Below are 225,921 nucleotides of genomic sequence, written 5' to 3'. Positions count from 1 at the left end.
CGTCATCTCCGGCGACCTGGTGGGCTCCGTGCGGGCCGGGCCGGGTCCGGTGGCCGCGGCCTTCGCGCTGCTTGGCGAAAGCTTCGGCGAGGTCGCCCGCTGGGGCGCCGCGCCGCCGCGCCTGACCCGGTTCCGCGGCGACGGCTGGCAGGCGCTGATCCGTCCCGCCCCCCTGGCGCTGCGCGCCGGGCTCTACCTGCGGGCGCGGTTCCGCATGGCCGAGGACCTTCCCTCCACCCGCATCGCGCTCGGCTTCGGCGGCATCGACAGCCCCGGCAGCCGCGACCTCTCCGATGCCGACGGCCCGGCCTTCCGCCATGCCGGGCACTGCCTCGACACGCTGCTGCGCCGCCGCCGCCTGGCCGCCGCCGCCGGGGACGCCCCCGATGGGCTGGCCGAGGCGGTCGCGCTCTGCGACGCGCTGGCCGCCCGCTGGAGCGCCGCCCAGGCCGAGGCCGTGGCGCTTGCCCTGCCGCCCGATGCGCCCAGCCAGGCGGAGATCGGCGCGGGGCTGGGGCTGAGCCAGCAGGCCGTCCAGGACCGGCTGGACCTGGCGGGCTTCTGGGCGCTAGAACAGGTCATGGCCTGGGCCGAACCCCGCCTGGGCTAGAATCCGCCCTGTTCTCCGCATTACAAGTCACAGGGCTTGTTTTTTAAATTACAAGTTATATGTCTTGTTTATTCGGATAGCAGGCTTCCCATGCTCGAAACCTCCGCGGCGCTGCTTCTGGCCCATGTCCTGGCCGACTACGCCTTCCAGACCGACTGGATCGTCGAGAACAAGCACCGGTTCCGCGTGCTGGCGCTGCACGGCGCCATCGTCTTCGCGGCAAGCTGGCTGGCGCTGGGATTCGCCGGGCTGCCGCTGGTCGCCGCCGTGACCGCGCTGCACATGGCCACGGACGCGGCCAAGACGCGCTTCGTGCCCGCCCGGCTCTGGGGCTATCTCGCCGACCAGGCCATCCATATCTCCGCCGTCTTCGCCCTGCCCGCATTCTTCGCCTCCGGCTGGGCCCAGGGGCTCTGGGCGGCGCATCTGCCCGCCGCGGCGCCCGCGGCGATGGCGCTGGCCGCCGGGGCGCTCTTTGCCACGCGGGCCGGCGGGATCGCGGTGCAGATGCTGATCGCCCCGCTGATGGAGCGCGACTGGAGCCTGCGCGCCCAGGTCAATGGCGGCGGGCTGAAGGGCGCGGGCGCGCTGATCGGCCATCTGGAGCGCGGCCTGGCCTTCATCTCGGTGCTGACCGGCAATGTCGCCGGGATCGCGGTGCTGGTCGCCGCCAAGTCGGCGCTGCGCTTCTCGGACGCGCAGAAAAGCCGCAAGGTCGCCGAATACGTCATCATCGGCACCATGGCCTCGGTCGGCTGGGCGGTGCTGACCGGGCTCGGCGTGCGGCTCATGGTGCTCGGACTGGCGCCGGGGGGCATTCCCGGGCTGCTCCTCCCTTGAGTTGGCGGCCGCAATCCCCTATCTTCCTTGCGTTAGTCAGGAGCGCAACATGTTCGGAATCCCCGGCAAGCAGGCCGTGACCCTTACCCAGTCGGCCGCAAAGCAGATCAACAGCCTGATGGCGAAGGACGATCGCCAGGGGCTGCGCATCGGCGTCAAGAAGGGCGGCTGCGCGGGCATGGAATACACCATGGAGTACGTCTCCGAGGTCGACCCGATGGACGAGGTCGTGGAACAGGACGGCGCGCGGGTGATGATCGCCCCGATGGCGCAGATGTTCCTGTTCGGCACCGAGATCGACTACGAGGTCTCGCTGCTCGAGGCGGGCTTCAAGTTCCGCAACCCCAATGTCGTCGACGCCTGCGGCTGCGGCGAGTCGATCAAGTTCGCCGACCCCCAGCAGAGCTGATCCGGGTGCCGCCCGCCGCGGCGGCATGTTACCCCGGTTGCCCCGCCTCCGACTTGTGCTAAGCCTCCGGGACGGACCGTCCCGGTCCGGCAGACACACGAGAAGGGAGAGTGGCGATGGCACGCAAGCTCGCGGCAGGAAACTGGAAAATGAACGGGCTGACTGCCGATCTGGCGGAGGTGAAGGCGCTGCTGGCGTCTGATGCGCCCGGCTGCGGCGTGCTCCTCTGCCCGGCGGCGACGCTGGTCGCGGCGATGGCCGAGACCTGCAAGGGCAGCTTCATCGCCGTCGGCGGCCAGGACTGCCATGCCGCGGCCAGCGGCGCCCATACCGGCGATATCAGCGCGGCGATGATCGCCGATGCCGGCGGCAGCCACGTGATCCTGGGCCATTCCGAGCGCCGCGCCGACCATGGCGAGACCGACGCGCTGGTCAGGGCCAAGGCCGAGGCCGCGCTCGGCGCCGGGCTGCTGCCGGTGATCTGCGTCGGCGAGACCGAGGCCGAGCGCGACGCGGGCGACACGCTGGCCGTCGTGACCTCGCAGCTGGCGGGCTCGCTGCCCGACACGGTCGGGGTCGTCGTCGCCTACGAACCCGTCTGGGCGATCGGCACCGGCCGCACCCCGACGCTGGAGCAGATCGCCGAGGTCCATGACGCGATGCGCGCCGCCCTGGCCGAACGTTTCGGCGCCCCGGCGGACGACATCCCGCTGCTCTATGGCGGCTCGGTGAAGCCCGGCAATGCCGCCGAGATCTTCGCAGTCTCCAATGTCGACGGCGCGCTGGTCGGCGGCGCCTCGCTGAAGGCCGCGGATTTCGGCGCCATCATCGCCGCGCTCGACGCCGCCTGAGGCGCCCCCCTGGCGCAATGCCCTGCCCCGGTCGCCGGGGCCGGGCTCAGACGCGGTCCGACCAGAGCCGCACCAGATCGTATTGCAGCGCCCGCGAGGCACCCGTCCAGCCATGCGACCCGGCCGGGCTCTCCTCGTCGCCGGGGGCGATCTTCGCGCGGCGCTCGGGCTCGGCGGTCAGGATGGCGAAGATCAGCGGCGACTTGCCCGGACGCCGCACATAGCCGGTCAGGCAGCTCACGAAATTCAGCGTCCCGGTCTTGGCGCGCAGCTCGAACGGCTCCGCCTTGCCCTGCTTGGTATAGAGCGCGACATGCTTCATCAGCGAGCGCAGCTCGCCATCCATGCCGGCATGGACCAGCAGCCGGGTCATGTCGCGGGCGGTGACGCGCGATGCCGGGCCCAGCCCGGAATGGTCTACCAGATTGCATTCGGTCATGCCGATGCCATGCGCCCAGCGGGTCATCTCGGCCGCCGAGGAGGCCAGGTCGGCCGGGCGCTTGCCGGTCCGCGCCGTGGTCGCGGTCAGCCCCAGCACCTCGGCCGTGAGATTGGTCGAGTATTTCAGCATGTCGCGCGCGACCTCGGCCAGCGGCGCGCTCTGGTGCAGCGCGACCGGCACGGCTTCGGGCAGCGTGTCGATGTATTCGGGTTCGGGCAGCACCAGCGCGGGCTTGCGCATCGCCGCCAGCGTGCGCATCACCTCGGCGGTGTAGCGGGCGGTGTTGCGCACCGGCAGCCAGCGCGCGCCGCTGCCGCCGAGCGCCGGGCGCGCCACGGTCCAGGCCTCGCGCCCTGCATCGTCGGTCTCCACCGTGAAGATCGGCCCGCTGCGGTTCGAGGTGCTCATCGTCACCATGCGCACCGGCGGCACCACGTGCCCGGTCCGCGCGTCCATCTCCAGCGCGTAGTCCCCGCCCTGCTGCTTCCAGCCGAAATGCACGCGGTTGAAATTCAGGTTCAGCCCCGAGACCGAGGGGTTGTAGGCCAGATGGTCGGGCTGGCCTGGATCGATCTCCTCGACATAGGGCAGCGCGCCGTCCCAGACCTTGAAGCTGCCGGCGATCTCGCGCAGGCCGAGCCCGGCGAGCTGGTCGAGCAGCGCGTCGATATCGTCCGAGCTCAGCGTCGGATCGCCGCCGCCCGCCAGGATCAGGTCGCCCTCGAGCCGTCCGTCGCGCAGGGGCCCCGTCGCCAGCAGCCGCGTGCGGAAGCGGTAGGCCGCGCCGAGATGCGCCAGCGCATAGGCGGTGGTGATCGACTTGCAGGTGCTGGCCGGGGCCATCGGCTCCTCGGCATTGTAGCCCGCCAGGAAGTCGCCCGTGACGGCATCGACCAGCTGGTAGCTGAACTCGCCGCTCAGCCGGAAGTTCTTCACCAGCGCCTCGGATTCCGGGCCGACATCGTATCTGGACGGGGGCGGCGTCTTGCGCGTGCCGGGAACACCCAGATGCTCGGGGCGCCGGACAGGGACCGGCGAGCCGAGCGCCGGGAGCGGCACAGCAGCAAGTGCGCCGAGACCGGCCAGGACGCCGCGACGTGTGAGCCTCTGCATGGACGTCTCCTGTTCGAGAGGGGCTGCAGGCCGCAGCCTCGCCTTAAAAAGTTGAGAATTCAAGAGCCGCGGCCCGTCTCAGCGCACCCAGAGCCCGCTGGCGCGCAGCTGGGTCGAGGAGATGCCGCAGAGCGGGATCGGCAGATGGCACCAGGCGGGGGGCGGCTTGCGCCCCAGGAGCTGCGCCGCGCCCGGCGGGACCCGCGCCCCGCGATAGAGCCGCGAGGCCCGCGCGGTGCGCGCCGAGATCGACTGCCCCGGCCGCGCCAGCACGCCGATCGGCACCGCCTCGAAGATCGAGCGCCAGCGGTCCCAGCGGTGGAAGCCCGCCAGGTTGTCCTCGCCCATCAGCCAGACGAAGCGCGTGCCGGGATAGGCGCCGAGGATGCCCTCGAGCGTCGCGGCGGTGTAGCGCGTGCCCAGCCGCATCTCGATATCGGTGACGGTGATGCGGGGATGGCCGCCGACCAGCCGTTCCGCCGCCTCCATGCGGCGCGGCATCGAGGCCGGGCCTTCGGATTTCAGCGGGTTGCCGGGAGAGACCAGCCACCAGATCCGGTCCAGCCGGAAGCGGCGCAGCGCCTCGAGCGAGATATGCACATGACCTTCATGCGGCGGATCGAACGATCCGCCGAGCAGTCCGATCACCTGTCCCGGCCTCGCTTGGGGCCGGCCTGGTCCGATCACATGGCGCATCGCTCATCTCCCGAAAGCTCTCCTTTCCGGTAACCGCGGCGGATGTCAACGACCTGGCATGCATCTTGCGCCGTGTGCAGGCGCGGCGAAAAGGCCGGAGCCCCGTAATTCTCCGTTGCGTTCCCCCCGGATGTAGTGTGTTGTTACCATGGAGGTACAAGATGGCAGGATTCACGATTACGGTGGCCCAGCAGAAGGGCGGCTCCGGCAAGACCACGCTGGCCGTCAACCTGGCCGTCGAATTCTGGAAGCGCGGGCACAGCGTCGCGGTTCTGGATACCGATCCGCAGGGGTCGCTCGGCCGCTGGTACATGGCGCGGCGCGAGATCATGGACGGCTCGGCCGGGCTGGAATTCGCCACGGCCAGCGCCTGGGGCGTCTCCTACGAGCTGGAGAAGCTGCTCAAGCACAACGAGATCGTCGTCGTCGACACGCCGCCCAAGGTCGATAGCGACCTGCGCCCGGCGATGCGCGCCTCCGATCTGGTCGTGGTCCCGGTCGCGGTCAGCCAGGTCGATGTCTGGGCGACCGAAAGCGTGCTGGAGATGGCGCAGCGCGAGCGCAAGAAGACGCTTCTGGTGCTCAACCGCGCCGCGCCGCGCGCCAAGCTGACCGCCGATATCACCGCGAAGATCCAGGAGCTCGACAGCCCCGCCGCCGAGACCAAGCTCAACAACCGGGTGATCTATGCCGAGGTGATGGGCGAGGGCCAGGGCGTGGTGGAGAAATCCGTGAAGGGCCCCGCCGCGGTCGAGATCCGCTCGCTCTGCAACGAGATCGCCGACGTCCTGAACAGCTGAGCGGCCCTCCGCCTGCCCCGCCGCCTGCCGGGAACGCAGGCGGCCTCCCGTGCATTATCCCCGTGAATGACGCAACGGAGGATATGAAGATGTCGCTGAAATCGCTTCTGAAGACGGCCGCCAAATCCTATGCGAAGGAAAAGGCGCATGGCCATGGCCACCGGTCCCGTCCGGGCGGCTACCGCCCCGGCGCCCGCCGCCAGAGCCCGAAGGCCGCCGCGGCCAGCCAGGCGGTGCGGGAGGTCGGAAAGCTCCTGCGGACGTCGCGCTGATCCCGCCGCAATCCCTGAAAAAGGGAAACGCCGCGCAGGCCCTCGGCTGCGCGGCGTTCCAATATCTGCCCGGAGGCGATGAGCTGTGGCTCAGAGAACCGAAAGGTCGGTTGCGCTCTCGCGGCCGTCGCGGCCGGTGCGCAGTTCGTACTCGACTTTCTGGTTGTCGTTGAGCCCGGTCAGGCCGGAACGCTCGACGGCGCTGATATGGACGAAAACGTCCTTGCCGCCTTCTTCAGGTGCGATGAAGCCGTAGCCTTTGGTGGTGTTGAACCATTTCACGGTGCCCTTCGGCATGATTCCCGTGTCTCCTGTCGTGGTTGCTGCCCGCGGTATTGCGACAGCCCGGCCGTGGTCAGTGCGGATCGATGACTGACAGCCAGAAGGAAGGCAGCGGGTCGAGTGCAAAAGACGTATGCACCCCTTAAAATGACGGTTTTGGCGAGTCGGTGCAAGAGTCTCATAGCGCCGGAAACGGCACCTGCGGCTCCGCTGGCGGGAAAATAGGCCCAAACAGAAACGGAGCGCCTCTCGGCGCTCCGTTTTCTATCAGATCATGGCCCAGTCGCTGAACTGGACGGGTTTCGGACGGCTGTCCGGCTTGGGCTTGGCCCCTTTGGGATTGGTCTGCGGCATCTCTCTGCTCTCCTCCGCACCGGTGCGGATCGGGGATGCCCTCTGCACCGGTTTCCTTGGTGCTGCAAGGGCGGATCCGTCTTGGACCCGGTGCTATCGGCGAGTCTGCGCCCATTTTCGCTAACAGGCGATTTAGCATCGAATAGTTTGATTAAAGTTTTCGAAAGCGAAACATGGCGTGACGGCGTCCGGGCCGCAAAAGGACAGATTCGGCGGGAACAGGCCGGATCCCGGCGCGGCAAACGGGCAGATCTGCAACGCCGCGCAGCAGAAAGCCGACTCAGATCTCTTCGGTCAGGTGGTCGAAATACTCTTCGACCTGGTCGATCGACAGATGACTCGCCGCCCAGTTATAGGCGTCGCCTTCGGAAAGTTCGGAAATCCGTCCCTTTTCGCCCGGCGCCGGGGCGAACTCGCTTTCCGGTCCGCCGGTGCCGGCCAGCAGATAGCCGCTCGCGGTGCGGTAGAGCCCCGCCGCCCACCAGCCCGGATCGCCCTGGGGGAGGTCGGAGCGGGCCTTGCCGATCAGCTGCGGCGCAGAGGCGGTGTCGTCGGTCATGGCCTGGCTCCTCGGGCTGGGAAGGCCTCCAGACTGGCACGGCGGCCTCGCCCGGCATAGCCCCCCGCCCCGGCTGGCACGCCGCGTGCGCAGGCTCAGGCGTCGCCCGGTGCCTCGGCAGGCGCCTCCCGCGCCTCGGCGGTCTCTCCGGCCGCGACCCAGGCGGTCACCAGCTCGTAGAACACGGCAAGGATCACCGGGCCGATGAACAGCCCGACCAGCCCGTAGGCCAGCATGCCGCCCAGCACGCCGACCAGGATCACCAGCATCGGCGTCTTCAGCCCCCGCGCCATCAGGAGCGGGCGCAGCACGTTGTCGACCACCATCACCGGCAGCATCACCACGGTGAAGAGGATCGCCAGAACGGTGCCCATCTGCAGCCAGGCCCAGATGATGACCGGGATCAGCACCGGGCCCGGGCCGATCTGGATGATGCCGAGAAACAGCGCCGCCAGGGTCAGCGGCCCCGCCAGCGGCACGCCGAAGACCACCATGATGATCCCCGCCGCCAGCGCCTGGATCGCCGCCACGCCGATCACCCCGCGCGAGACATTGCGCACCGTCGCCCCGGCGAGATCGACGAAGCCCGCGCCATGCGGGGCGAAGATGCGGTTGGCAAAGCGCCGCGCCTGCGCCACCAGCGCGGGCCCCGGGCGGAAGAGCAGCCCCATGATGACGACCGAGACCGACAGCATCGCCAGCGCGATCCCCACCCCGGCCGCCTTCGCCAGCACCAGCCGCCCGGTGGCCAGCAGCACCGGCCCCATCTGCGCCACCAGCGCCTGCAGGGTGCCGCCGATCGTCCGCCAGGCCTCGGCCAGGCGCATGCCGACCAGCGGAATGCGCTCGATCATCGCCGGATCGGGCAGCCGCAGATGCCCCTCCTGCAGCGCCGTCATGGCGCGGGTCCCCGCCTCGATCACCTGCGCGGCCATCACCGCCACCGGCCCCAGAGTGATCGCCAGCCCGGCGAGCGTCAGCAGCACCGCCGACAGCGTCTCGCGCCCGCCCAGCCGCTTCGCCAGCCAGGCATGGACCGGGTAGACCGCCACGGCCAGGATCACCGCCCAGAGCATCAGCCCGAAGAGCGGCGCCATGAGGTGCAGCGCGATCAGGCCGAAGCCGCCGAGGACGAGCAGGCGGATGGCGGTGTCGATCACCTGCGCGTCGCGGGTCGGGGATGGCATGGCAGCCTCCTTCTTCCGGAGCCCGCCGGTCCCCGCCCCCGGGTCCGGATTCGCTCCTTGCATGAGGGGATTTGAATGGAATTTTCGCCATCTGGCAACGCCTTGACGGGGATCCGTTAACCGGATCTGGGCGGCACGCATGTTTATTCGGCACAGGTCCGAGTGGTGCGAGTGCGGGTATGCTGACAGGCCAGGAGAACGCTGAGACGCCCCGCAGCAGCGGCGTGCAGGACATCATCGTGCGGCTGGCGGAGGATGCCGATGCCGCCCGGGTGGCGGCGCTGCGCGAGACGCTCGGGGCCGAGCTGGCCGAGACGACGCTTGCCTGGGGGTTCGAGCTCTGGCGCTGCGAGGGCGGGATCGACGCCGAGGCGCTGGCCGCCGCCGGGACCGGAACGGCCGCCGCCGCCGGGATCGCCTATCTGCAGGAGAACCTGGCGCTTGACGCGCTGGACTTCACCGCCGATCCGCGCGCGGGCGAGCTCTGGGCGCTCGACAATGCCGCCGATACCGATATCGACCTGCCAGACGCCTGGGAATCGAGCCGCGGCGCCGGGGTGCTGGTGGCGGTGATCGATACCGGGGTCGACTACGCCCATCCCGATCTTGCCGCGAATATCTGGGTCAATCCGGGCGAGATCCCGGGGAACGGGCTCGACGATGACGGCAACGGGCTGGTCGACGACATCCACGGCTACGATTTCGTCGAGACCGACGCCCGCCCCACCGACGGCCATTCCCACGGCACCCATGTCGCGGGCACCATCGCGGCGGTGGCCGGGAACGGCATCGGCATCGCCGGGGTCGCCCCCGAGGCCGAGATCATGGCGGTCAAGATCATGTCGGATGACGGTACCGGCAGCCTCTTCGACGCGATCCAGGGGATCGAATACGCCGCGCTGATGGGGGCGCAGATCGCCAATTGCAGCTGGGGCGGCGCCTCCTATCCGACCGCGCTGGCCGATGCCATCGCCCTTGCCGGGCAGGCCGGAATGACGATCGTCGCCGCCGCCGGGAACGATGCCAAGGACACCGACCTCTCGGCGCATTACCCCGCCGCCATCGCGGCGCCGAACATCATCTCGGTCGCGGCCACCGACCGCGACGGCGGGCTGGCCAGCTATTCCAACTACGGCATCGTCTCGGTCGATGTCGCCGCGCCGGGGACCGGCATCCTCTCCACCCTGCCCGGCGCCGGCTACGGCACGAAAAGCGGCACCTCGATGGCCACGCCGCATGTCAGCGGCATCGCCGCGCTGATCCTGGCGAGCGAGCCCTGGCTGACCCCTGCCGAGCTGCGCCAGCGGCTGATCGACAGCTCGGACCCGGTGGCCGAACTGGCGGCGCGCACGGTCAGCGGCGGGCGGGTGAATGCCGCCGCCGCGGTCGAGGGCCCGGCGCTCGCCGCGATCTCGGGCCGCGTGGCGGAGGCCGGCGGCGCGGGCGTCGCGGGCTGGACGGTCTTTCTCGACACAGATGGCGACGGGCAGCGCGATGCAGGCGAAGCCGCCACGCTGACCGCGGCCGACGGGCGCTACAGCTTCGCCGGGCTCGCGCCGGGGCGCTACGACATCGCCGTCGCCCTGCCCGACGGCTGGAAGGAGGCCGGCGCCCGCCCGGAATGGCGCGCGGAGGACACGCCCGTCGCCTGGCAGGAACTCAGCGGCCGCGGCGAGAGGCTGGAGCTCGGCGACGAGGGGCTTCTCGGCTTCGACCTGCCCTTCGACGCGGTCTTCTACGGCCGCAGCTTCGACCGGCTGACAGTCAGCGCCAATGGCATCGTCAGTTTCGGCTCGCCGGAGCCGACCTACCGTGTCGGCGCCATGGAGCGGGCGCCGGACTGGTCGATCGCGCCCTTCTGGGCCGACCTGACCTCCGGCTATGGCGGCCAGGTGCTGTGGCTGACCGAACCGGACCGGATCACGCTGCAATATTCCGGGGTGCGCAGCTTCTCGGGCGAGGCGCTCCTGAATTTCGAGGTGATGCTCGCGCGCGACGGCAGCATCTCCTTCGCCTATGGCGACATGTCCGGCCTGCCCGATCGCTTTGCCATCGGCCTGCGCGGCGGCAGCGAGTCCGAGAGCCTGTCGATCGGCGCCCTGCCCGAAACCGGCGGGCTGACGCTGTCCTATGACACGCCCGACACCGCGCGGGTCTCGGTCGAGGCGACGAGCGGCGCCGCCACCGCGCCGCAGGTCACGGTCACGGCGACCTCCGCAGCCGCCACGACCGCCAGCGGGGCGGGAACAGACGCGACGCTGGCCGCCGCGGCCGCGACCGGCACGATCACCGGCACGCTCTGGCAGGACGGCGATGGCGACGGGCGGCGCGACCCCGGCGAGGCGGTTCTGGCCGGGCACCGCGTCTGGATCGATCTCGACGGCGACGGCACGCGCCAGGCCGCAGAACCGCAAACCGGCACCGATGGCAGCTACCGCTTCTCCGGGCTCGCCGAGGGCGCCTACAGCCTCCGCCAGGAGCTGCAAGCGGGCTGGGTCGCCAGCGCCGCGACCGATTACATGCTCGCCAGCGCCGAGACCGGCTGGCGCCGCCCGCCGCCGCGGGCCGTCGACATCGACGGGATCGGCGATGACGGCAGCGCGGTGATCGACCTGCCCTTCCTTTTCCCCTTCTTCGGCGCGGCGCACGCGCAGATGACGGTCAGCGCCGACGGCTATCTGTCCTTCGGCTCCGCCGGGGATGGCGGCCTCGTCTCTGCGCTGCAGGGCGATCTCGATGCCGGGCCCGGCCGGATCCGCGCCTGGAGCGACAGCGGCGGCACGCGGATGCTGATCGACTTCCGCCATCTCGCGGCGGCAGACGGGACCGGCAATCTGGGCTTCCAGATCCAGCTCTACGCAGACGGGCGCATCCAGATCGCCTATCGCAGCCTCGAGGGCGCGCCGGACGGGGCCGTCACCGGGATTTCCGGCGCCTCGGGACAGGAGCTCCGCGCCGCTCCGGCCGCAGGCGACACGCTGGCCTTCCTGCCGGTCGCCACAGACGGCATCGAGCGCCCCGTCCTCCTCGGCCCTGGCGCGCCCGTCGCGGAGGCCGATTTCGGCTCCCTCCCCGGGGCGGACAGTGCCGGAGGCAGCAGCCATTTCGACATGCTCCTGCGCGCCGCACTGCAAATCGACCCCGATCTCTGGCTCTAGACGCTGGCAGGGGGCGGCGGCCCACCTCCGGTTCCCTTGGGGTTCGAACGCTCATCCGGGGTCGCCGCATCTGAGCGCGGACCTCGGCTGCGGCGTCTTTCAATGCGACACCGCCCGCCAGGACCGGGACCCAGCCAGTCCCGGGAACTTGCCAGAGCCGCCGCCCCAATCCGGGCAGGCTACAGATTGGCAATCTGCCGAAGAAGAATTGCAGTGTGACGTCAGTGACGAAGACATTCCGGATCTAGTCTGGGCCGCGCCCGGAGTTGAGAGGTCGTAGCCGCCGCCAGGGACATTTTCGCCGGTTGGTCCCCGATGCTCCGTGACTGAACAGACCGCTCCGGCACCCTGTCGGGTCTCAGTGAAAGAAGATGCCGGGGCGCGGCAGGACCTCCGTCCCTGCCCGGCCCTTACCCTCTCGATCTCGGGGCGATTGCAGCAGAAGGCGGACGGCTTTCCCTCACAGCAGCCATCCCCGGAGCCGGGGACGGCGATCAGCGGGCCGGGCCTCGCTCAGTGGCCGAGCGGGCCGGTGCGGTAGAAGCCGACCTTCAGACCGCCCAGCGACAGCGGCGGATCGCCCGGCAGGAAGTCGAGGCCGGTCGCCTTGGCCAGCCCCGGATCGCTGGTGACCATGCCCAGCCGCCAGCCCTGGAACCGCTCGGACAGCACCCGGCCGAGCGTGCCGTAGAGCGCGAAGAGCAGCTTGCGGTCGCCGATCCGCGCGCCATAGGGCGGGTTCACCATGACGAGCCCCGGCGGGCCCTCGGGCCGCTGCAGGTCGCTGATCGCCTGGCGGGTGAAGCTGGTCCAGTCCTCGAGCCCGGCGCGGGCCGCATTCGCCTGCGCCATCCGGATCGCTCCGTCGTCGCGGTCCTGCCCGAAAAACCGCTGCTGCGGCGCCCGCGCGGGCCGCGCGGCCTTCATTTTCTGCCAGGCGGCGGCATCGAAGCTGCCCAGATCCTCGAAGGCGAAGCGGCGCGAGCGGCCGGGGGCGAGCCCGGCGGCGATCTCGGCCGCCTCGATCGGGAAGGTGCCCGAGCCGCACATCGGATCGACCACCGCCTGGCTGCCGTCGAAGCCCATCCGCGCCAGGAAGGCCGCGGCGAAGGTCTCGCGCAGCGGCGCCTTGCCGACCGCCTCCTTGTGGCCGCGCCGGTGCAGCGGCTCGCCGGTCGTGTCGAGGCTGATGGTGCACAGATCGTCCTCGATCCGCGCCTTGACCGTGATCGCCGCCTCGGGCGCAAGCGCCGCGCCGGAGGTCTCGGAAATGGCGCGGCCGATCCGCTCGGCGGCGGCGCCCTGGTGGTAGATGCGCGAGCGCTTGCAGGCGACCTCGACCCGGACCGGCAGATCGGCGCGCAGGATGCTGCGCCAGTCGATCTTGCGGGCGCGCTTGTCGAGCTGCGCCAGATGCGGCGCGCGGAAGGAGGCGATGCGGATCAGCACCCGCGAGGCGCAGCGCAGCTCCAGATTGGCGCGCCAGGCCTCGGCCCAGCCGCCCTCGGCGCGCACGCCGCCTGCCACCGCTTCGGCGCCTGCAAGGCCCAGGGCCTGCGCCTCGCGCAGGACGTCCTGCTCCAGCCCCGGCGCGGCCACCAGGAACAGCTCGTATCTTTCGGTCATGCTCATCTTTCCGCCGATACCCCGAAACCGGGCGGCTTTCGAGAGGAAGATTCTTCCCTGCGCCCCTTGCCTCTGCTCCGGCGACGGGCGAAGAGGACTCATGGTAGTCAGACACCCTAACCGCCCCGCATCCTTCCGGAAACGCCCGCAATGCGCGTCCTGATCCAGCGTGTTGCCGAGGCCCGCGTCGAGATCGCGGGGGCGCTGCGCGGCCGGACCGGGCCGGGCCTGCTGATCCTGGTCTGCGCGATGGAGGGCGACACGCCCGAGCTGGTCGCGCCGCTCGCGGGCAAGGTGGCGAAGCTGCGGATCTTCGCGGACGAGGCGGGCAAGATGAACCGCTCGCTGCTCGACAGCGGGGGCGGCGCGCTGGTGGTCAGCCAGTTCACCCTGGCCGCCGATACCCGCCGCGGCAACCGCCCCGGCTTTTCGCGCGCGGCGGCGCCCGAAACCGGTCGCGCGCTCTACGAGCTTTTCGCCCGGGCGCTTGCGGATCTGGGCATTGCGGTGGAGACTGGCGAATTCGGCGCCGACATGCAGGTCCATCTGGTCAATGACGGGCCGGTGACGATCTGGATGGATACCGACGACCGCGGCTAGCACCGCAAGAGGACGGCCGGGCCCAACCGCGCCGCAGAAGAGATGGGGACGGAACGCTCATGGATCTGAATGCCCTCAAGGAATTCAGCGCGGTGATCGAGCAGGGCTCGTTCGCGGCCGCCGCGCGCAAGCTGAACACGCCGAAATCCACCGTCTCGAAGCGGATCCAGGATCTGGAGCGCGATCTGGGGGTGAAGCTGATCGAGCGGACGACGCGGCGGCTGCGGCTGACCGCGGAAGGCGCGCTGGTGCTGGCGCGGGCCGAGCGGATCCTGGCGGATGCCGAGGATATCGCCCGCTCGCTCGGCGACAGCGACGGGCGGGTGCGCGGCCATCTGCGCATCGCCGCGCCGCTGCTCTTCGGCCAGACCTATCTGGGTCCGCTGGCCGCCGAATGCCGCCGCCGCCATCCCGAGATGACGCTGGAGCTGGTGCTGACCGACGGCCAGCCGGATCTGGACGAGGAAGGCTTCGACGCCGCGATCCGCCTTGGCAGCGGCACCGGCGCGCAGGTGACGCGGCCGCTCTTCCAGAGCACCCGCATCCTGGTCAGCGCGCCCGGCATCCTCGGCACGCCCCCGGTCTCTCCGCGGCAGCTGGCCGACTATCCGGTGGCGCTCTACGGCATCGGCCTGATCCAGAGCTGGCACCTGACCGACGGTCGCGAGGACATGATCGTGCGCGTGGCAGGGGGGATGAGCTTCTCGTCCTACCCCTGCCTCTACAGCGCGGTGATGTCAGGCGCGGGACTGGCGCTTCTGCCGGAATATCTCGTGGCCGACGACATTGCCACCGGACGGCTCGTCCGCCATCTCCCGCAATGGAGCAGCCTGCCGGTCGAGCTGAGCCTCGTCTATCCGGGGGCGCGGTCGCTGACCCACCGGCTGCGGGCGTTCATCGACCTGCTGCAGGAGCTTTTCCCGGCGCCGATGGGCGCCTGAGCCGGGCGCCATCGCGGTTTCCAGCCAGAAGGGCAGCTCGCGGCAGGCCAGTGCCACCGTCGCCAGCCCGGCGCCGGTATAGGCGACCATCGCCTCGCGCGCCTCGTTGCGGTCGAGCCCGGCATCAAGCAGCAGCGGCAGCCCTTCGCTGCCCTGCGGGATGTCCCCGGGCGCGATGCCGGACAGCGCGGAAAGCGCGGCGCGGCCATGGCGGTGCCCCGGCAGCCGGGTCAGCAGCACGCAATGCGGCAGGAAGGCCCGGTCGGTCGCGGCAAGCCCGTGGCGTTCGAACCGCTCCAGCAGGTGATCGGCCACGGCCGGACTGACCGGCGCGCGCAGATGCGGGCAGAGGCCGAGCCGCGCGCAGTAGCGCGCCAGCAGCGGCAGCGCCCGGCGGTCCATCCGCGTGATGTCGAGAAGATAGGCCGACGTGGCCGGATCGGAGATGCGCACGGCGACATCGGTTCCGGAGAATTGCCGCTGCAGCTGGCGCAGCGAGGCCGGGTCGACATGGCGCATGACCCAGCCCGGCTGATGCGCGAGCCCGGCGCGGATCTCGGCCTCGTCGAGCCCGAAGCATTCCGCCAGCAGCGGCACAAGCCGCTCGCGCGCGGCCGCGCCCAGCGGGCAGAGCGCCACGTCGAGGCTCCGGGCCGCCGCCCGCGCCTCCTCGGCCGCGGCACGGCCGCTTTCCAGCCCCTTGCGCAGCCGTTCGGCGATCCGCTCGGGACGCGCAAGCGCGTCCGCGCCGCTGCGCGCCCGGTCCGGCGCCCAGGCATGCTGGACCCCGCCCCCTGCGCGGAGGGGACTGTTCCAGGTCCCGGCCATCGTGCCGAAAACTGCGCTCCGGCCGGGGCCGTGCCAAAAATCTTGAGCCATGTGCATCCCGCGGGTGCTGGTCCCGCGCCCTCCCTTAGCTCCGGTGCCGCTGGGCCGTCGCCGCCTGGTCTGCCGCCTGGCTGGCTCCGGCCCGTCCGGAATGTGGTCCTCAGATACTGCATGTAATCAGCACTCAGGCAAATCAATTCCCGCTAAAAATAGCGACTTTCGTCGCTGCGGCCGCAAAACACCGGCGCTGCGCCGCAGCCCGGCCGCGAATTGATTAGGATCAAAGTCAGCAAATCGCGGACGGTGCAGAGTGTCCCGGTACCATAAAGCCATTCCCGGGGAGCAAGGCAGACATGAGACTGACGCTACGCACAAATCTGGCCATGCGGACACTGATGTTCTGCGCCGTGAACAATGACCGGACCGTGAGGAAGGCCGAAGTGGCCAAGGCCTGCAACGCCTCCGAGAACCATCTGGCCCATGTCATTGTCATCCTGTCGCAGCTCGGGGTGATCCAGACCACGCGCGGCCGCAACGGAGGGCTGCGCCTGGCGCGCCCGGCGGAGGAGATCGATATCGGCGAGGTGATTCGGGCCCTTGAGGGCACCGTGCCCTTCGCCGAATGCTTCGAAGGCGCCGAGAACCACTGCCCGATCGTCGACCATTGCCGCCTGCGCGGCGTTCTGGCCAATGCGGTGGAGGCCTTCTACAAGGCGCTCGACGGCATCGCCCTGTCGGAGCTGACCCAGTCCAATCCCGGGCTGATCGCCGTGCTCGGCATGAACAGCGTCGAGCAGGCCTTCCCGCGGATCTGCTGAGCCAGGGGCCCTGCACCGCGCCGACAAGGCGCGAACGACCCGCGCCGCAAGGCGCGGCTCAGCCCGTGGCGGGCCCGGCGGGCAGCTCGACCACGTCGACGCTGTGCCCGGTGCCGCCGATGCCCGACATCCGCGTCACGCCGCGCACCGGCGAGACATCGGAATAGTCGCGGCCATAGGCGACGACGATATGGTCCTCGCTGGCGGTCATCGCATTGGTCGGGTCGTATTCGATCCAGCCGATCTCGCGGCCGCACCACGCCCGCACCCAGGCATGCATCGCATCCGCGCCCTCCAGCCGGGGCTGGCCCTCGGGCGGCAGGGTGCGCAGGAAGCCCGAGACATAGCCCGCCGGGATCCCGACCGAGCGCAGCCCCGAGATCATGATATGGGCATAGTCCTGGCAGACGCCCTTGCGCTGGCGGAAGGCCTCGGCCGGGGGCGTGTCGGCATCGGTGGCGCCGGGCAGGAAGCCCATCTCCTCGTGCAGCGCCAGCCCGACCCGCGTCACCGCCTCCATCACCGTCATGTCCGGGGTGACGATGTCGCGCACGAAGGCGCCGATCTCGGGCACCGAGCCCACCCGCGGCGAGGGCGGGACGAAATGGTGCGGCGAGCTGCCGTCGAGATCGCGGATCGAGGCCAGTTCCACCGGCAGCCGCGCCAGGGCCGGGCTGATGTCGAGCCCCGCGCGCTGGCTGCGCCGTTCCACCCAGGCCTTCAGCTGGAACTCGATGCCGGTGGCCGTGCGCCCGCCGAAGCCGATCGAGACCACGCGGTTGCCGAAGAAATCCGTGCCCTCGCTGCGCTCGCTGGGGCGGGGCGAGATCTCCAGATGGCGGATCGAGACGCGCTGGCGCCGCGGCAGCTCCAGCGGCTGCATGCGGATGACGTGATGGCCCAAGCTGGTCGACTGTCCGTAGGTGTAGAAGATCTTCAGCCGGATGTCGTAGCGCGTGGTCATCAAGACGCCTCTCCCCTCACCTGAAGTAATGCAAGGTCAGGAGGTTCGACACCTCCGCCAGGTCGCCGCGGGTCTTCCACAGCGCCTTCGTGTCCAGCGTGTGCGGCCGCTGCAGCTCGATATCGGTCTGCACCCGGATCACCGCGCGGTAGAAATCCGCCAGCCGTCCGTGGACATCGGCCCCGGGCAGCCTTTCGCACAGCGTGCGCATGCGGATCAGCTGGTAGAGCAGCCCGCGCGGATTGCGCCCGTCAAGCGCCAGGAGGTCGATCACCGTCTGCCGGTTGGTCGCGATCGTGTAGCGCCGCCGATGGGTGATGCCGCTGTCGCCAAGCTCAACCGCCAGGTCGAGCCCGCCCTCGGGTGCCGCCGGATCGGCGAAGCGCGCCAGCATGGAGCAGGTGTCCATCGCGCGTTCCAGCGCGCGGCCGACCGACAGGAAGCGCCAGCCGGTGAAGCGGTACATGTTGTCCTGCACCAGCCCGGAAAAACCGGTGATCTGGCGCAGCAGCCCCGAGATCTCGCGGGCGATGTCGTCCCCGGCGCGGGGCTCCTCGTCGCCGCGGTGGTTCTCGGCCAGCAGCATCGCGGCCCCCTGCAGCTCCTTCAGCGCCAGCCAGCCATCGACCGAGAAGCGGTCGCGCACCTGCGCCGCGCTCTGCACGGCGGCGTCGATCATGTCGGTCAGCGCCAGCGGCACCGGCTCGGCGACATTGACGCCCGCCACGGTCAGCGCCTCGCCGATCTCGTGCTGCAGCGGCATGTCGACGGCGGCATTCTCGGCCAGCCGGACATGGTAGGCGCGCAGCATCCGCATCGTGCCCTCGGCGCGCTCGACATAGCGGCCGAGCCAGTAGAGGTTGTCGGCCGCGCGGCTGGGCAGCAGGTTCAGATCCGGCCGGGTGCCCAGCGAGGTCCGCGCCTCGGCGATCGCGGTCTGCGATCCCGGCGGCTCCGCCATCAGCCAGACATCGGCGACCGAGCCGCCCTTCTGCAGCGAGATGGCGGTCGAATCCTGGTGCCGCCCGATCCGCGCATAGCCGCCCGGCATCAGCGTCCAGCCCTTGCGGGTGCGCGCCGCGAAGACCCGCAGGCTCATCGGCCGCGGCACCAGCTGGGCGCCGTCCCAGGCAGGCGTGGTGGAGAGCCGCACGACCTCCTGCCCGACGAGGTTGCCGCCCTCGCTCTCGATCCAGTCGGAGATCGAGGCCGAGGCGGTGCCGCGGAACTTGCCGCCGAGCACGGTCTTGCCATCGCTGTCGAAGGGCAGCCGCGTCGCCAGCGCGGGCGCGATCATCATCCGTTCGGTATTGGCCTGGACATGGCTGCGCTCGGCCCCCTGGCCGCACCACCAGGTGGCGATGTTCGGCATCTTCAGCGGCTCGCCGGTCAGCGCCTGGCAGATCCGCGGGATGAAGGCCAGCATGGCGCGGGTCTCGAGCACGCCCGAGCCGAGCGCGTTGACCATGGTCATCGAGCCCTGGCGCAGCGCCCCGACAAGGCCCGGCGTGCCCAGCCGCGAGGCCTCGTTCAGCTCCAGCGGGTCGGCCCAGGCGCTGTCGACGCGGCGCCAGATCACGCTGATCGGCTGCAGCCCGTTGACCGTGCGCACCATGACCTTGCCGTCGCGCACGACCAGATCCTCGCCCTCGAGCAGCATGAAGCCCAGGTAGCGGGCGATATAGGCATGCTCGAAATAGCCCTGGTTCAGCATGCCCGGCGTCAGCACGCCCACCCCGCCCTCGGTCTCGTCCGAGAGATGCTCCAGCGCGGCGCGGAAATCGGCGAAGAAGCCGCCGATCTTGGCGACGCTGCGATCGGCGAAGTATTCCGGGAACATCCGGCTCATCGCGACGCGGTTCTCGACCGAGAAGCCCGCCCCGGTCGGCGCCTGGGTACGGTCGCCCAGCACCCACCAGCGCCCGTCCGGGCCGCGGCCGATCTCGAAAGCGATGAAATGCAGGAAATGGCCCGAGCGCGGCGCGATCCCGACCATCGGGCGCAGCCATTCGGGCATCGAGGCCACCAGCGAGGCCGGCAGGTGCCCGTCCGCCACGAGGTGGTTCGAGCCGTAGAGATCGGCGAGGATCGCCTCCAGCAGGTCGGCGCGCTGGACCAGCGCCCCGGAGATCGCGGTCCAGTCCTCGTCCGAGAGAAGCACGGGGATGTGGCTCAGCGGCCAGGCGCGCTCGCGCGAGAAACCGTGGTCGTATTCGCGGTAGTAGACGCCGGCATCGTGCAGGTACTGCTCTGCCCGGTGGAAGCGCCGTTCGATATCGATGCCCGAGAGGCGGCCGAACTGTCCGAGGAAGTCCTTCCAGACCGGCCGCATCTCCCCTGTCGGATCGAGAAGCTCGTCCGCGGTGTTCTCGGTCGGCTTGTAGTCGCGAATGAACGCCGCGAGCTTGCCGCGACGCTCAATCCTCTCATTCGTGCTCAAATATCACATCCCGGCAAGGCGCCGCAGATCGAGCGTCATCGGGAATTCCGGATGCGGTGTCTCGATCGGCGGCACGTAGAGTCCCGGTGTATGCCCGTGCGGTTCGAATCGCGCAAGCCGCCTTGCCTCCGCCTCGTTGGAATTGACCGGGAAGGTATCGTAGTTCCGGCCGCCCGGATGCGCCACGTGATAGACGCAGCCCGCGATGGCACGGTTCGACCAGGTGTCGAAGATGTCGATCGTCAGGGGCACGTGCAGCGGCACGACCGGGTGCATCGCCAGGGGCGCCTGCCAGGCCTTGTAGCGGATGCCGCCCACCGAGACGCCGTTTTCCGCGGTCTTCTGCATCGGCACGATGCGGCCGTTGCAGGCGACGGTGTAGCGCGACGGATCCGAGGTGGTCAGCTTGACCTGCGCCCGTTCGGTCGAGCTGTCGGTATAGCGCACCGTGCCGCCGATCGCCCCGGTCTCGCCCATGACGTGCCAGGGCTCCAGCGCCTGGCGCAGCTCCAGATGGACGCCCGGCCCCTCGACCTCCCCGCAGAAGGGGAAGCGGAACTCGGCCTGGGCCTTGTACCAGTCGGGCTGCATCGGATAGCCATGCTCGTTCAGGTCGGCGAGGACCTCGTTGAAATCCTCCCAGAGGTAGTGCGGAAGCATGAACCGGTCGTGAAGCGTCGTGCCCCAGCGCGTCAGCTTGCCCGATAGCGGGTTCTCCCAGAACCGCGCGATCAGCGCCCGGATCAAGAGCTGCTGGGCCAGCGACATCCGCGCATTCGGCGGCATCTCGAAGCCGCGGAACTCCACCAGGCCGAGCCGGCCGGTGGGGCCGTCGGGGCTGTAGAGCTTGTCGATGCAGATCTCGGCGCGGTGGGTGTTGCCGGTCACGTCGACCAGAAGGTTGCGCAGGAGCCGGTCGGTCAGCCACGGCAGGGGCGGCATGCCCTCCCAGGGGGCCGGGATCTGCTGCAGCGCGATTTCCAGCTCGTAGAGATGGTCCGCCCTGCCCTCGTCGACGCGCGGCGCCTGGGAGGTCGGGCCGATGAAGAGGCCGGAGAAGAGGTAGCTCAGCGACGGGTGCCGCTGCCAGTGCAGGATCAGCGAGCGCAGCAGGTCCGGACGGCGCAGGAAGGGGCTGTCCATGATGGTCGCCCCGCCGATCACCACGTGGTTGCCCCCGCCGGTGCCGGTATGCTTGCCGTCGATCATGAACTTGTCGGCGCCCAGGCGGCTCTGGCGGGCCTCCTCGTAGATCGTCTCGGTGATCTCGACGGCCTCGTCCCAGTTGGAGGCGGGCTGGATGTTGACCTCCAGCACGCCGGGATCGGGCGTGACCTTGATGACGTTCAGGCGCGGGTCCGAGGGGGGCGGATAGCCCTCGATATGGACCGGAAGGCCCAGCCGCTTGGCCGCGGCCTCGGAGGCGGCGACAAGCTCCAGGTAGTCCTCCAGCCAGACGACCGGGGGCAGGAAGACCGTCAGCCGGCCGTCGCGCGGCTCCACCGAGATGGCGGTGCGGACATGGCCGTCGATCTCGTAGAGGCTCTGCGGAACCGGGCCGTCCTTCTCGGCGGTCTCGTAGGTGACGGTGGCGACCTTCTGGTCGAGCCATTCCCGGCCCAGCCGCTCGGCCATCTCCTTGGAGATATCGGGCAGCGGCGGCCGTTCCAGCGTGGTGTCGGCCTCGTTGATATAGGGATACTCGGCCGAGGACAGGTAGGGCAGCGCGCCCAGCGGCAGGCGGTAGCCGACGGGGCTGTCGCCCGGCACCAGGAAGATCTTGCCGCGGCGGGTCTTCCACTTCTCCGACATCCACTTGCGCGTGGTCGTGTGCTTCACCTGCCAGGGCTGGACCGGCAGGACATAGCCCACGGGCTTGGTCAGCCCGCGCTCGAAGACCTTCAGCATCCGCTGGCGTTCCTCGGCATCCTCGAGCTTCGAGTTCTCCGGATCGACATTGTTCGGCAGCCCGCCCTCGCGCAGCAGCCATTCGGCCGGGTCCTCGTAGGCGGGCATGATGTTGCCGGTCTCCACCGACAGCGCTTCGGCGATCGCGGTGGTCAGCTGCGCGGCGTCCTCGTAGGTCGGCGCGTCCGTCTTCTCGATCGCCTCCTCCGGCAGCTCGCGGGCGATCAGGTCGGGATCGTTCCAGATCGGCTTGCCGTCGCGGCGCCAGTAGCAGGAGAAGGTCCAGCGCGGCAGGGTCTCGCCCGGATACCACTTGCCCTGGCCGTAATGCAGGAAGCCGCCCGGGGCGAATTTCTCGCGCAGCCGCCGGATCAGCACATCCGCCAGCGCCCGCTTCTGCGGGCCGACCGCGGCGGAGTTCCATTCGTCGGACTCGAAATCGTCGATCGACACGAAGGTCGGCTCGCCGCCCATGGTCAGGCGGACGTCGTTCTCGGCGAGCTTGCGGTCGACATGGGCGCCGAGCGCGTTCAGCGCGTCCCAGCTGTCATCCGAGAAGGGCTTGGTGATCCGCGGATGCTCGGCGACCCGGGTCACCTGCATGTCGAAATCGAATTCGGTCTTCAGGTCGTCCGGGCCCGAGAACCCGCCCGAGATCGGCGCGGCGTTCTTGTAATGCGGGGTGGCGGCCAGCGGGATGTGGCTTTCGCCGGTCAGAAGGCCCGAGGTCGGATCGAAGCCGATCCAGCCCGCGCCCGGCAGGAAGACCTCGCACCAGGCATGCAGGTCGGTGAAGTCGACCTCGGTGCCCGACGGGCCGTCGAGCGCCTTCAGGTCGGGCTTCAGCTGGATCAGGTAGCCCGAGACGAAGCGCGCGGCGAGGCCGAGATTGCGCAGGGCCTGCACCATCAGCCAGGAGCTGTCGCGGCACGAGCCCTTGCCGTTCTCGAAGGTCTCCTCGGGGGTGTAGACGCCCGGCTCCAGCCGGACGACGTATTCCACGGCCTCGTTGATGCGGCGGTTCAGGTCGACGACGAAATCGACCGAGCGCATCTTCTCCGTCGGCACGCCCTTGAGGAACTTCTTCAGATGCGGGCCCGCGGGCTCGGGCTTCATGTAGATCGACAGGTCGTCGAGCAGCTCTTCGGGATACTCGAACGGGTAGAATTCGGCGCGTTCCTCGACGAAGAAATCGAAGGGGTTGTAGACCGACATGTCGGCGACGAGGTCGACCTCGATCTTGAATTCCTTCACCGGCTCGGGGAAGACGAACCGCGCCAGCCAGTTGCCGTAGGGGTCCTGCTGGTGGTTCACGAAATGCGTGGACGGGCTGACCTTCAGCGAATGCGTCAGCACGCGGGTCCGCGAATGCGGTGCTGGCCTCAGCCGTATCACCTGCGGCCCCAGTAGCACTGGCTGGTCGTATTTGTAATGCGTCAGGTGATAGATGCTGGCCTTGATCGACATGAAACTGCGCCCCTCGTACCCTTCTTTGAGGGCACGCTTTCACAGAATGTAAGATGACGCCAGTGTCGCCGCCGCCGCGCCCGGGGGCCGCCGGAGGGGGTGCCTAAATTTTAGACTGGTTTACCTGGGGAGACCGCCGCTTCTTTCGGCGTGCCCGCCCGGGCCCTGCCCGCGGCGTGGCGGGGCGGCAACAGGCGGTAGGAAACCACCTGCTGCCCGCCGTTTCCGCGCTCAGAGCGCGGCAGCCGCCGCCGCGCGGATCGCCGCGATATTGGCGCCGTAGGGGGCCGGATCGGCGACCGAGCCGCCCTTGAAGACGGCCGAGCCCGCGACCAGCACATCGGCTCCGGCCGCGGCGACCAGGGGCGCGGTCTCGGGCGTCACGCCGCCGTCGATCTCGATATGCACGGGGCGGTCGCCGATCATCGCGCGCAGCGCGCGGATCTTGGCGGTCATGTCGATGAACTTCTGCCCGCCGAAGCCCGGGTTCACCGTCATCACGCAGACCAGGTCGCAGAGATCGAGCAGATGCTCCACCGCTGCGGCCGGGGTGCCCGGGTTCAGCGCGACGCCCGCCTTCATCCCCGCGCCGCGGATCGCCTGCAGCGTGCGGTGGATATGTGCGCCCGCCTCGACATGGGCGGTCAGGATGTCGGCGCCCGCCTCGGCGAAGGCGTCGATATAGGGATCGACCGGCGCGATCATCAGATGCACGTCCATCACCGTGCCGACATGCGGGCGGAACGCCTTGACCGCGGGCGGGCCGAAGGTGAGGTTCGGCACGAAATGCCCGTCCATCACGTCGACATGGACCCAGTCGGCGCCCTGGGACTCGATGGCGCGGATCTCCGCACCGAAATTGGCGAAATCCGCCGAGAGGATCGACGGCGCGATCTTGATGCTGCGCGAGAAGTCCGAATAGGCCATGGGCTCCCTCCGTTGAAAGGCGCCCTCCGTTAGCCGAGTTGCCCGCACAACGCCACTGCAAAAACGCACATTCACTTCGCGTTGACATTTCCGAGAGTTTTGGTCGTCTTTAGCCACCAACCAAGGCGCCGGACGCGGCAGGCCCAGGCAGTTCCCCTCCCCCCAAGCTCCCATGGAGACCCTGGACATGACCCCGATCCGCCCCGCCGCGGCCGGCCGAACGCCGGCCCGGCCGATTGCCCTTTCCACCACCGCCCTCGGCCTGATCTTCGCCGCCCTTCCGGCCCTGGCGCAGGAGACGGACGGGGAGAGCGTGCTGGTGCTCGACACCATCACCGTCACCGCCGGCGGGTTCGAGCAGAGCGTGGAGAACGCCCCGGCCTCGGTGACGGTGATCCCGGGCGAGGAGCTGCAGCGCCAGAACGTCACCGACCTGACCGACATCCTCACCGGCGTGCAGGGCGTCGCGACGACCGGCACGGCGGACGAGTCCGACATCTTCATCCGCGGCCTGCCGGGCGACTACACGCTGATCCTGGTCGACGGCCGCCGCCAGGGCACGCGCGAGAGCCGTCCCAACGGCTCCTCGGGCTTCGAGCAGAGCTGGATCCCGCCGGTCGCGGCGATCGAGCGGGTCGAGGTCGTGCGCGGCCCGATGTCCTCGCTCTACGGCTCGGACGCGATGGGCGGCGTGATCAACATCATCACCAAGAAGATCAGCCCGGTCTGGACCGGCTCGCTGACGCTCGAGGGCACCCTGCCCGAGCACAGCCGCGACGGCGTCTCGGCGCAGCAGTCCTTCTATCTCGCCGGACCGGTGATCGACGACAAGCTGGGCGTCCAGCTCTGGGGCCGCCGCTACTGGCAGGACGAGAGCGGGGTCGTCGACGGCGCGGCCGGCTCGGATGACGAGGACCTGACCGCGCGGCTGGTCTTCGCCCCCGTCGACGGCCACGAATTCCAGGCCGAGGTCGGGCGCACCCGGGTGCAGAACACCACCTCCGACGGCGAGTCCGTCGAGGAGGGCGACGGCGACGCCAAGAACCGCCACACGCGCGAGCACTGGATGGTCGGCTACCGCGGCGAATGGGGCGCGGTCGATGCCGACCTGTCCTTCCAGCAGGAGACCGGCAAGCGCACTACCTGGTCGGGCGACGCGGACGAGAGCCTGGAGAAATCCGACCGCGAGCCGGAGATCAAGAACTCGGTCCTCGACGCCAAGTTCACCGCCCCCTTCAGCGGCGCGGGCGAGCATACGCTGGTCTTCGGCGGGCAGTATTTCGACGCCGAGCTGACCGACCAGAATTCCGGCACCCAGGACAGCTCGCACCAGACCTTCTCGGCCTATCAATGGGCGCTCTTCGCCGAGGATGAATGGCGGCTCCTGCCCGATTTCGCGCTGACCCTCGGCGCGCGCTATACCGAGCACGAGAATTTCGGCGGCTACTGGACCCCGCGGCTCTACGGCGTCTGGAACGCCACCGGCAAGCTGACGGTCAAGGGCGGCGTCTCCACCGGCTACAAGGCGCCCGGCATCCGCCAGACCACCGAGGGCTACTACTACGCCACGCAGCGCGGCCAGGGCGTGATCGTCGGCGATCCCGATCTGGAACCGGAGACCTCCACCAGCTACGAGCTGGGCGCGATCTGGACCGAGCAGGCCTGGCAGCTCAGCGCCACCGCCTACCACACCGACTTCACCGACAAGATCGAGAGCTACAATACCGGCGAGACGATCGAGGTGGACGGCGTGACCCGCAACCGCTGGGAATACGTCAACGTCCAGGACGCCACCGTGCAGGGGGTCGAGCTGGCCGCCACCTGGGAAACCAACCCCTATCTCTCCTGGCGCGCGACCTACACCTACACCGATAGCGAGCAGGAAAGCGGCGACTACAAGGGCCTGCCGCTGGCGCGCACGCCCGAGCACCAGGCCTCGCTGCGCGGCGACTGGAAGACCCCGGTCAGCGGGCTGGATGCCTGGGGCCGCGTCACCTATCACGGCGAGGAGATCAATGCCGGGGCGCGGATCGGCAGCAACGGCACGCCCTACAAGCGCAATGCCGACGGCGACGTGATCGCCTACAAGTACGACGCCTATACCACAGTGGATATCGGCGCCTCCTACGCGGTGAACGAGACGCTCACGCTGAATGCGGCGATCTACAACCTCACCGACAAGGAGATCGCCTCGGCCGACAACAACACCGTCGCCGAGGGCCGCAGCCTCTGGCTGGGGCTGACCGCCACGTTCTGACCCCGGACGGGGCCGCGCACCGCGCGGCCCCTGCCGCCGCTAGAGGCCCAGCAGCCCGCGGGCCATGGCCAGGACCAGCGCCTGCTCGCGGGTCGCCGCCCCCATCTTCTCGCGCGCCTTCGCCAGATGCATCCGCACCGTGACCTCGGCGAGGCCCAGCTTCTCGGCGATCCGGCGGTTGTCGAGCCCCGCGGCCAGCAGGCAGAGCACGTCGCGCTCGCGCCCGCTCAGCGGCCGGTAAGCCACCCCCTGGAACCCCTGCCCGCTCTCCGGCGCGCTGAGCTGCGCCGCCATCATCGCCGAGACCGCCGGCAGGATCGCCAGCGTCTCGGGCGGCAGCACCTCCTGCGCACGCGCGCGGGTGCACAGCAGCACGGATTTCGTCACCGACCCGTCCGACCATTTATGGGCGACCAGGTGGCCGTAGCCGTGCTCCCGCAGCAGTGCCGCCATGTCGCGGGCCCGCGGATTTTCCGACAGGGCCAGCTCGGCACCCGAGAACTCGGCCGACTGGCTGCGCGTGCCGAGCCAGGAGATCACCGGATCGACCTCGAACATGCGCTGGCGGAGATAGGCGTCGACCCAGACCGGCTTCATGCCGTAGCGAAGCCAGATCGGCGCGCCCGATGCCGTGAAGCTGCCGACGGCATTGAGGGCATCGATCCCCAGACGCTGCGCCATGCGCTGCGCGAGCTCCCAGCCCGCCTCGCCTGCGCGGGGTCCGGTTTCGGTTCCGGCGCCGATCATGTCGGCAATATCTATAAACATATTCGCGTTTGACAAAGTTGTCGTGCTTGGCAAAATAAAATCCAGTACCTATCGCTAACGATAGCTTATCAGCGTCCCACCCTAGGGTTAAGATTGAATCATTGACGGCAAGAGCTGCCACGCTGAGTTGCAGCAGATTGAAATAATTACATTTATTTTACAAATCCCGGTGCATTGCGCCGGTCCCCGGAGAACCGCTCCGGGACGGATCGAAATTGCACGGCGCCTGGCGTCGCGCTCCACGAGCAGCCCTTCCCAAAAGCTGCATAAAAGGCAGGCCGGGCATCACTGCCCGGTCTGCTGAAGCCTCTCCCGCTCGATCTCGCGCCACTTGCGGACATTGGCGTTATGCTCTTCCAGCGTATGCGAGAAGACATGCCCGCCCGTGCCGTCGGCGACGAAATAGAGATAGTCGGTCTCTGCCGGGTGCAGCGCCGCCTCGATGGCCAGGCGGCCCGGATTGGCGATCGGCCCCGGCGGCAGCCCGTCGATGGCATAGGTGTTGTAGGGGGTGTAGCGGCGCAGCTCGCTGGCGCGCAGCCCGCGGCCCAGCACGCCCTTGCCCTCGGTGATGCCGTAGATCACCGTCGGGTCGGTCTGCAGCCGCATCCCCTGCTCCAGCCGGTTGACGAAGACCGAGGCGACGGTCGGACGCTCGCCGTCGACGCCGGTCTCCTTCTCGACGATGGAGGCCATGGTCAGCGCCTCTTCCACCGAGGCGTAGGGCAGGCCCTCGGCCCGGCTCTCCCAGGCGGCGGAGAGGAATTCCGACTGGCGGGATTCCATCTCGGTCAGGATGTCGCCGCGCAGATCGCCCGGCGCGATGTCGTAGCTGCCCGGGGACAGCGTGCCCTCGGCGGGAACCTGGTCGACGGTGCCCTCGAGAATGTCGAGCTTGTCGAGCGCGTTCCAGACCTGCCAGGAGGTCACCCCCTCGGCCACGGTCACCCGGTAGGCGCCGAAGCCCTGGTCGAGGAAGCGCTGGTAGGCCTCGGGACGCTGGGCGTCGGGCTGGAATTCGGCCACGACCTCGTAGCGGCCGGTTTCCGGCGCGATCTCGCGCAGCTGCAGTTCGGTCAGCGTGACGCCGATGCGGTAGTTCACCTCGGCGCCGCAGGTGCTCTGCCCGGTGGCGGTCAGCAGGTCGGAGATCTGCTCCATCGAGGCATTGGCCGGGATCAGGAAGTTCCCCGCCTTCAGCTTGGCGCTGCGCTCGGTATAGTCAGAGCCCAGCCGGAAGATGCGGGCATTGCCGACCGCGCCCATATCGGCGAGCTGCTGCGAAACGCCGGTCATCGTGCCGCCGCGCGGAACGCTGACGCAGACGGCCTCGGCCAGGGGACCCGGCGTGACCCAGCTGCGCTGCGCCCAGTAGATGGCGCCCGAAAGCGCCATCAGGGCGATGATGAGCAGCGTCAGGAAATTCGACGCGACGGATTTCCACATCAGGCGGCAACCTGGCCGATGACGAGGGACGCGTTGGTGCCGCCGAAGCCGAAGCTGTTCGACAGCGCGATCCGGATCTCGCGCTCTTCCTTGGCATTGGCGGCCAGGCTGAGCTTCGGCGTCACCGCCGGATTGTCGAGATTGATCGTCGGCGGCGCCACCTGGTCGCGGATCGCCAGGATCGAGAAGATCGCCTCTACCGCGCCCGCGGCCCCCAGCAGGTGGCCGATCGAGGACTTGGTCGAGGACATGGTCGCCTTCGAGGCCGCATCGCCCAGGATCGCCTCCACCGCGCCCAGCTCGATCGTGTCGGCCATGGTCGAGGTGCCATGCGCGTTGATGTAGTCGATCTGCGCCGGCAGGATGCCCGCGCGCTTGATCGCCGCGCTCATCGCGCGCTTGGCGCCGTCGCCGTCCTCGGAGGGGGCGGTGATGTGGTAGGCATCGCCCGACAGGCCGTAGCCCAGCACCTCGGCATAGATCTTGGCGCCGCGCGCGACCGCGTGCTCGTATTCCTCGAGCACGACGACGCCCGCGCCCTCGCCCATCACGAAGCCGTCGCGGTCGTTGTCATAGGGGCGCGAGGCGCGCTCCGGCTCGTTGCCGCGCTTGGTGGAAAGCGCCTTGCAGGCGTTGAAGCCCGCGATGCCCAGCTCGCAGATCGCCGCTTCGGCGCCGCCGGCGATCATCACGTCGGCATCGCCGAGCTGGATCAGCCGCGAGGCGTCGCCGATCGCATGCGCGCCGGTCGAGCAGGCGGTCACCACGGCGTGGTTCGGCCCGCGGAAGCCGTAGCGGATCGAGACCTGGCCCGAGATCAGGTTGATCAGCGAGCCCGGAATGAAGAAGGGCGACACCCGCCGCGGCCCGCGCTCCTTCAGCAGGATCGCGGTATCGGCAATGGTCGACAGCCCGCCGATGCCGGAGCCGATCATGACGCCGGTGCGCTCCTTGCCCTCGTCATCCTCGGGCATCCAGCCGGAGTCCCGCACGGCCTGCTCGGCCGCGGCCACGCCGAAGAGGATGAACTCGTCGACCTTGCGGGCCTCTTTCTTCTCCATCCAGTCATCCGGATTGAAGCTGGCATCCGTGCCGTCCCCATAGGGCACTTCGCAGGCATAGGTCGTCGCCAGATGGCCTGCATCAAACTTGCTGATCGTGCCCGCTCCGGACTTTCCTGCCAGCAGGCGGGACCAGGTTTCCTCCACGCCGCAGGCCAGCGGAGACACCATTCCCAACCCTGTCACGACTACCCGACGCATGGTCTGCTCCCGTTATATCGTTATCGCTCCGGCGCCTGATACCCTGTGCCGCGCCGTGCGGCAAGCGCAAGACCCCCGGCAATGGCGGCGATCGCGCCTTCCCGCCTGCCCGCCCGGCGGGAAACCGCGGCGCCCGGGGATCAGTGCGCGGCCGCGCGCGCCGCCAAGAGCCCGTCGAGCTCGGCGAGGAAGCCGCCGCCCGCGCGCGACACATCGGCCAGGATCGCCTGGACGTAGTCGGCCGGCAGCTCGTGCTCCTCGGGGAAGTTCCTCAGCGCGCAGGAGCTGCGGTTGAAGGCGAGGATGCCGCCCATGTGGCGCGACAGGAAGCTCTTGGCCATGCCGCCCGCGCGGCGGACAGTCTCGGCGCGGCCGCCATCAGCGCCGAGCTCGCCCGGGGCGAAGCGGAGCGCGGCGAAGACCGAGAGCGCCTCGCCCAGCACCTCCTCGACGCTGTCGAGCGCGGCATAGCGGGTGGCCATGGCCGGCTGCTGGCGGGCGAGGCGCTGGTTCAGGTGGTGGCGGTAGCTGCCGAAGGCGCCCTCCTCGCGCGCCTCGAGCCAGCCGGCGAAGCCCGCCAGCCCCGGCTCTGCCCCCAGGCTCAGCGCGCCGGGCGGACGGCCGAGCTGGCGCAGCACCCGCTCGGCGGATTCGAGCGCGCCCTCCATATGGCCCGGATCGCGCTGCGCGGTCTCGCTGCCGGCGAAATAGAGCCGCCCCTGCCACAGCGCCCGGCGCAGCGCCGCGGGCGGCGCGCTGCGCCGCAGCGCCGGGTCGGACAGATCGGCGGCCGCGCAGGTGAAGGGCTCCGCCGCCCAGTCGGCGATCAGCGGCTCCGCCGCGGCCAGCTCGGCGCCGAAGAGCTGCGCCATCTGGCTGGCGACCAGCATCGGCAGCCCGGCGGAGAAGGCGGCCCGCGTCCCGGCATCAAGCGCGAAGAAGCCGCCGATCGCGCCCGGCGCGGTGCCGCCGGGCAGGCCCAGGTCGAAGGTCTCGCCCAGCACGGCGCGCTCGTGCCCGGCCTGGGAATTGCCCGAGAGGCCCGCCTCGCGCCAGGGCGCCCGCGGCACCGCCATCGCCGTCTTGGCAGTCGAGGCCATCCAGGTCTGCATCGCCGCGAAGGGCGCCAGGTCGATCTGCGGCGCGAAGGCCACCGTCTGGGCCGCCAGCCGCGGCGGCAGGGCCAGCACGGCCCGGCGCGCCTGCGCCTCGGTCCCGTCGGCGAAATGCAGGCGCACATGATCGCCCGTGTCGGAGACCGAGACCAGCACATGGCCCAGGCGCAGCCGCTCCGCCCCGAGCCTGCCTGCCAGCGCGGCGATCATCGCCCCCATCCCGTCGCGCAGCCGCAGCGCGCCGCCATGGACCGGCGCCGTTCCGGCCGGCTCCGGCCCCGCCTCCGCATCATTGAGCAGGAGCGCCCCGCCCTCGTCATGCTGCGCCACCGTCTCGAGCCCCAGCCGCGCCGCCAGCGCCCGCAGGAGCGGCTGGTCCGGCCAGTGCCAGGCCGCGCCGAGATCGAGCGCCAGCCCGGTCTGCGCATCCGTCTCCGTCCGGATCCGCCCGCCGAGCCGCTCCCGCGCCTCGAAGAGGACCACGTCCTGTCCCTCGCCCGCCAGTTCCGCCGCCAGGGCGAGCCCGGCCAGCCCGCCGCCCACGATTGCCGTTCCGATCATGCCGCATCTCCTGTCCGCTGTTCAGACTGGCCAAGCAGGCAGCGTGCCGGTCGCTCCGCCGCCGCGGCCGCCCCTGCGGATTTCCCGCGCCGGACGCGCCGTTCGGGAGTATACCTGAACGTGCATTTGAGACCCTGATTCACGCATTGGAGGATCACGATGACCCCAATTCTGCTTGCCGCCTTCTGCCTGGCCCTGGCCGGGCCCGCCATGGCCGGTCCCCCGGCCGATCTGCTGGCCCGCGGCGAGTATTTGGTCCGCGGCCCGATGGGCTGCGGCAACTGCCATACCCCGCTCGGCCCAGAGGGACCGGTGGCGGGGATGGAGCTGGCCGGACGGCTGGTCGAGGACAATCCCGGCTTCACCGCCTACGCGCCGAACATCACCCCGGCCGGTGCCATTGCCGACTGGAGCGATGAAGAGCTGTCCCGCGCGATCCGCGAGGGGCTGCGCCCCGATGGCAGCCTGATCGGCCCGCCGATGCCCTTCGCGGCCTATCGCGGCATTTCCGACAGCGACCTCGCGGCGATCGTCGCCTTCCTGCGCAGCGTCGCGCCGGCAGAGCAGGCCGTGCCCGCCTCGAGCTACCGCATCCCGCTGCCCCCGGCCTACGGCCCGCCGGTCGGCCATGTCGACGCGCCGCCGCCGGGCGTGACCGTCGCGCAGGGCGAGTACATCGCGCTGCATCTGGCGCATTGCATGGAGTGCCACTCGCCGATGACGCCGCAGGGACCGGACTATGCCACCGGGCTGGGCCAGGGCGGCTTCGTCTTCCGCGGCCCCTGGGGCGAGACGGTCGCGCCGAACATCACCAGCGGACCGGACGGAATCGCCGGGCTCGACGATGCCGCGCTGAAGGCGATGATCACCGAAGGGCGGCGCCCGGACGGGTCGCAGATGACCCCGCCGATGCCCTATGGCTATCTCGCGCAGATGCAGCCCGCCGATCTGGAGGCGGTCATCCTCTATCTGCGCAGCCTGCCGCCGCTGCCGGGGAACTGACCCCCTGAAACGCAAAATGGCACCCCGTGGGTGCCATTCGCGACGTCGATGACGGCGTCAGATCGCCTGGATCAGGCCTGTGCCTTCTGGATGAAGGACACGGCGTCGCCGAAGGTCTGGATCTTCTCTGCGGCATCGTCCGGAATCTCGATCCCGAACTCTTCTTCGAACCGCATCACCAGTTCCACCGTGTCAAGCGAGTCGGCGCCGAGATCGTCGATGAACGACGCTTGCTCGTTGACCTTCTCTTCCTCAACACCCAGCTGCTCTACGACGATCGCTTTGACGCGCTCGATGATGTCGCTCATCTTCGGTTCCTCATTTTTCTCTCAGGGCGGGTGCCCGAATACCGTCTTCTGCGGGCCCTCTGACCCTTTTGCCGAACAGGGCGCCAGAGAAGCGCCTCTGTCCAGGATTCCCGGGCGCACACCTGAAAAGGCCTGCCCCCCAAAATCTTGCGCGCCTATAGCACAGGTGCAGGGCAAGGCAAACGCTTTCGCCCCTGCCCCTGCGTCCCGTGCCCGGCGGCGTCAGAGCATCGCCATGCCGCCATTCACGTGCAGCGTCGCGCCGGTGACATAGCCCGCCTCGGGGCTGGCCAGGTAGAGCACGGCCGCGGCGATTTCCTCGGGGCTGCCCATGCGGCCCGCGGGGATCTGGCCCATGATGGCCTCTTTCTGCTGGTCGTTCAGCTTGTCGGTCATCGCGGTCTGGATGAAGCCCGGCGCCACCGCGTTGACGGTGATCCCGCGGCTGGCGACCTCGTAGGCCAGCGACTTGCCCATGCCGATCACGCCGGCCTTGGCCGCGGCATAGTTGCCCTGGCCCGGATTGCCGGTCGCGCCGACGATCGAGGAGATGTTGATGATCCGGCCCCAGCGCGCCTTCATCATGCCGCGCAGCACGCCCTTGCAGAGCCGCATGGTGGAGGTGAGGTTCACCTCGATCACGCTGGCCCATTCGTCCTCGGACATCCGCATGAAGAGGTTGTCGCGGGTGATGCCGGCATTGTTGACCAGGATGTCGACCGCGCCCATCGCCTCGGCCGCCTGCTTGGGCAGGGCGTTGACCGCCTCCGGATCGGAGAGGTTGCAGGGCAGCACATGCGCCCGCTCGCCGAGCTCGGCCGCCAGCGCCTCAAGCGGCTCGACCCGCGTGCCCGAAAGCCCCACCGTCGCCCCCGCGCCATGCAGCGCGCGCGCGATCTCGGCGCCGATTCCCCCCGAAGCGCCGGTAACCAGCGCCGCCTTGCCATTCAGTTCGAACATGTCGGTGTCTCTTTCTGCCCCTGTGTCCGGTCGGGACCTGCCCTAACCCGGACGGCGAAGCCTGTGCAATCCCCGTGCCTGACGCAGCGCCGCCCCCGTTGGCGGGGCCCGGCCCCTTCGGCACGTCATGACGGCCATGCAATAGGCGCAATGCGGACGGAAGGGAACCGCAAAGCCCCGGGGGCGCCGCGTGCCGGATCGGGCATCACGAGAGCGGGCATCAAGCATCCGGAAACCATTATCTGGAAAAAACCGGGACCATGTCCAAAGGGAGGGAATCGATGGGCCAGCATCCAGCGCCTTTCCGGCAGGGCCGCCCCTGCGGGAGCTTCGCCGCAGGCGGGCCCGCCACCCGACCTCTTTCATCATGACGGATGACCAGCCTTGATCACCCCCGAGACCCCGCAGGCCGCATCGCGTCCCCGGCCCGCCCTCTGTTCCGGCCCGGGAGGCTGCCGATGAGCGCCGCCGCCCGCATCGCCTGCGCCGCGCTCCTTGCCGTAGCGCTGTTCCCGGCGCTTGCGCGCGCCGCCGTCGTGGCGGGCTCGGGCTTCGGCGGCAGCGTCCTGCTCGACGGCGTCGGCACGGACATCGCCGCGGGGCTGCCGGGGCGGTTCCAGGCCAGCTTCGCGCCGGGTCCGGCGGGCGGCTCCGGCGCGGGCCTGGCCGATTTCGGCAGCGGTCCCGATCTGGCCGTCGGCCTGTCGCTGGGCATGCGGCTTTCCAATCCGGGCCAGTCCTGGGGACCGGCGGATATCGGCGTCGGCACGATCGGCTTCGACTGGCTCGACGGCCACCATGTCGCGCTGGTCTTCGATCTCGACGCGCCCGCGGAGTTCGAGCTGTCCCGCAGCTTCCCCCATCTCGGCCGCTCTGTCCGCATCGACCTCTCCGACGGGATGATCGACGGCGCGGCCGTCTTCTCGCTGTCTGATATCGTCCTGGGCAAGACGGGCGAGGTCATCACCGGCGTGGTGCAGCTGGGCGCGGATCTGGAGGGCAGCGCGATCTCCTTCGCCGATGACGCCGTGACGATCCGCTATTCCTCCCGGACCCTGTCGGAGCTCGACCTGACCGGCACCCGCGTCATCTACCGGCTCTCCACCAGCTATTCGGCCGTGCCGCTGCCGGGCAGCGCCTGGATGCTGCTGGCCGGGACCGGGCTGATCGGCGCCGCGGGGCTGCGCCGCCGCCCCGACCAAGCACGCGACCTGAAACGGAAAAGGGCCCCGCCGGGGCCCTTTCGCAGCATCGGAGCGGGCTGGCTCAGGCCAGGGTCAGCACCGACTTGACATCCTCGGGCGTGCCGACGGCCTTGCAGGCGATCGAGCGATCGATGCGGCGGACCATGCCCGACAGCGCCTTGCCCGCGCCGATCTCCCAGATCTCGTCCACGCCTTCGCCCGCCATCCAGGCAACGCTCTCGCGCCAGCGCACCGAGCCGGTGACCTGCTTGACCAGCTCCGCCCGGATCGTCTCGGGGTCGGTAACGGCCGAGGCCAGGGTGTTCTGCACCACCGGCACCGCGGGCGCCTGGATCGCGACCGCGGCCAGCTTCTCGGCCATGACATCCGCGGCGGGCTGCATCAGCGCGCAGTGGAAGGGGGCGGAGACCGGCAGCATCACGGCGCGCTTGGCGCCCTTGCCCTTGGCGATCTCGACCGCGCGCTCGACCGCGCCCTTGTGCCCCGAGACCACGACCTGGCCCGGATCGTTGTCATTCGCCGCCTGGCAGACCTCGTCCCCGGCCGCCTCCGCGGCGACCTCCTGCACGGCCGCGAAATCGAGCCCGAGCAGCGCGGCCATTGCGCCGACGCCCACCGGAACCGCCGCCTGCATCGCCGCGCCGCGGGCCCGCAGGAGCCGCGCCGTGTCGGCGATGCTCAGCGATCCGGCCGCGGCCAGCGCGGAATATTCGCCCAGGCTGTGCCCGGCGACGAAGGCGCCCGAGCCGATCTGCCAGCCCTCCGCCTCGAGCGCGCGCACCGCGGCCAGCGAGCAGGCCATCAGCGCGGGCTGGGCGTTCTGCGTCAGTGTCAGCTCGGCAATGTCGCCATCCCAGACCAGCGCCGAGAGCTTTTCGCCAAGCGCCTCGTCGACCTCGTCGAACACGGCTTTCGCGCCGGGATAGGCCTCGGCGAGCGCCTTGCCCATGCCGATGGTCTGGGCGCCCTGCCCGGGAAAAACATATGCGCGCGTCATCGCGGGCTCCTCCAGCTGTTCAGGTCGTAGCTTCGTCAGTCTGCAGAGCGGATTAGCCAATGCTGCCGGGGGTTGCAATCGCGCCGCGGCGCTTTGCGCGGTTGAAATTGCGGGCAGCCGCCAAGGGCGCGCCTGCGACGCGGCGCCTCAATCCGCCGTCCCGTGCCGTCCGGGCCATCGACGCCCGCCCCGCGGGGATGCTACCGCTGCCGCAACCGACGGGGCCGCCGCCCCGCCCTTCCTTGCGAGATCCGATGACCGCGCTCCCCTGCCCGGCCCGTGCTTCCCAGCCGGGGGCCAAGACCTGAATGCTGGACGTCTTCCTTCTGGCCGTGCCGCTCTACCTGCTGATCGCCGCGGGCTATGCGGTGGTGCGCTCCGGATACCTGCCGCCCGAGAATCTGGGCGGCGTCGGGCAGTTCGCCCTCAAGGTCTGCCTGCCGGTGCTGATCTTCGCCGCCGTGTCGAAACCGGGCGAGCTGCTGGTGCTGAACTGGATGTTCGTGCTGGGCTATTCCGCCGGCTCCTTCCTGGTGATCGGGATCATGACCCTGGCCATGCGCCGCCTCCTCGGCCAGCCGCCGGCCCGCGCCATCGTGCTGGGCCTGGGCTGCGGCAGCTCGAACAGCGCCTTCTTCGGCCTGCCCGTCGCCTCGATCGCGCTCGGCCCCGAGCAGGCGGCGACGATCTTCGCCTGGATCCTGCTGGCCGAGAACATGGTGGTGATCCCGCTGTGCATTTCGCTGGCCGAAAGCGCCGAGACCCGCGCGGGCAGCTTCCTGACCTCGCTGCGGGGCGTGCTGGCCGGGATGCTGCGCTCGCCCTTGATGATCGGGCTGGCGGCGGGGCTCGCGGTCTCGGTCACCGGGCTGGTGCCGCCGCCGCCGGTGGCGCGGGCGATGAACATGATCGTCTCGGCCGCGCCGGTGATGTCGCTGATGCTGGTCGGCGGCTTCATCGCCCATCAGGACATCCGCGGCGCCGGGCTGCCCACGGCGGCGATCACCTTCGCCAAGCTGGTGCTGCATCCGCTGGCGGTCTACCTGGTGCTCTCGGCCCTGCCGGGGATGAGCCACGAGATGGCGATCGGCGGGCTGCTCTTCGCCGCGGTGCCGATGTTCACCATCTTCACCCTCTTCGCCGCGCGCCATGGCGGCGAGACCCTGGCCTCGGCGGCGCAGGTGCTGGCCACGGTCGCCTCGCTCGCGACGATCAACGTCATGCTCTACCTGGCGATTTCCTGGCTCTGACCACTCGCGCAGGGGACCTGTGCGCATTGCGCGGATTGGGGCGGCCCGGCTTCTGCGGTACCTCTGCGTCAACGCAGAAGAACCGGAGCCTCCCATGTCCGCGCCCACGTACCGCAATACCCGCGAAAGCTACGGAAGCGTCACCAAGACCTTCCACTGGCTGACCGCCCTCCTGATCCTGTCGCTCTGGCCGCTGGGGCTGATCGCCCATGAATGGCCCTATGGCACCGCCGAGGCGCTAGCCACCAAGGCGACGCTGTTCTCGATCCACAAGACGCTGGGCGTGACCGTGTTCTTCGTCGCCCTCGCCCGCATTCTCTGGGCGCTGGCCCAGCCGAAGCCGGGGCTGCTGCATCCCGACCGCAAGCTGGAGAGCTTCGCCGCCGAGACCGTGCACTGGGCGCTCTATGTCGCGCTGGTGGCGGTGCCGCTCTCGGGCTGGGTCGATCATGCCGCCACCGAGGGATTCGCGCCGATCTGGTGGCCCTTCGGCCAGTCGCTGCCCTTCGTGCCGAAAAGCCCGGAAGTCTCGGCCGTCGCGGGCCAGCTCCACGGCGTCTTCGCCTGGGTCCTCGCCGGGGCGGTCGTGCTGCATGTCGCGGGCGCGGCCAAGCATCATGTGATCGACCGCGACGGCACGCTGCGCCGGATGCTGCCGGGCGGCAGCAATGACCGGGTTCCGCCGCAGGGCCATTCCCGCGCGCCCGCCGTCGCCGCGCTGGCCGTCTGGGCCGTGGCGGTCGCCGTCGGCGCCGTGCTCGCGGCCAGAGGGCCAGAGGGCGGGGACGCGCCGCAGGTCGCGCTCGAAGCCCAGGCCAGCGAATGGACCGTCGAGGAAGGCACGCTTTCCATCACCGTGCGCCAGTTCGGCTCGGACGTGACCGGCAGCTTCGCCGACTGGACCGCCGCGATCAGCTTCGACCCCGAGGCCCCGGCCGGCCCGGCGGGCACCGCCGCGATCCAGATCGCGATTCCCAGCCTGACGCTGGGCACCGTCACCGACCAGGCAAAAGGTCCGGAATTCTTCGACGCCGCCACCTTCCCGACCGCGGCCTTCACCGCCGATCTGCTCCGCCAGGAGGACGGCAGCTATCTCGCCGAGGGCACGCTCGAGCTGAAGGGCCACCAGGTGCCGGTCAGCCTGCCCTTCACGCTGGAGCTGGCCGACGGCACGGCGCATGCGACCGGCGAGACGGCCATCGACCGGCGCGATTTCGAGATCGGCACGGCCAGCTACAATGACGAAGGGTCGCTCGGATTCTCCGTCCGCGTCTCGGTCGACCTGACCGCGTCGCGGAACTGACATCCCGGGAATGTCCCGTCCGCGGCGCAGGCGGCGGACGGGACGAAGATTTAGTGGAAGATTAAAACGTTGCGGATTCGCCGGTTTCGGCGGGTCCGGGACCGGAAAAACCGGCTCAGATGCGCTCGAGCTCTTCGAGCAGCTCCATCAGGGTGGCCAGGCGCTTGCGTCCCAGACGCGCCTCGATCCGCGCAGAGAGCTTCTCCAGCTCCCCGGCATGCGAGACGACGATGCCGTGTCCGGCCTCTGTAATGGCCAGAGTCTGCCGCCGCCGGTCGTTCTGATCGCGGCTGCGGGTCACAAGACCTTTTTCCATAAGTGTTTGAATAATACGAGTTTGACTCGGCAGAAGCAGCCCGCACTGTTCCGAAAGCCGCGTCGCATCCATCGGTCCTTGCTCATCGAGCACGGCGAGAATGCGCCACTGCTGTTCGGTAAGCTGGGATCGGGCGGCAACGGCGCGGATCGGGGCGACGACGCGCTCCCTTGCGCGATGAATTCGCATCGGCAGGGAGCCGGATGTTCCTCCGAATAGCGGCGTTATCACATTCATCCTCTGCTTTTTCCCCTCAGGAACTAATAATATAATTAACATCCGAATAGCATATTAACGCGACACAGCGTTATTGTCTACGCATTAGAAACAACAAGCGGAAATTTCAATTTAATTCTGGCGATTACTTTCCAGCTGAACGTTTTTCCCGCTAAGCGAAGATAGGATTCGAGCAAAAGTAATGCAAGATGCGTGATTGCCAAAAGCTTGAAGTCCATAGCGGAAAATGCCGGAATTCCGGAGTTCGATCATTCTCTACGCATATGATGGGGGATTTGGCGGGACGGGGCCCCTGGCCCTCGTTCCCTGCCCTGCCAGGTCTGGTGCGGTCGAGAAGACTCGAACTTCCACGGGAGTTACCCCACAGCGACCTCAACGCTGCGCGTCTACCAATTCCGCCACGACCGCACTGTCCTGACCGGCAGTGGCGGGTATCTACCCAAGGCTCCGGGGGGCCGCAAGAGGGGAAATGCAACTTTTCCGACAAAAGTGGACAGCCCTCCCCGCAAGGGGTAATCCGCCCTTGAAATACAGGAGTCCGCCCGATGTCCCTTGACTGGAAAACCTCTGAATCCCTCGTCCCTTACCCGGCAGCACTGGCCGAGATGGAGCGGCTTGCGGACGGAATCGCGGGCGGCGAAGCGCCGGAGACGATCTGGCTTCTCGAGCACCCGCCGCTCTACACCGCCGGCAGCAGCGCCAATGTCCGCGACCTCGTCGATCCGGACCGCTTCCCGGTCTACGAGACGCGCCGCGGCGGGCAGTACACCTATCACGGGCCGGGCCAGCGCGTGGCCTATGTGATGCTCGACCTGTCGAAGCGCGGCCGCGACGTGCGGAAATTCGTGCACCAGGTCGAGGAATGGGTGATCGCCACGCTGGCGGAGTTCAACGTCAAGGGCGAGCGCCGCGAGGGCCGGGTCGGCGTCTGGGTCGTGCGCCATGACAAGCCCGCCGGGCCGGACGGCCAGCCGCGCGAGGACAAGATCGCCGCGATCGGGCTGCGCGTGCGCAAATGGGTCAGCTTCCACGGGCTGTCGATCAATGTCGAACCCGACCTGTCGCATTTCTCGGGGATCGTGCCCTGCGGCATCTCCGAGCATGGCGTGACCTCGCTGGTCGATCTCGGCCTGCCGGTGACGATGGAAGATGTCGACGTCGCGCTGCAGAAGACCTTCGCCGGGATCTTCGGCGAGGTTCCGGCCTGAGCAGGGCTCAGCGCGGGGCCAGCCACAGCTCCATCCGTCCGCGCGGCAGGTTGCGGTAGGAATTGCCCAGGTCGATCAGCGCCAGCGGCGACGTGGCGCCGAGCGCCTCCTGCACATCGGCCGCCAGCCGCTCGGCGCAGTCCTTCTGCTCGGCATGGAAATAGCGCACGTCGCCGTATTTCGAAGCACCCGGGGCGGGCTCTGCCTCGGCTAGGCTCCAGCCCTTCGCCTGCAGCGCGGTCGCCAGCTGCGCCGCCGCGCCCAGGTCGCCCTCGCTCGCCGCATGCGGATAGACCATGGGCCGCGCCTCGCCCGGCGGGCAGGCCTGCCGGTCGGGCGCCTGGGCGGGCTGGGCCTCGGCCACCTGCAGCGCCGTCGATTCGCGCTGGCGCTCGCGCAGCCGGGAATTGCAGGTCGTCTTGCGGTAGAGCCCCAGAGTGTCGAGGCATTCGGCCTCGGCCGAGACCCTGCTGAACCGCCCCGACAGCGACGTGTCGGCCTGCAGCCCCTCCAGGCTGGCATTGCAGATCGCCGCCCGCCCTTCCGCCGCGCGCGTCTGGGCGGTCAGCGGCACCGCGTCGCCATCGGCCGTGCCCGCCATGCGCAGCGCCGCCTCGCTCAGCCCGGCCTCGCGGGCGATGCGGTCGATCTCCTGCGCCAGCGCGTCCCCGGCCCGGGCGGGCACGGTGACACCCTCCCCGTCCCCGGCGGCGGCCGCGCCGGCGATGCAGCTCGGCCCGCTGCCCGGCCGCCCGTCCTGCGCCATCACGCAGGCCTGGATCGCCGAGAGCGCCGCGCAATAGGCGTATTCGGGATAGGCGTTCTCCAGATAGGCCAGCACGTAGTCGGGCTGGGACAGGAAAAGCTCCATCTGCCCCTCGGCCGTGGCGATCGCGGTGGCGTTGACGTCGAAGCGGCTGCGGGTCTCGGCCTTCTGGCTGATCCACATGCCCGCGATCCCGGCCACAGCCAGGACGAAGAGCTGCCAGCTCTTGACGATTTCGCTGATCTGCACGGCATCCCCTCCCGTTCGGAGAGGAGCCTAGCGCCGGCCTTACGTTGCGTCGAGCCGGGTTTTCCGGCCCCGGGCGCTGCCCATCCAGAGCGACAGCACGATCAGCGCCGCCCCCGCCGCCTGCCCGGCGGTCAGCGCCTCGCCCAGAAGCAGCCAGGCCAGCGCGGCCGAGAAGACCGGGATCAGGTTGATATAGAGCCCCGCCGCGTCCGGCCCCTTCAGCCGCACGCCATAGCCCCAGAGGATGAAGGCCAGGAGCGCCGCGAAGAGCCCGACATAGGCCACCGCCGCCCAGGCCTCGGGCGGCAGCGCGGCGATCTGCGAGCGGCCGCGCCAGAGCGCCAGCGCCGCGAGCACCGGCAGCGCGATCAGGATCGTCGCCATCAGCGACACCGCCGGCGGCACGGTCTTCGGCGCGCCGCGCAGGAGCTGGGTATAGGCGGTCCAGCTCGCCACCGCGGCCAGCAGCCACAGGTCCCCCGCCCCCAGATGCAGCCGCAGCACCGCCACCGGATCGCCCTCGCCCAGGATCACCGCCACGCCAAGGAAGGAGACCGCCACCGCCGCCCCCTGCCGGAGCGTCAGCCGCGCCTTGCCCATCACCGCCGAGCTCAGCAGGATCAGCATCGGCATCACCGCGAGAAGCAGCGCGGCATTGGCCACCGGCGACAGGGTCAGCGCCATGTAGGTCGCCTCCTGGAAGCCCACCACCCCGGTCAGCGCCAGCGCCGCCAGCCAGGGCGCCTGGGCCGCGATCGCGCGGCGGTGCTGCCAGAGTCCGCGCGCCGTGAAGGGCAGGAAGGCCGCCGCCGCCACCAGCCAGCGCAGAAAATTCAGCGTCTCGGGATCGAGCAGCCCGCGAATCGCGCGGCCGGTGACGAAATTGCCCGCCCACATCAGGCAGGCCCCCACCAGGGCCGCTGCCGCCCATCTGCCGTGCCCCTGTCCGCGCGCCGCCTGTTCCGCTGCCATTGTCCCGTCTCCTTCTCGGCGCCTCGTTCGCACAATTCCTGCCGGCCTGCCAGATGCTTGCCCCCGCCTTTCGGAGCGCTTGACCCCCTTCGCTGATCCATGTCAAATCCGTGTGCGACAAAAATGCCCGTCTCCGGCACCATCTGCACAGAAGCGAATATTTGCCGGATTGCCGAAGGGGCCGTAGAACGGACGCTAAGGAAAACGGGCCGCGGCCGAACCGGGGCCTTCTGTCTTGATTGTTAGGGAGGCACGCATGGCAGACGCCGCCAGCGCATCGCACGAGCATGACCGGAAAGGGTGGTTCACCCGCTGGTTCATGTCGACCAACCACAAGGACATCGGGATCCTGTATCTCTTCACCGCAGGCGTGGTGGGGCTGATATCGGTCATCCTGACCGTCTACATGCGGCTGGAGCTGATGAGCCCCGGCGTGCAGTACATGTGCATGGAGGGCTTCATGGCCGATCCCTGCACCCCGGACGGCCATATCTGGAACGTCATGATCACCTATCACGGCGTCCTGATGATGTTCTTCGTGGTGATCCCGGCGCTCTTCGGCGGCTTCGGCAACTACTTCATGCCGCTCATGATCGGCGCGCCCGACATGGCCTTCCCGCGGCTGAACAATCTCAGCTTCTGGTTCTATGTCGCGGGCACCTGCCTCGGCATCGCCTCGATGTTCGCCCCCGACGGGCTCGAGGGCACGGGCTCGGGCGTGGGCTGGGTGCTCTACCCGCCGCTCTCGACCTCCTATCCGGGGATGTCGATGGATCTGGCGATCTTCGCGGTCCACGTCTCCGGCGCCTCCTCGATCCTCGGCGCGATCAACATGATCACGACCTTCCTCAACATGCGCACGCCGGGCATGACGCTGCACAAGGTGCCGCTCTTCGCCTGGTCGATCTTCGTCACCGCCTGGCTGATCCTGCTGTCCCTGCCGGTGCTGGCGGGCGCGATCACCATGCTGCTGACCGACCGCAATTTCGGCACGACCTTCTTCCAGCCCGCGGGCGGCGGCGATCCGATCCTCTACCAGCACATCCTGTGGTTCTTCGGCCATCCGGAAGTCTACATCATCATCCTGCCGGGCTTCGGCCTGATCTCGCACGTGATCGCGACCTTCTCGAAGAAGCCGATCTTCGGCTACCTGCCGATGGTCTACGCGCTGGTGGCGATCGGCGTGCTGGGCTTCGTGGTCTGGGCGCACCACATGTACACCGTCGGGCTCAGCCTCAGCCAGCAGAGCTACTTCATGATGGCGACGATGGTGATCGCCGTGCCCACCGGGGTGAAGGTCTTCAGCTGGCTGGCGACCATGTGGGGCGGATCGGTCGAGTTCAAGACGCCGATGCTCTGGGCGATGGGCTTCCTCTTCCTCTTCACCGTCGGCGGCGTCACCGGCGTGGTGCTCAGCCAGGCGGGGATCGACCGGGCCTATCACGACACCTACTATGTCGTGGCGCATTTCCACTACGTGATGAGCCTCGGCGCGGTCTTCTGCATCTTCGCGGGCATCTACTACTGGATCGGCAAGATGTCGGGGCGGCAGTATCCCGAGCGGCTGGGCAAGATCCATTTCTGGATGATGTTCATCGGCGCCAACCTGACCTTCTTCCCGCAGCACTTCCTCGGGCGGCAGGGCATGCCGCGGCGCTATATCGACTATCCGGAGGCCTTCGCCACCTGGAACATGGTCTCCTCGATCGGCGCCTTCATCAGCTTCGCCTCCTTCATCCTGTTCCTCTACATCATCTACGTGACCCTGACGAAGGGCGAGCGGGTGACGGCGAAGAACTACTGGAACGAATACGCCGACACGCTGGAATGGACCCTGCCCTCGCCGCCGCCGGAGCATACCTTCGAGACACTGCCGAAGCAGAGCGAATGGGACAAGGGCCACGCCCACTGAATGCCCTGGCACTGGGACACCGGAACGCAGGACGCCCCCGTCATCACGGGGGCGTCCTATTTTTCGCAGGGCGATCCGCCGCTGGCGCGGCTCTCGCTCTCGGCGCATAGCTCGCTGACGCGCAAGGGGTTCGCCGTCACCATCGCCGCCGCCTCCGCCATGGTGCTGGTGCCGCTGCTGACGGTGCTCGGATCTTCCGTCTTCTGGGTGCTTCTGCTCTTCATCGCCGCCGCGATCGGCGGGCTCTGGCGGGCGCTGACCTGGTCCTGGGCCGACCGCGCCGTCACCGAGGAACTCGCCGTCTGGACCGACAGCACCTGCCTCAGCCACCGCCCCGGCCGCGGCACGGGAAAATCCTGGCAGGCCAATACCTACTGGCTGGCGGCGCATCTGCATCCGCGCCGCGGCGGGCACCGCAACTACATCACCCTCACCGGCAGCGCCGACGGACGCGAGGTGGAGCTCGGCAGCTTCCTCACCGAGACCGAGCGCGCCGCGCTCTATCCGGTGCTGCGCCGCCTCCTCGACACTGCCGCCGCCTCGGCCATGCCGCCCTGAGGACAATCCATTCCGGCGACGGGCGCGCTCCGCTGCCAGGGGCGGCGGGGCCCCGCGGGCCTGCGCAGCAGGATCGCGGGGACGGCAAGCGGAAACGCCCGCGGCTCTGCCGCGGGCGTCCTCTGGATCACGTTTTCCGGCCCCTTGCGGAGCGTCGGGATCAGCCGAGCTTGGCACGCACCAGCGGGCCGACCTCGCCGAAATCCATCTGTCCGGTATACTTCGCCTTCAGCGACGCCATCACCTTGCCCATGTCGCGCAGGGAATCGGCCCCGGTCTCGGCAATCGCCTTCTCCACCGCGGCCGCCTGCGCCTCGGCGCTCAGCCGCGCGGGCAGGAATTCCTCGATGATGCCGATCTCGCCGCGCTCCTGCTCGGCCAGTTCCAGCCGCCCGCCCTCTTCGTAGACGCGCGCGCTCTCCTGGCGCTGCTTCACCATTTTCCCGAGGATTGCCAGCACCTTGTCATCCGACAGCGGCTGCGGCTCGGCATCGGCCGGCGTGGCGGAGCGCACGGCGATTTCAGTGTCCTTGATCGCGGCATTGATCAGCCGCAGGGTCGAGAGCCGTACGGCGTCCTTGTCCTTCATCGCCTGCTTGAGGCTTTCGCCTACCCGGGCCTTGAGGTCCTTGCCCATCGTCATCCCCTGATGTCTGCGGTCCGCGGGCCTATACTGCATTGCGGCTTTGGCACGCAACCCTGCTTGCAGAGCCTTGCCGTTAGGCTTATCTGACCGAGGATTTGCCGATAGGAGTCGCCCATGCCCACGCCCACAGCCTGTCTCGCCCTCGCCGATGGTACCCTGTTCTACGGACAAGGGATCGGCGCGACCGGAACCTGCGTGGCGGAGCTGTGCTTCAACACGGCGATGACCGGCTACCAGGAGATCATGACCGATCCCTCCTATGCCGGCCAGGTGGTCACCTTCACCTTCCCCCATATCGGCAATGTCGGCACCACCGACGAGGATGACGAATCCGCCGATCCGGTCGCGGCAGGCCTGGTGGTGAAATGGGATCCGACCCTGCCCTCGAACTGGCGCTCGGCGCGGACCCTGTCGGACTGGCTCGCCGCCAAGGGCCGGATCGGCATCGCCGGCGTCGACACCCGCCGCCTGACCCGCGCGATCCGCGCCCAGGGCGCGCCGCATGTCGCGCTGGCGCATGATCCCGAGGGCAAGTTCGACATCGAGGGCCTGGTCCGCAAGGCGCGCGAGTTCGAGGGTCTGGTCGGGCTCGACCTGGCCAAGGACGTCACCTGCGCGCAGTCCTACCGCTGGGACGGCACCCGCTGGGCCTGGCCCGAGGGCTACGGCACCCGCACCGGCGACGCGCCCAAGGTCGTGGCGATCGACTACGGCGCCAAGCGCAACATCCTGCGCTGCCTCGCCGATGCCGGCTGCGACGTCACCGTGATGCCCGCCTCCGCCACGGCCGAGGACGTGCTGGCGCAGAACCCCGACGGCGTCTTCCTGTCGAACGGCCCCGGCGACCCCGCGGCCACCGGCAAATACGCCGTGCCGATGATCCGCGGCGTGCTCGATCGCACCCAGCTGCCGATTTTCGGCATCTGCCTCGGCCACCAGATGCTGGCCCTGGCCCTCGGCGCCAAGACCGTGAAGATGAACCACGGCCATCACGGCGCCAACCATCCGGTCAAGGACCTGGAAACCGGCAAGGTCGAGATCACCTCGATGAACCACGGCTTCACCGTCGACAGCCAGTCGCTGCCCGCGGGCGTGCTGGAGACCCATGTCTCGCTCTTCGACGGCTCCAACTGCGGCATCCGCATGGCCGACCGGCCGGTCTTCTCGGTGCAGTACCACCCCGAGGCCTCGCCGGGCCCGCAGGACAGCTTCTACCTGTTCGAGCGCTTCCGCGCCGCCATGGCCCCGGCCGCCTGATCCCGCCCGCGCCTGCCGCTGTCGCGGCGGGCGCCCCTGCAGGGCAAGGTTTTCCCGCATTTACGGCCGCTTGCGGGACATTCCCGGGTCTGCCTTAAAGGTGATTTAACCAATTTAATGAAATTCTCGGACATTCCTTGCGAATGGACGGGAACTCATGGAGCCGGTGCCGCTCAGACCCGCCGGAGCCACCGGCAGCGTCCCGCCCGCGGCAGAGGCCGCCGCGGCGCGCCCCCGCATCGGCGACTTGCTGCGCCGCCAGGGCCTGGCCGACCCCGCTCTCATCGACGAAGCGCTGGACCTCCACCGCGCCGCGGATCTGCGGCTCGGCGAGGCGCTCATGGCCACCGGCGCGATCGGCCGCGGCGATGTCCTGCGGCTGCTCGAGGCGCAATGGGGCGCCCGCCATGTCGATCTGGAGGCCGCCCCGGCCGATCCGCGGCTGGTCGCCCGGCTGGGCCCCGCCGACTGCCTGCGCCTCTCCGCCCTGCCCTGGCGCCGCATCGGCAGCGCCACCGTGATCGCCACCGAGGACCCGGCGGGCTTCCCCGAGCTGCGCGAGCGGCTGGAGGCGCTCTACGGCCCGGTGATGATGGCGCTGGCCGCGCCGGGCGCCGTCGGCGCCGCCATTGCCGCCGCCCATGCCCCCGAGCTGGCGCTGCGCGCCGAGACGCGGGTGCCGCGCAGCCTCTCCTGCCGTGCCTGGCGCGCCGGTCCCTTCCGTACCGCCGCCGCGATGGCCGCCTTCCTCTTCCTCTGCGCCCCGCTCCTGTCGCTGGCCTGGACCTGCACCGCGCTGCTGGCTGTGGCGAGCGTCAGCCTGCTGGCGCTCTGCGTGCTGAAATGCGCCACGCTCTTCGCCCGTCCCGGCCCTGCGGGCGGCGCCGAGATCCACGAGCTGCATGGCGGCATCCGCCCCGGCCGGCTGCCGGTGATCTCGCTCCTCGTGCCGCTCTACAAGGAAGAGCGCATCGCGCTGCAGCTCGTGCGGCGGCTGTCCAAGCTCGACTACCCCTCGGCGCTTCTCGATGTCTGCCTGGTGGTGGAGGCCGATGACACGGTCACCCATGCCACGCTGGCCACGGCCGAGCTGCCCCGCTGGATGCGCGTCGTCGTCGTGCCCGAGGGGCAGATCAAGACCAAGCCGCGGGCGATGAACTACGCGCTCGATTTCTGCCGCGGCAGCGTGATCGGCATCTACGACGCCGAGGACGCGCCCGAGCCCGGCCAGCTGCGCCAGGTGGCGGAGCGCTTCGCCCGCGCCGGGCCGCGCGTCGCCTGCCTGCAGGGCTGCCTCGACTACTACAATACCGGACTGAACTGGATGTCGCGCTGCTTCACCATCGAATATGCCAGCTGGTTCCGGGTGATGCTGCCCGGCGTCGCGCATCTGGGCCTGGCGGTGCCGCTGGGCGGCACCACGGTGTTCTTCCGCCGCGGCGTGCTGGAGGCGCTCGGCGGCTGGGATTCGCACAATGTCACCGAGGATGCCGATCTGGGCATCCGCCTGGCACGCGCGGGCTACGAGACCGAGATCCTCGACATGACCACCTGGGAAGAGGCCAATTGCATCGCCTGGCCCTGGGTGAAGCAGCGCTCGCGCTGGCTGAAGGGCTATGCGATGACCTATGCGGTGCATATGCGCCAGCCGCTGCGGCTGTGGCGCGACCTCGGCAATCGCCGCTTCTGGGGCTTCCAGGCGATGTTCCTCGGCACGCTGCTGCAATTCGCGCTGGCGCCGCTGCTTTGGTCGCTCTGGGTGATTCCCTTCGGCCTCTGGCATCCGGTGCGCGAGGTCATCCCGGATGCGGCCATGGCAGGGCTGGCGCTGTTCTTCGGGCTCAGCGAGATCGTGATGGTCGTGATGGCGGCACTGGCGCTGCGCCGGACCGGGCGGCTGCGGCTGCTGCCCTGGGCCTTCACCCTGCCGGTCTATTTCCTGCTGGCCAGCATGGCGATGTACAAGGCCCTGGCCGAGATGGTGCAGAAGCCCTTCTACTGGGACAAGACCCAGCACGGGAAGTTCGGCGGCGCCATCCAGGGCGGCGCCGCGCTCAAGGTGATCCGCGGCGGATCGAAGAAGGCGGCGGCCTGAGCCGCCGCCCCCGGAGCCTCAGCGGGCTTCAGGCCAGCGCCTGCAGCGAGGCCGGGTCGAAGCCGCCGATCTGGTCCGCGGCGCCGCGGCGGACCTTCCCGGCCCAGCCCGCATCGCTTAGCAGCACCCGGCCGACCGCGATCAGGTCGAACTCGTCGCGCTCCATCCGCTGGGTCAGCTTCTGCAGCGGCGTCGCCGCCGCGCCCTGGCCCGAGAAGGCGCCGAAGAAATCGCCGTCGAGCCCGACCGAGCCGACGCTGATCGTCGGCTTGCCCAGCAGCTTCTTGGTCCAGCCGGCGAAATTCAGCCCCTCCTCGCCGTCGATCGCGGGGAATTCCGGCTCCCAGAAGCGGCGCTGCGAGCAGTGGAAGACATCCACCCCGGCATCGGAGAGCGGGCCCAGCCAGGCCTCCAGCGCCTTCGGGTCGGCGGCCAGCTTGACGGAATAGTCCTGCTGCTTCCACTGGCTGACGCGCAGGATCACCGGGAAGTCCGGGCCGACCGCGGCGCGCACCGCCTTGACGATCTCCAGCGCGAAGCGCGACCGCTCGGGCAGGGTCTCGCCGCCCCAGGCGTCGTCGCGCAGGTTGGTGCCCTTCCAGAAGAACTGGTCGATCAGGTAGCCATGCGCGCCATGGAGCTCGGCCACGTCGAAGCCTAGCCGCTTGGCATCCGCGGCGGCCGAGGCGAAGGCCGCGATCGTGTCGGCGATATCCTCCTCGGTCATCGCCTTGCCGCGGGGCTCGTCCGGCCCGATCAGGCCCGAGGGGCTTTCGACCGGCGCCTCGGGCTCCCAGTCGCCGCCGCGGGTGGAGCCGGTATGCCAGATCTGCGGGCCCATCTTGCCGCCTGCGGCATGGACCGCGTCGATCACGCCCTTCCAGCCGTCAAGCGCGGGCCCGTGAAAGAACGGGATGCCCGGCAGGTTGCGCGAGGCCGGGCGGTCGACCACGGTGCCCTCGGACAGGATCAGGCCGACCTCGCCCTCGGCGCGCCGCGCGTAATAGGCGGCATTCGCGTCGCCGGGGATGCCCTCGGGAGCCATGCCGCGTGTCATCGGCGCCATCACGATGCGGTTCTTCAGCTCCAGCCCGTTCACGGAGAAGGGACGGAAAAGCACCTCGGTGCCGGCGGTCACGTCGTCAAGGGACATTGAGGTCTCCATCAGGATTGCTGCGTTGCGGCTAAGGTAACTTTCGGATACCTGGGTTCAAGAGGGCACTTTCCCTGCCCCAGGTCACCCGGAGGTAACTGCCATGGACGGCACCTGCCAGATCAAGTTCTCGGCCACCTGCGGCTGCCGCGTGCTCTTCGACGAGATCGCCGACAAGTGGTCGATGATGATCCTCACCGTGCTCGAGGGGACGCCGCACCGGTTCAACGAGCTGAAGCGCTGCCTCGAGGGCGTGTCGCAGAAATCGCTGACCCAGAGCCTGCGCAAGCTGGAGCGCAACGGCCTGGTCTCGCGCGAGGTGCTCGACACCTCGCCGGTCTCGGTGCGCTACGACCTGACGGATCTCGGCCGCTCTCTGCTGCCGCCCTTCAAGGCGCTCTACCGCTGGACCTGGGACAGCCTGCCCCGGGTCGAGGCCGCCCGCGCCGCCTATGACGCGCGCGCCCTGCAGCCGGGCTGAGGCGGCTCAGCGGGCGGGCAGCGCCTCGAGGAACTCCGCGATCTCGCCGCCCGCGCGGTCGCGCAGCGCCTCGTCGAAGACCAGCGAGGAGAGGAAGGACTTCTCGCGCTGGTCGAAGCCGTGATCGGCGCCCTCGAATTCGCTGACCGCGATCCGCGCGCCGCGGCCCTCCAGAGCTCCGGCCAGCTTGCGGCAGGCGGGGGTGGAGATGATGCTGTCGGCGGTGCCGAGGATCATCAGCATCGGCGGCGCCCCCGTCCAGTCGCCGCGGGCCGCGCCGTTGAGCGCGCCGCAATAGGGATAGAGCAGCACCGCGCCGCGGATCCCCGCCAGAAGCTCTGCGGGCGGAGTCTGCCAGGCCTTGATCCCCGCGGGCAGCGTGCCGGTCAGCAGATCGGCCAGCGCCTCCGTCACCGTCCAGCCGCCATGCGAGGCGCCGAGCAGCACGACATTGCCGGCATCGAGCTCGGGATCGGCCGCCACCGCCTCCAGCGCCGCCACCAGATCGCCCGCCCGCTCTGCCCCCGGCAGCACCTGCCCGGCGCAGACCAGCCGCCAGCTTTCCAGCTTGTCGAGCCCGCGCGGGCCGTGGCTGTCGACGATCACCGCGGCATAGCCCGCGTGGCTCAGCGCCTCGGCCCAGTGGTACATGTTGTCATGCACCCCGTCGCAGCCCGAGAAGAGCAGCGCCACCGGATAGGGCGCCTGCCGCCCCGGCGGCATCATCCGCGCCGCGGGGGCCAGCTCGGCGATGCGCGCCTCGAGCGTGTCCGAGGTGAAGGCCAGCCCCGCGCGGTTGCGCAGCGTGTTCGCCCCCGCCAGCGCCACGGCCAGCAGCACCAGCGCCGCGATCCAGATCAGCGCGCGGCGCACCCTTCCTGGACCTCCGCGTCGCAGAAGGCGACCAGCCGGGCGCTCTCCGCCTCGCTCCAGTTCGGCGGCTGGGTGATCTCGGCCCAGGGACGGACATAGTCGGCCAGGTAGTAGGCATGGCCGTGCCCGCCCGGCACCGACATGGCGATGGCCATGTCCATCGCCATCTGGAACTGGGTGACGACCGGGATGAAGCGGAAATCCGGCGAGATGTCGGGCGCGCGCTCCTCGCGCATCCAGTCCGACGGCCGCCAGGTCGAGGCCGGGTCGTAGAACACGATCGCGTCGGTGGAATACTGCAGGAAGATCACCCGCATCCGCCGCCAGGGGGAATAGTCGCGGTCGAGGCTGGTGAAATGCGACACGAAGCGCACGGTCTCGCCATTGTCGAGCACCGGCAGGATCTCGGGGCTGCCCTCGTCGCGGTTCTGCGTCGCGCGGTTCCACATGTCCGACGGGAAGGGCGGCCCGGCCCAGAAGGCGCCGTCGATCGGGTCATTGACCATGCGGAAGGCGTCCACCCCGTACATCGAGGACCAGGCGCCCAGGCTCAGCCCGTGGATGTAGAATTTCGGCCGGGTCGCCTCGGGCAGGTCGCGCCAGTAGTCGTGCATCACCCGGATCAGCGCGCTGGCCTGGTCGAGCCCCGAGCGGGTCTCGAAGATCAGCGCCAGCGGCGACTGCATGAAGGAGTACTGCACGGCCACGGTGGCGGTGTCGCCGTCATTCATCATCTCCACCGCGTCGAAGGAGCCGGGATCGAGCCAGCCGGTGCCGGTCGGGCTGGCGACGATCAGGATGCGGCGGTCGAAGGCGCCCTGGCGGATCAGCTCGGCCAGCGCGATGCGGGCGCGCACCTCGGGGTCGTCATCCTGGGCGCGGCCGACATAGACGCGGATCGGCTCCTTGGCGGGACGGCCGGTGAATGCGCTGATCCGCGCGGCATCGACGCCCTGGGCGATGAAGTTGCGCCCCGGCCGCCCGGTCGCGCCCCAGGAGACCAGCGAGGCGTCGCTGCCGGTCTTCATCGGGTCCGCGGGCGCGGGCTGCTCGGGATCGAAGAGCTGCTGGGCGGCCTCGTAGCTTTCGTCCATGGCGGTGACGAAATGGTCGATCAGCCCGTCGCGGGTGACGAAGAACATACCGAGCACGACGAGGATGAAGCCCAGCACGTTGGCGGCGCCGCGCGGCATCACCCGGTCGAGCCGGAACCGCGCCAGGTCGAAGAGCTTCTGGACGCCCAGCCCGAAGAGCATCAGCACCAGGAAGACCGCCAGGGCGAGGCCCAGGATGCGCAGCGTGCGCGCCTCCTCGGCGGGGGGCATGTCCATGCGGATGCGCACGTCGTCCTGCCAGACGCCCTGCTGCCACAGCGCCAGCGCCACCACCGCCAGCGCGCCCAGCAGCGCCGCGTCGAGGATCAGCCAGGCCAGCCGGCCCGGCAGCTTGGTCAGGCCGAGGCTGCGCCAGACCAGCAGCAGGAGCCGCCCGATCATGTAGCCCAGCCCCGCCAGCATCCCCGACAGCGCCCCCTGGACCAGCCAGCCCCGGGGGATCATCGAGGGCGTCAGCGAGGCCGCCAGGAACAGCAGCGCCGTCACCAGCGGCCAGGCCGGGAATCCGGCAATGCTCAATTCGTCGCGCTTGCGGTCATCGGCCATCTTCGGTCTCCTGCCTGCCCTGCCCCGTCAGTCCGGTCTAGGCCGGCTGCGGCGGTTTTCCTACCTCACTAGGTGCCGCAGCCCGGCTGCGTCCGGCGGGGCCCGGCGGGGCTCAGTCGCCGCGGATCGTGCGGTAGAGGCCCGGATGATAGCGCAGCCCCTCGACCGGCGGGAAGATGCCCGCCGCCTGCATCGCGCCGGTGGCGGCGCGGAAGGCCTCGGGGCTCTCCCAGGTGGCGATGTTGACCAGCTGGAACGCGGCGGTCTCGTCAAGCGCCCCCTGCAGCGCGGTGGAGATGTAGCCGGGCTGCTCCCTGAGGAAGTCGCGCGCCGCCTCCCAGGCCTCGATCGCCGCCTCGCGCTGGCCCGGCGGGACCTCGAAGACATTGATCAGCGTGACCTCGGCGCGGCTAGCGGCCGGCATCAGCGACAGGGCGATGGCGCCCAGGGCAAGTCGTGCAGTCATCGGGATATTCCTCAGCTTGCTATGTTTCAACATGCGCCCGCCGGGCCGGCTCCGGCGAGTCGCGGATATTGAATAGCATGCTATGGGTCTATTGCATAGCCTGCTATGCAATGCGACAACCGGGCATGAGCTTCGACCGCAAGACCTCGGCCGGCTACCTGGCCAACCACCTCGCCCGGCTCTTCGCCCGGGCGATCCACGCAAGGATCAGGCCGCTGGGGCTGAGCCCGGGCACCTTCCCGGCGATGCTGGAGCTCTGGGCCGAGGACGGGCTGAGCCAGCGCGAGCTGGTCGCGCGGCTCGACATCGAGCAGGCGACCATGGCCAACACCCTGGCCCGGATGGAGCGCGACGGGCTGGTGAAGCGCGTCCGCGACGCCCATGACGGACGGCTGCAGCGGGTCTGGCTGACCGAAAAGGGCCGCGCGCTCGAAGCCCCCGCCGTGGCCGCGGCGGAGGCGGTCAACGCCCAGGCCCTCTCTGCCCTGCCCCCCGAGGAACGCGTGCGGTTCCGCGACGCGATGGCCAAGGTGATCGCCGGGCTGCAGGGCTAGCACCGCGCCCCGGACCCGCGGACGGCCGTCCGGTCCTACGGTCGCTCGCGGGGCTGCACGTTCTCCTCGCCGCCCGCGGCCCCGCGGCGGTCCAGCCCGGTGGCGCGGAACGCTATCCGGTCAGAGCCTCCCACAGACGTCCCGGTCGGGCGGATAGGTCCGAGCCCGGCCGGCATCCCCAGGTCGGCGCACGAGAATGACCCGGCGATCCCGCCCGTCTTGCCCGGCGCCTTCTCCTGCTCGGGGAATGCTGGCGCGATCGGTTTTCGCGAAGAACCGGACCCGCTTGCGGAGATGCGCCGCCGCCTGGAGCCTCCAGCTGATGCACGCCCTGATGCACGCCCTGTTTCGCCACCAGCTTGGCGAGCCTCGCATCGCCTCTGCGCGCCGCCAGCGTCCCTCTGGCCTTTCGCCCGGCGCAGTCGTTCCTGCGCTTGCCAGCCAAGCTGCCAGCCCCTTCACTCGTTGGCGGCAAGCCCAGCCGCGTGACCTCGGATGAGGCAGGCGGCACGCCCGGCAGCAGCGCAGCTCACGGGGGACCGCCGAATGGATCGCGCGCGGCTCTCGAAGAGCGCAGCTTTCCGAGTCCTGCGGCACACGGCCCGAGAGGGGGGCGAGAATGCTGCCGGCGGGTGGCCATCAGCACGCCCCGGCGGGGACGTCCCCTCCGCAGCCGGGCGCAGCGATTCCAGACGGGCTCTCCGGCAACGGGGGCACGAGTGACGGGCATCGGCGCTTCGCTCGGCGGCGGGACGGGGCAGCGCGAGGCGGAAACCTGCCCAGGCGGCGCAGGATGGGCGGACTGCCGCCGGGCGCAGGCGCCTGCCGCGCGGCAGGTCCGGCGGTCGGCTAGAGTTCGCGCACCATCCGGACGGCCGGGAAGTCGATGCCCGGCGCCAGAGGGATCACGACCTCGCCGAGCGCGCGGAAGCCCATCGCCCGGTAGAAGGGAACGGCGGTGCGGGTGGCCTCGCAGTTCAGCCGCTCGATCCCCGCCTCGGCCGCACGGACGAAGCTGTGCTGCAGCAGGCTGCGCGCCACGCCCTGGCGCAGGCAGTCCGGATCGCAGACCAGATGGCGGATGTCGCCGCGGCCGGGCTCGCGCCGCCGCGGCGTCCAGCCCCCCGCCCCGATCAGCGCGCCGCCGCGCTCCACCACGTAGTAGCTGCCCGAGGCCAGCAGCTTCGGCTGCGCCCGCGCGATCAGCGGCAGCGCCAGCACCATCACCGAGGGCGGATAGTCCCCCCGCAGGAGCCGCGGATAGCTGCGCGCCAGAAGCGCGTCGAGCGCTGCGAGATCGCCCGGCCCGGCCAGGCGCAGGCTGCTGGTGACGGTCATGGCCTCCTCCGAAACGACAAGAGCCGCACCCTAGGGTACGGCTCTGTCGTCCTGGAGGAAAGGCGATCTTACTTGATCTTGCCTTCCTTGTACTCCACGTGCTTGCGCGCGACGGGGTCGTATTTCTTGATCACCATTTTCTCGGTCATGGTGCGGGCATTCTTCTTGGTCACGTAGAAATGCCCGGTCCCCGCGCTGGAGTTCAGGCGGATCTTGATGGTGGTCGGCTTCGCCATGTCGTATCTCCTTCGGGGGTGCGGGCACGGAGCCTGCACCTTGAAAAGCTGAGGCCCGCATGTGGACCAGAGGCCGCCCGGTGTCAAGGAGGGAAATTCCAAAATCCCGTGTCTTGCGGTCGCCGCCGCAAAATGCTGCCTTCGATCAGCAGGAACAGGGAGATCCAGGACTCATGACGCTCAGGGCCTTCGGCGCCACCGCCATGCTCATTCTCGCCGCCCATGGCGCCTTCGCGCAGCAGGCTGCCGATGCGGTCGCGCCCGAAGCGGCCATGCCCGCCGCCGCGCTGGTCGGGCTGACCCCCGAGGCGAAGGCCTCCCTCGCCGCCAAGGCCGAGGGCCGCCCCGTCGCCGCCGCCTCCTGGATGGTCTCGGCCGCGAACCCGCTGGCGGTGCAGGCCGGGGCGAAGCTGCTGGCCTCGGGCGGCACGGCGGCGGATGCGATGGTGGCGGTGCAGACCGTCCTCGGCCTCGTCGAGCCGCAGAGCTCGGGGCTGGGCGGCGGCGCCTTCCTGGTCTGGTACGATGCCGCCACGGGCGCGGTGACGACGCTCGACGGGCGCGAGACCGCGCCGATGAAGGCGACGCCGACGCTCTTCCAGGACGATGCGGGCGAGCCGCTCTCCTTCTACGACGCCGTGGTCGGCGGCCGCTCGGTCGGCACCCCGGGCACCCCGGCGCTGATGCGGGCCGCGCATGAGCGCTGGGGCAAGAAGGAATGGCCCGGGCTCTTCCTCGACGCGATCAACCTCGCCGACCAGGGCTTCACTGTCTCGCCGCGGCTCGCGGGGCTCGTCGCCGACGACCAGGAGCGGCTGTCGCGCTACCCGGCGACCGCGGCCTATTTCCTGCCCAAGGGCCAGCCGCTGAAGGCCGGGGACAAGCTGGCCAACCCGGCCTATGCCCGCACCCTGCGCGGCATGGCGGCCGGCGGGGCCGAGGCCTTCTACAAGGGCCCGGTCGCCCAGGGCATCGTCGACGCAGTCGCGGGCGCCGAGGACAATCCCGGGCTGCTGTCCCTCGACGATCTCGCGGTCTACAAGGTGCGCGAGCGCCCGGCGGTCTGCGTCCCCTACCGCGCGGCCGAGGTCTGCGGCATGGGCCCGCCCAGCTCCGGCGCGCTGACCGTCGGCCAGATCCTCGGCATGCTCGACAATTTCGACCTCGCCACGATGGGCCCGTCGAACCCGCGCGCCTGGCGGCTGATCGGCGATGCCTCGCGGCTGGCCTTCGCCGATCGCGGGCTCTACATGGCCGACAGCGATTTCGTGCCGATGCCGACCGCCGGGCTGACCGATCCGGAATACCTGCGCGGCCGCGCCGACCTGCTGGCCGGCACCGAGACGGCGCTGGAGACGGCCGAGCCCGGCCGCCCCGCCTTCGACCACGCGATGCTCTGGGCGCCGGACGAAAGCATCGAGCTGCCCTCGACCTCGCATATCTCGATCGTCGACCAGTACGGCAACGCGCTCAGCATGACGACGACGATCGAGAACGGCTTCGGCTCGCGGGTGATGGCGCCGGGCGGGTTCCTCCTGAACAACGAGATGACCGATTTCTCCTTCCGCAGCCATGACGACGGGCGGCCGATCGCCAACCGGGTGGAGCCGGGCAAGCGGCCGCGCAGCTCGATGGCGCCGACCATCGTGATGAAGGACGGGGCGCCGGTCTATGTCACCGGCTCGCCGGGGGGCAGCCGGATCATCGGCTACGTGGCGCAGAACGTGATCGACGTGCTCGACTGGGGGATGGACCCGCAGGCCGCCGCCGCCGCGCCGCATCTGGTCAACCGCTTCGGCACCTTCGATGTCGAGGCCGGAACGCCTGCGGAGCCGATGGCCGAGGCGCTGGCCGGGCTCGGCTTCGAGACCGAGACGCGCGAGCTGAATTCCGGCATCCACGCCATCGCCATCACCCCCGAGGGCCTGCTCGGCGGCGCCGATCCGCGCCGCGAGGGCATCGCCCTGGGCAAGTGACCCGTGGCCGCCATCTCCCCGCCGCGGGGGATGGCGGCAGGCTACGGGCGCAACCGCTGCGGCCATGGCACGCCAGCCGGAGCTCCAGCGCCTCCGGCCCCGGCGATCGCGCCGCACCGGCAGACCTATGCGGCCCCGCCCCCGCAGGCGGCGTCCCGCGGCGGGCGCAAGCCCGGCGCGGGGGCAAGGGGAATGACGCCCCGCAGGGGCGTCTCCGCTGGATCGCGTCTCTTCGGAAATTTGCGCGGATGGCCTGTAAGCCGGATTCTGTCCGGGGGTTGCCCCCCTGGATGACCATTCCTCTAGGCCTGCCGTTACCGACAGGCTCAAGCTGCCAACCCGGGATCTCGAGGCCGAAGCAGCCCATGCGGATCCCCTATTAGGCATTGCTCCCGGTGGGGCTTGCCGTGCCGGTCCTGTTGCCAGTCCCGCGGTGGGCTCTTGCCCCACCGTTTCACCCTTGCCGCGGCGGACCGCGGCGGTCTGTTTTCTGTGGCGCTTTCCCTAGGGTTACCCCCGCCGGGCGTTACCCGGCACCGTTGCTTCGTGGAGTCCGGACTTTCCTCGCGCCCCTTGCGGAGCCCGCGGTCATCCAGCCATCCGCGCGCGCCCCGGCTAGCCCCTCCCGGCGCCGCCGTCAACGGGGAAGCGTGCCGCCAGCTCGGCCATGACCCGCCGGTCCTCCTCGCAGAGCCGCCCCGCCGCGACCGGACGGAACCGCGCGCGGAAGGCCGCCAGCAGCGAGCCCGCATCCGCCTCCGGATAGCCGAAGATCCGCGCGCAATCCAGGAACCGGCCCTTCGCCGCGCGCCCCTCGGGCCAGACCGCCAGCCCCTTCGCCGCCAGCCGCGGCCAGGGGAAGTAGCGCCCGGGATCCTGCTTGCGCTCCGGCGCCATGTCCTGATGGCCGATCACCCGCTCGGGCGGGATCGACCAGCGCTCCAGAAGCTCGGCCAGCAGCCGCTCCAGCGTCACCAGCTGCGCCGCCGCGAAGCTTCCCTTGCCGCGGTTGTCGAGCTCGATGCCGATTGAGCGGGAATTGACGTCGCTCACCCCGCCCCAGCTGCCCTGCCCGGCATGCCAGGCCCGCTCCGCCTCGCGCACCAGCTGCCACAGCGTGCCGTCGGCGCCGATCAGGTAATGGCACGAGACGTCATGCTCGGCAGAGCAGAGCCGCTCCAGTGCCTCCGCCGCGCTCTGCATCGCGGTGTAGTGCAGCACGACCATGTCGGGCACCGCGCCATTGCGGCGCGGCCCGAAATTCGCCGACGGGTGCCACAGCGCGCCCGCCGCTTCGGGAAGATCAGCTTCGGGCGGCACGGCGATAGGGCTCCGGATCGAAGCTGCAGGCATAGCCGTCGCCATCGGGGTCGAGCCCCAGGCGGTCGGATTGCGGCCCGCCTGCCTCCAGGAAGGCCTGCTGGGCGGCCACGCCCGAGACGTAGCGGCCGCAGCCCGCGGCGGCGGCGCCCGCGCTGCGCGGATAGACCGGCTGGCCGACGGGATGCGAGGTCGAAAGCGCGAAATTCACCGGATTGGCCGCGGCGGAGACGCTGGCGGCACGCGGCGCGGCTGGCGCGGCGGAGGGCCGGATCCCGGCCCGCTGCAGCGACACGCTGCCCGTGGCGGCGACCGGGGCCACGGTGCTGGTTCCGGTCGGCGCGGAGGGCTGGAGCCGGGCCTCGGCCACGGCGGAGGGCTGGACGGCGAACTGGCCCGCCTCGGCGCGCGCCAGGGGGACCACGCCGTTTTCGCCGCGGCTGCCGGTCCGGCCCGCATCGGGCGCGGGCGCGACCGGCGCCGTGCCGGTGGGCGCCGAGGGCGCCAGCTGCAGCCCGGCCGTGGCGACCGGTGCGACAGCGGTCGAGCCGCCCTGCCATGCAGAGCATCCCGCGAGGCCCGCCCCCGCCAAGAGAAGAGCCGCGCGAAATCTCATGCTACCACCATTTTTCCGGCTTGGCCGCGAAGCCCGCGGCGGTTTCGAGGACCTGCGCCTGGTTCAAGAGCGCGCCCTCCTCCCAGGGCTTGCCGATCAGCTGCAGCCCCATCGGCAGGCCGGAGGCGTCGAGCCCGGTCGGCACCGCGATCCCCGGCAGCCCGGCCAGGTTGACGGTGACGGTGAAGACGTCGTTGAGGTACATCTGCACCGGATCGGCCTCGGCCATCTCGCCCAGCCCGAAGGCCGAGGTCGGCGTCGCCGGGGTCAGGATCGCGTCGATGCCCGCGGCGAAGGCCTGCTCGAAGTCGCGCTTGATCAGCGTCCGGACCTTGCGCGCCTTGTTGTAGTAGGCATCGTAGAAGCCGGCCGACAGCACGTAGGTGCCGATCATGATGCGGCGCTGCACCTCGGGGCCGAAGCCCTCGGCGCGGGTCTTCTCGTACATCTCGGTGATGCCGTCGCCCTGGCCCAGCTTGGCGCGGTGGCCATAGCGCACCCCGTCATAGCGGGCGAGGTTCGAGGACGCCTCGGCGGGCGCGATCACGTAGTAGGTCGGCAGCGCGTATTTCGTGTGCGGCAGCGAGATGTCGACGATCTCGGCGCCTGCATCCTTCAGCATCGCCACGCCGTCATCCCAGAGCCTGGCGACCTCGTCGCGCATGCCGTCGACGCGGTATTCGCGCGGGATGCCGATCTTCTGGCCGCGGATGTCGCCGGTGATGGCCGCCTCGAAATCCGGCACGGCCAGATCGGCCGAGGTCGAATCCTTGGGATCGTGCCCGGCCATGGCGCCCAGCATGATCGCCGCGTCGCGCACCGTCTTGGTCATCGGCCCCGCCTGGTCCAGCGAGGAGGCGAAGGCGACGATGCCCCAGCGCGAGCAGCGCCCGTAGGTCGGCTTCAGCCCGGTCGTGCCGGTGAAGGCGGCCGGCTGGCGGATCGAGCCGCCAGTGTCTGTGCCGGTCGCGGCGAGGCACAGATCGGCCGCCACGGCCGCGGCCGAGCCGCCCGAGGAGCCACCCGGGGTCAGGGACTTGCCGTCCGCGCCCTTCCAGGGGTTCACCGCATTGCCGTAGACCGAGGTCTCGTTCGAGGACCCCATGGCGAATTCGTCCATGTTGAGCTTGCCCAGCATGACCGAGCCCGCTTCGAACAGCTTCGAGGTCACGGTGGATTCGTATTCCGGCGTGAAGCCCTCGAGGATGCGGCTGGCCGCCTGCGAGGGCACGCCGCGGGTGCAGAACAGATCCTTGATGCCCAGCGGAATGCCGCACATGGCCGGCGCGTCCCCGGCCTTGATCCTGGCATCGGCCTTCTCGGCCTGGGCGCGGGCGATCTCGGGCGTGTGGTGCACGAAGGCGTTCAGCGCCCCCGCCTCGCCGATCGCCGAGAGGCAGGCCTCGGTCAGCTCGGCCGAGCTCGTCTCGCCCTTGCGCAGCGCGTCGCGCGCGCCGGCAATCGTCAGTTTCGTCAGCTCGCCCATCACTCGACCACCTTCGGCACTGCAAAGAACCCTTCGCGGGCATCCGGCGCATTCGCCAGGATCCGCTCCTGCATATTGCCGTCCGTCACGCCGTCCTGGCGGCGCTTCAGCCGCATCGGCGTTACAGAGACCATAGGCTCCACACCGGTCACGTCCACCTCGCCAAGCTGCTCGATGAAGCCGAGAATGTTGTTGAACTCGGCGGCAAGGGCGGGCAGCTCATCGGGTTCCACCTTGATCCGGGCGAGCTTGGCCACCTTGGCCGCGGTGCCTTCGTCGATCGACATGCGTACTCCATCTGGCTGGTCGGAACCGGCTTTAGCCTTCCCGTCCCTCTACCGCAAGGGCGCGGCGGGCCGCGCCGCCCGGGATCCCGGCGCTTCCTGCCCCCGCCGACGGCATGGCGGGGGAGGACCCGGCGGCGGAAATCCTCCCTCTGCGATCCTGGCGACGCCCCCGCGGCCCCGGCCGACTGCCTCCAGAAGACCCGACTGCCGCCATCTTGGCCACAGATATCTTCGCGACGCCCCTTCTCCCCTGCATTTCGCCCGGCCGGCCGCCCAGATGCTGCGCAGCCGCCCGTCCGCAGGGCATGAGCCCGCCCTCCGGACCATTCACCTCCACGCCCGTCCCGTGTCACCCGCGCCGCAGCACCTGCCGCGGGGCGGGCGGGACGCCCCGGCAGTGGCGGCGGCAGACCTCGATCATCCAGCCGAGCATCGCCGCGTTCAGCAGGTGCCACAGGAAATGCGTGCCGAGCGGCCAGACCGGGCAGAGCGCCGCGTCGAGGCTGCGGAAGGCCAGCGAGACCGCGAGCAGCCCCGCCCCGGCCCCGAGCCCCCGCGCCGTGGCGGGCGCCCGCCGCGCCAGCGCCAGCGCATAGCCCGCGATCAGGACCGGCACCGGCCAGTACGCGGCCGAGATGCGGAAGAAGGGCAGCGCCTCGAAGACCGGCACTGTCAGCATCGCGTAAGGAATGAACAGCGCCGTCCCCGCCGCCGCGGCCCGCACCGGCAGGCGCCAGAAATTGCGGTTGGCCGAGTAGATATAGGCCAGGATGAAGCAGCCGATCGGGATCACGTCGGCCTGCATCGCCCAGACCGTCGCGAAGGTGTGGAAGAGCCCCGAGCCGATGCCGATCGCCGCCAGGAGCGCGATCAGCAGGGGCGCCTCTGCCGGGCCCCCTCCGCGGCAGCGCCGCCACATGATCCAGGCCGCCGCGAGGAAGGCGAGATTGGTGAGCGCGTTGACCGGCTCCGCCCAGAGGGATGCGTCAATGCGCTCGCAATAGCCGTCGAGCTGTCTGGACCATTCCATTTTCCGCGCTCCGCACTAGGGTCTGCTCCGAGACAAACTGATGGAGAGTCCCATGAAATTCACCTGGCTCGGACATTCCGGATTCCGCATCGAGATCGGCGACCAGATCCTGCTGCTCGATCCCTGGCTGACCGGCAACCCGATGTTCCCGGAGGACCGCCGCGCCGAGGCCATCGCCGGCGCCACCCATGTTCTGCTGACCCACGGCCATTTCGACCATGCCAATGACGTGGCCGACATCGCCAAGGAGCTCGGCATCCCGGTCGTCGGCATCTTCGACCTGGTCGGCCATCTCGAGGCGACCGCCGGGGTGACATCCGTCGGCTTCAACAAGGGCGGCACCGTGGCGCTCGGCTCGGTGAAGGTGACGATGGTCAATGCCGTCCATTCCTCCACCATGCCCTCGCAGAACGGCCCGCTGGCCGTGGGCTCCGAGGCGGGCTTCGTGCTCGATGACGGCAGCCGCCGGGTCTATGTCTCGGGCGATACCGACGTCACCATGGACATGGAGCTGGTCGAGGCGCTGCACCAGCCCGAGATCGGCCTGCTCTGCGCGGGCGGGCATTTCACCATGGACATGAAGCGCGCCGCCTACGCGGCGAAGCGCTTCTTCAACTTCAAGACGGTGATCCCCTGCCATTACAGGACCTTCCCGCTGCTGGCGCAATCGGCGGACGAGCTGAAGGCCGGGCTGCCGGGCGTGGACGTGATCGAGCCCGAGGTCATGACCGCGATCGAGCTCTGAACCCTGTCCCGGGCCGGGCTCGACCCGGCCCCTCCCCCTCTCCGCCCGTCCCGCCGCTCACAGATCGCGCGCCGCGGCGAAGACCGCATCCATCGCCACCTGCGTGCCCTTCGAGAATTCCAGCGGGCAGGCATAGGGCGTGCCCTCCCGCGCCGCCAGGTTGAAGGCCGCGGCCTGCAGCTCGTAATGCATCTCGGCCGGAAAGCGCTCGACCGTCGTCGTCATCCCGCGCGACAGGTGCAGCTGCGCCTCGCCGAAGACCCGGGCATTGAACGGCACCGTCACCCGCAGCACGCCCTCGGTGCCATGGAACACCATCTCCTGGCGCGGCGACATGCGGATCGAGGTGAAGACGCTGTAATCCGCCCCGCCGAAGCGCGCCGTCATCCGCGCATAGGTGTCGACGCCGTTCTCCCAGCGCACCCGCGCCTCGATCTCCGAGGGCTCCTCCCCGGTGGCGAAGCGCGCCGCGCCCAGCACGTAGACGCCGATATCGCGGATGCCGCCGCCGCCGGTGCCCGCCTGGTTGCGGATATTGGCCATGTCGGGATTGCTGAAGCTGAACGCCCCGTCGATCCGCCACAGCTCGCCCAACGCGCCCTCGGCCAGCAGCTGGCGCACGCGCTGCCATTGCGGGTGGTGGACGATCATGAAGGCCTCGGCGGCCAGCACCCCGGCCGCGTCGCGCGCCGCGATCAGCTGGTCGAACTCTGATGCCTGCATCGCCATCGGCTTCTCGCAGAGCACGTGCTTGCCCGCTGCCATCGCCTTCAGCGCCCATTCGACATGCAGGCTGTTGGGCAGCGGCACGTAGACCGCGTCGATCTCCGGATCGGCCAGCAGCGCGTCATAGCTGTCATGGATCCGCAGCGCCGGCGCGAAGACCTGGAAGGGCACGGCCTTTTCCGGTGCCGAGGTCGCCAGCGCGCAGAGCTGCCCGCCCGGCGCCATGGCGATGGCGGGCCCCATATGCTCGCGCGCGAATTTCGCGGCACCCAGAATGCCCCAGCGGAGATCGGTCATGTTATCGCTCCCAATTGTCACTTGCGCCACCATCGGCAGGCCGGGCGCCGCTGGCAAGGCCGCAAGGGGCGGCGTTCCGTCCCGGCGGCCGCCCGCCGCCGGCCCCGCGCCGCTCGCGCCAGGCTCCCCTGCTCGGGTCCCGCGCGCGACAGGGACCCGCGTTGGCCGCCATGCGCCGCGCTCCACCGGTTCGTCAGGGTCATGACCGGACCTCCCGCAGCGCGCCGCCCGCCCCGGCACGCCGCCCGCCGGGCGGACCTGCCTGCCGCCATCCGCGGGCCATCGCCAAGGCGCGCGCCTCCGGTCCGGCGCAGGGACGCCCGGTCGTCACGGCGCATATCCGGGCACGTCACGGCCCAACGTCTCCCGTTGGCCCGTCCCCGGAGGAAGACGCCCCAGGGAACGGCAGGCGAAAAGGCGCGGTCCCGCCATGACGCCCCCTCTCCCGCAAGCGCAGGCCTCCCGGCGCGGCCGGCCCCTCCCGGCGCTGCCCCGGACATGCCCAGCAGCGAAAACGCAACTGACGGCGGAAGAGCCGTTTCACCGAGGCGCAGCTCCCCCGGATGACCGAAGGCAGGGAGGCGGGATGGCGACGTCCGAACGGTGCCGCTGCCATGGGCGGAGAAGGGCGGCCCCGAAATGCCCGGAGCAGCCGGGTCGAAAACGCTCGCAGACGGGACCGCCAAGCCCGAGAGGCCGTCCGCCGCCGCGATGCAAGGCAAAGTCGTCCCGAGGGACTTGCCGGGAAAGACCTGACGGCATTGACCATTCGGCAAGAGGCCGCCCCCGGGCAATGCGGGCATTGCCTTTGTTGCGGCGCCGGCCATGCGATCTCGCAGCGCCGGGACCGCCGGATTGCCGGTGCCGGTTCCAGGCCGACGCAGCCCGCCGGATTGCGCGGCCTCAGCGACAAGAGGAACCGCACCGCCGCACCGGCTTCCCGCTCGCGCGCCAGAGCACCGCGACCCGTGTCCCGGAAATGGAGTCCAGAGCGCCGTAAGGGAGGGAATGATCGCGGGTCCGGCCCGGACTGCTCCCGGAATTCGGCAAGCCTGGCCGCGTTCAGGACCATGTCCCCGGCTTGTCCAGCAGACCCCGCGGCCGAGCAGACGGTTTCGGCACCCTGCTGCAAACCGCGAACACAGGTATCAGCCCTGCCGGGAGGACGGGCGCGCGCGGAGGGCGGACCTGCGCGTCGCCCGGAGCGACGCGTGTCCCGGCGCCTGCTGCTTGCTCGACCTTCCGGCCGGCCGCTCTGGCACCGCCCGCATTCCGGCGGCGATCGGCGACTAGCAGGGACAGCCCGCGCCGGATCGCCGGCACCGGCATCCCGGGCGTCCGTATCGCCTGCGAGCAGGGCGCGCTGGCACGGCACTGCGGAAGCCCCGGCTGCATCCTCGGCGCGCTGCCGGTGGCTGCGCCAGTCGTTCCGGCAGCAGTGGCGACGGCACCGAATTCCCCAGCCGGGGCCGGCAGGAGCGGGCTTCCTGGCATCGCACCGGCCCGGGCAAGCCGCGCCAGGACACCAGCATCGCGTCCTCCAAGGGCAGCCGGCGTGGCCAGCTCTCGCCCGCGGAGACCTTCGGCACCCCGGACGGCACCCGGCGACCGCGGGCGCGCAGGTCCTGCCCCCACGCCACCATCAGGCCGCCTCATCGCCGGGCAGCCTGGCGCTATCCGAAGCGCCGCACAGGGACCCCGGACACATCCGGGAGGCGCGCCGCAGGACCGAGGGCGGGACAGCGTCAATGCGGTCCGGCCGGGCCCGGCCGGCGGCGGGGGCCGGTGGCGCGGGAGGCTGCGATTGGGCCTTTTCCCCTGCCCGCGGGCGGCTTAGAGGGACGGCATGGATTATGACGCGATCGTACTGGGCGCCGGGGCCGCCGGCCTGATGGCAGCGGCCACCGCCGGGCAGGCCGGGGCCCGCGTGCTGCTGATCGACCATGCCGACAAGGCCGGGAAGAAGATCCTGATCTCCGGCGGCGGCCGCTGCAACTTCACCAATACCGGCGCCGAGCCCGAGTGCTTCCTCTCGGAGAACCCGCATTTCGCCAAATCGGCGCTGGCGCGCTACACCCAGTGGGACTTCCTCGCGCTGGTCGAGCGCCACCGGATCGCCTGGCACGAGAAGACCCTGGGCCAGCTCTTCTGCGACGGCTCGGCGCGGCAGGTCGTGGCGATGCTGCTGGAGGAATGCGCCCGCGGCGGGGTCGAGCTGCGGCTGTCGACGCAGATCGGCGAGATCGGCCATGGCGACGGGCTTTTCCGGGTGGCGGGCGCGCGGGCCCCGCAGCTGGTTCTGGCGACCGGCGGGCCGTCGATCCCCAAGATGGGCGCCACCGGCATCGCCCATGACATCGCCCGGCGCTTCGGGCTCGGCATCGTGGCGCCCCGCCCCGCGCTGGTGCCGCTGACGCTCGGCCCGGACGCGCAGGCCTTCCGCGACATCTCGGGCGTGTCCTGCCCGGTGACGGCGCGGACCGGCACGGCCTCTTTCGCCGAGGCTGCGCTCTTCACCCATCGCGGGCTGTCGGGACCCGCCATCCTGCAGGTCTCCTCCTACTGGCGCCCCGGGGATACGGTCAGCCTGTCGCTGGTCGCCGATGCCGCCGCGCGGCTGCGCGAGGCCCGCCGGAAGGCGCCCCGGTCCCATCTGCGCGCAGCGCTGAGCGAGCTCCTGCCGAACCGCCTGGCCGAGGTGATGGCGGCGCGCATCAACCACGGGACCGAGCTGGGCAACACCTCGGATGCCGAGCTGGACCGGATCGCCGCGCAGCTCGAAGGGCTCGAATTCCGCCCCACCGGCACCGAGGGCTATGCCAAGGCCGAGGTGACGGCGGGCGGGATCTCCACAGCGGGGCTGTCCTCGCGGACGATGGAGGCCCGCGCGGTGCCCGGGCTCTACGCCATCGGCGAGGCGGTCGATGTCACCGGCTGGCTCGGCGGCTACAATTTCCAGTGGGCCTGGTCCTCGGGCTGGGCGGCGGGCCAGGCGATCGCGCAGCGCGGGGCCGGCTGACTGCCCGATGCGCCGCCCGCGCGGGGCGCGATGCCGCGACATTCTCGCCGCCTGCCGCAAAGTTGCGCGCCGCGGAGGCTGCACAGCCAGCCGCCCTGGCCGCCCGGCCCGGCCGCGCGGCATGGCGGCAAGACCGGCGGAACGCCGCGCAGGAAGGCCTTTGCCGACAGGCACTTGCCCTGTCCTGCCCCGCATCCCGTCCGCCCGTCCCCTGCCCGCCTTGCAGGCGCCCGGCACCGGCATTCCGGGCTTCGTGCCGCAAGGGACGCGGATTTGTCGCGCCTCCCCTTGCACGCCCGGAGCTTATGTTGCATGCCGGAGCAGACGACCAAAGGACGGACATGGCGGACGGAACGATGGATATGAGTGCGAGGCCGACCGAGGAGATCTCGGTCCGCGAGGTGTTTGGCATCGACACCGATATGAAGGTGAAGGGGTTCGCCGAGGGCTCCGACCGGGTGCCGGCGGCCGATCCGACCTACAAGTTCGATCCCGACACCACCCTCGCCATCCTCGCGGGCTTTTCCCATGACCGCCGGGTGATGATCCAGGGCTATCACGGCACGGGCAAGTCCTCGCATATCGAGCAGGTCGCCTCGCGGCTGAACTGGCCGGCGGTGCGGGTGAACCTCGACAGCCATATCAGCCGGATCGACCTGATCGGCAAGGACGCGATCAAGCTGAAGGACGGGGTGCAGGTCACCGAGTTCCAGGAGGGCATCCTGCCCTGGGCGCTGTCGAATCCCTGCGCGATCGTCTTCGACGAATACGACGCGGGCCGCGCCGACGTGATGTTCGTGATCCAGCGCGTGCTGGAAACCGACGGCAAGCTGACGCTGCTGGACCAGAACAAGGTGCTGACGCCGCACCCGTCCTTCCGGATCTTCGCGACCGCGAACACGGTGGGCCTGGGCGACACGACCGGCCTCTATCACGGCACCCAGCAGATCAACCAGGGCCAGATGGACCGCTGGTCGCTGGTCGCCACGCTGAACTATCTCAGCCATGACGCCGAGACGAATATCGTGCTGGCGAAGAACCCGCATTACAACACCGCCGCCGGGCGCAAGCAGATCAGCCAGATGGTGACGGTCGCCGACCTGACGCGGACCGCCTTCATGAATGGCGACCTCTCGACGGTGATGAGCCCGCGGACGGTGATCGCCTGGGCGCAGAATGCCGAGATCTTCCGCAATATCGGCTATGCCTTCCGGCTGTCCTTCCTCAACAAGTGCGACGAGCTGGAGCGCCAGACCGTGGCCGAGTTCTACCAGCGCTGCTTCGACGAGGAGCTGCCCGAAAGCGCGGCGTCGCTCTCGGTCTGAGGCAGCCGCCAGGATGGAATGGCAAAGGCCCGCCGGTTCCGGCGGGCCTTTTCGCGTTCCGGGGCCCCGCTCAGGAGCGCAGGCGCACCGCGAGCACGCCAAAATAGAAGATGATGATCCCGATGCAGACGGGATTGGCGGCGACGGACTGGACGAACTCGGACATCAGATGGCTCCTGTATGGGGGTGCATGCGGGCAGCTAGGCGATCGCGGCCTACCAGGAAGTTAAGCCCGCCCGGCCGCGATTCATCCCGGTTAACACCGCCTTTCCGCGGCCCCGTTCAGCCGTCGAGCCGCCAGATATCCGCCTCCAGCACGCAGCCGTCGCCGATCCGGTGGTCCTCGGGGCTGTCATGGGTGACAAGCCAGGTGCCGTCCTCCCAGCGGACCAGCCCCTCGGGATTGTCGGTATTGCCGCGATAGGGCAGCGCCCGGGCCAGCGCGACCTCGCGCGCGCCGCGCACCCCGCCCTGGCGGTGGCCGGTGGCGTCCTTCCAGCGCCAGATCGCCGAGCGCCCGCCGGCGTCGAGCGGCGTGCCGGTCAGCACCAGCATGTCGTCGCCGTCGAGCGCCAGGTCGCGCACCCCGTGACCGCCGAGCGGCAGCAGATGCAGGATGTAGCGCCGCTCGCCGTCGATCCTGCGCGGCTTCAGCCAGCCGCCGCCGGTGACCTTCATCCGCATTTCCAGGATCACGCTATGGCCGCGCAGCACCGGGCCGCGCAGCCCCAGCCAGACCCGGTCGCCGCGCGCCGCGATGCCCTCGACATCGAGCCCGTTATCCTTCGAGGGGATGTCGAGGAACGGGCCCAGATGCGGGTCGTCCGCCAGCCATTTGCGCAGCCGCCCGCGCTTCTTCGGCTTCAGCATCGCCGCCTCGCGCGGGCCGTCCGCCTTCACCGGCCAGGGGCCGTCGCGGCGCTGCTCCAGGGGCACGCGGCCGAGGAACTGGCGGTTCTCGTCCCATTTGATCTCCGCCATGTCGGCGAGCCGCTCCTGCGGGCTGTCCTCCGGATCGGGCTTGCCGCGCTTGAGCGACTGCGAGCCGGTGATCCACAGCCAGTCGCCGTCGACCGCCAGCCCCTCGATATCCATCTCGCCCGAGGCGCCGCCCGGCAGGTCGAAGATCCCGCCCAGCCCGGCATGGACATGGCCGCCCCACGCGCCGTCGCCGGGGACCAGCCGCTCGATCCCGGCGGTCTCGTCGCAGCTGAGGAACAGCACGTCGCCGTGGCGCGTGGCGGTGGAGATGTCGAGATGCACCGCCTCCTCATGCGCGTCGGGGTCGAAGACCAGCTGCACGCGGCCCTCGGGGGCGTCCTTCTTCCTCGCGGTCCTTGCCATGCTCTGTCTCCGTTCTCGGTTGCCGCCCGACAACCCGGCCCGCCCTCGGGTTGTTCCCGCCCCCGCGGCGCCGCAGCCGATTGCCAGCCCGGCCGCGGCGGCCTAGATCCTGCGCATCATGCCCGAGACCGAGCTCAAATTCGTCATCGATTCCCTCACCCTCGCGCGGCTGCGCGAGCAACTGGACCATGTCGGCACGCTGCTGGCCCCTGCCGAGCGGCACGCGCTGCACAGCGTCTATTTCGACACCCGCCACCACCGGCTGAAGAAGGCCGGGATCGCGCTCAGGATGCGGCGCGACGGCGAGCGCTGGATCCAGACCGTCAAGGCCAAGGCCGAGAACCATGGCGGGCTGCAGCGCGCCGAGGAGGCCGAGACCGAGATGCCCGACAGCCGCATCGACCTGGCCGCGATCGGCGACGAGGGCCTGCGGGACCGGGTGCGCGCCGCGCTGAAGGGCAAGGTGCTGCAGCCGGTCTGCGAGACCCGGATCGACCGCCATCTGGCGCTGGTCGCCACCCCCGGCGGCGCCGAGGTGGAAATCGCGCTGGACGAGGGGCAGATCATCGCGGGCGAGCGCGCCGAACCCTTCCGCGAGCTCGAGCTGGAGCTGAAATCCGGCCCCGTCTCGGCGCTCTACGACCTGGCCGAGACGCTCTTGGCCGAAGGCGGCGCCGCGCCGTCGCACCTGTCGAAATCCGAGCGCGGCTACCTTCTGGCCGCGGGCCTGCCGATCACCGGCCCCGCCGCGCCGCGCAAGGCCGCCCCCGTGCCGCTCGCGCCCGGCTGCAGCGCGGGCGAGGCGGCGGCGGCGATCTTCCGCGAATGCAACGGCCAGATCCAGGCCAATGCCGCCGCGATCCGCACCGGCGAGGACCCCGAGGGGCCGCACCAGCTCCGCATCGGGCTCAGGCGGCTGCGCAGCGCGCCGGGCCTTTTCGGCAGCCTCCTCGACGGCTCCGACGCCGCCTATCTGATGGCCGAGGCGAAATGGCTCGGCGCCATCGTCGGGCGGCAGCGCGATCTCGACGTCGCGCTGGCCGATCTGCTGGAACCCGCCCTGGCCGCCGCCGAGGGCGATGCCCCGGGCCTCGCGGCGCTTGCCGCCCAGGCCCGCGCCCGTGCCGAGGCCAACCGCCCCGCCCTGCGCCAGGCGCTGGTCTCGAAGCGCGCGCAGCGCTTCTTCCTCGCGCTCGGCCGCTTCGCCGAGGCCGGGCCATGGGAGGCGCTCGACCGGCCCTTCGCGCCCCCCGCCGGCAAAGCGCTGGCCAGGAGCTGGTCGCGCGCGAAGAAGCGCGCCAAGGGCATCGCCTCGCTCGGCCCCGAGGACCGCCACGCGCTGCGCAAGGCGCTGAAGCGGCTGCGCTACCAGGCGGAGTTCGTCCAGCCGCTGCATCCCGGCGAGACGGCGGCGGAATTCCTCGGCCGTCTCAAGGCGCTGCAGGACGATTTCGGCGAGATGAACGACCTGGCGATGCTCGAGACGCTGACCGCGCCGGGCGGCCCGCTCGCCCCCGAGGGCAAGGCCGCGGCGCAGGCGCTCGGCGATCTGCTCGGGATCCACCACCGCCGCGCCGAGGCGCAATGGGCCGAGGCCCGCACCCGCTGGCAGGCGCTGCGCGCCGCGCCGCCCTTCTGGGCGGGCTGAGCCCCGCCCGCCCCCAGCCTTGCCCTGTGCCCTCTGCTGTGGCACGCAGGGAAGACGCAAGCGTTCAGGTAGTCCAGATGTCCAAGCCCACCGACAATCCCGCCGATCCGTTCAAGAAGGCCCTGGCCGAGGCGACCAAGGTCATGGCCGACGATCCCGAGATGACAGTGAGCTATTCGGTCGACCCGCCGGGCATGACCGCCGATGCGGTGCGCCTGCCCCAGGTCAGCCGCCGGATGACCCGCGCCGAGGTTCTGCTGGCGCGCGGCACGGCCGATGCCTATGCGCTCCACCGCAAGTTCCACGATGCCGGGACGCATGCCCGCTACGCGCCTCCGGGGCAGCTGGCCAATGACATCTACGAGGCGATGGAGACCGCGCGCTGCGAGGCGATGGGCGCCCGGGTGATGCCGGGCACCGCCGGGAATATCGACGCCAAGATCGCCTGGGAGGCCGACCGCAAGGGCTACTCCCAGATCAGCGATCCCAAGGACGTGCCGCTCGCCGTGGCGGCGGGCTACCTGATCCGCCATCTGGCCACCGGCCGCGAGCTGCCGCCCGCCGCGAAGAACGTGATGGAGCTCTGGCGGGGCCATATCGAGGCGCAGGCCGCGGGCACGCTGGGCGATCTCGACAGGGTCCTGTCCGACCAGGCGGCCTTCTCGCGCTTCTCGCGCCGGGTCATCGAGGATCTGGGCTATGGCGACCAGCTCGGCGAGGATCCCGACCTCTCGGACGAGGAAGAGCCCGAGGACAGCGCCGAGACCCAGGAGGACCAGCAGGACCAGGACAGCGACCAGGGCGACCAGGAGGACGCGCCGCAAGACAACGAGGCCGCCCCCGAGCAGTCCCAGGACGATGCCGGCGACCAGTCCGAGGCGCAGGTCGTGATGGACCAGATGGCCGATGCCGAGATGGGCGAAGAGACCGACATGCCAGACGGCGCGGGCCCGCTCGATCCGCCGCCCCCGCCCCCGGTCTCGGAGGCCGATCCCGGCTACGCGGTGTGGAATTCCGAGCATGACGAGGAGATCCGCGCCGAGGACCTGGCCGAACCGGCCGAGCTGGAGCGGCTGCGCGCCTATCTCGACCAGCAGCTCGAGCCGCTGAAGGGCGCGGTCAGCCGCCTGGCCAACAAGCTGCAGCGGCGGCTGCAGGCCCAGCAGAACCGCTCCTGGGAATTCGACCGCGAGGAGGGCATCCTCGATGCCGGGCGGCTGGCGCGCGTGGTCGCCAACCCGACCACGCCGCTGTCCTTCAAGGTCGAGAAGGACACCGAATTCCGCGACACGGTGGTGACGCTGCTGCTCGACAACTCGGGCTCGATGCGCGGCCGCCCGATCTCGATCGCGGCGATCTGCGCCGACGTGCTGGCCCGCACGCTGGAGCGCTGCTCGGTCAAGGTGGAGATCCTCGGCTTCACCACCCGCGCCTGGAAAGGCGGGCAGAGCCGCGAGGAATGGCTGAACGCCGGCCGGCCGCAGCAGCCCGGCCGCCTCAACGACCTGCGCCACATCATCTACAAGCAGGCCGACGCGCCGATGCGCCGGACCCGGAACAACCTGGGACTGATGATGAAGGAGGGCCTCCTGAAGGAGAATATCGACGGCGAGGCGCTGGAATGGGCGCATAAGCGCGTCATCGCCCGGCCCGAGGCGCGCAAGATCCTGATGGTGATCTCCGACGGCGCGCCGGTCGATGATTCGACCCTCTCGGTCAATCCGGCGAACTACCTCGAGAAGCACCTGCGCGACGTGATCGCCATGGTCGAGAAGAAGAAGGCGGTGGAGCTGATCGCCATCGGCATCGGCCATGACGTGACCCGCTACTACCAGCGCGCGGTGACGATCACCGATGTCGAGCAGCTCGCGGGCGCGATGACCGAGCAGCTCGCCTCGCTCTTCGACAGCGACCCGCGCGCCCGCGCCCGGGTGCTCGGCATGCGCAACGTGGCCTGACGCCGGTCCCCGCGCCTGCCCCCGCAGCCGCGCCCCGCCCGGAGCGGCGCGCCAGCGGGTCCCGTCGCGGGGCGCAAGCCCTGCGATGGGGAAAAGGGGTGTCGCGCGGCACGCGCGCCATCTAGCTAGCGCGGCACGCGCGCCATCTAGCTAATGCGGCACGCGCGCCATCTGGCCAATGCGGAACGCGCGCCATTCAGCCAAAGCGGAACGTGCGCCCTCTGGCCAATGCGGAACGCGCGCCATTCAGCCAAAGCGGAACGCGCGCCCGCTGGCTCAAGCGGTGCGCCCTCTGGCCCAGGCGGAACGCACGCTCTCTGCGCAGGCGGATTGCGCGCCATCTGGCCAAACCGGAACGCGCGCGACCTGGCCAGGCGCGCGACTTGACCCAGGCTCACGACCCCGTTGATGTCGGCAGAGGCGCATGGCTCGCCGGGCGCAGACAGAGCGGAGACATGTCCGGTCTCCTCCGGCTCGGAGATGCGCAGATGGCGGGTCTGGAGCCCTGCTTTCCGACGCCCCGCGGCAGGCCGCATGTCGATGACCGGCGCGTCCCGGGTTGGATTGTCTTCCTCGATCGCAACGGGTTGCGCTGGCAAGACGCGCCGGAGGAACTGCCCCCTGCCGATCGCGGCCGGGCCCCAGCGGCACCTTGATCGCCGTGCTGTTGATGCCTCAGCGCATGTCGGCCATGCCGCCTGCGATCCCAGGCCTTCACCCCGTCCGGGACGGAAAGCGGCCACGCCAGGGCCTCCGGGGCCACGTTGGCGGGGACGGCAATCTGGCGCCGTTCCGCATCGCGACTTGCATCCGGGCGTCCGGGGCCGTCAGGCACAGGCGCCGGAGACCCCGGGCACGGCCGCTCGGGAGGAACCGCCAGCGGGATGAAGCTGGGGACGCAATGCCGTCCAGCTCGCCGTTCCGGTCCTGCCGCGGCCAGGTCGTCAGGAGGGACCGCGAAGCGCCGTGGCGCTCACCTGGAAATGGCCGCGGAAACTCTCTTCGACGATCGGAGTTTCCCGCGCCATCCCGGTGCCGGCGGCGAACACCGACTGCCGCGGACAGGACCTCTGTCTTTGGGTCGAACGCAAGGTCGCGCATAGGATCGGACCTATCACCGAAGCGCCAAACCCTTCAGGCAGCCCTCGCCGGATGGATGCGGTGCGCGGGCGCTTTGTCCCGGTCTGCCGGATGCCGACTGGCTGCCCGGAGATCGGGGATCGCGGCTGCGACGCCATCTGGCTTGGAGAAGCCCGGCAAGACAAGGGGATGCGCCCCCATCCCCCGGCCGGAAGACGCCGGTGCCGCAACATCCCGGTCCCGCATGACAAGAGGAGGTGCAAGCGCCGTCACCGGATTGACTGCATGTTCGGCGGCCTCGAGGACTGGTGGCGCATCGTCACCAGATGCGACCGGCGCCCGAAGGTCTTCCTCTCGGCCATCGCTTCCGACGCGACCGTGATCCACTGGCCATGGGATGCCGTGACGGGCCGGACGCAGCTCGAGCGTTGCCACTTGCCGGATTCTGCGCGTGCAGTTGCCCTGTCCCGTATCGAACTCCCGCGGAGGATGACGGGATGAGACTGTTCGCCGGGCGGGATGTGCCGCGGGCGAAGACGGCGGTCTGCCTGCTTGCCTAGCATGGAAAGAGTGCCTGGGAATTTGAAGCGGGCCGCGCGCCGGAACCGCTGGGAGCCGTGCTTCGGGGATGCGACGGCACCGTGGAGGCGATCGTGCCCGAGGCCGGACCGCTGTCGCAACGGCTGCCGGCCTGTTCGCTGTCCTCATGGAACCGCGGCAGGTGACGGGCGCCCTCGAAGCCATGCCTGTCAAGCCATGACTGGCAGGACTGGCAGACGCGATGCGGAAGGGATCGCGCGCCTGTCGCACCTCCGCCGGTTCCGGCCGGTCCGCGGCAAGTCCGTCTCTGCCCGGGAGGTCCGCGCCATCCTGGCTGCGCGCAAGCCTGGTGCTGCCACATCCTTGACGGCACCGGGGAGATCCTCCCCGCCCCCACAATGCCTCGCCAAATCAACGCCTGGACCGGAACCTGCATCGCCACCGCCATCGGGCCGGGACCGTGAGGCGGGGGCAAGGCGCCCGCAGCGCTTCGGGCCCCGACCCCGGTCCCATGGCCTCCCGGCAAGCACGGCCGCCTCGCTCCGGCGCCCGCGGCGACCGCTTTCGTGCCCGCCTTTGAGGCACCAGCCGGGCGGGTCCTGCCGGAGCGGCGGCGCGCCAAAGGGCCCCGATCGCTGGCGTTGCGTCGGCCCGCCCCACGCGCTACGCCATGGGCGTACCAGTCACAGGGGGAACCGTGCCGTGTTCCAGAGCTTCACCTCCACCGCCAGCCCCGAACAGGGTCCGCCCCGCCTGGCCGCCTTCCGCGCCGCCCTGGCCGGGGACGGGCTCGACGGGTTCATCGTGCCGCGCGCCGACGCCTTCCAGGGCGAATATGTCGCCGCCCATGACGACCGGCTGGCCTGGCTGACCGGCTTCACCGGCTCCGCGGGCTTCGCCATCGTGCTGCCGCAGGTCGCCGGGGTCTTCGTCGACGGCCGCTACCGGCTGCAGGCCCGCGCCCAGTGCGATCCCGGCGCCTATACCCCGGTCGACTGGCCCGAGACCCGCCCCGCCGCCTGGCTGAAGGAGCATGCCGGGGACGACGCGCAGATCGGCTTCGACCCCTGGCTGCATACCGTGCAGGAGATCGAGGCCCTGCGCGCGGGCCTGGCGGGCAGCGGCATCACGCTGGTCGAGTCGCCCACCCCCGTCGACCGGCTCTGGAGCGACCAGCCCGCCCCGCCGATGGCGCCCGCCACCGCCTATCCCGAGACGCTGGCCGGCGAGAGCGCCGATGCCAAGCGCCGCGCCCTGGCCGCGACCCTCGCCGAGGCCGGCGAGACGGCGGCGGTGCTGACCCAGCCCGACGGCATCTGCTGGCTCCTGAACATCCGCGGCGGCGACATCCCCCGCGTGCCGGTCGCCCATGGCTTCGCCATCCTCCATGCCGATGCCTCGGTCGATCTCTTCATGGCGCCCGCCAAGCTTGCCGGGCTCGGCAACCATCTCGGCGCCAATGTCCGCATCCACGAGCCCGGCGGCTTCGGCCCGGCGCTCTCCGCGCTCGACGGCCGCGTCCGGATCGACAAGGCCAGCGTGCCGGTCGCCGTGCATGCCGCGCTGGTAGCGGCCGGGGCCGAGATCGCCTTCGGCCGCGAGCCCTGCCTGCTGCCCAAGGCCTGCAAGTCGCCTGTCGAGATCGCCGCCGCGCGCGAGGCCCATGCCCGCGACGCCGCCGCGGTGGTCGAGTTCCTCGCCTGGCTGGAGAAGGCCAGCGACGCGGTCGGCGTCACCGGCCCCGAGCTGACCGAGATCGACGTGGTGAAGAAGCTGGAGGAGTTCCGCAGCGCCACGGGCAAGCTCAAGGACATCTCCTTCGACACGATCTGCGGCGCGGGCCCCAATGGCGCGATCATGCATTACCGCGTCACCGAGGAGACCAACCGCAAGCTGGCGCCCGGCGAGCTGCTGCTGGTCGATAGCGGCGGGCAGTATCTCGACGGCACCACCGACATCACCCGCACCATGGCCGTCGGCAGCGCCGGGACCGAGGAGCGGACCTGCTACACCCGCGTGCTGCGCGGGCTGATCGCCATTTCCGTCGCGCGCTTCCCCGAAGGCGTCGCCGGGCGCGATCTCGACGCGCTGGCGCGGATGCCGCTGTGGCAGGCCGGGCAGGATTTCAACCACGGCACCGGCCATGGCGTCGGCCAGTACCTGTCGGTCCATGAGGGCCCGCAGCGGATTTCGCGGATCAGCACCGAAGTGCTGAAGCCCGGGATGATCCTGTCGAACGAGCCCGGCTACTACCGCGACGGCGCCTTCGGCATCCGGCTGGAGAACCTGATCGTGGTGCGCGAGGCGGCGCAGCTGAAGGGCGGCGATGCCGAGCGGCACATGCTGGATTTCGAGACGCTGACCTATGTCCCCTTCGACCGGAGGATGATCCTGGCGGACATGCTGACCCCGGCAGAGCGCGCCTGGCTGAACGCCTATCACGCCGAGACCTGCGACCGGCTGGCGCCGCTGGTCAGCCGCGGCGCGGCCGCCTGGCTGGAGCGGGTGACGGCGCCGATTTGACGTTGCGGTAAGGAAAACCGCAATACCGCGAGTCGGCGCGGCAGCGTAGACAGGATGCAAGGATGACGGGCCTGCCAGCCCGGACTTCCCTTCCCTCTTTCTTAATCATGCGCTCCCTGAAAAGGCCGGTTCTTCGGACCGGCCTTTCTCTCGTCCGGGCTCAGGCGCCGCCGATCTCCTCGAGGAGCCCGTCGCGGAAGGCCGCGAGCCGGGCGATCCGCGCCTCGGCCATCCGCGCCCCCGCCCCGGTGCAGAAGCCCTCGCCCAGCCGCAGCAGCTTGGTTGCGAAATGGTCGAGCGCGAAGGCGCCGTCATCGAGGGCGCGCGCCCGCGCCCCGGGATCGGCCGCGTCGTGGATCGCCGCGCGGCGCAGCCCCGCGACATAGAAGCAGCGCGCCGCGCCGATGAAGCCAATCGCGTCCAGCCGGTCGGCATCGCGCAGGATCCGCGCCTCGAGGCTCTGCGGCGGGATGCCGGCCGAATAGCTGTGCGCCTCGATCGCATGGGCCACCGCTCGGCAGGCGTCCCGTCCCCAGCCGCGCGCGGCGAGGATCTCCCGGGCCCGCGCGGCCGAGCGCCGCGAGGCCTCTGCCCGGTCTGGCGCGTCCTTCGGCAGGTTGACGCCGTCATGCAGAAGGACCGCGGCCTGCAGCACCGCGCTGTCGCCACCCTCCTCCGCCCGGATCGCGGCGGCGTTGCGCCAGACCCGCAGCAGATGCGCGACGTCATGCGCGCCGTCGGGCGCGTCGAAGGCCAGGGGCAGAAGCGCCGCGGCAAGATCGGGATCGGGGAACTGGTGCTCGAGCATCGCGGCGGCCCTCTGGGGGTTCGCACCGCCAGCCCGGCGGGCGGGAGGCAGCGGCCGGGCCCCGCAGGGCCCGGCCCGCGCATCACTCGGTGACGGTGACCGTGACCATGCGGTCGGGCTCGCCCATCACCGCGCCGTTGCGGCCGGTGCCGCGCTTGATCGCGTCGATCACGTCCATGCCCGAGGTCACCTCGCCCACGACCGTGTACTGGCCGTTGAGATGGCCCGCCGGGGCGAACATGATGAAGAACTGGCTGTTGGCACTGTCCGGATCGGAGGCGCGCGCCATGCCGACGGTGCCGCGCTCGAACGGGCGGTCGGAGAACTCGGCCGGAAGATCCGGCAGGTCCGAGCCGCCGCGGCCGGCCGCGCGCATGTCGAAGCCGTCGCTGCCCGACTTGCCGAATTCGACATCGCCGGTCTGCGCCATGAAGCCGTCGATCACCCGGTGGAAGACGACGCCGTCATAGGCGCCCGCTTCCGCCAGCTCGGTGATCCGCGCGACATGGGCCGGGGCGACATCGTCGAACAGGTCGATATGGACCGTGCCGCTCGCCTCGCCCGCGATCTCGATGTCGAGCCCGGTGGCAAGCGCCGGACCCGCAGCCAGGATCGCGAGAGCTGCCAGCAGGTTACGCATCGGCAGCCACCTTGACCGTGATCATGCGGTCGGGGCTTGCGGGCGGCTCGCCGCGGACGATCTTGTCGACATGCTCCATCCCCGACAGGACCCGGCCGTAGACGGTGTACTGGCCGTTGAGGAAGTGGTTGTCGCTGAAATTGATGAAGAACTGCGAGTTGGCGCTGTTCGGGTTCATCGAGCGCGCCGCGCCCAGCGTGCCGCGGTCATGCGGCAGCTTGGAGAATTCGGCCGGCAGATCGTCCAGATCCGACCCGCCCGTGCCCGCGCGGCGGATGTTGAAGCCCTCTTCCATGTTGCCGTGCTCGACATCGCCGGTCTGCGCCATGAAGCCGTCGATCACGCGGTGGAAGCAGACATTGTCGTACTTGCCGGCGCGGGCCAGGTCCTTCATCCGCTCGGAATGCTTCGGCGCCACGTCGGGCAGCAGCTCGATGACCACCGGGCCGTCCTTCAGCTCGATGATGATGGTGTTTTCCGGATCCTTGATCTCGGCCATGACAGGTCCTCTCGTAACAGGTCGCGCGGACACTAGGCGGAGCCACGGGGGAATGCAACGCGGCGGCGCCCCGCCCGGCGCCGGAGGCACGCCGCCGCCGTCCCGGCGCCCAAGAGCGGCAGATGGCGCGGTTGACGCCGACGGATGCAGGGGCCACCACTGCCGCAACCTATCCAGCAGGCAGGGAGTACGCACGTGGCCTGGAAATCCCTCGACGACATGGACCTCGCAGGCAAGACGGTCCTGACCCGTGTCGATATCAACGTCCCCGTCGCAGACGGCAAGGTGACTGACGCCACCCGCATCGAACGCATCGCGCCCACCGTGGCCGACATCCTGGCCAAGGGCGGCAAGCCGGTCCTGCTGGCGCATTTCGGCCGTCCCAAGGGACAGGTGGTGCCCGAAATGTCGCTTGAGGTGCTGGTGCCCGAGCTGTCGCGCATTTTCGGCGTGCCGGTGAAATTCGCCTCCGACTGCATCGGCGGCCCGGCCAAGACGGCCGTCGCGGCGCTGGAGTCCGGCGAGGTGCTGCTTCTCGAGAACACCCGCTTCCATGCGGGCGAGGAGAAGAACGACCCGGCCTTCTCGGCCGCGCTGGCCGCGCTCGGCGAGGTCTACTGCAATGACGCCTTCTCGGCGGCGCACCGCGCCCATGCCTCGACCGAAGGGCTGGCGAAGCTCCTGCCCTCCTGCGCGGGCCGTTGCATGCAGGCCGAGCTCGAGGCGCTCGAAGGCGCGCTCGGCACGCCGGTGCGCCCGGTCGTAGCGGTGGTCGGCGGCGCCAAGGTCTCGACCAAGCTCGACCTCCTGGGCAACCTGGTGGCCAAGGTCGACTACCTGGTGATCGGCGGCGGCATGGCCAACACCTTCCTGGTCGCCCAGAATATCGAGATCGGCAAGTCGCTGGCCGAGGCCGACATGGCCGAGACCGCGCGCGAGATCATGGAGAAGGCCCAGGCGGCCGGCTGCAAGATCCTGCTGCCCGCCGACGTGGTGGTGGCACGCGAGTTCAAGGCGGGGGCCGCGAACGAGACCGTCGCGGCCACCGACTGCCCGGCCGACGCGATGATCCTCGATGCGGGCCCGCAGGCGGTCGCGGCGATCAAGGAGGCGCTTGACGGCGCCCGGACGCTGATCTGGAACGGCCCGCTCGGCGCCTTCGAGATCGAGCCCTTCGACATGGCCACCAATGCCACGGCAGAGTACGCGGCCGCGCTTTCGGCCGAGGGCAAGCTGACCTCGGTCGCGGGCGGCGGCGACACGGTCGCGGCGCTCAACAAGTCGGGCGCGGCGGAGAAGTTCACCTACATCTCCACCGCCGGCGGCGCGTTCCTGGAATGGATGGAAGGCAAGGTCCTGCCGGGCGTCGCCGCTCTCGGCTGACCCTGGCGCCTTTGGCGAGAATGGAAGGCCGGGCCGCCCTGCGCGCCCGGCCTTTTTCCGTCCAGATCGCGCGGATCTCCGCTCCAGCCGCGTCAAACGCCTCCTGTTAGCGCCCCCAGTCTTGATCCCTGCGACAGGCGCGCTAGCCCTTTGTGCACAAGGCAGCCTGAAGCGAGGAACGTCCGATGAAATCGACCCGCATCGTCCAGAACATCTTGAAGAACTACGAGGGCGAGACCCCAGGGGTGAAGGGCAAGCTCTGCCAGATGCTGATGCACGGCAAGCTCGGCGGGACGGGCAAGATGATCATCCTGCCCGTCGACCAGGGATTCGAGCACGGGCCCGCGCGCAGCTTCGCGCCGAACCCCGCCGGCTACGATCCGCACTACCACTACCAGCTGGCCATCGATGCCGGGCTCTCGGCCTATGCCGCGCCGCTCGGCCCGCTCGAGGCCGGGGCGGACACCTTCGCCGGGCAGATCCCGACCATCCTGAAGGTGAACTCGGCCAATTCGCTGATGTCGCCCACCGCAGGCAAGAACCAGGCGGTGACGGCCTCGGTCGACGACGCGCTGCGGCTCGGCTGCGCGGCGATCGGCTTCACCATCTATCCCGGCTCGGACATGGCGGTCGACATGATGGAGGAGATCGTCGAGATGCGGAAGGAGGCCGCCGCCAAGGGCGTGGCCACCGTGATCTGGTCCTATCCCCGCGGCGAGGGCGTCACCAAGGACGGCGAGACCGCGATCGACGTGGCCGCCTATGCCGCCCATATGGCGGCGCTCCTGGGCGCGCATGTCATCAAGATCAAGCTCTCCACCGACCACCTGATGCTGCCCGAGGCCAAGAAGGTCTACGAGGAGAAGAAGATCGACATCGCCACCATGTCCGCGCGGGTCAAGCACTGCGTCGATTCGGCCTTCAGCGGCCGCCGGCTGATCGTCTTCTCGGGCGGGGCCTCGAAGGGCGCGGATGCGGTCTTCGACGACGCGCGCGCGATCCGCGACGGCGGCGGCAACGGCTCGATCATCGGGCGCAACAGCTTCCAGCGCTCGCGCGAGGACGCGCTCGAGATGCTGGGCAAGCTGGTCGACATCTACAAGGGCAAGGACTGATCCGGGTCCGGGCGCGGTCCCCCGGGGCCGCGCCCAAGCTCCGGAAATCAGGGGATTCCCGCGAGCGGCGCGCTATGGCATAGTGGCGCAAAACATGAGGCGACGATGCGGCACAGTTCCCGACCTTCCGCGACCTTCCTGCTCTATCTCTGCGTGGCGACGGCCCTGTCGGGCTATTTCGCCTATGCAGCCGTGCGCGGCGATCTCGGCGTGATCGAGCGCCTGGTGATCAGCGCGCAGCTGCGCGAGCTGGAGACAGAGAAGGCCGGGCTCGAGGCGCAGATCGCCCAGCTCTCGAACAAGACCCGGCGGATGTCCGACGACTACCTCGATCTGGACCTGCTCGACGAGCAGGCCCGATCGGTTCTGGGGATGATGCGCTCGGACGAGCTGGTGATCGACGAGAATTCCGTCAGCCGATAACCTGGTCCATCTTGACCGAGGGCTGGTCGCAGCCCGCCGCGCCGACGATCTTGGCCGGAACGCCCGCCACAGTCTTGCCGCGCGGCACGTCCTGCAGCACGACCGAGCCCGCAGCGATGCGCGAGCAGCAGCCGACGCTGATATTGCCCAGCACCTTCGCCCCGGCGCCGATCAGCACGCCATGGCCGATCTTGGGATGGCGGTCGCCGTCTTCCTTGCCGGTCCCGCCCAGCGTCACCCCGTGCAGCATGGAGACATTGTCCCCCACTTCCGCGGTCTCGCCGATCACGATGGAATGGGCATGGTCGATCATGATCCCCTGCCCGATCCGCGCCGCCGGATGGATATCCGCGCTGTAGAGCTCGGACATGCGCATCTGCAGGTAGTAGGCCAGGTCGTAGCGGTCCTGGGTCCACAGCCAGTGCGCCACCCGGTAGGCCTGCAGGATCTGGAAGCCCTTGAAATACAGGAACGCCTGCAGCAGCCGGTGGCAGGCCGGATCGCGCTCGTAGACCGCCATCAGGTCGGCCCGCGCCGCATGGCCCAGCTTCGGCTCGCAGTCATAGGCCCGTTCGGCAAGGTCCCGCAGGATCGGCTCCGACAGGTCGGCCGAGGCCATCTTGATCGCGATCCGCGCGGCCAGTGCCGACTCCAGCGACCGGTGGTGCAGCACGCTCGTGTGGAAGAACCCGCCAAGGCTCGGCTCGTCGCGAAGCGCTGTTTCGGCTTCCTCGACGATGCGCGACCAGACCGGGTCGAACGCGGCAACAGAGATCTTCGCTTCGGGCATGGGCTTCCCTCCAATGCGCCGTAAGATAGGGGCATCGGAGGGGCAGGACAAACCGGAATTTCGTCTCGATTGTTTCAGACGGTCACGACCGCGGCACGGACATGTAGGCCAGGTGGACCGCCAGCCGCACCTTTCCGCCGCCGAACGTGCCTCCCGCCGCCGTCAGGACCAGAGGCGTATCCTCGAAATAGCTCAGCGGCACGCCGGTCATGCCGTAGACCATCGCATTCGCCGCCGTGCCGAAGCCGTGGCCATAGCGCTGCAGGCTCGCGGGCACGCCCAGCCAGAAGGAATTGAGCGATCCGGTGTTCAGCCGCGTCACCACCCGGCCCGTGACGCCCAGCACCGTGGAATAGGCCGGGATCTTGACCGTCGTCGTCACCTTCGCGCCGCTGCCCACGTTCTGGTCGAATTCCAGCACGCTGAAATTCGTCGCCGCGCCGTTCGACGTGGCATTGAGCGCATCGCCCAGCCAGACAATGCCGTCATGGACATAGCGCCGCCCCTGGTCCTTCACATAGGCGCTCCAGCCCGCCTTCGGGATCACGAAGCGCCAGCCGCCATTGCAGAAAACCGCGATCTTGCCCGCCTGGAAGGTCCAGGCGCCGCTCAGCCCCGAAGGCAGCCCGTAGGCCTGGCCCTCCGAGGGGTTGGCCGGCGGGGTCGCCACGCTCAGCGATTCCAGCGTCAGCTGGGCGACCCCGTCGAGGATCGCCAGCGCCTCGTTGACCACGACATGCTTCTGCGCCTGCGACTGCTGCAGCAGCGGCAGCTCGAGATTGGCGGTGCTAGACATAGACCTCTATCCTTCTTGCTGGGCCGGGACCGTAGAGTTCCGAGACCTGCGCGACCTCGAGCGCATAGGAGCCCTCGAGCCCGTCGGCGATCCGCTGGGCCTCGGTGTAGTTGAAAAGCGGCGTGGCCAGGTCGGCCACGCGGTACTCGGTGCCGCCGGAGCGCACCGTCACCCGGTAGAGCTCCTGCGCCTCGCCGAGGGGCAGTTCCGACAGCGTCCAGTCGTCGCCGCCGATGCGGCTGCGGCGGGTCCAGGTGAACTGGTGCGTGCCGCTGCCGCGGATGTCGACCGCCAGCGAGACCGGCGCATAGGGGCGCAGCCCGGCCGCGTCGGAGGCGTGCTCGACATGCAGGTAGTCGGTGCTGTCGAGCGGCTCGCCGGCATCGCCGATGCGGTAGTGCCGGTTCAGTCCGCGGATCGACGGCACCGAGACCTGCGGCACCGCCCCGTCGATCAGCACCACGAGGCTGCCCGCGGGCCATTCGTCGGGCATGAAGACATCCGTGCCCTGCAGCCCGCGCAGCCGGTTCGAGACCACCGCATTGCCGTTTTCGTCCAGGCTGTGGTCGAGGAACTGGAAGATCTCCCAGTCGCCCCCCTGCCCGTCGCCGATCGCCAGCGCATTGGCGCCATTGAGCAGCGAGTCCCAGTCGGTGCCGCTCAGCTCGCCCGCGGCCAGATCGATCACGAGCCCCTCGCCCCGGTCGATCAGCGCCGCCTCCGCGCGCTTCAGCGGGCTCGCCGTCAGCCCCAGAGTGGCGCTCTCGCCGATCACCCTGTTCAGCGCGTAGCCGCTGGTCGAGGCCGAGGAATAGACCGCGACCTCGCCCGGCCAGGGATTGGCCGCCACGGCCAGATGCGGCGCGTAGGGATCCTCGCTGCCGGTCAGAAGCGGAAGGTCCAGGAAGACCGGGAAGGGCAGCGCCGAAGGCGGCGGCACCGCCAGCGGATCGCCCTCCTCGTAGCCGCCGCCGGGGATGTAGACCCCGGGCTCGACCCGCACCGCCTCGACCAGGCGGATGCCGAAATCCTCGATCCGGTCGATCCGGTAGAGCGCGGGCCCGGCATCTTCGAGGATCTCCACCACATCCCCCGCGGTGACGTTGATATAGGAGGGCGGCAGCGCGAAAGTGACCGTGTCCCGGCTGACCCGCGCCTCGCTCAGCCAGCGCTCGGCCATGCGCTGCGCCTCGCCGAAGGTCAGCGACATGTTCAGATCCGAGGCCGTGACCGAGCGGGCGTCATCCGCGGGATAGGCCGCCGCGCTGGTGCGTGCCTCATAGGCGCCGTCGGCGGCGACATGGGTGATCTGGACCTGCCCCGCCAGTTCCGCCTCTGGCTGGCGCAGCTGCACCAGGTCGCCGTCCTGCTCGGGATGCTCCGCCAGATCCGAGAGCGCCAGCGTGACATCGGCCTGGCCCGAGCGGCTGCGGAAGGCGAGCACGCCGTCGCGCTCCACCGAGTCGAAGCCATGGGCCAGCATCAAGGGCTGCAGCGCCGCCCGCGCCCCGTCGATGGTCGAGAACGCATAGCCGCGCACATAGCCCCAGAGCGCGCTGGTATCGATGCCCGTCACGCCCGAGCGCGCGCAGATCTCGCGCACCACCTCGGCCAGATCCCGCCCCGCCGTGCGACCGTTCAGCCAGTGGCCGCGGATGTAGTTCTCGCCGTCGCCCCAGACATTCGACAGCCCGGGGAAATACGGATAGGGCCGCGCGTCCCAAGCCCAGACATGGGCCATCGCCATGTCGATCATCGGTCCGCCATAGACTGCGGAGACCGGGTTGTTCTCGCCCCGCTCCCAGTAATCCTGCACCGCGCGGACATACTGCATCTGCATCAGGTCGTCGCGCGCGCCGGTCGAATAGTAGGGCATGTCCGATTCCGAGGATTTCGGATCGAGGAACTTGTTGGGCTGGTTCGTGCCCTTGTCGATCGCCGCGCAGCCGAATTCGGTGAACCAGACCGGCTTCGACTGCGGCACCCAGACGGTGGGCTCTTCCTGGCGCACGCCGCCGATGCGCTCGTGATGCGGCAGCGACCACCAGGAACGGATGTCCTTGTAGCGCCAGACCCACGGCTCGCCATAGGCGCCGTCGCTGATCGGCAGGCGCTCCTGCGCGTCGCGGCCCGCGTCGCTGGCATAGTACCAGTCATAGCCCTCTCCGCCCTCGATATTGGCCTGCAGGTAGTCGATATTGTGGATGCTGCGCCAATGCGCGTCGGCATGGCCCGGCTCGTCGCGCCAGTCGGACAGCGGCATGTAGTTGTCGATGCCGATGAAATCGATGTCGTCATGCGCCCAGAGCGGGTCGAGATGGAAATAGCGGCTGCCCGAGCCGTCCGAGGGCGAATAGCCGAAGTATTCCGACCAGTCCGCGGCATAGCCGAGCTTCGTGCCCGCGCCCATCACCTGGCGCACCTCCGCGGCCAGGCGGCAGAACTCCTCCACCGCCGGGAAGCTGCCGTTCTCGGCGCGAATCTGGGTCAGGCTGCGCATCTCCGAGCCGATGACGAAGGCGCCGATGCCCCCCGCCGCGACGCAGAGATGGGCGTAGTGCAGCACGAAGCGGCGATAGCTCCATTCCGGCGGCCCGGAATAGACCACGCGGCCGCCCTCGATGGCGAAATCCGACGGCTGCGCGGTGCCGAAGAAGGCCGCGACCTCGGCGCGCGCCTGCGCGGTGCCGTCGGGGCTGCCCTCGACGCCCGGCGCCAGCGAAGTGGTGATCCGTCCCCGCCAGGGCAGCGGCGGCTGCTCGGGCCCGCCCCACCAGGGATTGACCAGCCCGTTGCCCGCAAGCTGCTCCATCAGGATGAAAGGATAGAACACCACCTGCTTGCCGCGCCGGTTGAGCTCGGCAATCGCCTCCATCACCGCGGCATCCGCAGGCGTCCCGCCATAGAGCGGCCGGCCGTCGAAAAGCGGCACCTCCTCCGCGCCCAGACGGTCGAGCCCCGAAACCTCCCAGGGCATGGCGCTGGCACCCACCAGCTTCTGCTCGACCTTCGGCTTCAGCCGGCAGTCCGCGCAGCGCAGGTCGTTGCCGAACCACGACACCACCAGGAGCGCCGAGCCGCAATTCGGGAGCTCGGCATCGAGCTGGTCCATCGAGGTCAGGAAATCCGACTTGCCCGAGGGCGAGTTGCGGTTCGCCGGGACCGCATTGCCGATCCCCTTGTCGTAATGCACGACCGAGGTGGCCAGCGTGTACTCGCCGCTGCCGGGCATCATCGCCACCGCCTTGACCGCCTGCGCAAGCGGCGCGATCTCGCCCGCGCTTTCCGGCTGGGCCGGGCGCAGCACCTCGAAGGAGAATTGCGGCACGCGGTTGCCGAACGGCTCGAGCTGCAGGTCGGAGATCACCACATAGGCCAGCCCGCGATAGGCCGGGGCGTTCGCCAGCCCCTCGGTCGCGACGATCTTGGGATCGGGATCCTGGTCCTCGGTGCCGCGATAGACCGCGATGTCCATCTGGCTGCGGCCGATGACCTTGCCATCCGCCCAGATGCGGCCGATATCGGCGATCTCGCCCTCGCAGAGCGCGATCGCCAGGCTGATCGAGTAGCTGTAGCTCGTCACCGTGGTCGAGGGCGCGCCCTTGCCGCCGCTCTTCTGCTTCGACTTGTGCTCGCGGAAGCGGGTCGACCAGATCACCTGGCCGGGCACGCGCATCCGGCCATAGACCTGCTGCACCGCCGTGCCCTCGCTGGCCGAGGTGATGCGCAGCCGGTCGACCCGGCCGGTCTCCACCGCCTGCGAGCCGGTCCCCAAGAGCCGCTGGTCGATCATCCGCCCCGCAACCGCCCCGGCCGCGCGGCCCAGCACGGCCGCGGAAAGGCCCAGCACGGAGCCGCCGATGGATGCGCCGACAGATGCGCCGATTGCGCCCAGGACGATTGTCGCCATCACTTCACCTCGTCAGGAAATCGGAACCGCGCCACGATGCGGCGGGCCCAGGGTTGGGTCAGCGGGGTCTCGATCACCCCATGCCCGGAATAGGCGTGGATCACCGTCGCCATGCCCTCGAGCTCGGCGGCGATGCCCAGATGCTTGGCGACCGAGCCCTCGCGCATCCGGAAGAGCAGCACGTCGCCCGGCCGCGGCGCCCCTGCCGGGCGCAGATGGGCCGAGGCCGCGCGCCACAAGAGCTCCTCGCGTTCCGCCTCGCCCCAGTCGGCCGAATAGCCCGGCACCGGCGCGGGCTCGCCGCCATGGAGCTCGCGCCAGAGGCCGCGGATCAGCCCCAGGCAGTCCGTGCCCGCCCCGCGGGTCGAGCACTGGTGCCGGTAGGGCGTGCCGATCCAGCCCCGCGCCAGCGCCACGACATCCTGTGCCGCGCCGCTCACTTGTACCGGCTCCCGCCATTGTTGCCGCCGCCGCTGCCGGGATAGGACATCAGCCAGTCCTCGCCCGGAATATGCGGAAAGCCGCGGAAGTTCAGGAAGTTGCGGTACTTCACCCGGCAGGTCTCGGCGCGCTTGTCGCAGCCCGCGACCAGCCGTACGCGGTCGCCCGGCGCGATGCCGCCGCGAATCTCCTCCCAGAGCTCGACCACCCGGACCAGCCCCGCACGGTCGGATTTGACATGGCCCGACAGCCCCGCCGCCGCGCCGTCGACCACCTCCAGCCGTCCCTGCTCGAACCAGCGGTCGGCATATTGCCCGAGCGACGGCAGGTGGAACCGGCTGCGCCCGACCATCGCCGAGACCGCCGCCTCCACCCGGTAGTCCGGCCCCGAGAGGTCGATCCCGCAGCGCGCATCGCCGAGCTGGGCCGAACAGCCGCGCTGGAACACCCGCCCCTGGCTGGCATTGAGCGCCTCGGTCAGGCCGCGCAGCTCGGCGCGGAACTCGCCCGCCTCCATCTTCACCTCGCCGAGCTGGCCGCGGAACTGCAGCGCGCGCTGCTCCGGATCGGTCCAGTTGACGATCCAGCTCGCCACCTCGGCGCCGTCGAAGAGCCCGGCCTTCAGCTCGGATTCCGATACCGCCTCGTCGCTGAGCACGCCCGCCGCCTCGCTGTTGTCGACCGACAGCCCGGTCGTGCGCGACAGCGCATTGGCGCTCAGCCCGGTCCCGGCGCGGAACACCGTGCCCTCGAAGGACAAGTCGCGGTCGTGATCGGTGAAGCCGAAGACCGTGCCGTCCTTCCGCGTCACCCGCCAGGCATGGCAGATCGTCGTGTGGCCGCCCGACAGGTGGTCCAGGAAATCTCCGGTGACAGGCATCAGACCCTCAGCTCCACGATCGGCACATTCGGAACGTCGCCGGCCTGGAAGCTGGCGACGGAGGTGACGATCCGGTCGGTGTCGAACCGCACCGGCACGTCGAATTCGAACCCGGCGGCGATTGCCGTTCCGGCGGCCGGCGCCTCGGTGAAGACCACCAGCCCTGCGGTGGCATCTACCACGAAATCGGTGCCCTCCTCTGCCTCCGTGCCGTCGACCGCGACCCGCACCGTGCCCGCCACGGGCTTCGAGATCGGCCGGTCGTAGCGCTGCGCGCCAGAGGCATAGGCCTTGACCAGCTGGAAGACGCGCTTTGTGCCATTGCCGGTGCCGATCGCCTGGTCAGACGGGGTCGCCTCGGCCGAGGGCGCGCCGCTGCGGTAATCCGCCCAGTCCTTCCAGCGGAAGCCGTAGAGCTGTCCCTGCCGCGCCTCGAAGAAGGCGATCAGCGTCTCGATATCGTCGAGCGAGCGCATCCCCATCCCCGCGTCATAGCGGCGGCGCGAATGCGACCAGGGGGTGTTGCGCTCCTCGAACCCGTTCGCCAGCGTGACGATCGCGGTCCGCCGCTCTGGCCCGCCCATCGAGCCGAAGCTCAGCGATGCCGGGAACCTGACCTCGTGAAATGCCATCGCTCTGTCCTTTCAGTTCAGCGGTTGCGCTGTCCGCGCGCCAGGGCCCGGCCCATCTGCACGGCAAGCTGGCCCTGGCTGCGGCGGAAGCTCTCGGCGTCGGGGGTGCTGATATTCATCACCACGTTCATTCCTCCGCCGCCGGTCTGGGCGCGCACGCCCAGCGACCCGTCGGGGCCGCGCGCCAGCGGCATGATCGCCTCCGGCCCCGCCTCGCCCATCAGCCCGGTGCCGCCGCGCATCGGGAAGCGCACCGGGCTCGAGACCACGCCGCCGCGGGCGAAGGGCAGCACCCGCCCCTGGGCGAAGCTGCCGCCCTTCTCGAAGGGCATCAGCCCGGACATCACCGCCGAAATCCCGCCGCCGACCAGATCGCCCATATGGCGCATCACCGGATTCACGGCGGAGGCATAGGCGGCATTCACCATCGACTCGCCGATCTTCGAGAAGGCATCCTGCAGCCGCATCCCGTCGAAGATCACCCCGTCGAAGGCCGAGCGCAGGCCCCGGCTGATCCCCGAGGACAGGGTCGAGACCTGCTTCGAGGTGTCCAGGATGGTCGCCCGCATCTGCTCCAGCTCGCCGGCGAAGGCCGAGGCCACCACCTGCGTGCCTGCCAGGCTCTCCTCCAGCGCGTCCAGCTGGCCGGAAAAGTCGTCGAGCCCCGTCACCTCATCCATCGCCTGTCTCCTTGCTCACATCGGGAAAGCGCCGCACCAGCTCCTCGAGACCGGCCCGGCCGAGCGCGCCCGTCCGCCGGTCGCGGCCGAGCATCATCTCCAGTTCCGCGGGCGTCAGCGCCCAGAACTCGCGCGGGGTCAGGCGCAGCTCGCCCAGCCCCGCCCGCATCAGCCCCGGCCAGTCGAGCCCGCTCACGCCGGGGCGCCGCCCGGCACCGCGAAGGCCCGCGCCAGCAACAGCGCCGCCGCCCGCGCCGCCGCCACCGGCCCGCCCTCGATCTCGGCGCTCAGCAGGTCCTGCGGACCGCCGCGCCAGCCGCCGCCGCGCAGCCCCGCCACGACCAGCGCCAGCACGTCGCGGCTGGAATAGGCGGCACGCTCGAAACGCTCGACCATCGCCACCAGGCTGTCCTCGCCCAGCGTGCTCTCCAGCTCCGCCAGCGCGCCGAGCGTCAGCTTCAGCACGTGGGGCGTGCCGTCGAGCACCAGCTCGACCTCTCCGGCATAGGGATTGGCCATCAGATCGCCGTGAAGCGCAGCGCCCCGGCCGAGGCCATCGACACTTCGTAGGTCGCCTCGCCGTCATGGCTGCCCGCATATTCGATCGCGCTGATCTGGAACGGGCCCTCGACCACGCCGAAATCCGGGATGAAGACCTGGAATTCGGGGATCTCGCCGTTGAAGAAGATCGCCCGCGCCCGCTCGTCGGTGCCCGCGTCGCGGAACACGCCCGAGCCCGAGATGCCCGCCGACTTGATCCCCGCCCCGGCCAGCAGCTCGCGCCAGCCGCCGGTGCTCTCCAGCGAGGTCACGTCGACCTGCTCGGCATTGAAGCTGATCCGGCTGGCGCGCAGCCCCGCCATGGTCTCGAAGCTGCCTTCGCCGTCCATGTCCACCTTGATCAGCAGGTCTTTTCCGTTCTGTGCCGCCATGGCTCTCTCCGATCTGTTAGCTGTCTTCGACGATTGCGCGGAAGGTCAGGTCGATCCGCCGCCCGCTATTGCCGTCCGTCCGCCGCGCCCGCGCCCGGCGGAAGCCCAGCGACAGGAGCCGTCCGCGCGCCAGTGCCAGCGCCGCGCCGTCCAGTGCGTCCGACACCGCCACGGCCGCCTCCTTGGCGCGGGCAAATCCCTCCGCCGGGCCGATGACGCTGACGATCAGCCGGTGGGTGGTCACGCTGCCCGAACTGTCGGGCCGCGCGAAGGCATCCTCCGCGCCCAGCGCGACATGGAGCTCGGGCACCGCGCCCGCGGGCGGGGCATCGAAGACATTCGTCCCCACCACCGCTGCCAGCGCGGCATCGCCGCTCAGCGCCGCAAAGACGGCCCCCTGCAGGGCCTTCGACACGCCGTAGCTCATTGCACCGCCTCCTCGACCGCGTCGCAGCGCAGGTAGCTTCCTGCGTCGTCGAGCTCGGCCACAGCGATCACCCGCCAGATGCGCGCGCCCTCGCGGAACCTCTGCCCGGGAACCGGACGCGAGGCGGCGCCCTCGGGCGCGCCGCGCACCACGATCTCCGCCGGGACGGCGCCCAGCGCCAGCGCGCCGCGGCTGCGGTCCCGCCCGCGCGCGGGCGAGACCCGTGCCCAATGGGTGCCCAGCGCCGTCCAGGCGGCCAGCTGCCCGCCCAGCCCGTCCGGCTCCGTTCCCGGCGCCTCCAGCACCAGCTTCCGGGTGAGTTCGTCCGGCGTCATGCCGCGCTCCCCCCGAGGATGCGCACCGTGCGGTAGCGCTCGATCAGCCGGGTGACGCCCGCGGGCAGCCCGTCCTCGCTGCTGCCGTCGCGGCTCTCGTAGAAATGCGCGGCCAGGATCATCACCGCCCGGGCCAGATCGGCAGGCAGCGCGTCCCAGTCCGGCGCGTAGCCCGCCGCGAAGCCGATCTCGGCATAGCCGTAGGCCGGGATCGACGGCAGCCGGCCATAGACCGAGCGCAGCACCGGCCGCTGGGTCGAGGGTTCGAGCGCGACGGTCTCCAGATCGACCGCGACTTCCTCGCCGGTGCGGGTCACCAGCTTCATCCAGGACAGCGACACGACCGGCGCCACCGGGAAGGCCTGGGCATCGCATTGCCGCCAGGCCTCGGTCTGCCAGATGAAGCTCCGCTCGATCAGCACCTTGCCGGTCCGCGATTCGATGGCGGCGATGGCAGCGCGCAGGGCGGCCTCCAGCACCGTGTCCTGCAGCGTCTCCTCGCCGAAGCCGCTGCCCAGGCGGAGATGCTCCTTCAGCCCGTCCAGCGGAAGCTCTGCCTGCGACAGGCCGGTTTGCTCTTTCAGTCTCATCAACGATCTCCAGTGGCATCGGGCGGCGGCGGCATGCGGAGCGTCCCGTCCTCCCCTCCGCCCGTGCGGTTGGGATGGCTAGAGGACGGGGAAGGTCGCCGGGACCGCTCCTGGGACCCGGCCCTGCCAGGCCGGATCCGTTCCGTTCAGGTCAGGCGACGCCGAATTTCAGCAGCTTGATCGCGGCAAAATCCGAGACATCCCCGCCGACCCGCTTGGTGGCGTAGAAGAGCACATGCGGCTTGGCCGAGAACGGATCGCGCAGGATGCGCAGGTCCGGGCGTTCGGCAATCGTGTAGCCTGCCGAGAAATCCCCGAAGGCGATGGCGAAGGCGCCCCCGCCGATGTCCGGCATGTTCTCGGCGATCAGCACCGGATAGCCCATCAGCCGCGCGGGCTCGCCCGCCGCAAGCCCGTCGGACCACAGGAACCGGCCATCGGCGTCCTTCATCTTGCGCACGGCGCCCGCGGTCTTCGAATTCATCACGAAGGTCGCATTGGCGCGGTATTCGGCATCCAGGCTGTAGACCAGCTCGATGATCGCATCCGCCGGGGAGACACTGTCGAAATCCCCGCCGGTGCCGGTGGCGATATAGCCCAGATTGCCCCAGGACCAGGTGCCATTGGCCACCTTGGGATGGTTCAGGAACCCGCGGGGCTTGATGCCGCCGTTGCCATTCACGAAAGCTTCGGCCTCTGCCATCGCGAACTTGGCCGCAATGCGCCCGGCCAGCCAGCCCTCGATATCGAAGGCGCTGTCGTCGAGCAGGCGCTGCGACGCCTTCGGAAGAGCCGAGAGCTCGTGCAGCGGGATCGAGATCCGCTCGATCTGCGGCGCCGTCGTCTCGGACACCTCGTCGGCCTCGGTGGTCCAGGTGACATCCGCGTTGTTGCGGTCGATCAGCACGTCATAGGAGCTGGCATCGACATTCACGACCGTGGCGATCGAGCGGATCGAGGACGTCGAGGCCATGGTGGAGCGGATCATGTCCGAGGTCTTCGGATCGACCAGGTAGCCGCCATCCGAATTCACCGCGAGCGACTTCGATTCCAGCTCCAGCCCGCGCAGCAGCGCCTCGTCGCCGGAGCGGACATAGGCGTCGAAGGCCTTCTGGTGGGGCGCTTCGGCCTCCATGGCGGCACTCAGCGCGGGGCGGCGGGCAAAGGCGGTCTTGCGGTCCAGCATGGTCAGTCTCTCGTCATTTGCTTGAAGTTGCTGTTTCATTTCGGCCTGAAAGCGCGTCAGGTCCTGCATCAGCCCGGCCAGCGCGGTCTTCACCTCGGCAGCCGCGGACAGGGGCGCGGCCTGGGCTCCGGGCAGATCTGCCCCGGCCCGGGCCTTCGTCTCGGGATTGGTCATTCTCGTTCCTCTGATGGTGAAAACGCTGGCTCAGCCTTGCCCGGCCAGCAGCTCGCGGGCATGCCGGAACACCCCCGCCAGGTCCCGCAGGGTCTCCTCTGCGGAATCTCCCGATTTCGCCGCGGCCGGCTGCGACAGCCGCGCGGCAGGCAGCATCGGGAAGGTCACCAGCGACACTTCCCACAGCTCCACCTCGTTGAGCACCCGCCGCCCCTCGGCGTCCTTCGACGCCCGGACCGTGCGGTAGCCGATGGAAAGCCCGTCGATCGCCCCCGCCTCGATCAGCCGCGCGGCCTCACGGCCCTTCTCGACCTCGGTCAGGAGGCGGCCCTTGACATAGAGCCCGCGGGCATCCTCGCGCACCTCGGTCCACACGCCGATCGGCTGCGCCGGATCGTGCTGCCACAAGAGCTTCACCCGCCGCCCCGTCGCCGAAAGCGCGGCCAGGCTCGCCGCATAGGCGCCCTTCGCCACCACGTCGCCGCCCTGGTCGGTGGCGCCGAAGAGGCTGGCATAGCCCTCGATCTCCTGGCCGTCCGTCACCACCACCCCTTCGTCGAAGCGGCAGAATTTCTGCTCGAGTCCGTTGCCTGTCAGGTACATCCTAGGGCCCTCCTGTCGGGGTCATCGTCAGCAAAGTCTTCGCCGCCTGGGCGAGGATCGTCGCGGTCACGCCGTAGACCGTCAGCCACAGCCGCCGCTCCATCCGCTCGATCAGCACCTCGATCCGCTCCAGCCGCATATCGACCGCTGCGAATTTCATCTCGAGGATCTTCTCCTGCGCCTCCTGGAACTCCTTCGGCCCGTACTGGAACGGCTCGAAGAGAAAGCGCGAGCCCTGCGGCATCCGCTTGAGGTCAGCCACCGGGCGCCTCCGCCTCCAGGGGCGGCAGGCCCAGCATCTGGCGCTTCTCCGCCGCGGTCAGGAAATCGGCCTCCGCCACCCGGCGCCACTGCGCGTCGCGCTCCGCCGCCAGGGCCGGGATCTGGTCGAGATCGGGCTTCAGCTCGACGCAGTGCCCGGCGAAGCCCGTCAGCCAGTGGCTCAGGCTGGCCACCACACGGCTCGCCAGCGGCAGAACGGTCAGCCGGTAGAAGGCGCGGTTGGCCTCCTGGTAATTCGCATAGGTCGCGTCCCCGGGGATCCCCAGCAGCATCGGCGGCACCCCGAAGGCCAGCGCGATCTCGCGCGCCGCCGCCTCCTTGGTCTTCTGGAACTCCATATCCGACGGGCTAAAGCCCATCGGCTTCCAGTCGAGCCCGCCTTCCAGCAGCATCGGCCGCCCGGCATTGCGCGCCCCCTGGTAGTTCGCCTCCATCTCGTCGACCAGCCGCTGGTACTGGTCGTCGGACATCGAGCCCAGCCCGTCCGAGGTCCGGTAGACCAGCGCGCCCGAAGGCCGCGCGGCATTGTCGAGAAGCGATTTCGACCATTTCGAAGCGGCGTTATGGACATCGACCGCCACTGCCGCGGCCTGCATCGGCGCCAGCCCGTAATGGTCGTCCTGCGGATGGAAGCTGCGGATATGGCAGACCGGCTGCGCGCCGCCGCCCATGTCGAAGCGCAGCTTCCGGCCGTTCACGTCGTACTGGTAGGCCACCGGCCAGCCATCGGTCCCCGGGATCACCGACATCCGGTCCGAGCGCAGCACATGCAGCTCCACCGGCAGCCCGTCCTCGCCGCCCGCCGCCTCGACATAGCCGTTCCCCGAGAGCAGGATCTGGCCGTAGAGCGCCTCCAGGAACTCCGCCCGGCCCTGCCCGGCATTGGGACGGCCCATCAGCTCGCCGACCGGATGGATGTCGTAGCGCTGGCAGGCATCCTGCACCACCAGGGGCAGCGCCGCCGCGGCCTCGGCGATCAGCTTCACCGAGCGGAAGCCGACCGGATTGCCGGCAAAGCCGTTGCGGGTCAGCGAACCGACATCGCGCGGCGACCAGGCGACCCTGCCGGCCCCGGACCAGGCGATCAGCGGCCCTGCGGCCGATGCCTTCCGTTCCGGGGCCGCCGCGCCCTCGCGCCTCAGAAAATCGAATACCATCGGCCACAGCTCCTTCGTTCCGCTTCGCCAGCAGCTTCCCGCCGGCAAGGGCGAGATTGTTCCAATTTGGTTAAATCCCGGGGCATCCACCGTGCGATGGTGGTTGCCGGAAGGTTAAAGGCCGCGCAGCCGCGGCCGGGTCCAGCGCTGCGCGGGCACGATCATCAGCTCGGTCATCGCCCAGACCAGCGCGTCGACGCGGTCCGGGCTGCCCTTGCCCTGGTAGCCCTGCGCCGTCATCTGGCACATCTGGTCCTCGAGGCTGGCAAGCCCGCGCACATGGCGCACCCGCCCCTGCTCGTAGAGCGCCGCCACGGGCTCCGCCCGCGCCACCTTGCCCTTGGTGGCCCGCACCGCGCGGAAGGCGACCAGCGGGTCGATCTGGCGGATCACGCTCTCGACAAGGTCGCCGCCCTGGTTGACCTCGGCCACCATCCGGTCGGCGCCGTGCCGCGCCATCGCCTCCAGCGCGGCCTGCGCCCAGACCTGCGGGCTCGCCCCCCGGACGGAGGCATCCTCCAGCACGCAGGCCTGCCAGTCCTGCGGCTGGCCGCGGGTGCGCGCGCCCACCACGACGATGCCGCATTCGTCCGAGCCGTCATGGCCCGTCACCGGCGGATCGACCGCCACGACCACGCGGTCCATCTGCGGCGGCCGGTCGAGGCCCAGCGCCTCCAGCATGCCCATGGTCCACATCGCGCCCTCGGCATCCTCCAGCAGCAGCCCGTCAAGCTCCTGCCGGCCCAGCCGCGAGCCGTCATAGCGCGCCCGCACCTCCTCGAGGAAGCTCGCCGCCAGATAGGCGCGGTTCGCCTCGGTGGGCGCATGGCTCACCGCCGTGCTCGGCGTCTCCAGGATGCGCTTCAGCACGCCGACATTGCGCGGCGTCGTCGTCACCACCTGGCGCGGCGTCTGCCCCAGCCGCAGGCTGAACTGCAGCATGTCCCAGGCATCCTCGGCGCGTTTCCATTTCGCCAGCTCGTCCACCCAGGCGGCATCGAATTGCGGCCCCCGCAGGGCCTCGGGCTCATGCGCGCTGAACGCCTCGGCAATCGCGCCGTTCGGCCATTCCAGCCGCTTCTTCGAGGCGACCCATTGCGGCCGCCGGTCGGGCGGCGAGCAGGCCAGGATGCCGCTGTCGCCCTCGATCATCACGGCGCGCACCTGGTCGAAGGTCTCGCCGACCAGCGCCACCCGGCGCGAGCGTCCGGCGTCGAGCGGCAGCGCCCCCTCCACCTCTCGGCGCACCCATTCCGACCCGGCGCGGGTCTTGCCCGCGCCGCGCCCGCCCAGGATCACCCAGGTCTTCCACTCGCCATCGGGCGGCAGCTGGTGCGGCAGCGCCCAGAACTCGAAACAGTAAGGGAGCGCCAGAAGCGCTCCCTCGGTCAGTCCGTCCAGGAACTCATCCCTCACCGCCTGCCCGCTGGAGGCAAGCCAGGCGGCGCCCGATCTCAGTTCGGGCCGCATCGAAGTCGATGGCGAAGTCATGTGCGATCCCGGCACGTTGCCTATTTCGTTCATCGAGCTTCATCCTCGCTTTCAGGGCATTGTCCGACGCGGCATCCAGCGCGGCGACGATCTTCCTGGCGTCGGCCGCGTCGGAGAAATCCCCGTCTTCCAGTTTCCGGATCATGTCGTTCAGAGCCCGCGAGGCGCGCTCGAACTTCTCGAAGGCATCCGCGAAGATCGCCGCGGAGGCGCCGTTTTCCTGCTCAGCACAGATCAACGTCATGGGTACCAACCTACTCTCTCATGCGTGAAACACCGCACGAGCAGAGACGAAAAAAGGCACCTGCCGGGTCGCCCCGGGGTGCCTTGCCCATCTCTTCTAGCTTGCCTGAATTGGTACACTGGACCGCGCGCCGAGTCAAGCGCGACGCGCCTCCAGCACCGCGTCAAGCCGTTCTTATCATTAGGAAATCAGTGAAGAAACGGTTAACGCCGCCGGTCTTCCCCAGCCCGTTCCGCGGCTTGCCGCAACCGCGAGGTCTTAACCGCGCTGCCCCGCCCTCCGGCCCTCCGCAATACAGCCCGCCCGTCCGGCCCGCGGGCGCCTCGCGCGCGCGTCCGTCTCCGCGACTCGCACCTGCCCGGCCCGGGCGGAGGGCGGACATGAAAAAGGGGGCCGCAGCCCCCTCTCCGTCCGGGTGTCCGCGCCTCAGCGGCGGAACCAGCCCTTGCTCTTGACCGGGGCGCTCTTGGCCGCCTCCTCCTCGTCCTCGCCGTCGAAGACATCCGCCACGCGGTCGATCACCGGATCGACGCGCTTGTCCCAGAACCGGTGGATCGCCCGGTAGGCCAGACCCGCCAGCGCGATCAGCGCCAGGATGACGATGATGTTGAAGACCGGCCAGGGCTTGTCCTCCGGGGTGGCGATGCTGCGCACCTTCAGCGCGTTGGGATAGATCGAGAACATCTCGCTGCGCCAGCCGTAGCTCTTGACCAGCGCCCAGTTCGGGTTGTCCGCCGAGGAGATCAGGTCCGAAGCCTCGGCCTGCACATTGGCGCTGTCAAACTTGAAATAGGGCGGCCAGCCCCAGCCGGTATCCTCGTTGCGGAACACCTTCGGCTTGCCGCCCTCGCGGATCGTCTGGATGATGTAGATGTCGCGGGTGCCGTCGGAGCCGGACTTCTCGGAATTGGCGAAGAACCAGCTTCCGGACGTGTCCATTCGCTGGGTCTCGGTATTGACCACCCGGACCACGTACTGCCTGGGCAGCGTGTAGCTGAGGAAGGCGGCGGCGATCACGACGATCCCCGCAAAGAGGATCAGGCTCAGTTTCCGCATCATGGTGTCATCTCTCCGTCTCCGCCGCGCTGCCGGGACGGCCGCGGCGCCGCCCGGCCGGACAGGTCCGGGCTGGCGTCATGTCTGTCAGTTCATCCGCAGGCGGAACGCCTGCGCGGGCGTGCGGGTTCCGGTGCGGATCCGGCCCCTCGGGACCGTCCGGCGTCAGGCGCAGGGCGGGATCCGGCATGTCAAAGGCCTTTCGGCTTGGGGCGACCTGCGGCTTATATAAGGAAGGCGAAGCGCGGCGGAAAGGGCGAAGGCCATGATGATCCCTGGGGAACGCAACCTCATCACCGATGTCGCAGGGCTGCGCGTCGGCAATGCCGCGGACCAGGCGCTGCGCAGCGGCGTAACGGTGCTGACGGCCGACCGGCCCTTCACCGCGGCGGTGCATGTGATGGGCGGCGCGCCCGGCACGCGCGAGACCGACGCGCTGGCCGCGGACAAGCTGGTGCAGGGGGTGGACGCGCTGGTGCTCTCGGGCGGCTCGGCCTTCGGGCTCGACGCCGCCTCCGGGGTGATGGCGGGGCTGCGCGCGATGGGGCGCGGCTTCCAGGTGGGCAGCCAGAAGGTGCCGATCGTCCCGGCCGCGATCCTCTTCGACCTGCTCAATGGCGGCGACAAGACCTGGAGCGAGAGCCCCTATCCCGCGCTCGGCGCGCGGGCGCTGGCCACGGCGGGCCCGGTCTTCGACCTGGGCAGCACCGGCGCGGGCACCGGCGCCACGGCCGGGCCGCTGAAGGGCGGGCTCGGCTCCGCCTCCTTCCTGCTGCCCTCGGGGCTGACTGTCGGCGCGCTGGTCGCGGTCAATGCGCTCGGCAGCGTGACGGTGGGCGACGGGCCGGAATTCTGGGCGGCGCCCTGGGAGGCCGGGGCGGAATTCGGCGGCCGCGGCATGGCGCAGGCGGCGCCGCCGCTCCTGGAGGCCGCGCTGCCCCGCGCGCTCGGCGAGTCGACCACCATCGCCATCGTCGCCACCGATGCCCAGCTGACCAAGGCCCAGGCCCATCGCATGGCGGTCGCGGCCCATGACGGCATGGCGCGCGCGATCCTGCCCTCGCATACCCCGCTTGACGGCGATCTGGTCTTCGCCGCGGCGACCGGCGCGCATCCGCTGACCGATCCGCTGGCCCAGGAGATGCAGCTCGGCCATGCCGCGGCGATCTGCCTGGCCCGCGCCATCGCCCGCGGGGTCCATTCCGCCACCGCGCTGCCCGGCGATCCGGTGCCCAGCTGGCAGGCGCGCTTCGGCTCCGGCCGCTGAGCGCTCAGTCCGCGGTGCCGGCCGCCTCGAAGATCGCCCGGCGCAGCCAGGTATGGCGGCGCGACTCGCTCTGGCGGCCGTGCCACACCAGATCGTATTGCAGCCGCGGCAGCTTCACCGGCGGCGGGCAATGCGCCAGCCCGGCAAAGGCGCCGGTGAAGAACCGCGCCTGCATCGTGGTGATCAGCGGCGTGCCGCGGATCAGGTCGGCCAGAAGCGGGATATTCGTCGCCTGCAGGAAGATCTGCCGGTCGAGCCCCAGCTCGGTGAAGCGCCGGTCGAGAAGCGAGGGCTGGTTGCCGCCGAAATTCAGCGTCGCATGGCGCGCCTCGGCATAGTCCTCGAGCGTTTCCACCGGGCCGCGATGGGCCGGATCGTAGAACACCGCCATCCGGTCGCGCAGGAAGGGCTGGCTCTCGTATTCCGGGCCATAGGGGCCGACCCGCACGCCGATCACCAGGTCGACGCCGCTGTCATCGAGCATCGGGCGCAGATTGGCGTAGCTGCCCAGCGGCAGGAAGCGCACCGGCAGATCGGGCGCCTCGGATTGCAGCCGCCGGTAGATCGCCGTCATCTCGTCATTGAGCTCGTGGGAATTGCAGGCGATCGTGACCGGCCGGACCTCCCGCGAGGGATTGAATTCCTGCGGCGCCGAGAGCGTCTCCAGCGCCGCCAGGGCATTGCGGATCCGCGGCGCCAGGAAATCGGCCTGCGCCGTCGGGACGATATTGCGGCCGTCGCGCACGAAGAGCGCGTCGCCAAGTGCGCGGCGCAGCCGTTCGAGCCCATGGCTCACTGTCGATTGCGTCAGGCCCAGGCGCTCTGCCGCCCGGCTGACCGAATTGCATTCATAGACTTCCAAGAACAGCCGCAAGAGCCGCCCGTCCAAGGAGTGCACGGGTAGTTGAGTCACGAGTCGGAGCCTCTTTTATAGGCTCGCAAGTGGAGCGAATGCTTCCGTAAAGGCAATACCCCTTGGCCGGCAAGTCGGGATTCGCCGCAGTGACCGTAGTCGGAAAGGAAAAAGAGGCCCCGCAAGGGGCCCCTCTGTATCCTCACCGGAGATTCCGGCGATTTCAAAAGTTTAAATTTGAAGCAGTTCACTCAATCTTGCCGATCGAGAAGAACATCGTCTCGCCCGAATGGTCGTCGACGCCGTCATTGTCGGTCGAAACCCAGGCGGTTCCGTCCGCGGCGATCGCCAGCCCCTCGACCTTGTCGAGGACGAAACCGCCCGTCGCGGTCAGGTCGGCCAGCAGGTCGCGCACCTCCTCTTTCGAGACGACCGGCATGTCGTCGCCGGTCAGCGCGGCGGGCACCATCTCGGCGGCGGGGATGCGGTAGATCTTCTTCGTCACCGCGTTCTCGCCGATCTGGTTGTCGCGCTCCACGACATAGACATAGTCGCCATGGGCGGTGATCTCGCTCAGGCCGGTCCAGCCGGTCTCGGCTGCGGCCTTTTGATAGCGCACCGCACCCCATTCGCCGGTCGCGGGCGTGTAGGCGACGAGCTTCACGGTGTTCTCCGGATCGTCCTTCCACTCGCGCTGGACGGCCATCCACAGCGTATCGCCGATCCTGGCAATGCCCTCGAAGCCGAAGCGGACCTCGTTGGCGGCCAGCGCCTCGGGGATCGCGACTTCCTCGAGGATCTCGCCATCCATGCCGACCTTGTAGATCGCATGCGGCACGCCCTTCTCGGTGTTGCCCTCATTGGCGATCCAGAAGGCGTCGCCGTCGAGCGTAATGCCCTCCATGTCGAGCTTCTGCGCCGGTTCGCCGCCGCGGGTCACGCGGATCGCGTCGACGATCTTCGCGGGATGCGAGGAGACGTCGATATGGAAGATCGTCGGCTGGTTGCCGTAGAAGCTGTCGGACACGGCGTAGAGCGTGCCGTCCTCCGCGGCCACCTGCCCCGAGATCGCGCCCCAGCCGACCAGCACGCCGTCCGCGTCGCGCAGCCCGTCCGTGGTCAGGTCGGGATAGGAAGCCGGGGCGTCCTGGTACTCGTAGAGCATGACATGCGCGCGCACGCCGCCATCCTCGATCAGGTCGGTCTCGTTGGCCGAGGCGACCAGGCCGCGGCTTTCGATCACCGCGAAGCTCTCCGGCCCGATGCCCGAGGGCAGCAGCTGCTTGAGCACCGGAGTCGCCGGATCGGTCACGTCATAGACGCCGAAGGCGCCGCCGCGCTCGGAGCCGACAAAGGCCATGGGCGTGCCCTCGATCGTGCCGAAGGCCAGGGATTCGGGCTCCACGCCCTTCGCGTCGGAGCGCTTGTCCGGGTAGTGGCCGATGGCGATCAGCGCATGCTCGAAGGAAGAGTTCGACTCGTAGGCCACCGAGCCGTCCTTGTTCCAGATGGTCCAGCCGCGGCTGCCGCCATCCATGTCGCCCTCGTTGGCGGTGGCGAAATGCTCGGCATCGATCCATTTCACGGTGTCGGGCTCGCGCAGGCGCCCCGGCTGCTCGCTGACCGGCCGGATCGAGGCGCGGTCGTCCTCCAGGTCGACCTCGGTCAGGTCCACCGATCCGGCGGAGAAGCTGCCGAGGATCTCGCCCTCTTTCGAGACGACGACCAGGTGGTTGTTCTCCTGCAGCGTGACGACGGTCTCGCCCGCGGCGTTGATGTCGACATATTCGGGCTCGGGGTCTTCCGGCGCGATCTCCGCCAGGCCGGTCAGCTCGACGGCCTTCAGGCTGGCGCAGTCGGCGCCCTCGCCGGTCAGGCCGATCAGCGACAGCCAGCCCGCGGGCATCTGGCCGACGCGGCCGTCGCCGGCATCCTCGTCGCGCTCGTTCTCGATCGCCACGGCCAGGAAGCTGCCATCCTTGGCGGCCGCGATGCTGTCCGGCTGGCCGCCGAGATCGCATTCGGCCACGACCTCCTTCGAGGCCAGGTCGATCGTCACCAGCTTGCCCGAGGGATCGGCGTAGGAGGCCGAGGTATTGACCGCCGCGAAGGCGAGACCGCCCACGACAGCGACCGAGGTCGGCTCGCCGCCCATGTCGATATTGCCCAGGGGCTGCGGGCTCGCCGGGTCGGCGATGTCGACGAGGCCGATCACCCCCAGCGGGCTGTCGGAATAGACCAGCGTATTGCCGTCGGGCGTGGCGACGATGATCTCCGGCGAGGTCGGGCGCCTGGTGTCCTCGCCCGCAGCCATGTTGTGCCAGGTCGCGAAGCTGGCGACGCGATTGAAATTCATCTCGGCCGACGCGGCGCCCGCGGTCAGCGCGAGGACGGAAGTCAGGCACAGAAGCCGTGCAGTCATGGGGGATTCCCTTGGTTGCGGTGCAAAACGCGCCACAGGTCGTCCCGCACGGCAACAGCTGCATGACAGTCCGGTGTCAGTTTCGTGAAACCTCGCGCCCCGGTCCGGGGCACGGGATCACAGCACGATCTGCGGCGCCCCGGCCATGTCGAGCCCCGGGAAGACCGTCGATTCCAGATCGCCCGCCGATGTGCCGTAGAGCGTCCGGATCGCCCCGGCCGCCAGCGCCCGCACATCGGCGGTCGGCATCAGGTCGCGCCGGTCGTAGAGCGCCGCCTCGCCGAGCCCCGGCCAGTCGCCGAAGACCTTGCCGCCGCGCACCGCGCCCCCGGCCATCAGCATCGCGCCGCCGGTGCCGTGATCGGTGCCGCCGGTGCCGTTCTCCCGCGCGGTGCGGCCGAATTCGGTCATCGCGATCACCGCCGTGCGGTCCCAGACCGGCCCCAGGCTCTTCTGCAACCGCAGGATCGTCTCGGAGAGCTCCTTCATCGGCTTCTTCAGCGCCCCCACCTGGCCGCCATGGGTGTCCCAGCCGGTGATCGAGAACGCCGCCAGCCGGGTTTCGGCCTGCAGCTGCTGCGCCAGGTAGTCGGCCACCTGCAGATGCTGCGGCTGGCTGCGGTCGGCGGCCGCGGCCTCCTCCTCGGCCAGCTCGAACATCTGCGCGGCGCGCGCGCTGAATAGCGGATCGTCGTCGAAGACCAGCTCCGCCAGCCGCCGCGCCTGGGCGCTGAGCCCGGCGGAGGGCTGCGGGTACCAGCTGCTGGACGGCGCGTCGCCGCGCAGGATCAGGTCGGATTCGCGCCCGACCGCGAAGGCGGTGCGCGCCGAGGCGCCCGGCATCAGCCCGGCCAGCCGGTTCAGCCAGCCCGAATCGCGCGCCCCCGCGCCCTCGACCGAGGGGAGCCCCGCCTCGAGGATGTCCTGCCCCTCGAAATGGCTGCGCTTGTCGCGATAGGGCGTGGAGACCGCATGGGCGAAGCCCAGCTGCCCCTGTTCCCAGAGCGGCATCAGCGGCGCGAAATTCTCGTGCAGCTCGAAGAACCCGTCGAGCGGCTGCGCCCCCGCCGCGGAAAGCAGCTTCGGGCGCAGCGCGGCATAGTCCGGATCGCCCACCGGGCGCAGCACGTCTAGACCGTCCATCGCGCCGCGCAGCACGATGACCACCAGGCGGTTGTCGGAGGGCGCCGAGGCCAGGGTGATCGGCGTCACCAAGGGGCTCGCTGCCAGGCAGCAGCCGGTGAAGCCGCGAAGCAGCGCGCGGCGCGTCAGGCCGCCAGTGCCGGAAAGATCCTGCATGGTCACGTCTCCTGTCCTAGCGTCTCTGGAACTCGGGCGAGACCAGCACGAGGCCGATCCCTTCCCTGCGGGTCTCGGCGGCGCCCGCGGCAAAGCGGACCTGCTCGCCGGCCAGCGGCCCGAGCGCGGTCTCGACCAGCGCGACCGGCTCGGCCATCTCCGGCACGCCGGCCATCGTGGCCGCGCGCATCGCCCATTTCATCCGTTCCGACAGGGCGCTGGCGGTGACCCAGGCCTCGGCCTCCTCCGGCCAGCCATTCGGCCCGTCGGGATCGTTCCAGCTCTGCCCCATGAAGCGCATCGGGTTCAGCAGGTCGCGATAGACGAGCTTCGGCGTCTCGCGCGCCTGCGCGGGCAGCGCCGCGGGATCGGCGCCGAGCGCGCGCAGCCCGCTGATGACGAAATCGACCGGCCGCTTGACCTTCTGCAGCTCCGGCGCCCAGGCGGCGGGATGCGACAGCATCGCGTCATAGACCTGTGCCAGGTCGCCGCCGGTTTCCGCATAGCGCGCGGTCATCGCCGCCACGAGATCCTCGTCGGGCGTGTCCGAGACAAAATGCACGGCCAGCTTGCGGCTCAGATGCGCCGCGGTGTCGGGATGGACCGCGAGATAGTCGAGCGCGTCGAGCACGTCCTTCAGCCGGTCCTTGTCGGCGCTGCTGGAAAAGCCCGCCACATGCTCCGCCCCGGGCTCGGCGCGGCTGCGCAGGAAGACCATCTCCAGGTCCTGGTTCATCGTCACCCCGGCCAGCAGCTCCGCCATCTGGCGCACATCCGCCTGGCCGTAGGACCCGTTCACCCCGAGCGTGTGCAGCTCGAGGAGCTCGCGGCCGAGATTCTCGTTCAGACCGCCCCGCCCGGCGGGCCGGTTCTGCGCCATCTTCGACTCGGGCCCGATCGAGGCGATCTGGTCGAGATAGCGCAGCATCACCGGATGCAGCTCCGCCGCCTTCAGCATGTCCGCGAAGCGGCCGCCGACATGCGGGCGGATGGCTTCATCCACGAAGGTGTCCGCACGCTGCTTGAGAAAGACGCCGCGTCCCGCCACGGTGAAATGGTCCGCCCAGAACAGGGCCAGCCGGTCGCGGAAGCCGTCCTCGGCGGCGATGCCGCGCGCCAGCGTCGCCGAGACCCCCTGGATCCAGAGCGTCCGCTCGGCCTTGCGGATCTCCATTTGCATCTCCTGCATGTCGGCGGCGACATTCTTGCCGTTGCGCCTGGCCTTCTGCAGCTCGCGATAGGGCGCGACCCAGTGGACGGCATCGCTCATCGGCGAGACCGGGAAGGCGGCCGGGCCGGGATCCTCTGCCGCCAGCGCGGCCAGCATGCTGTCTGCGGATTGCGGATCGGGATGGACCGGGCTGCGGCCGGTCCCGAACCGGATGGCTGCAAGATGGGGCTGGAACACCTGAACACACCTCTGCTGTTCCTCTGCACGAGCGCCAGCCTACAGGAAATTCCTTCTATCTGGTATGACGTTGCGGTGAAGACGGCGGAATGCCGCCCGGCTTCACCCCTTGGTTGCAGCCCAGTCCGCGAAGGCGTCGAGGAAGCTGTCGAGGAACCCCCGCGTGCCCGGATCGGCAATCCCGCCCCCGGCGTCGAAACTGTCCTCGCGCAGGCTCATGTAGACGCCGGGCTGGGCCATCACGGTCATGCCGACCACGCTCATCTGGCTGGAAAGCGCGAGCACCGCCGCCAGCGCCCCGAGCGCCCCGGGGGTGGAGCCGATCGCGGCGGCGGGCTTCCCGGCCCAGGAATTGCGGCCCCGCGGACGGGTGCCCCAGTCGATCGCGTTCTTCAGCGCGGGCGAGAAGAAGCGGTTGTATTCCGGCGTCACCATCAGCACGGCATCGGCCTCCTCGACGGCGGCCTTCATCGCCAGGACCTTCTCCGGCGGGGTCTCCCAGAGATCCTCGTTGTAGAGCGGCAGGTCGATATCGACGAAGCGGAACTCCAGCCGGTCCCCGGCCTGCCGGGCAAGCGCCTCGGCGAATTTGCGGTTGAGCGAGTCCCGGCGCAGCGAGCCGGTCAGTACGGCAACGGTTTTCATGTCCCTCTCCTCGAAGCGGCTGTTTCTGTTCTCCCTATAGATAAACGCATAATTCTTGAAAGAAACCGTAACTTATGTGCATAGGTGAACACATACGGCCCGCAAGAGCCCGCCTTTCCCGGCGCAGGGGGGTTGAACCCCGCGCCGCGAGCACGTAGATGACCGCTCGAGAGGTTGGCGCGGGCAGGCACCTCGCCAACCCGGTCAGGTCCGGAAGGAAGCAGCCGTAACGAGCCCCGCTTGGGTCGTTGTCCAGCCTCTCACCACACCCCCCATGTTTCCGCCATGTAATCCGCGGCGTGACGCGACGCTCCGCTTTACCGGCGCGCGCCTGCGCGCAAGCTGGCTGCGGACGCGCATGGGAGGGGACCAGATGGAGCGCAACATCCTCGAAGGGCTGCTCGAGGCCCTCAACCTGAAGCTGCAGCACCAGCCGATGGAGAAATCCGTCAGCCTGCGGATCCGCGGCGCGGGCAATATCCTGATCACCGGCACCCGCGCCTATCGCAGCGACGACCGCGCGGACTGCGCCATCATCGGCACGCCCGACACGTTCGGCAGCATCCTCGAGGGCGGGCTCGGCCCGGTCAAGGCGGTGATGCTGGGCCGGCTCAAGGTCAGCGGCGACGCGGGCGCGGCCATGGCCTTCGGGCGGCTCTTCGGCTGAGCCCTAACCCCCTGCCCCCGCCCCCCTGCCCGGGACTGGACCCGGCCCGGCGCAGCGACTAGGGTGCACCGACGGCATCGGACAGGACAGGGCATGAGCGACACCGATCAGGGCTACCGCGTGCTGGCGCGCAAGTACCGCCCCGAGACCTTCGACGACCTGATGGGCCAGGAGGCCATGGTCCGCACGCTGAAGAACGCCTTCCAGGCGGGGCGGATCGCGCAGGCCTTCATCATGACCGGCATCCGCGGCACCGGCAAGACGACGACCGCGCGGATCATCGCCAAGGGCATGAACTGCATCGGCGCCGACGGCCAGGGCGGTCCCACCACCCAGCCCTGCGGCCGCTGCGAGCATTGCCGCGCGATCTCCGAGGGCCGCCATGTCGACGTGCTGGAGATGGACGCGGCCTCCAATACCGGCATCGACGACATCCGCTCGATGGTGCTCGACACCGTCGCCTATGCGCCCTCGCAGGCGCGCTACAAGATCTTCATCATCGACGAGGTCCACATGCTCTCGAAGAGCGCGTTCAACGCGCTCCTCAAGACGCTGGAAGAACCGCCGGCCCACGTGAAATTCATCTTCGCCACCACCGAGATCAACAAGGTCCCGGTCACCGTGCTCAGTCGCTGCCAGCGCTTCGACCTGCGCCGGATCGAGCCCGAGGTGATGATGGCGATGCTTGCGCGGATCGCCGCCTCGGAAGGCGCCGAGATCGGCGAGGACGCGCTGGCGCTGATCGTGCGCGCCGCCGAGGGCTCGGCCCGCGACGCGACCTCGCTGCTCGACCAGTCGATCAGCCACGGCGCGGGCGCGACCACGGCCGAGCAGGTCCGCGCGATGCTCGGCCTCGCCGATCGCGGCCGGGTGCTCGACCTCTTCGACATGATCATGGGCGGCCGCGCCGCCGAGGCGCTGGCCGAGCTGGCGCAGCAATATGCCGACGGCGCCGATCCGATGGCGGTGATGCGCGACCTGGCCGAGATCACCCACTGGCTCTCGGTCATCAAGATCACCCCCGAGGCGGCCGAGGATCCGACCCTGCCGCCGGACGAGCGCGCCCGCGGCGCCGAGCTGGCCGGCCGGCTGCCGATGCGCGCGCTGACGCGGATGTGGCAGATGCTGCTGAAGGCGCTGGAGGAAGTCGCCGCCGCGCCGAATGCGATGATGGCCGCCGAGATGGCGGTGATCCGGCTGACCCATGTCGCCGACCTGCCGCCGCCCGACGAGCTGATCCGCAAGCTGCAGTCGATGCCCGCCCCGGCCCCCGCGCCGCAGCCCGGCAGCCCGGCCCCCGCCCCGGCAGGCCAGGGCGCGCGCGCCGGGACCCCCGCCGCCGCCCAGCCGGTGCGCATGTCCGGCGGCGGCAGCGCCGCCATGGCCCAGCCCGCCGCCCGGCCCGCCACGGCGCTGGCCGCCTTTCCGACCTTCGACGCCGTGCTGGAGCTGATCCGCGAGAAACGCGACATGCATCTCCTGGTCGAGGCCGAGACCGGCATCCGCCTGGTCTCCTACAGCCCCGGCCGGATCGAGTTCACCCCCGCCCCGGGCGCCGCGCGCGACCTGGCGGCCAAGCTCGGCACGCGGCTGCAGCAATGGACCAGCGCCCGCTGGGCCGTCACCGTCTCCAACGAGGGCGGCCGTCCGACCGTGGCCGAGGCGCGCGACGCCGAGAAGTCCCGCGCGCTCGACCATGCCCGGGCCCATCCCGGCATCGCCGCGGTGCTCTCGGCGCTGCCCGGGGCGCGGCTGGTCGAGATCCTGCCCGTCGCCACCCCCGAGGAGGCAGCCGCCGCCGAGGCGCTGCCGGAGATCGAGGAAGTCGACGAGGACTGGGATCCCTTCGAATCGGAATGAGCGCTTGGCGCTTGTGCCGGATCGCGCGAGTCCCTAGATCCGGCCGGAACACGCGAAACACGGGAGAACCGCGATGCTGAAAGGTCTGGGCGCCCTCGGCGACATGGGCAAGATGATGAAGGCCGCGCAGGAGATGCAGTCGAAGATGGCTGCCCTGCAGGACGAGCTCGACACGATCATCGTCGAGGGCGAGGCCGGGGCCGGGCTGGTCCGCGCCACCGCCACCGCCAAGGGCGAGCTCAAGAGCCTTGAGATCGACCCGAAGGTCTTCTCCCCCGAGGACAAGGAAATGGCCGAGGACCTGATCCTGGCCGCGATCAAGGACACCCAGGCCCGCGCCGCGCAGCGCGCCCAGTCCGAGATGGGCAAGCTTGCCGAGAGCATGGGCCTGCCCGCCGACATGAAACTGCCCGGCATGTGATCCCCCGGGGGCGCCCCCGCGCCCCCTCCCGGCCGCCCGCTGCGGCGGCCGCCGCTCTGCCGCAGAGCCCCGCTCAGCGTGCCAGCTCCCCAGCCGCCCCCCCTCTCTGCAGCGCACTGGCCGGACCGCGGCCACACCCGGCCTCCAGGCCAGGGTCCGCCAAAGCCACGCCGCCACCGCGAATCTCCAGCCAGCCCCTCCGACCGCACCGCCCTCGCCGCAGCGCACTGGCCGGACCGCGGCCTCACTTGGCCTCCGGGCACAGCGGCAGCCGGGTCCGGCAGCCACGCCGCAGCTCCGCGGCCCGGCTGCTCATGCACCGACCGCGCCCCGCAGCAGCGCCCTGACCGGTCGGTGGCCACGCGCGGCGTACGCCCAGAGCGGCAGATGCGGCAGACGGCCCTGTCTCCGCCGCAATTCCCGATCCCGCATTTCCGCCCCGCAGCCGACCGCACCGCCCTCGCCGCAGCGCACTGGCCGGACCGCGACCGGCCGGGCCTCCGGGCGCAGCGGCAGCCGGGTCCGGCATGGGCCGCGTGTCCCGGCCCCAACGGAAAACGGGCGCCCCGAAGAGCGCCCGTCCTGTCATTTCCCGATCCTGCCGGACCGCTCAGCCGCCGAGGCTGCGCACCAGCCACAGGAGCAGGACCCCCGCCGCCACCGCGCCCAGGCCGATCCCCCGGCGCGCCTCGATCGTGAGGCGCGACAGGGTCTCGATCAGATCCTCCAGCCGCGAGGGGAACAGCGCGAAGACCAGCCCCTCGAAGACCAGCACGAAGCCGATCGCGGTCAGCAGAACCGACATCAGCGCCCCTGCGGGCTGCCGAGATAGTCGAAGAACTCGCTGTCCGGGGTGATCACCAGCGAGGAATTCCCGGATTTCAGCGCCCGCTCATAGGCAGTCAGCGAGCGGTAGAAGCGGAAGAAGTCCTCGTCCTGGCCATAGGCCTCGGCATAGATGCCGTTGCGCTCGGCATCGGCCTCGCCCCGGGTGATCTCCGCCTCGCGCCGCGCCTCGGAGGTGATCTCCACCACCGTCCGGTCGGCCTGGGCGCGGACCCGCTGGGCAGCTTCCTCGCCGCGGGCGATCTCGTCGGCCGCCTCGCGCTCGCGCTCGGCGCGCATCCGGGCGAAGGTCGCCTCCAGGTTCTGCTCCGGCAGGTTGGTCTGCTTCAGCCGCACGTCCAGCACCTCGAGCCCGAGCGACTGCGCGCGGGTGCGCGAGGCGTCGGTGATCTGCTGCATCAGCCCGGCCCGGTCCTCGGAGAGGATCGTGTTCGAGGTCACGCCGTCCTGGCCCAGGATGGCGCGGATCTGCGGGTTGATGATGCCCTCGAGGCGGCTCTCGGCGGTGGCCAGGCTGCCGGTGCCGATCGCTTCGCGGAACTGGCGCGGATCGGCGATCCGGTAGCGCGCGAAGGCGTCGACCACCAGGCGGCGGTCATCCGAGGGTGTCACCTCGATCGTGGTGGTGTCGAGCGACAGGATGCGGTCGTCATAGCGCACGACCTCGTTGATGAAGGGCCATTTGAAGGCCAGGCCCGGGTCTTCCTTGACCGACTGGATCTGGCCGAAGCGCAGCACCAGCGCCTTTTCCCGTTCGTCGACGATGAAGACCGACGAGGAGAGCAGCACGACGGCGATGACGGCACCGATGATGATGTAGTGGATCTTGGTCATTGGTCCGTCTTCCTCACTGGCTGTCCGGGCGCCGCAGCTCGTTCAGCGGCAGGTAGGGCACGACCCCGCTGCCGCCCTCGCCGGCCAGGGCCGGGTCGAGCAGGACCTTGTCCACGTCGCCGAGCACCTTCTCCATCGTTTCCAGATAGAGGCGCTCGCGGGTGACGTCGGGGGCCAGGCGGTACTGTTCCAGAACCGCGCTGAAGCGGCTGGCCTCGCCCTGGGCCTCGTTGATCACGCGGGCGCGGTAGCCTTCGGCTTCCTCGACCAGCTGCGCGGACTCGCCGCGCGCGCCTGCGAGCACCCGGTTGGCATAGGCATCGGCCTGGCGCTGGAGCCGGTCGCGCTCCTGCTCGGCCGCCTGGACCTCGCGGAAGCTGTCGATGACCTCCTCGGGCGGGTCGGCCTTGTCGAGGTTGACCCGGACGATGTTGATCCCCGCCCCGTAGCTGTCGAGCGTCGCCTGGATCAGCTCGTGCGCCATGTCCTGGATCAGCCCGCGGTCGCGGTTCAGGATCGGCGCCAGCTCGGACTGGGCGATGATCTCGCGCATCGCCGATTCGGACACGGCGCGCACGGTCATCTGCGGATCGCGCAGGTTGAACAGGAAGGCCGCCGCGTCGGTGACGTTCCAGACCACCTGGTAGTCGATATCCACGACCGCCTCGTCGGTGGTCAGCATCAGCCCGCCATCGTCGTCGCCGCGCGCGCGGCTGCGGCCGACGCCCAGCTCCTCGACGCGTTCGACCGAGACCGGGATGACCTCATGGGTGACGAAGGGCCAGGGCGCGAAGTTCAGGCCCTCGGTGCCGGTCTGGCTGTACTTGCCGAGGAAGAGCTCCACCGAGTTCTCTTCCGGACGGACCGTGTAGAGCGAATTGTAGAGCCAGAAGCCCAGAACGGCCACGCCGACCAGCCCCCAGGTGCCGCGGTTCATCTTGAACCCGCCGCCGCCGAAGCCGCCGCCATTGCCGCCGCCCTTGCCGCCGCGGCCGCCGAGGATCACGCGGAGCTGTTCCTGCCCCTTCTTCATGATCTCGTCGATCTCCGGGATCTGGGACCCGTCTCCGCCGGGCTTCCGGCCTCCGCCGCGGTTGTCGTTCCCCCCTCCCGAGCCGCGGTTGCCGCCGCCCCAGGGTCCTCCGGAATTTGCCATATGTGATACTTCCCCGTGTTCTATCACGTTCTTGAGAGAAATGCGGATCGCCGCCCGCGGATTCAAGCGCTGCGGGTCGGGTTCCGCATGGTCACCAGCTCCTCCGCCATGGTCGGATGCACCGCGCAGGTACGGTCGAAATCGGCCTTGGTCGCTCCCATCTTCACGGCAATCCCCGCCAGCTGGATCATCTCGCCCGCAGAGGGTGCCACGATGTGGCATCCGAGGACAACATCATCCTCCTTGCGGACGATCAGCTTCATGAAGACCCGCTCCTCGCGCCCGGCGAAGCCCGACTGCATCGCCTTGAAGGAGGTGGTGAAGATGTCGACGGCGATTCCCTGCGCCTTGGCGTCCTCTTCCGAGATGCCGGTCGTGCCGATCTCGGGCTGGGTGAAGATCGCCGAAGGGATCAGGTCGTGGTCGACCGCCGTCGGGTTGCCCTTGAAGACGGTCTCGACGAAGGCCATGCCCTCGCGGATCGCCACCGGCGTCAGGTTGACGCGGTCGGTCGCATCGCCGATCGCGTAGATCGACGAGACCTTGGTCTGGCTGAACTCGTCGACCTTGATGGCGCCGTTCGGGGCCATCTCGATGCCCAGCTCGAAGAGGCCCAGGCTGTCGGTGTTGGGCTTGCGCCCGGTCGCGAACATGACGAGGTCGAAGACCCGCTGCGAGCCGTCGGTGCCGTGGACGAGGATGCCGTCCGCGGTCTTCTCCATCGACACGGTGTTGGTGTGGGCGCAGAGCTCGATCCCCGCCTTGCCCATCTGCTCGGCCACCAGGTCGACGGTCTCGCGGTCGAAGCCGCGCAGGATCTGCTCGCCGCGGAAGAACTGGGTCACCTCGACGCCGAGCCCGTTCATGATGCCGGCGAATTCGCAGGCGATATAGCCGCCGCCGACGATCAGCAGGCGCTTCGGCAGCTCCTCGAGATGGAACATCTCGTTCGAGGTGACGGCGAGTTCATGGCCGGGGAATTCCGGCACGAAGGGCCAGCCGCCGGTCGCGATCAGGATGGTCTTGGCGGTCTTCGACTCGCCGTTGTCCAGCATCACGGTATGGGCGTCGGTGACCACGGCGCGGTGCTTGAACCACTCCACCCCGGAATTGTTCAAGAGACGCTCGTAGACGCCTTCCAGCCGGTTCAGCTCGGTCTCGAGCTGGCCCTTGAATTTCTGCCAGTCGAAGCCGCCGGCGGTGACGTCCCAGCCATAGGCCGCGGCATCGGACATGTGGCCGGGATAGGAGGAGGCGAAGACCATCAGCTTCTTCGGCACGCAGCCGCGGATCACGCAGGTGCCGCCCATGCGGCTTTCCTCTGCGAGGCCAACCTTCGCGCCCTCTGCCGCCGCCACGCGCGCCGCGCGCACGCCGCCGGAGCCGCCGCCAATGACGAACAGGTCGTAATCGAAACTCATGGGAGATGTCCTTCGCTAACTCAGTCAGGCGGTGGGGAGGAGGGCCGCCAGTTCCATGATGACATCGCCCCAGGCGGGCGCCGTGTCATGCATGCGGGTTTCGTGCTTGCCGTCGGGATGGCCGATGATGACCGTGTCGCAGAGCCCGATGAAGAGCCCGTGCTCGACCACGCCGGGGATGTCCGCCAGCGCCATGGACAGCGATTCCGGATCGGCGATGCGCTTGAGATGCGCGTCGATGACGTAGTTGCCCTGGTCGGTCAGGACCGGCGCGCCGTCCTTCATCCGCAGGGCAGTCTCGCGGCCGTCCACCTCGGAGGCGGCCAGGACGTCCTGGATGCGCTGCACGGTGCCCTTCCAGCCGAAGGGGATCACCTCGATCGGCAGCGGGAAGGCGCCCAGCGTCTCGACATCCTTCGAGGGGTCGGTGATGACGATCATCCGGTCCGAGGCCGCGGCGACCAGCTTCTCGCGCAGATGCGCCGCGCCGCCGCCCTTGATCAGCCGCATGTGGCCGTCGAATTCGTCGGCGCCGTCGATGGTGATGTCGATGCGGTCGACATCGTCGAGGGACACGACCGTCAGACCCAGCGCGCGGGCCAGCCCGGCGGTGCGCTCGGAGGTCGGCACGCAGGTGAGCCGCAACCCCTCGTCCTTCGCCCGCTTGGCCAGCGCCCGGACCATCCAGGCCGCGGTGGAGCCGGTGCCGAGCCCGACGGTCATCCCGTCCTCGATCTCGGCAACGGAGGCCATGGCGGCCGCGAATTTCCCGGCATCTGCCGGAGACAGCGTGTCAGACATCGTCGATCCTCTTTCCTGACAAAGGATATAGGGAATGCAGGCGCCTGCCGCGACCCCCAATCGCCCGTTACCAGCCGGGTGCGTCCTCGAGCCCGTCGAGCAGCCGCGGAAGTGCCGTGCGCGGCAGCATCAGCAGGAGCTTCGGCGCATGCGCCTCGATCAGCACATGGCCCTCGGCGCGGTTGGAGGTGCCGCTCTGCCCGTCAGGGGAGAAGGCGAGCCCGTCGACCGGCCATTTCAGCCCGCGGCTCTGCGCGGTGACCGGGCCCATGGGAAAGAGGCTGACCGCCGTTCCGGGGTCGAGATCCAGCGCCAGCCGCGGCGGCGCCAGCAGGCAGGCATCCTCGGGGCCGAGCACCAGCGCGCGCCGCTTCGGCAGCCGCGCCATGACGTTGAACACCGCCAGAAGGTGGTCCATCCGCCCGCCGGCGAATCCCACGGCGAGGATCAGCGGCGCCTCGATCCGCGCCAGGCACTTGTGGAAATCGGTGCTGTCCTGCTCGGCGACGCGGTGCAGCCGCTCGGGCGGGATCGCCGCCATCGCCCCGGCATCGAGCGAATCGAAATCGCCGATCACGGCAAGCGGCATGTGCCCGGCCTCGAGCGCGGCCCCTGCCCCGCCATCGGCCGCGACCAGCACGGGCGCCAGCGCCAGCGCGGCGGCGATCTCCTCCGGTTCCACCGGGCCGCCGCCGACCAGGGTGACGGCCGAACCGCTGCGGATCAGCGCGCCGCTCACTCGCGCCCGGTCTCCGGATCGGCCTGCCCGACCCCGCGGAACACCCGGCGCAAGGGCAGCGCCCAGGCCAGGCCCAGCCCGACATAGATGCCGAGCTCCAGCCAGATCGAGGGCCGGTCGAACAGCGCGACGATGCTGACCGCCACGACGATATAGGCCGGCAGCCCCAGGAGCAGCACGACCAGCGACCAGCGCCGCCGGGCCTTGTAGGAAAGCGCCATCGGGGTCCTCCCTTGTTCCGCCGCCCGAGGCTAGGCCATCGCGCGGCGGAGTCCAGTGCCGATCAGTCGGCGAAGGGGTCGGTGACCAGGATCGTGTCGTCGCGCTCGGGCGAGGTCGAGAGCAGCGCGACCGGGCAGTCGATCAGCTCTTCGATGCGGCGGACATACTTGATCGCGGCCCCCGGCAGGTCGGCCCAGGAGCGCGCGCCCTCGGTGCTTTCCTTCCAGCCCTCGAGCTCTTCGTAGACCGGCGTGCAGCGCGCCTGCGCCTCGGCCGCGGTCGGCAGGTAGTCGAGGGTCTCGCCGTCCAGCTCGTAGCCGACGCAGATCTTCAGCGTGTCGAAGCCGTCGAGCACGTCGAGCTTGGTCAGCGCGATGCCGGTGACGCCCGAGGTGGCGCAGGTCTGGCGCACCAGCGCGGCGTCGAACCAGCCGCAGCGGCGCTTGCGCCCGGTGACGGTGCCGAATTCATGGCCGCGCGTGCCCAGGCGGTTGCCGGTCTCGTCCTCGAGCTCGGTCGGGAACGGGCCCTCGCCCACGCGGGTGGTGTAGGCCTTCACGATCCCCAGCACGTAGTCGATCGCGCCCGGGCCGAGGCCGACGCCGGTGGCCGCCTGGCCCGCGATCACGTTCGACGACGTCACGAAGGGATAGGTGCCGAAATCGATGTCCAGCAGCGCGCCCTGGGCGCCTTCGAACAGGATGCGCTTGCCCGCCTTGCGCTTCTCGGTCAGCACTTTCCAGACCGGCGCGGCATAGGGGAGGATCTGCGGCGCGATCTCCTTCAGCTTCTCGATCAGCGCCAGGCGGTCGATCGGCTCGATGCCGAGGCCCTTGCGCAGCGGGTCATGATGCTGCAGCGCGCGGTCGACCCGGGCGATCAGCGTCGCCTCGTCGGCCAGATCCGCGACGCGCACGCAGCGGCGGCCGACCTTGTCCTCGTAGGCCGGGCCGATGCCGCGGCCGGTCGTGCCGATCTTGGTGCCCTTCGACGCCGCTTCCTCGCGCGCGCGGTCCAGCTCGCCATGGAAGGGCAGGATCAGCGGGGTGTTCTCGGCGATCATCAGCGTCTCGGGGGAGATGTCGACGCCCTGCTCGCGGATCTTGGCGATCTCGGTCACCAGGTGCCAGGGGTCGAGCACGACGCCGTTGCCGATGACGGAAAGCTTGCCGCCGCGCACCACGCCCGAGGGCAGCGCGTTCAGCTTGTAGACCTGGTTGCCGATGACCAGCGTGTGGCCGGCATTGTGGCCCCCCTGGAATCGCGCGATGACGTCGGCCCGCTCGGAGAGCCAGTCAACGATCTTCCCCTTACCCTCATCGCCCCACTGGGCACCGACGACGACGACATTGGCCATGGTTCTCTCCATTCAGTCCGCGGCGTGAATAGCCAATGCCCGCGCGGGACGAAACCGCAAAAACTATCGGCAGCCGGCCCGGTTGGCGAAGTTTCCGGACCGCAGCCGCCCCCCGGCGCCTTGCCCGGGCCGCCGGGACATGGGAAGGGGCGGAAAATCTGCCTCAATTGCCTTTTCCGGGGAATCGCCATGACCGCCGCCCTCCTGCGCCCCGCACGCCGCGCCCTGCCGCTCGTCTTCCTCCTCCTGCCGGCCTGCAACATGCCCGAGCACCTGGCCGGGCCCGACCTGGCGCCGGGCACGGTCTCGATCGCCCAGCCGGTGACCGCCGCGCCCCTGTCCCAGGGCGCCGCCCCCGTCCCTGCCGCGGCCGCGGCGACCGGCGTGCCGCCGCTGCTGACCTATCCGGCGCTGAGCTCGGAGGATTACGGCGCCTGCGCGGTGGTGCTGGCCACGGGACGCGCGCTGAACGATCCTGACGGGTTCCAGTCCGGCCAGGCGGGCATGCAGAAGGCCGTCTCGACGATGATCGCCTCCGCCCCCGATCCCGCCCGCGCCCGCGCGGTCAGCGACGAGATCAGCGACGCCGCGCAGGATCCCTTCTATGCCTATGTCCGGGCGAACCTGGATCTCTGCCGCCAGCGCCACCCCTATCACGCGCAGGCGCTGGGGGCCTGAACGCGCCCCCGGCGGGCTTGTCTGCGGAGTTCGCGATGCAAAGGGTTGCGTCCCGGGGCCGCGGGCACTAGTTAGGCCGCGATCCGAACACCAGGTCCCACGCATGCAAAACGTCCTACTCATCATCCACCTGATCCTCGCCCTCTGCCTCATCGGCGTTGTGCTGCTGCAACGGTCCGAGGGCGGCGGCCTCGGGATCGGCGGCGGGAGCGGCGTGATGTCGAGCCGGGGCGCGGCCACCGCGCTGACCAAGCTGACCTGGGGATTCGCCGCGGCCTTCATCGCCACCTCGATCGCGCTGACGATCATCGCCGCGCAGAGTTCCTCGGGCAGCTCGGTGCTGGACCGCCTGCAGGACGCGCCGGTCACGGCCCCGGCAACGGGCTCCGGCACCTCCGAGCCGGCGCTGCCGGGCGGGGATCTGCTGCCGCCGCCCTCGGCCAATTCCGAGCCGGTCGCACCGCCGCGCGCCGAATAACCGAACAGCCACAAGCTCTTGTAAAATCTGTACATCCCGCAACAGCATGTTGCGGGATCACTGCGAATCCTATATGGGTCTAATCCCGTGGTCAGGTTTCGCAGCCAACCTATTTTCGGCCGACATCACGGGGGTTCCGAGCAACATGACGCGCTATATCTTCATCACCGGCGGTGTGGTGTCCTCTCTGGGCAAAGGCCTCGCCTCGGCCGCGCTCGGCGCGCTTCTGCAGGCCCGGGGCTTCACCGTCCGCCTGCGCAAGCTCGACCCCTACCTGAACGTCGATCCGGGCACGATGTCCCCTTTCGAGCATGGCGAGGTCTTCGTCACGGATGACGGCGCCGAGACCGATCTCGATCTCGGCCATTACGAGCGCTTCACGGGCGTCGCCGCGCGCAAGACCGATTCCGTCTCCTCGGGCCGCATCTACTCGAACGTGCTCGAGAAGGAGCGCCGCGGCGACTACCTCGGCAAGACGATCCAGGTGATCCCGCACGTCACCAACGAGATCAAGGACTTCCTCTCGATCGGCGAGGGCGAGGTCGACTTCATGCTCTGCGAGATCGGCGGCACGGTCGGCGATATCGAGGGCCTGCCCTTCTTCGAGGCGATCCGCCAGTTCGGCCAGGACCGCCCGCGCGGCCAGTGCATCTTCGTGCACCTGACGCTGCTGCCCTACATCGCCGCCTCCGGCGAGCTGAAGACCAAGCCGACCCAGCACTCGGTGAAGGAGCTGCGCTCCATCGGCATCGCCCCCGACGTGCTGGTCTGCCGCTCCGAGGGCCCGATCCCGCAGAAGGAGCGCGAGAAGCTGGCGCTGTTCTGCAACGTGCGCCCCGAGGCGGTGATCGCCGCGCAGGACCTGAAGTCGATCTACGACGCGCCGCTGGCCTACCATGCCGAGGGCCTCGACCAGGCGGTGCTGGACGCGTTCCAGATCTCGCCCGCGCCGCGCCCGGTGCTGACCAAGTGGCAGGACGTCTCGGACCGCGTGCACAACACCGACGGCGAGGTCCGCATCGCCATCGTCGGCAAGTACACCCAGCTGGAAGACGCCTACAAATCCGTCTCCGAGGCGCTGACCCATGGCGGCATGGCCAACCGGGTCAAGGTCCGCACCGAATGGCTCGACGCCGAGGTCTTCGAGAAGGACGACGCGGCGGCGCATCTGCAGGGCTTCCACGGCATCCTGGTCCCGGGCGGCTTCGGCGAGCGCGGCACCGAGGGCAAGATCAAGGCGGCGGAATTCGCCCGCACCCGCAACATCCCCTATCTGGGCATCTGCCTCGGCATGCAGATGGCGGTGATCGAGGCGGCGCGCCATCTCGCCGACATGGAGAATGCCGGTTCCGAGGAATTCGACGACGAGAAGGGCAAGAAGCGCTTCACCCCGGTCGTCTACCACCTCAAGGAATGGGTCCAGGGCAACCACAAGGTCGAGCGCAAGAAGTCCGACGCCAAGGGCGGCACGATGCGGCTGGGCGCCTATACCGCCTATCTCAACGAGGGCAGCCGCGTGGCCGAGGTCTATGGCGACACCGTCATCGAAGAGCGCCACCGCCACCGCTACGAGGTGGACATGACCTACCGCAAGCAGCTCGAAGAGCGCGGGCTGATCTTCTCGGGCGTGTCGCCGGACGGCCGCCTGCCGGAGATCGTCGAGGTGAAGGACCATCCGTGGTTCATCGGCGTGCAGTTCCACCCGGAGCTGAAATCCAAGCCCTTCCTGCCCCACCCCCTCTTCCGCGACTTCGTCCGCGCCGCCAAGGACCTGTCGCGGCTCGTCTGAGCAGCGCCGTTTCCCGGGGACAGGCCCGCGGCACAGGCCCGGCAGCCGGTCCCTGGCCTTCGCGGCAAATGCGATCCGGCCGCTCCGCCTGCGGCCGGGCAACCGGCAGGCCGCCCGCATGATCGCACATGCCGGTCCGGTCGCCCTGCCAGACGGCGAAAATCCTCCAAGTCCCCATGATCTGGAGAGAGACCAGCGGCCCGGTCGCCTCCGCTTGCGATCATCGGGGCTAGAACGGCGCCAGGACACGACCTCCGGCATCCGGCCAGTTCCGCACCGTTTGCGGCTCCGCGGGAAGCGCGGCCGCCCCCGTCCGAATCCGGGCGATGACAGGGCAGCGCTGCAGCACCGCGATCTCCCCTCTCCCCGGCGGCGCCCGCACTCGGCGAAGTCGCTCAATGGCCGGAGCGGCCCCGCCCGCCGGGATAAGCTCCGCTTCTGCAGGGCCCCGCGCGGGCCTCTCCAGCCGCGACGGTCCAACGCGCGCCCGCGCGCCGCACCATCTGGCTCTGACGCGCAACTCCGCCGCCGCAGCTCGGCCCCGTCGCTGACCGCGGTCAGCGGGATCGCCGTATTGCCTGCGCAGTCCCGCCCGCCGGGAGAGGTCCGGCCATTGCAGTCGCCCCGCCCGGGCATTGCCCGCACCGGCACTCAGTCCCGAGGACCGTCATGCGCCGTCGCGCGGGACCATCTCGCGTTGAAGCTTCACTGCGCCGCCGTCGGGATCCTGCTCCTCGGTGCAGCCGTCGAGCGCATCGATCTCTTGCAGGAAGCCGCCCCAGAGACTGCGCCGCCAGTCGCGTCGCGGAAGGCGCCGTGCAGCGCTGGCGGGCAGAGAGGTCCTTGACCGGAGCAACATCCACGAAATCGAGACACACCCCCTCGGAACGCCGATCCTGCTGGCGCATGGCCTGCAGGAAGACCAGCGCAGGGGACAGCGAAACCGCCGTACATATCCACACCCGCAGCCGACGCCCGAAGCGGACGAGCCGGGGCCACCGCGCGGCGTCAGGCTTGCCCCAGGTCGCCGGGGGCCGCAGCCGGCGCCGCCGCGGCGGGCTCCGGCCGGAAAATGCCGCGGATCGCGCAGGCCGCCTTCACCGCCGCCTCGATCTCGTCCGAGGGTTTCGGCTTCTCGTCCTCGCCCCGGGCAAGATCGGTATAGGTCTCCGATCCGGAGCTCTGGCCGCCGCCGGCCCTCTTCAGCACCTGGGTCAGCTGCGACAGGCCGCTGAACACCTTGTACCAGAACGGCCCGCCCAGCCCGATCAGGAAGCCCGAGATCGCCACATTGACGAACCAGATCGGCAGGCCCGACCACCAGGGCTCGCGCAGCTCTCCCGGGGCGCAGGACAGGTCCGGCGGGCCCGCGGCGCCGCCATCCACCGAGATCTGCTGCTGGATCATGTTGATCTCCGGCGCGATCAGGCAATGCGGATAGTAGGTGAAGCCGATCGGCAGCCCGGCCTCTTCGGTCAGCAGCCGGAAATTCTCGTCCACCGCCCGGCGCAGCTCCGCCAGGTCGGTCTCTGCCTGGCGGATCTCGGCCTCGGGCGCGCCGCCATCCCGCGCGGCGGCCAGCGCGGCCTCCTTCTCGGCAAGGCTCGCCAGGATGTCCGGCGAGGCGCCGATCAGCGCCTCGCGGGCGCTGCGATCCGTCATCACATGAACGAAGATCCGCCCGGCATCGATGTTGAAAACCAGCGCGACCAGGAAGGCCAGCAGGATCGAGACCGCCTGCGCCTTCTTGCGGTAGCGCTCCTGGCTGAGCAGCCGGTAGCGGGCATAGGTCTCCACCAGGACCTCCCATTGCGCGGCCGTGGCGAGCTGGCTGCCATAGGCGTCGAGCCGCGCGAAGCGTTCGGCGAAGCCGCGCGGGCTCAGCGTGTCCACGCGCATCGCGTTGCGCAGCCTCAGCTTGGCGTCATCGGCCGACGGCGCCGCGGCCGGCTGGCTGTCGAGCAGGATCGCGTAATGGCTGACCGGCAGGAGGTCGGCGAACCATTGCCCGATCCGCGCCAGCCCGCCCTTCGCGCGGCGCAGCTCGTCCAGCGAGCCGTAGACCGGATTGAAGGTCAGCTCGTCGACCAGATAGGGGATCCAGCTGTCCCGCTCGCCGCGTTTCGCCACCGCCAGCCGCGGCACCGCGCCCGCCGCCACGTCCCGGATCATCCGCGCCAGCGCCAGCGCCAGGAAGGCCTGCCGGGTCCGGCGGCTGCGCAGCCAGGCCTCGGTCAGCCCGCTGACGATGGTCGCCAGGATGATCATCACGACGGAAAAGGCCAGCGCCCCTTCGAGAATCTGCATGCCACTCCTCCCGAATGACCGGAACATCGCTTGATCAAAGCTTAATCAGAAATTTACTCTAGGGAATACGCCCGCGGGCGGGCGGCTGGCAAGCATGGCATTCCCGACGCGCGCATGGCAGGACGGGGCATGGCCGTGACGCGACGTTCCCTTCTGATCGCCGGCGGTGCCGCGGCTTTCGTGCTGGGGCTGCCGCGGCTCCTGCGCTTTGCCGCGCCGCTGCCCGCGGCCGCGCCGGTGCCCGGTCTGCCCGGCTTCGCCCGCATCGAGCTTGGCGAGATCAGCCTGCCCCCCGCCCTCGCCGGGATCGGCGGCACGGCCGGCCATGCCGCGCCCGGGCTGCGGCAGGACCTCGAGGCCGCGCTCTTCGGGCCGGTCCGGCCCGGCACCGTGCCGGTCGCGGTCTTCACCGACGTGAACTGCCCCAATTGCCGCCAGATCAGCCCGCAGCTCCTCGACTGGGCGCGGAACCGGACGGAACGCGTCACGGTCGCCTGGCACGAGCTGCCGCTTCTCGGCCCGACCAGCGAGAGCGCCGCCCGCGCCGCGCTGGCCGCCGGGCTGCAGGGCGCCTATCTGGAGGTGCACGAGCGGCTGATGCAGAGCCGCTTCCGCCCCTCGCCCGCCTATCTGCGCGACTTCGCCGCCGCGGCCGGGATCGATGCCGCGCAGATGGCCGCCCAGATGGAGGGACCGGAGGTAGAGGCCGCGCTCGACCGGGCGCGCGGGCTGGCGCGGCTCTTCGCGATCCCAGGCACCCCCACCCTCGCGATCGGCCGGACGCTGGTAATCGGCGCCCCCGGTGGCGCGCAGATGGAGCGGCTCCTGCGCCGCGCCGCCGCGGCCTGAGCCGCCCTGTCGCCGAAAAGTGTCTTGGCGCGGCGCGGAACTCGGCCTAAATGCAGGTCATGTTCGGAGATTTGCTCAAGACCCTGCTCGATCCGGCGCCGACGCGCCTGCCGGAACCCGATGCCCGCCTGGCGCTGGCCGCGCTGCTTGTGCGCGTGGCCCGGTCCGACGGCGACTATGCCGAGGTGGAGATCGCCCGCATCGACAAGGTGCTGGCAAGGCAATACGGCATCGGCCCGTTCGAGGCCGCCAAGCTGCGCCGCGACGCCGAGGAGCTGGAATCGCAGGCCCCCGACACGGTGCGCTTCACCCGCGCGATCAAGGACGCGGTCGCCTACGAGGACCGCCAGTCGGTGATGGAGCAGCTCTGGGAAGTCGTTCTGGCCGATGGCGCCCGCGACGACGAGGAGGATTCGCTCCTGCGGATGGTGGCGAATTTCCTCGGCGTGAACGACCGCGACAGCGCGCTGGCCCGCCAGAGGGTCGAACGCCGCCTCTGAGGCCCTGCCCCCAGGGGCAGCGAACAGCAATCCGGCCAGCGCCCGGCGGCGAGGCCCGCGGTCCGGATGCAACGCCCATTCTCGCGACTCTTCCATGAGGACGCGCTGGCCGGACTGTCTTTCCCATTTGCCCTCGCGCGCCACGCGGCGGGCCTGCAGGCCGGGTTCCGCAGCGGCAGCCGGAGCGGCGTGATGCGCGGCCGTCCCGACGTCAGGCCCCCTACTCTCGAAGACACGTCCTGACGCTCCGGGACAGATGCAGGGCAGTCGGCGTCATTTGCAGGACGGGCACCCTGCCGGTTCGGCAGAGGACGCGCGCGACCGGAGCTCCGTTTCCTCCGCGCCCCTCGCCGGGCCGATGCGGCGCCGGGCGCCTTCGGGACTCCCGGCATCCCTTTCCTGGCCAACAAGATTTGCGCGATCTGCCTGAGGGTGCAGGCCAGCGCGGCTCTGCTGCATGCCGGGGGCAAGGCGTCCTAGCAGGATGCTGAAGATGGATTTCAGCATGTCGTCGTAGAGGAAATCGTTCCGGAGATGGTCAGGGCCGCTCCCTGATTTACGCAGATCGGGCCGCCCTCAGGACCATTTTCCCAGTTCTACTGCCAATCTCCACGGCCGAAGGGACTTTTTCAGCATCCTGCTAGGCTCTGACCGTCTCCAATGGCGGGCGCCCCGGGAAGGGAGCGCCTGTCGTTCCGGCTTGAACCGCGGGGCTTGCCTGCGGACCGGACCGATCTGCGACGCCGCGGCCGATGCCGCCCTGCCGTCGATCGCCGGCGGACTTGCGGCGCCCGCCCGCCCTTCCGCTGCGGAAGCCGCGCCGGAGACCTCCGGGACGGGTCCGCCGCCGGGACCGCATGTGCCCGCCAGACGGGCACATGCCCGGAATTTCCGCCTCTGTCGCCACGCAAGCCCTTGCGCTCCGCCGTTAAGGCTGACGTAAATATTCGCAGACCATTGGGGGACTTCGCTTGGCTCAGACGCCAGTCATCGAGATCAGGAACCTGCACAAGGCCTACGGGCCGCTCGAGGTGCTCAAGGGCGTGTCGATCAGGGCCGAGCGCGGCCATGTCGTGTCGCTGATCGGCTCCTCGGGTTCGGGCAAGTCGACGCTCCTGCGCTGCTGCAACCTGCTCGAGGACAGCCAGCAGGGCGAGATCTTCTTCGACGGCGAGCCCATCATCTGGCGCGGCAGCGGGCTCTCGCGCCGTCCGGGAGACGCCAAGCAGGTCCGCCGCGTGCGCACCAGCCTGTCGATGGTCTTCCAGCAGTTCAACCTCTGGGCCCATATGACCGTGCTGCAGAACGTGATGGAATGCCCCGTCACCGTGCTGGGCGAGGACCGCGCCGAGGTCGAGGCCCGCGCCCGCCAGCTGCTGGAGCGAGTGGGCATCGGCGACAAGTGCGACGTCTTTCCCGCGCAGATGTCCGGCGGCCAGCAGCAGCGCGCCGCGATCGCCCGCGCGCTGGCGATGCAGCCCAAGGCGCTGCTTTTCGACGAACCGACCTCTGCGCTCGATCCCGAGCTGGAGCAGGAGGTCGTCAAGGTGATCCGCGACCTCGCCGCAGAGGGCCGGACGATGATGCTGGTGACCCATGACATGCGCATGGCGCGCGACATCTCGGACCATGTCGTGTTCCTGCACAAGGGCCGCATCGAGGAGGAAGGGCCGCCCGAGGCGCTCTTCGCCAATCCGAAATCCGAGCGGCTGCGCCAGTTCCTGGCTGCAACGGCCGCCTGACAAAGTAACGACAACAGGGAGACTTCCATGAAAAAGCTGCTTCTGGGCGCTGCCGCCCTGGCCTTCACGGCCGGTGCGGCCCTGGCACAGGACGTGGTGCGGATGGGCACCGAGGGCGCCTATCCTCCGTACAACTTCATCAACGACGCCAACGAAGTGGACGGCTACGACATCGATATCGGCAACGAGGTCTGCGCCCGGGCCGAGCTGACCTGCGAATGGGTCACCAATGACTGGGACAGCATCATCCCGAACCTGGTCTCGGGCAACTACGACACCATCGCCGCGGGCATGTCGATCACCGACGAGCGCGACGCGGTCATCGACTTCTCCATCCCGTATTTCCCGGCCGACCCCTCCGCCTATGCCGCGATGGGCGATGTCGACGTGACGACCGCCGTGGTCGCGGCGCAGACCGGCACGATCCAGTCGAGCCATGTCGCCGAGACCGGCGCGACGCTGGTCGAATTCGCCACCCCCGACGAGGCGGTGGCCGCCGTGCGCAACGGCGAGGTCGACGCGATCCTGGCCGACAAGGCCTTCCTGACGCCGATCGTCGACGAGGACCCGGACCTGAGCTTCATCGGCGAGGACATCGTGCTGGGCAAGGGCATGGGCATCGGCATGCGCGAGAGCGACACCGAGCTGAAGGAGAAGATCGACGCGGCGCTGACCTCCATGAAGGAGGACGGCAAGATGGCCGAGCTCCTGGAGAAATGGTTCCCCGGCATCGACACCGATTTCTGAGACCCGGCGGCGCCCGGCATGTCCGGGCGCCCGTGAGCCATGTTCGAATTCTGCTCCGATCCCTCCGCGCTCGAAGACCTGCAATGGATGGCCTGCTACCTGACGACGGGCAAGCAGATCGCCTTCTACTGGTCCTTCGGCACCGTGCTGCTCCTCCTGGCCGTGACCGCGCCCGCGGCGCTGGCCTTCGGCTTCCTCGGCGCCATGGCCTCGCGCGCGCGGATCGCGCCGGTGCGCTGGCTCGGACTGGCCTATACCTCGATGGTCCGGGGCATTCCCGACATCATCTTCTTCCTCTTCGTACCGATCGCGCTCGACCAGGGATTCGAATGGCTGCGCCACAAGGTGAAATGCCCCGACTGGGACCAGCCGATCCGCCAGGGCAGCGATTTCGTGGTCTGCTCGGCCGCCAAGCTGCCGCAGAGCTCGGCGCCGCAATGGGTGCATGAGAGCTACGGCTTCGCGCTGGCCGTGCTGGCCTTCGCCATCGTCTTCGGCGCCTTCGCCGCCAATGTGCTGGCCGGCGCGATGAAGGCCGTGCCGCGCGCGCAGATGGAAACCGCCGAGGCCTACGGCATGAGCCATTCCCAGGCCTTCTGGCGGATCATGGTGCCGCAGATGTGGGTCTATGCCCTGCCCGGCCTGTCGAACCTGTGGCAGATCCTCGTCAAGGCGACGCCGCTGCTGTTCCTGCTGGGCGTCGAGGACATCGTCTACTGGGCGCGCGAGCTCGGCGGGTCCAAGACCTCGACCTTCGCCTATCCGCATCCCGACTGGCGGCTGTGGTACTTCCTGGGGCTGCTGGTCTTCTACCTGGCGCTGACCTCGGTGTCGGAACGCGTCTTCGCGCGGCTCTCGGCCCGGCTCAGCCACGGCCAGGCCACGGCGGCGGGCGAGAAGATGAGAAAGGCGGCGGCATGAGCTGCATGGAGACCATAGAGGCCTACGGGCTGCGCTCCATCGGGCTGGGCGAACGGCTGCTGCCGCGCTCGGATTTCACGCTCTGCGACCAGTTCGTGCTGATCGGCTCGGGGCTGGTCTGGAACGTCTATTTCGGGCTGATGGCGCTGTTCTTCGGCTTCTGGTTCGCCACCGCGCTGGCGATGGGGAAATCCTCGGACAGCCTGCTGCTGCGCAAGCCCGCCGAGTGGTTCATCTTCGTCTTCCGCGGCAGCCCGCTCTTCATCCAGTTCTTCATCGCCTACCAGGCCTTCGTGCTGCTGCCGCGCAACGGCATCGAGATCAACCTGGGGTTCGTCGAGCTGACCGCGCAGACCCGCTGGCTGACCAAGGCCTGGGCGGGGGCGCTGATCGTGCTCTTCCTCAACACCTCCGCCTATTCCGCCGAGATCTTCTTCGGCGCGCTGCGCTCGATCCCGAAGGGCGACCTGGAGGCGGCGGAGGCCTACGGCATGACGCCCTGGCAGAAATTCCGCCGGGTGACCTTCCCGACCATGCTGCGGCTGGGCTGGCCCGCCTACACCAACGAGGCGATCTTCCTCTTCCACGCCACCACGCTGGTCTTCTTCTCGGGCTTCCCGGCCTGGCAGCAGCAGGGCGACGCGCTCTACTATGCCAACTACTTTGCCGACAAGACCTTCAACCCTTTCGTCCCCTATCCCATCGTCGCGGGGTATTTCGTGATCCTGACCCTCTGCGTCATCACCGGCTTCGGGCTGGTGAACCGCCGCCTCAACCGCCATCTCGCCCCGGCCAGCCGCCCAAGGCTGCGCATCCGGCCCCAGCTGGTGCGCTGAGATGGAGATCGAGACCGCCTCGCTCCGCGTCGCCTGCGCCGACCTCAACGGGCAGATGCGCGGCAAGCGCCTGCCGGGCTCCGCCGCCCCCAGGATCGAATTCACCGGGCTGCGCATGCCGCTCTCGACGCTGTCGCTTGACGTACTGGGCCATGCCGCGCTGGCCGGACCCGCCGATGGCGACGGGCAGATGCGAGTGACCGACCGCGGGCCGGTGCCGATGCCCTGGCTGGTGCAGCCCTCGACGCTGATCCCGATGTGGATGTTCACCGACGAGGGAAGGCCCAGCCCGACCTGCCCGCGCCACGCGCTCTCCAAGGTGATCTCGCGCTGGAACCGCCGCGGCTGGAAGGTGAAGGCCGCCCCCTCGATCGAGGTGATGCTGGTCGACGATACCGGCGCGATGCCCGCCCCTGCCAATGCCCCCGACTCGGGCCGCCCGCTGCGCGCCTCCCAGGCCGGCAGCGTCGCCCAGCTCGACGCTTTCGCCGCCTTCTTCGACGATCTCTATTTCGGCGCCGAGGCGATGGGCATCGAGCTCGACGAGACGGTCTCGGGCGCGGGGCTGGCGCAGTTCCGCCTGAGCCTCGCCGCCGTGCCCGCGATGCGCGCCGCCGACGACCTGTGGCTGCTCAAGGCGCTGATCCGCGGCACCGCGCGCGCCCATGACATGGCCGCCTGCTTCCTGGCGAAGCCCTTCGAGGAGCAGCCGGGCAACGGGCTGCACATCTCCTACTGGGCGGAGAGCCCGCAGGGGAACATCTTCGACAACGGGCTGCAGGCGGGCTCCTCGGTGATGCGCCAGGCGGTGGCGGGCGGACTGTCCTGCCTGCCGGGCGCCACGCTGCTTTTCGCGCCGCACGAGGGCAGCTATGCCCGTTTCGCCCCCGACAGCCTGGCGCCGACCTCGGCGAGCTGGGGCTACGAGAACCGCTCCTGCGCGCTGCGCATTCCCGCGGGCGACCCGGCGGAGCGGCGGATCGAGCACCGCGCGGCGGGCGCCGACACCAATCCCTACCTGGTGATGGGCGCGATCCTCGGCGGCGGCATTGCCGGGATCGAGGACGGGCTGGCCCCGCCCGAGCCGGTGATCGGATCGGCCTATGACCAGCGGGTGCTGCAGTTCCCGATGGACTGGGACGGCGCGATCGAGCGGTTTTCCGGCTCGCCCCGGATGGCGCGGATCTTCCCTGCCGAGCTGATCGAGACTATGTCGGCGGTGAAACGTCAGGAACAGCACCAGATGGCGAAATTTACCGCCGCCGAGACGGTGATGGCCCTGATGGATGCCGTCTGACCTTCGGAGTGCTTCCATGACCCCCTCCCGCCCGCGCATCGGGATCCTCAAATGCGGCCATGTGGCCGAGAGCATCGAAACCGCCCACGGGACCTATACCGAGTGGTTCCGCGACTTCCTCGGCCCGCAGGGCTTCGACATGCCTGTCTGGGCGGTGATCGACGGCGAATTCCCCGAGAGCGCCGACGCCTGCGACGGCTGGCTGGTGACCGGCTCGCCGCTGGGCGCCTACGAGGACCACGCCTTCATCCCGCGGCTCGAGGCCTTCCTGCGCGAGATCCGCGCGGCGCAGAAGCCGCTGGTCGGCATCTGCTTCGGCCACCAGATCATCGCCCAGGCCTTCGGCGGCAAGGTCGTCAAGCATCCCGGCGGCATCAAGATCGGGCGGCAGAGCTACGAGGTCGAGGGGCTGGGACCGCTGGCGCTGAATGCCTGGCACGGCGACCAGGTGGTCGAGCTGCCCGAGGGGGCGCGGGTGATCGCCACCGGCGAGGACGTGCCGGTCGGCGCGATGCGGATCGGCGACCGGGTGCTGACGCTGCAGACCCATCCCGAGATGACCAATGCCTGCCTGCTGGGTCTGGTGGACCTGCGCCGCGACGCGGGCATCTTCGCCCCGGGCCAGGTGGCCGAGGCCGAGGCCGCGGCGGCGGAGCCCGTCGACAGCGCCCGCGCGGCCGAGTGGATCGGCGATTTCTACCGCCAGGCCCTGGCCGGCTAGCACCCGCGGCCCGGCCGCCTGCGGACCGGGCCGCAACCGAGGGAGGCGCGCCCCGCATGTTCTCGATCTTCCACCTCCTGGCCGCGCTGCGCGCGCGGACCGAGGCGACGCGGCTCTGGCGCTTTGCCACGGCCACGTCCCTGCGGCTCCTGCTCTGCTCCCTGGCGGTCGTCGCCGCGAACTTGGCGGCGCTGGTGCAGATCGGGACCGGCCCCGTCGCGACCGTCCTCGGCCTGGCCATCTTCGCTCTCTCCAGCGGGCTCTTGGCGCTGCTGGGCGCCGAATCCCGGCGGCGCGTCCGCAGCGAGCGCGAAACGATGGAGAAGCTGCGCCGCAACAGTCGGCTGGGCCTCTGAGCGGCTGAGCGGCTGAGCGGCTGAGCGGAGGCTGCCCGGGCGACGATTGTCCTTCAACGGACGGCGCGCGCCACCCTCCCCGGTTTCGGACCACGTGCCGCCATGGCCGCAAGCTCCTCGCCGGGGATCGCAAAAGCCGGACACCGCGGCCGGCAGGACGTCGAACCGGAGCACGGAGCACGGAGCACGGAGCACGGAGCACGGAGCACGGAGCACGGAGCACGGAGCACGGAGCACGGAGCACGGAGCACGGAGCACGGAGCAGAGATTGCGCGCTTCGGCAGGCCGGGCAAGGCGGAAATGGCACCCGGCTTCCTGCCGGCCCGTGCCCCTGCTTCACCTTCCGGACGACGCTTGCGGCACGGACGGCTGGCGGGGGACCGGCACCGTCCTGCATGGCCGGGCCGTCACGCTCTTCGCCGCCGGAAGACGTGACCTTCCCTGGCAACGGCTGCGCCGACGGTCCCGCTGCGGCACGCTCCATGTCCCCGTCCGCACGGGCGGGGCGGCAACGGCGCGCGCGCAGGCCCTGGTCGAAGGCGCGGCAGCTGCCGGTCCGGAGGTGACAGCCGTCACCGGACCGGCCGGCGGCGAAGCCGATCCGCTGCGGGGGACGTCGCAGAGCATTTCGCATTGGAGAACCGCGGGGGAGCGTTTGAACCGGCGCCGGTTCCTTCGGGCGGAACAAGGACGGTGGCGCGCGGTGGAGGGAAGCGGCCGCGGGACCTCGGGGCGGTCGCCGGGCCTTCGGGCTGACCGTCGGCGCGATCGCCGAAGGGCCGCCATCCGCGGGCGGTCCCGGCTGGCCGCGGCACCGCCTGGGCCCCGGATCGGCGCTCCGGCGGCGGGGAGCCCCCGGCTCAGGGCCGGGGGCGGTCAGGGCCTGGCCGCGGCCCTGCGGCTCAGGCCATGACGTCTTCGGCCGCGGCGAGGAGCGCCTCGGCGATCACGTCAAGCTCGGGCAGGGTCAGCCGCGCGGGCAGCCGCGTGTCGCAGGCCGACATCAGCATCGCCCTGGTCTTCGGCAGATCCTGCAGCGCGCCGAGGAAGCGCCAGTTCCAGAAGGCGCGGGCATTGTCCTCGGAAAGGCCGAAGACCTGCACCGAGACGCCGCGCGCCTTTGCCGCCGCCATGAAGGCGCGGGCCTGGTCCGCGGACATGCCCTTCAGCGTGAATTGCAGCGAATCCGGCGCCCGGGTTTCGGGCGCCAGGCAGGGCGGCACCGCGAGCCAGGGCGAGCGGTTCAGCCGCTCCGCCACGTAGTCGTGGTTCCTGAGCCCGTCGCGCACCCGCCGCGGCAGCTCGGCGAGCTGCGGCCGCACGATCGCCGCCGAGAGATTGTTCAGCCGGGTATTGTAGAGCGGCAGCCGGTTCTGCCACTCCGCCACGATCTCGGCCACCAGCCCGTGCTTGGCCCAGTTGTGTTCATAGGCGCCCGACATGATGACGGCGCGGGCGATGACCTCCTCGTCATCGGTGACGAGCATGCCGCCCTCGCCCGCGTTCAGGAGCTTGTAGGACTGGAAGGAGAAGCAGCCGACCTTGCCCAGCGTGCCGATCTTCTTCCCGTGCCAGAGCGTGCCGAGCGAATGCGCCGCATCCTCGATCACCGGCACGCCGCGCGCCTCGGCCATCTCCAGGATCGCGTCCATGTCCGAGGTGTGGCCGCGCATGTGCGAGATCAGCACGCAGGCGATGTCGCCGGTGAATTTCGCGGCGAAATCCTCCATGTCGATGCGGTAGTTGGCGCCGACTTCGACCAGGACCGGCTCGCAATCGGCATGGATGACGGCCGAGGGCACGGCGGCGAAGGTGAAGGCCGGGATCAGCACCTTGGCGCCCCGCGGCAGGCCGAGCGCCTTCATCGACAGGAAGAGCGCCGCCGAGCAGGAGGCCACGGCCAGCGCGTATTTCGCGCCCATCATCTCGGCGAAGTCGCGTTCGAGCAGCGCCACCGGCGAATCCGAGGCGGCGGTGTAGCGGAAGAGATCGCCCGAACTCAGCAGCGCCTCGACCGCCGCGCGCGCCGCCTCGGGGATCGGTTCCGCATCGTAGACATTCGGAGCCAGGACCGGAGCGGCAGCGGGAGGGGCGAGATCTTCGGGCATGTTCGGATTTCCTGAAAGTCAGTTTCGGGAAAACCGTACGATGGATTCGGTCACAGATCCATGACGCCATGGCCGCAGGCGGCGCTGATGCGGCAAGGACACAGCCCTGCCCCCCTTCCCCTCGGCGGCGGCTGCGGCTAGACGGGGCGCGCAGGAGGACGTTCCGATGCGCCAAGCCACGATCACCCGCAAGACCGCGGAAACCGACATCTCCCTGACCGTCGATCTCGACGGCACCGGGAATTACGACGTGAAGACCGGGGTCGGATTCTTCGACCACATGCTGGACCAGCTCGCGCGGCACAGCCTGGTGGACCTGACGCTGCGGGCGGAGGGCGACCTGCATATCGACGACCACCACACGGTCGAGGATTGCGGCATCGCGATCGGCCAGGCGCTGGCCAAGGCGGTGGGCGACAAGAAGGGCATCCTGCGCTACGGCGCCTGCCTGCTGCCGATGGACGATGCGCTGGTGCGCGCGGCGCTCGACCTGTCCGGGCGGCCCTTCCTGGTGTGGAATGTCGACTTCCCCACCCAGAAGATCGGCACATTCGACACCGAGCTGGTGCGCGAATTCTTCCAGGCGCTGGCCACCCATGGCGGCATCACGCTGCATGTCGACTGCCTGCACGGAGTGAACAGCCACCACATCGCCGAGGCCGCCTTCAAGGCGGTGGCGCGCGCGCTGCGCGACGCACTGGAGACCGATCCGCGCAAGGCGGACGCGATCCCCTCGACCAAGGGCATGCTGTGATGCTCACCGTCCTGATCGACTACGAATCCGGCAACCTGCACTCCGCCGAGAAGGCCTTCCAGCGGATGGCGCGGGAAACCGGCGGCGGCGAGGTCATCGTCTCCTCGAAGCCCGAGGACGTGGCGCGGGCCGACCGGCTGGTCCTGCCCGGCGACGGGGCGTTTCCCTCCTGCCTGCACGGGCTGAAAAGCTACGCCCAGGTCTACGAGGCGATGGTCGAGGCGGTGCAGGTGCGGGCCGTGCCCTTCATGGGGATCTGCGTCGGCATGCAGATGCTGGCCACCTGGGGCCGGGAATACGAGGACACGCGCGGGCTCGGCTGGATCGGCGGCGAGGTGGTCAGGATCACCCCCTCCGACCCGGCGCTGAAGGTTCCGCATATGGGCTGGAACGACCTGGTGATCGACGGCGCGCATCCCGTGCTCGACGGGGTGAAGACCGGCGACCACGCCTATTTCGTCCATTCCTACCAGTTCCATGTCGACACCCCGGCCGAGCGGCTGGCCCATGTCGAGTATGGCGGCGAGGTGACGGCGATCGTCGCCAAGGACAATGTCATCGGCCTGCAGTTCCACCCGGAGAAGAGCCAGGGCCCGGGACTGCGGATGCTCGCGAATTTCCTGAACTGGAAGCCCTGACGACCGGCGCCGGCGCTCTCAGCGCGCCAGCGCCAGCAGCCGGTCGAGATCCAGATGGGCCTCCAGATGCTGCGCCAGGCGGTCGAGCACCGCCTCCACCCCTGCCGCATAGCCCAGCCCCGAAGGCGCCGCGCCGAGCCCCTGCAGATAGGCCGCGCGGAAGCCGTCATCAGCGAAGAGCCCGTGCAGATAGGTCCCCTCGATCCTCCCGTCGGCCGAGACCGCGCCCTCGGGCGCGCCCGCGACATGGGCGAAGGGACGCGTGCGGTCGGCCCCCTCGGTCGCGCCGATATGGATCTCGTAGCCTTCCAGCTCCTGCCCGCTCGCCGCATGGCGCGCAGCGACGCGGGTCAGCCGCTTTTCGGGATGCATCTCGGTGACGACATCGAGAAGCCCCAGCCCCGGCGTCTCGCCGGGCGGGCCCTCGAGCCCGCCGGGATCGCGGATCGCCTGCCCCAGCATCTGGTAGCCGCCGCAGATGCCCAGCACCCGGCCGCCGCGGCGCACATGCGCGGCCAGGTCGATGTCCCAGCCCTGCGCGCGCAGGAAATCGAGATCGCCGCGGGTCGATTTCGTCCCCGGCAGGATCGCCAGGCGGCAGTCGCCGGGCAGCGCCTCGCCCGGGCGGACCATGACGACCTCCACCCCCGGCTCGGCCGAAAGCGGGTCCAGATCGTCGAAATTGGCGATGCGCGACAGCACCAGGCAGGCGATCTTCACCGCCCCGCCCGCAGACGCCGCTGCGATGTCGAGCGCATCCTCGGCGGGCAGCCTGTGCGCCTCGGCAAACCAGGGCACCACGCCGAGCGCGGGCCAGCCGGTCCTGGCCGCGATCGCCGCCAGCCCGTCATCGAAAAGCGAGACATCACCGCGGAACTTGTTGACGGCAAAGCCCCGGACCATCGCGGCATCCTGCGGATCGAGCACCGCCTGCGTGCCGACGAGCTGGGCGATCACCCCGCCCCGGTCGATATCCCCGACCAGCACCACCGGCACGTCCGCGGCGCAGGCGAAGCCCATATTGGCGATATCGCCCGCGCGCAGGTTGATCTCGGCGGGCGATCCCGCGCCCTCGACGATCACCAGATCCGCCGCCGCCTTCAGCCGGGCGAAGCTTTCCAGCACCGGCGCCATCAGCTGCGGCTTCAATTTCGAATAGTCGCGCGCGCGCACCGTTGCCACCCGCCGCCCCTGCACCACCACCTGGGCGCCGGTCTCGGTCTCGGGCTTCAGCAGCACCGGGTTCATGTCGGTATGGGGCGCCACCCCGCAGGCCAGCGCCTGCAGCGCCTGGGCGCGGCCGATCTCGCCGCCATCCTCGGTCACGGCGGCATTGTTCGACATGTTCTGCGGCTTGAAGGGACGCACCGACAGCCCGCGGGCGCGGAAGGCGCGCGCCAGGCCCGCGACCAGCATGGACTTGCCCACATTTGAGCCCGCCCCCTGGATCATGATCGCGCGCGCCATCGGCCCGGGCTCAGTGCAGGCGGGCCGGTCCGGCCGCGCGGTCGATCAGCAGCACCTCGGTCTCTTCCAGCGCGGCAGCGCGGCAGGACGTGCCCGCGGGCACGACATACATCTCGCCGCGGCCCAGCTCGACAAGTTCCTCGGCCAGCTCGATTTCCAGCGACCCCTTGATCACGTGGAAGAAATCCACCGCCCCGGTCCGCGTCTCGCAGCAGGCCCCGGCCGGCAGCACCACGCGGTGCAGCGCGCAGCCGTTGAATTCCCCGAGCTCGCGGGCTTCGGAAAACGGCACCAGCTTCTCTGCCAGATTGACTGCCTTGACGTTGCTCATGCCCGCATCCCTCCTTGGCCGCGTGTCCTACACCCGGTCTGTGCAGAATATATTAAACTTCGAACAAAAAGAGAACCACTGTCGCGCCGCTAGCGCCGGGCCCGCTCGGCGAGGTCTTCGGTGTCGCCCATTGCCGCCAGCTTCAGCTCGCGCCAGAGGCGGATCGTCGGCTTCATCGCGAAGCAGATCGATCCCACCAGGAACAGCCAGGTCCCCGCAGTCATCAGGCTGTCGTAGAAGAAGAAGATCGAGCCGGCCACGAAGAGCAGCGCCGCCAGGAAATCCACCGCGGTATAGGCGATCTCGAAGGCGGCGAAGAGGCGGCGCTTGTCGGCGCCGCCCTGCCTGTGGTCCTGCTCGAACAGCCTCACCGGCTGAGGCCGCCATGCAGCGTCGGCACGTCGAGCGCGGCGAAGCCGTAATGGCGCAGCCAGCGCAGGTCGCTGTCGAAGAAGGCGCGCAGATCGGGGATGCCGTATTTCAGCATCGCGATCCGGTCGATCCCCATGCCGAAGGCGAAGCCCTGCCACTTGTCCGGGTCGATCCCGCCGGAGCGCAGCACATGCGGATGCACCATGCCGGAGCCCAGGATCTCCATCCAGTCGTCGCCCTCGCCGATCTTCAGGCTGCCGCCCTGCCAGGAGCAGCGGATATCGACCTCGGCAGAGGGCTCGGTGAAGGGGAAATGCGAGGCGCGGAAGCGCAGCTCGACCCCGTCCACCTCGAAATAGGCGCGGCAGAATTCCTCCAGCACCCATTTCAGGTTCGCCATCGAGATGTCCTTGTCGATGGCGAGCCCCTCGACCTGGTGGAACATCGGCGTGTGGGTCTGGTCGTAGTCCGCGCGGTAGACGCGGCCCGGCGCGATCACCCGGATCGGCGCGCCGGTCTTCTGCATCGCGCGGATCTGCACCGGCGAGGTATGGGTGCGCAGCACATGCGGCGGGCGGTCGTCGCCCTCGGCGCGGTGCATGTAGAACGTGTCCATCTCCTGGCGCGAGGGATGGTGCCCGGGGATGTTCAGCGCGTCGAAATTGTACCAGTCGCTCTCGATCTGCGGGCCTTCGGCCACGGCGAATCCCATGTCGGCGAAGATCGCGGTGACCTCCTCCTGGACCTGGCTGATCGGGTGGACCGTGCCGCCGCGGCGCGCCGCCGGACGGCCGGGCAGCGTCACGTCGAGCCATTCGGCCCGCAGCCGTTCCTCCAGCGCGGAATCGGCCAGCGCGGCCTTCTTCGCCGCCAGCGCCGAGTTGATCTCGTCCTTCAGCGCGTTCAGCGCAGGCCCGGCGACCTGGCGCTCTTCCGGGCTCATCTTGCCCAGCTCGCGCATCTTCAGGCTGATCTCGCCCTTCTTGCCGACGGCCTGCACGCGCAGCGCCTCGAGCGTGTCCTCGTCCGCCGCATCGGCGATCAGCTCCAGATATTTCCCGCGCAACTCGCTCATGGCCGCCTCATCCTTCAAGCTCCGCCTCCCGCTACCCAAAGGGGGCCCGAGATGCAAGCTCGGGCCGGGTCCGGGGCGGAAAGGACGGAAATCCGGCTGGTCTTAATCCGGTGGAAACCACGCGGGCGCCATCAGGGGGACGGGCGACCGCGGCACGTGCCGCGGCCCCGTCCGTCCCGCGCCGCCTGCCATGCGCGGCGCCGGCCTGTAACGAGTGGAAAGGAACGGGGATGGCGCAGCATCTCGGCCGCATTGCCGGCAGCGTCGGGGTCAAGACCGGCGCGATCATTCTCCTGCTCGGGGCGCTGACCATCGCCGCGACCGCGATGGCGCTGGCGGTCTTCGGCGCCTTCCGCCAGGATCTGGGCCATCTCGAAACCGTCGAGGTGCCGGGTCTCCGGACCAGTTCGGACCTGATCGACGCGGTCACCGGCATTGGCGAGCATCTGTCGATTCTGCTGGCCGCGGGCAGCCAGGAGGACCTTGCCGAAGCGGCGGACACGCTCGGGACCGCCACGCAGGCGCTGGCCGGATTCGCCGCCGGGCTGGGCAGCGGCGCGCAGGAGGGCTTCGCCCGCAGCCTGGAAGACATGTCGGCAGATTTCGCCACCATCGCCAGCGCCCGCCGGACCGAGATCGACCAGGACACGCGCACGCTGGAGGAAAGCGACCGGCTCGCTTCGGAGGTCGCCCTGGCCCGCGACCGGATCGAGGCGGCCTGGACCGCCGCGATTTCGGAGGCGCGGCGCGGCCTGCGCTCGGAGGCCAGCTCGGAGACGCGGCGCGCATTGGCCCGGGTGATCCAGGCGATCCGGCTGGAGCGCAGCATCAGCGCGCTGCTGTCCACGGTGCTCGCAGGCGCCTCGGCCGATGATTCCACCGCCCTGGCAGCCGCCGCCGCCGAAGCGGCAGAGCTCTCGGCCGTGATCCGCAACAGCGCCCTCGCCTTCGCCGGGGACGCGGAGCTTTCCGCCTCGGTGGAGGCGGTCCTTGCCGCTGCCGATCCCGGGACGGGCATCCTCGCGCTGCGCGGCGACGTCGTCGCGGCCCGGATGGAAGCCGATGCGGCCTCTTCCGAGGCAGCCGCCGCGCTGGGGGCGCTGACGCTGCAGGCACGCGGGATCGCGCGGGAGAATGTCGACCGGGTGGCCGCCACCAGCCAGGAGCTGAGCCGCGCCGCTGCCGCCGCCGGGACCCGCATGTCGGTGATCGCGGCGGCCAGCGTCCTGGTCATCGCCCTGGCGCTGGCCGCGCTCTGGCTCTTGCTGGTGCGCCCGCTCGGGCGGCTGATCCGCGCCACCGGACGGCTGGCGGAGGGCGACACCGCGCCCGTCCCCTCCTTCGCCCGCCATGGCGGCGAGATCGCCAGCCTGTCGCGCGCGCTCGAAGTGTTCCGCCAGAACCTGATCGACAGCCGCCGCCTGCGCGAGGAGGAGCGCGAACGCGAGGAAGCCGAGCGCGCCGCCGAGGCCCGCCGCGAAGAGGCCGAACGCCAGCGCGAGGCCCGCGAGCGCCAGCGCGAGGCCGAGGCCGAGCGGGCGCGGCTGGAGAAGGAAGCCGCCGCGCTGCGCGAGCGAGAGGCGCTGCGCGAAGAGGCGGAGGCGCGCGAGCGCCGCCAGCGCGAGGAACAGGACCAGGTCGTGCGCGCCCTGGCCGACGGACTGGAACGGCTCGCCGCGGGCGACCTCGCCAAGGGCATCGAGACGGTGTTCCCCGACAGCTACGAGGCGCTGCGCGGCAACTACAACACCGCGCTGGCCAATCTCGCGCAGCTCATCGTCCAGATCTCGAGCCGGATCGGCCAGATCAGCGGCAACAGCACGGAGATCTCGAGCGCCGCCGACGACCTGTCGCGCCGGACCGAGAAATCTGCGGCGACGCTGCAGCAGACCTCGGCGGCGCTGAACCAGCTGACCGCCGCGGTGGAGACCGCCGCCGACCGCGCGCGCCGCGCCGACGACCTGTCGCGCGCGGCGAACACCCGGGCCGAGGACAGCGGCACCGTCGTGCGCGACGCGGTCTCGGCCATGTCGGAAATCGACAGTTCCTCGCAGAAGATCTCGAAGATCATCGACGTGATCGACGACATCGCCTTCCAGACCAACCTGCTGGCGCTGAATGCCGGGGTCGAGGCCGCCCGCGCGGGCGAGGCCGGGCGCGGATTCGCCGTCGTCGCCTCGGAGGTCCGCTCGCTGGCGCAGCGCTCCTCGGAGGCGGCGCGCGAGATCAACGACCTGATCTCGAACTCGACCGAGCAGATCCAGCGCGGCGTGACGCTGGTCGACCATAGCGGCCAGGCGCTGCAGGAGATCATCGCCGCCGTCGCCGAGATCGCCTCGAACGTCGCCGACATCTCCGCCTCGGCGCAGGAGCAGGCGATCGGCATCAAGGAGATCAACGCCGCGACCGTGCAGCTGGAGACCAGCATGCAGCAGAACGCCGCGATGACAGAAGAGACCACCGCGGCGAGCTTCGCCCTGTCGAGCGCGGCCGACGACCTGAAGGCCCTGGCCGGTCAGTTCCGCATCCGCGATAGCGGGGCGGAGGACGATTTCGGCCAGGCCGCCTGAACCCGGCAAGGGAAAGGCGCAGGGGGGCCGCCCCTGCGCCGTGATCTTCCGCGCTCGCGGGCCCGCCGCCGGGCGGTGCGGCTCAGGAAGCCATCTTGCCGCTTTCCTCGATGTAGATCTCGCGCAGGCGCTTGGCGACCGGGCCCGGCTTGCCGTCGCCGAGCTCGGTGCCGTCGATCTTGACCACCGGCATCACGAAGGTCGTGGCCGAGGTGATGAAGGCCTCTGCCGCGTCCTTGGCCTCCTCGATGGTGAAGGGCCGCTCTTCGACCTGCATCTGCGCCTCCTTCGCCATCTTCAGCACCGCCGCGCGGGTGATGCCGTGCAGGATGTCATGCGACAGCTGCCGGGTGACGATCCGGCCGTCCTTGGTGACGATATAGGCGTTGTTCGAGGTGCCCTCGGTGACGAAGCCGTCCTCGACCAGCCAGGCATCGTCGAAGCCCGCCTTCTTCGCCGCGGTCTTGGCCATCGACGGGTAGAGGAGCTGCACCGTCTTGATGTCGCGCCGCCCCCAGCGCTGGTCCTCGGCCACGCCGACCGACATGCCGATTTCCGCCTTGGGCGACTCGACCAGCGGCATGTGCATGCCGAAGAGAACGACGGTCGGCTTGAGCCCCTCGGGCATCAGGAAGTCGCGGTCGGCGACGCCGCGGGTGATCTGCAGATAGACCCCGCCCTCGACGATCGCGTTCTTTTCCACCAGCGCCCTGTGGACCTCCAGCAGCTCCTCCGCGGGCATCGGCATCTCCATGCCGAGCTCCTTCAGCGACCGTTCCAGCCGCGCCACATGGCCGTCGAAATCGATCAGTCGACCGCCCAGGACCGAGGTCACCTCGTAGACGCCGTCCCCCATCAGGAAGGCGCGGTCGAAGATCGAGACCTTGGCCTCCTCGGCGGGCAGGAACTCTCCGTTCAGATAGACGATGCGGGTCATGATGGGTCCTCTCGGTCAGCCCCAGAGCGCGGGGAGGGGCGGATGGATGCCGGCCTCGTCATAGAGGATCGGCGTGTCGCGGTCTTCGGCCAGCAGGAGCGGCGCGTCAAGATCGGTCACCGCCGCGCCCTGCGCCAGCAGGACGCCCGGCGCCATCGCGAGCGAGGAGCCGACCATGCAGCCGACCATGATGCCATAGCCCCGGGCGCGGGCCTCGGCGCGCAGCGCCAGCGCCTCGGTCAGCCCGCCGGTCTTGTCGAGCTTGATGTTGATGACGTCGTACTTGCCCGTCAGATGGCCGAGCGAGGCGCGGTCATGGGCGCTCTCGTCGGCGCAGACCGGCACCGGCCGCTCGAGCCCGATCAGCGCCGCGTCATCGGCGGCCGGCAGCGGCTGCTCGACCAGGGTGACGCCGAGCCGCTGCAGATGCGGGGCGAGATCGGCATAGACCTCGGCGGTCCAGCCCTCGTTGGCGTCGACGATGATCTCGGAGCCGGGCGCGCCCGCGCGGACCGCCTCCAGACGGGGCATGTCGTCGGGCGTGCCGAGCTTGATCTTCAGGAGCGGGCGGAAGGCGTTCCGCTCGGCATTGGCCCTCATCGCCTCTGGCTCGTCGAGCCCCAGCGTGTAGGCGGTGACGACCGGGCCCGGCGCGGGCAGCCCGGCGAGTTCCCAGGCACGGCAGCCGGCGCGCTTGGCCTCCAGATCCCAGAAAGCGCAATCGACGGCATTGCGCGCGGCGCCCGCGGGCAGGAGCTCCTGCAGGCTCTCGCGGGTCACGTCCGAGGGCAGGCCGCGGATCAGGTCGGTGACGCTCTCCTGCGACTCGCCGTAGCGCGGATAGGGCACGCATTCCCCGCGGCCCGCATGGGTGCCGTCGGACAGGGTGACCGTGATCACCTGCGCTTCGGTCTTCGCCCCCCGCGAGATGCGGAAAGCCTGGGCCAGGCGGAAGCTCTCCGCCGCCACCTCGATCTTGAGCGTCATGGCTGCTCCTCTTGCGCTGACGCGCGCCGGGCCTGACCCGGCGCCTCTTGGTAGGCCAGGAGGCCCCGGGTCAGGCCCGGGGCGGGACGGCGCTCAGATGCCGTCGAGCGCGTCGACCAGGCGGCCGGCGCCCTGGCGGAAGGGATCGACGGCCGGCAGGCCCATCTCCGCCTCGAGCGAGGCGAGATAGGCGTCGCCCTCCTCCGGGGTCATGCCGGAGGTGTTGACCGAGATGCCGACCACCTTGCAATCGGGGTTCGCCACCTGCGCCAGCTGCAGCGCGACATCGCGCAGCGCCTCGAGCGAGGGCAGCTGGTAGCCCGGCAGGCCGCGCATATGCGGCCGCGTCGGCTCGTGGCAGAGCACGAGCGCATCGGGCTGGCCGCCATGGACCAGCGCCATGGTCACGCCGGAATAGGAGACATGGAAAAGGCTGCCCTGCCCCTCGATCAGATCCCAGTGGTCGGCGTCGTTGTCGGGCGTCAGCGTCTCGATCGAGCCGGCCATGAAATCCGCCACCACCGCATCGAGCGGCACGCCGCCGCCGGTGATCAGGATGCCGGTCTGGCCGGTGGCGCGGAAGCTGGCCTTCATGCCGCGCGCGGTCATCTCCTTCTCCATGGCGAGCGCGGTATACATCTTGCCGACCGAGCAGTCGGTGCCCACGGCGAGGCAGCGCTTGCCCGTCCGCGTCTCGCCATTGGCGATCGGATAGGGCCGGTCCGGCAGGCGCACGTCGTGCAGGCTCGCGCCCGCGCGCGCCGCCGCCGCCACCAGCGGCTGCTGGTCACGCAGCAGCGTGTGCAGCCCAGAGGCGATGTCGAAGCCCTTCTCCAGCGCCTCGACCAGCACGCTCATCCAGCTGTCGGAAATCACGCCGCCGCGATTCGCCACGCCGATCACCAGCGTCTTCGCGCCTGCGGCCCTGGCCTCGTCCAGCGTCATGTCGGGGATCTTCATGTCGGCCTTGCAGCCCGGCAGGCGCAGCTGGCCCACGGCGAATTCCGGCCGCCAGTCGCGGATCCCCTGGGCCACTTTCGCGGCCAGCGGATCGGGGGCGTCGCCGAGAAACAGCAGGTAGGGGCTCTGGATCATCATGCACTCCGTCAGTCGCTATGGCGGCAATCATGCGCCACCGCCTCCGGGTTTCAAGATGAACCCTAACCTGGCCTGATGGAACCGCCCAAGTGGACGTATTTCCGGCGTATCCTGCCGTTTTTCCGGCAAGTTCCGGCATCTCCTGCCGCAGCTGCGACACCTTGCGCCGCACCTGCGAAATTCCGGCTTGCAGATGAGAGCGCAAGGATATAACCAGCCGTGGACCGGATTTGCAACAATATGACCACGAGGCCCGAATGAGTTTCCGCATCCAGCCCGCGGCCCCTGCCCGTCCCAACCGCTGCCAGCTTTTCGGCCCGGGCTCCCGCCCGGCGATCTTCGAGAAGATGGCGGGCTCCGCGGCAGACGTTATCAATCTCGATCTCGAGGATTCGGTCGCGCCCGACGACAAGCCCGAGGCGCGCAGGAACATCATCCAGGCGATCGGCGACATCGACTGGGGCAAGAAGACCCTGTCGGTGCGGATCAACGGGCTCGACACGCCCTACTGGTACCGCGACGTGGTCGACCTGCTGGAGCAGGCCTCCGACCGGATCGACCAGATCATGATCCCAAAGGTCGGCTGCGCGGGCGACATCTATGCCGTCGACGCGCTGGTCACCGCCGTGGAGCGCGCCAAGGGCCGCGCGAAGCCGATCAAGTTCGAGGTCATCATCGAATCCGCGGCCGGCATCGCCCATGTCGAGGAGATCGCCGCCGCCTCCCCCCGGATGGAGGCGATGAGCCTCGGCGCCGCGGATTTCGCCGCCTCGATGGGGATGCAGACCACCGGCATCGGCGGGACGCAGGAAAACTACTACATGATCCGCGAGGGCGCGAAATACTGGTCCGACCCCTGGCACTGGGCCCAGGCTGCGATCGTCGCCGCCTGCCGCACCCATGGCGTGCTGCCGGTCGACGGCCCGTTCGGCGATTTCTCCGACGACGAGGGCTTCCGCGCCCAGGCGCGCCGCTCGGCGACGCTGGGCATGGTCGGCAAATGGGCGATCCACCCCAAGCAGGTCGCCATCGCCAACGAGGTCTTCACCCCCTCCGAAGAGGCCGTCTCGGAAGCGCGCGAGATCCTCGCCGCCATGGAGAAGGCCAAGGCCGAGGGTCTCGGGGCCACCGTCTACAAGGGCCGGCTGGTCGACATCGCGTCGATCAAGCAGGCCGAAGTCATCGTGGCGCAGGCCGAGCTGATCGCAAGCAGCTGAGCCAGCGCCCCGGGCCGCGCGATGTTGGGAGGCTGCGCGCGGCCCGCGATATTCCGGAACGCTCCGCCTGACTGCGGCTGGCCCTGCACCGGGCATGCCGGACAGGGGAGGTTCCGCAAGCAGAATGTTCCGGTCTTCCAGTACCCGAAGCTCTTTCTCGACGGCATCCCGGCCTGGACCGTGCTTGCCGCGATGCGTCCGGGCTGACTGGCCGGCCTGTCGCGCCATGTCGACAGCGTGAAGATCGGCCCGCTGGAGATGACGCTGCGCCGGGGGAGCAGGACCTGCACGAGATCGATGCCGCGCTCGATCAGGTCGGGGCGGAGAACGCCCGGCTCAGCGTACTTATTCCGCCTATGACCCGCATGCGCCGGTGGCCGCGCTGGAAAGCACGCGCCGGGAGCTGAAGACGGTGACCGGGACCTGTCGCAGGTGCTCGAGGGGCTGCGCCCGGGTCCAAAGGCGGCGGATGTCTATGCCGGCGCGACCCGGCGACCTTCCCCGATCTCGCCGCCGCCATCGGCCGGATCGCCGCCTCGCCCGATCTCGAGGGGCTGCGCTACCACACGGTCTGGACGCTGGCCTCGGCGGCGCACCGCATCCTGATCGCCGCGATCCGCCACAGCGATCCGCCGCGCATCGATGCCGCGGCGCTGCGCGCGGGCCAGGCTGCGATCGAGGCGCCCTGCGCCAATCCCCATGTCCAGGACGACCGGCCCGACGATCCGATGAAGGGCATCCGCGGCCCCGCCACCCATGCGCTGGCCCGGATCGGGCTGCAGAAGAATGCTGCCCAGGCCGCTCAGGCCTGAGGCTTCAGCGCCATGTGGATCTCGGTCAGCGCGCCCTGCGGATCCTCGGGCGGGCGCAGGTAGATCTCCTGCAGCGGCACATCGGCATCGGGCGTCTCGCCCGCCTCGCCCGGCCAGGTCTCGCGCAGGTAGCGGCAGGCCCCGGGCAGCCCCTGGTAGGATCCCTCGTGGCGCAGCACCGCATGGCGGCCGCCCTTGACCACCACCGTGTCGAAGAGCTCGTGGATCAGCGCCTCCGCGCCGACCATCACCCCGGCATGGCCGGAAAGCTCGCTCAGGGGCACCCCGGCCGGGTCGTCATGATAGAGCGCGATCATCGCCTGCCCCGGCGCCCAGAGCCCGCGGGCGTCGAAGATCCGGCGGACTCTCTCGAAGGTTGCGCCGATCTCGGCATAGTCGCCCCGGTGGCGCAGCGCGGCGACGCGCTTCGGCGGCAGCTCGCTGATGGTGACGTCATGCATGTCCTGGCCTCCGGTCGTGTCATTCCCGGCAGAGACCGTACCGCCCGGCGCGCGGGCACGGCAAATCCGCCCGGCTGCCGGGGCGGGACTGGCACGGTAGATGCGGCCCGGCCCGCGCCCTCCTGCCCGGAAATGCTGCAGCTGCACGATTTTCGCGGCACCCGCCCCTGCTCAGGCGAGTTGCGTTTCCCGGCATCCGGCTCCATATAGCCCACCGGAACAGACGGAGCGTCACGGATGCAGAGCTATCTCGATTTCGAAAAACCCCTGGCCGAGATCGAAGGCAAGGCGGAGGAGCTGCGCGCGCTGGCGCGGGGCTCGGAAGAGATCGAGGTTGAGCGCGAGGCCGAGGCGCTCGACCAGAAGGCGCGCGCGCTGCTCGTCTCGCTCTACAAGGATCTCTCGCCCTGGCGGAAATGCCAGGTGGCGCGCCATCCCAGCCGTCCGCATTGCAAGGACTACATCAGCGCGCTCTTCACCGAGTTCACGCCGCTGGCCGGCGATCGCGGCTTCTCCGACGACGCCGCGGTGATGGGCGGTCTGGCGCGGTTCAACGACCGCCCCGTCGTCGTGCTGGGCCATGAAAAGGGCCATGACACGGCGAGCCGCCTCGACCGGAATTTCGGCATGGCGCGGCCCGAGGGCTACCGCAAGGCGGTCCGGCTGATGGACATGGCCGACCGGTTCAACCTGCCGGTGGTGACGCTGGTCGACACGCCCGGCGCCTATCCCGGCAAGGGCGCGGAAGAGCGCGGCCAGTCCGAGGCGATCGCGCGCGCGACCGAGAAATGCCTGTCGATCGGCGTGCCGCTGGTGTCGGTCGTGATCGGCGAAGGCGGCTCGGGCGGCGCGGTGGGCATCGCCGCGGGCAACCGCGTCGCGATGCTGGAGCATTCGGTCTATTCGGTGATCTCGCCCGAGGGCTGCGCCTCGATCCTGTGGAAGGATGCCGGCAAGATGCGCGAGGCGGCCGAGGCGCTGCGCCTGACCGCGCAGGATCTGCTGCAGCTCGGGGTGGTCGACAAGGTGATCGCCGAGCCGCTGGGCGGCGCGCAGCGCGATCCGGGCAAGACCATGGAGAATGTCGGCGCCGCGATCACCGAGATGCTGGCCGGGCTAGCCGGGCTCGACCGCAAGGCGCTGGTCGCCGAGCGGCGCAAGAAGTTCCTGGAGATGGGCCGCATCTCCCTGCCCGAGCCGAGCTCCTTCATCCCCAGCCATTTCACGCCGGGCCGCGACCGCGGCTGAGCCGCACCCGGCCCGCCTGCCGCCCGAGCGGCTCAGCGGGCGGGGCCGTCCGGCAGGGTGCTGGAAAGTCTGCACGGCCGCGGAGCTTGGCGGCAGGACCGGGGACATGGTCCCGAGGGCGGCCAGGCATGCCCGCTTCGGGGAGCCGTCCTGACTAACTGCGGACCGATGTCCCGCACGATGCCGCCCTGGCGCCCATTCCAGCAGCCGTCTAGGACCCGTCGGGCCCCTCCTGGCCGAAGACGCCGAGAATGGCGCCGGCCAGCCTTTCCTGCACCACGTCGCCATGGGCGGCGATCCGTTCCAGGAACGGCGCCGCGGCGGGCATGCGCCCCGCCGCCCAGGGCGCCGCGAGATAGAGCGCGAGCAGCACCGCCGCCAGCGCCACCGGCACGAAGAACCCGATGCGGAAGCCGCGGCGCAGCTCGGCCGCCTGCACCTCGGCGCGGGTCAGCGCGCGCGAGCGGCTGAGCACCGGCAGGCCGCTGCGGATCTCGCCCGGCTGCGGCGCGGGATCGGGCAGCACCGGATCGGGGGCGATATCGGCGCGGTCCTGCAGGAGGCTGCTCAGATCGGGCGCGGGCGCATTGTCCGACAGCGGCGGCATCGGCCGGAACCCGCCCTGCGGCGGGACCAGCGGCGCCTCGACCTCCGGATCGGGCTCGTTGCCCGGGTTCTCGCCGCTCGGCCGCCAGCGGATGCCCGCCTCGCTGCCGCGCTCGGCCTCCTGCAGCCGGGACAGGCGGTCGCGCACCTCGCTGGGGCTGCGCCGCGGCCGGGCCTGCGGCTGCGGCACCGCCTCGATCGCCCAGGGCATGCCCTCTGCTTCGCGGCGGCGCGCGCGGGTCTCGGTCTCGGCCTCGGCCTTCAGCACCGCCAGCACGTCGGGATCGAGCCTGCGCCGCGGCGGCAGCGGCAGGTCCAGCTCGGGCTCCTCGTCGATGGCGGGCATCGGCGGCGGCGGCGCGGCGGGCGGCGCCGCGCGACGCGCGCGGCCGGCCAAAACGGATGGCAGCGGCGGCCCGTCTTCCGCCATTTCGGCAGGGTCTACGGGCGGCGCAGGAACCGGTGCGCTCTCCCTGGCCGAGGCTGCGGGCGGTGCGGGCGCGGGCTCCGCCCCGGCGGCAGGCCGGTCGGGCAGCCAGAGCTGGAACCAGTTGTGCCCGCAGGCCGAGCACTGGACATCCCGTCCCCCTGCGGCGATGGCTGCCTGCGGCACGTCATAGGCCGCCTGGCAGGCTGGGCAGATGATCCGGATCACCTTTGCGTGCTCTCCCTGCTGCATGCCTTCACCTCTAGCAATTTCGCCCACCGGCGCCAAGCGTAGCCCGTTGCCATGCCCGGGCCGCTGAGGCAAGAAGGGGGCCGCAACCAAAGGGGCAGTACGAGTGATCGACCTCTCACAGGTGACGGTGGCATTTGGCGGGCGCGTGGTGCTCGATGACGTCACCTTTTCCCTGCAGCCCGGGGATTTCTTCTTCCTTACAGGACCTTCCGGCGCTGGCAAGACAACACTACTAAGGCTGTGCTCGGGGGCGCAGGCCCCGGCCAGGGGCGAGGTGCGGCTGTTTGGCCGCCCGCTTGCCGAGATGAGCAGCGACACCCGCGCCAGCGCGCGGCGGCGCATGGGAATCGTCTACCAGGACACCCAGTTCCTCGACCACCTGCCGCTGGAGGAGAACATCGTCCTCCCCTTCACGGTGCGCGGCCCGGTCGATCCCGAGATGCGCGCCCAGGCGGCGGACCTGATGGCCTGGGTCGGGCTGGGCGAGCACCGCACGGCGCTGCCGCCGACGCTGTCGGGGGGCGAGCGCCAGCGCGCCGCGCTGGCCCGCGCGCTGCTGACCGCGCCCGAGCTGGTGCTGGCCGACGAGCCGACCGGCAATCTCGACTGGGAGATGTCGCTGAAGCTGCTGACGCTCCTGATCGAGCTGAACCGGCTGGGCACGCCGGTGCTGATGGCGACCCATGACCTGGCGCTGATCCGCGCCGCGAAGCCCCTGGTCAATGCCCGGGTGCTGCGGCTGAAGGACGGCAAGCTGACCCAGGCGGGAGCCGCGCTATGAGTGTCTTCGACATGCTCCGCGGCGATCCCGGCGCCTCGCGCGTGGTCCCCTCCTCGGGGACGACGCCGCGGCTGGTGGCGCTCGGCACCGCCTCGATGGCCTTCCTCGCCGTCTTCGCCATCGCCCTGGCGGCGATGCTGTTCCATCTGGGCGCGACCTGGCGGGCCGAGCTCGCGGGCACCGCGACGGTGCGGATCACCTCCTCGGGCGAGGCGCGCGACGCCGATACCGAGGCCGCGATGCAGGTGCTGCAGACGACGCCCGGCATCGCCACCGCGCGGGTGATCCCCGAGCTGGAGCAGCAGGCGCTGCTGGAGCCCTGGTTCGGCAAGGACCTGCCGCTCGACAGCCTGCCGCTGCCGCGGCTGATCGAGGTGACCTTCGAGGGCGAGAGCTTCGACGCGAAGGCGCTGGGGCTGCGGCTGGCGGGCGAGGTTCCCTCGGCGCGCTTCGACGACCATGACCGCTGGCGCGGCCCGCTGGCCCGGGCGCAGGCGCGGATGAGCTGGCTCGCCGTCGCGGCACTGGGGCTGATCGCGGCGACGCTGGCGGCGGTGACCGCGCTGGCGGCGCGCGCCGCGCTCTCGGCGAATTCGCAGGTGATCGACGTGCTGCGGCTGGTCGGCGCGCGCGACACCTGGATCGCCCGCGCCTTCGTCCGGCGGATCACGCTGCGCGCCTTCCTCGGCGCCTGCATCGGCACGCTGGCCGCGGCCGCGATCCTGGCCGCCTTCCCCGCCACCGGCGCCGCCGGGCTGCCCGCGCTGCGCCCCTCGGGCGCGTCCTGGGCGCTGCTGGCGCCGGTTCCGCTCCTCGCCGCGCTCGTGGCCTGGGCCACCACCCGCCGGAGCGCGCTCCGCATGCTGAAAGGACGGCCCTGACATGGTCCATGCCTGGCAATGGCTGCTCTCGCTCGTCTTCATCGTGCAGATGTACCTGATGATGCTGCTGATGGGGATCGCCTTCGCCCCCTGGGCCCTGGTCGACCGGCGCGGCGCCTTCGCGGGCATCCGCACCTATTGCCGCTGGGTCCGCTGGAGCGCGCGCTGGATCACCGGCCTGCGCTCGGAGATCCGCGGCCCGGTCCCCGAGGGCGGCGTCCTGGTCGCCGCCAAGCACCAGAGCTTTTTCGACATCATCCTGCTCTGCTCGGTGCTGCCGCGGCCGAAATTCATCATGAAGAAGCAGCTCGTGCGCGCGCCCGTCCTGGGCTGGTTCGCGCTGCGGATCGGCTGCGTGCCGGTCGACCGCGGCAAGCGCGGCGCGGCGATCACCAAGATGCTGAAGGACGTCGCGGCGGGCCATGCCGAGCCCGGCCAGCTGATCATCTATCCGCAGGGCACGCGGGTCGCGCCGGGGGCGGAGATGCCCTACAAGGCCGGCTCCGGCGCGCTCTACAAGCAGCTCGAGCAGACCTGCATCCCCGCGGCGACCAATGTCGGGCTGTTCTGGCCGAAGGCCGGCATCCTGCGCAGCCGGGGCCTGGCAGTGATGGAGTTCCTGCCGCCGATCGCGCCGGGGCTGTCCACCGACGCCTTCATGGCCCGGCTCGAGACCGAGGTCGAAACCGCCAGCCACGCGCTGATGGCCGAGGCCGGATTCCGCAAGGAGGAGCGATAGATGGAGTGGATCGAGACCGAGGCGGCGCTGGAGGCGCATTACGGCACGCCGAAGCCGCCCGCGCTGGTGAAGGTGGCCGACCGGATGACCCCGGAATACCGGGTATGGATCGAGGCGGCGCGGTTCTGCGTGCTCAGCACGGTCGGCCCCGAGGGCACGGACGGCTCGCCGCGCGGCGACGAGGGCCCGGTGCTGCGCATCCTCGACGAGCGCCGCCTCGCCCTGCCCGACTGGCGCGGCAATGACCGCATCGACAGCCTGCGCAACATCGTCCGCGACGGCCGGGTCTCGGCGATGCTGATGGTGCCGGGCGAGACCAGCGTGATCCGCATCAACGGCCGCGCGCGGCTGACCGCGGATGCGGGCCTGCGCGCCGCCTTCGAGACCCGCGGGCGCCAGCCGCGCACCGTGGCGGTGATCGAGGTCGCGGAAATCTACTTCCAGTGCGCCCGCGCGCTGATGCGCTCGGCGCTGTGGGAAACCCCGGAGAGCCGCCCCGCCCTGCCCACCGCCGGGCAGATGCTGGCCGCGCGCACCGAAGGCGAGGTCGGCGGTGCCGAATACGACCGCGAATGGCCCGGACGCGCCGCCCAGACCATGTGGTAGGGCGCGGAACCGGCGATTTCACGCTCATGTGACTTTTCTTGCCGGGATCCGGTATTAACCTTTTTGCGTTAACCAATGAGAGGCAGGCCGCTCCGACCCGCATTCCTTGTCCCTGAGGTTCTGTCTCTTTTCCGGATCCACCAGGTGAAAAGTGACTTGTGACGATGTGGCAGAAACTCTTTGACAGGCTCCTGCGCAGCCTGGTCGTGGAGGGCGCGCTCGAGGTAACGCTCCCCTGCGGCAGTACCATCCATTACGGCCGGAAGGACATCCCCCCGGTCCGCGTGACGCTCAGCGACCCGTCGCGCCTCCGGCAGTTCGTGACCGACCCGGAGATGGCGCTTGGCGATGCCTATACCGAAGGCACGCTGACCGTCGAGAATGACGATATCGGCGGGCTCCTGGCGCTGGCGCTGAAGAACCTCAATGGCGGGGGCAAGCGGCCGCATGCGCTGCGCCCCGAGAAGCTGATGAGCCGGCTCAGCCAGATCACCTCCATCACCCGCGCCAAGTCGAACGTGGCGCATCATTACGACCTGTCGAACGACTTCTACGGGCTCTTCCTCGACGAGGACCGGCAGTATTCCTGCGCCTATTTCGAGCATCCCGACGATACGCTGGAACAGGCGCAGCTGCAGAAGAAACGCCATATCGCGCGCAAGCTCCGCCTGGAGCCGGGCATGTCGGTGCTGGATATCGGCTGCGGCTGGGGCGGCATGGCGATCACCCTGGCCAAGGAATACGGCGCGCGGGTGACCGGCGTGACGCTCTCGGAGGACCAGCACCGGCTGGCCAACGAGCGGGTCAAGGCGGCGGGCCTCGAGGACCGGGTGCGGATCCTGCTGAAGGACTACCGCGAGGTGGAGAGCCAGTTCGACCGCATCGTCTCGGTCGGCATGTTCGAGCATGTCGGCATCCCGCAATACGGCGAGTACTTCGCCCAGGTCCATGACAAGCTGGCCCCGGACGGCGTGGCGCTGATCCACACGATCGGCCGCACCGGCATGCCGGTCCCGGTCTCGCCCTGGATCATCAAGCGGATCTTCCCCGGCGGGCACGTGCCCTCGCTGTCGGAGACCGTGCCGCATATCGAGCGCTCGGGCCTCTACCCCTGCGACGTGGAGATCCTGCGCATCCACTATGCCGAGACGCTGCATCACTGGGTTCTGCGGGTGCAGGCGCATCGCGCGGAGATCGAGGAGATGTTCGACGAGCGCTTCTACCGGATGTGGCGGTTCTACCTGCTGGCCTGCGAGATGACCTTCCGCTACGGCCGCCAGGCGGTGTTCCAGTTCCAGCTCGCCAGGGACCAGAACGCGGTGCCCTTGACGCGGGCCTATCTCTACGGCCCCGAGAAGGACGCAAGGCAGGAACTGCGCGAAGTCGGCTGACCCGCCGCCCGCGCTTCGCCCCCTCAAACGGAAAAACCCCGGCCACTGGCCGGGGTTTCCATTTGGTCCGCTGCCTTGTCCGCTGCCGCGGGAGCGGCAGGAGGATCAGGCCTCCTGCAGCGCCTTCACCCCGATATCGTGGCTCAGGCGCGCCTTCATCGCCAGCGCGGCGGCATGCGAGGCGGCCAGCGTGGTGAAATACGGGATGCGGTTCATCAGGGCGACGTTGCGCATCTCGCGGCTGTCCTCGATCGACTGGTTGCCCTCGGTCGTGTTCATCAGGATCGCGATGCCGCCATCCTTCAGCACGTCGACGATGTTCGGGCGGCCCTCGTAGACCTTGTTCACCACCTCCGACGCCACGCCATGCTCGGACAGGAACTGCGCGGTGCCGCGGGTCGCGACGATCTCGAAGCCGATCTCGGAAAGCACCTGCGCCGTCTCCGCCAGGACCGGGGTCTTGTCGTCATTCTTGATCGACAGGAACACCTTGCCCGACGAGGGCAGCGTCGTGCCCGCGCCGAGGAGCGCCTTCAGATAGGCCATGGGGAAGTCGTCGTCCGAGCCCATCACCTCGCCGGTGGAGCGCATTTCCGGACCGAGCAGCGTGTCGACGCCCGGGAAGCGCGCGAAGGGCATGACCGCCTCCTTCACCGCGAAGCGCCCGGTCTGGTAGCTGGCCAGCCCGCCCTCGACGCCCTCGAAGCTCTTCAGGTCCTCGCCCGCCATCACCCGCGCGGCGATCGCGGCGATCGGCGAGGTCACGGCCTTGGCGACGAAGGGCACGGTGCGCGAGGCGCGCGGGTTCACCTCGATCAGGTAGACCTCGTTGTCCTTGATCGCGAACTGGATGTTCATCAGCCCGCGGACATTCAGCGCCAGCGCCAGCGCGCGGGCCTGCTCTTCCATCACGGCGATGATCTCGGGGCTCAGCGAATGCGGCGGCAGCGAGCAGGCGCTGTCGCCCGAATGGACGCCGGCTTCCTCGATATGCTGCATGATCCCGGCGATATGCACGTCGGTGCCGTCGGAGATCGCGTCGACATCGACCTCCTGCGCGCCCGAGAGGTAGCTGTCGAGCAGCACCGGGCTGTCGCCCGAGACGACCACGGCCTCGGAGATGTAGCGCTCCAGCTGCGCCTGGTCGCGGACGATTTCCATCGCGCGGCCGCCCAGCACGTAGGAGGGGCGGATCACCAGCGGGAAGCCGATCTCGACGGCGGCCTTGAAGGCCTCCATGTCAGTATGGGCGATGGCGTTCTTCGGCTGCTTCAGCCCGAGCCGGTTGACCAGCGCCTGGAAGCGCTCGCGGTCCTCGGCCAGGTCGATCGCGTCCGGCGTGGTGCCGAGGATCGGGATGCCCGCGGCCTCGAGCGCATTGGCGAGCTTCAGCGGGGTCTGGCCGCCGAACTGGACGATCACGCCGTGCAGCGTGCCGTTCTTCTGCTCGGTCGCCAGGATCTCCATCACGTGCTCGAAGGTCAGCGGCTCGAAATAGAGGCGGTCCGAGGTGTCGTAGTCGGTCGACACGGTCTCGGGATTGCAGTTGATCATGATCGTCTCGTAGCCCTGGCCGGACAGCGAGAAGCAGGCATGGCAGCAGCAGTAGTCGAACTCGATCCCCTGGCCGATCCGGTTCGGACCGCCGCCGAGGATGACGACCTTCTTGCGCTCGGAGGGACGCGCCTCGCATTCCACCTCGCCCATCACCGGGGATTCGTAGGTGGAGTACATGTAGGGGGTCTGCGCCTCGAACTCGGCGGCGCAGGTGTCGATGCGCTTGAAGACCGCGGTGACGCCGAGATTCAGGCGCGCGCGGCGGATGTTGTCCTCGTCGCGGCCGGTAAGCTTGGCGAGGCGGGCATCGGTGAAGCCCATCATCTTCAGGTGGCGCAGGCCTTCCTCGGTCACCGGCAGGCCGTCGCGGCGGACCTGCTCCTCGGTGTCGACGATTTCGCGGATGCGGGCGAGGAACCAGGGGTCGAAGGCGGTGGCGGCCTGGATCTCGTCATCCGACAGGCCGTGGCGCATCGCCTGGGCGATGACGCGCATGCGGTCCGGCGTCTTCTCGGCCAGCGCCTTTGTGATCGCCACCTTGTCGGGCGCGCCGGGGATGTCGATCTCGTCGAAGCCGGTCAGGCCGGTTTCCAGCGAGGCCAGCGCCTTCTGCACGGATTCGTGGAAGGTCCGGCCGATCGCCATCGCCTCGCCCACCGATTTCATCGCGGTGGTCAGCTCGGGCTTCGAGCCCGGGAACTTCTCGAAGGCGAAGCGCGGGATCTTGGTGACGACATAGTCGATGGTCGGCTCGAAGGAGGCCGGGGTCACCTTGGTGATGTCGTTGTCGAGCTCGTCGAGCGTGTAGCCCACGGCGAGCTTCGCGGCGATCTTGGCGATCGGGAAGCCGGTGGCCTTGGACGCCAGCGCCGAAGAGCGCGACACCCGCGGGTTCATCTCGATGACGACCATGCGGCCGTCCTCGGGGTTCACTGCCCATTGCACGTTCGAGCCGCCGGTCTCGACGCCGATCTCGCGCAGCACCGCGATCGAGGCGGCGCGCATCTGCTGGTATTCCTTGTCGGTCAGGGTCAGCGCCGGGGCGACAGTGATCGAGTCGCCGGTATGGACGCCCATCGGGTCGATATTCTCGATGGAGCAGACGATGATCGCGTTGTCCGCCTTGTCGCGGACGACCTCCATCTCGTATTCCTTCCAGCCCAGCAGGCTCTGGTCGACGAGGATCTGGCCGACCGGCGAGGCCTCCATGCCGGTGCGGCAGTAGTATTCGTAGTCGTCGCGGTTATAGGCGACGCCGCCGCCGGTGCCGCCCAGCGTGAAGGCGGGGCGGATGATCGCGGGCAGGCCGATATGCTCGAGCGCTTCCATCGCCTGCTTCAGGCCCTCGGCGATGTCGCGGCTGCCATCGGCGCGCTTCGGCGCGGTGACGATGTCGGCCTTCGGGTTTTCCAGCCCGATCCGGTCCATCGCCTCGCGGAACAGCGCCCGGTCCTCGGCCATCTCGATGGCCTCGCGCTTGGCGCCGATCATCTCGACGCCGAATTTCTCCAGCACGCCCATTTCCTCGAGCTGCAGAGAGGTGTTCAGCCCGGTCTGCCCGCCCATGGTCGGCAGGAGCGCGTCGGGGCGCTCCTTCTCGATGATCTTGGCGACGACCTCGGGGGTGATCGGCTCGATATAGGTGGCGTCGGCCAGGCCCGGATCGGTCATGATGGTGGCGGGGTTCGAGTTGACCAGGATGACCCGGTAGCCTTCCTCGCGCAGCGCCTTGCAGGCCTGGGCACCGGAATAGTCGAACTCGCAGGCCTGCCCGATGACGATGGGTCCGGCACCGATAATCAGGATGGAGGAGATGTCGGTGCGTTTGGGCATGGGGTCGGCCTCTGACTCAGGAGTGGGCAAATCGCCTGCGTTATAGTCAAGGCTCCCGAGGGTGCAAGGGGCAGCACTCCCCCGAAGGGAGGTTTCGGCAGTTTCGGGACCGCCATGCCGGAGGCCGCCAGGTTTCCGCAACGGAAGATCGGCTCTGCGCGGCTGCAGTGGCTTGTGGCATTGCCAGAGCTATGTGAGCGTCGAGACAAGCACATGGAGGGATCCGATGGAAGAGCGGATCAAGGACCTGCATCACGTCACCGCAACCCCCCGCCCCCGGCGGGGGATTTCCGGCGCCCCGGCGCCCGCATCGTCGCGGCGAAAGACCGGGCCGGTCTCCGCGGCCGGCCTGCGCCCCCTCCGCCCCCGTCCCCGCAGCCGCCGCGCCGCCCGCGCCGGGATGCCCGCATGGCGGCATTGACCTATAGCGGAGCAGAACCCGACCGCGCGAGCCACGGGCTGGTGCTGGTTCATGGCCGCTGGGCCTCGGCCGCCTCGATCCTGCCGCTGGGCGAAGGGCTGGGCCTGCCCCGGCTGGCGCTGGCCGCGCCCGAGGCGCCGCGGCATGCCAATGGCGAGACCTCCTGGTGGCCCTGCTCCTTCCTCTCGGCGCAGGCCGAGATCGAGCCCTGGCTTCCGGCGGCGCTGGACGCGGTCGGGGCGGCGGTCGCCGCGCTCGAATCCGCCGGGCTGCCGCGGGCGCGGATCGGCATTGCCGGGTTCAGCCAGGGCGCCTGCCTCGCGCTGGAATTCGCGGCAAGGCGCGGCGGCGGCTTCGCCGGCATCTTCGCCTGCTCCGGCGGGCTCGTCGGCACCGCCGATGCCGGCGGGCCGCCGCGGGCCGAGCTCTACGGCCATGGCGAGAAGATCTTCGGCTATGCCGCCGATCTCTCCGGGCAGAAGGTGCGGATCAGCAACCATGCCGCCGATCCGCATATCCCGATGGCGCGGGTCAACCGCTCGGCCGAGGTGCTCGCCGGGCTCGGCGCCGATGTGGCGACCGAGGTGGAGCCCGGCATCCATCACGGCGTGCTGACCGGCGACATCCGCGCCATGCGGGCCGCGCTCAGCCAGCGCTGACCGGCGCCGCCTCGGCGGCCGTCACCGGACAGGCCAGGCGGCGGCCCGGCGCGACTGCCCGCGGCTCCGGCACCGCCTCGGCGCAGGCGGGCTGCACCAGCGGACAGCGCGTGCGGAAGACGCAGCCCGAGGGCGGCGCCATCGGCGAGGGCAGCTCGCCCTCGAGCACCGCGCGCGGCCGCGCCTTCTCCACCGCCGGATCGGGGATCGGCGCGGCGGCGATCAGCGCGCGGGTATAGGGATGCATCGGCCGCGCCACCAGATCGGCGGCCAGGGCATGCTCCATCACCCGGCCGAGATACATCACCATGATCTCGTCGGAGATGTGGCGCACCACGGAAAGGTCATGGGCGATGAAGATCAGCGTCAGCCCCATCTCGGCCTGCAGCTCCTTCAGCAGGTTCACCACCTGCGCCTGCACCGAGACATCGAGCGCCGAGACCGGCTCGTCGCAGACCACCAGCCTCGGCCCCGAGATCAGCGCCCGGGCAATGCCGATCCGCTGGCACTGCCCGCCCGAGAACTCGTGCGGATAGCGGTTCCTCAGCTCGGCGCGCAGCCCGACCCGCTCCATCAGCGCGACGACCTTCTCCACCCGCTCGGCCTTCCTCATCTGCGGGAAATGCGTCACCAGCGGCTCGGCGATGATCTCGCCCACGGTCATCCGCGGATTGAGCGCCGCCAGCGGATCCTGGAAGATCATCTGCACTTCGGGGCGCTGCGCCTCGCCGAGCGGGCGCCCGTCCCAGATCACCTCGCCGCCGGCCCGCGGCACCAGGCCGAGGATCGCGCGCGCCAGCGTCGACTTGCCCGAGCCGCTTTCGCCGACAATGCCCAGCGTCTTTCCGGCGGCAAGGTCGAACCCCGCCCCCTGCACCGCGCGCAGGAGGCGCCGGTTGCGCCAGGGGAAAAGCCCGCCGCCCTGGACGGGGAAGCTGACGGACAGGTCGCGGACGCGCAGCAGCGGACCGGTCATGCGAAGACCTCCTCGGACAGGTGGCAGGCGCGGCGGCGGTCGGTGCCGTCGAGCGGCGGCATCTCGCGGCGGCAGATCTCCATCGCCCGCTCGCAGCGCGGGGCGAAGGGGCAGCCCGCGCCTAGATCGGCCATGTTGGGCGGATCGCCCGGAATGGCGCGCAGCTCGGCCTCCACCCGGTCGAGCCGCGGCACGGCGGCCAGGAGGCCCTCGGTATAGGGATGCAGCGGCCGGGCGAAGACGGCTTCGGTCGTCCCCTCCTCCATCACCTGCCCGCCATACATGACGAGCATCCGCTCGGCCGCGCCCGCGACGATGCCGAGGTCATGGGTGATGAGGATCAGCGCGGTGCCGAACTCCTCGCGGATATCGGCGAGCAGCGCCATGATCTGCGCCTGCACCGTCACGTCGAGCGCGGTCGTCGGCTCGTCGGCGATCAGCAGACGCGGACGGCACAGCAGCGCCATGGCGATCATCACCCGCTGCCGCATGCCGCCCGAAAGCTCGTGCGGATACTGCCTGAGCCGCGCCCGCGCCTCGGGGATGCGCACCGCGTCGAGCATCCGCGCCGCCTCGTCCAGCGCCTCGCGCCGCGCGGCGCCCTTGTGCAGCACCAGCACCTCGGCCATCTGGTCGCCCAGCGTCATGTAGGGATTGAGCGAGGTCATCGGGTCCTGGAAGATCACCGCGATCTCGCGGGCGCGGATGCGGTTCAGCGCGCGCTCGGGCAGGTTGAGGATCTCGGCCCCGTCCCAGCGCACCGAGCCCGCGGCGCGGCCGTTGCGCGCCAGCAGCCCCAGGCAGGCGAAGGCGGTCTGGCTCTTTCCCGAGCCGCTTTCGCCGACAATGGCCAGCGTCTCGCCCTGCGCCAGCCCGAAGCTGACGCCGTTGACGGCCGAGACGGCGCCGTCCTGCGTGTCGAAGCGCACCTGCAGGTCGTTCACGGAAAGCAGCATTCCGCGGTCCTTCGGAGTTGCCATTCTCAGCGGTCCTTCGGATCGAGTGCATCGCGCAGCCCGTCGCCGATGAAGAAGAAGGCGAAGAGCGTCACGGTGAAGAAGAAGAGCGGGAAGCCGATCTGCCAGAGCGTGCCGTACTGCATGGTCGAGGCGCCATCCGAGATCAGCGCGCCCCAGCTGGTCATCGGCTCCTGCACGCCGAGGCCGAGGAAGCTGATGAAGCTCTCGTAGATGATCATGTTCGGCACCAGCAGCGTCGCGTAGACGATGACCACGCCAAGCAGGTTCGGGATGATGTGGCGGCGGATGATAGTGAAGGGCCCGACCCCGATCGCCAGCGCCGCCTCGACATATTCGCGGTGCTTGATGGTCAGCGTCTGGCCGCGGGCGATCCGCGCCATGTCGAGCCAGGAGATCAGCCCGATGCCGACGAAGAGCATGAAGACCGAGCGGCCGAAGATCACCAGCAGCAGGATCAGCACGAACATGTAGGGCACCGACATCAGGATATCGACGATGCGCATCATCACGCTGTCGAGCCGCCCGCCGAAATAGCCCGCGATCGCGCCGTAGACGGTGCCCACGACCACCGAGATCAGCGCGCCGACGATGCCGACCATCAGGCTGATCTGCGTCCCCTGCACCACCCGGGCGAAGAGGTCGCGGCCAAGCTCGTCGGTGCCGAACCAGTGGCCGGTCTCCAGCGAGGGGCGGCCCATCGTGGCCACGTCGCCCAGCACCGCCCAGTCGATATCCTCGTTCGACCACTGCGCCGCGAGCCCGCCGAAGGCGGCGAAACAGGCGACGAGGACGAGCACGGCAAGACTCGCCACCGCGGCGCGGTTCTTGAAGAAGCGGTGCCGCGCATCGCTCCAGAGCGACCGGCCCGCGGGCATCGACCGCGCGCGGCGGCCTCCGATCAGGACTGCCATGGCTGCTCCCTCAATAGCGGATCTTCGGGTCGATCCAGGCGTAGAGGATATCGACCACGAGGTTGAACAGGACGGTCAGCGCGCCGGTCAGGATCGTCACGCCCATGATGACGAAATAGTCCCGGTTGAGCGCCGAATTGACGAAGTACTGGCCGATCCCGCCGGTGGAGAAGTAGATGTCGATCACCACCGAGCCGGTGATCATGCCGACGAAGGCCGGGCCGAGATAGGAGATCACCGGCAGCAGCGCGGGCTTCAGCGCATGGCGCAGCACGATGCGCCGCATCGGCAGCCCCTTGGCCCGCGCGGTGCGGATGAAGCCGGCGTTCAGCACCTCCAGCATGGAACTGCGGGTGATCCGCGCGATCGAGGCCATGAAACTGGTCGAGAGCGCGATCACCGGCATGACGACATAGGGCAGCGCCCCGCCCTGCCAGCCGCCGCCCGGCAGCCAGCCGAGCCAGAGCGTGAAGACCAGCACCAGGATCGGCGCCATGACGAAATTCGGCAGCACCTGCGCGCCGATCGAGATGCCGACCGCGAGGTAGTCGAGCCAGCTGTTGTGCCAGACCGCCGCCGCGATCCCCAGCGATCCGCCGACCAGCACGGCGACCACGAAGGACCAGAACCCGTAGGTCAGCGTCACCGGGAAGCCCTGGGCGATCAGCTCGGAGACCGAGCGGTCCTTGTAGTAGAGCGAGGGGCCGAAATCGAAATGGGCGACGATGTTCCAGACATAGCTGGCGACCTGCTTCCAGAGCGGCTCGTCGAGCCCGTATTTCGCGTTCAGCGCGTCGATCACCGCCTGCGGAAAGGCGCGTTCCGAGGTCCAGGGCCCGCCGGGGGCGTAGTGCATCATCAGGAAGGACAGGACGATCAGGACAAGGATCGTCGGAATGGCGACCAGAAGCCGCCGGATCACGTAGAAAACCATGAAAATCTTCCAAGGCTGGGGCCCCGCACCGGGCGGGGCCCGTGGCGGTTACTCGGCGACCTTGTAGAAGTCCTTGGAATACCAGTTGTTCTCGACGTTCTCGTAGGGCCAGCCCTTGATCGCCGAATTCAGCATGAAGACGTTGGCATAGTGGTAGACCGGGATGACCGGCACGTCCTCCTCGAGGATGGTCTCGACCTCGGCATAGTTCGGGTTCGGATCCTCCATGGTCTTCGATTCCAGCATCAGCGCGTCGACCTGCTCATTGGCGTAGCGGCCGTCATTCTGGGAATTGTCCGACACCATCAGCTGCAGGAAGGTCGAGGCCTCGTTGTAGTCGCCGCACCAGGCGCCGCGGGCGACGTCGAATTCCTGGTTCTTGCGGATCTCGAGGAAGGTCTTCCACTCGAAATTCTGCATGGTGACGCTGATGCCCAGCTTCTGCTTCCACATCTGCGCCATGACGGTGGCGATCTTCTTGTGGTTCTCGTCGGTATTGTAGATCAGCCGCAGCGTCAGCGGGTTGTCCTTGCCATAGCCCGCCTCCTCGATCAGCCGCACGGCTTCGGCGTCGCGCTCCTTCTGGGTCATGCCCTCATAGGCGGGCGCGGGCGCGTCGAAGCCCGCGGTGAAGGGCGGCGTGAAGATATAGGCCGGGGCCTGCCCGCCCTTGAGCACCGCATTGACGATCACGTCGCGGTCGATCGCATAGGACATGGCGCGGCGCACCCGCTCGTCGGCGATGGCGGGGTTGGCCGTGTCGGTCATGTTGAACGTGTAGTAGTAGTTGCACAGCCGCGGCACCGAGGTCGCCTGGTCGGGATACTTCTCCTTCAGCTCGGGGAACTGGCCGACCGGCAGCGGCTCGATCATGTCGAGCTCGCCGGCGAGATAGCGGGTCAGCGCCTGGTTCACGTCATTGATGACGAGACCCGTCACCTCGGTGATATGGACGTTGTCGGCATCCCAGTATTCGGGGTTCTTGACGCGCTTGTGGTACTCGTTCGGCACGTGCTCGGACAGCACATAGGCGCCGTTCGAGACGATGTTGCCCGGCCGGGTCCATTCGCTGCCGTATTCCTCGATCACCGCCTGCGGCGCCGGGAACAGCGTCGAGGTCGTGGTCATCGCGGCGAAATAGGGGATCGATTCCTCCAGCGTCACCTTCAGCGTGTGGTCGTCCACCGCCTCGACGCCCAGCTCCTCGGGCGGCAGCTCGCCCGCGAGGATCTTCGAGGCATTGGCCATCGTGGTCATCTCGACGAACCAGGCATAGGGCGAGGCGGTGGCCGGATCGATCGCGCGGCGCCAGGCATAGACGAAATCGCCCGCCGTCACCGGCTCGCCATTCGACCATTTCGCGTCCTCGCGCAGCGTGAACACATAGGTGCGGTTCTCGTCGGAGGTGGTGTAGCCCGTCGCCACGCCCGGCACCAGATTGCCCTCGGCATCCTGGTTCATCAGGCCTTCGAACAGGTCGCGCTGCACATTGGAGCCGGAGACGTCTTCGTTGAGCTGCGGGTCCATCGTCGGCACTTCGTCGAGAAGCCGGTAGGCGAAGGTCTGGCTGTCCGCCAGCGTTTCGCCCGGCTGCGGATCGGCGGCGAAGGCCGCGGCGCCGGTTCCGAGAACGAGTGTCGCCGCGGTCGCGCGCAGCACCGTGTTGAGCGTCATGCAGGTGTCTCCCTGAAAATCCCTGTCGGCCGGGCGGGCTCTTCTGGCCCCCGGCACTCCCTGCATCCGACATAGGCTGAAAACGCGATTCAAGCATCTTTCGCTCAGGCGACGCGACGGAATCGCGCCGCGCACAATTAGCGGGCGCCGGAAGCGCATTGATCGGCAAGGAAAAGCCGGCCTTGCGCGGGCCCCCGCTAGCCGAACAGCGCTGCCGCGACGGCACCCCGGGCAAAGGCGATCCGGCCCGCGGAAACCGTCGCCTCGACATCGCCCGAGGGTCCGAGAATCGCCAGATCGGCGCGCAGCCCCGGCGCCAGGCGGCCGCGGTCGGACCAGCCCATGACCCGCGCGGGCCCCTCCGAGACCAGATGCCAGGCCCCTGCTCCGCCGCCCGGCGCCAGCGCCGCGGCCGCCGCCGAGGGCGCCGGATAGTGGTAGTCCGAGACCAGCGCGTCGCAGAGCCCCTCGGCCACCGCCGCGCGGGCATCCATCTTGCCGGCATGGCTGCCGCCGCGCACCACGTTCGGCGCGCCGAGGATCACCGCGTCGCCCGCCGCCTTCGCCGCGCGCACCGCCTCCATCGTCTCGGGGAATTCGGCGATGCCGCACCCCAGCGCCCGCATCTGCGCGCGCCGAGCGGGGTCGGGGTCGTCATGGCTGCCGAGCCGCACGCCCATCGCGCCCAGCCGCGCCGAGAGCTCGGCCAGCGCCCCGGGCACCTCCGGATCGCGCGCGGCCAGCTCGCGGATCAGCGCCAGATGCGCCTCGGGGCTGCGCCCGCTCTTCAGCGCCTGGCCGGTCAGCCGCGGCGGCGTCCGGCCCTTGCGCAGCGCCGCATGCGGCAGGTGGTCGTTATAGACGGCATAGCCGATCCGGTGGCGCTCGACGAAGTCGGCGACCTCGCCGAACTGGTCGGTCAGATGGGTTTCCAGCCGCAGCTGCAGCACCATCTCGGTCAGGAGCCGCGGCCGCGCCTCCTCCAGCGCCGCGGCCAGCCGCCTGGCGAAATCCGGGCTGCGCATGCCGCCTTCCCAGGACCAGAACTGCGCCAGAACCGCGGTGGTGATCCCCGAGGCGGCCAGTTCCGCATCGAGCGCGACCAGCCCGCGCGCCAGGTCCGAGACCAGCCCGCGGCGCGGCGCCAGGTGCCGCTCGAACCCGTCGCCATGCAAGTCGACGATCCCGGGCAGCAGCGTGCAGCCCTCCAGCCGGATCTCGCGCCCGGCCGGCGCATCGGCAATCACCCCGCCGGCAATCGCCAGCGGGCGCGGCTCCAGCCCGGAGGGACCGGCGACCAGCGCGCCGGCGAACGTCATGTCGAGAGGGCGCATCAGCGGGGCGTCACGCCCGGCCCGCATCGGCGGAAAGGGTCAGCGGATCGACCCCCAGCCGCGACAGCGCGATTTCCCACTTGCCGCCCGGATCGGGACCGAAGACCAGCGCGTCATCGGCATCGCAGACCAGCCAGCCGTTCTGCACGATCTCGTCCTCGAGCTGCCCCGGCCCCCAGCCGGAATAGCCGAGCGCCAGCAGCGCCGAATTCGGGCCGAAGCCGCGGGCGATATCCTCCAGCACGTCGACCGTCGCGGTCATGCCGTACTGGTCGTCGACCTGCAGCGTGGTGTTCTCCGAGGCGTAGTCGGCGGAATGCAGGACGAATCCCCTGGCATGCTCCACCGGTCCGCCGACGAAGATCGCGGGCACCGAGGCGCCGGCCACCGGCGTGATTTCCAGCCGCTCGAGCAGGTCGGAGAAGCTGACATCCAGCGCGGGCTTGTTGAATATCAGCCCCATCGCGCCGTCAGAGGAGTGAGCGCAGAGGAAGATCACCGCCTTCTCGAAGCGGGGATCGCCCATTCCGGGCATGGCAATCAGCACCTTGCCGCTGAGATCGAAGTCTTCGGGGTCATCCATACGTCCAAATTGGCAGCCCCTCGGGCAATCATCAAGTGCGGCCGTGCCGCAACTGACACATGGCTAACCGCAATGTGACTTTTTCCGGCCCGGCGATCTGGTAATCACGCTATCCATGAAAGCCTGCCTTGCCCGCCTCAGCCTCGCCCTCTGGGCCTGCCTCGCCGCCCTTCCCGCGGCGGCCGATCACAATGACCTGGTCCATGTCGATGTCGTCGACGGCTGGGTGAAGCCCGACGGCACCGTGGTGGCCGGGCTGCGCATCCGCGTGGCCGAGGGCTGGCGCACCTACTGGCGCAGCCCCGGCGATGTCGGCGTGCCGCCGCGCTTCGACTGGAGCGGGTCGGACAATCTCAAGGCGGTGCGGCTGCACTGGCCCCGCCCCGAGATCTTCGACAGCTACGGCCAGCGGACGCTGGGCTATTCCGGCGAGGTCGTCCTGCCGGTGGAGCTGGTCCCCGCCGATCCCGCCAGGCCCGTCACCATCGCGGGCCAGGCCGAGCTGGGCCTGTGCCGCGACATCTGCGTCGCGGTGAACGAGAGCTATGCCGAGGCGCGCGAATCCGAGCCCGAGGTGATCCGCAAGGCCTTCGCCGCCCAGCCCGATCCCGCCCGGATCAAGAAGGCCAGCTGCGAGGTCGCGCCGATCCGCGACGGGCTGCGCGTCACCGCGTCGCTGGCGCTGGCGCCGCAGGGCGGCTCCGAAGTCGCGGTGATGGAGCTGCCGGGCGGCGAGGTCTGGGTCTCCGAACCCAAGGTCTCGCGCCAGGGCGACCGGCTGATCGCCACCGCCGACCTGGTCCCGCCGGAGGCCGCGCCCTTCGCGCTCGACCGCTCGAAGCTGCGCATCACCGTGCTGGGACAGAACGGCGCCGCCGAAACGCTCGGCTGCCCGGCCGGCTGATCCCCGCCCGGCCGTCCCGGTCCCCGGGGCGCGCACCTTGACCTCCGGGCGGTCCTGGCACAGGTTCCGCCCGAGAACCGCCGGAGCCCCTGCAGCATGACATTCCCGTTTTCCGCCCCCGAGCGGATGATCGCCTGGCGCTACCTGCGCGCGAAACGCGCCGAGGGCGGGGTCAGCGTGATGACCTGGATCAGCCTGGTCGGCATCACCCTCGCCGTCTTCGCGCTGATCGCCACGCTGTCGGTGCGCGCGGGCTTCCGCGCCGAATTCGTCGACACGATCCTCGGCGCCAACCCCCATGTCACCGTCTACGGGCTCGCCCGCTACGACGACAACGGCAATTCCTCCGACACGCTCGAGGGCTACGAGGCGCTGGCGGAGAAGATCCGCGCCGTGCCCGGCGTCACCTCGGCCGCGCCGGTCGTGACCGGCCAGGTGATGGCCAGCTTCCAGGGCCGCGCCGCCGGGGTGCAGGTCACCGGCATCACCCGCGACGATCTCGACAGCCTGCCCAGGGTGATCGACCCGGCCACCGGCTATGGCGATCTCGGCCGCTTCGGCGAGGGCATCGCCATCGGCTCGGGCGTGGCGCGCACGCTCGGCGCGACGGTGGGCGACCGGGTCAAGCTGATCTCGCCCGACGGCGCCAAGACCCCGTTCGGCACCTCGCCGCGCACCGCCAGCTACGAGATCGCCTACATCTTCTCGGCCGGGCGCTACGACATCGACCAGGTGCGGGTCTACATGCCCTTCGCCGAGGCGCAGTCCTATTTCAACCGCGAGGGCGTCGCCGACCGGATCGAGGTCATGGTCTCCGATCCCGAGCATGTCGACCGGCTGATCCCGCAGATCGCCGCCCAGCTCGGCGAGGACGAGGTGCTCTATACCTGGCGCGACGCCTCCGGCGCCTTCCTGCGCGCGCTGACCGTCGAGGACAACGTGATGTTCGTCATCCTCTCGGTGCTGGTGCTGATCGCGACGATGAACATCGTCTCGGGGCTGATCATGCTGGTGAAGAACAAGGGCCGCGACATCGGCATCCTGCGCACCCTCGGCCTGACCGAGGGCGCGGTGCTGCGCATCTTCTTCCTCTGCGGCGCCGCCACCGGCATTGCCGGGACGCTGATGGGCGTGGTTCTGGGCTGCCTCTTCGCGATCTATATCGACCCGATCTTCGCGGCGGTGAACGCGCTTTCGGGCGGCGGCGTCTGGGATCCGTCGATCCGCGGCATCTACCACCTGCCCGCCAAGCTGCAGGCCGGGGACGTGCTCTCGGCGGTCGCGCTGTCGCTGGGCATGTCCTTCGTCGTCACCATCTTTCCCGCCCGCCGCGCGGCGCGGATGAACCCCGTGGATGCGCTGCGCTATGAATGACCAGGTCCTGAAGCTCGAAAACGTCTCGCGCGTCTACGCGCCGGGAACCCCGCGCGAGGTCAAGGTGCTCGACGCCGCCTCGCTGAGCGTGGACGCGGGCGAGATGGTGGCGCTGATGGCGCCCTCCGGGGCGGGGAAGTCGACGCTCCTGCATATCGCCGGGCTGCTCGACCGTCCCGATGCGGGCGAGGTCTGGCTCGGCTGGGTGGCGATGAACGGCCGCACCGAGCGGCAGCGCACCGCCGCGCGGCGTTCGGAGATCGGCTTCGTCTACCAGTTCCACCACCTGCTGCCGGAATTCACCGCCGCCGAGAATGTCGCCCTGCCGCAGATGGCCGAGGGCCAGTCCCGCGACGCGGCGATGACCCGTGCCGAGGCGCTGTTGGCCGAGGTCGGGCTGAGCCACCGCCGCGACCACCGTCCCTCCCAGCTTTCGGGCGGCGAGCAGCAGCGCGTGGCGCTGGCCCGCGCGCTCGCCAACCGTCCGAGCCTGCTGCTGGCGGACGAGCCGACCGGCAATCTCGACCCCGAGACGGCCGACCAGGTCTTCGAGGTGATGCTGCGCGTGGTGCGCGAATCCGACACCGCCGCGCTGATCGCGACCCACAATCCCGAGCTCGCGGCCCGGATGGACCGGACGATCCGCCTAGACCAGGGCCGCATCGCCGAGACCCCGCGCCTGGTCTGAGCCCCGGCGCCGCCCAGCGGTCCCGGACCCTTCTTGCGGCGGGTCCGGATGCGCCTCCGCCGACGGACAGGCCGCCCATGCGCAGAGCGGAGACATCACCGCCACGCGGGCCTGCCAGACGTCGTGCCACAGGAGCATCACTGCGCCAGAGCGACGAAACGCCGGGGCCGGTCAGGCCGGGTCCCGTGGCCCGCCTCGGCGCTGCTGATCCCGGCAGGAAACACGCCGATCTGGCACAGAGGCAAGGACCGCCTTGTTCCCGGATTGCGCGTGTTCGCGCGGAGGAAAGCCGAAGGCCTCCCTGGCAAGCGACCGAACGCGGAGCCGTCCGATCCGGTCGCCAGACGGGAGGCGGCACCGCAGGGCACCGGGCCGTCATCCGCCGCCGGGGTGCCGCGCCCGGACGGTCAAGTCCGAGAGCGGACGCGACGTGACCGGACGCAGCCGCACTGCTGGCCCGGGGCAAGATCCTGGCAGAGCAAAGCTCGCCACCTCCCAAGCGGCCCCGGTCCGCCCGGAGCGGGCTGGCACCGTCACCGGGCGGGACAGAACAGCCCGTGCAGCAGGGCCCAGCGGCACATGCTGGCATGGCTCAATGGGAGGCGGACAGGCAGCGGTCGCACAGATCAGAAGCGGCCCCTGCGCGACGGCCATGAAGCCGCGGGGGCTTCGCGAACGCCCGGCCGGGCCCAACCGGCCGGGCTCGGCAGCTCGACGACGCACCGGGACGGCGCGGCCTCGTCCGCGACCCCGCAAGGCTCGAACTCGCAGGAACGCAGTTCGGCAGCTCTTGGCCTGGCGAAAAGGAGGAGACAGTGCAGCGGGTCCGCCCGGTCTGCCCTGCCTTCGAGCCGGATGCGCGAGCGCAGGGACCGCCCGGGTCCGCCGCGTTCAGTCTTCCAGCGCGAAGGTCGGGCCGCCATGGATGCCGCCGATTTCCAGGATCAGCTTGCGGCGCACCGCCATGGCGAAGGTCTCGCGGCTCTCGGCGGCGACGACGAAGGCGCCCGGGCCGCCGATGATGCGGTCGCGGTACTGCTCGGCCAGGTCGCTGCTGGCCGGGCGGCCGTTGCAGCTGCGGCAGAGGATGGCCAGCCCGTTGATCGTGATCCCCGCCGCCAGAACCTCGGCGCGGGCGCTGTCGACCGGCGGGCCGTTCCAGCTGTTCGCGCTGTCGCCCGAGAAGTCGATCACCTTGCGCCAGCCGTCGAACTCGTTCTCCTCGATCAGCCGCATGCCGGTCAGCAGAGCCGAGCCGATGGCGTTGCGCCCGTAGGCGCGGCGCGGCGGCTCGAGAAGCGCGGCCGCGAAGCGCGCGGCGCTGTCGGGCCCGTCGACCAGCATCCAGGGGACGACCACGTCCTCCTCTCCGGCGCTGGCCCATTCGACATAGGTTACCGCGATCACGCCATAGGCCGTCTTGCCGATCGCGTCGAGCACCTCGTCGGAGGTGATCGCGCTGGCATAGCCCTGGCGCTGGAACTGGGTTTCGGACTGGTCGATGGAGCCGGAGGCATCGGCGAGGAGCACCAGCTCCAGTTCCACGTCCTGCGCCGCTGCGGGCAAGGCGCAGAGCGCCCCCAGGAGCAGCCCCAGCCATGGCAGCATCGGTGCAAGCCGCATTGTCGCGCCTCCTCTCTCTGCTTCGCCGGACCATGATCCGGGCAAGATCCGGACCGGCCAACATGCTTGCGGGGCTGCACGCAGAAGTGAGCGTGCCGCTCCGCCGGCTGCCCAAGCGCGCGCCGCTGGCGCCGCAGCTGCCCGTTCGGCAGGCTGCGGGCAGAGCCGCGCCTCAGGCCGGACGGCGCCGCGCCAGCGCCAGGACCAGCGCCGAAACCGCGAGCACCGCAAGCCCGATCGCCACCGCGCCGAGGGCGAAGACGCCATAGGTGGCGCCCAGCCCCTGCCCGGCCCCGAGCGCCGCCATCACCGGCGAGGCGCCCTCGAGCATCCGCTGTCCCAGCGTCGCCCAGAACCAGCCCGCTGCCAAGAGCCCGTAGACCGCCGCGACCGGCCGCCCCGGTCCCGAGCGGCGGTCGAGCGCCCTGCGCTGGCTGGCCATCGCCTGGCGCAGATCCTGCCCGATCGCCAGGAGCGCCGGCACGAGAAGCAGCACCAGCAGCATCCCGAAGCCCAGACCGTAGACCAGGGTGATGACCGTGGGCTTAAGGAACTCGGCCGCCCGCGAGCTTTCGTACATCAAGGGCGCCAGCCCCAGCACCGTGGTCAGCGTGGTCAGCAGCACCGGGCGCAGCCGCTCCGCCGTGCCGTCCAGAATCGCCGGGACCAGCCCGCGCGAGCGCGCCCGCTCGTCGATCGAGGAGATCAGCACGATGGAGTCGTTGATGATGATCCCGGTCATGCCGATCAGCCCGATCACCGAGAACATCGACACCGACATGTCCCACAGCCGGTGCCCCCAGAAGGCGCCGACCAGGCCGAAGGGGATGATCGACATGATGACCAGCGGCCGCGTCCAGCTGGCGAAGATCCAGGCCAGAACCAGGTAGATGCCGAGGAGGCAGAGAATGAATCCGGTCTCGGCATCGTCAAGGAAGCGCGCCTCGTCCGCCGCCATGCCGGCGAAGCGGTAATTGACCTGCATGCTCCCGGCGAAGGCCGGCAGGATCTCGTCGCGCAGCGCTGCCTCGATCACCGAGGCCCGCGCCGGATCGTCGTCCGAGAGGTTGCCGGTGACCGACAGCACCGCCAGCCCGTCCTCGCGCCGGATCGTGCCGAAGCCGCTCTCGCGCTGCACCGTCACCAGGTCGGTCAGGGGCACGTACTGGCCCGAGCCCGCCTTCAGCATCATCGATTCCAGGAAGTCGGCGCCGCGCTCAGCGTCGGGCAGCTCCACCCGGATCGTGCCGGTGCGCAGCCCCGCCGGATAGGTCGCCGCCTCGATCCCGTTCAGCCGGTTGCGCAGGACCCGCCCCAGCTCCTCGGTGGTGAAGCCGAGCGCCTGCCCCTTCGAGGTCAGGTCGAGCACGAACTGGTCCTTGTCGAAGGGCAGGTTGTCCTGGATCGAGCTGATCTCGGGATACTCCGCCAGCCGCGCCTTCAGCGCCTCCGCGGCGATCTTCAGCTGGCGCAGATCGGCGCCGTAGAGCTGGACGTCGAGATTGTCGTCATCGCCGCCATAGCGCCAGGAGCGGAAGCTGACCGTCTCGGCCAGGGGCAGCTGCCGCGCCTCTTCCTGCAGCCGCGAGACGAAGACCGAGGCATCGAAGGGCCGCGCGTCGCGGTCGACCAGCTCGATCGCGATCGAGCCCAGGAGGTCGGCATCGGTATTCTCGGTCCCGGCAAGCCCGCGGCCGGTATTGCCGCCCGTTTCGGTGATCACGTAGGTCACCGGGTTGATCCCGTATTCCGCCTCCAGATCGGCGCCGACCTTGTCCGCGGCGCGCTGCAGCTCGCGCATCTGGGCCATGGTGTCCTCGCGCGTGGCCAGCGGCATCATCGCGAAATTGCCCGAGACCGAGGACTGCTCGGGCGGCGAGAAGAAGCGCCAGCGCAGCTCGCCGGTGATCAGCGGCACGACCTGCAGCGCCAGGAGCAGAAGCGCCCCCGAGACCACCACGTAGCGCGCGCGCAGCACCAGCGCGACGAAACGGCGGAAGGCGCCGTCGCGCAGCCGGTCGAATCCCTTGTTCACGTAATGCGAGGGCTTGTCGTACCACGGGATGCGCCCGCCCTCCTGCGCGTGCAGCGCATGCGCCATGTGGCTCGGCAGGATCAGGAAACACTCGGCCAGGGAGGCCAGCAGCACCGCGATCACGGTGAAGGGGATGTCGCCGATCATCTCGCCGAAGCGGCCGCCGATCGAGGTCAGCCCGAAGAAGGCGATCACCGTGGTCAGCGTCGCCGAGAGCACCGGCAGGAACATCCGCCGCGCCGCCCGCTCGGCCGATCCGTAGGGCCCCTCGCCCAGATGGCGGTAGCGGTAGTCGGCATGCTCGCCCACCACGATCGCGTCGTCGACGACGATGCCGAGCGTGATGATCAGCCCGAAGAGCGACATCATGTTCAGCGTCAGCCCGCCCGCCCACATCAGCCCCAGCGCGGTCAGCATCGAGACCGGGATCCCCGCCGCGACCCAGAGCGCGGTGCGGGCATTGAGGAAGAGGAAGAGCAGCACGAGAACCAGCGCCAGCCCCTGGATGCCGTTGGTGATCAGGATCTCCAGCCGCTGGGTGATCTGGTCGGCGCGGGTGCGGATCAGGTCGATCTGCATCTGCGGCGGCAGGCCGGTCTTCATCTCGGCGGCGGCGGCCTCGACCTGGCGCTGGATGCCGATGGCGTCGCCCTGGGGCGAGCGGTCGACCCGGATCGACAGCGCCGGATGGACGCCGGTGAAATAGCTGCGGTTGCGGTCGAGCCCCTCCTGCCGGACGGTGGCGACATCGCCCACGGTCAGTGCCGAGCCGTCATCGAGGATCTTGATCGGCACCTCGGCCACCTGGTCGGCGGCGCGCCGCTCGGTGCCGGTGCGCACGCGGGCATTGGCGCCGCTGACATCGCCGGCCGGATTGGTGTCGGCCGCCACGCCGATCACCTGCGCCAGCTCTGCCATGGTGATGTCATGGCGCATCAGGTCGATCGTGCGGACCTCGACCACCGTGCCGGGCGCGGCAATGCCGCGGATCGTCGTGCGCGTCACCCCTTCGGCAAAGAGCCGCTGGGTGAATTCGTCGGCGAAGCGCGCCAGCTGGTCGACCCCGACCGGCCCCGAGATCACGACGTCCGTCACCCGGTCGCGCCAGGCGCTGCGCGTCACCTCGGGCGGATCGGAATCCTCGGGCAGCGTCGTGACGCCGTCCACCGCCGCCTGCACGTCGGAGACCGCGCGCTCCATGTCCCAGCCGGGCTCGAATTCCAGCTCGATCCGCGCCACGCCCTCGCTGGCGCGGCTGGAGCTGGTGGCAAGCCCCTCGACGACCATCAGCGCCGGCAGCAGCGGCTCGATCACCGCGCGGTCGACATCCTCGGGCCCGGCACCGTCCCAGGGGATGCGGACATCGATCTCGTCGACCACGACATCGGGAAAGTACTGCGCCCGCATCTGCGGCAGCGCGGCGATGCCGAAGACCACCATGATCACTAGAAGCAGGTTCGCGGCCGTGGCGTGGCGGGTGAAATAGCCCAGGATGCCCCCCATCAGCGCGCCCTCAGCTGCCCATGCGGCTTTCCAGCCGCTCGACGATCCGCGCCGGGACCTCTTCCGCGCCGAGCTGCCCGAGCAGCCGCGACTTCACCTCGCCCGGCATGGACGCGCTGCCCTCGACGAAGGCGACGAGCCGCGCGCGGCGCGCGGGATCGAGCACCAGCATCTCCGAGATCTCCTCGGCCGCCGTGCCGTCGGCGGGCTCCGGCGCGACCGGGCGCACCTTCAGCCCCGCGCCCAGAAGCGGCGTGCGCTCGGCAACGACGCGTCGCCCCTCGAGATCGCCGCGCACCAGCACGGTCTTCTCCTGGCGGCGCAGGAGCTCCACCGGGACTTCCTCCAGCCGGTCGTCCTCCGACAGCGCCAGCACCATGCCGTTCGGCCCCAGCGCGGTCGAGGGCAGCTCGGCCACCTGCTCGAGCACCGGCTCGGCGACCTTGACGGTGACGAAATCGCCCGGGCGCAGCCCCGCGGCGCGGTCGAGCCGCGCATAGACCAGCCGCCCGGTCTGGCCGTCGCCGACAATCGCGCTCTCGCGGTCGATCACCCCGGGAACCTCCAGCTCCAGCCCGGCGACGTCGAGCACCGCCGTCACCGGCAGGCCGCTCAGCCGCCCCTCGGCATCGAGAAGCCGCGCATGCTGCGCCGTGGAGATGCGGAAGGCGACCTCCAGCGCGTCGGGATCGACCAGCTGGGCGAGGATCTCGTTGGTGCTGACCAGCCCGCCCTCGACCAGGGTCACGCCGCTCAGCGTGCCGGCGAAACGGGCGCGGATCTCGGTCTCCGCCAGGGTGCGCTCGGCCTCCGAGACGGCGATTGCGGCGCGGGTGCGGACGGTGCGGGCGGTGTCGATCCGCGCTTCCGCCGTGGCCTGCGCCTGGCGCGCGGAAACCTCGGCCTGCCGCGCCGAAGAAGCGCTGAGCGCCGCCTCTTCGGCCAGCGCGGCGGTGCCGACCCCGCGCGAGACCAGATCCTGCTGCCGGTCCAGCGCCCTGCGCCGCAGCGCGTACTGCTCGCCCGCGGCCTCGACATCCTCGCGCGCCAGATCGAGGCTGCGCTCCGCGTCGCGCAGATCGGCCTCGGCCTCCGACAGGTTCGCCCGCGCCACGTCAAGCTCCGCCTGGGCGGGGACCGGATCGACCCGCACCAGCAGCTCGTCCGCGGCGACCCGGCCGCCATCCTCGAAATTCGGCGCCAGCTCCACCACCGTGCCCGCGGCGGTGGCGCGGATCTCCAGCATGCGGCGCGCCTGGATCTCGCCATAGGCCGTCAGCACCGGCAGATGCTCGCCCGGGGCGTAGACGACGGTGTTGACGCTGCGCACGACCTCGCGCGGCGCCAGCGGCGGGGCGCTGTCGCTCATCGCGATGCGGATCGCGCCCACCACCTTGTAGACCGCCAGGGACACCGCCCCGAGAGACAGCGCCATCAGCACCAGCCCGATCACGATCCTGCGCAAAAACCCCATACCGACCCTGTCCGCTCTGCCGGGCAGCTCCCGGCCTGTCAAAATGGCTTGAGCCGCCCCCCGGCGGCCAACCCTATGCTAACGGATGATTCCATACATTCCGCCGCCGGTCGCTTCACTTTTTTTCCAGCTTCCGGCCGGGACCTGCGGCAATCGCGACAAATCCCGGGCTTCCCCGGCCCGCCCCCGGCGCCTATGCCTCGGGAGAGCGCGCAAGAAAAGGAGGCGCCCATGCAGGACGACCCGTGGTCCGGTCTGCTCAATCCCGGCGAACGCATCCTGTGGCAGGGCCAGCCCGACAGCCGCATCGACCTCGCCGCGATCCGCCCGGTGAAGCTGGCGGTCGGGACGGTCTTCATCCTCGTCGGCGGTGCGATCTGCGGCCGCGGCCTCGTCGATCTCGCGCTGAGCAGCATGGCGGGGCTGATTCCGGCCGCCTTCGGCCTGGTCTTCGTCGCGCTCGGGCTGCGCACGGCCGTCGGCGGGCCGGTGATGGACGCCTATGAGCGCTCGCAGAGCTGGTACACGCTGACCAGCGAGCGGATGCTGGTCGCCACCTCCGGCTTCGGGCGCAAGCGGCTGCGCGACTGGGCGATCCGCCCCGAAACCGGACTGGTCTACGAGGAGGGGCCGCCGGGATCGGTGCTGGTCTCGGGCCGCTCCCGCGCCGGGTTCCGGCGCATCGCGGAGGCGCGCAAGGTCTACGATCTGGCCCGCCAGGTGCAGCGCAGCCAGATCCGCGCGGCGGATGCCCCGAACGCCGGACCTTGACGCGGGCCCTTCCCTGTCCGATCAGGGGGGGCGCCGACACCGCCCCCCTTCCGAGACCCGAGCGACCGAGCCCCGTGACCCAGACCGACACCCCCCGCCCGACGCTTCTGCAGAATGCCCGCCTGATCGACCCCGGCAGCGGCCATGACGGACCGGGCGCGCTCCTGATCCGCGACGGCGCGATCGCCGAGCTGATCTCCGGCCCGCTGCCCGAGGGCGCCTTCCCCGATGCCGGACGGATCGACTGCGGCGGCGCCTGCCTGGCCCCCGGCATCGTCGATTTCGGCGTCAAGGTCGGCGAGCCCGGCGAGCGCCACAAGGAGAGCTTCCGCTCGGCGGGGCTGGCCGCCGCGGCCGGCGGCGTGACCACGATGGTCACCCGCGCCGATACCGCCCCGGCGATCGACACGCCCGAGGTGCTGAGCTTCGCGCTGAGCCGCGCGCAGGAGGTCTCGCCCGTCCGGATCGCGCCGATGGCCGCGCTGACCAAGGGCCGCGAGGGCCGCGAGATGACCGAGATCGGCTTTCTCTCGGATGCCGGCGCGGTGGCCTTCTCCGACGGCGACCATGTGGTGACCGACAGCAAGGTCCTGTCCCGCGCGCTGACCTATGCGAAGAGCCTGGGCGCGCTGGTGATGGGCCATGTCCAGGACCCGGTACTGAGCCGCGGCGCCGCCGCGACCTCGGGCAAGTTCTCGTCGCTCTACGGCATCCCGGCGGTCTCGCCGATGGCCGAGCGGATGGGGCTGGAGCGCGACATGGCCATCGTCGAGATGACCCGCGCGGCCTACCATGTCGACCAGATCACCACACGCGCGGCGCTGCCGGCGCTCTTGCGCGCGCGCGAGGCCGGGCTCGACGTCACCGCGGGGATCTCGATCCACCACCTGACGCTGAACGAATTCGACATCGCGGGCTACCGCACCTTCTTCAAGGTCAAGCCGCCGCTGCGCGCCGAGGAGGACCGGCTGGCGATGGTCGAGGCGCTGGCCGCGGGGCAGATCGACGTGATCTGCTCGATGCACACGCCGCAGGACGAGGAAAGCAAGCGCCTGCCCTTCGAGGCCGCGGCCTCGGGCGCGGTCGGGCTGGAAACGCTGCTGCCCGCGGCGCTGCGGCTCTACCATGGCGGGCAGATCGGCCTGCCGCAGCTCTTCGCGGCGCTGTCGCTGAACCCGGCGCGGCGGCTCGGGCTCGAGGGCGGGCGGCTGGTCTCCGGCGCCCCGGCGGATCTGGTGCTCTTCGATCCGGACGCGCCCTATGTGCTCGACCGCACCACATTGCAGTCGAAATCCAAGAACACCCCCTTCGACGGCGAGCGCATGCAGGGCCGCGTGCTGGGCACCTGGGTCGGCGGCCGCCGGGTCTACGCCCGATGACGCCGCCGCTGACCACGCCCCTGCCCTGGCTGGAGCTCGCGGCGCTCTGCGGCTACCTGCTGGGATCGGTGCCCTTCGGGCTGGTGATCGCGCGGCTCTTCGGGCTGGGCGACCTGCGCAAGATCGGCTCGGGCAATATCGGCGCGACCAACGTGCTGCGCACCGGCAGCAAGCCGGCCGCTTTCCTGACCCTCGTCCTCGATGCGGGCAAGGCGGCGGCCGCGGCGCTGATCGCGCGGGCGCTCTGGGGCGAGGATGCGGCGCAGATCGCGGGCGCCGCGGCCTTCTTCGGGCACTGCTTCCCGGTCTACCTGAAATTCAAGGGCGGCAAGGGCGTGGCGACCTTCCTCGGCACGCTGCTGGCGCTGAGCTGGCCCGTGGGGCTCGCGGCCTGCGCAACCTGGCTGGCAACCGCGCTGCTCCTGCGGATCTCGTCGCTCTCTGCGCTAGTCGCCGCAGCGCTCTCGCCGCTCTGGGCACTGGCGCTGGATCAGGGGCAGATGGTGCTCCTGTGCATCGTGCTGGCCGTGCTCGTCTTCCTGCGCCACCGCCCGAACATCGCGCGGATCGTCGCCGGAACCGAGCCGAAGATCGGCCGCAAGTAGCGCGCCTGGGCTCAGGAGAACTGGTCGACAGCCTTCACGGTCAGCGGACAGGGCGTGCCCTTGAAGAAGGTCTTCAGCACCGCCTTGAACATCGGCTCCTCGGGGCGGGCCAGATGGAAGAGCGTCGCGCAGGAGCGCAGCTTGGCGGCATCGGTGGAGCCGAGCACCTCCATCGCCGGGCGGTCGCGGTGGAACATCATCGCATCCATCGCCGCCAGCAGCCTCAGCTCCAGGATCGGATTGTGCAGGTAGTCGCGCGCCTCCCCCAGATCCTTGATCCCGTAGTACATAGACTTTTCGGAATGCCCGTTCCCGCGCAGCTGGGGGAAGATGTACCAGATCCAGTGGGTCTGCTTGCGGCCCCCCAGGATCTCCTGCATCGCATAGGGGTAATCCCGTTCCTGGGCCTGCAGAAATCGGTCGAGCTTCGTCATCGGTCCTCCCTTCGCCGCGCCGCCCCCGGAAAGGCAGCCGCGGAAAGTCATGGCAGGAAAGGTCTTAAGATATCCCTCCCTGCCGCCGGGACGCCGCGGCGGACGGGGGTCAGAGCCCCCGCTGGCTCTGCGCCTCGATATAGGCGCGCAGCTCCTCGGCCTCGGCCCGCGACTGGCGCAGCGCTTCGCGGGTCAGCTTCAGCTCCGAGCGCAGCTCGCCCGCTTCGCCGCGCTGCTTGTGCTCGGCGCGGTGGTGCAGCGCCAGGGCCGCGTCCCGCTCCTCTTCCGCACGATGCAGCTCCTCGGCCATGGAATCAAGCTGGCCAAGCTCGGCATCCGAGACCCGCGACAGCCGCGTGACCACCCAATGCGTCAGGAATCCAAGGAGGAAGGCGCCGAAAAGCAGCACCATCACCGCGATGAGGGTTTCAGTTCGATCCATCGGGGGCAGCCTCCTCTTGCGCGGCGTCCGCGTCTTCCCCGGCCGGGGCGCCTGCCCCGCCGGCGGCCCCTTCCTCGCCAGTCACCAGGCGGAAGGCGATGCGGCGGTTCGCCTCGCGCCCGTCCTCGCTGCCATTGTCGGCGATCGGCTGGCTCTCGCCATAGCCCTTCGCGGTCAGCTGCGAGGTCAGCACCCGCCGCCCGGCCAGCGCCGACAGAACGGCCTCGGCGCGCGCCTGGCTGAGCAGCTGGTTCATCTCCTCGCGGCCCTGGCTGTCGGTATGGCCGCCGATCTCCATCGCCACGTCGGGGCAGCCGCGCAGCACCTCGGCGATGCGGTCCACCGTCTCCAGCCCGTCCGCGCCCAGCTCCACCGAGCCCGGCTCGAAATCGATCTTGTCATCCAGCAGGATGCCGTTCACCGCCTCGACGCAGGCGCGCGGCGAGGGGCCGGGCTCTTCCTCCGGCGGCGGCGCAACATAGGCCACGTCGACGGAGAAGACCGCCTCCTGGCCCAGCGTGCGGTGCAGCTCGGCGGTGATGCGGCGGGCGGCGTCCTCGGCGGCGGAGCTGCCGGTGATGGCGATCGCGTCCGGCGTCATCTCCACCCGGCCCTCGTCGAGCAGCGCCAGCGCCTCGGTCGCGGCCAGGGCGCGCAGGTCCCAGCCCTGCGGCAGGTCGCCCGACAGGCTGATCACGCGCGTCAGGCTGTCGGCGCCGAAGCGCGCGGCGGCGAGACTCGCCAGCACCGCCTCGTCGCGCTGGGTCGAGAGCGGGCCGCGCAGCGTGACCGGTCCCTCGCTGCTGCGGCTGAGGCTCAGGCGCGGCCCGGTTTCGGCATCGTCGCCGCTCGGCACCGGCATCAGCGACAGGCGGTAGCCCGAGGGCAGCGCCTGGCGCAGCGCATCGCCCGCCGCCGACAGCGCCTCGGGCGCGATCGAGGCGCCGGGCAGCACGGTGACGGTGCTGTCGCTGATGGTGATCGCCCCCTCGCCCAGCCCGTCGAGCGCCGAGATCGCCGCCTCGGCCGCGGCCGCCCAATGGCGGTCCGGCGCGCCGAGCGCGACCCGGCAGGTGCCGTCGTCGATCCCGTCCACCGCGGCCACCGCCTCGACGATGCGGTCGAGATCGGCGCCCGATTCCGCCGCGCAGGTCTCCAGCACGACGCCGGAGCCGTCATTCGACACCCTCAGCTGGAACGGGCTCAGCCGTTCGCGCGGCTGGCGCAGGCTGACCGCGACCTCGATCCCCTCGGGCGCGCCGTCGAGGAAGCGGGCCTGCCATCCGGCGCCCGCGGGGCCCTCGAGGGCGACGCCGTCGACCGTGACCGCCGCCGGAGTGATCTCCACCCGCACATTGGGCAGCCCGGTCAGCGCCTTCAGCCCCAGATCGGCCGCGGCGCGCCAGCCCTCGGGCAGCGGCGCCATCGACTCGGTGACGATGTCGGAGATGTCGGCCCCGGGCATCAGCGCGCGGATCCGCCCGACCAGGTCGTCGCCGCTATCCTCGCCCACCGGGATCAGCCCGTGCATCAGCACGCTGTCGCCGTTCCGGAGGATCTCCAGCTCGTAGGTCAGCGCGGGCATGTCCTCGGGCTCGGCCACGTCCATGCGGTCCTCGACATGCGCGGGATTGGCGGTGCGCCCGGCGACGGTCAGCGCGCGGAACCGCGCCGCCTCGTCCGGCGCCGTGCCGCCCAGCACGATGCGCATGCCGTCAGGCGCCGCCACCGCCCAGTCGAGCCCCTCGGCGTCCAGCGCCGCACTGACCTCCGAACTGTTGCGGGTCTCCACGTAATCGACCGCCAGAATCGAGACGCCATAGGCCCCGCCGGCTGCCAATCCGAGGATCACGAGCTTCGCCCAAGTCAAACCTGTCACGCCTGTTGCTCCCAAGACACGGAGAAATCTGTTCGGCGGGCTTACTGTCTTTTTTTCCTTGCCGCAATCAGAAGGCTGCGCTCACGCACAGGAAACCGGCGAAAATCAGCCCGGCGTCCCTATTCGCACGAAAGAGTGATAGGCAGAGGTCGCCGTTGTCGATGTCGAGCCGCCGCCACTGCCAGGCTAGGTGCAGCCCCATCGCCAGCGCCCCGGCCCGCGCCAGCCACAGCGCCACCGGACGCCCCGCCCCGCCGAGCGCCAGCTCGACCGCGGCCAGAAGCATCACCAGCGTCGCCGCGCCGAAGGCGCCGAGCCAGGCATGGGTGTGGCGGCCGAAGAGCCGCGCGGTGGATTTCACCCCGATCAGCGCGTCGTCCTCGCGGTCCTGATGGGCATAGATCGTGTCGTAGAAGATCGTCCAGGCGATGCCGCCGAGATAGAGGCAGACCGCCGGCCAGCCGAGGCTGCCCTGATGCGCGGTCCAGGCCAGCAGCGCGCCCCAGTTGAAGGCGATGCCGAGGAAGACCTGCGGCCACCAGGTGAAGCGCTTGGCGAAGGGATAGACGCAGACCGGCGCCAGCGAGAGGATGCCCAGCAGGATCGCGTTGATGTTGAAGCTCAGCAGGATGGCGAAGGCGACCAGCGCCTGCAGGCACATCCAGACCGCCGCGCCCTTCACCGTCACCTGCCCCGAGGGGATCGGCCGCGACTTGGTGCGGGCGACCGAGCCGTCGATGTCGCGGTCGGTGATGTCGTTCCAGGTGCAGCCCGCGCCGCGCATCAGGAAGGCGCCGATGCCGCAGCCGATCACGATCCACAGGCCCAGCCAGCCGATCCGCCCCTCGGCCGCGGCCGAGAGGAACACGCCCCAGAGGCAGGGGATGTAGAGCAGCCAGGTCCCCGCCGGACGGTCGGCGCGCGACATGCGCAGCCAGGGCCGCGACCAGGGCGGCGCCAGCCGGTCGACCCAGTTCCCCTTGACGGCATCGGCGACCACGCCGTCGGGCGATGCAGGCTCTGGTCTCAGGACGGTCTCGGACATATGAAGGCCCCATGGCTGTGGCAAAGATCAGGCTCTTCCTAGAGCATCCGATGGGCGCGGGGCAAACCCTGCCGCTGACGAAAGAGCAGGCGCACTACCTTTTCGGGGTGATGCGGCTGGCCGTGGGCGACCGGCTGCCGGTCTTCAACGGCCGGGACGGCGAGTGGCTGGCCGAGGTGGCCGAGGCCGGAAAGCGCGCCGGAACGCTGGCCTGCCTCGAGCAGACCGCGCCGCTGCGCCTGCCGCCCGATCTCTGGCTGCTGTTCGCGCCGATCAAGAAGGAGCGGACCGATTTCATCGTCGAGAAGTCGGCGGAACTGGGCGCCGCGCGGATCGTGCCGGTCCAGACCGAGTTCACCAATTCCGGCCGGGTGAACCGCGACCGGCTGCAGGCCCATGCGGTCGAGGCGGCCGAGCAATGCGGCGGCACCTGCGTGCCCGAGGTGGCCGATCTGGCGCGGCTGTCCGATATCCTGGCCGATTGGCCCCATGACCGCCAGATCATGTTCTGCGACGAGACGCTGACCGGCGAGACGATCCCCGCGCGCCAGGTGCTGGCCGAAGCCGGTCGCGGCCCCTGGGCGGTGCTGATCGGCCCCGAGGGCGGGTTTTCCGAGGCCGAGCGCGAGCGGCTCCACGCCCTGCCCAACGCCCATGCCGTCAGCCTCGGCCCGCGCATCCTGCGCGCCGACACGGCGGCGGTGGCGGCTCTGGCGCTCTGGCAGGACGTGCTGGGCGACTGGCATGGCTGAGTCCCGCTGGGCAGGGCCCGCGGACCGCGCGCGGCTGGAGGCCTTCCTGGAGGCCGATGCCGACCGGGCGATGTTCCCGCTGTCGAACCTGGCGCGGCACGGTCTGTCTGGCGGCCCGGCCCGCCATGCCTGCCGCTTCCGGCTGACCGCGGATGGCGACCGGATCCTCGGCGCCGTCGCGCTCAGCACCGAGGGCATGGTCCTGCCGGTCTGCGCGCCGGATCTCGGCGACCTGCGCGCCGCCTTGGCCGGGCAGTGGATTGCCGGGGTGATCGGCGAGACCGGGCTGGCGCTGGCGGTGCTCGGCGCGCTCGGGCTCGACCGGGCGCCGAGGATGATGGATGACGACGAGCCGCATTTCGTGCTCGACCTCGCGGACCTGGCGATGCCGCGGTGCGACGGGCTGAGCCTGCACCCGCTCTCCGAGGCGCCGCGCAGCACCGCCGTCGCGCTGCGCGCGGCCTTCGCCCGCGAAGTGCTGGGCGAGGACGAGAGCGGCGCCATCCTGCGCGCCGAGATGGACGTGTCGGAATTCCTCGAGGCCGGATCGCACCGGCTGCTGCGCGCCGGGGACGATTGGGTGGCGATGACCGGCTTCAATGCCGCCCTGCCCCGGATCGTGCAGATCGGCGCGGTCTACGTGCCGCCTGCGCGGCGCGGCCGCGGGCTGGCCCGCGCCGCGGTGGCGCTGCATCTGGACGAAGCGCGGCGCGCGGGCGCCAAGCGCGCGGTGCTCTTCGCCGCCTCCGAGCCCGCCACCCGCGCCTATCGCGCCCTCGGCTTCCGCCAGATCGGCCGCTTCGGGCTCTATCTCTTCGCCACGCCCCTGGAGGTGCCGCCATGTCCCTGATCCGTCCCGAGATCCGCGCGGGCCTGTGGCGCGGGCGCGAACTGGTGGCCGCGGCCGGGCTGGTCCTGCTCGGCCTCTGGATCGCGCTGGCGACTTTCGGCGTGACCCGCTGGCTCGGCTGGGCCGTGCTGCTGGCGGGGGTCGCGCTCGGCATCGCCGGCTGGCAGCGGATGCGGCTGCGCCCGAAGGAGCAGGGGCTGGGCATGATCGAGGCCGACGAGGGGCGGATCACCTATTGGGGCCCGCTCGACGGCGGCTCGGTGGAGCGCGACCTGCTGAGCGCGGTGGCGATCGACCACCGCTCGCATCCGCCGGTCTGGGTTCTGTCGCAGCCCGGCGCGCCGGATCTGCACATCCCGGTGACCGCGGGCGGGCAGGATGCGCTGATTGACACGCTGAATTCCCTGCCCGGGCTGACCGAAGCGCGGCTCGTGGCGGCGCGGAACCGGCGCGGCGAGGGCAGATACCGACTCTGGTCGGTATCCGGCGCGGTTGACACCGGCGCGGCTTCGCAGCAGGTGTCTAGGACGTAAGTCCAAGTTTCAGGAACCTGACCGATGTCCATTCCCCAAAGCGGTGGCGGCCCGATCGAGAGCATGGATCAGCTGGCCGGCTATCTCGAGTCAGGCTGCAAGCCCAAATCCGACTGGCGGATCGGCACCGAGCACGAGAAATTCGGCTATTGCCGCGACACGCTGAAGCCGCTGCCCTACGAGGGCCCGCGCTCGATCAAGGCGATCCTCGAAGGGCTGCGCGACCGCTATGGCTGGGCGCCGCTGGAGGAAGGCGGCAACATCATCGGCCTGACCAAGGACGGGGCCAATGTCAGCCTCGAGCCCGGCGGGCAGCTGGAGCTGTCCGGCGCGCCGCTGGTGTCGATCCACGAGACCTGCGACGAGGTGAACCAGCACCTGCGCGAAGTTCAGAGCGTCTCGGACGAGATCGGCGCGGGGTTCATCGGGCTCGGCGCGGCGCCGATCTGGACCCATGAGCAGATGCCGATGATGCCCAAGGGCCGCTACCGGCTGATGACCGACTACATGCAGACGGTCGGCAATCTGGGGCTGCAGATGATGTACCGCACCTGCACGGTGCAGGTGAACCTGGATTTCGGCTCGGAAGCCGACATGGTGCAGAAGCTGCGCGTCGCGCTGGCGCTGCAGCCGGTCGCCACGGCGATGTTCGCCAATTCGCCCTTCCTGGAAGGCAGGAAGAACGGCCACAAGTCCTGGCGCGCGCGGATCTGGCGCGATCTCGATCCCGACCGCACCGGCATGCTGCCCTTCGTCTTCGACGAGGGCTTCGGCTTCGAGGCCTGGGTCGACTACGCGCTCGACGTGCCGATGTACTTCGTCTACCGCGACGGCAAGTACATCAACGCGCTGGGGCAATCGTTCCGCGACTTCCTGAAGGGCGAGCTGCCGGCCCTGCCGGGCGAGATGCCGACGCTGTCGGACTGGGCGGACCACCTGACCACGATCTTCCCCGAGGCGCGGATCAAGAAGTTCATCGAGATGCGCGGCGCCGATGGCGGCCCCTGGCGGCGGCTCTGCGCGTTGCCCGCACTCTGGGTCGGGCTGCTCTACGACCAGTCCGCGCTGGACGCCGCCTGGGATCTGGCCAAGGGCTTCACCGCCGAAGAGCGCGACGCCTGGCGCGTGGCGGCCTCGGTCGAGGGGCTGCAGGCCGAGGTCGGCGGGCGCAAGATGCACGACCTGGCGCGCGAAGTGGTGGCGATCGCCGAGAGCGGGCTGAAGGCGCGGGCGATCCCCGGCGCGGGCGGCCTGGTTCCGGACGAGACCCATTTCCTCAATGCGCTGAAGGAGAGCCTGGAGACCGGCGAGACCCCGGCCGACGAGCTGCTGCGCCGCTACGACACCGACTGGGCGGGCGACCTGACGCGGATCTACAAGGACTATTCCTACTGACCCGCTCGTCCGGGCGTGATCCAGCGGACACGCCTGCGGCGTGACACGATGCCGGCCGCGCCCCCGGGCGCGGCGTCCGCTCGTGGCAAGCGGCGCGCCCCCTGCCCCGGTCAGTCCTTTTTGGGCGACCAGCGGCCGAGCGCGTCCTCGTCCTCGTCCTTCGCCGCCACCCAGGCGGCATCCCCGGCGCCGATCTCCTTCTTCCAGAAGGGGGCGCGGGATTTCAGGTAGTCCATCAGGAACTCGGCCGCCTCGAAGGCGGCGACGCGGTGGCGCGAGGCGGTGGCGACCATCATGATCGGCTCGCCGATCTCCAGCCGCCCGTGCCGGTGGATCACCAGCGCCCGGACCAGATCCCAGCGCGCCTCGGCCTCGGCGAGGATTTTCGCGATCGCCGCCTCGGTCATGCCCGGATAGTGCTCGATCTCCATCGCCACCATCCCGCCCTGGTCGCGGTCGCGCACCACGCCGGTGAAGCTGACCACGGCTCCGGCATTCCCGAGCCCCGCGGAGAAGGCGTTCAGCTCCGCCCCGGCATCGAAGCGCGCGGACTGGACGCGGACGCTCATCCGCCAGTCATCGGCGGGAAGAACGCCACCTCGCGCGCGCCTGCGAGCGCGGCATCGAAATCGGCGAGCTCCTGGTCGATCGCCACGCGCAGCGCCGAGATGTCCTCGAAGGCGGCGGCATAGCGCGGCTCCCTGGCGCGCAGTTCCTCCACCAGCTCCATTACCGTCGCGGCCGAGGTCTCCACCCGCTCGCGCGGCAGGCCGATGCGTTCGCGCACCCAGGCGAAATAGAGGCAGTCGATCATGGCAGCGGCTCCTCCTTGAGATAGGGCAGCGCCTTCCACAGGTAGTCCCAGCCGGTGACCAGCGTCAGCAGCCCCGCGACCCAGAGGAGCCCGGTGCCAAGCAGGTCGACGAGCCCGGCGTGCATCGCCCCCGCGGCCAGCAGGATCGCGATCGCCACCATCTGCACCGTGGTCTTCCATTTGGCCAGCCGGGTGACGGCGAGCTTGGAGGCGTCCTTGCCGAGGAATTCGCGCAGCCCCGAGACGAAGACCTCGCGCAGGAAGATCGCCGTGGCCGGCACGATCAGCCAGGGATTCATCCCCGAGGTGCCCAGGATCACCGCCAGCGCGATCACCACCATCGCCTTGTCGGCAATCGGGTCGAGCATCGCGCCGAAGCGGCTCTGCTGCCGCCAGGCACGGGCGATCCAGCCGTCGAGGAAATCCGTCAGCGAGGCGCCGACGAAGAGACCGAAGGCGATCCAGTCCGCCAGCGGCCGCGGCAGGAAGGCGAAAGCCAGCGCCGCACCCGGGGCTGCCAGCAGCCTCAGCACAGTCAGGATATTTGGCAGGGTCCATCTCATGCGGTTCTCCTAGCGCGCGGCGCCGGACAGGGAAAGGGCACATCGGTTCACCTTCGCTTAGACCTTTGGAGCTAGCAAAAGCAAGGGAAGGAGACGCGGCGCATGGCGGCGACGGCAGAGACAGTGGAAAGCGCGCTGCGCCGGGCCCGCGGCCTGGCCCGCGGCGGCGCTCCGGCAGAGGCGGCGGGGCTCTATCTCGACCTGCTGGCGCGCTATCCCGGCAACCGCAAGGCGCGCCGCGGGCTGGCGGAGGTGACGCGGATCGGCGATCCGGCGCTGCGCCGCCAGATCGGCGCGGGGATCGAGGCGGTGCGGCAGATGCTGCGCGCCGGACGCACCGCGGAGGCGGTCGAAGCGGCGGGCGCCATGCTGGCTGGAGCGGCGCAGTTTCCCGTTCTCCACACCCTCCTGGCCGAGGCGCTGGTCGCCGCGGGCGATCCCGGCCGCGCCTGCGCGCATCTGATGACGGCGCACCGGCTGGCGCCGGAGGATGGCGACGCGGCGATGAACCTGGCGCGGATGCTGATGGATCTGGGGCGCCCGGCCGAGGTCGCCGCGCTGACCTGCGACCTGCTCGCGCAACGCCCCGGCGACCTCCTGGCGCTGGCGCTGCGCGGCAATGCGCTGGCCATGCTCGGCCAGGGGGCGGAGGCGCGGGACTGCCTCGACCGCGCGCTGGCCGCGGATCCGGAGAATGCCGCGCTCCGCGCCGACCGCTCCGGCCTGCTTTTCGCCCTCGGCGAGACCGCGCTGGCGGAGGCCGATATCCGCCGCGCGCTGGCGCTCGATCCGGACCGGCCGCGCTTCCTCTACCTCGCCTGCGTGGAACTTGCGCTCCCCGCCGATGACCCGCTGCTCGGCCGCGCTGCCGCACGGCTCGCCGATCCCGCCCTGCCCCGGCGGGACGAGGCGCTGCTGGCTTTCGGCCTCGCGCGCCAGCATCATCTGCGGGGCGAACGGGCGGCAGCCTTCGCGCTCTGGTCCCGCGGAAATGCCGCGCGCAAGGCGGAGATGGGCTACGCGCTGGCGCAGGACGAAGCCGAATTCGCCCGCATGCGGCAGATCGCGGCCCAGGGCTTTCCGCAGATCGATCCGCCGCCCCTTGCCAGCCGCCGCCCGGTCTTCGTCACCGGCCTGCCGCGCTCGGGCACCACGCTGGCGGAGCAGATCCTGGCCAGCCATCCTCAGGTCCATGGCGCGGGGGAGCGCGACAGCCTGGCGGCGGCGATCCACATGGAGGGCCCGCCCGAGGCGCCGCCCTCCGCAGCGCAGCTCCTGCGGCTGCGCGCCGCCTATCTCGACACGCTCGCCGCCTCGACGCCCGAGGCCGGCTGGGTGGTCGACAAGATGCCCAGCAATTTCCTCTACATCCCCTGGATCGCCGCCGCCTTCCCCGAGGCCGCGATCATCCATCTGGAGCGCGACCCGGTGGCGACCTGCTGGTCGAATTTCCGCAACATCTTCCCGCAGGGCGGGCGCGGCACCGGCTTCGGCAACGACCTGGCGGACCTCGCGGGCTATCACCGGCTCTATCGCGGGCTGATGGCCGACTGGACCCGGCTCTGCCCGGGCCGGATCCTGCCGCTCGGCTACGAGGCGCTCTGCGCCGACCAGCGCGGCGAGACGGAGCGGCTGCTCGCTCGTCTCGGCCTGCCCTGGCACGAGGGCTGCATGCAGTTCCACGAAACCGCGCGCACCGTCACCACCACGTCGGCAGCCCAGGTCCGCAGGCCGCTCTACCAAGGCAGTTCGGAGAGCTGGCGCGCCTACGAAGCCTGGCTCGGCCCCCTGCTCGACGGCCTCGCGGATGCCCGCCGCCCGGCCGCAGCCCGCGCCGGCGGCACCGCAGCGCCTGCGGCCCGGGCACCGGCCCGGCCATGAGGGCCTGCAGCTCCTTTGCCGGACGACGGCGACCGGCCCGGCCCGGCAGGTCTTCCAGCCCGGCGCCCCTGCAGCCGGAACAGACGCAGCCGCTGTGCCTGTGTCCAGAGTTCCGCGCTCGCCGCAGGAGCCTGCGATCCCTATGCGACGCAGGAAACTCCCGCGCCCATCGATTAGGCGGGGCAATCGCGGGCCGTCCTGCCGCTGGAAGGCCAAGGCGGATTGCCGGTCGCTTTACCGGCGAACTGTCTCGGGTTCAGGATTGACAGCCGGAGGATGGAGAGTCCCGCGAGAGCGGTAGCCGAGAGGAAGACCTCCGGACATAGGCCGTCGCAGGGTGCCATGCGCCTCCGGTGCGTGAACCTGCCGAACATGGTCTCGATGCGGTTGCACCACCTGGATTGGCGCCTGTCATATTTCACCGGGTGCTTGCATTTCTTTCGACCGGGAATGCAGGCGCCCACCGCTTTTCCGGCAAGGCTTCTCGGAGCCAATCGGCGGCATAGCCGCGATCCCCGAACAGACATTATCGTTTCGGCAGACCGCAGAGCAGCGTTCCTGCGCCAGCATGGCCGCTCACATGTCGGGCGGCAACGAACAAGTCGATCCGCCGCCCCGGACTGTCGCAGATGGCGTGAAGCTCGGTGTTCGTGCCGTCCGTTCCCGGGGAAACGTACTTCCGGATCGCTTCCTGCTCCTCGAACTTCGGCGGACCAACCGGGATCGCGTCCCGGGGCGCGGTGTAACCTGCGCTTACCGCCGGGGTTCCTGGCAGGGTCGGGGCGCTGACGCCAAGCTGAACCGGGGGATGCCGCAGATGGCCAGACCGGTGATGGAACTCCGCGCGCTCGTGTTGAGCGGAGCGCCCGCCCGCCACCGGTCCGAGGGCCGCCCCGACCCGCGATGCGGACCCGCTGCGCGGGATGGTCAGCTTCGCCGCGGAACGGCCGATGGCTTTCGAGCGCCCGCCAATCGATCCCCCGAATCGGTTGGCGGACAAAGCGCTGGCCGCCGCCATCCAGGCGGCCTGCGTTCATGGCGTCCCGACACGTTCGAAGGATGATCTGGTTCAGGCGACGGGCCGGACCGGCATCTCGATGAGCCCAGGTCAGCCGCCTGCGCGGGGAACGGGCCATTTTCCGCCATCGGTCCAAGGACGATGGCGAGTGGCGAGCGCGTCGATGCCGTCCTGGCACGGCCGATCGAAGACGCATGGCCCTTCGGCGGGGAAAGCCTCCCCCAGAGCCCTTCTTCTTCCGCCCCGGCTCATGGATCGACGCGACCTGTCTCAAGGTGCGCCAGGGCGGGCGCGCCGCCATCGCGCTAGGACGGATGGCGAAGCCATGACGGCTGTCTGCGGCCGTCACCTTCGCGGTCGTGCGAACGGCTGTCCGCGGCCGTCGCCATCGGTCCGACCCCGATGGCAGACGGGCGGTGCGAGGTCCCGGGCATGGCGACCAGCGCCTCCGGGGCCGGGCCGTTCACGGGACTTTCGCGGCACCACCGGCGCCACGGTTCCCATTCCCTCCTGCGCGATCTCGTGGGCCGCAGCCTAGGCGGCGTGAAGCTGGCGGCCAGCGATACGCATGAAGGCACCAAGGTCGCGACCGCAGGGCGGACTCCACTGCCTGGCAGCGCCGCCGCGTCCATTTCCGGCGCAATGCGCTCGCCAAGGCCGACAAGAGCCGCCGGGGGGCCTTCATCGCCATGGCCTTCGCCCAGCCAGGGCACGCCGCCGCCAGGACCCAGCGGCGCCTAGCCGCCGACCGGAGGCGTCGCGAGCGGCCGACGCGCGCCACGCTCATGGACAGGACGGAGGAAGACGTGCCGGCCTCCATGACCTTCCCGCCCCGGCACCGCGCCAGGCGTCACGGCACGAACCCGATCGCGCGCCCGGATGGCCAGATCAGGCGGCGCGCCGATGCCGCCGATGTCCGGGCCTTCCTTCGGACCGGCGGCCGTCATGCCCTCGCTTCCCGACGATGCCGCGATCCGGCGCCTCGTCGGAGCCATCAGATGGAGCAGACCGGGGAACAGACTGCACAGTGCGCCAGCTGCATGGCGCTGGAAACGCCCGCGCCGGTCTGCGACGATGTCACCGTCAGCCTGCCTCCATCGAAAAGCGGCCAGCCAGACCCGCCCGCCAGCCGTCGCGAGCTGCGCCGCAAAGCGGGACAGGATCTCAGGCGACCGCGCCCCCTTTGCGGCGGCCATGCGGGTCGCAAAGCGGGGGGCTTGCAGATCCGTCTCGTCAATCCTCACGGATTTCTGGTCGCCATACCCGGGAGCCAGTCCCGCCATCATCCGCACGAAGTTGCCTTTCTCGTGCCGACGCGTCCAGCGGCTGCAGAGCGTTTCCCCGGCATTTGCGGCACCACGGGCGCCACGGCCCATCTCGACCGTGCGGAGCTTGGGCTTCGGGGGCATCGCGCCATCTCGACCCATTGCGGTTGACGAAGGTAGTTCCACTCGCGATCCGCTTGTCATCACCACGGAACTTTCCATGCGACTTTGGCAAGACGGGATTCAGACGCACCGGCCGCGCGGCGGTCAGCCGGAACGGGCCCCTCATGCCACCGCCCCGTTGCCGGAGCCGGAGCCGGAGCCGCGATTCATGTGGGAGGGAGCAAATCAGTACACCCCGAGCCCAGCGGAGAGGAGTTCCGGCCTGTCCGGTTCAAGGATCAGCATCCTGTGCCGGGCCCCGCGCCTGGAACCGAACACGTGGCCCCCCCGCTGACCGGATTGCGCCCGTGAGCGACTTGCACGGTCAGCGCATGGCCACGTACCACCTTCCGGGGTCAGGCCCTGCGCGCCGCCAATGGTCGGGGCCAATACCGGGTGACGGACATTGTTGCCAAGGAGTTCCGCAGCTGCCTGCGCAGCGCAATCGCGCCGAAGCCGCCGGCAACCTGCGGAGGCTCCCGCCAGATGCTCCTCGCCGATGTCGGGCGCGGCACGCCTTCCCCATTTGACGGCGCTGGGGCCGCATCCCGCACCGGCGGCTCCTCTACCACGTCCGGCGCAAAGCCAGGTTCGACTTCGCCTGGCTTTGCGGCCGCGAGCTGGCAGCGCGTGCCCCTGCCTCTGGACAACATCAGTCGTCGTTGCGACGATGCATGTCGCCCCCCCGGGCAAAGCGCGCCCTGGCCCATCGGCCGCATCCATGCACCGCCCTGCCGAGCCGTCCAGATCGGGGCCCCATACTGGATGGACATGACGTCAGGCACCCTTTGGATCATCCTGCCGAAAGAAGGAGGGCGAAGGCCGTCGCGCTTGCGGTGGAGATGGACTGCGTGCCGCTGCAAGGCCCGCGGCATTGTCGGCGTGACCCTGTCACAAGGATGCCGGGGACATTTCCGGATATCCGTCCCGACCCGTTTCACGGTCCAAGACATCCCTGTCGCGGCGCCTGCAGGCCGGGTGGGCCCGGCGAGATGCAGACTGCGGTCGAAAACGCGTCCTTTCCGCGGGGCGGGACCATCCCCTTCTGGTCGGCCTGCGCGCAGCCTGCCAGGGAGCGGTCTAAAGCCTTGCCGCCCGCGTCCGAATAGCAATGGGTCGTCAGCGCCCCCCTGGGGCGGCAGAGCCCGTCCGGCACGGGTGCCGTCGCATGACCCGGAACCGCTGGCGGCGGGCGCCAACGGGACGGGGCGGCGATCAGCTGCCGGGGTTGAAGAAGTCGTAGATCTTCTGCGCCATGTTGTCGGAGATGCCCTCCACCGCGCGCAGGTCGGCGAGGTTGGCGCGGCTCACCGCCTTGGCGGAGCCGAAATGCGCCAGCAATGCGCGCTTGCGCGAGGCGCCGACGCCCGGCACCTCGTCCAGCGGCGTCGCCCCCATCGCCTTGGCGCGCTTCGCCCGGTGCGTGCCGATCGCGAAGCGGTGCGCCTCGTCGCGCAGGCGCTGGATGAAATAGAGCACCGGGTCGTTGTGGCGCAGCGCCATCGGGCGCTGGCCGACGCGGTGGAATTCCTCCTTGCCCGCATCGCGGTCGATGCCCTTGGCGACGCCGACCATCGGCACGTCCTCGACGCCGAATTCCCGCATGATCTCGGCCACGGCGCTGACCTGCCCGGCGCCGCCGTCGATCAGCAGCAGATCGGGCCAGAGGCCGAGCGTGCGGTCCGGATCCTCCTTCAGCAGGCGCTTGAAGCGGCGCGTCAGCACCTCTTTCATCATCCCGAAATCGTCGCCCGGCACCAGGTCTTCGCCACGGATGTTGAACTTGCGGTACTGGTTCTTCAGGAATCCCTCGGGCCCGGCGACGATCATGCCGCCGACGGCGTTCGTGCCCTGGATATGCGAGTTGTCGTAGACCTCGATCCGCGCGGGCGGACCGTCGAGCCCGAAGGCCTCGGCCACGCCGCGCAGCAGCTTGCCCTGGGTCGCGGTCTCGGACATCCGCCGCGCCAGGCTCTCGCGGGCATTGCGCGCCGCCCCGGCGATCAGCTCGGCCTTCTCGCCCCGCTGCGGCACGGCGATCTCGACCTTGCGCCCGGCCTTCTGCGCCAGCGCCTCCAGCATCAGGTCCTCGTCCTCGATCCCGTGCGACAGCAGCAGCTGCCGCGGCGGCTCGCGGTCGGAATAGAACTGGCCGATGAAGGCCTCCATGATCTCGGTCTCGCTGACCCCCTCGCCCACGCGCGGATAGTAGTCGCGGTTGCCCCAGTTCTGGTTGGCGCGGATGAAGAAGACCTGCACGCAGGCCTGGCCGTTCTCGGCATGCAGCGCGATGATGTCGGCCTCGGCGACGCCGCGCGGGTTGATGCCCTGGGAGGTCTGCACCTGGGTCATCGCGCGGATCCGGTCGCGCAGGGCGGCGGCGCGCTCGAATTCCATCGCCTCGGAGGCCTTCTGCATCTCCTCGGCCAGCTGCGCCTGCACCTTGGTCGAGCGCCCGGCGAGGAAATCCTCGGCATCCTTGACCAGCCCGCGGTACTCCGCCTCCGAGACCAGCCCGACGCAGGGCGCCGCGCAGCGCTTGATCTGGTAGAGCAGGCAGGGGCGCGTGCGGCTCTCGAACTGGCTGTCGGTGCAGTTCCTCAGCAGGAAGACCTTCTGCAGCTGGTTGAGCGTGCGGTTGACCGCGCCCGCCGAGGCGAAGGGGCCGTAGTACTTGCCCGGCGCCGATTTCTTGCCGCGGTGCTTGGCGATCTGCGGGAAGGCATGCCCGGTGACATGGATGTTCGGGAAGCTCTTGTCGTCGCGCAGCAGCACGTTGTAGCGCGGCTTGAGCTGCTTGATGAGGTTCTGCTCGAGCAGCAGCGCCTCGGTCTCGGTCCGCGTCGTGAGGAACATCATCGACGCGGTCTCGGAAATCATCCGGGCGATGCGCGGGCTGTGGCCATGCGGGCGGGCATAGCTCGAGACGCGCGCCTTGAGGTTCCGCGCCTTGCCGACATAGAGCACGCGCTGCTGCTCGTCGAGCATGCGGTAGACGCCCGGAGCGGTCTCCAGGTTGCGCAGGTAGTCGGCGATCCGCGCGTGGCCGGTCAGCGGAGTTTCCGGCGAGCTGTCAGTGTCAATGGTCATTGCAGGCGTTCTTGATTCATTCAGCCCTGCCCCGATTCCAGCCCGACCTCAAGGGCGAACATACCCACCGAAGCTGTGGATAAGTCTGTCGACAACTTCTGGGTAGCTTGGATTTTCCCTTGTTTCACCGGTTCTTCCATGGATTGCCCGTTTCTTGGGCTAAATTTCAGGGCATTGAAAACAAAGGAAACTTTTTATTTCACTTGATAAGTTTCTGAGATTTCTGACATTTCTCTGACGGTTACGTGACATGATTGTGACCGGTGCAAAACTAGTTTGACCCAGGGTCACTCCACGCCCAGCACATCCGGCGTCTGCCAGGCCAGGTGCTGGCCGCCGTCGGTGCACAGGAGCTGCCCGGTCACTGCCTTCGCGCGCAGGAAGTAGAGCAGCGCCTGGTCGATGTCGTCAGGGTCCGAGCCGCGCTCCAGCACCGTGGCGGCCCGCTGGGCGGCGAAATGCGCCTCGCTCTGGCGCGCGCCCTGCAGCGTCGGGCCGGGGCCGATGGCATTGACCCGGACCCGCGGCGCCAGCCCCTGGGCCGCGGTGCGGGTCAGCGCCCAGAGCCCCATCTTGGCCAGGGTGTAGGTCGTGAACTCGGGCGTCAGCTTGCGCACGCGCTGGTCGATCATGTTCACCGCCAGCCCCTGGGCGACCGGCTCGCCGCGCGCATCGGCCACCGGATCGGGGACCTGGGCGGCGAAGTTCTGGATCAGCACGAAAGGCGCGCGCAGGTTGCTTTCCATGTGCCGGTCCCAGCTCTCGCGGGTGGCGCTGCGGATGTTGTCGTAGTCGAAGATCGAGGCGTTGTTGACCAGCACAGTCAGCGGCCGGCCGAAGGCCGCGGCCGCGGCCGGCACCAGCGCCTGCATGTCCGCCTCGCGGGTCAGGTCGGCCTGGAAGGCCCGCGCCTCGCGCCCCATGGCGCGCAGCTCGGCGCAGAGGCCCTCGGCCTCGCCGCCGGAACTGGCGTAATGGACGGCGACGTCATAGCCCTCCGCCCCCAGGCAGAGCGCCATGCTCCGCCCCAGCCGCTTGCCCGCTCCGGTTACCAGCGCGACACTCATGACCCGTACTCCTCAGCCCAGAACCATCACCAGATAGCCGGCATAGAGCAGGACAAGCAACGCGCCGGCGACGCGCGTCAGGTTGCGGCCCATCAGCACGAAGGGCACGAGCAGCACCGAGGAGCCGAGCATCACCCAGAGGTCCATCTGCAGGAATTGCGGATCGACCGGGATCTTGCCGACAAAGGAGGTCACGCCGATGATGCCGAGCAGGTTGAAGACGTTCGAGCCGATGACATTGCCGAGCGCCACTTCGGCATGGCGGCGCAGCGCGGCCATGACCGAGGTCGCCAGCTCGGGCAGCGAGGTGCCGACCGCAATCAGGGTCAGGCCGATGGCGGTCTCGCTGATGCCGAAGGTGCGGGCGATGTTGACCGAGCCCTCGATCAGCAGGTTCGCCCCCACCGGCAGGCCGATCAGGCCCAGCACCAGCCAGGTCGCGACCTTCCAGCCGGGCATCGACGGATCGGCGCCCTCGACCTCCTCTTCCTCTTCGCTCTGCGACTTGCGGTGGGCGCGGGCCTCGCGCGCCTGGTCCCAGAGCACCACCACCAGCCCGGCCAGCAGCACCAGGCCATGGACCCAGGTGATCGGCCCGAGGAAGCAGACGGCGATGAAGACGGCGCTGGCGGCGAGCATGCCCCAGTAGGATTTCCGCGTGTCGCATTCGCTGGTCATGATCGGCGCGATCAGCGCCGGGATGCCGAGCACCAGCAGGACATTGGCAGTGTTCGAGCCCACCACGTTGCCAAGCGCGATGCCCGGCGCATTGTCGAGCACCGCCTGGATGCCGATCAGCAGCTCGGGCGCCGAGGTGCCGAAGGCGACGATGGTCAGGCTGACGATCAGCGCCGGAATGCCCAGCCGCAGCGCCAGGTTCACCGCGCCCTTCACCAGCGCGTCGCCGGCCAGGACCAGGATCAGCAATCCCAGCCCGGTATAGACCCAATCCAACATCACTTGTCACGTTCCTCGCAATTGCACGGGCCGCGGCCGACGATGAAGCCGCCGCAGCGCGGGCACCGGCGGGGCGCCCTGAGTTTCGCATTCGGGTTCCGGGGGCGGGGCAGCCGCGGCAGCCGCAGCTTGCCGAAGATCGCCAGGATGGCGATGCCGATCAGGAAGAAGGTGACGATCTTGATCACGGCATCAGAGCCCGTATCGCGCGAAGAGCGCCCGTTCCTCGAGCGCCAGGCCGATATCGCCGGCAACGCGCGCGCCGAGGAAGGGGATCAGCCCGCGGCGCTTGGCGAAGACCGGCAGCTTGACCTTCTCGCCGTAGAGCTCCTTCAGCTTCGGCTTCAGGTGGGCGATGCCGTCGGCCAGGCCGATCTCCACCGCCTTCTCGCCGACCCAGACCTCGCCGGTAAACAGATCCGCCCCCTCGGGCAGCTTGGCGCCGCGGCGCGCCTTCACATGGGAGATGAAGGCGTCGTGGATCTGCGACAGGATCCCGTCGAGCCGCTCGACATCCTCGGGCTTTTCGGGACGGAACGGGTCGAGCATGCTCTTCGATTTCCCGGCAGTGTGGACGCGCCGCTCCACCCCGTGCCTGGCGATCAGCTCATGCGCGCCGAAGGAGGCGGCGATCACGCCGATCGAGCCGACCACCGAGCAGGGATCGACCCAGATGTCGTCCGCCGCCGAGGCCAGCCAGTAGCCGCCCGAGGCCGCCACGTCCTCGACGAAGGCATGGACGGGGATGCCCTTCTCTTCCGACAGGCGCCGGATGCGCGCGCCGATCAGCGAGGACTGCACCGGGCTGCCGCCCGGCGAGTTCAGCACCAGCGCCACCGCGGCCGGCTTGCCCTTGGCAAAGGCCTTTTCGATCAGCGGCGCGACGGACCGGTCGCTGAGCGCATTGCCCCGCGACTGGCTGGAGATGACGCCCTGCAGATGGACGACGTTCACGCGCGGCGCGCGGTTCAAAAAAGCGAGAGACGGTTTCATGGGCAGCACATAGAGGCTGCACCAGCCCCCAGCAAGGAGAGGCGCGGCGGAAAGACGCGACTGCGGCGGGTCCGCCGCAGGCCCGGCAGGCGCGGCGCCCGGTCAGGAGGCGGACCGCCCCTGCGGGCGGCCGCGCTCAGTACCCGTAGCCGTAGCCATAGCCGTATTCGTAGCCGTAGCCGCTGGCCGAATAGCGGCACTTGTTCAGCACCACGCCCATGATCTCGGTCATCTCGCTGATCTCGCTCTCGGCGACGTCGAGCTCTTCGATCGTGGTCTGCTCGGCCGCGGCGACCAGCAGCGCGGCATCGACATGCTCGAGGAAGCCGATCGTGTCGTCGCTGGCCAGCAGCGGCGCGGTGTCGAAGACCGTCAGGTCGGGCTTGTAGCGCGCCTCGAGCTCGTCGAGGATCTCGCGGGTCCGGGCGCTCTGCAGCAGCTCGGAGGAATTCGCCTCGGCCGCCAGGTTGGTGCCGAAGGCGAGGTTGCCGTTGAAGCAGACCATGTGGTCCTCCGGCGCCTCGTCCCCGGTCAGCGCCTTGGCGAAATAGTGCGGCTCCTTCAGGCCCAGCACCTTGGCCAGGCTCGGGCGGCGCAGGTCGAGCTCGATCACCATGATCCTCAGGTCGGACTGCCGCGCCAGGCTGAACGCCAGGTTGGCGGTGATCGTCGTCTTGCCGCATTTCGGCGTCGCCGAGGTCACGACGAGCCGCTTCCAGCCCTTGGCCTTGGCCTGCTGCACGACCTTGGTGCGCATCATGTCGAAGGGCGTCGCCTGCTGCTTGCCGAAGAAGGAGACGACCCGCATGTGCTGCAGCATGCGCGGGTTCGGGGTGAAGACCTTGAGCGCCGCCCAGCGGGCCGCCACCTCGGCATCCCCGCCCCCGCCGCCGCCGCGCCCGGTCCGCAGCTCGCCGCTGCGGTCGCGGATGCCGCTGCGCTTCTCGCGCGCGCGGTGCAGGGCATTCTGAAGTCGTTCCATCCTGCTATCCTCCGGAGGCCGCTACTTGAGGGAAATGTCCATGCCGAACTTGCGCGCGATGTCCTCGGCCAGGACATTGAGCGGCACGACATACATGTGGATCGCCCAGATGCTGAGCGGGATCGCCAGGAAGAGCAGGATGATCGTCAGGAAGAAGAACATCCGGCGCCAGCGCGTCTCCTGCTCGGTGCGGATCAGCGGGATGACGGCGAAGGTGGCGATGCCCAGCTTGTCGCTGATCTCCACCGGCCGGCGGATCGAGCGGTTCAGCAGCTCCAGCAGGACGATGAAGCCGAAGCCCATCGACAGCCCGACCCCGAGCCCGGCCGCCGCGATCAGCGGGCGGTTGGGCTTCGAGGGGCGCATCGGGCGCGTCGCCTGCTCCACCACCGAGATGCGCTGCGACTTGCCGCCGAGCTCGATCCGCTCGCCGGTCTCGGCCGCCGAGAGCCGCGCCACGGCGCTGCGGTACTGTTCCTGGGTATTCTCGTAGTCGCGGGTGTAGCCGTCGAGCGCGACCGCCGTGGCGGGCATCTGCGACAGGCTGCCGGTGACGTTCTCCAGTTCGGCCCTCGCGCCGTCGAGATCGCCCTGCAGCTGCTCCAGCCGGTGGTCGACCTGGGCAAGCTGGGCGTCGAGCACGGCCTTGGGCCCCTCGTCCCCGGCACCGGCGGCCACGCCGACGCGTGCCTCCAGCTGGCGGACCCGCGCCTCGAGCACCTTGATGCGCGGATGGTCCGGCGCGTAGACGATCAGCGCGTTGTCGAGCGCGTCGCGGGCCTGGGCCAGCGCCTGCTCGTCCGGGCCGAGATTGCGCCCGGTGCCGACCGAGCCCGTCGCCGCGAAGAGGTCGAGCGCCGCCTGCCGCTGCTGGGTCAGCGTGTCGATCTGGTCCTGCAGGTTGCGGATCGCCTCCGCCAGCGCGGTCTGGCGCGAGCTGAGGTAGTCGCGGTTCTCCGGCAGGGACCCGGCATTGGCGCTCTTGAAGTCGAGGATCTTCGCGCTCTGCCTGTCGAGCTCGCCGCTGAGCCGGTCGACCTCCTCCTTGAAGAAGTCCATCGTGTCGCCCGCCGCGACGGTGCGCATCCGGACGTTCTCGTTGAGGATCTGGGTCACCAGCTCGTTGGCGACGCGGGCGACGACATCGGGGTTCGAGCCGCGGAAGGCGACATCGACGAAGGTCGCCTGGTTGCGGCCCGCGAAGATGGTGAACTTCGTCCGGTCGCGCATCTGGTTGACGATGTCGGTCGCGGTCATCGCGTCCTCGTCGGGGAAGACCTCCAGCTTGCTGGCGAGGTCGACGAGGCTGGCGCGGGCCATCACCCGCTGCTCGATCACCTGGAGCTGCTCCTGCGCGACGACATTGACGGTCGATTCCGCCAGCTTGTCCGAGATCTGCGGAGACTCCACCAGGAGCCGCGCCGTCGCGGAGTATTCCGGCGGCATGACGATCGCGACCGCCGAGCCGAGCACGGCGAAGAAGACAACGATGACAAGGAAATAGTGAAACCGGCGCCAGAAGATCGAAATGTAGTAGGAGAAATCAATTCTCATCGCATTGGGGTCCTCTAGAGCGCGTATCCGCCGAGATAGACCCCGTCATCGAGCACGGAACGGATCGTTTCCTCGGTGACGGCAGGCTGTTCGGCTGAGAAGGCATAGACAAGGGCCAGATCGCAGATCTGGTTTACGAGGCGCGGCACCCCGCCGGTCACTTCGTGGATGACCGGAACCGCGGCCGGGTCGATTTCCGCGCCAGTGCCCCCCGCCACTTTCAGCCGGTGCGCGATGTACTCGCCGACTGTCGCGGGCGCCATCCGGCCCAGATGGAAGCTGGCGCCGACGCGCTGCAGGAACTGGCGCAGCTCGGGACGGCGGATCATGTCGCGGAATTCCGGCTGGCCGACCAGCACCAGCTGCAGCAGCTCGTCCTTGTTGCTGTTGATGTTGGTCAGCATCCTGAGCTCCTCGACGGTCTCGGGGGTCAGGTTCTGCGCCTCGTCGATGATCAGCACCATGCGCCGCCCGCCGGCATAGACCTCCAGCATGTGATCCTGCAGCAGCTGGAAGAGCTGGACATAGCTGCATTGCGGATCGAAGGGCACCGCGAAGGCGTGCAGCACCCATTGCAGCAGCTCGCCGCGCCCGCCCTGGGCATTGGAGATCAGGCCGATATCGACATCGTCCTCCATCGAGCGCAGCAGGTACTGCAGCAGCGTCGTCTTCCCCGCCCCCACCTCGCCGGTGATGACGGTGATCGGCGCACGGGTCATCATCCCGTATTCGAGCATCGTGAAGGCAAGGCGGTGATCGCGCGACCAGTACAGGAATTCCGGGTCCGGCAGCAGCGTGAACGGACGTTCCGCAAAGCCGAAATGGGAATTGTAGATGTCTGTTGGTACCGTCTTGTTCATGGTGTCCTAGCCTACACGTCCGTCTGGCGGATGTCCCCGCGAATCCCCGGAAGCCGGGCTAATTCCGGAGGACGGTCCGGATCCGCGACAGGTCCACGCGTCGCACAATCGATAGCCGGGGTCCCTGCGGCTTCCCCCGGCAGCAGCAAAGAGTCGCAGCCCTGCGGCAGATACCCGACGCCCGGGAACCCGCACACCCGCCCGTTTCCCTGCGGTTGAAAATACCTCCGGAACTGGTTTCCAATTGCGCACAATGAAGGTAAATTGCTACCATTGATCACGTTCATGGCCCTCGCCGCACCTGGTTTCCGATTACACATAAATGTTCAGCTTTAACTAAGTCTCAATAAAAACTGGAGTTTCGTTGAATCAAATCATAGCTCTGGATAGAACCAGCCAATGTTCAGCGGAGCCCGACCATCAGGGAAGCATTCTCTCTGCGCAACAGAAGATATTCTTAAGATATGCCCACGAGGTGGCCCCGAGTGACTATCCATATACAGACTTCTGCATCAAATTCGCGCGAAGTCGCCGACCATAGCCTTTCGGTATCTTTATACCGCCGCTCCGTTAAGCGAGTATGCGACATTGCCTTCGTCCTCTGCATCCTCCCCGTCATCGTCCCTCTGATCCTGGTCTTCGCCGCGATCGTCGCACTCGACGGCAGCAACCCCTTCTTCATGCAGCGCCGGGTCGGCCGCGACGGCCGCATCTTCCGCCTGATCAAGCTGCGCTCGATGATCCCCGATGCCGAAAGCCGGCTGCTCGGCTATCTCGCCGCCAATCCCGAGGCCAAGCGCGAATGGGACGAGATGCAGAAGCTCTCCCGCGATCCGCGCATCACCCCGGCCGGCCGCTTCATCCGCCGCTTCTCCATCGACGAGCTGCCGCAGTTCTTCAACGTCCTCGCCGGCCATATGAGCGTCGTCGGCCCGCGCCCGATGCTGCCCTCCCAGCGCGAACTCTATCCCGGCCGCGCCTATTACGCGCTGCGCCCCGGCATCACCGGCTTCTGGCAGGTCAGCAAGCGCAATGACGCGAGCTTCGCCGAGCGGGCCCATTTCGATGCAGACTACTTCCATGCGATGTCCCTCCGGACCGACCTCCTGGTGATGTTCAGGACTGTTGGCGCCGTGCTGCGCGCCACCGGCGCCTGACCCTGCAACATGCTCCGCAGCGCCGCTGCGGCAGCTCCCGGGATCGGCGGTTTTCAGCATGGGCAGGCAAATGGCGTTGATCGGCCGCGAGGGGTGCACTAGCACCTCCCTACTGCAAGGAATTTCGAGGGTACCCATGTCATTGACCAGCAAGCTCGGGACGGTCCTGCTGTCCACCACCCTGATCCTGGCCCTTGCCGCCTGCGAAAGCGACGAGCAGAAGGCGCAGAAGAAATTCGAGAGCGCCGAGGCCCTGATCGAGGCCGGCGACTATGCGCGCGCCCAGGTCGAGCTGCGCGGCATCTTCGATCTGACCCCGGAATTCCTCGATGCCCGCCTGGCCTATGCCCGCGTGCAGGTGAAGCTCGGCGACCTGAAGGACGCCTATGGCCAGTTCCTGCTGGCCGCGCAGCAGCACCCGCGCAGCTTCGAAGCCCGCGTCGAGGCCGCCGAGATGTCCGCGACGCTGGGCGATTTCGACCGGTTCGACACCAATCTGGACGCCGCGCTCGATCTCGAGCCCGAAAATCCCCGCGCCAAGGCGCTGTCGCTGGTGCGCCAGCTGCGCGAGGCGCGCCGCCGCAGCGACACCGCCCGGATCGAGCAGATCCGCGACGAGGCGCAGGCGCTGCTCGATGCCGACCCGACGCTGGTCCATGCCCGCAACGCGCTGATCGATGCCCATACCGCCCTCAACGATCCCTATGGCACGCTGGAGCTGCTGAACGAGGCGATCGCGCTCTACCCGCAGGAGAAGCGCTACTACTCGTTCAAGCTGCAGCTGCAGAACCAGATCGACGATCTCGAGGGCATCGGCGAGACGCTGAAATCCGCCGTCGACGCCTTCCCCGACGACCGGGACTTCAAGCTGGCGCTGGTGCGCTGGTACCTGCGCAACGGCGATGCGGACTCCGCCGAGGCCTTCATGAAGGCCGATGTCGAGCGCAAGGGCGACAGCGACGGGCCGCGGGTGGAATACGTCCAGTTCCTGCAGCAGGTGAAGGGCCCCGAGGCCGCGCTGGCGCAGATCGACGACTACATCGCCGGGGGCACCAACAACGTGCTCTTCCGCACGCTGCGCGCCAGCACGCTGTTCGATTCCGGGCGCCACCAGGAGGCCATCGACGAGCTGCGCACCCTGCTCGATGCCGATGCCGTCGGTTCCGACAGCCTGGTTCGCGACGCACGGATCGCGCTGGCCCGCATGCTGATCGTGCAGGGCAGCAAGGACGAGGCGGCCGGGATCGTCGACAAGGTGCTCGAGGCCGATCCGCGCCATGTCGAGGCGCTCAAGCTGCAGGCGGAGCGGCTGGTCGAGGAGGACCGCGTCGGCGACGCCATCCTGTCGCTGCGCACCGCGATGGACCAGGCCCCCGACGACGCGATGCTCTACACGCTGATGGCGCGCGCGCACGAACGCGAGGGCAACCGCGACCTGATGCGCGAGAACCTGCAGCTGGCGGTCGAGAAATCCGCCTATGGCAGCCGCGAGAGCCAGCGCTATGCCCGGATGCTGATGTCCGAGGACAAGTTCAAGGCCGCCAATGACGTGCTCATCCAGGCCGCGCGCCGCACGCCCGGCGATCTGGGCATCCTCAAGCTGATGGCCCAGGGCGCGATCGGCACCGACGACTGGACCCGCGCCCAGCAGATCGTCAAGAGCATCCGCGCCATCGGCTCGCCCGAGGCCGGCACGCTGGCCGACAGCCTGGAGGCCGACATCCTGGCCCGCACCCAGCGCACCGACGAGAGCATGGAGCTGCTGCGCGGCATGATGGAGAACGAGTCCACCGCGATGACGGCCCAGGCGGCGATCGTGCGGAGCTACCTGTCGCAGGGCAAGACCGCGGAGGCGCGCAGCTTCCTCGACGAGCTGCTGGCCCAGGCGCCGGACTCCAGGACGCTGCGCTTCCTCGATGCCTCGCTGCTCGACATCGAGGGCAAGCCCGCCGAATCGGCCGCCATCTTCCGCAGCCTGCTCGACGAGAATCCCGGCCAGGAGCTGGTCTGGCGCGCCTATGTCACCACGCTCCTGCGCTCGGGCGACAAGGAGGCCGCGCGGGCCGCGCTCGACGAGGGCATCGCGGCGGTGCCCGACGGGATGAACCTGCTCTGGCAGAAGGCCGGCTTCGAGGAGCGCGACGGCAATGTCGAGGCGGCGATCGCGATCTACGAGGACCTCTACAAGCGGAACTCCAACTCGACGATCATCGCCAACAACCTGGCCAGCCTGATCACCTCCTACCGCGACAGCCACGAGGATCTGAGCCATGCCTATACCATCGCCCGCCGCCTGAAGGGCACGGAAGTTCCCGCGTTTCAGGACACTTACGGCTGGATCGCCTTCCGCATGGGCAATCTCGAAGAGGCGCTGCCCTACCTTCAGGACGCCGCGACCAAGCTGACCGAGGACCCGATGGTGCAGGAGCATTTCGCCCGCGCCCTAGCCGAGAGCGACCGCCCGGCCGATGCCGCGCCCTTCTTCGACCGCGCGATCGCGCTGGTCGGCGACAGCGATCCCGACCGGGTTTCCGGGCTGGAGGCGGCGCGCGACGCGGCGCTGGCCAAGGCGGACGAAACACCGAACTGATCCGGACGTCCGGCCCGCCCCGCGGGCCGGGCCCGCTGCCCCGCCGCCCGACTGTGGCACGGGGAATACGCCGCAGTTGTTTGGAGCCGCGAGGGCAATCGGAGGTTGGGTTCACGACCTTTTGCAGTCTACTCTCGCAGCAAAGCCCCGTCAGGGCCGTCTAGTCGAGAGGCACGCATGCTCAGACCGATTATCGCAGCACTTTTCCTGATCCTCAGCGGCGTGATGGCCGTGGCCCAGCAATACACGCTTGCCCCTGGCGACACGCTCTCGGTCGAGGTGCTCGAGGATCCCGCGCTCAACCGCAATGTCCTGGTGCTGCCCGACGGCCGCATCACCTTCCCCTTCGTCGGCTCGATCCCGGCCCAGGGCCGCACGCTTGCCCAGGTCCAGGCCAACCTGACCACCGCGCTGGCGCCGAATTTCGCCACATCGCCGACGGTCTTCGTCAGCCTGTCGCGGCTCTCGCCGGATGCCGGGGCCTCCTCGACGATCACCGGCGACACGATCGCGGTCTACTTCCTCGGCGAGGTGAATGCGCCCGGCCGCATCGAGATCCCCAAGGGCACCACGCTTCTGCAGGCGCTGGCCATGGGCGGCGGGCTGACCAATTTCGCCGCGACCAAGCGCATCCAGCTGCGCCGCACCGGCTCCGACGGGCGCGAGATCATCTACCGCTTCGACTACCGCGCGATCTCCCGCGGGGCCCAGATCACCGGAGCGACGACCATGGCGGATGGCGACGTCCTGCTGGTCCCGCAGCGCCGCCTGTTCGAATAAGGAGCAGCCGAGCGTGAGCCGCCCCTCCCTCTTCGCCGGCGCGCTTGCCGTCGGCGCCGCCGCCGCTTCAGGACAGGCCACCGCGCAGGATGCCGGAGGGGTGGTCCATACCGCCCGGATCAGCAGCTCGATGGAGGCCAATGACAACTATTCGCTCTCCGAGGACTCGCCGGGCGACTCCTTCATCTGGACCAACACGCTGACCCTCGGCATGTCCTCCATCACGCCGGTGGACAGCTTCAGCGGCACCGTGGCGGGCGACCTGCGCTTTGCCGAGCTGCCCGCCGGGGCGGATTCCGGCACCGATCTCGACAACGGGACCGTCAATCTCGACTATGCCCGCCAGGTCTCCGACAACAGCCTGTCGCTGAACTTCTCGGCCAATGACGCGGATGTCGAATTCCTCGATCCGCTGCGCTCCTTCAACGACGATGGCAGCTTCGACGACACCCGGGGCACGGGGCGCCGCACGCTGATGCGCGGCGGCGTGGCACTGACGCTGAACGGGGACGGGCCGGTGCGCTTCGCCTTCTCGGCCAATGCCTCGGAGACGAATTTCTACGACACCACCGACGAGGGGCTGGTCGACCGGGAATTCCAGGAGGTCAGCGCCATGATCGGCGCCGACGTGACCGATACGGCCGAAATCTACCTGGAGGGCAGCGCCTACAACCGCAAGCGCGGCAACGGCAATGACTCGGACTCGGCCACGCTGCGCCTCGGCGCCAAGGCCGATGTCAGCCCGGTGACCGTGCTCGACGCCAATATCGGCTACCAGCGGGTCAATGTGGATGACGAGGACGGCACCAGCGAGACCAACGAGGGCGTCGTCGCCGGCCTGACGCTGACCCGCGCCCTGCCGAACGGCACGATCTACACCCGCATCGATAGCAGCTACTACGAGGGCGGCCAGGAGGCGAGCATGCTGGTCGGGCGCGAATTCGAGCTGCCCGCGGGCAGCTTCGCGGGCGAGATCGGCGCGACCGTCACAGATGCCTCGGATGCCAATCCGGTCTTCAACCTCGCCTACAACACCGGCACCCCGACCTCGCAGTTCCGGGTCGTGCTCAACCAGAGCGTCGCGGTCAATGACGATCTCAACGACCGGCTGAACCTGAACCTGACGACCAGCTACACGCATCTCGTCAACCCGACCTCGTCCTTCACGCTCTCGGCGCTGGCCGGGCGGCGGCAGGATCTGCAGACCGAGTTCGAGGACGAGAGCCTGACGCGCTTCACGCTGACGGCGCAGTACGACCAGACGATCACCCGCGACTGGGCCGTCTCCACCGGGGTCCGCCACCGCACGCGGCTGGAGGACTCGGCAGGCGACTCGCATTCCAACGCCGTCTTCCTGACGCTGACGCGGAGCTTCGGAGCGCAGCGCTAGAACTACCGGCGCTTCACTCGACTATCTTATATCTGTCCGGGAGCGGGCCCGCATAGCTCGCTCCCGGGATTTGTTTTAAAGGGCTTGGAGATGGCAGCAGATACGACGGATCTGGGGGTGGGGCCGGACAACGTGGCGGTTGCCGCGAATTGGCGCGGGTTCACCTGGCTGGTCCTCGCCATCGCTGCCGCGCTGCCGGTCTTCTGGTACGGCTTCACCGCGCTGGCCCGCGCCTGGGTGACGCCGGAATACAGCCACGGGCCGCTGATCCCGCTGATCTCGCTCTATCTCTTCCTGCGCGAGCTGCGCCATAGCCCCCCTGCCCCGGATATCGTGCCCCGCCGCTGGCCCGGCGTCGCGGTCATGCTCTTCGCGCTGGCCGTCGCCGCACTCGGCAATATCGTCGATATCGCCGACATCGTCTGCTACGCGCTGATCGTCTACATCATGGGGCTGGTGCTGGTCTGCTTCGGCTGGGACCGCGGCCGCCGCCACTGGGCGCCGGTGCTGCATCTGGTCTTCATGCTGCCGCTGCCGCAGATGTTCTACTGGAAACTGTCGATCTTCCTGCAGGGCGTCTCCTCCGAGCTGGGCGTCGCCGTGGTGCAGCTGGCCGGCATCCCGGTCTATCTCGACGGCAACATCATCGACCTGGGGGTCTACAAGCTGCAGGTCGCCGAGGCCTGCTCGGGGCTGCGCTACCTCTTCCCGATCCTCAGCTTCTCCTACCTGTTCTCGATCCTCTACCGCGGGCCGTTCTGGCACAAGGCGGTGATGCTGCTCTCGGCGGCGCCGATCACCGTGGCGATGAACAGCTTCCGCATCGGCATGATCGGCATCCTCGTCAACTATTTCGGCATCGAGCAGGCCGAGGGATTCCTGCATTTCTTTGAGGGCTGGGTGATCTTCCTCGCCTGCGTCGGCCTCCTCTTCCTGATGGCGATGGGCCTGCAGCGGCTGACCCCCGATCCCCTGCCGCTGAGCCAGGCCATCGACCTGGAGACCCACGGGCTCGGCCGCGAGGCGACGCGCATCTTCGCCGTCGCCCCGAGCGGCGCGCTGATCGCCGCGGCGGTGCTTTCGGCGGCGCTGTCGATCGGCTGGACCCAGTTCCGAGAGCCGCAGATCATCGTGCCCGAGCGCCGCGACTTCCTGACCTTCCCGCGCAGCTTCGACGGCTGGTACGGCGATTTCGTCCGCCTCGACCCGGCAGTGGAGCGGGTGCTGGGCGCCGACGACTACATCAACGCCACCTACCGCAGCGCGCGCAGCGGCGACTCCTTCAACTTCTTCGTCGCCTATTACGACGACCAGACCACCGGCGGCGGGCTGCACTCGCCCGAGGTCTGCCTGCCCAATGGCGGCTGGGAGGTCTACAGCCTGGAGCCCTACCGGGTCGACATGACCGGCACCGGCTACGGCAGTTTCGACGTCAACCGCGCGGTGATCCAGAAGGGCATGTCGAGCCAGCTCGTCTATTACTGGTTCGAGCAGCGCGGCAAGCGGATGACCAACGACTTCCTCACCAAGCTGTCGGTGCTGAAGGATGCCTGGGTGATCAACCGCAAGGACGGCGCCATTGTCCGCTTCGTCGTCGATATCCGCGACGGAGACGAGGCCGCGGCGGATGCGCGGCTGCAGGCAAATATGCGCGAGCTGCTGGGGATCCTGCCCGAGTATCTGCCGAACTGAGCCAGAAGGGGCTTGCCTCTGCGCCGCTCCGGCGATCTTCTGGAGCTCTTCCGCGGCCGCCGCATGACAGAGCCGCATGACAGAGGATGACATGTCCCCCGCCACGTCCAGACCGACCCGCATGCCGATTGCCGTCCTGCTGCTCATCATCGTCAACTGCGCCGTCGAGGCCGTCCTGGCCGCGGCGGATTTCCGGCTGGTCGGCTCGCCCTACTGGCGCAGCCTCGCCTATGACTACGGCGCCTTCTTCGCGCCGCTCCTGCGCGACTGGACCCCGAATTTCGCGCTGCAGCCGGTGACGATGTTCGTCAGCTACGCCTTCCTGCATGCCGGCTGGCTGCATCTCGTCGTCAACATGCTGGCCCTGTCGAGCTTCGGCTCCGAGATCGAGCGCCAGGCCGGCACGGCGAAATTCCTCGCCGCCTACCTGATTACCGCGATCGGCGGCGCGGCCTGTTACGGGCTGCTGTCGGATTCCCCGACGCCGATGGTCGGCGCCTCGGGCGCGCTCTTCGGGCTGCTGGGCGTCTGGATCTGCTGGGGCTACCAGGAGCGGCGGCATTACGGCGAGGGCATGCGCGAGATCTGGCGCGCGCTGCTGATCCTCGTCGCCTACAACGTCGTCTTCTACCTGCTCCTGCACGGGCAGCTGGCCTGGGAAACCCATCTGGGCGGCTTCGTCGCCGGCTGGGCGCTGGCGCTGGTCTGGGGACGCCCGATCTACCGCCGCAAGCGCCGCGGCCCCGCCCCTGCCGAGCACCGCTGAGCGGGTCCGGAAGAAAAGAAGCGGCCCGGTCTGGGCTGACCGTGGCCGCTTATCAGAGGAAGGGGTAACTGAAACACTCGTACGCTTGCGCCGCACGTGACCTCGACGCAGCTTCAGATTGCGCCCCTGCCTCCACTGCTGCCCACAAAATCATGCCGCCGGGGCCGCACTGCAGCGCCCGGCGCCCATGACCGCGCCAGGTTTCACGGCATTTGCCGAAAAAACCGGCGAAAGGTTAACGGATCAGAAGAAGATTTCCGGGAAGGACTGCTGCGCGATGGCCAGGTCGATCCTCAGCAGCGCCTCGTAATCCGCCGGGTCGAAGGGCTCCGCGGCCGGGACGACCTCGCGGCCGAAAAGCCAGGACAGCCGCCCGGCATCGAGATTGCCCCGTTCGAAGGGCTCCTCGCCGAAATGCTCCCAGAGCGCGGCCATGAAGGCGGCGTCCACCGCCTTGTCGACGGCCTTGCGGTCGCGGAACCGCTCGCGCCGGGTGATCGGCGTCACGCCGCGCGGATTGGCGCGGCGGATCGTGAACTGGTAATCGCTCCCGGGATAGCGGCCCGGAAAACCCCTGTGCTTTATCATCTCAACCTCGCATGCGCGATCCAGCGCGCCCGCTTCCGCGGATCCTCGAGCAGCCCGCCGATCCGCGCCCCGATCCCCGGCGGCGGCTGCACCCCGCCGGACATCTCTCCCCCGGCCCGCACCTCGAGCCCCGCCGCCGTCGCGCGGATCTCGACAACCGGCGAAAAGCCCCGCAGATCCTGCAGCATCCGCCACAGATCCTTGCGGATCTCATGGGCCAGCACAACCGGCCGGAGCGCCGGGAAGGCCGCGCCGGCGGCAATGTCGAGCCGCCCCCGGCCCGGCCGGCAGAGCAGGACGCTGTCCCCGTTGCGGATCACCTGCCAGCGGCGCATGGATGCACACCTCTCTCGCGCGCCGGGAGGGGCACGCAGCCATGGACAAGGCCGCTCTTTGCCGTCATGAGACGGGTAATGCAAGCCATGATGCCTTCGCGCTTCCTCGACCGGAAGACGCCCCCCAAGATCCTGACGCTCGTGCTCATCGCCGGTCTCTCGGCGGCGACGATGAACATCTACCTGCCCTCGCTGCCGCGCATGACCGAGCATTTCGGCGCCGATTACACGCTGCTGCAGGCCTCGGTGACGGTCTACCTGGCGATGAACGCGGTGCTGCAGCTCGGCATCGGGCCGATCTCGGACCGGTTCGGGCGGCGGCCGGTGCTGCTGGTGGCCTGCGGGCTCTTCTGCCTGGCGACGCTGGGGATCATCTTCGCGCCGACGATCGGCATCTTCCTCGGCTTCCGCATGGCCCAGGCGGTGATCGTCTCGGGGCTGGTGCTGAGCCGCGCCATCGTCCGCGACATGTACCCCGCGAACGAGGCCGCCTCGCGCATCGGCTACGTGACGATGGGCATGGCGCTGGTGCCGATGGTGACGCCGATGCTGGGCGGCATCCTCGACTCCGCCTTCGGCTGGAAGGCGAATTTCTGGGCGCTTCTGATCTGCGGGATCGGCGTGCTGGCGCTGATCTGGTTCGACTTGGGCGAGACCGCGCCCAAGCGGTCCGGCGGATTCTCCAGCCAGTTCAAGGACGTGCCCGAGCTCTTCACCTCGCGCCGCTTCTGGGGCTACTGCCTGACCACGACGCTCGCCTCGGGCGCCTTCTTCGCGTATCTCGGCGGCGCGCCCTTCGTCGGCTCGGTGATCTTCGGGCTGTCGCCGGCCAAGGTGGGGCTGTTCTTCGGCGCCCCGGCGATCGGCTACATGATCGGCAACGGAATTTCCGGGCGCTATTCGGTGCGCTTCGGGCTGAACGCGATGATCGTCACCGGCGGCATCCTGTCGAGCCTCGGCATGGCCGCCTCGCTGATCCTCTTCTACGCGGGCGAGGCGACGGCGGCGGTGTTCTTCGGCTCGATGACCATGGTCGGGCTCGGCAACGGGCTGGTGATGCCGAACGGCACGGCGGGGATGCTCTCGGTGCGCCCGCAGCTCGCGGGCACCGCCTCGGGCGTCGGCGGCGCGATCATGATCGGCGGCGGCGCGGCGCTCTCGGCGATCGCGGGCGCGGTGCTAAGCGAGGAGACCGGCGCCCTGCCGCTGGTCTGGCTGATGTTCCTCAGCGTGATCGCCGGGCTCGGCTGCATCGCCTATGTCATCCGCCGCGAGCGCCAGCTCTCCCGCATCTGACCCTGTGCCGTTAAGGCCGCGTTAACCACGAGGGACGCATCCTCGCCCGTCTGCGGCGGGAGGGATCCATGGTGGCGCGCGCCTTCACGGTGAGTTTCGACGGGCTGGAGGCCCGCCCGGTCGAGGTGCAATGCGCCGTCACGCCGGGCCTGCCCGCCTTCTCGATCGTCGGCCTGCCGGACAAGGCGGTGTCCGAGGCGCGCGACCGCGTGCGCACGGCGCTCAGCGCGATGTCTATCGCCCTGCCCTCGAAGCGGATCACCATCAATCTCGCGCCCGCGGGCCTGCCGAAGGAGGGCTCGCATTTCGACCTGCCGATCGCGCTGTCGCTGCTCTCGGCGCTCGGCATCCTGCCGGGCGACGCGGTGGAGCGGGCGGTGGCGCTCGGCGAGATGTCGCTCGACGGCTCGCTGGTGCCCGTCGCGGGCGCCCTGCCCGCCGCGCTGGCCGCGGCCTGCGAGAACCGCGCGCTGGTCTGCCCCAAGGCCTGCGGCGCCGAGGCCGCCTGGGTCGGCGCGGCCGAGGTGCTGGCCGCGGCCTCGCTCTCGGACGTGGTGCGCCATTTCACCGGCCAGTCGCCGCTGGCCCCGGCCGAGCCGGGCGAGGTCCTGGCCGGACATGACGCCGGCTGCCTCTCCGAGGTCAAGGGCCAGGAACGCGCCAAGCGCGCGCTGGAAATCGCCGCGGCCGGGCGCCACCATGTGCTGCTGATCGGCACGCCGGGCTCGGGCAAGTCGATGATGGCGGCGCGGCTGCCGGGGCTGCTGCCGCCCCTGACCGCCGCCGAGGCGCTGGAAACATCGATGATCCATTCGCTGGCCGGGCTGCTCGACGAGGGCGGCATCTCCCGCGCGCGGCCGTTCCGCGATCCGCATCACACGGCCTCGGTCCCCTCGATCACCGGCGGCGGCAAGAGCGCGCGGCCCGGCGAGATCTCGCTGGCGCATAACGGCGTGCTCTTCATGGACGAATTCCCGGAATTCCCGCGCCAGGTGCTGGAGGCGCTGCGCCAGCCGATCGAGACCGGACAGGTCATGGTCTCGCGCGCCAATGCCCATGTCCGCTATCCCTGCCGCTTCATGCTGCTGGCCGCGGCCAATCCCTGCCGCTGCGGCTATCTCTCCGATCCGGCGCGGGCCTGCAGCCGCGCGCCGCTCTGCGGCGAGGACTATCTGGGCCGCATCTCGGGCCCGCTGATGGACCGGTTCGACCTGCGCGTCGAGGTGCCGCCGGTGCAGTTCCAGGATCTCGGCCTGCCCGCCACCGGCGAAAGATCCGCCGAGATCGCCCGCCGGGTGGAGGCCGCCCGCGCCCGCCAGGCGGCGCGCTTCGACGGCCATCCCGGGCTGCGCCAGAATGCCGATGCGGCCGGGCGCGTGCTCGAGGAGATCGCGCCGCTCGATCCGGAATGCCGCGAGATGCTCGGCCGCGCGGCCGAGCGCTTCGGGCTCAGCGCCCGCGGCTTCCACCGCATCCTGCGCGTCGCCCGCACCATTGCCGATCTCGCCGCCGAGGAGGCGATCCGCGCCCCCCACATGGCGGAGGCGCTGAGCTACCGGCTGGCGGCCGGCCCGGCCTGAGCCGGGCGGCTCAGAGCTTGGCTTCGATCGCCTGCCAGATCTTCGCGGCGACATTGATGCCGTCGAAGCGCTCCAGCTCCTGGATGCCGGTCGGCGAGGTCACGTTGATCTCGGTCAGCCAGTCGCCGATCACGTCGATGCCGACGAAGATCTGTCCGGCCTCGCGCAGGGTCGGGCCGATCGCGGCGCAGATCTCGCGGTCGCGCTCGGTCAGCTCGACCTTCTCGGGGCGCCCGCCGACATGCATGTTGGACCGGGTCTCGCCCTCCGACGGCACGCGGTTGATCGCGCCCACCGGCTCGCCATCGACCAGGATCACCCGCTTGTCGCCCTTGGCCACGGCCGGAAGGTAGGCCTGGGCGATCAGCGGCTCGCGGTTGATGCCCGCGAAAAGCTCGTGCAGCGAACTGAGGTTGCGGTCGTTCGGGTCGAGCCGGAACACCCCCGCGCCGCCATTGCCGTAGAGCGGCTTGAGGATGATGTCGCCATGCTCGGCCTTGAAGGCCTTGAGCCGCGCCAGGTCGCGCGCGATCATCGTCGGCGGCGTCAGCTCGGGGAAGCGCAGCACCAGCAGCTTCTCGGGATAGTTGCGCACCCAGAAGGGCTTGTTCACCACCAGCGTGCGCCCGTCGAGCAGGTCGAGCATGTGGGTGGTGGTGATGTAGCCCATGTCGAAGGGCGGATCCTGGCGCAGCCAGACGACATCGACCTCGGCCAGATCCAGATCCTCAGGATCGCCCAGCGTGACGAAGGGGGTCTCGCCGCGGCGGATCTGCGCGGGCCGCGCCATCGCCCGCACCGTGCCGCGGTCGAAGGTCAGCTGCTCGGGGCCGTAGACATAGATCTTGTGGCCGCGCGCCTGGGCCTCTTCGGCCAGCCGGTAGGTGCTGTCGGCATTGGGATCGACCGTTTCGATCGGATCCATCTGGAAAGCGATTGTCAGCATGAACATCCCGTCCTTTTGGGACCCATCTGACCCATTCCCGGCGCCGGTGCAATCGTCTCGTGCCCGGCTCATGGCACGGAAGCGCCTCAGTGCAGGATGTTTTCCACCACCTGCGTCTGCCCGTGCCCGTCCACCAGCGCCAGGTCGAAGCGCATCGGCGTGTCCATCTGCGCCGGTTCCCCGGCGACGTATTCGCAGGCGGCCTCGCAGATCCGGCGCATCTGCCGGTCCGTGAAGCGCGCCAGCGCCTGCTCGAAATTGCGGCTTTTCTTGACCTCGACGAAGACCAGCCCGGCGGCATCCTCGAGGATCAGGTCGATCTCGCCGCCCCGGCCGCGCCAGCGCCGCGCGCGCAGCCGGTGGCCCGACGCCTCGTAGTGGCGCGCGACGCAGTCCTCTGCCGCCAGCCCCGCATGGTATCCCGTCGCGCCGTCCATCTCAGTCCTCCTGCCGGAGCGAGAGCGCCATCTGGTAGACCGTCTTGCGCGGCATCCCCAGGCTCTCTGCCACTTCCTTGACCGCATCTTTCATGCTCAGCCTTTCCATGGCATTAACCAGCGCCGTCTCGACATCCTCCTCGCCGGCCTCGGGCGCCTCCGTCCCGGCCACGACCAGCACGCATTCGCCGCGCGCGGGCGTTTCGCGCAGCATTTCGGCCAGTTCCGAGACCGTGCCGCGCAGCACCGTCTCGTAGGTCTTGGTCAATTCGCGGCACAGCGCCGCCGGGCGGCCGGGACCGTGGGTCTCGCAGAGCGCCTCCAGCAGCTCGCCGATCCGGCGCGGCGATTCGTAGATCACCTGGGTCGCGCCCGAATGCGCCTGGTCGGCCAGCCAGGACAGGCGCGCCGCCGCCTTGGCCGGGGGAAAGCCCAGGAACAGGAACCGGTCGGTGGGCAGCCCGGCCAGCGACAGCGCGGCCACGGCGGCGCTCGGACCGGGGATCACCGTCACCGGCAGGCCCTCGCGGGCCAGCTCCGCCACCAGCCGGTAGCCCGGATCCGAGATCAGGGGCGAGCCCGCCTCCGAGGTATAGGCGACACTTCGCCCCTGCCGGATCTCGCCGGCCAGGCGCTGGACCGCCGCGTCGGAGGAATGGTCGTGATAGGCGACAAGCGCCCGGCCCTCGCGCGGAATTCCGTGGATTTGCAATAGCTTCTGCAAGGTCCGCGTGTCTTCGGCGGCAAGGATGTCCGCTGCGGCAAGCACATCGAGCGCCCGCAGGGTGATGTCCCTGGCGTGGCCGATGGGGGTTGCGACAAGGTAAAGCCCCGGCTGGAGCTCGGTCTGCTGATAATTCACGGTTTATGCCGCTCCCGGAGCCGAGTAAGCTCGTCACGAACGAGTGACGCGGGCAGCATAGGCCGCCCGCCCCCGGACCGCAAGGAGACCCCCATGGCCACGTCCCGTGCCATCGACCGCCGCCACTTCCTCCGGCTGAGCCTGCTCCCCGCCGCCGCGCTGCCTCTTGCCGCCTGCGACCCGGGCGCGTTCGGCGGCGGAATGTCCACGGGCGGGCGCCCGGGTCCGGTGCAGGTCGGCCTGCTGGTGCCCTCGGGCGCCGCCGATCCGCAGCTCGGCATCATCTCCGACAGCCTGACCAAGGCGGCGCAGCTCGCCGTGGCCGAGGCCGAGCCGGGGCTGGTGACGCTGCGCACCTATTCCACCGCCGCCGATCCCGGCCGCGCCCAGCAGGCCGCGCAGCAGGCCAAGGCCGACGGCGCCAATGTCATCCTCGGCCCGCTCCTGGCGCAGAACGCCGCCGCGGTGGGCACGGTCATGGCCTCCTCGAACACCGCCGTGCTGACCTTCTCGAACAATTCCGACATTGCCGGGCGCAACGTGCTGATGCTCGGCAACACCTTCGAGAACATCGCCGCCGAGCTGGGCCAGTACGCGGCCGGCCAGGGCCGCCGCCGGGTCTTCATCATCAATGCCCGCTCCGCCGCCGAGCAGGTGATCCGCGACGCCGCCATCTCGGGGCTGTCGGGCACCGGCGTGCAGGTCGTGGGCTCCGCCGAGTTCGAACTGTCGCAGGAAGGCCTGGCCGCGGCCATGCCGGGCATCGCCAATTCGGTGCGCGCCGCGGGCGCGGATGCGCTGCTCCTGACCTCGGACACCCAGGCGGCGCTGCCGACGCTCGTCGGCATGCTGCCCGATTACGGGCTCGGGCCGTCGGCGATCCAGTACATGGGCATGGCGCGCTTCGACCGTCCGCCCTCTGCGACCTCGCTGCCGGGGCTGCAGGGCGGCTGGTTCACCATGCCCGACGCCGCGCCGACCGCGGAGTTCAACCAGCGCTACATCGCCGCCAACGGCGCAGCGCCGCACCTTCTGGCACCCTTGGCCTATGACGGCATCCGCGTGATCGCCCAGCAGGCGCGCAAGTCCGGCCCGGCCGGGGTGACCCCGCAGGCGCTGATGAATGCCGGCGCCTTCTCCGGCGCGACCGGCACCTTCCGCTTCCTCTCCGACGGCACCAACCGCCGCAGCCTCTCCGTGGCGACCATCCGCAACAATTCCGTAACCATTCTCAAACAGGCTTCCTCCCGTCTTGGCGCAACCGGTTCCTGATCGTTCCCTCCTCCGTATCGATTCCTATGTCCCGCCTGCCGATCTCATCCTCCCCGCGGACGAGATCTTCGACATCGCGCGGATCCATACAGCCCTCGACACCCTGGCCGACGAGGCCGGGGACAACCGCGGCATCCAGCAGGGTGCCGTGGAAATCCTCATGCTGGCGCGCAAGGGCGGCGACAACGCGATCGCCGAGGCGATCCGGCGCGCGCCGATGCAGTCGGGCCGCGCGGTGCGCTCCTACGCCTACCTGATGGACTGCATCGTCCGCACCGTCTTCGAGGTGGCGACGCGGTTCCTGCATCCGGCGAATTCACGCAGCCAGCTCAAGGGGCTGGCGCTGATGTCGGTGGGCGGCTACGGCCGCGCCGAGATGGCGCCGCACTCGGATGTGGACCTGCTGTTCCTGACCCCCTCGAAACCCTCGGCCTGGGCCGAGAGCGTGATCGAGAGCTGCCTCTACATCCTGTGGGACCTGCGGCTGAAGGTCGGCCATTCCAGCCGCTCGATCTCCGAGACGATCTCCCGCGCCAAGGGCGACATCACCATCCGCACCGCGGTGCTGGAGACCCGCTACCTGATCGGCAATCCCGAACTGGCCGAGCAGCTGGTCGAGAAGCTGCGCAGCCAGCTCTTCGCCAAGACCGGCCCGGAATTCGTCGCCGCCAAGCTGGAGGAGCGCGCCGCGCGCCACAAGAAGCAGGGCGGCCAGCGCTATGTCGTGGAGCCGAACGTCAAGGAGGGCAAGGGCGGGCTCCGGGACCTGCAGTCGCTCTTCTGGATCGCGAAATACCTGCACGGGGTCGATGACGCTGCCGACCTCGTCGATCTGGGCGTCTTCACCCAGGACGAATTCGACCGCTTCGACCGGGCCGAGCGCTTCCTCATGGCGGTCCGCAACCAGCTCCACCTGATCGCCGGGCGGGCCATGGACCAGCTGACCTTCGACCAGCAGGTCGAGGTCGCCGAGCGGCTGGGCTATGTCGACCGCGGCGGCCGCCGCGCGGTCGAGCATTTCATGCAGGACTATTTCCGCCACGCCACCACGGTGGGCGAGCTGACGCGGATCTTCCTGACCCAGATCGAGGCGACCCACGTCACCAAGACCTCTTTCATCGAGAATATCCGCCTCTTCGGGCGCAAGCCGAAGCTGACCGGCGCCTTCGAGATGGAACATGGCCGGCTGCGCCACCGCGAGGATGCCGATTTCCTGGCCGACCCGCTGAACTTCCTGAGGATGTTCGAGCAGGCGCTGGAAACCGGGCTGCTGATCCATCCCGACCTGATGCGGCTGGTGGCGGCGAACCTGCACCTGATCGACGCCAGGATGCGCAACGATCCCGGCGCCAACGAGATCTTCCTGCGGCTGCTTCTCGAGCACGGCAATCCCGAGCGCGCGCTGCGGCGGATGAACGAGCTCGGCGTGCTCGGCGCCTTCATCCCGGAATTCCAGCCGGTCGTGGCGATGATGCAGTTCAACATGTACCACCAGTACACGGTGGACGAACACACCATCCAGTGCATCTCCACCCTCGCCGAGATCGAGCGCGGCGAGCTGGAGGAGTCGCTGCCGACCGCCAGCCGCATCATGAAGGAGGGCGGCGTCAACCGGCGGGTGCTCTACCTGGCGCTCTTCTTCCACGACATCGGCAAGGGCCGCAACGAGGACCACGCGATCCTGGGCGCGCGCATCGCCCGCAAGGTGGCGCCGCGCTTCGGGCTCGACGAGAAGGAATGCGAGACCGTCGAATGGCTGGTCCGCCAGCACCTTCTGATGTCCGACATGGCGCAGAAGCGCGACCTTTCCGATCCGCGCACGATCCGCGATTTCGCCCGCGCGGTGCAGACCAAGCGGCGGCTCGACCTGCTCCTGGTGCTGACCTGCTGCGACATCATGGGCGTCGGCCCCGGCGTCTGGAACAACTGGAAGGCGACGCTGCTGCGGCGGCTCTACAAGCTGACCGAGGGCGCGCTGGCCACTGGCCTGGAGCATCTCAACCGCGACGCGCTGGTCCCCGAGGCCAAGGAGCGGCTGGCCGAGCTGCTGGCGGACTGGCCCGCCGACAAGCTCGAGTCCGAGCTCGACCGCCACTACCCGCCCTACTGGCAGGGGCTGGCCACCGCCACCCAGGCGATCTTCGCGACGCTGCTCGACGGGCTCGGCAATGACGAGATCCGGCTGGAGCTGACCGCGGACGAGAACCTGGACGCGACCCAGTGCTGCTTTGCCATGGAGGACCATCCGGGCATCTTCGCGCGGCTCGCCGGCGCGCTGGCGCTGGTCGGCGCCAACGTGGTCGACGCGCGCAGCTTCACCACCAAGGACGGCTACGCCACCGCGACCTTCTGGATCCAGGATGCCGACGGCCATCCCTACGGGCCGGACCGGATGGACCGGCTGCGGGCGATGATCCACAAGACCCTGCTGGGCGAGGTCGTGGCGCGCGAGGCGATCAAGTCGCGCGACAAGATCAAGAAGCGCGAGCGCAAGTTCGAGGTCCCGACCCGGATCACCTTCGACAACGAGGGCTCCGAGATCTACACGATCATCGAGGTCGATACCCGCGACCGGCCCGGCCTGCTCTTCGATCTCAGCCGCACCTTCGCCAATGCCCATGTCTACATCGCCTCGGCGCAGATCGCCTCCTATGGCGCGCAGGCGGTCGACACCTTCTACGTCAAGGACATGTTCGGGCTGAAGATCGTCAGCCCCGGCAAGCAGGAATCGCTCTCCCGCAAGCTCGAAGAGGCGATGCGCAAGGGCGAGATGCGCGCCACCGAGTGAGGACAAGTTGAAACCCATACGCCTGATTTCGGGCTTCGTCACCGTAGGCGGCTGGACCATGGCCAGCCGCCTTCTCGGTTTCGCCCGCGACATCCTGCTGGCCGTCATGCTGGGCACGGGCCCGGTGGCCGAGGCCTTCCTGGTGGCCTTCGCGCTGCCCAACATGTTCCGCCGCTTCTTCGCCGAGGGCGCCTTCAACATGGCCTTCGTGCCGATGTTCTCGAAGCGGGTGGAGAACCACGAGGAGGCCCGCGCCTTCGCGCAGGAGGCCTTCTCGGGGCTGGGCTTCGTGCTGATCGTCTTCTCGGTGGCGGGCGTGATCGCCATGCCGCTCCTCGTCCTCGCCATGGCGGCGGGCTTCGCCGGGGACATCCGCTTCGAGCTGGCGGTGGAATTCGGCCGGGTCTGCTTCTTCTACATCCTCTTCATCTCGCTCGCCGCGCTGCTGACGGGCGTGCTGAACGCGGTCGGGCATTTCGCGGCGGGCGCCGCCGCGCCGGTGGTGCTGAACCTGATCCTGGTAGGCGCGCTCGTGATCGCGCAGAGCGGGCTGATCCCGGTCTCGCCGCGCGCCGAGGAGATCGCCGGACTGCATAGCGGCCGGGTGCTGGTCTGGGGCGTGCTGGCCGCGGGGATCGGGCAGTTCCTGCTGATGTGGTGGACGGCGCGCAAATGGGGGTTCCGCATGGGGATCACCCGGCCGCGCTACACGCCCGACATGCGCGCGCTGGTGCGGGTCGCGGTGCCTGCGGCGCTGGCGGGCGGGGTCGTGCAGATCAACCTGCTGGTCGGCCGCCAGGTGGCCAGCTATTTCGACGGCGCGGTGGCGTGGCTGGCCTATGCCGACCGGCTCTACCAGCTGCCGCTCGGCGTGGTCGGGATCGCGGTCGGCGTGGTGCTGCTGCCCGATCTCTCGCGGCGGCTGGCCGCGGGCGACGACCATGGCAGCCGCTACGGGCTGAGCCGCGCGGGCGAATTCGCCCTGGCGCTGACGCTGCCCGCCGCGGTCGCGCTGATCGCCATTCCCGTTCCGCTGATCTCGGTCCTCTTCCAGCGCGGCGCCTTCGACAACACCGACACTGCCGCCACGGCGATGGCCGTCGCGGTCTATGGCGCGGGGCTGCCGGCCTTCGTGCTGCAGAAGGTGCTGCAGCCCCTGTACTTCGCGCGCGAGGACACCGTCCGCCCGTTCCGCTACGCGGTCTGGGCGATGGTCATCAACGCCGTGGTGGCGATCGGCCTGTCGCCGGTGATCGGCTTCATCGCCGCCGCCTGGGGCACGACGCTGGCGGGCTGGGCGATGGTGGTGCTGCTCTGGCGCGGCGCAAGGCCGATGGGCGAGGTCGCCCGCTTCGACGACCGGCTGGCCCGCCGCCTGCCGCGGCAGGTGCTGGCAAGCCTCGTGATGGGCGCGGTGCTGTGGCTCTCGGCGCAGGCGCTCGACAGCGTGCTGCATAGCGGCGGCTGGCGCTATCTGGGGCTGCTCGCGCTGGTCGGCATCGGGCTCGTCTCCTATGCCGCCGCCTCGCACCTGACCGGCGCCTTCACGCTGCGCGACCTGAAATCGGCGATGCGCCGCGGCTGAGGGCTTGGGTTTCCGCCCGGACCGGCTAGATCAGGACCATGGCACCGGTTCTGAGCTTCACCGGGCGGGGCCTCTACTGTCCCGCCGGCGATTTCCACATCGACCCGCTGCGCCCGGTCGACCGGGCGCTGATCACCCATGGCCATGCCGACCATGCCCGCCCCGGCCATGGCGCCTATCTGGCCAGCGAGGGCGCCGCCCCGGCGATCCGCCACCGGCTGGGCGACATCCGGATCGAGACCCTGCCCTTCGGCACCCGGCACCGCATCGGGGACGCGACGGTCAGCTTCCACCCGGCAGGGCATCTGCCCGGCTCGGCGCAGATCCGCGTCGAGGCGGGCGGCGAGGTCTGGGTAGTCTCGGGCGACTACAAGACCGGCGCGGACGGGCTGAGCGAGCCCTTCGAGCCGGTGCGCTGCCACGCCTTCATCACCGAATGCACCTTCGGCCTGCCGGTCTTCCGCTGGCGCCCGCAGGCAGAGGTCATGGCCGAGATCGACGCCTGGTGGGCAGAGAACCGCGCCGCCGGACGGGTGACGGTGCTGGGCGCCTATTCGCTGGGCAAGGCGCAGCGGCTGCTCGCCGGGATCGACGCGACGGCCGGGCCGGTGCTGGCCCATGGCGCGGTCGAGGCGATGAACGCGGTGCTGCGCGCCCAGGGCTGCCGCCTGCCCGAGACGCTGCCGCTGACGCCCGAGACCCGCGGCCGCGACCATCCCGGCGCGCTGGTCATCGTCCCGCCCTCGGCGATGGACGGCGCCTGGACCAGGCGCATGGGCCCGGTCTCGACCGGCTTCGCCAGCGGCTGGATGCAGCTGCGCGGCGTGCGGCGGCGGCGCTCCATGGACCGGGGCTTCGTGCTGTCGGACCATGCCGACTGGGACGGGCTGAACAGCGCCATCCGCGCCACCGGGGCAGAGCGGGTCTTTGCCACCCATGGCTATACCGAGGTGTTCCGCCGCTGGCTTGAGAGCCAGGGCTATGACGCCGCCGTCGTCGAGCACGGCGCGGAGCGCGGCGCCGGGTTGGAGGACGGCGAATGAAGCGCTTCGCCCGGCTCTTCGACGCGCTCGACCGCACCACGCGGACCAGTGCCAAGACCGCTGCGCTGGCCGCCTATCTGGGCGAGGCGCCGGAGGAGGACCGGCTCTGGGCGATCGCGCTCCTTTCGGGGCGGCGGCCGAAGCGCGCGGTCACGGCAGGCAAGCTGCGGGACTGGGCGGCGGAGCATGCCGGGCTGCCCGCCTGGCTGGTCGAGGAAAGCTATCCGGTGGTCGGCGACCTCGCCGAGACGATCGCGCTGATCCTGCCGCCGCCCCAGCGGTCGGAGGAGCGCAGCCTGAGCGGCTGGATGGCCTGGCTGGAGACGCTGCGCCCGCTGGAGGACGAGGCGCGCAAGGCGGCGATCCGCGAGGCCTGGGACGGGCTGCCCGCGACCGACCGGCTGGTCTTCAACAAGCTCCTGACCGGCGGTTTCCGCGTCGGCGTCAGCCAGAAGCTCGTCACCCGCGCGCTCGCCCAGGCCACCGGCATCGAGGAGCCGCGGCTGGCCCACCGGCTGATGGGCGACTGGACGCCCGCGACCACGACCTATGACCGGCTGATCCTCGAGGACGACCCCCAGGACCGGCTGAGCCGCCCCTATCCGTTCTGCCTCGCCCATCCGCTCGAGGAGCCCGGCGCGCTCGGCCTGCCGGGCGACTGGCTGGCGGAGTGGAAATGGGACGGCATCCGCGGCCAGATGATCCGCCGCGGCGGCGAGCTCTACCTCTGGAGCCGGGGCGAGGAGCTGGTCACCGCCCGCTTCCCGGATTTCGCGCCGCTGCTCGACCATCTGCCCGACGGCACGGTGATCGACGGCGAGATCCTCGCCTGGGACAGCGCGGCGCAGCGTCCCCTGCCCTTCGCGCAGCTGCAGAAGCGGCTGGGCCGCAAGACCGTGCCGAAGAAGCTGCTGGCCGAGGCGCCCGCGCGGCTGCTGGCCTATGACCTGCTCGAAGCCGGCGGCCGGGACCTGCGCGAGCGCCCGCTGGCAGAGCGCCGCGACCGGCTCGCCGCGCTGCTCGGGGGCCTGCCGCCGGAGGTGCCGCTCGGTCCCTCGCCCGCGCTCGGCTTCGACAGCTGGGAAGCGCTGGAAGACCTGCGCGCCACCGCGCGGGAGCGCCGCGCCGAGGGGCTGATGCTCAAGCGCGCCGGCAGCCCATACCATGCCGGGCGCAAGCGCGGCGACTGGTGGAAATGGAAGCTCGACCCGCTGACGGTCGACGCGGTGATGATCTACGCCCAGGCCGGGCACGGGCGGCGCGCGACACTCTATACCGATTTCACCTTCGCGGTCTGGGACGGCGACGCGCTGGTGCCCTTCGCCAAAGCCTATTCCGGGCTCAGCGACGCCGAATTCGCCGAGATCACCCGCTGGGTACGCCAGAACGCACTTCAGCGCTTCGGCCCGGTGCGCCAGGTGCCGCCCCAGCATGTCTTCGAGATCGCCTTCGAGGGCATCCAGGAAAGCCCGCGCCACAAGTCCGGCATCGCGCTGCGCTTTCCGCGGATGCTGCGCTGGCGCCGCGACAAGCCCGCGGCAGAGGCCAATACCCTGGCAGACCTCCAGGCCCTCCTGCGCCGCCACGGCTGAGTCGCGCGCCTTCCGGCGCGGTAAACATCGACTTTAGGATGATTGAGATTCGATTAATTGCAACCAAAGGTGGAGAAAAACTGGAAAAATTAATCGACCAATTGGGAGGATTGGACATGAGGAAAACGGCACTTCTGACCGTGGCGGCCGCGCTTGCGGGATCGACGGCCCTGGCGCAGCAGGTCCCCGACAACCTGGAGAAGCTCTCGAATTTCCAGTCGACCGGGACGACGGAATTCACCTTCGTGGAACAGGGCGGCGACTATGCCGAGGGCATCCGGCGCAACCTGGAACGGATCAACCTGCCCGACGGCTTCAAGATCGAGCTCTATGCCGTGGTCCCGGACGCGCGCCACATGGCGGTGGGCCCGCAGGGCATCGTCACCTTCGTCGGCACGCGCAAGGACAAGGTCTGGGCGGTCACCGACCGCAACAAGGACCGGGTCGCCGACGAGGTGAAGGACTTCGCCCCCTCGCTGCAGTTCTCGATCCCGAACGGGCCCTGCGTCTCGGATGACGGCTTCCTCTACATCGCCGAGCAGAACCGCGTGCTGGTCTTTCCGGCGGCCGAGTTCTTCTACGAAAGCCCGGATGTCGCCGCCTTCAACGTGGTCAAGAAGGGCGAGCTGATCCCGGTCGAGGAAGAGAGCTTCAACCACACCGCGCGGGTCTGCAAGATCGGGCCGGACGGCAAGATCTACATCTCGCTCGGCCAGCCCTTCAACGTCCCCGCCCCCGAGAAGCTGGACCTCTATGCCGAGCAGGGCATCGGCGGCATCATCCGCATCAACCAGGACGGCACCGACCGCGAGGTCTATACCCGCGGCATCCGCAACTCGGTCGGCCATGCCTTCCACCCGGTGACGGGCGAGCTGTGGTTCACCGACAACCAGGTCGACGGGATGGGCGACGACATTCCGCCGGGCGAGCTGAACCGGCAGACCGCGATGGGGCAGAATTTCGGCTTCCCCTGGTATGGCGGCGGCAGCGTGCGGACCAATGAATATGCCGACCAGGAACCGCCCGCGGATGCCGTCATGCCGGTCACCGAAATGACCGCCCATGCCGCCGATCTGGGGATGATGTTCTATACCGGCAGCCAGTTCCCAGAGAAGTACCGGAACGCCGCCTTCTCCGCCCAGCACGGGTCGTGGAACCGGACGGAGCCGGTCGGCGCGCGGATCATGGTGACCTATACCGGCCAGGGCGCCGATCCGGACGATTTCCGCACCGAGGTCTTCGCCGATGGCTGGATCGACGAGAATGGCGAGTATCTCGGCCGTCCGGTCGACGTGGCGCAGCTGCGCGACGGCTCGCTCCTGGTCTCGGACGACCTCGCCGGGGCGCTCTACCGCATCTCCTACGAGCCTGCCCAGTGATCCGGGCGTTGCTATTCGTTCTGGGCGGGGTTCTCCCCGCCCAGGCGGCCCTGGCCCAGGACGGCGATGACGGCGACCCGGCGGCGGGCCGCAAGGTGGCCGGGATGTGCCGCACCTGCCACGGTCTGGACGGCTATGCGGTGATCCCGATCGCGCCGCATATCGGCGGCGAGCCCGCCAGCTACCTGCGCCGCCAGCTCGAGGCCTTCCGAAGCGGCGATCGCGTGCACGAGATGATGACCATCGTCGCCCAGGGGCTGAGCGAGCGGCAGATCCTCGATGTCACCGCCTGGTACGCCGCGCAGCATGCCACGGCCGAGCTGGCCGCCGATCCCTCGGGCGCGCCCGAGCTCTGCGCCGGCTGCCATGGCGCCGACGGCATCGCGGTGATCGAGGACGCGCCCAACCTCGCCGGCGAGACGGCGATGTATGTCGACACCCAGCTCAAGGCCTTCCGCCTCGGCAAGCGGCAGAGCGAGATCATGGGCCCGATCGCCGAAGGCCTCTCGGACGAGGAGATCCGCGCCGCGGCCGACTGGTATGCCAAGGTCAAGCTGACGGTCACCGGCGACTAGGCATGTTTCCTGCACATGGCTTGATCCTCCCGGGGGGGCGGCCTTAAGTGGGAGACAGCATAACGCAGGAGAGACCGCATGCAGTTTGCCCACCCCGTCCGCGACGCGAATGCCCCGGCTGGGGCCGATGGCCTCGGCAACCTGCCCGACTGGGACCTGACGGATCTCTACCCCGCCCCCGACTCCCCCGAATTCGCCGCCGACATGGAGACGCTCGAAGCGCTCTGCGCCAGCTTCGCCGCCGATTACGCGGGCAAGCTCGGCACGCTCGACGCGGCCGGGCTCCTGCGCGCGGTGGAGCGCGACGAGGAACTCTCGACCATCGCCGGGCGGCTGATGTCCTATGCCGGGCTGCGCTACTACCAGAACACGATGGATTCCGAGCGCGCCAAGTTCATGGCCGACGCCCAGGACCGCATCACCACCATGACCGCCCAGCTGGTCTTCTGGTCGCTCGAGCTGAACCGCATCGAGGACGGCAAGCTGGCCGCGATGTTCGCCGAAAGCGAGGGGCTCGCCCGCTACAAGCCGATCTTCGACCGGCTGCGCGCGATGAAGCCCCACCAGCTTTCCGACGAGCTGGAGCAGTTCCTGCATGACCAGTCCGCCGTCGGCGCCGCCGCGTGGAACCGGCTCTTCGACGAGACCATCGCCGGGCTGGAATTCATCATCGACGGCGAGCCGCGGCCGCTGGAGGCGACGCTCGACCTGCTCTCCGACAGGGACCGCGCCCGCCGCGAGGAAGGCGCCCGCGAGATCGCCCGGGTCTTCGGCGAGAATGTCCGCACCTTCTCGCGCGTGCACAACACGCTGGCCAAGGAGAAGGAGATCGAGGACCGCTGGCGCAAGATGCCGACCGCGCAGACCGGCCGCCACCTGTCGAACCATGTGGAGCCCGAAGTGGTCGAGGCGCTGCGCAACGCCGTGGTCGGGGCCTATCCGAAGCTCTCGCACCGCTACTACGCGCTGAAGGCCAAATGGCTCGGGCTCGACACGCTGCAGGTCTGGGACCGCAACGCGCCCCTGCCGATGGAGACGGACCGCAAGGTCGGCTGGGACGAGGCCAGGGCGACCGTGCTCGACGCCTATGCCGGCTTCGATGCGAAGATGGCCGAGATCGCCGCGCCCTTCTTCGAGAAGGGCTGGATCGACGCGGGCGTGAAGCCCGGCAAGGCGCCCGGCGCCTTCGCGCATCCGACCGTGACCACCGTGCATCCCTATGTGATGCTGAACTACCTGGGCAAGCCGCGGGACGTGATGACCCTGGCGCATGAGCTGGGCCATGGCGTGCACCAGGTGCTGGCCGCCGACCAGGGCGAGCTTCTCAGCTCCACTCCGCTGACCCTGGCCGAGACCGCCTCGGTCTTCGGCGAGATGCTGACCTTCCGCGCGCTCCTCGAGAAGGCCGCGACCAAGGAAGAGCGCCGGGTGATGCTGGCGGGCAAGGTCGAGGACATGATCAACACGGTCGTGCGCCAGATCGCCTTCTACGATTTCGAGTGCAAGCTCCACGCCGCGCGGCGCGAGGGCGAGCTGACCCCGGACGACATCAACGCGCTGTGGATGAGCGTCCAGGCCGAGAGCCTCGGCCCGGTCTTCGAGTTCATGGACGGCTACGAGGTGTTCTGGGCCTATATCCCGCATTTCGTCCACTCGCCCTTCTACGTCTACGCCTATGCCTTCGGCGACGGGCTGGTGAACGCGCTCTACGCCGTCTACGAGGAGGGCGATGCCGACTTCCAGGCGAAGTATTTCGAGATGCTGAAGGCGGGCGGCTCCAAGCACCACAAGGAGCTGCTGGCGCCCTTCGGGCTCGACGCCTCGGACCCGGCCTTCTGGGACAAGGGCCTGTCGATGATCTCCGGCATGATCGACGAGCTGGAGGCGATGGAGGACTGATCCTCCGCCCCGCAAATCCCGGAAACCGGCGCCCCGGCGCCGGTTTCTGCACGTCAGCGGCGGCGGTTCCCGATTTGCAGCCCCGGCCCTGCCTCTGCCCAAAGCCGTCCCGCGCGCCCCGGGCAACCAGCTGTCGGTCTCCGTTCTTCGGAGCCTGCAGGTCCTCGGGCACTTCCTCCGTCTCCGCGATTTCCGGACAGCTCCCGGGCTGCCGCGGACCCCGGGGCTCAGGCCTCATGGCCAACAGATGACGGCGGCGGCGATCGCGATAGCCGAAAGGCCAGTGGGCATCGCTCATGGCGGGTCGCAACGCGGCGCCGTTCCCGAGGCGGCCGAACAAGCACTCGATCCATCGGCAAGCATGGCGCCACCGGTCGTGCGGGTCCGAAACCTTCCGGCATCGCAGCGACAGGAGGCACGCCAGAATGTCGTGTGTGGACGCCCCCGCGAATGCAAGCAGAACTTAGGAAGGTGGCGGGATGTGATCGGGTGCAGTCGTGTGTCCGGCCTGTCATTGCGG

General features: G+C 69.7%; 199 protein-coding genes, 1 tRNA gene, 2 other RNA genes and 3 pseudogenes (1 of these 205 only partly in view). 89 read left to right on the top strand and 116 right to left on the bottom strand.

The features are described from left to right. From FGX59_RS04105 to tpiA, 4 genes are all read left to right on the top strand, one after another. Window positions 1-610 carry the 3' portion of a hypothetical protein gene (locus tag FGX59_RS04105; RefSeq protein WP_138465245.1) on the top strand. It extends 14 nt beyond the left edge of the window, so 610 of the gene's 624 nt are visible here — the last part of the coding sequence; the start codon falls outside the window, past its left edge; it ends in the stop codon at window positions 608-610. Window positions 611-700: 90 nt separating this feature from the next. Beyond that, window positions 701-1,450, top strand: a complete 750-nt coding sequence (locus FGX59_RS04100) for a DUF3307 domain-containing protein (RefSeq protein WP_138465244.1) — start codon at window positions 701-703, stop codon at window positions 1,448-1,450. 49 nt (window positions 1,451-1,499) lie between these two features. After that, entirely contained in the window at window positions 1,500-1,859 is a 360-nt protein-coding gene (locus FGX59_RS04095) for an iron-sulfur cluster assembly accessory protein (RefSeq protein ID WP_138465243.1), read from the top strand. A gap of 116 nt (window positions 1,860-1,975) precedes the next feature. Then, a complete protein-coding gene (gene tpiA, locus FGX59_RS04090) occupies window positions 1,976-2,710 on the top strand; it encodes a triose-phosphate isomerase (protein WP_138465242.1) in 735 nt (244 codons plus the stop codon). Between the two features lie 46 nt (window positions 2,711-2,756). On the opposite strand, the gene dacB is transcribed toward tpiA, so the two are convergent. Both dacB and FGX59_RS04080 read right to left on the bottom strand, forming a co-directional pair. After that, window positions 2,757-4,265: a D-alanyl-D-alanine carboxypeptidase/D-alanyl-D-alanine-endopeptidase gene (gene dacB, locus FGX59_RS04085; protein ID WP_138465241.1), complete on the bottom strand. Its 1,509-nt coding sequence runs from the start codon at window positions 4,263-4,265 to the stop codon at window positions 2,757-2,759. Between the two features lie 78 nt (window positions 4,266-4,343). Next, the gene (locus FGX59_RS04080; RefSeq protein ID WP_138465240.1) at window positions 4,344-4,961 is read right to left on the bottom strand and encodes a nicotinate-nucleotide adenylyltransferase; all 618 of its coding nucleotides are present in this window, start codon (window positions 4,959-4,961) and stop codon (window positions 4,344-4,346) included. Between the two features lie 161 nt (window positions 4,962-5,122). Here FGX59_RS04080 and parA point away from each other — a divergent pair, with 161 nt between their 5' ends. Continuing rightward, entirely contained in the window at window positions 5,123-5,761 is a 639-nt protein-coding gene (gene parA / locus FGX59_RS04075) for a ParA family partition ATPase (RefSeq protein ID WP_138465239.1), read from the top strand. An 89-nt stretch (window positions 5,762-5,850) separates the two neighbouring features. After that, window positions 5,851-6,033, top strand: coding sequence for a hypothetical protein (locus tag FGX59_RS04070; protein ID WP_138465238.1), 183 nt, complete (start codon window positions 5,851-5,853; stop codon window positions 6,031-6,033). A gap of 90 nt (window positions 6,034-6,123) precedes the next feature. Here FGX59_RS04070 and FGX59_RS04065 read toward each other — a convergent pair whose 3' ends face one another. The 3 genes from FGX59_RS04065 to FGX59_RS04055 form a co-directional block, all read right to left on the bottom strand. Continuing rightward, window positions 6,124-6,330 (bottom strand): cold-shock protein, encoded by a 207-nt coding sequence (locus FGX59_RS04065; RefSeq protein ID WP_138465237.1) that lies wholly within the window; start codon window positions 6,328-6,330, stop codon window positions 6,124-6,126. A 619-nt stretch (window positions 6,331-6,949) separates the two neighbouring features. Beyond that, window positions 6,950-7,228, bottom strand: a complete 279-nt coding sequence (locus tag FGX59_RS04060; protein WP_138465236.1) for a hypothetical protein — start codon at window positions 7,226-7,228, stop codon at window positions 6,950-6,952. A gap of 95 nt (window positions 7,229-7,323) precedes the next feature. Beyond that, window positions 7,324-8,415: an AI-2E family transporter gene (locus FGX59_RS04055; protein WP_240722237.1), complete on the bottom strand. Its 1,092-nt coding sequence runs from the start codon at window positions 8,413-8,415 to the stop codon at window positions 7,324-7,326. Between the two features lie 179 nt (window positions 8,416-8,594). Between FGX59_RS04055 and FGX59_RS04050 the strand changes: the two genes are divergently transcribed. Then, window positions 8,595-11,573, top strand: a complete 2,979-nt coding sequence (locus FGX59_RS04050; protein WP_138465234.1) for a S8 family serine peptidase — start codon at window positions 8,595-8,597, stop codon at window positions 11,571-11,573. A 513-nt stretch (window positions 11,574-12,086) separates the two neighbouring features. Here FGX59_RS04050 and FGX59_RS04045 read toward each other — a convergent pair. Then, window positions 12,087-13,205, bottom strand: coding sequence for a class I SAM-dependent RNA methyltransferase (locus tag FGX59_RS04045; protein ID WP_138465233.1), 1,119 nt, complete (start codon window positions 13,203-13,205; stop codon window positions 12,087-12,089). A 144-nt stretch (window positions 13,206-13,349) separates the two neighbouring features. Here FGX59_RS04045 and dtd point away from each other — a divergent pair, with 144 nt between their 5' ends. The 3 genes from dtd (at window position 13,350) to FGX59_RS04030 (ending at window position 16,386) form a co-directional block, all read left to right on the top strand. Further along, window positions 13,350-13,799 (top strand): D-aminoacyl-tRNA deacylase, encoded by a 450-nt coding sequence (gene dtd, locus FGX59_RS04040; RefSeq protein ID WP_138465232.1) that lies wholly within the window; start codon window positions 13,350-13,352, stop codon window positions 13,797-13,799. Window positions 13,800-13,858: 59 nt separating this feature from the next. Continuing rightward, entirely contained in the window at window positions 13,859-14,740 is an 882-nt protein-coding gene (locus FGX59_RS04035) for a LysR family transcriptional regulator (RefSeq protein ID WP_138465231.1), read from the top strand. Window positions 14,741-15,921: 1,181 nt separating this feature from the next. Beyond that, window positions 15,922-16,386: an Rrf2 family transcriptional regulator gene (locus FGX59_RS04030; protein WP_138465230.1), complete on the top strand. Its 465-nt coding sequence runs from the start codon at window positions 15,922-15,924 to the stop codon at window positions 16,384-16,386. 58 nt (window positions 16,387-16,444) lie between these two features. Here FGX59_RS04030 and FGX59_RS04025 read toward each other — a convergent pair whose 3' ends face one another. The 4 genes from FGX59_RS04025 to rpe form a co-directional block, all read right to left on the bottom strand. Next, window positions 16,445-17,350 carry a transglutaminase family protein gene (locus tag FGX59_RS04025; RefSeq protein WP_138465229.1) on the bottom strand — a complete coding sequence of 302 codons (906 nt, stop codon included), beginning with the start codon at window positions 17,348-17,350 and terminating at the stop codon, window positions 16,445-16,447. 16 nt (window positions 17,351-17,366) lie between these two features. Then, complete coding sequence (locus FGX59_RS04020) at window positions 17,367-19,772, bottom strand: circularly permuted type 2 ATP-grasp protein (RefSeq protein WP_370295748.1); 2,406 nt, start codon at window positions 19,770-19,772, stop codon at window positions 17,367-17,369. Between the two features lie 21 nt (window positions 19,773-19,793). Continuing rightward, window positions 19,794-23,165, bottom strand: a complete 3,372-nt coding sequence (locus FGX59_RS04015; protein WP_138465228.1) for a DUF2126 domain-containing protein — start codon at window positions 23,163-23,165, stop codon at window positions 19,794-19,796. A gap of 231 nt (window positions 23,166-23,396) precedes the next feature. Then, window positions 23,397-24,092 (bottom strand): ribulose-phosphate 3-epimerase, encoded by a 696-nt coding sequence (rpe, locus tag FGX59_RS04010; RefSeq protein ID WP_138465227.1) that lies wholly within the window; start codon window positions 24,090-24,092, stop codon window positions 23,397-23,399. A gap of 187 nt (window positions 24,093-24,279) precedes the next feature. On the opposite strand from rpe, the gene FGX59_RS04005 reads away from it, so the two are divergent. After that, entirely contained in the window at window positions 24,280-26,349 is a 2,070-nt protein-coding gene (locus tag FGX59_RS04005) for a TonB-dependent receptor domain-containing protein (RefSeq protein WP_138465226.1), read from the top strand. Window positions 26,350-26,388: 39 nt separating this feature from the next. On the opposite strand, the gene FGX59_RS04000 is transcribed toward FGX59_RS04005, so the two are convergent. The 4 genes from FGX59_RS04000 to FGX59_RS03985 all read right to left on the bottom strand — a co-directional run bounded on the left by FGX59_RS04000 (window position 26,389) and on the right by FGX59_RS03985 (window position 31,501). After that, window positions 26,389-27,096: a helix-turn-helix transcriptional regulator gene (locus FGX59_RS04000; protein WP_171060501.1), complete on the bottom strand. Its 708-nt coding sequence runs from the start codon at window positions 27,094-27,096 to the stop codon at window positions 26,389-26,391. A 306-nt stretch (window positions 27,097-27,402) separates the two neighbouring features. After that, window positions 27,403-28,563: an endolytic transglycosylase MltG gene (gene mltG / locus FGX59_RS03995; protein WP_138465224.1), complete on the bottom strand. Its 1,161-nt coding sequence runs from the start codon at window positions 28,561-28,563 to the stop codon at window positions 27,403-27,405. Next, a complete protein-coding gene (gene fabF, locus FGX59_RS03990; RefSeq protein ID WP_138465223.1) occupies window positions 28,563-29,825 on the bottom strand; it encodes a beta-ketoacyl-ACP synthase II in 1,263 nt (420 codons plus the stop codon). Before fabF ends, mltG begins: the two co-directional genes overlap by 1 nt. Before the next feature lie 140 nt (window positions 29,826-29,965). Continuing rightward, on the bottom strand, window positions 29,966-31,501 hold the full coding sequence (locus FGX59_RS03985; protein WP_138465222.1) for an FAD-dependent oxidoreductase: 1,536 nt from the start codon (window positions 31,499-31,501) through the stop codon (window positions 29,966-29,968). A 159-nt stretch (window positions 31,502-31,660) separates the two neighbouring features. Here FGX59_RS03985 and FGX59_RS03980 point away from each other — a divergent pair, with 159 nt between their 5' ends. Beyond that, complete coding sequence (locus FGX59_RS03980) at window positions 31,661-32,503, top strand: c-type cytochrome (RefSeq protein ID WP_138465221.1); 843 nt, start codon at window positions 31,661-31,663, stop codon at window positions 32,501-32,503. 71 nt (window positions 32,504-32,574) lie between these two features. Here the strand turns inward: FGX59_RS03980 and FGX59_RS03975 are convergent, their stop codons facing one another. After that, window positions 32,575-32,811, bottom strand: a complete 237-nt coding sequence (locus FGX59_RS03975; RefSeq protein ID WP_138465220.1) for an acyl carrier protein — start codon at window positions 32,809-32,811, stop codon at window positions 32,575-32,577. 222 nt (window positions 32,812-33,033) lie between these two features. Next, window positions 33,034-33,771 carry a 3-oxoacyl-ACP reductase FabG gene (gene fabG / locus FGX59_RS03970; protein ID WP_138465219.1) on the bottom strand — a complete coding sequence of 246 codons (738 nt, stop codon included), beginning with the start codon at window positions 33,769-33,771 and terminating at the stop codon, window positions 33,034-33,036. A gap of 458 nt (window positions 33,772-34,229) precedes the next feature. On the opposite strand from fabG, the gene FGX59_RS03965 reads away from it, so the two are divergent. After that, window positions 34,230-35,063 (top strand): PEP-CTERM sorting domain-containing protein, encoded by an 834-nt coding sequence (locus tag FGX59_RS03965; RefSeq protein ID WP_171060500.1) that lies wholly within the window; start codon window positions 34,230-34,232, stop codon window positions 35,061-35,063. Here the strand turns inward: FGX59_RS03965 and fabD are convergent. Beyond that, complete coding sequence (gene fabD / locus FGX59_RS03960) at window positions 35,038-35,973, bottom strand: ACP S-malonyltransferase (protein ID WP_138465217.1); 936 nt, start codon at window positions 35,971-35,973, stop codon at window positions 35,038-35,040. The genes FGX59_RS03965 and fabD overlap by 26 nt on opposite strands. A gap of 308 nt (window positions 35,974-36,281) precedes the next feature. On the opposite strand from fabD, the gene FGX59_RS03955 reads away from it, so the two are divergent. Together FGX59_RS03955 and FGX59_RS03950 are read left to right on the top strand one after the other, a co-directional pair. After that, a complete protein-coding gene (locus tag FGX59_RS03955) occupies window positions 36,282-37,223 on the top strand; it encodes an AEC family transporter (RefSeq protein WP_138465216.1) in 942 nt (313 codons plus the stop codon). 94 nt (window positions 37,224-37,317) lie between these two features. Further along, complete coding sequence (locus FGX59_RS03950; protein ID WP_138465215.1) at window positions 37,318-38,526, top strand: cytochrome b/b6 domain-containing protein; 1,209 nt, start codon at window positions 37,318-37,320, stop codon at window positions 38,524-38,526. A gap of 115 nt (window positions 38,527-38,641) precedes the next feature. Here FGX59_RS03950 and FGX59_RS03945 read toward each other — a convergent pair whose 3' ends face one another. Next, window positions 38,642-39,079 (bottom strand): MarR family transcriptional regulator, encoded by a 438-nt coding sequence (locus tag FGX59_RS03945; protein WP_138465214.1) that lies wholly within the window; start codon window positions 39,077-39,079, stop codon window positions 38,642-38,644. A gap of 321 nt (window positions 39,080-39,400) precedes the next feature. Beyond that, window positions 39,401-39,487, bottom strand: a tRNA-Leu gene (locus FGX59_RS03940). 137 nt (window positions 39,488-39,624) lie between these two features. Here FGX59_RS03940 and lipB point away from each other — a divergent pair. Continuing rightward, a complete protein-coding gene (gene lipB, locus FGX59_RS03935) occupies window positions 39,625-40,287 on the top strand; it encodes a lipoyl(octanoyl) transferase LipB (protein WP_138465213.1) in 663 nt (220 codons plus the stop codon). Between the two features lie 7 nt (window positions 40,288-40,294). On the opposite strand, the gene FGX59_RS03930 is transcribed toward lipB, so the two are convergent. Beyond that, the gene (locus tag FGX59_RS03930; RefSeq protein ID WP_138465212.1) at window positions 40,295-41,302 is read right to left on the bottom strand and encodes a hypothetical protein; all 1,008 of its coding nucleotides are present in this window, start codon (window positions 41,300-41,302) and stop codon (window positions 40,295-40,297) included. Window positions 41,303-41,341: 39 nt separating this feature from the next. After that, window positions 41,342-42,274 carry a DMT family transporter gene (locus FGX59_RS03925; RefSeq protein WP_138465211.1) on the bottom strand — a complete coding sequence of 311 codons (933 nt, stop codon included), beginning with the start codon at window positions 42,272-42,274 and terminating at the stop codon, window positions 41,342-41,344. Between the two features lie 256 nt (window positions 42,275-42,530). Between FGX59_RS03925 and ctaD the strand changes: the two genes are divergently transcribed. Together ctaD and FGX59_RS03915 are read left to right on the top strand one after the other, a co-directional pair. After that, entirely contained in the window at window positions 42,531-44,186 is a 1,656-nt protein-coding gene (ctaD, locus tag FGX59_RS03920) for a cytochrome c oxidase subunit I (protein ID WP_138465210.1), read from the top strand. Then, window positions 44,187-44,744, top strand: a complete 558-nt coding sequence (locus FGX59_RS03915) for a DUF2244 domain-containing protein (RefSeq protein WP_138465209.1) — start codon at window positions 44,187-44,189, stop codon at window positions 44,742-44,744. A gap of 160 nt (window positions 44,745-44,904) precedes the next feature. Here the strand turns inward: FGX59_RS03915 and FGX59_RS03910 are convergent, their stop codons facing one another. Beyond that, window positions 44,905-45,387: a GatB/YqeY domain-containing protein gene (locus FGX59_RS03910; RefSeq protein WP_138465208.1), complete on the bottom strand. Its 483-nt coding sequence runs from the start codon at window positions 45,385-45,387 to the stop codon at window positions 44,905-44,907. Window positions 45,388-45,504: 117 nt separating this feature from the next. On the opposite strand from FGX59_RS03910, the gene carA reads away from it, so the two are divergent. Together carA and FGX59_RS03900 are read left to right on the top strand one after the other, a co-directional pair. After that, window positions 45,505-46,647, top strand: a complete 1,143-nt coding sequence (gene carA / locus FGX59_RS03905; protein ID WP_138465207.1) for a glutamine-hydrolyzing carbamoyl-phosphate synthase small subunit — start codon at window positions 45,505-45,507, stop codon at window positions 46,645-46,647. A gap of 166 nt (window positions 46,648-46,813) precedes the next feature. Beyond that, entirely contained in the window at window positions 46,814-48,742 is a 1,929-nt protein-coding gene (locus tag FGX59_RS03900) for a glycosyltransferase (protein ID WP_171060499.1), read from the top strand. Between the two features lie 28 nt (window positions 48,743-48,770). Here FGX59_RS03900 and FGX59_RS03895 read toward each other — a convergent pair whose 3' ends face one another. After that, on the bottom strand, window positions 48,771-49,895 hold the full coding sequence (locus tag FGX59_RS03895; protein ID WP_138465205.1) for an NADH:flavin oxidoreductase: 1,125 nt from the start codon (window positions 49,893-49,895) through the stop codon (window positions 48,771-48,773). Window positions 49,896-49,998: 103 nt separating this feature from the next. Here FGX59_RS03895 and FGX59_RS03890 point away from each other — a divergent pair, with 103 nt between their 5' ends. Then, window positions 49,999-50,376: a helix-turn-helix domain-containing protein gene (locus tag FGX59_RS03890; RefSeq protein WP_138465204.1), complete on the top strand. Its 378-nt coding sequence runs from the start codon at window positions 49,999-50,001 to the stop codon at window positions 50,374-50,376. A gap of 6 nt (window positions 50,377-50,382) precedes the next feature. Here the strand turns inward: FGX59_RS03890 and FGX59_RS03885 are convergent, their stop codons facing one another. The 3 genes from FGX59_RS03885 to FGX59_RS03875 all read right to left on the bottom strand — a co-directional run bounded on the left by FGX59_RS03885 (window position 50,383) and on the right by FGX59_RS03875 (window position 53,376). Then, window positions 50,383-51,249, bottom strand: a complete 867-nt coding sequence (locus FGX59_RS03885) for a dienelactone hydrolase family protein (protein ID WP_138465203.1) — start codon at window positions 51,247-51,249, stop codon at window positions 50,383-50,385. Further along, the gene (locus FGX59_RS03880) at window positions 51,234-52,910 is read right to left on the bottom strand and encodes an alpha/beta-hydrolase family protein (RefSeq protein WP_138465202.1); all 1,677 of its coding nucleotides are present in this window, start codon (window positions 52,908-52,910) and stop codon (window positions 51,234-51,236) included. The genes FGX59_RS03885 and FGX59_RS03880 overlap by 16 nt, the downstream gene beginning before the upstream one ends. A 112-nt stretch (window positions 52,911-53,022) precedes the next feature. Continuing rightward, window positions 53,023-53,376: an antibiotic biosynthesis monooxygenase gene (locus tag FGX59_RS03875; protein ID WP_240722234.1), complete on the bottom strand. Its 354-nt coding sequence runs from the start codon at window positions 53,374-53,376 to the stop codon at window positions 53,023-53,025. Between the two features lie 125 nt (window positions 53,377-53,501). On the opposite strand from FGX59_RS03875, the gene FGX59_RS03870 reads away from it, so the two are divergent. After that, window positions 53,502-53,930, top strand: a complete 429-nt coding sequence (locus tag FGX59_RS03870; protein ID WP_138465201.1) for a MarR family winged helix-turn-helix transcriptional regulator — start codon at window positions 53,502-53,504, stop codon at window positions 53,928-53,930. Window positions 53,931-54,779: 849 nt separating this feature from the next. Here FGX59_RS03870 and FGX59_RS03865 read toward each other — a convergent pair. Both FGX59_RS03865 and rpmG read right to left on the bottom strand, forming a co-directional pair. Next, on the bottom strand, window positions 54,780-55,268 hold the full coding sequence (locus tag FGX59_RS03865; RefSeq protein WP_138465200.1) for a GNAT family N-acetyltransferase: 489 nt from the start codon (window positions 55,266-55,268) through the stop codon (window positions 54,780-54,782). A 68-nt stretch (window positions 55,269-55,336) separates the two neighbouring features. Beyond that, window positions 55,337-55,504 (bottom strand): 50S ribosomal protein L33, encoded by a 168-nt coding sequence (gene rpmG / locus FGX59_RS03860; RefSeq protein WP_007119221.1) that lies wholly within the window; start codon window positions 55,502-55,504, stop codon window positions 55,337-55,339. A 173-nt stretch (window positions 55,505-55,677) separates the two neighbouring features. On the opposite strand from rpmG, the gene ggt reads away from it, so the two are divergent. Further along, window positions 55,678-57,480: a gamma-glutamyltransferase gene (gene ggt / locus FGX59_RS03855; RefSeq protein ID WP_138465199.1), complete on the top strand. Its 1,803-nt coding sequence runs from the start codon at window positions 55,678-55,680 to the stop codon at window positions 57,478-57,480. A gap of 240 nt (window positions 57,481-57,720) precedes the next feature. On the opposite strand, the gene rnpB is transcribed toward ggt, so the two are convergent. The 6 genes from rnpB to FGX59_RS03825 all read right to left on the bottom strand — a co-directional run bounded on the left by rnpB (window position 57,721) and on the right by FGX59_RS03825 (window position 62,219). Further along, window positions 57,721-58,084, bottom strand: an RNA gene (gene rnpB, locus FGX59_RS03850) — RNase P RNA component class A. A gap of 11 nt (window positions 58,085-58,095) precedes the next feature. Further along, window positions 58,096-58,707: an N-acetylmuramoyl-L-alanine amidase gene (locus tag FGX59_RS03845; RefSeq protein WP_240722243.1), complete on the bottom strand. Its 612-nt coding sequence runs from the start codon at window positions 58,705-58,707 to the stop codon at window positions 58,096-58,098. 76 nt (window positions 58,708-58,783) lie between these two features. After that, entirely contained in the window at window positions 58,784-59,416 is a 633-nt protein-coding gene (locus FGX59_RS38600) for a hypothetical protein (RefSeq protein WP_138465197.1), read from the bottom strand. A 1-nt stretch (window position 59,417) separates the two neighbouring features. After that, window positions 59,418-60,902 carry an Asp-tRNA(Asn)/Glu-tRNA(Gln) amidotransferase subunit GatA gene (gene gatA / locus FGX59_RS03835; RefSeq protein ID WP_138465196.1) on the bottom strand — a complete coding sequence of 495 codons (1,485 nt, stop codon included), beginning with the start codon at window positions 60,900-60,902 and terminating at the stop codon, window positions 59,418-59,420. Further along, window positions 60,902-61,189, bottom strand: coding sequence for an Asp-tRNA(Asn)/Glu-tRNA(Gln) amidotransferase subunit GatC (gatC, locus tag FGX59_RS03830; protein WP_138465195.1), 288 nt, complete (start codon window positions 61,187-61,189; stop codon window positions 60,902-60,904). Before gatC ends, gatA begins: the two co-directional genes overlap by 1 nt. Window positions 61,190-61,538: 349 nt before the next feature. Continuing rightward, window positions 61,539-62,219: a ceramidase domain-containing protein gene (locus tag FGX59_RS03825; RefSeq protein ID WP_138465194.1), complete on the bottom strand. Its 681-nt coding sequence runs from the start codon at window positions 62,217-62,219 to the stop codon at window positions 61,539-61,541. Window positions 62,220-62,271: 52 nt separating this feature from the next. On the opposite strand from FGX59_RS03825, the gene FGX59_RS03820 reads away from it, so the two are divergent. Continuing rightward, window positions 62,272-62,964 (top strand): metal-dependent hydrolase, encoded by a 693-nt coding sequence (locus FGX59_RS03820; RefSeq protein WP_138465193.1) that lies wholly within the window; start codon window positions 62,272-62,274, stop codon window positions 62,962-62,964. Between the two features lie 57 nt (window positions 62,965-63,021). Here the strand turns inward: FGX59_RS03820 and FGX59_RS03815 are convergent, their stop codons facing one another. Further along, window positions 63,022-63,987 (bottom strand): Gfo/Idh/MocA family protein, encoded by a 966-nt coding sequence (locus tag FGX59_RS03815; RefSeq protein ID WP_138465192.1) that lies wholly within the window; start codon window positions 63,985-63,987, stop codon window positions 63,022-63,024. A 1,846-nt stretch (window positions 63,988-65,833) separates the two neighbouring features. On the opposite strand from FGX59_RS03815, the gene FGX59_RS03810 reads away from it, so the two are divergent. Continuing rightward, window positions 65,834-67,006 (top strand): aminoacetone oxidase family FAD-binding enzyme, encoded by a 1,173-nt coding sequence (locus tag FGX59_RS03810; protein ID WP_138465191.1) that lies wholly within the window; start codon window positions 65,834-65,836, stop codon window positions 67,004-67,006. Between the two features lie 341 nt (window positions 67,007-67,347). Next, window positions 67,348-68,331, top strand: a complete 984-nt coding sequence (cobS, locus tag FGX59_RS03805; protein WP_138465190.1) for a cobaltochelatase subunit CobS — start codon at window positions 67,348-67,350, stop codon at window positions 68,329-68,331. Window positions 68,332-68,613: 282 nt separating this feature from the next. Here cobS and FGX59_RS03800 read toward each other — a convergent pair whose 3' ends face one another. After that, entirely contained in the window at window positions 68,614-69,675 is a 1,062-nt protein-coding gene (locus FGX59_RS03800; RefSeq protein ID WP_138465189.1) for a DUF3616 domain-containing protein, read from the bottom strand. Window positions 69,676-69,793: 118 nt separating this feature from the next. Between FGX59_RS03800 and FGX59_RS03795 the strand changes: the two genes are divergently transcribed. The 4 genes and pseudogenes from FGX59_RS03795 (at window position 69,794) to FGX59_RS03780 (ending at window position 77,424) form a co-directional block, all read left to right on the top strand. Next, complete coding sequence (locus tag FGX59_RS03795) at window positions 69,794-71,323, top strand: CHAD domain-containing protein (protein ID WP_138465188.1); 1,530 nt, start codon at window positions 69,794-69,796, stop codon at window positions 71,321-71,323. Between the two features lie 77 nt (window positions 71,324-71,400). After that, window positions 71,401-73,281, top strand: coding sequence for a cobaltochelatase subunit CobT (gene cobT, locus FGX59_RS03790; protein ID WP_138465187.1), 1,881 nt, complete (start codon window positions 71,401-71,403; stop codon window positions 73,279-73,281). A 1,151-nt stretch (window positions 73,282-74,432) separates the two neighbouring features. Beyond that, window positions 74,433-74,751: pseudogene (locus FGX59_RS38590) on the top strand (IS5/IS1182 family transposase); the annotation flags it as partial. A gap of 852 nt (window positions 74,752-75,603) precedes the next feature. Beyond that, on the top strand, window positions 75,604-77,424 hold the full coding sequence (locus tag FGX59_RS03780; RefSeq protein ID WP_138465185.1) for an aminopeptidase P family protein: 1,821 nt from the start codon (window positions 75,604-75,606) through the stop codon (window positions 77,422-77,424). A 160-nt stretch (window positions 77,425-77,584) separates the two neighbouring features. Here FGX59_RS03780 and FGX59_RS03775 read toward each other — a convergent pair whose 3' ends face one another. The 3 genes from FGX59_RS03775 to FGX59_RS03765 form a co-directional block, all read right to left on the bottom strand. Next, window positions 77,585-78,232 (bottom strand): HD domain-containing protein, encoded by a 648-nt coding sequence (locus FGX59_RS03775; protein WP_138465184.1) that lies wholly within the window; start codon window positions 78,230-78,232, stop codon window positions 77,585-77,587. Between the two features lie 82 nt (window positions 78,233-78,314). Continuing rightward, window positions 78,315-78,872 carry a peptidylprolyl isomerase gene (locus FGX59_RS03770; RefSeq protein ID WP_138465183.1) on the bottom strand — a complete coding sequence of 186 codons (558 nt, stop codon included), beginning with the start codon at window positions 78,870-78,872 and terminating at the stop codon, window positions 78,315-78,317. Continuing rightward, window positions 78,865-79,371, bottom strand: coding sequence for a peptidylprolyl isomerase (locus FGX59_RS03765; protein WP_138465182.1), 507 nt, complete (start codon window positions 79,369-79,371; stop codon window positions 78,865-78,867). Before FGX59_RS03765 ends, FGX59_RS03770 begins: the two co-directional genes overlap by 8 nt. A 195-nt stretch (window positions 79,372-79,566) precedes the next feature. Here FGX59_RS03765 and pgk point away from each other — a divergent pair, with 195 nt between their 5' ends. The 3 genes from pgk (at window position 79,567) to FGX59_RS03750 (ending at window position 82,292) form a co-directional block, all read left to right on the top strand. Continuing rightward, window positions 79,567-80,754: a phosphoglycerate kinase gene (pgk, locus tag FGX59_RS03760; protein ID WP_138465181.1), complete on the top strand. Its 1,188-nt coding sequence runs from the start codon at window positions 79,567-79,569 to the stop codon at window positions 80,752-80,754. Window positions 80,755-80,939: 185 nt separating this feature from the next. Continuing rightward, entirely contained in the window at window positions 80,940-81,869 is a 930-nt protein-coding gene (locus tag FGX59_RS03755) for a class I fructose-bisphosphate aldolase (protein ID WP_138465180.1), read from the top strand. A gap of 105 nt (window positions 81,870-81,974) precedes the next feature. Further along, window positions 81,975-82,292 carry a septum formation initiator family protein gene (locus FGX59_RS03750; RefSeq protein WP_138465179.1) on the top strand — a complete coding sequence of 106 codons (318 nt, stop codon included), beginning with the start codon at window positions 81,975-81,977 and terminating at the stop codon, window positions 82,290-82,292. On the opposite strand, the gene cysE is transcribed toward FGX59_RS03750, so the two are convergent. The 20 genes from cysE to FGX59_RS03650 all read right to left on the bottom strand — a co-directional run bounded on the left by cysE (window position 82,282) and on the right by FGX59_RS03650 (window position 98,901). Further along, window positions 82,282-83,082: a serine O-acetyltransferase gene (gene cysE / locus FGX59_RS03745; RefSeq protein ID WP_138465178.1), complete on the bottom strand. Its 801-nt coding sequence runs from the start codon at window positions 83,080-83,082 to the stop codon at window positions 82,282-82,284. The genes FGX59_RS03750 and cysE overlap by 11 nt on opposite strands. Window positions 83,083-83,164: 82 nt before the next feature. Beyond that, window positions 83,165-83,878, bottom strand: coding sequence for a DUF2793 domain-containing protein (locus FGX59_RS03740; protein WP_138465177.1), 714 nt, complete (start codon window positions 83,876-83,878; stop codon window positions 83,165-83,167). Next, window positions 83,871-87,788: a glycoside hydrolase/phage tail family protein gene (locus FGX59_RS03735; RefSeq protein WP_138465176.1), complete on the bottom strand. Its 3,918-nt coding sequence runs from the start codon at window positions 87,786-87,788 to the stop codon at window positions 83,871-83,873. The genes FGX59_RS03740 and FGX59_RS03735 overlap by 8 nt, the downstream gene beginning before the upstream one ends. Beyond that, window positions 87,788-88,228: an NlpC/P60 family protein gene (locus FGX59_RS03730; protein ID WP_138465175.1), complete on the bottom strand. Its 441-nt coding sequence runs from the start codon at window positions 88,226-88,228 to the stop codon at window positions 87,788-87,790. Before FGX59_RS03730 ends, FGX59_RS03735 begins: the two co-directional genes overlap by 1 nt. Next, window positions 88,225-89,109, bottom strand: a complete 885-nt coding sequence (locus FGX59_RS03725) for a DUF2163 domain-containing protein (RefSeq protein WP_138465174.1) — start codon at window positions 89,107-89,109, stop codon at window positions 88,225-88,227. The genes FGX59_RS03730 and FGX59_RS03725 overlap by 4 nt, the downstream gene beginning before the upstream one ends. Next, the gene (locus FGX59_RS03720; protein ID WP_138465173.1) at window positions 89,109-89,741 is read right to left on the bottom strand and encodes a DUF2460 domain-containing protein; all 633 of its coding nucleotides are present in this window, start codon (window positions 89,739-89,741) and stop codon (window positions 89,109-89,111) included. The genes FGX59_RS03725 and FGX59_RS03720 overlap by 1 nt, the downstream gene beginning before the upstream one ends. A 17-nt stretch (window positions 89,742-89,758) precedes the next feature. Next, window positions 89,759-90,421, bottom strand: coding sequence for a phage tail tape measure protein (locus tag FGX59_RS03715; RefSeq protein WP_138465172.1), 663 nt, complete (start codon window positions 90,419-90,421; stop codon window positions 89,759-89,761). After that, complete coding sequence (locus FGX59_RS03710) at window positions 90,414-90,617, bottom strand: rcc01693 family protein (protein ID WP_138465171.1); 204 nt, start codon at window positions 90,615-90,617, stop codon at window positions 90,414-90,416. Before FGX59_RS03710 ends, FGX59_RS03715 begins: the two co-directional genes overlap by 8 nt. Beyond that, entirely contained in the window at window positions 90,614-90,940 is a 327-nt protein-coding gene (locus FGX59_RS03705) for a gene transfer agent family protein (protein ID WP_138465170.1), read from the bottom strand. The genes FGX59_RS03710 and FGX59_RS03705 overlap by 4 nt, the downstream gene beginning before the upstream one ends. Then, window positions 90,940-91,353 carry a phage major tail protein, TP901-1 family gene (locus tag FGX59_RS03700; protein ID WP_138465169.1) on the bottom strand — a complete coding sequence of 138 codons (414 nt, stop codon included), beginning with the start codon at window positions 91,351-91,353 and terminating at the stop codon, window positions 90,940-90,942. The genes FGX59_RS03705 and FGX59_RS03700 overlap by 1 nt, the downstream gene beginning before the upstream one ends. 16 nt (window positions 91,354-91,369) lie before the next feature. Further along, window positions 91,370-91,780, bottom strand: a complete 411-nt coding sequence (locus FGX59_RS03695; protein WP_138465168.1) for a DUF3168 domain-containing protein — start codon at window positions 91,778-91,780, stop codon at window positions 91,370-91,372. Next, the gene (locus tag FGX59_RS03690; protein WP_138465167.1) at window positions 91,777-92,115 is read right to left on the bottom strand and encodes a head-tail adaptor protein; all 339 of its coding nucleotides are present in this window, start codon (window positions 92,113-92,115) and stop codon (window positions 91,777-91,779) included. The genes FGX59_RS03695 and FGX59_RS03690 overlap by 4 nt, the downstream gene beginning before the upstream one ends. Then, window positions 92,112-92,705 (bottom strand): hypothetical protein, encoded by a 594-nt coding sequence (locus tag FGX59_RS03685; protein WP_138465166.1) that lies wholly within the window; start codon window positions 92,703-92,705, stop codon window positions 92,112-92,114. The genes FGX59_RS03690 and FGX59_RS03685 overlap by 4 nt, the downstream gene beginning before the upstream one ends. A 151-nt stretch (window positions 92,706-92,856) precedes the next feature. After that, window positions 92,857-94,065 (bottom strand): phage major capsid protein, encoded by a 1,209-nt coding sequence (locus tag FGX59_RS03680; protein ID WP_138465165.1) that lies wholly within the window; start codon window positions 94,063-94,065, stop codon window positions 92,857-92,859. A 30-nt stretch (window positions 94,066-94,095) separates the two neighbouring features. Further along, complete coding sequence (locus FGX59_RS03675) at window positions 94,096-94,668, bottom strand: HK97 family phage prohead protease (protein WP_138465164.1); 573 nt, start codon at window positions 94,666-94,668, stop codon at window positions 94,096-94,098. 1 nt (window position 94,669) lies between these two features. Further along, window positions 94,670-94,930 (bottom strand): hypothetical protein, encoded by a 261-nt coding sequence (locus tag FGX59_RS03670; protein ID WP_240722233.1) that lies wholly within the window; start codon window positions 94,928-94,930, stop codon window positions 94,670-94,672. Continuing rightward, on the bottom strand, window positions 94,923-96,107 hold the full coding sequence (locus FGX59_RS03665; RefSeq protein WP_138465163.1) for a phage portal protein: 1,185 nt from the start codon (window positions 96,105-96,107) through the stop codon (window positions 94,923-94,925). The genes FGX59_RS03670 and FGX59_RS03665 overlap by 8 nt, the downstream gene beginning before the upstream one ends. Window positions 96,108-96,221: 114 nt before the next feature. After that, window positions 96,222-97,577, bottom strand: coding sequence for a DNA-packaging protein (locus FGX59_RS03660; protein ID WP_138465315.1), 1,356 nt, complete (start codon window positions 97,575-97,577; stop codon window positions 96,222-96,224). Continuing rightward, window positions 97,513-97,842: a hypothetical protein gene (locus FGX59_RS03655; protein WP_138465162.1), complete on the bottom strand. Its 330-nt coding sequence runs from the start codon at window positions 97,840-97,842 to the stop codon at window positions 97,513-97,515. The genes FGX59_RS03660 and FGX59_RS03655 overlap by 65 nt, the downstream gene beginning before the upstream one ends. Window positions 97,843-98,268: 426 nt before the next feature. Next, complete coding sequence (locus FGX59_RS03650; protein ID WP_138465161.1) at window positions 98,269-98,901, bottom strand: DUF1523 family protein; 633 nt, start codon at window positions 98,899-98,901, stop codon at window positions 98,269-98,271. Window positions 98,902-99,166: 265 nt separating this feature from the next. On the opposite strand from FGX59_RS03650, the gene FGX59_RS03645 reads away from it, so the two are divergent. Beyond that, window positions 99,167-100,165 carry a P1 family peptidase gene (locus tag FGX59_RS03645; protein ID WP_138465314.1) on the top strand — a complete coding sequence of 333 codons (999 nt, stop codon included), beginning with the start codon at window positions 99,167-99,169 and terminating at the stop codon, window positions 100,163-100,165. 4 nt (window positions 100,166-100,169) lie between these two features. On the opposite strand, the gene FGX59_RS03640 is transcribed toward FGX59_RS03645, so the two are convergent. The 5 genes from FGX59_RS03640 to FGX59_RS03620 form a co-directional block, all read right to left on the bottom strand. After that, window positions 100,170-101,039 carry a LysR family transcriptional regulator gene (locus FGX59_RS03640; protein WP_171060498.1) on the bottom strand — a complete coding sequence of 290 codons (870 nt, stop codon included), beginning with the start codon at window positions 101,037-101,039 and terminating at the stop codon, window positions 100,170-100,172. A 226-nt stretch (window positions 101,040-101,265) separates the two neighbouring features. Beyond that, window positions 101,266-103,440: an esterase-like activity of phytase family protein gene (locus tag FGX59_RS03635; RefSeq protein WP_138465159.1), complete on the bottom strand. Its 2,175-nt coding sequence runs from the start codon at window positions 103,438-103,440 to the stop codon at window positions 101,266-101,268. 117 nt (window positions 103,441-103,557) lie between these two features. Further along, complete coding sequence (locus FGX59_RS03630) at window positions 103,558-104,739, bottom strand: DUF1501 domain-containing protein (RefSeq protein ID WP_138465158.1); 1,182 nt, start codon at window positions 104,737-104,739, stop codon at window positions 103,558-103,560. Window positions 104,740-104,755: 16 nt separating this feature from the next. Next, window positions 104,756-106,147 (bottom strand): DUF1800 family protein, encoded by a 1,392-nt coding sequence (locus tag FGX59_RS03625; protein WP_240722232.1) that lies wholly within the window; start codon window positions 106,145-106,147, stop codon window positions 104,756-104,758. A 102-nt stretch (window positions 106,148-106,249) separates the two neighbouring features. Next, a complete protein-coding gene (locus FGX59_RS03620; RefSeq protein ID WP_138465157.1) occupies window positions 106,250-106,792 on the bottom strand; it encodes an NADPH-dependent FMN reductase in 543 nt (180 codons plus the stop codon). A gap of 167 nt (window positions 106,793-106,959) precedes the next feature. Between FGX59_RS03620 and ffs the strand changes: the two genes are divergently transcribed. The 4 genes from ffs to FGX59_RS03600 all read left to right on the top strand — a co-directional run bounded on the left by ffs (window position 106,960) and on the right by FGX59_RS03600 (window position 109,740). Further along, an RNA gene (gene ffs, locus FGX59_RS03615) (signal recognition particle sRNA small type) lies at window positions 106,960-107,058 on the top strand. Between the two features lie 107 nt (window positions 107,059-107,165). Further along, complete coding sequence (locus FGX59_RS03610; RefSeq protein ID WP_171060497.1) at window positions 107,166-107,459, top strand: SCP2 sterol-binding domain-containing protein; 294 nt, start codon at window positions 107,166-107,168, stop codon at window positions 107,457-107,459. Between the two features lie 93 nt (window positions 107,460-107,552). Continuing rightward, the gene (locus FGX59_RS03605) at window positions 107,553-109,319 is read left to right on the top strand and encodes a DNA polymerase III subunit gamma/tau (protein ID WP_138465155.1); all 1,767 of its coding nucleotides are present in this window, start codon (window positions 107,553-107,555) and stop codon (window positions 109,317-109,319) included. 73 nt (window positions 109,320-109,392) lie between these two features. Next, window positions 109,393-109,740 (top strand): YbaB/EbfC family nucleoid-associated protein, encoded by a 348-nt coding sequence (locus FGX59_RS03600; RefSeq protein WP_138465154.1) that lies wholly within the window; start codon window positions 109,393-109,395, stop codon window positions 109,738-109,740. Between the two features lie 610 nt (window positions 109,741-110,350). Here the strand turns inward: FGX59_RS03600 and FGX59_RS03595 are convergent. The 8 genes from FGX59_RS03595 to FGX59_RS03560 all read right to left on the bottom strand — a co-directional run bounded on the left by FGX59_RS03595 (window position 110,351) and on the right by FGX59_RS03560 (window position 117,116). Continuing rightward, on the bottom strand, window positions 110,351-110,545 hold the full coding sequence (locus FGX59_RS03595; protein WP_138465153.1) for a DUF2065 domain-containing protein: 195 nt from the start codon (window positions 110,543-110,545) through the stop codon (window positions 110,351-110,353). After that, on the bottom strand, window positions 110,545-111,420 hold the full coding sequence (gene hflC, locus FGX59_RS03590; RefSeq protein WP_138465152.1) for a protease modulator HflC: 876 nt from the start codon (window positions 111,418-111,420) through the stop codon (window positions 110,545-110,547). Before hflC ends, FGX59_RS03595 begins: the two co-directional genes overlap by 1 nt. A gap of 13 nt (window positions 111,421-111,433) precedes the next feature. Beyond that, entirely contained in the window at window positions 111,434-112,576 is a 1,143-nt protein-coding gene (gene hflK / locus FGX59_RS03585) for an FtsH protease activity modulator HflK (protein ID WP_138465151.1), read from the bottom strand. Window positions 112,577-112,638: 62 nt separating this feature from the next. After that, complete coding sequence (gor, locus tag FGX59_RS03580; protein ID WP_138465150.1) at window positions 112,639-113,997, bottom strand: glutathione-disulfide reductase; 1,359 nt, start codon at window positions 113,995-113,997, stop codon at window positions 112,639-112,641. 24 nt (window positions 113,998-114,021) lie between these two features. Then, window positions 114,022-114,798, bottom strand: coding sequence for a ribose-5-phosphate isomerase RpiA (gene rpiA / locus FGX59_RS03575; RefSeq protein WP_138465149.1), 777 nt, complete (start codon window positions 114,796-114,798; stop codon window positions 114,022-114,024). 67 nt (window positions 114,799-114,865) lie between these two features. Further along, complete coding sequence (locus FGX59_RS03570) at window positions 114,866-115,537, bottom strand: thiamine diphosphokinase (RefSeq protein ID WP_138465148.1); 672 nt, start codon at window positions 115,535-115,537, stop codon at window positions 114,866-114,868. After that, window positions 115,534-115,758, bottom strand: a complete 225-nt coding sequence (locus FGX59_RS03565) for a DUF2842 domain-containing protein (RefSeq protein WP_138465147.1) — start codon at window positions 115,756-115,758, stop codon at window positions 115,534-115,536. Before FGX59_RS03565 ends, FGX59_RS03570 begins: the two co-directional genes overlap by 4 nt. 62 nt (window positions 115,759-115,820) lie before the next feature. Next, the gene (locus FGX59_RS03560) at window positions 115,821-117,116 is read right to left on the bottom strand and encodes an adenylosuccinate synthase (protein WP_138465146.1); all 1,296 of its coding nucleotides are present in this window, start codon (window positions 117,114-117,116) and stop codon (window positions 115,821-115,823) included. A 189-nt stretch (window positions 117,117-117,305) separates the two neighbouring features. On the opposite strand from FGX59_RS03560, the gene FGX59_RS03555 reads away from it, so the two are divergent. The 3 genes from FGX59_RS03555 (at window position 117,306) to FGX59_RS03545 (ending at window position 120,061) form a co-directional block, all read left to right on the top strand. Continuing rightward, window positions 117,306-117,794 (top strand): hypothetical protein, encoded by a 489-nt coding sequence (locus tag FGX59_RS03555; protein WP_138465145.1) that lies wholly within the window; start codon window positions 117,306-117,308, stop codon window positions 117,792-117,794. Window positions 117,795-117,897: 103 nt separating this feature from the next. Then, window positions 117,898-118,272, top strand: a complete 375-nt coding sequence (secG, locus tag FGX59_RS03550) for a preprotein translocase subunit SecG (RefSeq protein ID WP_138465144.1) — start codon at window positions 117,898-117,900, stop codon at window positions 118,270-118,272. Between the two features lie 145 nt (window positions 118,273-118,417). Continuing rightward, window positions 118,418-120,061, top strand: a complete 1,644-nt coding sequence (locus FGX59_RS03545; RefSeq protein WP_138465143.1) for a CTP synthase — start codon at window positions 118,418-118,420, stop codon at window positions 120,059-120,061. Between the two features lie 1,008 nt (window positions 120,062-121,069). On the opposite strand, the gene FGX59_RS03540 is transcribed toward FGX59_RS03545, so the two are convergent. Next, window positions 121,070-122,368, bottom strand: coding sequence for a hypothetical protein (locus tag FGX59_RS03540; RefSeq protein ID WP_138465142.1), 1,299 nt, complete (start codon window positions 122,366-122,368; stop codon window positions 121,070-121,072). 135 nt (window positions 122,369-122,503) lie between these two features. Here FGX59_RS03540 and FGX59_RS03535 point away from each other — a divergent pair, with 135 nt between their 5' ends. The 9 genes from FGX59_RS03535 (at window position 122,504) to FGX59_RS03495 (ending at window position 130,337) form a co-directional block, all read left to right on the top strand. Beyond that, window positions 122,504-123,217, top strand: a complete 714-nt coding sequence (locus FGX59_RS03535) for a DsbA family protein (protein ID WP_171060496.1) — start codon at window positions 122,504-122,506, stop codon at window positions 123,215-123,217. 59 nt (window positions 123,218-123,276) lie between these two features. Continuing rightward, window positions 123,277-123,717 (top strand): TerB family tellurite resistance protein, encoded by a 441-nt coding sequence (locus FGX59_RS03530; RefSeq protein WP_138465140.1) that lies wholly within the window; start codon window positions 123,277-123,279, stop codon window positions 123,715-123,717. 971 nt (window positions 123,718-124,688) lie between these two features. Beyond that, window positions 124,689-125,459, top strand: a complete 771-nt coding sequence (locus FGX59_RS03525) for an ABC transporter ATP-binding protein (protein ID WP_138465139.1) — start codon at window positions 124,689-124,691, stop codon at window positions 125,457-125,459. A gap of 27 nt (window positions 125,460-125,486) precedes the next feature. Further along, window positions 125,487-126,206: a transporter substrate-binding domain-containing protein gene (locus FGX59_RS03520; protein ID WP_138465138.1), complete on the top strand. Its 720-nt coding sequence runs from the start codon at window positions 125,487-125,489 to the stop codon at window positions 126,204-126,206. Window positions 126,207-126,245: 39 nt separating this feature from the next. Next, window positions 126,246-127,127: an ABC transporter permease gene (locus tag FGX59_RS03515; RefSeq protein WP_138465137.1), complete on the top strand. Its 882-nt coding sequence runs from the start codon at window positions 126,246-126,248 to the stop codon at window positions 127,125-127,127. Continuing rightward, window positions 127,124-127,963 carry an ABC transporter permease gene (locus tag FGX59_RS03510; RefSeq protein ID WP_138465136.1) on the top strand — a complete coding sequence of 280 codons (840 nt, stop codon included), beginning with the start codon at window positions 127,124-127,126 and terminating at the stop codon, window positions 127,961-127,963. The genes FGX59_RS03515 and FGX59_RS03510 overlap by 4 nt, the downstream gene beginning before the upstream one ends. 1 nt (window position 127,964) lies before the next feature. Further along, a complete protein-coding gene (locus FGX59_RS03505) occupies window positions 127,965-129,260 on the top strand; it encodes a glutamine synthetase family protein (RefSeq protein ID WP_138465135.1) in 1,296 nt (431 codons plus the stop codon). 16 nt (window positions 129,261-129,276) lie between these two features. Beyond that, window positions 129,277-129,981 carry a type 1 glutamine amidotransferase gene (locus FGX59_RS03500; protein WP_171060495.1) on the top strand — a complete coding sequence of 235 codons (705 nt, stop codon included), beginning with the start codon at window positions 129,277-129,279 and terminating at the stop codon, window positions 129,979-129,981. Window positions 129,982-130,037: 56 nt separating this feature from the next. Beyond that, window positions 130,038-130,337 (top strand): hypothetical protein, encoded by a 300-nt coding sequence (locus tag FGX59_RS03495; RefSeq protein WP_138465133.1) that lies wholly within the window; start codon window positions 130,038-130,040, stop codon window positions 130,335-130,337. A gap of 902 nt (window positions 130,338-131,239) precedes the next feature. Here the strand turns inward: FGX59_RS03495 and FGX59_RS03485 are convergent. After that, window positions 131,240-132,445, bottom strand: a complete 1,206-nt coding sequence (locus FGX59_RS03485; protein ID WP_138465131.1) for a DegT/DnrJ/EryC1/StrS aminotransferase family protein — start codon at window positions 132,443-132,445, stop codon at window positions 131,240-131,242. Between the two features lie 166 nt (window positions 132,446-132,611). On the opposite strand from FGX59_RS03485, the gene hisB reads away from it, so the two are divergent. Then, window positions 132,612-133,199 (top strand): imidazoleglycerol-phosphate dehydratase HisB, encoded by a 588-nt coding sequence (gene hisB, locus FGX59_RS03480; protein WP_138465130.1) that lies wholly within the window; start codon window positions 132,612-132,614, stop codon window positions 133,197-133,199. After that, entirely contained in the window at window positions 133,199-133,837 is a 639-nt protein-coding gene (gene hisH, locus FGX59_RS03475) for an imidazole glycerol phosphate synthase subunit HisH (RefSeq protein ID WP_138465129.1), read from the top strand. Before hisB ends, hisH begins: the two co-directional genes overlap by 1 nt. Before the next feature lie 18 nt (window positions 133,838-133,855). On the opposite strand, the gene FGX59_RS03470 is transcribed toward hisH, so the two are convergent. From FGX59_RS03470 to pheS, 4 genes are all read right to left on the bottom strand, one after another. Beyond that, the gene (locus FGX59_RS03470; protein ID WP_138465128.1) at window positions 133,856-135,304 is read right to left on the bottom strand and encodes a cobyric acid synthase; all 1,449 of its coding nucleotides are present in this window, start codon (window positions 135,302-135,304) and stop codon (window positions 133,856-133,858) included. A gap of 10 nt (window positions 135,305-135,314) precedes the next feature. Next, window positions 135,315-135,635 carry a mannose-6-phosphate isomerase gene (locus FGX59_RS03465; protein ID WP_138465127.1) on the bottom strand — a complete coding sequence of 107 codons (321 nt, stop codon included), beginning with the start codon at window positions 135,633-135,635 and terminating at the stop codon, window positions 135,315-135,317. Between the two features lie 89 nt (window positions 135,636-135,724). After that, window positions 135,725-136,006: a YrhK family protein gene (locus FGX59_RS03460; protein ID WP_138465126.1), complete on the bottom strand. Its 282-nt coding sequence runs from the start codon at window positions 136,004-136,006 to the stop codon at window positions 135,725-135,727. Further along, complete coding sequence (pheS, locus tag FGX59_RS03455) at window positions 136,003-137,082, bottom strand: phenylalanine--tRNA ligase subunit alpha (RefSeq protein ID WP_138465125.1); 1,080 nt, start codon at window positions 137,080-137,082, stop codon at window positions 136,003-136,005. Before pheS ends, FGX59_RS03460 begins: the two co-directional genes overlap by 4 nt. Before the next feature lie 230 nt (window positions 137,083-137,312). On the opposite strand from pheS, the gene FGX59_RS03450 reads away from it, so the two are divergent. Continuing rightward, window positions 137,313-139,652, top strand: a complete 2,340-nt coding sequence (locus tag FGX59_RS03450) for a methyl-accepting chemotaxis protein (RefSeq protein ID WP_138465124.1) — start codon at window positions 137,313-137,315, stop codon at window positions 139,650-139,652. Between the two features lie 82 nt (window positions 139,653-139,734). Here the strand turns inward: FGX59_RS03450 and FGX59_RS03445 are convergent, their stop codons facing one another. The 3 genes from FGX59_RS03445 to dgcN form a co-directional block, all read right to left on the bottom strand. Then, window positions 139,735-140,589, bottom strand: a complete 855-nt coding sequence (locus FGX59_RS03445; RefSeq protein WP_138465123.1) for a D-amino-acid transaminase — start codon at window positions 140,587-140,589, stop codon at window positions 139,735-139,737. A gap of 15 nt (window positions 140,590-140,604) precedes the next feature. Beyond that, entirely contained in the window at window positions 140,605-141,576 is a 972-nt protein-coding gene (dgcA, locus tag FGX59_RS03440; protein ID WP_138465122.1) for an N-acetyl-D-Glu racemase DgcA, read from the bottom strand. A gap of 93 nt (window positions 141,577-141,669) precedes the next feature. Then, on the bottom strand, window positions 141,670-142,671 hold the full coding sequence (gene dgcN, locus FGX59_RS03435) for an N-acetyltransferase DgcN (RefSeq protein WP_138465121.1): 1,002 nt from the start codon (window positions 142,669-142,671) through the stop codon (window positions 141,670-141,672). A gap of 260 nt (window positions 142,672-142,931) precedes the next feature. Here dgcN and FGX59_RS03430 point away from each other — a divergent pair, with 260 nt between their 5' ends. Then, a complete protein-coding gene (locus FGX59_RS03430) occupies window positions 142,932-143,891 on the top strand; it encodes an L-malyl-CoA/beta-methylmalyl-CoA lyase (RefSeq protein WP_138465120.1) in 960 nt (319 codons plus the stop codon). Window positions 143,892-144,364: 473 nt separating this feature from the next. On the opposite strand, the gene FGX59_RS03425 is transcribed toward FGX59_RS03430, so the two are convergent. After that, window positions 144,365-144,649, bottom strand: a complete 285-nt coding sequence (locus FGX59_RS03425) for a hypothetical protein (RefSeq protein ID WP_138465119.1) — start codon at window positions 144,647-144,649, stop codon at window positions 144,365-144,367. Between the two features lie 44 nt (window positions 144,650-144,693). Then, window positions 144,694-145,164 (bottom strand): GyrI-like domain-containing protein, encoded by a 471-nt coding sequence (locus tag FGX59_RS03420; RefSeq protein ID WP_138465118.1) that lies wholly within the window; start codon window positions 145,162-145,164, stop codon window positions 144,694-144,696. A 237-nt stretch (window positions 145,165-145,401) separates the two neighbouring features. On the opposite strand from FGX59_RS03420, the gene FGX59_RS03415 reads away from it, so the two are divergent. Continuing rightward, complete coding sequence (locus tag FGX59_RS03415) at window positions 145,402-146,412, top strand: acetyl-CoA carboxylase carboxyltransferase subunit alpha (protein WP_138465117.1); 1,011 nt, start codon at window positions 145,402-145,404, stop codon at window positions 146,410-146,412. 211 nt (window positions 146,413-146,623) lie between these two features. Here the strand turns inward: FGX59_RS03415 and FGX59_RS03410 are convergent, their stop codons facing one another. Further along, a complete protein-coding gene (locus FGX59_RS03410; protein ID WP_138465116.1) occupies window positions 146,624-147,697 on the bottom strand; it encodes a zinc-ribbon domain-containing protein in 1,074 nt (357 codons plus the stop codon). Between the two features lie 103 nt (window positions 147,698-147,800). Between FGX59_RS03410 and FGX59_RS03405 the strand changes: the two genes are divergently transcribed. From FGX59_RS03405 to FGX59_RS03385, 5 genes are all read left to right on the top strand, one after another. Continuing rightward, window positions 147,801-148,478 carry a cell division ATP-binding protein FtsE gene (locus FGX59_RS03405; RefSeq protein ID WP_138465115.1) on the top strand — a complete coding sequence of 226 codons (678 nt, stop codon included), beginning with the start codon at window positions 147,801-147,803 and terminating at the stop codon, window positions 148,476-148,478. Next, window positions 148,475-149,359: an ABC transporter permease gene (locus FGX59_RS03400; protein ID WP_138465114.1), complete on the top strand. Its 885-nt coding sequence runs from the start codon at window positions 148,475-148,477 to the stop codon at window positions 149,357-149,359. The genes FGX59_RS03405 and FGX59_RS03400 overlap by 4 nt, the downstream gene beginning before the upstream one ends. 1 nt (window position 149,360) lies before the next feature. Further along, entirely contained in the window at window positions 149,361-150,098 is a 738-nt protein-coding gene (locus tag FGX59_RS03395; protein ID WP_138465113.1) for a 1-acyl-sn-glycerol-3-phosphate acyltransferase, read from the top strand. Next, window positions 150,099-150,704 carry a pyridoxamine 5'-phosphate oxidase family protein gene (locus tag FGX59_RS03390; protein WP_138465112.1) on the top strand — a complete coding sequence of 202 codons (606 nt, stop codon included), beginning with the start codon at window positions 150,099-150,101 and terminating at the stop codon, window positions 150,702-150,704. Between the two features lie 164 nt (window positions 150,705-150,868). Next, window positions 150,869-152,095: a cyclopropane-fatty-acyl-phospholipid synthase family protein gene (locus FGX59_RS03385; protein WP_138465111.1), complete on the top strand. Its 1,227-nt coding sequence runs from the start codon at window positions 150,869-150,871 to the stop codon at window positions 152,093-152,095. 105 nt (window positions 152,096-152,200) lie between these two features. Here FGX59_RS03385 and carB read toward each other — a convergent pair whose 3' ends face one another. Next, complete coding sequence (gene carB / locus FGX59_RS03380; protein WP_138465110.1) at window positions 152,201-155,485, bottom strand: carbamoyl-phosphate synthase large subunit; 3,285 nt, start codon at window positions 155,483-155,485, stop codon at window positions 152,201-152,203. A 408-nt stretch (window positions 155,486-155,893) separates the two neighbouring features. Here carB and FGX59_RS03375 point away from each other — a divergent pair, with 408 nt between their 5' ends. Continuing rightward, window positions 155,894-156,565 (top strand): alpha/beta hydrolase, encoded by a 672-nt coding sequence (locus FGX59_RS03375; protein WP_138465109.1) that lies wholly within the window; start codon window positions 155,894-155,896, stop codon window positions 156,563-156,565. On the opposite strand, the gene FGX59_RS03370 is transcribed toward FGX59_RS03375, so the two are convergent. The 7 genes from FGX59_RS03370 to FGX59_RS03340 form a co-directional block, all read right to left on the bottom strand. After that, on the bottom strand, window positions 156,552-157,541 hold the full coding sequence (locus tag FGX59_RS03370) for an ABC transporter ATP-binding protein (protein ID WP_138465108.1): 990 nt from the start codon (window positions 157,539-157,541) through the stop codon (window positions 156,552-156,554). The genes FGX59_RS03375 and FGX59_RS03370 overlap by 14 nt on opposite strands. Beyond that, the gene (locus tag FGX59_RS03365; protein ID WP_138465107.1) at window positions 157,538-158,497 is read right to left on the bottom strand and encodes an oligopeptide/dipeptide ABC transporter ATP-binding protein; all 960 of its coding nucleotides are present in this window, start codon (window positions 158,495-158,497) and stop codon (window positions 157,538-157,540) included. The genes FGX59_RS03370 and FGX59_RS03365 overlap by 4 nt, the downstream gene beginning before the upstream one ends. 26 nt (window positions 158,498-158,523) lie before the next feature. Then, window positions 158,524-159,432: an ABC transporter permease subunit gene (locus FGX59_RS03360; RefSeq protein ID WP_138465106.1), complete on the bottom strand. Its 909-nt coding sequence runs from the start codon at window positions 159,430-159,432 to the stop codon at window positions 158,524-158,526. Between the two features lie 10 nt (window positions 159,433-159,442). Beyond that, window positions 159,443-160,366 (bottom strand): oligopeptide ABC transporter permease OppB, encoded by a 924-nt coding sequence (oppB, locus tag FGX59_RS03355; protein WP_138465105.1) that lies wholly within the window; start codon window positions 160,364-160,366, stop codon window positions 159,443-159,445. Window positions 160,367-160,414: 48 nt separating this feature from the next. Next, window positions 160,415-162,040, bottom strand: a complete 1,626-nt coding sequence (locus FGX59_RS03350; RefSeq protein WP_138465104.1) for a peptide ABC transporter substrate-binding protein — start codon at window positions 162,038-162,040, stop codon at window positions 160,415-160,417. 197 nt (window positions 162,041-162,237) lie between these two features. Next, entirely contained in the window at window positions 162,238-163,359 is a 1,122-nt protein-coding gene (locus tag FGX59_RS03345; RefSeq protein ID WP_240722231.1) for an alpha-D-ribose 1-methylphosphonate 5-triphosphate diphosphatase, read from the bottom strand. A gap of 25 nt (window positions 163,360-163,384) precedes the next feature. After that, a complete protein-coding gene (locus FGX59_RS03340; protein ID WP_138465102.1) occupies window positions 163,385-163,957 on the bottom strand; it encodes a YqgE/AlgH family protein in 573 nt (190 codons plus the stop codon). 115 nt (window positions 163,958-164,072) lie between these two features. Between FGX59_RS03340 and FGX59_RS03335 the strand changes: the two genes are divergently transcribed. The 3 genes from FGX59_RS03335 (at window position 164,073) to FGX59_RS03325 (ending at window position 166,923) form a co-directional block, all read left to right on the top strand. Further along, on the top strand, window positions 164,073-164,861 hold the full coding sequence (locus FGX59_RS03335) for a protein-disulfide reductase DsbD domain-containing protein (protein ID WP_138465101.1): 789 nt from the start codon (window positions 164,073-164,075) through the stop codon (window positions 164,859-164,861). Window positions 164,862-164,957: 96 nt separating this feature from the next. Continuing rightward, window positions 164,958-166,235 (top strand): lipoprotein-releasing ABC transporter permease subunit, encoded by a 1,278-nt coding sequence (locus tag FGX59_RS03330; RefSeq protein WP_138465100.1) that lies wholly within the window; start codon window positions 164,958-164,960, stop codon window positions 166,233-166,235. Continuing rightward, entirely contained in the window at window positions 166,228-166,923 is a 696-nt protein-coding gene (locus FGX59_RS03325) for an ABC transporter ATP-binding protein (protein ID WP_138465099.1), read from the top strand. The genes FGX59_RS03330 and FGX59_RS03325 overlap by 8 nt, the downstream gene beginning before the upstream one ends. Window positions 166,924-167,814: 891 nt before the next feature. Here the strand turns inward: FGX59_RS03325 and FGX59_RS03320 are convergent. The 3 genes from FGX59_RS03320 to FGX59_RS03310 all read right to left on the bottom strand — a co-directional run bounded on the left by FGX59_RS03320 (window position 167,815) and on the right by FGX59_RS03310 (window position 173,558). Continuing rightward, entirely contained in the window at window positions 167,815-168,546 is a 732-nt protein-coding gene (locus FGX59_RS03320; protein ID WP_240722230.1) for a DUF1194 domain-containing protein, read from the bottom strand. Between the two features lie 172 nt (window positions 168,547-168,718). Next, a complete protein-coding gene (locus FGX59_RS03315) occupies window positions 168,719-172,084 on the bottom strand; it encodes an efflux RND transporter permease subunit (protein WP_138465098.1) in 3,366 nt (1,121 codons plus the stop codon). Window positions 172,085-172,094: 10 nt separating this feature from the next. Next, window positions 172,095-173,558: an efflux RND transporter periplasmic adaptor subunit gene (locus tag FGX59_RS03310; RefSeq protein WP_138465097.1), complete on the bottom strand. Its 1,464-nt coding sequence runs from the start codon at window positions 173,556-173,558 to the stop codon at window positions 172,095-172,097. A 231-nt stretch (window positions 173,559-173,789) separates the two neighbouring features. Here FGX59_RS03310 and FGX59_RS03305 point away from each other — a divergent pair, with 231 nt between their 5' ends. From FGX59_RS03305 to plsY, 3 genes are all read left to right on the top strand, one after another. Then, the gene (locus tag FGX59_RS03305; RefSeq protein WP_138465096.1) at window positions 173,790-174,329 is read left to right on the top strand and encodes a hypothetical protein; all 540 of its coding nucleotides are present in this window, start codon (window positions 173,790-173,792) and stop codon (window positions 174,327-174,329) included. A gap of 74 nt (window positions 174,330-174,403) precedes the next feature. Then, the gene (pyrC, locus tag FGX59_RS03300) at window positions 174,404-175,708 is read left to right on the top strand and encodes a dihydroorotase (protein ID WP_138465095.1); all 1,305 of its coding nucleotides are present in this window, start codon (window positions 174,404-174,406) and stop codon (window positions 175,706-175,708) included. Next, complete coding sequence (gene plsY / locus FGX59_RS03295; RefSeq protein WP_138465094.1) at window positions 175,705-176,313, top strand: glycerol-3-phosphate 1-O-acyltransferase PlsY; 609 nt, start codon at window positions 175,705-175,707, stop codon at window positions 176,311-176,313. Before pyrC ends, plsY begins: the two co-directional genes overlap by 4 nt. An 11-nt stretch (window positions 176,314-176,324) precedes the next feature. Here the strand turns inward: plsY and FGX59_RS03290 are convergent, their stop codons facing one another. The 4 genes from FGX59_RS03290 to ubiA form a co-directional block, all read right to left on the bottom strand. Beyond that, window positions 176,325-176,747, bottom strand: a complete 423-nt coding sequence (locus FGX59_RS03290; protein WP_206078281.1) for a DUF1810 family protein — start codon at window positions 176,745-176,747, stop codon at window positions 176,325-176,327. A gap of 109 nt (window positions 176,748-176,856) precedes the next feature. Continuing rightward, window positions 176,857-177,189, bottom strand: a complete 333-nt coding sequence (locus tag FGX59_RS03285) for a hypothetical protein (protein WP_138465092.1) — start codon at window positions 177,187-177,189, stop codon at window positions 176,857-176,859. Continuing rightward, window positions 177,176-179,068, bottom strand: coding sequence for an OmpA family protein (locus tag FGX59_RS03280; protein WP_138465091.1), 1,893 nt, complete (start codon window positions 179,066-179,068; stop codon window positions 177,176-177,178). Before FGX59_RS03280 ends, FGX59_RS03285 begins: the two co-directional genes overlap by 14 nt. A gap of 67 nt (window positions 179,069-179,135) precedes the next feature. Beyond that, window positions 179,136-180,113 (bottom strand): 4-hydroxybenzoate octaprenyltransferase, encoded by a 978-nt coding sequence (gene ubiA / locus FGX59_RS03275; protein ID WP_138465090.1) that lies wholly within the window; start codon window positions 180,111-180,113, stop codon window positions 179,136-179,138. An 11-nt stretch (window positions 180,114-180,124) separates the two neighbouring features. On the opposite strand from ubiA, the gene FGX59_RS03270 reads away from it, so the two are divergent. Genes FGX59_RS03270 through FGX59_RS03255 form a run of 4 tightly spaced genes read left to right on the top strand, consistent with a single transcriptional unit; the run spans window position 180,125 to window position 183,643 of the window. Next, window positions 180,125-180,865 carry a 16S rRNA (uracil(1498)-N(3))-methyltransferase gene (locus tag FGX59_RS03270; RefSeq protein WP_138465089.1) on the top strand — a complete coding sequence of 247 codons (741 nt, stop codon included), beginning with the start codon at window positions 180,125-180,127 and terminating at the stop codon, window positions 180,863-180,865. Beyond that, complete coding sequence (locus tag FGX59_RS03265) at window positions 180,858-181,715, top strand: GNAT family N-acetyltransferase (RefSeq protein ID WP_171060494.1); 858 nt, start codon at window positions 180,858-180,860, stop codon at window positions 181,713-181,715. The genes FGX59_RS03270 and FGX59_RS03265 overlap by 8 nt, the downstream gene beginning before the upstream one ends. Continuing rightward, window positions 181,706-182,248: a hypothetical protein gene (locus FGX59_RS03260; protein WP_138465087.1), complete on the top strand. Its 543-nt coding sequence runs from the start codon at window positions 181,706-181,708 to the stop codon at window positions 182,246-182,248. The genes FGX59_RS03265 and FGX59_RS03260 overlap by 10 nt, the downstream gene beginning before the upstream one ends. Before the next feature lie 24 nt (window positions 182,249-182,272). Further along, window positions 182,273-183,643 carry a glutamate--cysteine ligase gene (locus FGX59_RS03255; RefSeq protein ID WP_138465086.1) on the top strand — a complete coding sequence of 457 codons (1,371 nt, stop codon included), beginning with the start codon at window positions 182,273-182,275 and terminating at the stop codon, window positions 183,641-183,643. Between the two features lie 110 nt (window positions 183,644-183,753). Here FGX59_RS03255 and FGX59_RS03250 read toward each other — a convergent pair whose 3' ends face one another. From FGX59_RS03250 to pgsA, 3 genes are read right to left on the bottom strand one after another with little or no spacing between them, the layout of a single operon-like run. Next, window positions 183,754-184,212, bottom strand: a complete 459-nt coding sequence (locus tag FGX59_RS03250) for a molybdenum cofactor biosynthesis protein MoaE (RefSeq protein ID WP_138465085.1) — start codon at window positions 184,210-184,212, stop codon at window positions 183,754-183,756. Beyond that, on the bottom strand, window positions 184,209-184,457 hold the full coding sequence (gene moaD, locus FGX59_RS03245) for a molybdopterin converting factor subunit 1 (RefSeq protein WP_138465084.1): 249 nt from the start codon (window positions 184,455-184,457) through the stop codon (window positions 184,209-184,211). Before moaD ends, FGX59_RS03250 begins: the two co-directional genes overlap by 4 nt. Beyond that, a complete protein-coding gene (pgsA, locus tag FGX59_RS03240) occupies window positions 184,454-185,020 on the bottom strand; it encodes a CDP-diacylglycerol--glycerol-3-phosphate 3-phosphatidyltransferase (RefSeq protein WP_138465083.1) in 567 nt (188 codons plus the stop codon). The genes moaD and pgsA overlap by 4 nt, the downstream gene beginning before the upstream one ends. Before the next feature lie 102 nt (window positions 185,021-185,122). On the opposite strand from pgsA, the gene FGX59_RS03235 reads away from it, so the two are divergent. Both FGX59_RS03235 and FGX59_RS03230 read left to right on the top strand, forming a co-directional pair. After that, window positions 185,123-186,901 (top strand): tetratricopeptide repeat-containing sulfotransferase family protein, encoded by a 1,779-nt coding sequence (locus FGX59_RS03235; protein WP_138465082.1) that lies wholly within the window; start codon window positions 185,123-185,125, stop codon window positions 186,899-186,901. Between the two features lie 1,031 nt (window positions 186,902-187,932). After that, window positions 187,933-189,025: pseudogene (locus tag FGX59_RS03230) on the top strand (transposase); the annotation flags it as partial. A 66-nt stretch (window positions 189,026-189,091) separates the two neighbouring features. Here the strand turns inward: FGX59_RS03230 and FGX59_RS38580 are convergent. The 9 genes and pseudogenes from FGX59_RS38580 to FGX59_RS03185 all read right to left on the bottom strand — a co-directional run. After that, a pseudogene (locus FGX59_RS38580) lies at window positions 189,092-189,473 on the bottom strand (transposase); the annotation flags it as partial. A 1,088-nt stretch (window positions 189,474-190,561) separates the two neighbouring features. Further along, window positions 190,562-192,436: an excinuclease ABC subunit UvrC gene (gene uvrC, locus FGX59_RS03220; protein WP_138465080.1), complete on the bottom strand. Its 1,875-nt coding sequence runs from the start codon at window positions 192,434-192,436 to the stop codon at window positions 190,562-190,564. A 287-nt stretch (window positions 192,437-192,723) separates the two neighbouring features. Continuing rightward, window positions 192,724-193,503, bottom strand: coding sequence for an SDR family oxidoreductase (locus tag FGX59_RS03215; protein ID WP_138465079.1), 780 nt, complete (start codon window positions 193,501-193,503; stop codon window positions 192,724-192,726). Between the two features lie 12 nt (window positions 193,504-193,515). Then, window positions 193,516-194,460: a calcium/sodium antiporter gene (locus FGX59_RS03210; RefSeq protein WP_138465311.1), complete on the bottom strand. Its 945-nt coding sequence runs from the start codon at window positions 194,458-194,460 to the stop codon at window positions 193,516-193,518. Continuing rightward, window positions 194,460-194,648, bottom strand: coding sequence for a hypothetical protein (locus FGX59_RS03205; protein WP_138465078.1), 189 nt, complete (start codon window positions 194,646-194,648; stop codon window positions 194,460-194,462). Before FGX59_RS03205 ends, FGX59_RS03210 begins: the two co-directional genes overlap by 1 nt. 4 nt (window positions 194,649-194,652) lie before the next feature. Then, entirely contained in the window at window positions 194,653-195,453 is an 801-nt protein-coding gene (locus tag FGX59_RS03200) for a S49 family peptidase (protein ID WP_138465077.1), read from the bottom strand. A 136-nt stretch (window positions 195,454-195,589) separates the two neighbouring features. After that, window positions 195,590-196,435: a CpsD/CapB family tyrosine-protein kinase gene (locus FGX59_RS03195; RefSeq protein ID WP_138465076.1), complete on the bottom strand. Its 846-nt coding sequence runs from the start codon at window positions 196,433-196,435 to the stop codon at window positions 195,590-195,592. Window positions 196,436-196,456: 21 nt separating this feature from the next. After that, complete coding sequence (locus FGX59_RS03190; protein WP_138465075.1) at window positions 196,457-197,989, bottom strand: Wzz/FepE/Etk N-terminal domain-containing protein; 1,533 nt, start codon at window positions 197,987-197,989, stop codon at window positions 196,457-196,459. Window positions 197,990-198,003: 14 nt separating this feature from the next. Beyond that, window positions 198,004-198,849, bottom strand: a complete 846-nt coding sequence (locus FGX59_RS03185; RefSeq protein WP_138465074.1) for an ExeA family protein — start codon at window positions 198,847-198,849, stop codon at window positions 198,004-198,006. Between the two features lie 485 nt (window positions 198,850-199,334). Here FGX59_RS03185 and FGX59_RS03180 point away from each other — a divergent pair, with 485 nt between their 5' ends. The 6 genes from FGX59_RS03180 (at window position 199,335) to FGX59_RS03155 (ending at window position 207,224) form a co-directional block, all read left to right on the top strand. Next, window positions 199,335-200,006 carry a sugar transferase gene (locus FGX59_RS03180; protein WP_240722229.1) on the top strand — a complete coding sequence of 224 codons (672 nt, stop codon included), beginning with the start codon at window positions 199,335-199,337 and terminating at the stop codon, window positions 200,004-200,006. Window positions 200,007-200,142: 136 nt separating this feature from the next. Then, window positions 200,143-202,596, top strand: a complete 2,454-nt coding sequence (locus tag FGX59_RS03175; protein WP_171060493.1) for a tetratricopeptide repeat protein — start codon at window positions 200,143-200,145, stop codon at window positions 202,594-202,596. A gap of 177 nt (window positions 202,597-202,773) precedes the next feature. Further along, complete coding sequence (locus tag FGX59_RS03170) at window positions 202,774-203,376, top strand: polysaccharide biosynthesis/export family protein (RefSeq protein WP_138465071.1); 603 nt, start codon at window positions 202,774-202,776, stop codon at window positions 203,374-203,376. Window positions 203,377-203,389: 13 nt separating this feature from the next. Beyond that, window positions 203,390-204,766 (top strand): hypothetical protein, encoded by a 1,377-nt coding sequence (locus FGX59_RS03165; protein WP_138465070.1) that lies wholly within the window; start codon window positions 203,390-203,392, stop codon window positions 204,764-204,766. Between the two features lie 90 nt (window positions 204,767-204,856). Next, window positions 204,857-206,458 carry a VPLPA-CTERM-specific exosortase XrtD gene (gene xrtD / locus FGX59_RS03160; RefSeq protein ID WP_138465069.1) on the top strand — a complete coding sequence of 534 codons (1,602 nt, stop codon included), beginning with the start codon at window positions 204,857-204,859 and terminating at the stop codon, window positions 206,456-206,458. A 121-nt stretch (window positions 206,459-206,579) separates the two neighbouring features. After that, window positions 206,580-207,224, top strand: a complete 645-nt coding sequence (locus tag FGX59_RS03155) for a rhomboid family intramembrane serine protease (RefSeq protein WP_171060492.1) — start codon at window positions 206,580-206,582, stop codon at window positions 207,222-207,224. A 243-nt stretch (window positions 207,225-207,467) separates the two neighbouring features. Here FGX59_RS03155 and FGX59_RS03150 read toward each other — a convergent pair whose 3' ends face one another. Continuing rightward, entirely contained in the window at window positions 207,468-207,812 is a 345-nt protein-coding gene (locus FGX59_RS03150; RefSeq protein WP_138465067.1) for a hypothetical protein, read from the bottom strand. Then, window positions 207,809-208,147 carry a hypothetical protein gene (locus tag FGX59_RS03145; RefSeq protein WP_138465066.1) on the bottom strand — a complete coding sequence of 113 codons (339 nt, stop codon included), beginning with the start codon at window positions 208,145-208,147 and terminating at the stop codon, window positions 207,809-207,811. The genes FGX59_RS03150 and FGX59_RS03145 overlap by 4 nt, the downstream gene beginning before the upstream one ends. Before the next feature lie 78 nt (window positions 208,148-208,225). Between FGX59_RS03145 and FGX59_RS03140 the strand changes: the two genes are divergently transcribed. Together FGX59_RS03140 and FGX59_RS03135 are read left to right on the top strand one after the other, a co-directional pair. Beyond that, complete coding sequence (locus FGX59_RS03140) at window positions 208,226-209,443, top strand: multidrug effflux MFS transporter (RefSeq protein ID WP_138465065.1); 1,218 nt, start codon at window positions 208,226-208,228, stop codon at window positions 209,441-209,443. A 68-nt stretch (window positions 209,444-209,511) separates the two neighbouring features. Beyond that, on the top strand, window positions 209,512-211,023 hold the full coding sequence (locus tag FGX59_RS03135; protein ID WP_138465064.1) for a YifB family Mg chelatase-like AAA ATPase: 1,512 nt from the start codon (window positions 209,512-209,514) through the stop codon (window positions 211,021-211,023). Between the two features lie 10 nt (window positions 211,024-211,033). On the opposite strand, the gene gshB is transcribed toward FGX59_RS03135, so the two are convergent. The 3 genes from gshB to rsmI all read right to left on the bottom strand — a co-directional run bounded on the left by gshB (window position 211,034) and on the right by rsmI (window position 213,268). Continuing rightward, a complete protein-coding gene (gene gshB / locus FGX59_RS03130) occupies window positions 211,034-211,966 on the bottom strand; it encodes a glutathione synthase (protein ID WP_138465310.1) in 933 nt (310 codons plus the stop codon). Window positions 211,967-212,055: 89 nt separating this feature from the next. Further along, window positions 212,056-212,406 (bottom strand): YraN family protein, encoded by a 351-nt coding sequence (locus FGX59_RS03125; RefSeq protein WP_138465063.1) that lies wholly within the window; start codon window positions 212,404-212,406, stop codon window positions 212,056-212,058. A 1-nt stretch (window position 212,407) separates the two neighbouring features. Beyond that, a complete protein-coding gene (gene rsmI / locus FGX59_RS03120) occupies window positions 212,408-213,268 on the bottom strand; it encodes a 16S rRNA (cytidine(1402)-2'-O)-methyltransferase (protein WP_138465062.1) in 861 nt (286 codons plus the stop codon). Between the two features lie 93 nt (window positions 213,269-213,361). On the opposite strand from rsmI, the gene FGX59_RS03115 reads away from it, so the two are divergent. From FGX59_RS03115 to FGX59_RS03080, 8 genes are all read left to right on the top strand, one after another. Then, on the top strand, window positions 213,362-214,540 hold the full coding sequence (locus FGX59_RS03115; RefSeq protein ID WP_138465061.1) for a penicillin-binding protein activator: 1,179 nt from the start codon (window positions 213,362-213,364) through the stop codon (window positions 214,538-214,540). Next, the gene (locus FGX59_RS03110) at window positions 214,521-217,328 is read left to right on the top strand and encodes a [protein-PII] uridylyltransferase (RefSeq protein WP_240722228.1); all 2,808 of its coding nucleotides are present in this window, start codon (window positions 214,521-214,523) and stop codon (window positions 217,326-217,328) included. Before FGX59_RS03115 ends, FGX59_RS03110 begins: the two co-directional genes overlap by 20 nt. 7 nt (window positions 217,329-217,335) lie before the next feature. After that, on the top strand, window positions 217,336-218,913 hold the full coding sequence (gene murJ, locus FGX59_RS03105) for a murein biosynthesis integral membrane protein MurJ (RefSeq protein WP_138465060.1): 1,578 nt from the start codon (window positions 217,336-217,338) through the stop codon (window positions 218,911-218,913). Between the two features lie 38 nt (window positions 218,914-218,951). Then, window positions 218,952-219,956 carry a ligase-associated DNA damage response exonuclease gene (locus FGX59_RS03100; RefSeq protein ID WP_138465059.1) on the top strand — a complete coding sequence of 335 codons (1,005 nt, stop codon included), beginning with the start codon at window positions 218,952-218,954 and terminating at the stop codon, window positions 219,954-219,956. Further along, window positions 219,953-221,548 carry an ATP-dependent DNA ligase gene (locus FGX59_RS03095; protein ID WP_138465058.1) on the top strand — a complete coding sequence of 532 codons (1,596 nt, stop codon included), beginning with the start codon at window positions 219,953-219,955 and terminating at the stop codon, window positions 221,546-221,548. The genes FGX59_RS03100 and FGX59_RS03095 overlap by 4 nt, the downstream gene beginning before the upstream one ends. A gap of 116 nt (window positions 221,549-221,664) precedes the next feature. Further along, entirely contained in the window at window positions 221,665-222,927 is a 1,263-nt protein-coding gene (locus tag FGX59_RS03090; RefSeq protein WP_138465057.1) for a sorbosone dehydrogenase family protein, read from the top strand. Next, a complete protein-coding gene (locus tag FGX59_RS03085; RefSeq protein ID WP_138465308.1) occupies window positions 222,927-223,502 on the top strand; it encodes a c-type cytochrome in 576 nt (191 codons plus the stop codon). The genes FGX59_RS03090 and FGX59_RS03085 overlap by 1 nt, the downstream gene beginning before the upstream one ends. A 78-nt stretch (window positions 223,503-223,580) precedes the next feature. Then, the gene (locus FGX59_RS03080) at window positions 223,581-225,401 is read left to right on the top strand and encodes a M3 family oligoendopeptidase (protein WP_138465056.1); all 1,821 of its coding nucleotides are present in this window, start codon (window positions 223,581-223,583) and stop codon (window positions 225,399-225,401) included. Window positions 225,402-225,921 lie beyond the last annotated feature (520 nt).

The sequence above is a fragment of the Poseidonocella sp. HB161398 genome (assembly GCF_005870025.1).
In the GTDB taxonomy this organism is placed as follows: Bacteria; Pseudomonadota; Alphaproteobacteria; order Rhodobacterales; family Rhodobacteraceae; genus Mangrovicoccus.
The sequence above is the reverse complement of the archived record's forward strand: the minus strand, read 5'-3'. Positions and strand labels throughout refer to the sequence as shown.

Bases quoted from the DNA above. Each gene is read 5' to 3' on its own strand.
- FGX59_RS03810 (WP_138465191.1), top strand. From the start codon at position 65,834: ATGGATTATGACGCGATCGTACTGGGCGCCGGGGCCGCCGGCCTGATG.
- FGX59_RS03880 (WP_138465202.1), bottom strand. From the start codon at position 52,910: ATGGCCGATGACCGCAAGCGCGACGAATTGAGCATTGCCGGATTCCCG.
- FGX59_RS03430 (WP_138465120.1), top strand. From the start codon at position 142,932: ATGAGTTTCCGCATCCAGCCCGCGGCCCCTGCCCGTCCCAACCGCTGC.
- FGX59_RS03340 (WP_138465102.1), bottom strand. From the start codon at position 163,957: ATGGATGACCCCGAAGACTTCGATCTCAGCGGCAAGGTGCTGATTGCC.
- FGX59_RS03410 (WP_138465116.1), bottom strand. From the start codon at position 147,697: ATGCAGCAGGGAGAGCACGCAAAGGTGATCCGGATCATCTGCCCAGCC.
- FGX59_RS03775 (WP_138465184.1), bottom strand. From the start codon at position 78,232: ATGCTCGAGCACCAGTTCCCCGATCCCGATCTTGCCGCGGCGCTTCTG.
- FGX59_RS03360 (WP_138465106.1), bottom strand. From the start codon at position 159,432: ATGGCAGTCCTGATCGGAGGCCGCCGCGCGCGGTCGATGCCCGCGGGC.
- FGX59_RS03725 (WP_138465174.1), bottom strand. From the start codon at position 89,109: ATGCCTGTCACCGGAGATTTCCTGGACCACCTGTCGGGCGGCCACACG.
- rpe (WP_138465227.1), bottom strand. From the start codon at position 24,092: ATGGCCTATTCGGACTTCTCGCGCAGCATCAAGATCGCGCCGTCGATC.
- gatC (WP_138465195.1), bottom strand. From the start codon at position 61,189: ATGTCGATCGACGAAGGCACCGCGGCCAAGGTGGCCAAGCTCGCCCGG.
- FGX59_RS04055 (WP_240722237.1), bottom strand. From the start codon at position 8,415: ATGCCATCCCCGACCCGCGACGCGCAGGTGATCGACACCGCCATCCGC.
- FGX59_RS03145 (WP_138465066.1), bottom strand. From the start codon at position 208,147: ATGCGCCGCTGGCAGGTGATCCGCAACGGGGACAGCGTCCTGCTCTGC.
- FGX59_RS04080 (WP_138465240.1), bottom strand. From the start codon at position 4,961: ATGCGCCATGTGATCGGACCAGGCCGGCCCCAAGCGAGGCCGGGACAG.
- FGX59_RS03635 (WP_138465159.1), bottom strand. From the start codon at position 103,440: ATGACTGCACGGCTTCTGTGCCTGACTTCCGTCCTCGCGCTGACCGCG.
- dacB (WP_138465241.1), bottom strand. From the start codon at position 4,265: ATGCAGAGGCTCACACGTCGCGGCGTCCTGGCCGGTCTCGGCGCACTT.
- FGX59_RS04095 (WP_138465243.1), top strand. From the start codon at position 1,500: ATGTTCGGAATCCCCGGCAAGCAGGCCGTGACCCTTACCCAGTCGGCC.
- FGX59_RS03310 (WP_138465097.1), bottom strand. From the start codon at position 173,558: ATGGGGTTTTTGCGCAGGATCGTGATCGGGCTGGTGCTGATGGCGCTG.
- FGX59_RS04025 (WP_138465229.1), bottom strand. From the start codon at position 17,350: ATGACCACGCGCTACGACATCCGGCTGAAGATCTTCTACACCTACGGA.
- FGX59_RS03750 (WP_138465179.1), top strand. From the start codon at position 81,975: ATGCGGCACAGTTCCCGACCTTCCGCGACCTTCCTGCTCTATCTCTGC.
- hisH (WP_138465129.1), top strand. From the start codon at position 133,199: ATGCTCACCGTCCTGATCGACTACGAATCCGGCAACCTGCACTCCGCC.
- FGX59_RS03825 (WP_138465194.1), bottom strand. From the start codon at position 62,219: ATGGAATGGTCCAGACAGCTCGACGGCTATTGCGAGCGCATTGACGCA.
- FGX59_RS04015 (WP_138465228.1), bottom strand. From the start codon at position 23,165: ATGTCGATCAAGGCCAGCATCTATCACCTGACGCATTACAAATACGAC.
- FGX59_RS03645 (WP_138465314.1), top strand. From the start codon at position 99,167: ATGATCCCTGGGGAACGCAACCTCATCACCGATGTCGCAGGGCTGCGC.
- FGX59_RS03870 (WP_138465201.1), top strand. From the start codon at position 53,502: ATGAGCTTCGACCGCAAGACCTCGGCCGGCTACCTGGCCAACCACCTC.
- FGX59_RS03400 (WP_138465114.1), top strand. From the start codon at position 148,475: ATGAGTGTCTTCGACATGCTCCGCGGCGATCCCGGCGCCTCGCGCGTG.
- FGX59_RS03565 (WP_138465147.1), bottom strand. From the start codon at position 115,758: ATGGCGCTTTCCTACAAGGCCCGGCGGCGCTGGTCGCTGGTCGTGCTG.
- carA (WP_138465207.1), top strand. From the start codon at position 45,505: ATGCCCACGCCCACAGCCTGTCTCGCCCTCGCCGATGGTACCCTGTTC.
- FGX59_RS03865 (WP_138465200.1), bottom strand. From the start codon at position 55,268: ATGACCGTCACCAGCAGCCTGCGCCTGGCCGGGCCGGGCGATCTCGCA.
- FGX59_RS03415 (WP_138465117.1), top strand. From the start codon at position 145,402: ATGCAGAGCTATCTCGATTTCGAAAAACCCCTGGCCGAGATCGAAGGC.
- FGX59_RS03605 (WP_138465155.1), top strand. From the start codon at position 107,553: ATGAGCGACACCGATCAGGGCTACCGCGTGCTGGCGCGCAAGTACCGC.
- FGX59_RS03305 (WP_138465096.1), top strand. From the start codon at position 173,790: ATGCAGGACGACCCGTGGTCCGGTCTGCTCAATCCCGGCGAACGCATC.
- FGX59_RS03540 (WP_138465142.1), bottom strand. From the start codon at position 122,368: ATGCAGATTCTCGAAGGGGCGCTGGCCTTTTCCGTCGTGATGATCATC.
- FGX59_RS03510 (WP_138465136.1), top strand. From the start codon at position 127,124: ATGAGCTGCATGGAGACCATAGAGGCCTACGGGCTGCGCTCCATCGGG.
- FGX59_RS03500 (WP_171060495.1), top strand. From the start codon at position 129,277: ATGACCCCCTCCCGCCCGCGCATCGGGATCCTCAAATGCGGCCATGTG.
- FGX59_RS03470 (WP_138465128.1), bottom strand. From the start codon at position 135,304: ATGGCGCGCGCGATCATGATCCAGGGGGCGGGCTCAAATGTGGGCAAG.
- FGX59_RS03155 (WP_171060492.1), top strand. From the start codon at position 206,580: ATGCCGATTGCCGTCCTGCTGCTCATCATCGTCAACTGCGCCGTCGAG.
- FGX59_RS03330 (WP_138465100.1), top strand. From the start codon at position 164,958: ATGACATTCCCGTTTTCCGCCCCCGAGCGGATGATCGCCTGGCGCTAC.
- FGX59_RS03320 (WP_240722230.1), bottom strand. From the start codon at position 168,546: ATGCGGCTTGCACCGATGCTGCCATGGCTGGGGCTGCTCCTGGGGGCG.
- FGX59_RS03185 (WP_138465074.1), bottom strand. From the start codon at position 198,849: ATGAACAAGACGGTACCAACAGACATCTACAATTCCCATTTCGGCTTT.
- FGX59_RS03520 (WP_138465138.1), top strand. From the start codon at position 125,487: ATGAAAAAGCTGCTTCTGGGCGCTGCCGCCCTGGCCTTCACGGCCGGT.
- FGX59_RS03365 (WP_138465107.1), bottom strand. From the start codon at position 158,497: ATGCTGCTTTCCGTGAACGACCTGCAGGTGCGCTTCGACACGCAGGAC.
- FGX59_RS03915 (WP_138465209.1), top strand. From the start codon at position 44,187: ATGCCCTGGCACTGGGACACCGGAACGCAGGACGCCCCCGTCATCACG.
- FGX59_RS04050 (WP_138465234.1), top strand. From the start codon at position 8,595: ATGCTGACAGGCCAGGAGAACGCTGAGACGCCCCGCAGCAGCGGCGTG.
- FGX59_RS03515 (WP_138465137.1), top strand. From the start codon at position 126,246: ATGTTCGAATTCTGCTCCGATCCCTCCGCGCTCGAAGACCTGCAATGG.
- FGX59_RS04065 (WP_138465237.1), bottom strand. From the start codon at position 6,330: ATGCCGAAGGGCACCGTGAAATGGTTCAACACCACCAAAGGCTACGGC.
- FGX59_RS03315 (WP_138465098.1), bottom strand. From the start codon at position 172,084: ATGGGGGGCATCCTGGGCTATTTCACCCGCCACGCCACGGCCGCGAAC.
- rpmG (WP_007119221.1), bottom strand. From the start codon at position 55,504: ATGGCGAAGCCGACCACCATCAAGATCCGCCTGAACTCCAGCGCGGGG.
- FGX59_RS03685 (WP_138465166.1), bottom strand. From the start codon at position 92,705: ATGAGACTGAAAGAGCAAACCGGCCTGTCGCAGGCAGAGCTTCCGCTG.
- FGX59_RS03115 (WP_138465061.1), top strand. From the start codon at position 213,362: ATGGCCACGTCCCGTGCCATCGACCGCCGCCACTTCCTCCGGCTGAGC.
- FGX59_RS03545 (WP_138465143.1), top strand. From the start codon at position 118,418: ATGACGCGCTATATCTTCATCACCGGCGGTGTGGTGTCCTCTCTGGGC.
- FGX59_RS04000 (WP_171060501.1), bottom strand. From the start codon at position 27,096: ATGATCGGCGCCGGAACCGAAACCGGACCCCGCGCAGGCGAGGCGGGC.
- FGX59_RS03975 (WP_138465220.1), bottom strand. From the start codon at position 32,811: ATGAGCGACATCATCGAGCGCGTCAAAGCGATCGTCGTAGAGCAGCTG.
- FGX59_RS03815 (WP_138465192.1), bottom strand. From the start codon at position 63,987: ATGACCGATCTCCGCTGGGGCATTCTGGGTGCCGCGAAATTCGCGCGC.
- FGX59_RS03800 (WP_138465189.1), bottom strand. From the start codon at position 69,675: ATGGCAAGGACCGCGAGGAAGAAGGACGCCCCCGAGGGCCGCGTGCAG.
- FGX59_RS03530 (WP_138465140.1), top strand. From the start codon at position 123,277: ATGTTCGGAGATTTGCTCAAGACCCTGCTCGATCCGGCGCCGACGCGC.
- FGX59_RS03875 (WP_240722234.1), bottom strand. From the start codon at position 53,376: ATGACTGCACGACTTGCCCTGGGCGCCATCGCCCTGTCGCTGATGCCG.
- fabG (WP_138465219.1), bottom strand. From the start codon at position 33,771: ATGTTCGAACTGAATGGCAAGGCGGCGCTGGTTACCGGCGCTTCGGGG.
- FGX59_RS03370 (WP_138465108.1), bottom strand. From the start codon at position 157,541: ATGACCGGTCCGCTGCTGCGCGTCCGCGACCTGTCCGTCAGCTTCCCC.
- FGX59_RS03150 (WP_138465067.1), bottom strand. From the start codon at position 207,812: ATGATAAAGCACAGGGGTTTTCCGGGCCGCTATCCCGGGAGCGATTAC.
- FGX59_RS38600 (WP_138465197.1), bottom strand. From the start codon at position 59,416: ATGAGATTTCGCGCGGCTCTTCTCTTGGCGGGGGCGGGCCTCGCGGGA.
- FGX59_RS03235 (WP_138465082.1), top strand. From the start codon at position 185,123: ATGGCGGCGACGGCAGAGACAGTGGAAAGCGCGCTGCGCCGGGCCCGC.
- FGX59_RS03505 (WP_138465135.1), top strand. From the start codon at position 127,965: ATGGAGATCGAGACCGCCTCGCTCCGCGTCGCCTGCGCCGACCTCAAC.
- FGX59_RS03845 (WP_240722243.1), bottom strand. From the start codon at position 58,707: ATGGTCGTGCTGCACTACACCGCGATGCAGAGCGCGGCGGAGGCACTG.
- FGX59_RS03190 (WP_138465075.1), bottom strand. From the start codon at position 197,989: ATGAGAATTGATTTCTCCTACTACATTTCGATCTTCTGGCGCCGGTTT.
- FGX59_RS04100 (WP_138465244.1), top strand. From the start codon at position 701: ATGCTCGAAACCTCCGCGGCGCTGCTTCTGGCCCATGTCCTGGCCGAC.
- cobT (WP_138465187.1), top strand. From the start codon at position 71,401: ATGTCCAAGCCCACCGACAATCCCGCCGATCCGTTCAAGAAGGCCCTG.
- FGX59_RS03925 (WP_138465211.1), bottom strand. From the start codon at position 42,274: ATGGCAGCGGAACAGGCGGCGCGCGGACAGGGGCACGGCAGATGGGCG.
- FGX59_RS03655 (WP_138465162.1), bottom strand. From the start codon at position 97,842: ATGACGTTGATCTGTGCTGAGCAGGAAAACGGCGCCTCCGCGGCGATC.
- FGX59_RS03985 (WP_138465222.1), bottom strand. From the start codon at position 31,501: ATGATCGGAACGGCAATCGTGGGCGGCGGGCTGGCCGGGCTCGCCCTG.
- hisB (WP_138465130.1), top strand. From the start codon at position 132,612: ATGCGCCAAGCCACGATCACCCGCAAGACCGCGGAAACCGACATCTCC.
- FGX59_RS03600 (WP_138465154.1), top strand. From the start codon at position 109,393: ATGCTGAAAGGTCTGGGCGCCCTCGGCGACATGGGCAAGATGATGAAG.
- FGX59_RS03390 (WP_138465112.1), top strand. From the start codon at position 150,099: ATGGAGTGGATCGAGACCGAGGCGGCGCTGGAGGCGCATTACGGCACG.
- ggt (WP_138465199.1), top strand. From the start codon at position 55,678: ATGACGCTCAGGGCCTTCGGCGCCACCGCCATGCTCATTCTCGCCGCC.
- FGX59_RS03210 (WP_138465311.1), bottom strand. From the start codon at position 194,460: ATGTTGGATTGGGTCTATACCGGGCTGGGATTGCTGATCCTGGTCCTG.
- FGX59_RS03080 (WP_138465056.1), top strand. From the start codon at position 223,581: ATGCAGTTTGCCCACCCCGTCCGCGACGCGAATGCCCCGGCTGGGGCC.
- FGX59_RS03755 (WP_138465180.1), top strand. From the start codon at position 80,940: ATGAAATCGACCCGCATCGTCCAGAACATCTTGAAGAACTACGAGGGC.
- hflK (WP_138465151.1), bottom strand. From the start codon at position 112,576: ATGGCAAATTCCGGAGGACCCTGGGGCGGCGGCAACCGCGGCTCGGGA.
- rpiA (WP_138465149.1), bottom strand. From the start codon at position 114,798: ATGTCTGACACGCTGTCTCCGGCAGATGCCGGGAAATTCGCGGCCGCC.
- FGX59_RS03350 (WP_138465104.1), bottom strand. From the start codon at position 162,040: ATGACGCTCAACACGGTGCTGCGCGCGACCGCGGCGACACTCGTTCTC.
- FGX59_RS03705 (WP_138465170.1), bottom strand. From the start codon at position 90,940: ATGGCCAATCCCTATGCCGGAGAGGTCGAGCTGGTGCTCGACGGCACG.
- secG (WP_138465144.1), top strand. From the start codon at position 117,898: ATGCAAAACGTCCTACTCATCATCCACCTGATCCTCGCCCTCTGCCTC.
- FGX59_RS03950 (WP_138465215.1), top strand. From the start codon at position 37,318: ATGTCCGCGCCCACGTACCGCAATACCCGCGAAAGCTACGGAAGCGTC.
- FGX59_RS03770 (WP_138465183.1), bottom strand. From the start codon at position 78,872: ATGCGTAACCTGCTGGCAGCTCTCGCGATCCTGGCTGCGGGTCCGGCG.
- FGX59_RS03715 (WP_138465172.1), bottom strand. From the start codon at position 90,421: ATGGATGAGGTGACGGGGCTCGACGACTTTTCCGGCCAGCTGGACGCG.
- FGX59_RS03345 (WP_240722231.1), bottom strand. From the start codon at position 163,359: ATGACGTTCGCCGGCGCGCTGGTCGCCGGTCCCTCCGGGCTGGAGCCG.
- FGX59_RS03265 (WP_171060494.1), top strand. From the start codon at position 180,858: ATGGCTGAGTCCCGCTGGGCAGGGCCCGCGGACCGCGCGCGGCTGGAG.
- FGX59_RS03095 (WP_138465058.1), top strand. From the start codon at position 219,953: ATGAAGCGCTTCGCCCGGCTCTTCGACGCGCTCGACCGCACCACGCGG.
- FGX59_RS04030 (WP_138465230.1), top strand. From the start codon at position 15,922: ATGAGACTGACGCTACGCACAAATCTGGCCATGCGGACACTGATGTTC.
- FGX59_RS04060 (WP_138465236.1), bottom strand. From the start codon at position 7,228: ATGACCGACGACACCGCCTCTGCGCCGCAGCTGATCGGCAAGGCCCGC.
- carB (WP_138465110.1), bottom strand. From the start codon at position 155,485: ATGCCCAAACGCACCGACATCTCCTCCATCCTGATTATCGGTGCCGGA.
- ctaD (WP_138465210.1), top strand. From the start codon at position 42,531: ATGGCAGACGCCGCCAGCGCATCGCACGAGCATGACCGGAAAGGGTGG.
- FGX59_RS03255 (WP_138465086.1), top strand. From the start codon at position 182,273: ATGTCCATTCCCCAAAGCGGTGGCGGCCCGATCGAGAGCATGGATCAG.
- FGX59_RS03445 (WP_138465123.1), bottom strand. From the start codon at position 140,589: ATGACCCGCATCGTCTATCTGAACGGAGAGTTCCTGCCCGCCGAGGAG.
- FGX59_RS03945 (WP_138465214.1), bottom strand. From the start codon at position 39,079: ATGAATGTGATAACGCCGCTATTCGGAGGAACATCCGGCTCCCTGCCG.
- FGX59_RS03450 (WP_138465124.1), top strand. From the start codon at position 137,313: ATGGCGCAGCATCTCGGCCGCATTGCCGGCAGCGTCGGGGTCAAGACC.
- dgcN (WP_138465121.1), bottom strand. From the start codon at position 142,671: ATGATCCAGAGCCCCTACCTGCTGTTTCTCGGCGACGCCCCCGATCCG.
- FGX59_RS03425 (WP_138465119.1), bottom strand. From the start codon at position 144,649: ATGGGTGGCGGGGCCGCGGATGCCCTTCATCGGATCGTCGGGCCGGTC.
- FGX59_RS03090 (WP_138465057.1), top strand. From the start codon at position 221,665: ATGAGGAAAACGGCACTTCTGACCGTGGCGGCCGCGCTTGCGGGATCG.
- FGX59_RS03200 (WP_138465077.1), bottom strand. From the start codon at position 195,453: ATGAAACCGTCTCTCGCTTTTTTGAACCGCGCGCCGCGCGTGAACGTC.
- FGX59_RS04045 (WP_138465233.1), bottom strand. From the start codon at position 13,205: ATGAGCATGACCGAAAGATACGAGCTGTTCCTGGTGGCCGCGCCGGGG.
- oppB (WP_138465105.1), bottom strand. From the start codon at position 160,366: ATGGTTTTCTACGTGATCCGGCGGCTTCTGGTCGCCATTCCGACGATC.
- FGX59_RS03795 (WP_138465188.1), top strand. From the start codon at position 69,794: ATGCCCGAGACCGAGCTCAAATTCGTCATCGATTCCCTCACCCTCGCG.
- ubiA (WP_138465090.1), bottom strand. From the start codon at position 180,113: ATGTCCGAGACCGTCCTGAGACCAGAGCCTGCATCGCCCGACGGCGTG.
- mltG (WP_138465224.1), bottom strand. From the start codon at position 28,563: ATGTGGAAATCCGTCGCGTCGAATTTCCTGACGCTGCTCATCATCGCC.
- gor (WP_138465150.1), bottom strand. From the start codon at position 113,997: ATGAGTTTCGATTACGACCTGTTCGTCATTGGCGGCGGCTCCGGCGGC.
- FGX59_RS03595 (WP_138465153.1), bottom strand. From the start codon at position 110,545: ATGTCGGTTCTGCTGACCGCGATCGGCTTCGTGCTGGTCTTCGAGGGG.
- FGX59_RS03630 (WP_138465158.1), bottom strand. From the start codon at position 104,739: ATGCAGGATCTTTCCGGCACTGGCGGCCTGACGCGCCGCGCGCTGCTT.
- FGX59_RS03820 (WP_138465193.1), top strand. From the start codon at position 62,272: ATGAAATTCACCTGGCTCGGACATTCCGGATTCCGCATCGAGATCGGC.
- FGX59_RS03250 (WP_138465085.1), bottom strand. From the start codon at position 184,212: ATGAGCGTCCGCGTCCAGTCCGCGCGCTTCGATGCCGGGGCGGAGCTG.
- FGX59_RS03680 (WP_138465165.1), bottom strand. From the start codon at position 94,065: ATGACCAATCCCGAGACGAAGGCCCGGGCCGGGGCAGATCTGCCCGGA.
- FGX59_RS03910 (WP_138465208.1), bottom strand. From the start codon at position 45,387: ATGACGATGGGCAAGGACCTCAAGGCCCGGGTAGGCGAAAGCCTCAAG.
- FGX59_RS03675 (WP_138465164.1), bottom strand. From the start codon at position 94,668: ATGTACCTGACAGGCAACGGACTCGAGCAGAAATTCTGCCGCTTCGAC.
- FGX59_RS03495 (WP_138465133.1), top strand. From the start codon at position 130,038: ATGTTCTCGATCTTCCACCTCCTGGCCGCGCTGCGCGCGCGGACCGAG.
- xrtD (WP_138465069.1), top strand. From the start codon at position 204,857: ATGGCAGCAGATACGACGGATCTGGGGGTGGGGCCGGACAACGTGGCG.
- FGX59_RS03170 (WP_138465071.1), top strand. From the start codon at position 202,774: ATGCTCAGACCGATTATCGCAGCACTTTTCCTGATCCTCAGCGGCGTG.
- parA (WP_138465239.1), top strand. From the start codon at position 5,123: ATGGCAGGATTCACGATTACGGTGGCCCAGCAGAAGGGCGGCTCCGGC.
- pheS (WP_138465125.1), bottom strand. From the start codon at position 137,082: ATGAGCGAGTTGCGCGGGAAATATCTGGAGCTGATCGCCGATGCGGCG.
- FGX59_RS03735 (WP_138465176.1), bottom strand. From the start codon at position 87,788: ATGGCGACAATCGTCCTGGGCGCAATCGGCGCATCTGTCGGCGCATCC.
- FGX59_RS03700 (WP_138465169.1), bottom strand. From the start codon at position 91,353: ATGGCGGCACAGAACGGAAAAGACCTGCTGATCAAGGTGGACATGGAC.
- plsY (WP_138465094.1), top strand. From the start codon at position 175,705: ATGACGCCGCCGCTGACCACGCCCCTGCCCTGGCTGGAGCTCGCGGCG.
- FGX59_RS03555 (WP_138465145.1), top strand. From the start codon at position 117,306: ATGACCGCCGCCCTCCTGCGCCCCGCACGCCGCGCCCTGCCGCTCGTC.
- FGX59_RS03965 (WP_171060500.1), top strand. From the start codon at position 34,230: ATGAGCGCCGCCGCCCGCATCGCCTGCGCCGCGCTCCTTGCCGTAGCG.
- FGX59_RS03720 (WP_138465173.1), bottom strand. From the start codon at position 89,741: ATGGCATTTCACGAGGTCAGGTTCCCGGCATCGCTGAGCTTCGGCTCG.
- FGX59_RS03895 (WP_138465205.1), bottom strand. From the start codon at position 49,895: ATGTCCCTTGACGACGTGACCGCCGGCACCGAGGTGCTTTTCCGTCCC.
- FGX59_RS03980 (WP_138465221.1), top strand. From the start codon at position 31,661: ATGACCCCAATTCTGCTTGCCGCCTTCTGCCTGGCCCTGGCCGGGCCC.
- dgcA (WP_138465122.1), bottom strand. From the start codon at position 141,576: ATGACGCTCAAGATCGAGGTGGCGGCGGAGAGCTTCCGCCTGGCCCAG.
- FGX59_RS03175 (WP_171060493.1), top strand. From the start codon at position 200,143: ATGTCATTGACCAGCAAGCTCGGGACGGTCCTGCTGTCCACCACCCTG.
- FGX59_RS04005 (WP_138465226.1), top strand. From the start codon at position 24,280: ATGACCCCGATCCGCCCCGCCGCGGCCGGCCGAACGCCGGCCCGGCCG.
- FGX59_RS03890 (WP_138465204.1), top strand. From the start codon at position 49,999: ATGGACGGCACCTGCCAGATCAAGTTCTCGGCCACCTGCGGCTGCCGC.
- cobS (WP_138465190.1), top strand. From the start codon at position 67,348: ATGGCGGACGGAACGATGGATATGAGTGCGAGGCCGACCGAGGAGATC.
- FGX59_RS03560 (WP_138465146.1), bottom strand. From the start codon at position 117,116: ATGGCCAATGTCGTCGTCGTCGGTGCCCAGTGGGGCGATGAGGGTAAG.
- FGX59_RS03270 (WP_138465089.1), top strand. From the start codon at position 180,125: ATGGCTGTGGCAAAGATCAGGCTCTTCCTAGAGCATCCGATGGGCGCG.
- FGX59_RS03665 (WP_138465163.1), bottom strand. From the start codon at position 96,107: ATGGTATTCGATTTTCTGAGGCGCGAGGGCGCGGCGGCCCCGGAACGG.
- lipB (WP_138465213.1), top strand. From the start codon at position 39,625: ATGTCCCTTGACTGGAAAACCTCTGAATCCCTCGTCCCTTACCCGGCA.
- FGX59_RS03215 (WP_138465079.1), bottom strand. From the start codon at position 193,503: ATGAGTGTCGCGCTGGTAACCGGAGCGGGCAAGCGGCTGGGGCGGAGC.
- cysE (WP_138465178.1), bottom strand. From the start codon at position 83,082: ATGCCCGAAGCGAAGATCTCTGTTGCCGCGTTCGACCCGGTCTGGTCG.
- FGX59_RS03335 (WP_138465101.1), top strand. From the start codon at position 164,073: ATGAAAGCCTGCCTTGCCCGCCTCAGCCTCGCCCTCTGGGCCTGCCTC.
- FGX59_RS03695 (WP_138465168.1), bottom strand. From the start codon at position 91,780: ATGAGCTACGGCGTGTCGAAGGCCCTGCAGGGGGCCGTCTTTGCGGCG.
- FGX59_RS04070 (WP_138465238.1), top strand. From the start codon at position 5,851: ATGTCGCTGAAATCGCTTCTGAAGACGGCCGCCAAATCCTATGCGAAG.
- FGX59_RS03395 (WP_138465113.1), top strand. From the start codon at position 149,361: ATGGTCCATGCCTGGCAATGGCTGCTCTCGCTCGTCTTCATCGTGCAG.
- FGX59_RS03100 (WP_138465059.1), top strand. From the start codon at position 218,952: ATGGCACCGGTTCTGAGCTTCACCGGGCGGGGCCTCTACTGTCCCGCC.
- FGX59_RS03375 (WP_138465109.1), top strand. From the start codon at position 155,894: ATGGCGGCATTGACCTATAGCGGAGCAGAACCCGACCGCGCGAGCCAC.
- moaD (WP_138465084.1), bottom strand. From the start codon at position 184,457: ATGATCGACTGCCTCTATTTCGCCTGGGTGCGCGAACGCATCGGCCTG.
- gatA (WP_138465196.1), bottom strand. From the start codon at position 60,902: ATGGGCGAGCTGACGAAACTGACGATTGCCGGCGCGCGCGACGCGCTG.
- FGX59_RS03385 (WP_138465111.1), top strand. From the start codon at position 150,869: ATGTGGCAGAAACTCTTTGACAGGCTCCTGCGCAGCCTGGTCGTGGAG.
- FGX59_RS03125 (WP_138465063.1), bottom strand. From the start codon at position 212,406: ATGGACGGCGCGACGGGATACCATGCGGGGCTGGCGGCAGAGGACTGC.
- uvrC (WP_138465080.1), bottom strand. From the start codon at position 192,436: ATGACCATTGACACTGACAGCTCGCCGGAAACTCCGCTGACCGGCCAC.
- FGX59_RS03660 (WP_138465315.1), bottom strand. From the start codon at position 97,577: ATGCGGCCCGAACTGAGATCGGGCGCCGCCTGGCTTGCCTCCAGCGGG.
- FGX59_RS03690 (WP_138465167.1), bottom strand. From the start codon at position 92,115: ATGACGCCGGACGAACTCACCCGGAAGCTGGTGCTGGAGGCGCCGGGA.
- hflC (WP_138465152.1), bottom strand. From the start codon at position 111,420: ATGACCAAGATCCACTACATCATCATCGGTGCCGTCATCGCCGTCGTG.
- dtd (WP_138465232.1), top strand. From the start codon at position 13,350: ATGCGCGTCCTGATCCAGCGTGTTGCCGAGGCCCGCGTCGAGATCGCG.
- FGX59_RS03650 (WP_138465161.1), bottom strand. From the start codon at position 98,901: ATGATGCGGAAACTGAGCCTGATCCTCTTTGCGGGGATCGTCGTGATC.
- FGX59_RS03420 (WP_138465118.1), bottom strand. From the start codon at position 145,164: ATGCATGACGTCACCATCAGCGAGCTGCCGCCGAAGCGCGTCGCCGCG.
- FGX59_RS03140 (WP_138465065.1), top strand. From the start codon at position 208,226: ATGCAAGCCATGATGCCTTCGCGCTTCCTCGACCGGAAGACGCCCCCC.
- FGX59_RS03765 (WP_138465182.1), bottom strand. From the start codon at position 79,371: ATGGCCGAGATCAAGGATCCGGAAAACACCATCATCATCGAGCTGAAG.
- FGX59_RS03485 (WP_138465131.1), bottom strand. From the start codon at position 132,445: ATGCCCGAAGATCTCGCCCCTCCCGCTGCCGCTCCGGTCCTGGCTCCG.
- FGX59_RS03740 (WP_138465177.1), bottom strand. From the start codon at position 83,878: ATGTCTAGCACCGCCAATCTCGAGCTGCCGCTGCTGCAGCAGTCGCAG.
- FGX59_RS03955 (WP_138465216.1), top strand. From the start codon at position 36,282: ATGCTGGACGTCTTCCTTCTGGCCGTGCCGCTCTACCTGCTGATCGCC.
- tpiA (WP_138465242.1), top strand. From the start codon at position 1,976: ATGGCACGCAAGCTCGCGGCAGGAAACTGGAAAATGAACGGGCTGACT.
- FGX59_RS03325 (WP_138465099.1), top strand. From the start codon at position 166,228: ATGAATGACCAGGTCCTGAAGCTCGAAAACGTCTCGCGCGTCTACGCG.
- FGX59_RS03290 (WP_206078281.1), bottom strand. From the start codon at position 176,747: ATGACGAAGCTCGACCGATTTCTGCAGGCCCAGGAACGGGATTACCCC.
- FGX59_RS03620 (WP_138465157.1), bottom strand. From the start codon at position 106,792: ATGAAAACCGTTGCCGTACTGACCGGCTCGCTGCGCCGGGACTCGCTC.
- FGX59_RS03195 (WP_138465076.1), bottom strand. From the start codon at position 196,435: ATGGAACGACTTCAGAATGCCCTGCACCGCGCGCGCGAGAAGCGCAGC.
- pgsA (WP_138465083.1), bottom strand. From the start codon at position 185,020: ATGAGATGGACCCTGCCAAATATCCTGACTGTGCTGAGGCTGCTGGCA.
- fabF (WP_138465223.1), bottom strand. From the start codon at position 29,825: ATGCGTCGGGTAGTCGTGACAGGGTTGGGAATGGTGTCTCCGCTGGCC.
- fabD (WP_138465217.1), bottom strand. From the start codon at position 35,973: ATGACGCGCGCATATGTTTTTCCCGGGCAGGGCGCCCAGACCATCGGC.
- FGX59_RS03285 (WP_138465092.1), bottom strand. From the start codon at position 177,189: ATGGATCGAACTGAAACCCTCATCGCGGTGATGGTGCTGCTTTTCGGC.
- FGX59_RS03465 (WP_138465127.1), bottom strand. From the start codon at position 135,635: ATGAGCAACGTCAAGGCAGTCAATCTGGCAGAGAAGCTGGTGCCGTTT.
- FGX59_RS03260 (WP_138465087.1), top strand. From the start codon at position 181,706: ATGTCCCTGATCCGTCCCGAGATCCGCGCGGGCCTGTGGCGCGGGCGC.
- FGX59_RS03610 (WP_171060497.1), top strand. From the start codon at position 107,166: ATGGAGCGCAACATCCTCGAAGGGCTGCTCGAGGCCCTCAACCTGAAG.
- FGX59_RS04035 (WP_138465231.1), top strand. From the start codon at position 13,859: ATGGATCTGAATGCCCTCAAGGAATTCAGCGCGGTGATCGAGCAGGGC.
- FGX59_RS03135 (WP_138465064.1), top strand. From the start codon at position 209,512: ATGGTGGCGCGCGCCTTCACGGTGAGTTTCGACGGGCTGGAGGCCCGC.